Raw genomic sequence first — 185,526 nt, forward strand, 5'->3', positions numbered from 1 at the left:
TAACGGAACGTCGGCCTGAAGGCGCGCGTGCGACCCTCGGGAACGCGAGCGGGACTTCGGGAACGCGAGCGGGCTTCGGGAAGTGATGAACCCGCCCGCCGTCACGTGGCGGCGGGCGGGTTCCTGAGACGAGAACCTACGACTTCGGGCGGCGGAAGATCTTGTTGCCGAGCCAGACCAGCGGGTCGTACTTGCGGTCGACGACGCGTTCCTTCATGGGGATCAGGGCGTTGTCGGTGATCTTGATGTGTTCCGGGCAGACCTCGGTGCAGCACTTGGTGATGTTGCAGTAGCCCAGGCCGTGCTGCTCCTGCGCCGAGTCCTGGCGCTCCGCCACGTCATACGGGTGCATGTCCAGCTCCGCGATCCGCATCAGGAAGCGCGGCCCGGCGAAGGCCGGCTTGTTCTCCTCGTGGTCGCGGATCACGTGGCAGACGTTGTTGCACATGAAGCACTCGATGCACTTGCGGAACTCCTGCGAGCGCTCGACGTCCACCTGCTTCATGCGGTACTCGCCCGGCCGGACGTCGGCGGGCGGGGTGAAGCTGGGGATCTCGCGGGCCTTCTGGTAGTTGAACGAGACGTCCGTCACGAGGTCCTTGATGACGGGGAAGGTCCGCATCGGGGTGACGGTGATGGTCTCGTCCTCCTCGAAGGTGGACATCCGCGTCATGCAGCCCAGGCGCGGCTTGCCGTTGATCTCCATGGAACACGAGCCGCACTTGCCGGCCTTGCAGTTCCAGCGGACGGCGAGATCGGGGGCCTGCGTGGCCTGGAGGCGGTGGATGATGTCGAGGACGACCTCGCCCTCGTTCACCTCGACGGTGAAGTCCTCGAGCTTGCCTTCACCGCCCTCACCGCGCCAGACCTTGAACTTCGCCTTGTAACTCATTCTGCGTTCCCCAGCTCTTCTTCGGTGAGGTACTTCTTCAGCTCGCCCAGGTCGAACAGGTCGAACAGGTCCTTGCGCATCGGCGGCTGGACCTTCTCCTCGACGGTGACGGCCGCGCCGTCGGGGGTGGCGCAGACGAGAAGCTTGCGGCGCCACTCGGGGTTCATGCCAGGGAAGTCGTCGCGGGTGTGGCCGCCGCGGCTCTCCTGACGCAGCAGTGCCGCGCGGGCCACACACTCCGAGACCAGCAGCATGTTGCGCAGGTCGAGCGCGAGGTGCCAGCCGGGGTTGTAGATGCGCGAGCCGGCGGCGCCGACGAGTTCGACGCGCTCCTTGAGCTTCTCCACGACCTCCAGCGCCTCGGAGACCTCTTCGGCCTTGCGGATGATGCCGACCAGCTCGTTCATCGTCCGCTGGAGCTCGTGGTGGACCTCGTAGGGGTTCTCGCCGCCGCGCTCCAGCGGCGCGAGGGCCTCGGCCTTGGCGGCGTCGACGGACTCCTGCGCGACCGTGGGGCGGGCCGGGAGCGAGTTGACGTACTCGGCCGCGCCGAGCCCGGCCCTGCGGCCGAAGACCAGCAGGTCGGACAGGGAGTTGCCGCCGAGGCGGTTGGAGCCGTGCATGCCTCCGGAGACCTCGCCGGCCGCGAACAGCCCGGGTACGGCCGCCGCCCCCGTGTCGGCGTCGACCTCGACACCGCCCATGATGTAGTGGCAGGTGGGGCCGACCTGCATGGGTTCGGCGGTGATGTCGACGTCGGCCAGCTCCTTGAACTGGTGGTGCATCGACGGCAGCCGCCGCTTGATCTCCTCGGCGGGCAGGCGGGTGGACACGTCCAGGAAGACGCCGCCCTGGGGGGATCCGCGGCCCGCCTTCACCTCGGCGTTGATGGCGCGGGCCACCTCGTCACGGGGCAGCAGCTCCGGCGGGCGCCGGTTGTTGGCCTGGTCGGTGTACCAGCGGTCGCCCTCTTCTTCGGTGGTGGCGTACTTGTCCTTGAAGACGTCCGGGATGTAGTCGAACATGAAGCGCTTGCCCTCGGAGTTGCGCAGTACGCCGCCGTCTCCGCGGACCGACTCGGTGACCAGGATGCCGCGCACCGAGGGCGGCCAGACCATGCCGGTCGGGTGGAACTGGATGAACTCCATGTTGATGAGGTTGGCGCCGGCCAGCAGGGCCAGGGCGTGGCCGTCGCCGGTGTACTCCCAGGAGTTGGAGGTGACGACGTAGGACTTGCCGATGCCGCCGGTGGCCAGGACGACCGCGGGCGCGTCGAAGAGGATGAAGTTGCCGGTCTCGCGCCAGTAGCCGAACGCGCCCGAGATGGCGTCGCCGTCCTTGAGCAGGCGGGTGACCGTGCACTCCTGGAAGACCTTGATGTAGGCCTCGTAGTCGCCGTGGGTCTCGTGGTCCTCCTGCTGCAGGGCGACGACGCGCTGCTGCAGCGTGCGGATCAGTTCCAGGCCGGTGCGGTCGCCGACGTGGGCCAGGCGCGGGTACTCGTGGCCGCCGAAGTTGCGCTGGCTGATCTTGCCGTCCTTGGTGCGGTCGAACAGTGCGCCCCAGGCCTCCAGTTCCCAGACGCGGTCGGCGGCCTCCTTGGCGTGGAGCTCCGCCATGCGCCAGTTGTTGAGGAACTTGCCGCCGCGCATGGTGTCGCGGAAGTGCACCATCCAGTTGTCGTCGGAGTTGACGTTGCCCATCGCGGCGGCGGCGCCGCCTTCGGCCATGACCGTGTGGGCCTTGCCGAACAGGGACTTGCAGACGATCGCCGTGCGCTTGCCCTGCTGCCGGGCCTCGATCGCGGCCCTCAGCCCGGCGCCGCCCGCTCCGATGACGACGACGTCGTATTCGTGACGCTCGATTTCCACAGGTTTTCCTTATGCGAACGGGAAGTTGACGATGCCCTTGGCCACGAGCCTGACGTAGAGGTCGGCACCCATCACCGAGAACATCGAGGCCCACGCGAGGGGCTGGTGCTTGGCGTTGAGCTTCGAGACGAATGTCCAGGCCTTGTAGCGCACCGGGTGCCGGGAGAAGTGGTTCAGGCGGCCGGCGGTGATGTGCCGGCACGAGTGGCAGGACAGCGTGTACAGGTTGATCAGCACCGCGTTGAGGATCAGGATCCAGGTGCCGAGCCCGGTCGGCGTGTGGATGAGCGCGAGGACCGCGTCGTAGGCCAGGATCAGGCCGATGGCGATCGCCGCGTAGAAGAAGTAGCGGTGGATGTTCTGGATGATCAGCGGGAACCGCGTCTCACCCGTGTACTTGCCGTGTGGCTCCTGCACCGCGCACGCCGGAGGCGAAAGCCAGAACGAGCGGTAGTAGGACTTGCGGTAGTAGTAGCAGGTGAGCCGGAAACCGCCGGGCAGGCCCAGGATCAGCAGGCCGGGCGGCAGGGTGTACCAGTCGCCGAAGGGCGCCAGCCCGAGGAAGCGGGCCCCCTCGGGACAGGACGTCGCCAGACATGGCGACGAAAACGGGGCTATGTACTCGCTCGGCGCGTAGTAGTAGCTGCCGTCGAAGATCGCCCACACGCCGTAGACAAGGAATGAGCTGAGCCCAAGAAAGGTCAGCAGCGGGGCCAGCCACCAGTTATCGGTGCGAAGCGTGCGCACTTTGATCTGCGCGCGCTGTCTCCTTACCGGGCTTTCAGGCGTCGTCTGGGTCATCGCGGACCTCTCCACCTCCCGCGGACCCTGCTCGCCTGGGGTCCGGGTTCGAGTCGCTGAGCGCGCGGCGTCTCCGCTCGGGCGCGCATTTGGTGGGGGATACGTTACGACGACGGCATCACGTTTTGTGAGAAGGGTCACTCACTTTTTCGATGGCCCTGTGTGATTCCTGTCACGTCCGCACGTCAGAGGCGGTGTCCTTGGTTCGGTAGCTTCACTACGGTCACGAAAAAATTGTCTATTTGCCGGACAACCCGGATAAATTGGTCAAAATCTACCGGTTTGGTGACATATGCGTTTGCGTGGAGCTGGTAGCTGCGGATGATGTCCTCCTCCGCCTCCGACGTCGTCAGGATCACCACCGGGATCGACCGCAACGTGGCATCCGCCTTCACCTCCTGCAACACCTCCATGCCGTCCATGCGCGGCAGGTTGAGGTCGAGCAGGACCAGGTCCGGGCGGGGCGCGTCCGCGTAGCCCTCCTCGCGGCGCAGGAAGGCGAGCGCCTGCTCGCCGTCGTTGACCACGTGCAGGCGGTTCTTGACCTTGTTCAGCTCGAAGGCCTCCCGGGTGAGGAGGATGTCGCCCTGGTCGTCCTCGACCAGCAGCACTTCGATCGGGATCATGCGTCCTCTTCCGCTTCCGGCAGGGTCCAGCGGAACGTGGCTCCCGGGCCTTCGCCGTCGGGGTCGAGCCAGAGCAGTCCGCCGTGGTACTCCACGATCTTCCTGCACAGGGCCAGCCCGATGCCGGTACCCGGGTAGACGTCACGCGCGTGCAGGCGCTGGAAGATCAGGAAGATGCGGTCGGCGTACTTGGCCTCGACGCCGATGCCGTTGTCGGAGCAGCTGAACTCCCACATGCCGTTGCCGGTGCGCCGCGCCCCGACGTGGATGCGCGGGGGGACGTCGGAGCGGAACCGGACGGAGTTCTCCACGAGGTTCTGGAACAGGCGGACCAGCTGTGACCTGTTGCCCACCACCTTCGGCAGGCGGTCGGTGGTGACGACCGTCTCGGTGTCCTCGATGGCGGCCGACAGGTTCTCCAGCGCCGTGTTCAGGGCCTCGCCGGTGTCGGTGACCACGCGTTCGCCGTGGACCCGGCCCACCCGGGAGAAGTCGAGCAGGTCGTTGATGAGGACCTGCATACGCTTGGCGCCGTCCACGGCGTAGCCGATGTACTGCTTGGCGCGGTCGTCGAGCTGCGGGCCGTACCTCTGCTCCAGCATTTGCGTGAAGCTGGCCACCTTGCGCAGCGGCTCCTGCAGGTCGTGGCTGGCCACGTAGGCGAACTGCTCCAGCTCGCCGTTGGAGCGACGCAGTTCGTCGGCCTGCTCCTCGGCGCTGCGCCAGCCCTCCAGGATGCGCCCGCGCATCGAGTCGACGTGGGAGGCGAGCTCGGCGAGCTCGGCGGGGCGGTCGACCCGCAGCCGGCGGTTGAAGTCGCCCGCCGCGATCTCGCGCACCTGTCCGGCGAGCTGGGCCATGGGCTTGAGCACGGCATAGCGGATCATGAACGTCAGCGCCACGGCGGCCACGAGGATGACGGTGAAGACCACGATGAGCATGGTGTTCAGCTGGTCCAGCCTGGCCACGACCTCGGGGCGCGGCTGGATCGTGCGGACCTGCTCCACCATCGTCAGCGTCACGCCGACGCCGGCGGCGTAGGCCAGCGCCATGACGACGCCGGCGGCGACGAACCAGCGGGCCACGGGCAGCCGGCCGAAGCCGGTGGGCTCCTTGGCCGGCGGCAGCGGATGAAGGTTCACGACGCTCTCCTCTGGACGAGGACCACGGCCAGGTCGTCGGTGAGGGTTCCGACGTGCCGGATCAGCCGGTCGAGGTCGACGTGGCCGTGCTCGCGCACCAGCTCCACGAGCCCGTCGACGCCCAGCTGGTCCTGCTCCACGGCCGCCTCGATGAGACCGTCGGTGTAGAGCATGAGGGACCACTCCTCGCCCAGGGGCACGTCGATGGCGTGCCATTCGGCGTCGTGGAAGATGCCCAGCGGCGGCCCCGACGGGCCCTCGCCGACGGCGGTGACCACGCCGTCGCGGATCAGCACCGGCGGCGGGTGGCCGACCACGCGCAGCTCGGCCTGGGTGAGATCGGGGGTGAGGGTGGCGGTGCAGAGCGTGGTGTAGATCTCCGGCGCCTTGCGCTCGACCCTGAGCAGCGCGTCCATCGTGCGCAGCAGGACGTCCCCGGTCTGGCCGGCCAGCACGAGCGTGCGCCAGGCGATGCGCAGCGCGACGCCGAGCGCGGCCTCGTCGGGGCCGTGCCCGCACACGTCGCCCACCACGATGTGCACCGAGCCGTCCCGGGTCTGCACGGTGTCGTAGAAGTCGCCGGCCAGCAGGGCGCTCTGGCTGCCGGGCAGATAGCGGGTGGTGTGCTGGATGACGTCCTCGCTCAGCAGCGGGACGGGCAGCAGGCCGCGTTCGAGCCGGGCGTTCTCCTGCGCGGTCGCCTCGGCCTTCACCAGCATCCGCTGGGTGTGCTCGGCACGCTTGCGCTCCATGGAGTAGCGGATCGATCGGGCCAGCAGCCGGGCGGTGATGTCCTGCTTGACCAGGTAGTCCTGGGCGCCGGCCTGTACCGCGGCGACGCCGACGTGCGCCTCGCTCATCCCGGTCAGCACCAGCACGGCGGCGTGCGGCGCGGCCGCCAGCACCTGCTCCAGGGCCTCCAGCCCGCTGGCGTCCGGCAGCGACAGGTCGACGAGCACGCACTGCACGTCGGCGGTGAGCTTGGGCAGGCCCTCGGCCAGGCTCCGCGCCCAGGTGATGCGCGGGGGCGCCTCCGCCTCCTTGAGCAGCTCCTCGACCAAGAAGGCATCACCGTCGTCGTCCTCGATGAGAACGAGGGTGAGCGTCTCAGATAGTGACGCCGTCACGCACTGCCCTCTCCACTGCCTCGTAGCGATCGCTGGTTCATTCTGCGATGAGCTCGACCCCTTGTGGAAGCGTTCCTTCGTGCGCGGCCTCGACGAGAAACGTCCGCAGGGTAGCGCGGAAAGCCTGGGCCGCGCGGGTCGGTTCGACGTCCTTGCGGTTGGCCAGCGCGATCGTGCGGCTCAGGCCCGGCGGCGCCAGCGGTGTGCCGGTCAGTCCCGGCCGCCCGTCGAGCACCATCGACGGCACCACGGCCACGCCCAGCCCCGCCTCCACGAACCGCAGCACCGCGTCCATCTCTCCGCCCTCGACCGCGAAGCGCGGCTCGAAGCCCGCCTGACGGCAGGCCGCGAGAGTGGCCTCGCGCAGGTCGTAGCCGCGCCGGAACATCACCATCGGCCGGCCGCGCAGGTCCTCGATCCGCACGTACGGCCGGCGGATCGCCATGTCGTCACCCACCGGCCCGGCCCGCCGGTGGCTGGGGGAGACGACGACCAGGTTCTCCCGCAGGATCTCCTCGGTGACCAGTGAAGGGTCGTCGTGCTGGAGCGGCGTGATGATCAGCGAGAGGTCGATCTGCCCGCGGGCCAGCGCCCTGACCAGGTCGCGCGAGCCGCCCTCCTCGACGTGGAGCCGGATGCCCGGATAGTCGCGGTGGAAGCGGGCCAGCGCGTCGGCCAGCAGCCCGGCGCACAGGGAGGGGGTGGCGCCCAGCCGTACGCGGCCGCGGCGCAGCCCTGCCAGCTCGGCCACCTCCTGCCGGGCGGTGTCGGCGTCGGCGAGCATGCGGCGGGCCAGCGGCAGGAGCGCCTCGCCCGCGGGGGTGAGCGTGACGTTGCCACGGGCACGGGAGAACAGCGGCGCGCCGAGTTCGGTCTCCAGGGCCTTGATCTGCTTGCTCAGCGACGGCTGGGCCACGCGCACGCTCTCGGCGGCCTGGGTGAAGTGCCTGGTCTCGGCTACCGCGACGAAATAGGCGAGCTGCTGCAATTGCATGATCTCCATAGCTTACGGCTATCGCCGGGCTGTGATTTTGCTCGCACGCGTGGTTTGTGGATTTTGCGGCAGCCGTACGAAACCAAGGGTCATAGCTTTTGGCTATGGAAACCAGATCCATGATGACTTGGACGGATCATCCCTGGATACCTAGCGTTCCAAGATGTGACTGCCACGATTGAGCGCGGGGCCGCGACGGCGCCCGTGAGTCCCCCCAAGACGGAAGCCGGGAAGACCCCTGCTCCGCCAACGCCCAAGAAGTCCCGCGGGTTCCTGAGCTCGTCGAACGGCAGGAAAGTCATCATGGCCGTCACGGGCGCCGTGATGGTGGGCTTCCTCGCCCTGCACATGCTGGGCAACCTGAAGATCTTCTACGGCCGGGATTCGTTCAACGAGTACGCGCACTGGCTGCGGACGCTGCTGCAGCCGTTCCTGCCGTACCGGGGAGTCGTGACCCTGCTGGAGATCGCCCTCTTCGTGGCCGTGGTCCTGCACCTGTGGGCGGCCATCACGCTGACCCGCCGCGCGCGCAAGGCCAGGCCGGTGAAGTACGTGGCCAAGAAGTCGCAGGCCACCGGGTACGCCACGCACATCATGCGCTGGGGCGGCGTCACCATCGCGCTCTACATCGTCTGGCACCTGCTCGACCTGACCTTCGGCGTGGTCAACCCCGCCGGGGTCAACTCCGCGCCCGCCGACCGCATGATCGAGGGCTTCCAGCCCGGCCGCTGGTGGGTCACGGCCATCTACGTGATCGCCATCCTCCTGGTCGGCCTGCATCTGCGCCACGGCATCTGGTCGGCCTTCCAGACGCTGGGCTGGGTCAAGGGGGAGCGCCGCCGGGTGGTGAAGCTGGGCGCGCTCGCGGTCTCGGCCGTGCTCGTGCTCGGGTTCCTCGCGCCGCCGCTGGCCATCATGTTCGGAGTAGTCAAGTGATCGAATACACCGAGGGCGAAGCCCTCCGGGACGCCAAGGCCCCGGAAGGCCCCATCGAGGAGCGGTGGGCCAAGCGGAAGTTCGCCGCCAAGCTCGTCAACCCCGCCAACAAGCGCAAGCTCAACGTCATCGTGGTCGGCACCGGCCTGGCCGGCGGCTCGGCCGCCGCGACCCTCGGCGAGCTTGGTTACAACGTCAAGTCGTTCTGCTACCAGGACTCGCCCCGGCGGGCGCACTCGATCGCCGCCCAGGGCGGCATCAACGCCGCGAAGAACTACCGCGGCGACGGCGACTCGATCTACCGGCTCTTCTACGACACCGTCAAGGGCGGCGACTTCCGCGCCCGGGAGTCGAACGTCTACCGCCTGGCCGAGGTCTCGGTGAACATCATCGACCAGGCCGTGGCCCAGGGCGTGCCGTTCGCCCGCGAGTACGGCGGCCTGCTCGACACCCGCTCCTTCGGCGGCGCGCAGGTCTCGCGGACCTTCTACGCCCGCGGCCAGACGGGCCAGCAGCTCCTGCTGGGCGCCTACCAGGCGCTGGAGCGGCAGGTGAAGGCCGGCACCGTCGAGATGTTCACCCGGCACGAGATGCTGGAGCTGATCGTCTCCGACGGCCGGGCGCGCGGCATCATCGTGCGTGACATGGTCACCGGCGAGATCGAGCGGCACACCGCCGACGCGGTCGTGCTGGCCACCGGCGGCTACGGCAACGTCTTCTTCCTGTCCACGAACGCCAAGGGCTGCAACACCACGGCCATCTGGCGGGCACACGAGCGCGGCGCGTACTTCGCCAACCCGTGTTACACGCAGATCCACCCGACCTGCATCCCGGTCTCCGGCGAGTACCAGTCGAAGCTGACGCTGATGTCGGAGTCCCTGCGCAACGACGGCCGCGTGTGGGTGCCGGTGTCCGCCGGCGACCAGCGTGCCCCCGGCGACATCCCGGACGAGGAGCGCGACTACTACCTGGAGCGCATCTACCCGGCCTTCGGCAACCTGGTCCCGCGTGACATCGCCTCGCGCGCGGCCAAGAACGTCTGCGACGAGGGCCGCGGCGTCGGCCCCGGCGGCCTGGGCGTCTACCTCGACTTCCGCGACGCGATCGCCCGCCTCGGCCGCGACGCCGTCGAGAAGAAGTACGGCAACCTCTTCGAGATGTACGAGCGCATCACCGGAGAGGACCCCTACACCCAGCCGATGCGCATCTACCCCGCCGTGCACTACACGATGGGCGGCCTGTGGGTGGACTACGACCTGCAGTCCACGGTCCCCGGCCTGTTCGTGATCGGCGAGGCCAACTTCTCCGACCACGGCGCCAACCGCCTGGGCGCGTCGGCGCTGATGCAGGGCCTGGCCGACGGCTACTTCGTGCTACCCACCACGCTGGGCGACTACCTGGCCAACGGCCCGTACGGTGAGGTCGACGAGGAGGCCGTGGCCGAGGCCGAGATCAAGGTACGTACCAAGATCGACCGCCTGATGGCCGTCAACGGCACCCGCACGCCGGACTCCTTCCACCGCGAGCTCGGCAAGATCATGTGGGACTACTGCGGCATGGAGCGCACCGAGGAGTCGCTGCGCAAGGCCCTGGACCTGATCCCGGCCCTGCGCGAGGAGTTCTGGCGCAACGTCAAGGTCAGCGGCACGCCCGAGGAGCTCAACCAGGTGCTGGAGAAGGCCGGCCGGGTGGCCGACTTCTTCGATCTGGCCGAGCTGATGTGCCTGGACGCGCTGGTGCGCACCGAGTCCTGCGGCGGCCACTTCCGCGCCGAGTCGCAGGACGCCGACGGCGAGGCGCTGCGCGACGACGAGCACTTCGCGCACGTCTCGGCCTGGGAGCGCACCCCCGACGGCCCGGTGCTGCACAAGGAAGCGCTCGAGTACGACTACGTCAAGATGAGCCAGCGGAGCTACAAGTAATGGATCTCACTCTCAAGGTGTGGCGGCAGAGCGGCCCCGGCGACGCCGGGCGCATGGTCACCTACCTGGCCAAGGACGTCTCCCCGGACATGTCCTTCCTGGAGATGCTCGACGTCGTCAACGAAAAGCTGATCCTGGAGGGCGACGACCCGATCGCCTTCGACCACGACTGCCGGGAGGGCATCTGCGGCATGTGCGGCATGGTCATCAACGGCGTGGCCCACGGCGAGCAGCGCGCCACGACGACGTGCCAGCTCCACATGCGTCACTTCGAGGACGGCGCCGAGATCACCATCGAGCCGTGGCGGGCCGCTCCCTTCCCGGTCATCAAGGACCTGGTCGTGGACCGCAGCGCCTTCGACCGCATCATCCAGGCGGGCGGCTTCGTCTCCGTCCCGGCCGGCTCCGCTCCGGACGCGCACGCGGTCCCGGTCCGCAAGGAGGACGCCGACGACGCCTTCGACGCCGCCACCTGCATCGGCTGCGGCGCCTGTGTGGCGGCCTGCCCGAACGGCTCGGCGTCGCTGTTCACCGCGGCGAAGATCACCCACCTGTCGCTGCTCCCGCAGGGCCAGCCCGAGCGCCTCAGCCGCGCCAAGGCGATGGTGGACCAGATGGACGCCGAGGGCTTCGGCGGCTGCACCAACACCGGCGAGTGCACGGCGGTCTGCCCGAAGGGGATCCCGCTGGACACCATCGCCCAGATGAATACCGAGTACCTGAAGGCCAGCAGGTAGCAGTCCGCGAGAAGGCCGCACGCCGGAGGGGGGTGCGGCCTTTTCCACACCCATGTGTGCACGGTGTACACTCAATGATTACAGTGTTCACTGGACTGGGGGCGGCATTGAACGTGGTCATCGTGGGGGCGTCGATCGGCGGGCTGACCGTGGCGGAGGTGCTGCGCCGCAGGGGGTTCGGCGGCACGATCACGCTCGTGGGGGAGGAGCGCCACCCGCCCTACGACCGTCCGCCGCTGTCCAAACAGGTCCTCACCGAGTCCTGGCCGGCCGAGCGCACCCGGCTGCTCAGCCGGGACGCGCTCGACGGGCTGGGCGTGGAGTGGGTGCTCGGGCGGCGGGCCGTACACCTGGATCGGGGCAGGCAGGTCGTGGGGCTGGACGACGGGCGGCGGCTGCCGTACGACCGGCTGGTGATCGCGACCGGCCTGACGCCGCGGCGGCTGCCCGGCCAGCCCGTCCTGGACGGGCTGCACACCTTGCGCACACTCGACGACGCGCTCGCGCTGCGTGGGGAGATGAAGGACGCCGGGCGGATCGCGGTGGTCGGCGCGGGCGTGCTCGGGTGCGAGCTCGCCGCCGCCGCGCGCACGCTCGGCCTGGAGGTGACGCTGGTCGAGCCCGCGCCGGCTCCCATGGCCCGCCACCTGGGCGCCAGGCTCGGCGCGCTCGTCGCGCGCACGCACCGGGGGCACGGCGTGGACGTGCGGGTCGGCACCGAGGTCCACGCCATCACCGGTACGGCCGGCCGCGTCGACGGCCTGGAACTGACCGGAGGCGAGAAGGTGCGCGCCGACCTGGTGATCGTCACCGCCGGCGCGGACCCGGCCACCGGCTGGCTCACCGGCAGCGGCCTGGACCTGAGCGACGGAGTCACCTGCGACGCCTACGGCCAGGCGGCCCCCGGCATCTACGCGGTCGGCGACGTGGCCCGCTTCCCGGCGGGCCGCGTGGAGAGCCGGACGAACGCCACGGAACAGGCCGTGGCCGTCGCGGGCAACATCCTCGGCGACGAGCGGCCGTTCTCCTCGATCCCCTACTTCTGGACCGACCAGTACGACGTGAAGCTCCAGATCCACGGCCGGATCGGCCACGACGACCGGATTCGATGGATCGAGGGCGAACCCGGCGCCGGCCGCTGGGTCGCGCTGGCGGAGAACGGCGACGAGGTGACCGCGGCCATCGGCTGGAAGCACGCCAGGGGCGTCCGCCTGGCCCGCGAGAGGATCTCCGCGCTCAGCCGGTGAAGGCGGCCGTCGCCGCGACCCGCTCCCGCCACAGCTCCTCGCCCTCCGGCCCCCAGCCGGCGGCGAAGGCCAGCAGCGCCCGGCAGCGCTCCAGCATCGCCGCGTGCCGCTCCGGCCACTCGGGCACCGGCCCGCCGTAGGACTCGAAGAAGTACGGCAGCGCCTGCTCGTGCTCGGGATGGTGGGTCTTGATGATCCACTCACACCACGCCAGGTCCTCGACCGGTTCGCCGCGGTGGGCCCACTCCCAGTCGAGTACCGCCGCGGTCTCGTGCGTCATCGGATCGATGATCAGGTTGTTGGGGCCGTAGTCGCCGTGGACCAGGACGCGGCCCCGGGCCGCGGGCATGGCGTGGATGGCGGCCAGCGTCCGCCCGCAGGCGGTCATGACCTCCTTGGCCAGGCCTTCGTCGAGGAGATCCTGACCATGGATGCCCGCGACGAACCGGGTGGTCAGGCTGGTGTCGCTGACCGACTGCACGGCGGGCACGGGCACCCGGCCGCGCATGCGGCGCAACATCTTCCGCTCGGTTTCCAGCCGTTCCGCGGCGCCCGGACCCAGGTAACACTTCACGACGAGAGCGCCGTCGCCGAAGGTGCTGTTGGTGTAGCCATGCCTCACAGGGATTGATTCTGGCGCAGTCGGCTCCGGTAGACGATGTATGGGCGGAACAAGTACCCGACGGGTGCCGACAGCGCGTGCACGAGCCTGGTGAACGGGAACAGCCCGATCATCACCATCCCGGCGATGACGTGCAGCTTGAAGAACACCGTCGCCTCGGCCATCGCCTCGGCGTCCGGCCGGAACACGAAGACGCTGCGGAACCACGGCGAGACCGAGTCGCGGTACTCCGCGCCGGTCATCGTGGCCACCAGCCCGGCCAGCACGGCCACCGCGAGCGCGACGTACATGACCTTGTCGTTGACGGTCGTGGCGCGGAAGACCGGGCCATTGCGCCGCCTGCGGTAGATGAGCAGGGCCAGGCCGGCGAGCACGGCCAGCCCGGCGAGGCCGCCGAAGACGCGGGCCAGCAGGTGGTAGGCGTGGTCGGACAGGCCGATCGCCTCCGTCCACGAGGCCGGGATGAACAGGCCGATCACATGCCCGGCGATCACGAACACCAGCCCGTAGTGGAACAGCGGCGAGGCGATCCGCAGCAGCCGCGACTCATACAGCTGCGACGAGCGGGTCGTCCAGCCGAACTTGTCGTAGCGGTAGCGCCAGAGCAGCCCGCCGGCCAGCACCACCAGCGTCACGTAGGGCGTGATCACCCAGAAGAACGTCTCGCCGTAGTTCACCGGTACACCCCCACGGACTCGGCGGGCGGGCCGTCCTGCGCCAGCTTGGCCGCCGCCGCCCGCTGCTCCGCGGTCGGCTCGGGCAGGGCGCCGCGCACGCCGTCCAGCACGATCGTGTACGGCGAGCCGTACCCGTCCAGCGCCGAACGCAGCAGCTCGATCCCCACCCGGTGCTCGGCCAGCAGAACGGCGCCCGCGGCGTCCAGCGCGGCGAACTCCAGCATCACCGGCAGGAAGTCCGGCAGCTCGTCGTCCATCAGCTCCCACCCGGCGGCCCGGTAGCGGCCCTTGAGCGCGGCCAGCGACTCGCCGCGCCGCCGCGTGTCGCCGTCGGCGTAATAGGTGAGATAGAGGCAGCAGCGCCGTTTGAGGTCGAACATCTCGACGTAGTGCGCGGCCAGCTCGCCCGGCCCCATGGCGTGGATGGCGGTGGCGAACCCCGGAAAGTACGGCGCGGCGGCCCGCTCGATCAGCGGCAGCCGTCCCCAGAACCGCTCGTCGGGGTAGGCCAGCAGGTGCGCGGCGGCCTGCCAGGTCACAGCCTTGTTCATGAGGCCTCGCCCTTCTTCGGCGGGAACAGACCCGCGGGTTTGCCCCTGCCGTCCCAGTTGAGGAGGTTGACCCGCTCGCGGGTGGTCTCCTCGCCGGTCTGGCGCTGCTTCAGCCCGTGGAAGCTCTCGATCGACACCGGCACCGGGCGGCCCGAGCCCTCCCCGAACGGCCCCGCCATCCCCGGCCCGCCGTCGTAGTCGAGGCTGCAGCCGATCTCCTCCACGGCCCCGGGCGTCTTGGAGTAGGCGGACGGGATGACGTAGCGCTCGTCGTAGCGTGCCAGGGCCAGCAGCCGGTACATGTCGTGGATGTCCTCGGCCGACAGCCCCGAGTGCGGCAGCTCGGGCTCCTCGCCCAGGTTGACGGCGCGCATGTACGAGCGCATGGCCGCCAGCCGCCGCAGCGCCGCCGTCACCGGCACCGGGTCGCCGGCGGTGAACAGCTCGGCCAGGTACTCCACCGGGATGCGCAGCGCCTCGACGGCGGCGAACAGGTTGTCGGCGTCCTCGCCGTCGTACCCGGAGCCGGCCAGCGCGTCCACGACGGGCGACAGCGGCGGCACGTACCAGACCATCGGCAGCGTGCGGTACTCCGGATGCAGCGGCAGCGCGATCCGGTAACGCATGATCAGGTCGTACACGGGCGAGCGGCGGGCCGCCTCGATCCAGTCGTCGGGCAGCCCGGAGGCGGCCACGGCCGGGTCGTCCGGGTCGACGAAGAGCGACAGCTGCGCCTCGTACAGCTCCTTGTCGTCGGCGATGCTCGCCACCTCGCCCACCCGGTCGGCGTCGTAGAGCATGACACCCAGGTAGCGCAGGCGCCCGACGCACGTCTCCGAGCACACGGTCGGCAGCCCGACCTCCACCCTCGGGTAGCAGAACGTGCACTTCTCGGCCTTGCCGGTGCGGTGGTTGAAGTAGATCTTCTTGTACGGGCAGCCGGTCACGCACATCCGCCAGCCCCTGCAGCGGTCCTGGTCCACCAGGACGATGCCGTCCTCCTCGCGCTTGTAGAGGGCGCCGGAGGGGCAGGAGGCGACGCAGGACGGGTTCAGGCAGTGCTCGCAGATGCGTGGCAGGTAGAACATGAACGCCTGCTCGAACTCCAGCTTCACCTGGTCGCCGACCTTGCGCAGGATCGGGTCGGCCGACGGGTCGCCGCCGAGGTTGTCGTCCCAGTTGGCGCTCCAGCGGATCGCCATGGGTTCGCCGCTGATCAGCGAGCGCGGCGGCGCGACCGGGATGTCGTCGCCGAGCGGGGCCCGGGTGAGGTTCTCGTAGTCGTAGGTCCAGGGTTCGTAGTAGTCCTCGATGTTCGGCATGAGCGGGTTGGCGAAGATGCCGAGGAGCTTGCGTACCCGGCCGCCGGCCCGCAGCCGCAGCCGCCCCTTGGCGTCGACCTGCCACCCGCCGCGCCACCGGTCCTGGTCCTCGTGGCCGCGCGGGTATCCCTGGCCGGGGCGGGTCTCGACGTTGTTGAACCAGGCGTACTCGACCCCCGCCCGGTTGGTCCACGTCTGCTTGCAGGTGACCGAGCAGGTGTGACAGCCGATGCACTTGTCGAGGTTCATCACCATCGCGAGCTGAGCCATGATCCGCATCAGTACGTCACCTCCTGCGAGCGCTTCCTGATCACCGTGATCTCGTCGCGCTGGTTGCCGGTCGGGCCGAGGTAGTTGAAGGCGTACGACAGCTGGGCGTAGCCGCCGATCATGTGGGTGGGCTTGATCAGCACGCGGGTGAGCGCGTTGTGGATGCCGCCGCGCCGCCCGGTCGCCTCCGACTTCGGCACGTCGATCACCCGGTCCTGGGCGTGGTGCATGTAGACCGTGCCCTCCGGCATCCGATGGGAGACGATCGCCCTGGCCACGACCACGCCGTTGCGGTTGGTGGCCTCGATCCAGTCGTTGTCGGCGGCGCCGATCTTCTCGGCGTCCCGGACCGACATCCAGATCACCGGGCCGCCGCGCGAGAGCGACAGCATGAGCAGGTTGTCCTGGTACTCGGAGTGGATGGACCACTTCGAGTGCGGCGTCAGATACCGCACCACCAGCATGTCCGCGCTTCCCTCGCCGAACAGGGCGGTCATGTCCAGCGGCGGCCGGTAGACCGGCAGGGCCTCGCCGTACTCGTGCATCCAGTCGTGGTCGAGGAAGAAGTGCATCCGGCCGGTCAGCGTGTGCCACGGCTTGTGGTGCTCGACGTTGATGGTGAAGGGGGAGTAGCGGCGGTCGTGCGACTCCTTGCCCGACCACTCCGGGCTGGAGGCCACGTGCGTGGGCCTGGTCTGGGTGTCGGCGAAGACGATGCGGTGGTCGCGGTGGACGAGCTCGCCGAAGTCGGTGCCGGTCCGCTCGGCGAGTTGCCCGAAGCCCTGGGCGGCCAGCCGCCCGTTGCTGACCCCCGACAGCGCCAGGATCGCCTCGCACGCCTTGGCCTCGGTGTCGAGCATCGGCCGTCCCTTGGCGATCCCGCGCGGCACCAGCCCGCACCGCTCGCCGAGCCAGACCACCTCCTCGTCGGGCATGAACACCACGCCCTTCACCGGCAGCCCCTTGCGTTCGGCCAGCGGGCCGAGCGCCGCCATCTTCTCGGCGACCGCGCCGTAGTCGCGCTCGACCACCACCAGGTTGGGCGTGACGCGGGCGGGCGCGCGCCCGCCCGGCTGGGCGATCTCGCCGGGCGTGTCGTGCTGGTACGGCAGCGCCACGACGTCCTTCCTGACCCCGAGCCGGTCCTTGGCCATGGCGCTGAAGGCCCTGGCGATCGCGTGGAAGGCGTGGAAGTCGCTCTTGGTCTCCCACGGCGGCGTGATGGCCGGGTTGAACGCGTGCACGAACGGGTGCATGTCCGTCGAGGACAGGTCGTGCTTCTCGTACCAGGTCGCCGCGGGCAGCACGATGTCGGAGAACAACGTCGAGGACGTCATCCTGAAGTCCAGCGTCAGCAGCAGGTCCAGCTTGCCCCGCGGCGCCTGCTCGTCGGGGCGCGGCAGGTTCGAGCGCGCGCCGAGCAGATGGTGCAGGAAGTACTCGTTGCCCTTGGCGCTCGACCCCAGCAGGTTGGAGCGCCAGAGCGTCAGCACCCGCGGCCAGTTGCGCGGGTCGTCCGGGTCCTCGGCCGCGTAGCGCAGGGTGCCGTTGGCGAGCTCCTCCTGGGCGTTCGCGACCGGGTCCGCCGCGTCGCCCAGCTCCAGCGGGTTGCGGTCGAAGGCGGGCGCCATCGGCATCCAGCCGTTCCTGACCGCGTCGGCCACCAGGTCGGCGGTGTGCCGGCCACGGAAGGCCCCGGGGCCGAGCGGGGAGCTCAGGTCGCCGGCGTCGAAGCGGTCGTAGCGCCACTGGTCGGTGTGCAGGTACCAGAACGGCGTGCCGGGCGTCTGCCGGGGCGGGCGCGACCAGTCCAGGCCGCCGGCCAGTTGCGCCCATCCGGTCTGCGGGCGGCACTTCTCCTGGCCCACGTAGTGCGCCCAGCCGCCGCCGTTGCGTCCCTGGCAGCCGGTCAGCATCAGCAGCGCCAGGAAGGCCCGGTAGATCGTGTCGCCGTGGAACCACTGGGTGGTCCCCGCGCCCAGGATGATCATGCAGCGGCCGCGGGTCTGCTCGGCCGTCGCGGCGAACTCCCTCACGATCTTGATCGCGCGCGCCGCCGGGACCTTGGTGATCGGCTCCTGCCAGGCCGGTGTGTACGGCTCCGACGCGTCGCCGTACCCGTGGGGCCAGCGGCCCGGCAGCCCGCGCCGGTGCACGCCGTACTGGGCCAGCATGAGGTCGAAGACGGTCGTGACCAGATGCCCGCCGATCCGCCTGGCCGGGACGCCGCGGGTCAGCGGGCCGCCGCCGTCGAAGCGGGGCAGCGCGATCTCCACGTTCTCCCCCGAACCCGCGCCGTACAACGTGAGCAGGGGTTCGGTGTCGAGCTTGAGGTTCCAGCGGCCCTTTCCCCGCTCGCCCCACCGGAAGCCGACCGAGCCGTTGGGCACGACCGGCTCGCCGTCCGCGCCCAGGAAGACGGTCTTCCACTCCGCCGACTCCTCCTGCGACCCCAGGTCGGCGGCGGTCAGAAACTTGTCCGGCACGTGGCGGCCGTCGCGTTCGGTCAGCGTGACGAGGAAGGGCAGGTCGGTGAACCGGCTGACGTACTCGGTGAAGTACGGCACCTGCCGTTCGACGAAGCACTCCCTCAGCAGCACGTGACCCATCGCCATGGCCAGCGCGCCGTCGGTGCCCGGGTTCACCGCCAGGAACTCGTCGGCGAACTTGGCCGCGTCGTTGTAGTCGGGGGCGACCACCACCACCTTCTGGCCCCGGTAGCGGGCCTCGGCCATCCAGTGGGCATCGGGCGTGCGGGTGACCGGGACGTTGGCGCCCCACAGCATCAGGTACGCGGCGTCCCACCAGTCGGCCGACTCGGGCACGTCGGTCTGGTCGCCGAAGACCTGGGGAGAGGCGACCGGCAGGTCGGCGTACCAGTCGTAGAAGCTGAGCATGGTCCCGCCGATCAGCGAGACGAAGCGGGCGCCGATCGCGTGACTGACCATGGACATGGCGGGGATGGGGGAGAAGCCGGCCACGCGGTCGGGGCCGTAGGTCTCGATGGTGTGGACGTGGGCGGCGGCGATCATCTCCGTGGCGAGGTCCCAGGTGATCCTGACGAGACCGCCTTGGCCGCGGGCGCGTTGGTAGGTCTCCCGCTTTTCCGGATTTGTCGTGATTTCGGCCCAGGCGGCTACCGGGTCGAGGCCGCTGCCGCGGGCTTCGCCGTACATCCTGACCAGGACGCCCCGCGCGTACGGGTAGCGGATCCGCGTCGGCGAGTAGGTGTACCAGGAGAAGGCGGCGCCGCGCGGGCAGCCGCGCGGCTCGTACTCGGGGCGGTCGGGGCCGACGCTCGGGTAGTCGGTCTGCTGGGTCTCCCAGGTGATGATGCCGTCCTTGACGTAGACCTTCCACGAGCACGAGCCCGTGCAGTTCACGCCGTGCGTCGAGCGGACCACCTTGTCGTGGCTCCACCGGTCGCGGTAGAAGGCGTCGCCCTCCCGGCCGCCGGACAGGTAGACGGTCCGCAGGTCCTGGCCCGTGACCGATCTGCGGAAGAACCGGCCGGTCTTCAGGAGGATGTCCTCCGCCTCACTCATACCCCCACTTCATCACACTCTGTAGCTACCTGTTACACAGGGTGTATGCGTGTGCGAAATCTTGTGCTGGCGACGGCGGCCTTCGCCATCACCTTTTGGGCGTGGAACCTCATCGGCCCGCTGTCCGGCAGCTACAGCAAGGCACTGCACCTGTCGCCGACCGAGACCTCCATGCTGGTCGCGATCCCCGTGCTGGTCGGGTCGCTGGGGCGGATCCCGGTCGGGATGCTGGCCGACAAGTTCGGCGGGCGGCTGATGTTCGCGATCATCTGCTTCATCTCGATCGTGCCGGTCGTGTTCGTGGGATGGTCGAACTCCTACGGCTCGCTGCTGTTGTGGGGGTTTCTGCTGGGCATCCCGGGCACCTCGTTCGCGATCGGGATCCCGTTCGTCAACTCCTGGTACGAGCCGGCGCGGCGCGGATTCGCCACCGGTGTGTTCGGGGCCGGGATGGGCGGCACCGCCTTGTCCGCATTTTTCACGCCACGGCTGGTCGAATCGCTGGGCCGTTCCACGACACACCTGATCATGGGCGCCGCGCTCGCCGTCATGGGCGTGATCATGCTGCTGGCCAGCCGCAACTCGCCCGCGTGGCAGCCCAGCACCGAGCCCGCGCTGCCCCGCATGAAGGACGCGATGAAGATCAAGGCCACCTGGCAGTGCGCCTTCCTGTACGCGGTCGCGTTCGGCGGTTTCGTCGCGTTCTCCACCTACCTGCCCACGCTGCTGCAGAACGTCTACGAGTTCGCCCAGACCGAGGCGGGCCTGCGTACCGCCGGGTTCTCCATCGCCGCCGTGATCGCCCGCCCGCTCGGGGGCATCTCCTCCGACCGGATCGGCCCGATCCGGGTGCTGACGATCTCCTTCGCCGGCGCCCTCGCCATGGCCGTCGTCCTCGCCTTCAAGCCGCCGCTGGAGATCCCCGCCGGGGTCAGCTTCGTGCTCATGGCCTTCTTCCTCGGCCTCGGCGCCGGCGGCGTCTTCGCGCTCGTCGCCAAGCTCGTCGAGGCCTCGCGGGTCGGCACCGTCACCGGCCTCGTGGGCGCCGCCGGAGGGCTCGGCGGATACTTCCCGCCACTGGTCATGGGCGCTGTCTACACCGCGACCGGCGCGTACACGATCGGCTATCTGCTCCTCGCGCTGACCGCCCTGGCGGCCCTGCTCTACACCCTCCGGGGGTTCAGAAAATGATTTGCCTGGTCAGGGTGGCTTTGACAGCCTAGTCAGGCTATGCGCTCCCTGCCTGAAGCCGATCCCGGCACCCCTGACATACGCACGCCCTTCCGCTACCTGCTGTGGAACGCGCTGCGGCAGAAAACCGCGCTCGCGATCGGCATCGGCTTCGCCACCCTCTGGTGGCTGGGACAAGCGCTCGTCCCCGCGGTCCTCGGCAAGGGCGTCGACGCCGTCACCGCCAAGGACACCCGCGCGCTGCTGATCTGGTCGGCCGTGATGCTCGGGCTGGGCCTGCTGCAGGCGTTCGCCGGCATCATGCGCCACCGCTTCGCCGTCTACAACTGGCTTGCCGCCGCGTACCGTACCGTCCAGCTCACCACCCGCCACGCCACCCGTCTCGGCGCCACGCTCCCCAAGCGGCTGTCGACCGGCGAGGTCATCAGCGTCGGCAACTCCGACATCGCGCACATCGGCAGCTCGATGGACATCCTGCTGCGCGGCACCGGCTCGGTCGTGGCGATCGTCACCGTCACGATCTACCTCATCTCCACCTCCCTGCCGCTCGGCCTGCTCGTGCTCTTCGGTGTCCCGCTCATGGCCGTCGCCGTCGGCCCGCTGCTCAAGCCGCTGCACAAGCGCCAGAAGGCCCACCGCGACCTGCAGGGCGAGCTGTCCACGCGCTCGGCCGACATCGTCTCCGGCCTGCGCGTCCTGCGCGGCATCGGCGGCGAGCAGGTCTTCTCCGGGCGCTACCAGGAGGAGTCGCAGCGCGTACGCCACGCCGGCGTCCGCGTGGCCGGCATCGAGTCGCTGCTCGAAGGCGCCCAGATCCTCCTGCCCGGCGTGCTCATCGCCGTCGTCACCGGCATCGGCGCCTCCTTCGCGCTCGGCGGCCAGATCACCGCGGGACAGCTCGTCGCCTTCTACGGCTACGCCGTCTTCCTCATCGGCCCCATGCGCACCCTCACCGAGGCCGCCGACAAGCTGACCAAGGGCCACGTGGCCGCGCGCCGCGTGGTCCGGATCCTGTCGATGGAGCCCGAGGTCGGCGGCGGCACCGGCGCCTCGGAAGGCGGCGTCCTGCGCGACTCCTACAGCGGTGTCACGCTCCAGCCCGGCACCATGACCGCGCTGGCCGCCCCCACGCCCGAGCAGGCCATCGAGGTCGCCGACCGCCTCGGCCGCTACACCCACGGCGACGTCACCTTCGGCGGCGTCGACCTGGCCGAGCTGCCGATCCCCGAGGTCCGCGAGCGCATCCTGGTCGCCGACAACGCCGCCCGCCTGTTCTCCGGCCGCCTGCGCGACGAGCTCGACGTACGCGGACACGCCTCCATCGACGAGGTACGCCACGCGCTGCGGACCGCCTGCGCCGAGGACATCGTGGACGCGCTGCCCGAAGGCCTCGACACCGTGGTCGCCGAGAGCGGCCGCGAGTTCTCCGGCGGCCAGCAGCAGCGGCTGCGCCTGGCCCGCGCCCTGGTGGCCGACCCCGAGGTGCTCATCCTCGTCGAGCCCACCAGCGCCGTCGACGCCCACAGCGAGGCCCGCATCGCCGAGCGGCTCGCCAAGGCGCGCGCCGGCAAGACCACGCTGATCTGCACCACCAGCCCGCTCGTGCTCGACCGCACCGAGCACGTCGTCTACCTGGAGGACGGGCGCGTCCACGCCGAAGGCCCGCACCGCGAGCTGCTCGCCACGTCCAGCGCCTACTCGGCGACCGTCACGAGAGGAGAGGACTGACATGGCTGCGGAGCGAACCCGACGCAGCGAACGGAGTGGAGGGCCGAGGTACGAGGCACTCCGCGGAGTGAGTGAGGAGCGGTGAGCGACAAATGAGCAGAGAGATCCTGCCGGTCGCCGACCAGAAGCAGGTCCGTGCCTACGCCCGCCGGCTGACGCTCAAATATCCGCGCCAGCTCTCCGTCGCGCTCGCGCTGCACGGGCTGGCCGCCGTGTCGGGCCTGGCCGTGCCGTGGCAGCTCGGCACCCTGGTCCAGGACGTACAGGACGGCGCCCCGGTCAACGTGTGGCTCGTCGGCCTGGCGATCGGCGGCTTCCTGCTCATGCAGGCGTTGCTGGTACGTTTCGCCGTGCTCGCCTCCTCCCGGCTGGGCGAGCGGGTGCTGGCCGAACTGCGCGAAGAGTTCGTCGACCGGGTGCTCGGGCTGCCGCTCTCCACCGTCGAGCGGGCGGGCTCCGGTGACCTGATCACCCGTACGTCACGGGACGTCGACTCGCTGTCCAGGACGGTGCGGCACGCCGTACCGGAGACACTGATCGCGGTCGTCACCTTCACCATCACCGTCGGCGCGCTGCTGCTGGTCAGCCCGCTGCTCACGCTGCCCATGCTGATCGCCGCGCCCATCCTGTGGATCGCCACCCGCTGGTACCTGCGCCGGGCGCGCGACGGCTACCTGCGCGAGAACGCGGCCTACGCCGACATGACCGAGGGCCTGGCCGAGACCGTGGAAGGCGCCCGTGCCGTGGAGGCCCTGGGCCTGCAGCGCCGGCGCGCCGACCGTACCGACCGGGACATCACCGCCTCCTACGCCGCCGAGCGCTACACCCTCGGGCTGCGCACGGTCTGGTTCCCCGCCGTGGAGCTCGGCTACGTGCTGCCCGTCGTCATCAGCCTGCTGATCGGCGGCCTGTTCTACATCAACGACTGGGTCACGCTCGCCCAGGTCACCGCCGCCACCCTCTACGCGCAGCAGCTCATCGACCCGCTCGACCGCTTCCTCATGTGGATCGACGAGCTCCAGGTCGGCGGCGCCGCCATGTCCCGCCTGCTGGGCGTGGCGAACGTGCCCGACGACCGCACCGCCACCGGCGCCCGGCCATCCGGCGAACACCTGGAGGCCGACGACGTCCGCTACGCCTACCGGCCCGGCCGGGACGTCCTGCACGGCGTCTCGCTGACCGTCGCGCCCGGCGAACGCCTGGCCATGGTCGGCCCGTCCGGCGCGGGCAAGTCCACGCTCGGCAGGTTGCTGGCCGGCATCCACGGCCCGCGTACCGGCGCCGTGACCGTCGGCGACGTCCCCCTGGTCGACCTCCCCCTGGACGACCTGCGCGGCCACGTCGCCCTCGTCACCCAGGAACACCACGTCTTCAAGGGCACGCTGCGCGACAACCTGCTCATCGCCCGTCCCGACGCCACCGACGACCGGGTACGGCAGGCGCTGGCGGCCGTCGACGCCCTCGACTGGGCGCTGGCCCTGGACGACGGCCTCGACACGGAAGTCGGCTCGGGCGGCCTGGCCATCTCCCCGGCGCAGGCCCAGCAACTCGCGCTGGCCCGCCTCGTGCTGGCCGACCCGCACACGCTCGTACTCGACGAGGCGACCTCCCTCATCGACCCGCGAGCGGCCAGGAACCTGGAACGCTCGCTGGCCGCCGTCCTGGAGGGCCGGACGGTCATCGCCATCGCCCACCGCCTGTACACGGCCCACGACGCCGACCGGGTCGCCGTGGTGGAGGATGGGACGATCAGTGAGCTGGGCAGCCACGACGAGCTGGTGGCTCAGGGCGGCTCTTACGCCGCCTTGTGGTCCAGCTGGCACGGCACCCCCGCCCCCCACTAACTCCCCCCACCCCCAACCCCCACCTCGGCCGTCCCGTCACACCGCGAGGGGGTGGTGTCCGACAGGGGTGAGCCCCGCTCCGGGTTCCGGAGCGGGGCTTGGGTGGTGGCCGCAGACGCCGGGCCGTACACGCTGATGGGTCAGGTGCGGTCGCGCAGGCGGTAGGCGACCGTGGAGACCCAGGCCAGTGCGAGCGACACCCCGATCGCCAGGGTGAGCGAGCCCATCCGGCCGCCGCTCATCGCCCAGCCGTTGCCCAGGATGACGGCCACGCCGGCCGCCCGGGAGACGATCGCGGAGGTGCGGTCGCCGGTGCGGGTGAAGCGGCGGCCCAGGACGAAGCCGGCGGCGGCCAGCGCGAAGAAGGTGATCGATCCGGCCGCCATGTGGGCGATCGCGTGCCAGCTCATCCCGGCCGGGGGGCCCGCCGGGGTGCCGACCGGGAAGCCGTCGCCGGCGTCCATGGGGAAGGCTCCGGCGGCGATCATCCCGATGCCGACGATGCGGATCAGGCGGGGTGTCCAGACGCCACCCGGCCGGCCGTGCAGCGCGCGCCGCAGGCCGGTCGCGCCGGCGATGAACAGCACGCCGACGGTGACGAAGGTGGCGATCTGGATCCAGCCGAGTTCGCCGGTGGCCAGCTGGCTGAGGGGGTGGCGGGTGAGGTCGAAGCCCGCGCGGGTGAACGCCTGGGCCAGGGAGACCACCACCCAGACCGGCGCGGCGAGCGCGGCGGCGGCCAGCAGCGTACGGGTGGTGACGGGGCCGGTGACGGTGGTGGTGGTCATGTCTCTGGTCCTTTCGGTGTCTTCTGCCTACGCGTCGCCCGGGGCATGTGACAGGGAACGCTAAGGTGTGCGGCATGAGGTTTTTGCTGACGACCGTGGGCCAGCCGAGGGCTGATGAGACGCTTCAGATGGAGATGGGCAAGTTCATCCAGGAGCTGACGGAGGCGGGCGCTCTGATCGCCACCGGCGGCATGGAGCTGGGCGGCACCCTGATCAAGTCGATCGGCGGCGAGATCACCGTCATGGACGGTCCGTTCACCGAGGCCAAGGAGATGGCGGGCGGATTCGCGCTGATCGAGGTCGGCTCCCGGGAGGAGGCGCTGGAGCTCTCCCGGCGCTTCTTCGCGATCATCGGGGATGGTGAGGGCAGGATGCAGCTGATCTACGGGTGACGGCCGCAGCCGCGGTCAGCGACGTCTGGAAGGCCGAGTCCGCGCGGATCATCGCCGGCCTGACGCGGATGGTCCGGGACGTCGGCCTGGCCGAGGAACTCGCCCAAGACGCACTGGTCGCCGCCTTGGAGCAGTGGCCGGACCAGGGCGTACCCGACAATCCCGGGGCTTGGCTCATGACGGCCGCCAAGCGGCGCGCCGTCGACCACCTGCGGCGCGTCGAACGGCAGGAGCGCAAACACGCCGAGATCGCCCGCACACTGGAGCAGGAGGCCGGCCGGGACGCCGAACCCGGCGGGGAAGCCGGGGCCGGTTGGGACGCCGAGCGCGGCGAGGGAGCCAGAGCTGGTTGGGACGCCGAGCTCGACGGGAACGCCGGGGCCGGTCGCGACGCTGAGCCCGTCGGGGCCGGTCGCGGCGCGGGGCTGTCCGGGGCGTTGGGGCTGGACGATGATGTTCTGCGCCTGATGTTCATTTCGAGCCATCCGGTCCTGCCCACCGAGGAACGGGCCGCGCTGACCCTGCGCCTGCTCGGCGGCCTGACCTCCCAGGAGATCGCGCGCGCCTTCCTCGTCCCCGAGCAGACCGTCGCCCAGCGCATCGCCAAGGCCAAGCGCACGCTGGCCGACGAGCAGATCCCCTTCGAACTCCCGCCCGGCCCCGAACTCGCCACCCGCCTGGCCTCCGTCCTGGAGGTCCTCTACCTGATCTTCAACGAGGGCTACTCCGCCACGGCCGGCGACGACCTGACCCGCCCCGCCCTCGCCCTGGAAGCCCTCCGCCTGGGACGCCTGCTGGCCGGTCTGGCCCCCGGCGAGGCCGAGGTGCACGGTCTCGTCGCGCTGATGGAGATCCAGCAGTCGCGCTCCGCCGCCCGCACCGGCCCGTCCGGCGAACCCGTCCAGCTCCACGAGCAGGACCGCGGCCTCTGGGACCGGGACCTGATCAATCGCGGCTTCGCCTCGATGCTGCGCGCCCGCCAGTCCGGCGGCCCCCTGGGTCCCTACGTCCTCCAGGCCGCCATCGCCGTCTCCCACGCCCAGGCCGAGAGCGCCGCCGAGACCAACTGGCCCCAGATCGCCGCGCTGTACGGGGCATTGGTCCGCTTGATGCCGTCTCCGGTCGTCCAGCTCAACCGCGCCGTGGCGGTGGGCATGGCCGAGGGGCCGGAGGCGGGGCTGGCCCTGATCGACGAGTTGACCAGGGACCCGGCCCTGAAGGACTACCACCCGCTGTCGGTGGTGCATGGCGATCTGCTGGCCCGGTTGGGGCGGCACGAGGAGGCCGGCACCCAGTTCGAACGCGCCGCCGCCCTGACCCGCAACGCCGCCGAACGCACCTTCCTCCTCAACCGCGCCACCACCGAACACCCGCCCACCACCAGCCAGCCCACCGCCCGCCACCCCGAGACCCTCGGGCCACACCCCGCGCCCGCGCCGCACGGTGCCACAGCGCCCGACGCTCCTGCGCCACACCCTTCCCCTGCGACCGCGACCGAGACCGCCCCCGCCCCCGCCCCCGCGACCGAGACCGTCACCGCCCCCGCCCCCGCCCCCGCCCCCGCGACCGAGACCGTCACCGCCCCCGCGACCGAGACCGCCCCCGCCTCCGCCCCCGCGACCGAGACCGAGGCAGTGCCTGGCGACACGACTAGGCCGCACGGTGTCACTGCGCCCGACACCGCCGCCGCCCCCCAAGCTCTGCCCCGACCGGACAGCACCACCCCACCCCAACGGGACCGCACCACCCCACCCCGACCGGACAGCACCAGCGCGCCCGTCGCCCTGCCGCGACCTGGCAGCCCTGCCACCCCCCACGTCCCGTCCGGGGTTGGCTCGGACCCGGTTGGAGGTGTGGCCAGGACGTTGGGGGAGTCGGTGGAGGGGTTTCTGGCGCGGGGGGATCTGGGGGCCGAGACGTTGCGGTCCTATGGGCAGACGTTACGCAGGCTCCGGCTGGACCTGGGGCCTCGCACGCCGCTGGGTGCGGTGGACGCCGCGAAGGTGGCCAGGGTGTTCGCGCTCGCCTGGGGTACGGCCGCGCCCAAAACCTGGAACCGGCACCGCGCCGCCGTACGCTCATTCTCGGCATGGGCCGCCATCCACGACCTCTCCACCGACCTGGAACGCAGGACGGAGAGCCGCGAACGGCGCCCAGCCCTGGACGGCCCCGGCCTGGAGGCCCTCTGGCGCCACCCGTCCCTGCGCGAGCGGACCCTGTGGCGCCTCATCCACGAGTCCGGCGCCGGCGCGAAGACCGTGCTGTCACTCAACGTCGAGGACCTGGACCTGGAAGCGCGCCGCGCTCGCGTGGGTCCGACGTGGATCACCTGGGGGTACGGCACCGCCGAACTCCTGCCCGTCCTGCTGGCAGGCCGTTCGAGGGGCCCGGTCTTCCTGGCCGACCGCAGACCCGCGCCGGCCCGCAGGCCGAAGCCCGCCGACCTGTGCCCGGAGACGGGCCGGGGCCGCCTGTCGTACGAGCGTTCGGAGTATCTGTTCAAGCAGGCCTCCGGCGGCTTCACACTTCATCAACTGAAAGTATGGAATAGAGCGTTCCGTTCTGATAGAGTAGAGTCATCGAACGAAAGCGAAAGGAACCCCCCATGACCGAGTGGAACATCCTCACCCAGGCCCACGCCGCCCTCCGCCAGGCAGTCGCCGGCGTCCCCGACAACGGCTGGCAGCTCCCCACCCCCTGCGCGGACTGGAACGTCACCCAGGTCCTCCAGCACGCCTCCGGCGACCAGCTGGGTTACGCCAGCTCCCTCACCGGCGGCCCCCACCCCGAGGATGACCCGTTCGCCCCCTCCGGCAGGCTGTCGGCCTCGGTGGCGGACACCCTGGAGCCCGCCCTGGAAGCCGCCGAGCAGGCCTGGTCCGAAGTGGCCGAGAACGCGGTGGACGTCCCCGTCCCGCTCCCGCCCTTCAAACTCCCCGCCCCGGTGGCCGTGGGCGCCTGCGCGCTGGACGCCGCAGTACACGCCTGGGACATCGCCATGGCCACCGGCCGCCCCTCCCCGCTGACCGCCGACCTGGCCCGCGACCTCCTCCCCGTAGCCCACCAGATCGTCGAAGGCCCCCGCGCGTACGGCATGTACGCCGCCGCCCTGGACGCCGAGGCCAACGACGACGCCGTGGCCACCCTCCTCCGCTACCTCGGCCGCAACCCCGCCTGGACCCCCACCCCCTGACCCCCCACCCCCAAGGCCGGAGAACCCCAAGTCCGGGGAACCCTAAGTCCGGGGAACCCTAGGTCCGGGGAACCCTAGGTCCGGGGAACCGAGGCCGCCCCGAAGCCAACGCCCGAGCAGCCGCGCGGCGAGGAACGGCGGGGGCGGGAGCCCGCGGGGCCCGGGACCGCAGGCGGCGGGACCGCAGGCGGCGGGAGGGGGAACCCGGGCCGGGAGAGGGAACCGCGGGCCGGGAGGGGCAACCGCGGGCCGGGAGGGGCAACCGCGGGCCGGGAGGCCAGCGGGGACGGTGAACCGGGGGGGAGGATAGATCTGCGGGGGCCGAGGAACTGCCGAGACGGGTCAGAGCCCTGCGTCCGCCGTCGGCCATCGTCGGAACCTCGCGGGGTCAGCGCCCAGCGGGTCGGCCTCCTGCGCGTGAGTGTCTCGCGGGCCAGCACTCCAGCCCTCCGCGGACCGGCCATCCAGCGGGGAGAGCCGAGGCCGGGGCACTAGTGCGCCAGCCCTCTTCGGGTCGGCCATCCCGCGGGGCGGCGCCCCGGCCAGGGCTTCAGAGCGTCGGCCCTCTGCGGGTCAACCCTCTGCGCGTCGGCCCCCTGCGGGGAAGGCCCTTGCGGGGCCGCCATCCTTCGGGCTGGCACCCCACGGGGCCGCCCCCTCGGGCTGGGTTCCCTTCGGGCCGCCCCCTCGGGCTGGGCTCCCCTCGGGCTGGGTTCCCTTCGGGCCGCCCCCTCGGGCTGGGCTCACCTCGGGCTGGGCTCCCTTCGGGCCACCCCTCGGGCTGGCACCCTCGGGCTGGTACCCCTCGCGCCGCTTCCTTTGGGCTGGCCTGCCTCGGGTCAGGCTCTGGTGGGTCTGGGTTTCGGTGGGTGAAGCCCCGGCGGGCCGGCGTCGCGTGGTCAGGGGCTCAGCACTTGGTGTCCGGCTGGGTGGGGAGTTTGGCTTCGGTGAGGTAGCGGTCGATGTGGTCTCGGGCGCAGGCGCTGGACAGGTACAGCGTGTGCCCAGGCCCCTCGTGCCGGACCACCGCGCTCCCCGGCACCTGGTCCACCACTCGCTTCACCGCGTCCGACTCGCCCCAAGCCCCGCTCCCCAGCAGCGGAGGCAGGCCCTTGGGCAGCGGCTTGGGGGGATTGGTCACGCCGGCCGGCCAGCCCACGCAGCCCAGTGTGCCGCTGGCCAGGGTGCCCGCGGTGCCCGTGTTGGGTGCCACCTTGCGCAGCCGGCGCAGGCTCGCCTCCATCTCGGCCCGGTCGGCGAAGCGGGGCCAGTCCGTGCACTCGGTGACGCCGGTGGATTGGTCCGGGTAGCGCAGGCCGCGCCCGGGGACGAAGCCGGAAGCGTCGCCTGCCACCGCGGACCTGATGGCGGCCGACACGGCGGGGAAGGTGCTGGGGCCGCCCGCACGGACCATGCCCAGCATCAGGTCCTGAAGGTCGGTGCCGTTGTAGGCGACTCCGGGCGCCTTCCTGGCCGGGATCGGCCTGCGGTTGGCCGCCGCGACCAGAGCGCGCCATTCGCGGGCGGAGCCCGCGCCTTTCCAGGTGAAGTAGCGGCCCGCGAAGGTCTCGTTGGTTCTGGCCATCGCGTCCATCTCGGCGGGCCAGTCGGCGGCGCTGTGGTTCCAGGTGCCGTCCAGGGCGATGGTCCTGACCTTGTCGGGGAACAGCCTGGCGTAGTCCTGGCCGTAGAAGCCCGCGTATGAGGCGCCGTAGTAGTTGAGGCGGCTCTCGCCCAGGGCCTTTCTGATGGCCTCCATGTCGCGGGCCTGGTCGGCGGAGCTCATGTTGGCGAACAACTCGGGGTCCTTGCCGCGGCACGGCTCGGCGTAGCCCCTGTTGGTGTCGTGCAGGCGGCCGAACTCCGCGTCGTCCCCGGGGAAGGCGGCGATCGGGATCCTGGTCCACGTGCAGGGCAGGCCGGTGCTGAGGCCCCTGAACTGCTCGCCGTAGCCGCGGGTGTCCCAGGTGACGAGGTGCATGCGCTTGCGCAGGTTCGCCCAGGTGGCGGCGGTCTGCTGGGTCAGGGCGATGCCGGGCCCGCCCGGCCCGCCGTACGCGATCAGGGCGGAGCCCTCGGCCCGCCCCGTCGACTTGAGGCGGCCCAGCTTCAGGGTGATGGTGCGCCCGGCGGGTTTGCTCCAGTCGACGGGCACCTTGAGGTCGGCGCACTCCATGCCGACCTTGTCGCCGGGGCAGGGGCTCCAGGTGAGGTCGTCGGCGGGCGTGGGGGTGACCGTCAGCGCCAGTGTCAGGGCGAGGGATGTCCACATGGCGTCAAGGATCGTGGGGGAGGGGCGGAGGGCGCGTCGGACCACGGTCTGGTGTTGGCAGGCCGTGGTCCGACCCAGGTATGTCAGCCCACGGTACGGCGCAGCGCCTCTCCGGTCAGCGAACCGGCGAATCCGAGCAGCTCGGCGGGGGTGCCCTCGAAGACGATCTCGCCGCCGTCCTTGCCTCCGTCGGGCCCCAGATCGATGATCCAGTCGGCGTGCATGATCACGTCGAGGTTGTGCTCGATGACCACGACCGTGTTGCCCTGGTCGACCAGCCGGTTCATCAGCGCCAGCAGCGTGCCGACGTCGGACATGTGCAGGCCGGTGGTCGGCTCGTCGAGCACGTACACGCCGCCGGTGCGCTGAAGCTGCGTCGCCAGCTTGATGCGCTGCCGTTCGCCGCCGGACAGGCTGCTCAGCGACTGGCCGAGCGACAGGTACTCCAGGCCGACGTCGATCAGCCCCTGCAGCTTGGGCCGCACCGCCTTCTCGGTGAAGAACTCCACCGCCTCCTCCGCCGCCATCTCCAGCACGTCCGCGATGGACCTGCCCCGCAGCTCGTGCGCCAGCACCGACTCCTTGAACCGGCGGCCGTCGCACGTGTCGCAGTGGGTGGTGACCGGGTCCATGTAGGCGACCTCGGTGATGATGACGCCCTTGCCCTGGCAGCCCTCGCAGGCGCCGTCGGAGTTGAAGCTGAACAGGCCCGGCGCCACGCCGTTGGCCTTGGCGAACAGCGAGCGGATCGTGTCCATGACGCCGATGTAGGTGGACGGGGTGGAGCGGGTGGAGGCGCCGATCGCCGACTGGTCGACGAAGACCGACTCGGGATAGGTGGTCATGAACACGTCGGCGATCAGGCTGGACTTGCCCGAGCCCGCCACGCCGGTGACCGCGGTGAGCACCCCGGTCGGCACGCTGACCGAGACGTTCTTGAGGTTGTGCAGGTCGGCGCCCTCGATCGGCAGCTTGCCGTCGGGCGTCCTGACCTCCGTCTTGAGCGTGCCCGTGGCGCGCAGCCCCGCGCCGGTGCGGGTGTCGGCTCGGCGCAGCTCCTCGACGGTGCCCTCGAAGACGATCGTGCCGCCGTGGGCGCCGGCGCCGGGACCGACGTCGACCACGTGGTCGGCCACCGCGATCACGTCGGGGTCGTGCTCGACCACCAGCACGGTGTTGCCCTGGTCGCGCAGCGCGGCCAGCAGCGTGTTAAGCCGGCCCACGTCGCGCGGGTGCAGTCCGGTGCTCGGCTCGTCGAAGATGTAGGTGACGCCGATCAGCGTGCTGCCGAGGTGCTTGACCAGCTTGAGCCGCTGGCCCTCGCCGCCCGACAGCGTGGCCGTGGCCCGGTCGAGGCTGAGGTAGCCGAGTCCGATGCCGGCCACCCGCTCCAGCGCGACCCGCGCCCCGTCGGCCAGCGGGGTGCCCAGCCCGGCCAGCTCCTCGATGAGGTCGGTGATCTGCATGGCCGCGTAGTCGGCGATGTTTCTGCCGTTGACGCGCGGGGCGAGCGCCTCGGGGCTGAGCCTGGCGCCGTGGCAGAGCGTGCAGACGCCCTCGGTGATGAACGGCTTGATCTGCTCGCGCGTCTTCTCGCTGGTCTCACGCTTGAGCTTCGTACGCACGAAGTTGTCGAGCAGCCCCTCGTAGGTCATGTTGAACATGCCCCCGACCGAGACCTTGCCCGAGCCGTGCAGGAACGCGTGCTCCTCCTCCGGCGAGTAGTCCTTGACCGGTTTGTCCGGGTCGAGCGGCTCATGCTTGGCGTACACCTGCCAGGCGGCGCTGCCGACCTTGTAACCCGGCAGCAGGATCGCGCCCTCGTTGAGTGACTTCTCGCGGTCGACCATCATCTCCAGGATCGGCTGCACCGACCGGCCGATGCCATCGCATTCCGGGCACATGCCCTTGGGGTCGTTGAAGGAGAAGAGGTTGACCGGCAGCCCGCTCTCGCGTGAGAACAGGCCGCGGATCATCGGCATGATGTCGGTCATGGTGCCGACGGTGGAGCGGGCGTTGCCGCTGACCGGCTTCTGGTCGACGATGACGGGCGTGGTCAGCCCGCTGATGGCGTCGGCGTGCGGCCGCTCGTACTTGGGCAGCTGGTTGCGGATGAACCAGCTGAAGGTCCCGTAGAGCTGGCGCTGCGCCTCGACCGCGACGGTGTCGAAGACGATCGACGACTTTCCGGAGCCTGAGACACCGGTGAACACGGTGATTTTGTTCTTGGGGATCTCCAGGGAGACATCCTTGAGGTTGTGCTCCCTGGCCCCGACAATCGTGATGTTTTCGCGCACCGGCGCAGCTTAGCCACCGGCACCGACAGGTTCAGACCTCCAGCGCCCGCTTCAGGAAGTCCACCTGGAGCAGCAGGAGGTTCTCGGCCACGACCTCCTGCGGGGTCATGTGCGTGACGCCCGACAGCGGCAGCACGCTGTGCTGGCGGCCCGCGGCGAGCAGGGCGGACGACAGCCGGAGCGTGTGCGCCGCCACCACGTTGTCGTCGGCCAGGCCGTGGATCAGCAGCAGCGGGCGCTCCAGCTTGGCGGCGTCGCCGAACAGCGAGGACTGGTCGTAGACCTGCGGCCGCTCGTCCGGGTGGCCGAGGTAGCGCTCGGTGTAGCAAGTGTCGTAGAGCCGCCAGTCGGTCACCGGTGCCCCGGCGATCGCCGCGTGGAAGACGTCGGGACGGCGCAGGACGGCCAGCGCCGCCAGGTAGCCGCCGAACGACCAGCCCCTGATCGCCACCTTGGTCAGGTCGAGGTCGCCCGAGTACTGCTCGGCCACGCCTTGCAGGGCGTCGATCTGGTCCTCAAGCACCGGTCCCGCCAGGTCGTCGAGCACGGCCCGCTCGAAGGCGGGGCCGCGGCCGGGAGTGCCGCGGCCGTCGGCCACGACGACCGCGAAGCCCTGCTCGGCGAACCACTGGCTGCCCAGATAGGCGTTGTGGCTCGACAGCACCCGCTGAGCGTGCGGCCCGCCGTACGGATCCATGAGGACGGGCAGCTTGCCGGAACCCGGCTCGTACCACGAGGGCAGCACCACCGCGGTGGACAGCTCGCGCCGGCCGGAACGGCCGAGTGAGACGCGCAGGTCGAGGCCGGGGCGCTCGGCCAGCGACGCGATCGGGATCGCCATGCCGTCGCGCCTGACGACGGTGGTCGAGACGCCCTCGCTGTCGAGGGTCTGCTCGCTCAGCACGCCCACGCCGCCGGACATGCGGCCGGAGAAGACGCCGGAGCGGGTGGAGACGGGCAGCAGGGAGGTGCCGTCCCAGGTCCAGAGCTGGATCTCGCTGGGGTCGCCGCCGCTGGCGCGGAACAGGACGCTGTCGTGGTCGACGTCGAGGACCTCGCGCACCTGCAGGGTGGGCGGGGTGACGGCCCGGTCGCCGACGAACAGGCGGTTGCCGCCGTCCCGCGCGGCGACCCAGACCAGCGAGCCGTCGTCGAGGTGGGCGGGGACGCCGCCGAAGACGTCCACCCACGCCGGGTCGGTGTCCTCGCGCACGAGCGCCGAGGCGCCGGTCAGCGGGTCGACGGAGAACAGCCGCAGCGCCTTCTGGTCGCGCGGCATGGTCACGATCGACAGCGCGTGGGAGTCCCAGGAGGCGGCGGCCAGGTACTCGTCCTCGAACGGCACCGCCACGCGCGAGCCGTCCAGGCCCAGGACGAACAGCTCGACCCGGGCGTTCGGCGTGCCGGCCGCGGGATAACGCTGAGGTACGGCCGGCCGGTCGGGATTGGCGGGATCGGCGATGAACCACTCCTGCACCGGCGCCTCGTCGGCCCGCTCCACCAGCAGCTTGACACCGGTGGGAGCCCACCAGTAGCCGCGCATCCTGTCCATCTCCTCGGCGGCGATGAACTCGGCCAGCCCGTAGGTAACGGTCTCCGACTCCGGCGCGGCCAGCACGCGGTCACGGCCGGAGGCCAGGTCGTGCACGTGGAGCGCGCCGCCGGTGACGTAGGCGACACTGCGCCCGTCGGGGGCGAGGCGGGGGTCGATGACGCCACCCGCGGTCTCGATCACGCGGGTGCGGCCGGTGGCCACGTCGGTCAGATACAGGCCGCCGGACAGCGCGAACGCGACCAGCGCGGCCTCAGCGTCGGCGGAGTAGGCGACCACGCCGCCCGCCTGCTCGCGGCTGCGCTCGCGGCGCGCCTTCTCCTCCGGCGGGAGGTTCTCCTCGCCGGCGAGGAGAGCGTCGGCGAGCTTGCGCGGGTCGACGACCAGGCGCTCGACGTGGGTCTCGGTGTCGAGCTCCCACAGGCACGTGACCGGGTCGACACCCGACTGGGTACGCAGGAAGAGCACCCGCCCACCGTCGGGAGAGATCGTGAAGCCCCTCGGCACTCCAAGGGTGAATCGTCGGGTCCGTGCGGACATGCGCGGGTAACTCTCACTCATGGCCTCAATCCTGCCAGCAAGGTGCCTTTGGTTAGGCTCGGGGACATGACTGATCGGCGGCTGCTGCTCGTGCACGCGCACCCGGACGACGAGACGATCAACACCGGGGCCACGATGGCGCGTTACGTGGCGGAGGGCGCGCACGTCACGCTGGTGACCTGCACGCTGGGCGAGGAGGGCGAGGTGATCCCGCCGGAGCTGGCCCACCTGGAGGGCGACCCCGAACTGGGCGAGTACCGCGCGAAGGAGCTGGTCCGGGCGCTCAGGGCGCTGGGCGTGGACGACCACCGCTACCTCGGCTACCGCGACTCGGGCATGATGGGCGCCGCCTCCAACGACGACGTGTCCGCCTTCTGGGGCGCCGACGTGGACGAGGCCGCGGCCAGGCTGGTCACGGTGATCCGCGAGGTACGCCCGCAGGTCCTGGTCACCTACGACGCCAACGGCTACTACGGCCACCCCGACCACATCCAGGCCCACCGCGTCTCGGCACGGGCGTTCGACCTGGCCGCCGACCCCGCCTTCCGCCCCGGGGACGGCGAGCCGTGGCAGGTGGCCAAGTTCTACTTCACCGCCACCGCCAGGTCGGTGATGCGCAGGGACGCCGAGGCGCTGGCGGACTCCGGCACCGGCTTCCTCGTCGAGGACCCCGGCGACCTGCCGTTCGGCAGCGCGGACGACGAGATCACGACCGAGGTCGACGCCCGGCCCTGGCTGGTCGGCAAACTGGACGCCATGCGCGCCCACGCCACCCAGATCACCGTGAAGGCGCCGTTCTTCGCGCTGTCCAACAACATCGGCCAGCGGGCGTCCGGGGTGGAGCACTTCATCCTGTACCGCGGCGCCATGGGCAAGGCGATCCCGGGGGCTCCGGTCGAGGCGGGCGGGATCGGCGAGCCGCACACCCGCGAGAACGACCTGTTCTCCGGCATCCACTAACCTCGTTCGCCATGGAGCAGTCGGCGCTTGGCGGCGCGGCCTACGGCATGTTGCTGGTGCTGGGCCTCGCGATGGGCCTGGTCGGCGGGTTCACCCATGCCTGGCATCTCGGGCAGATCCCGATCGCGGCGGTCGTGTGGGTGCTGCTGTTGTTCGGCACCTGCTGGGGCGCGGGCCGTCTGATGCGCTCCAAGCTCGGCGCCGGGCTGGTCGCCGTCGGCTGGCTGCTGGTGTCGATGGCGTTCTCGCTCAAGTGGGCGGCGGGCGACCTCGTGATCGCCGGCGACCTCGCGGGCTATCTCTACCTGTACGGCGGAGCCGTCGCGGTGGTCGTGGCCTTCCTGCTGGCGCCCTCCTCGCCCGCCTCGGGATCGTGGCTCCTCCACGGTCAGCAGCCCAAGGACCCGACGACCTGAGGACGTGAAACGAGGGGGCAGCCGGTCTGCGGGCGGCTGCCCCCTCGAGATCCTCGCTGCTTCTACTGGGCGGGGGCGGTCGGGTCGGGGGTGTCCTCCGGCGGCTCGGTCTCCTCGGGAGGAGCGGTGTCCGTCGGGGTGGGCTCGGCCGGCGCGGGGCAGGTCGGCACGCCGGTGTCGGTCGGTGTCGGGGTTCCGGGGTCGGTGGCCGTGGGCGTGCCCGTGCCGGTGGGCGTGGGTGTGCCGGGGTCGGTCACGGTCGGCGTCACGGTGGGGGTGGGCGTCGGGGTCGGAGTGCCGGCGGCCAGGGGCGAAGGCGTGTCAGTGGCCGTGGGCGTGCCCGTCGGCGTCGGGGTGCCCGGGTCGGTCGCCGTGGGCGTGACCGTGGGCTCGGGCGGCGCGGGCTGACAGGTGAACGTCACCGTCACCGTCTCGGCGGGCGGCGCGGGGGCCTGCTCGGTGACCGTCACGGTCTCCGTCGCCGTCTGGGTCACGGTGACCGTTTCGGCGGGTGCCGTCGCGGTGACCGTCGTGGTGGCGCCGCCGGTCGGCGTCGCGGTGACGGTCTTCGTCGGCCACGGCAGCGTCTTCAGGCTGACCGTGGGCTTGCCCTTCTTCTTGAAGGAGCCCTTGCCGAGCTTCTTGGTGGTCTTGCCCGCCCCGGTCGTCACGGGGAGCTGGGCGGTCGCCGTCCTGCATTTCTTGGCCTTGCACACGCGCTGCTTGACGGTGAACCTGGCGGCTCCGTCGTAGCGGACGGCGACGTCCAGATAGGAGACGCCCTTCTTCTTGACGACCTTCGTCTTGGCGGTGTACTCCCCAGCTGTGGAGGTGGGAGTGGGACTCGTGGTCGGTGTCGCTAAGGCGACCTGGGCGCCGACGGGGTGGCTCGCGTCTCGTAGGGGGTCCGATGCTGACGTCTGGGTGACCGCGACGCCGCCTACCGTGGCGAGTGCCATCGTTCCGACAACCGCGGTCAAGATGGTGAATCGCATGATCCTGCTCTTGTGGGAGATTTCAGGACGTGGATCATTATTCCGACTTGTCAAGATTGGTCAAGGGTGAGTCGACCGAAAACCCCCTACCGAATCCGCCGGGTGGTAAACCTCGTGAACCTGGCGACGCCCCTCGGCCTGCTCATCTCCGTCGTGGGCGGCGCCGTGCGGCAACCCGGGCCCGACGGGCTGATCCTGGCTTTCGGCTACCGCTACCGCTTCCCCGTCGCGGGCGCCTTCACCGTGGGAAACGTCGTCCTGACCAGGCACCACAGCCTCGACGAACGCCTCATCCGGCACGAGGGCCGCCACGCGACCCAGTGGGCCTGCTGCGCCGGGCTCCCCATGCTCCCGCTCTACCTGCTCGCCATGTTCACCTCCCTGCTCATTTGCGGACACCAGGCCTCCTACAACGTGTTCGAACGGCTGGCCAACCTGGATGACGGCGGCTACCCCAGGAAAGCCCCCTGGTGGAGAAGACGCCCACATGGGGATCATTCAGAGTGATCGCTCAGTAACTCAGGGCAGGGGACCGTTCATGACGCAGACCGTTCACGCGCCGCAATGGCCGGAGGACTTCCGTGACCGTCTCACCGCCCCCCTCCCCGATTTCCGCGAGTTGCTGAGCGCCGCCTGGCACGGCGGCTTCCGTCCCGACATCGGGGACGCCGACCAGATCCCCGTGCTGCGCGGCGGCGGCCTGCCGCGGGCCGAGACCGGCCAGACGGCCGTGACGTGGGTCGGCCACTCCACGTTCGTGGTGCAGGTCGGCGGCCTCACGGTGCTGACCGATCCCGTGTGGTCGCGCCGCATCCCGGGAACCCGGCAGCGGCTCACGCCCCCCGGCGTGGCCTGGAGCGACCTGCCCAGGATCGACGCCGTGGTGATCAGCCACAACCACTACGACCACCTTGACGCGCCCACCATCCGCCGGCTTCCCCGCCACACGCCCATGCTCGTGCCCGCCCGGCTGGGTCCGTGGTTCACCCGGCGGGGGTTCAGGCAGGTCCACGAGCTGGACTGGTGGGACTCCACGAAGATCGGCGACGTGCGCTTCGACTTCGTCCCGGCCCACCACTGGAGTCGCCGGACCATCTGGGACACCTGCAAGACGCTGTGGGGCGGCTGGGTGATCGGCGAGTCGGTGTACTTCGCCGGTGACACCGCCTATGGGGAACGGCTGACGCAGATCGGCGAACGCTACCCCGGGCTGGACCTGGCGCTGATGCCGGTCGGCGCCTACGAGCCCAACTGGTTCTTGAAGACCTCCCACGTCAACCCGGCCGAGGCCGTCCAGGGGTTTCTGGACGTCGGGGCGAGCCGGATGGCCACCATGCACTGGGGGACGTTTCTGCTGTCGGGGGAGGAACTGCTGGCCCCGATCGTCGGCACGCGGGCCGCGTGGAGCGCGCTGGGGCTGCCGCGCGAGAGCCTCTGGGACCTGGCCGTGGGAGAGTCGCGGACGTTCACGCCCTGATCCTGGCCAGCGCGAGCGCGCCGATGCCGAGGCCGGAGACCGCCCCGGCCGCCAGTACCGAGGCGGTCGACGGGCCCGCGACCGTGATGCCGGCCAGGGCCAGGCCGGCGACGATGAGCAGGCAGCCGATCGGGTACCGGAGGCGGTTCATGCCTCCAGGGTCGTGCGGGACGCGGCGCCGCGTCGTGTTCCCGGCTATTCCTGGGGATGTAGGCGCAGGGTGTGGACGCGGGCGCCGAACATCGGCAGCAGCCTGCCCTGGGCCCACAGCTCCGTCTGGTCCCAGTAGTTGGCGTGGTAGGCGTGGCCGGAGGCGCCGGTCAGGTTGATCCACTGCGACTTGGCCAGGTCGCTCAGGTCGATGATCATACGCATCGAGGGGACGGCGTTGATCTCGTAGCCGCTCTGCGCGTTCCAGCCGGTGGCGTTGACCGCGTCCTTGCTGCCGGCGACGCTGATCGGGCCGCGGTTGAACAGCATCTCGATCGGGGCGATGCCGGAGGTGCCGAACGTGGCGTTGGTGAGCCGCAGCGTGTGCATGTCGCCCCAGCGCCACTGCTTCACCTCGGTGCCGAACCGGTCGGACAGGTCCTGGTAGGCGTCGGCCATCGCCTGGCGCAGCACGTCGTCGCGGGTCTCGGTGCGGTCCTTGGTGGTGGTCACGTCCCAGAACGGGTCCTCGGGCGCCTGGAGAAGGTCGCCCACGACCTCGAACCAGCGGTCGCCGCCCGCCGGGCGGGCCTGCTGGGGGAGGTCGTCGTCGAACAGGCCCTTCAGCAGGTGGCGCCAGACGGCGTTGAAGTAGGCGGCCGGGGCCGAGTCGAGGGTCTGGGAGCCGTCCCAGTCCTTGAGGAGCTGGCGCGCCTCGGTGCCGGGACCGGCCAGGCTCACCCGCATGAGCGCGGGGACCAGCGTCGCGGCGAAGCCGTTGCGGGTGTCCTGCTGGATCCTGGACATGGCCGCGGCGTCCAGTTTGCCCTTCGCGATCTCGCCCTTCAGCAGGTCGACGATGCGCTGGGAGCGGTAGCCGTACGCCCAGTCCTTGGTGAGGAGCGGTTCGTAGCGGGCGGGGTCGATGACGGCGTTGTTGGCCGTGACGATGTAGCCCTCGGTGGGGTCGGCGACGCTGGGGAGCTGGTCGTAGGGGATGGGGGCGGTCTTCCAGTCGTACTCGCCGGTCCAGCCGGGTACGGGCCAGGTCCCGTCGCCCTTCTTCCTGACCGGGATGCGCCCGGGGGCCTGGTAGCCGATCCTGCCGTCGGTGTCGGCGTACACGAGGTTCTGGGCGGGCACCTCGAACAGCGCCGCGGCCGCGCGGAACTCGTGCCAGTCGGCGGCCTGGTTGAGATCGAAGATCGCGTCGGCGGTACGGCCCGGCATCAACGCCGTCCACTGCAGGGCCACGGCGGTGGCCTCGCCGGAGGGTTTCACGCTGCCCATGACCTCGTTGACCAGCGGCCCGTGCAGGGTCGATCGGACCGTGATCGTCACCGGGGCGCCCCCGGCCACCTTGATCTGCTCCTGGCGGGTCTCCAGCTTGGCCCAGTCGCCCTTGTAGAGGTAGGTGTCGTCCTTGACCTGTTCCAGGAAGAGGTCGGCGACGTCCGGCCCCAGGTTGGTGAAGCCCCAGGCGATCTTGTCCGTCTGCCCGATGATGACGCCGGGCACGCCGGAGAAGGTGAAGCCGGTGACGTCGAACATGCATTGTTCGGATTTCTGCCGGCAGTGCAGGCCGGCCTGGTACCAGACGGATGGCATCGCGGGGGAGAGGTGCGGGTCGTTGGCCAGCAGCGGCTTGCCGGACTTCGTGTGCTCGCCCGAGACCACCCAGGAGTTCGACCCGATGCCCTCGCGCTCGGCCGTGCCCATCGAGCTCGGGACGGCGTCGAAGGCCTGGGCGGCCCGGCTCAGCGCGTCGGCGCCGTCCGTGCGCGGCTGCGCGGTCTCGTCGAAGCGGTCCTCGGAGATCGCGCCCTGGGTGACGATCGGCTGGTGCTCGCCGTACGGGTAGCCGGGGTAGAGCTGTTCGACCCGCTCGCGGGGCAGCTTGGTGGCGGCCAGCGCCCGGTCGATCTCGTCCTCCATGTTGGAACGCAGGTCCCAGGCCATGGCCTTGAGCCAGGCGACCGAGTCGAGTGCCGACCAGGGCTCGGGCTTGTACCCGGAGTTCTGCAGCTTCAGTACCGAGTACTCAAGGCTGCGCCGCGAGGCGTCCGGGTTGGCGGCCAGCCAGGCGTTGACGCCCTTGGCGTAGGAGTCGAGGTAGCGCCGGGTGCGCTCGCTGAGCATCGGCAGCTCTTGCTCGGCGATCCTGCGCCAGCCCATCGTCCTGATGGCCTTGTCGTTGTCGAGCGTGGCGGCGCCGAACATCTCCGACAGGCGTCCGGCGGTGAGATGCCGGCGGAAGTCCATCTCCCAGAAGCGGTCCTGGGCGTGGACGAACCCCTGGGCCATGAACAGGTCCTCGGCCGTGTCGGCGTAGATCTGCGGGATCCCGTGGGCGTCGCGCCGCACCTCGACGTTCCCGGCCAGGCCGGCGACCTTGATCTCCCCTTCGACCTGGGGAAAGGACTGCCGCACGATCACGGTGACGACTCCGGCCAGGACCAGGCCCAGCGCCAGGAGGACGGTCACGATCCGTGCTAGCCACCGCAACGGCCACGGCAGCCCGGCATAGGGCCTAAACCTCACGAATACCTCCATCTCACCAGCCCGCACCCAGTGTGACACCAGCGAACCAGTGCGACGGTCCTCGCTCAGCTCATGCCCGCTCTCCCAGAAACGCCTCCCACGTACGCCCACCCGTCGTGCCCCCGGCAAGCGTGAGGTTGTCCCCGGCCCGGTAGGCCCGCCCCGCCTTGCCCGGCATCCGGACCGGCAGCATGAGCCGCCGCTTCCCTGCCGTGGCCAGGTACCCGCGGACCAGGTCGCCCATCCCGTAGACCGCGGGCCCCGCGAGGTCGGCGACCAGCCCGGCGGGTTCGGCCCGGACGAGCTCCACCAGCCGCTCGGCCACGTCCCGCGCGTCCACGGGCTGGAACCGCAGCCCGCCGGGGACCGGCACGACCGGCATCTTCGCCATCGCCGTGGCCACCTTGAGCGCGAGGTCGTGGAACTGGGCGGCGCGCAGGATGGTCCACGGGATCCCCGACTCGATCACCGCCCGCTCGGCCGCGAGCTTGTTCCTGAACCACCCGAGCGGCACCCGGTCGGCCCCGATGGCCGAGATGAACACGATGTGGCCGGCACCGGCGGCGCGCGCGGCCCCGGTGAGGTTGCGAGTGGCCAAGTCGTCCCCCTTGGCCCCGCCCGCCAGGTGCAGGACGAGGTCCGCCCCGGCCACGGCCGCGGCGACGCCCTCGCCGGTGAGGAGGTCGCCCTTGACGTAGGTGACGCCGTCCTCCCGCGGGCGCGGGTTGCGGGTCAGCACCCTCACCTCGGCCCCGGTACGGCGCAGCAGCGGCAGGACGAGGCGCCCGAGGGTTCCGGTGCCACCGGTCAGCAGAATGGTCATGATGTTCTCCTCCGTCATGCGGTTCTGCCTCGTTGACGGACCGCGGCGGAGAAGTGTGACTAGAGACCCGCGTCGTGCCGCTCCTGGGCGGCCATCACCTCGAGCGTGTGCTCGGCGATCCAGCCGAGCAGCGATCCCAGCGGCCCGGTCAGGCCGGTGCCGAGGCTCGTCAGCGAGTACGTGACCTTGGGCGGCACGGACGGCTCGACCTCGCGATGGACGAGCCCGTCGCGGACCAGGCCGCGCAGGCTCTGGGAGAGCATCTTCTCGCTGATGCCGCCGATGCGGTCGCGCAGCAGGTAGAAGCGCAGGGGGCCGTCGCGGAGCGCCACCATGATCAGCATTCCCCAGCGGCTGGTGACATGGGTGAAGACCTCGCGGCCCGGACAGTCGCTGTTGAACGCGTCACTCAGCGGATCGGGCAGCTCGCGCGTCTCCAGGTTTCCGACCTCCACGGCCTGAGCTTACCTTGAGGTACGTCCTTACGAATAGTTAGCCCAGTTCCTATCGTGGGCCGCATGACTGACATCACCGTCGACATCTGGTCCGACCTGGTCTGCCCCTGGTGCTACATCGGCCACCGGCGCTTCGAGCACGCGCTGGCCGCCTTCGAACACCGCGACGCCGTCCGGGTGCGCCATCGCAGTTTCGAGCTCGACCCGCACGGCTCCACCGAGCCGACGCTCACGCTGCCCGAGCGGATGCGGCGTGACCTCGGCCTGCCCGCGCCGCAGGCCAGGCAGGGCATGGCCCGCGTGGCCGCGCTGGCCGCCGAGGTGGGCCTGGAGTACCGGCTGGACCTGGCCCATCCGGTCAACAGCTTCGACGCGCACCGGATCCAGCACGCCGCGGCCGATCGGGGCGTCGGGGACGCGGTGCGGGAACGGCTGATGCGGGCGTACACCGGCGAAGGGGCCAACGTGGCCGACCACGCGAGCCTGGTCCGCCTGGCGGAGGAGGCGGGGCTCGATCCGGAGTTCGCCGCGGCGGTGCTGAAGGGCGACGACTACGGCGACGCCGTACGGGCGGACGAGGCCGAAGCCCTGCGCCACGGTGTGAGCGGGGTGCCCGGCTTCGTGTTCGACGGCCGCCGCGTGGTCTCCGGGGCGCAGCCCTCCGAGGTGTTCACCGAGGAGCTCCGCACCGCCTGGCATCGATAACCAAACAAAAGCCCGCCTCCCTAGCGTGATGCCGCAGTGTCCCGTCCTTACCATCGAAGAAAGAGGACGATCATGAAGAAGTCCATCACGCTGCTGCTGGCCGGGTTCGCCGCGGCGGTGGCCCTCGGCACGGCCCCGGCCTCCGCCGCCGCTCAAGGACGGCTCGTGCTCACCACGGATACGGGCGTCTCGCACATGATCACCTATGCCGGTTGCGCGCAGCCGTCCCAGTCCGTGGGCGCGAACGGCCTGGCCGCCTTCCAGAACACCCCCGCGCCCGGCTGCGCCGTCTCCTTGCGCAAGGGCGCCCGGTCACACGTCCTGTGCGTGGGCCGCGGCCCGATCCCCGCCCCCTTCCGCGACGGAGCCACGATCCGCATCCAGCAGGGCACCAGCTTCCCCTGCCGCTGACGCGGTGACGGGTGGCGGGCCCCGCGGCCTGCTACCCGTCCGCGTAGGCCCAGCCCGTCCAGCGCTCCACCTCCACCACGAGGTACGGCCCGCCCGGCGGCACCCGCCGATACTGCTCGTACCTGTCCCGCAACCCCCGGATCGGATACTCCGGCACGACCCGCGCCAGCCCGTCGGCCCGCACCCACCACAGCCGGGTCCAGTCGTCGTCGTAGTGGTCGGCCAGGAGCGCCACGCGGGGGTTCTCCCTGACGTTGCGCAGGCGGCGCAGCTCGCGTGTCCGCTTCGGCTTGTGGTCGACGGCGATCACCACCCGGTCGCCGTCCAGCGCGAACGTCACCGGAACCAGGTGCGGCGCCCCGTCCGCGCCGGTCGTGGCGAGGCGCGCCACCCGCTCCCCGCCGAACAGCTCCCGTGCTCGTTCTGTGTCGATACTCCCCAGTATCGGCAACGTACGTGCAACCCCGCCATCCCTACACTGCCCGAGGCGCCGCCCCCCGCATGCGGACAGGTGCGCCACCGGGCGGACGGTCCCTGCCATGCCGTCCGCCCACCCCCTCATCCGAGCTCGCGCCCGGCCACCTCGGCGAGGGGTGAGACGTGGCCGCGGGCGTAGGAGGCGGCGAAGCCGTCGTCCCGTGCCGCCGCGGCCGAGATCCGGTCCACGTCGGCGCGCTCGCCCGCCGGCAGGGGCGCCCCGGTGGACTCACGCGCGGCGGCAGCGGCGCCGAGCAGTTCCGCCGCGCGGCGGAGGTCGCCGCCGAGGACGTGAACGCCCGCCAGGCCCTCGAAGGCCAGGGCGATCGCGCGGGCCTCGCCGGTGCCCACGGCGACGGCCAGACCTTCGAGGTGCAGGTCGCGGGCGGCCGGCAGGTTCCCGCGCTGCTCGGCGGCGAACCCGCGCTCGGCCAGGACGAACGCGAGCCCGTCGGTGCCGCCGAGCCGCCGCCACCACCCGGCCCATGGCCGCAGCAGCTCCTCCGCCAGGTCGTAGTGGCCCTGCCGCCGTGCCACCAGGCCCAGCCCCACCTGGGCGAACTCCATCGCCGCCAGGTTGGCCTGCTCCTCGGCCAGCCGGCCGGCCCGCTCGTGCAGGCGTCCCGCCTCCGCGAGGTCGCCCTTCAGCATGGCGATCCTGCCCAGGGCCGAGAGCCTGAAGGACAGCTCCGTCCACAGCCCCAGCTCCTCGGCCGCGCCCAGCGCGTCGCGGTGGAGGCGGGCGGCCAGGTCGTAGTCGCCCACCACCTCCGCCAGCGTGCCCAGGATCTCGGTGGACTTGAGCTGCCCCCACCGGTCGCCGGCCGCGAGGAAGAGCGCGTGCGCGCGTTCGGCGTCGCGCCGCCGGGCCCTCATGTCACCCGAGAACCCCGAGCGCGCCAGGCACATCAGCGCCGCCGCCTCGCCCCACGCGTCGCCCGCCTCGCGGAAGGCCGCCAGCGCCCTGTTCAGCCGCCGCTCGACCACGTCCTGGTCGCCGAACCCCCACTGCGCGAACGCCAGCAGCCACTCGCCGTCCGCCGACGCCGCCTCCGGCCACTCCTCCACGGCAGCGCCGGCGAACAACTCCAGCGCCGCCCGCCACACCGCCACCATCCCCACCCGCGAGGGAGCGAGCGAAAGAACGGCCGACACCGCCCGGCGCGCCTCACCAAGGCGTCCGCGCAGGTACCAGTACCAGGCCACCGCACCGACCAGCCGATGAGCCAGATCGGCCTCGCCAAGGCCGGTCAACGTCTCCAAGGCGGCACGGATGTCGGCCGACTCGGCGTCCAGGATCGTCAGCCACCCGCGCTGGTCGTGCCCACGCAGGTGCGGGGCCGCGCGTTCTGCCAGGTCGACGAACCGGCGGGCGTGGCGCAGCCGTACCTCGCCGGACTCACCCGCCTCGGCCAGCCGCTCGGCGCAGTAGGCCGCGACGGACTCCAGCAGCCGGTACCGGCCGCCGGACAGCACCACGAGCGAGCGCCCGACCAGCCGGCCGAGCAGATCGGGGACGTCCTCCGCCCGCACCCGCCCGCCCGCGCACACCTGCTCGGCCGTCTCCCGCGCACACCCATCAGCGTGTACGGCCAGCCGCCGCAGCACCGCCTGCTCCGCCGGTCCCAGCAGGTGCCAGCTCCAGTCGATCGTCGCCCGGAGCGTCCGCTGCCTGGCGGGGCCGCCGCGCCGGCCCGCGCCGAGCAGCCGGAAGCGGTCGTCGAGACGGGCGGCCAGCTCGTCGACGGGCATGGTGCGGGCCCGGGTGGCGGCCAGTTCGAGGGCGAGGGGAATGCCGTCGAGGCGGGCGCAGATGGCCAGGACGGGTTCGGTCTCGGCCGGGGTCGGGCGCAGTCCCGCACGGGTGGTGAACAGCTCCACCGCGCCGGGCCCGTCCAGCGGGGGGACGGTCACGACCGTCTCGCCCGCCAGGCCGAGCGGTTCCCGGGTGGTGGTGAGGATCGTGAGCTGGGGCGCGCGGCTCAGCAGCAGTTCCGCCAGCTCGGCGGCGGCCTCGACGACGTGCTCGCAGTTGTCCAGGACGAGCAGCGCGCGGCGGCCGCGCAAGGAGTCCGCCACCCGGTCGGCGGCGGTTCCCGCCGAAGCGTCGTCGCGGATGCCCAGCGTGGCGGCCACCAGCTCGGCCACCTCGCCGGTCGACGCGCCGGGCGCGGCCCCGGTCAGCTCGACCATCCACACCTCGTCGGCTGTGACGGGCGCGGGTGCGCAGACCGCCAGGGCCAGGCGGGTCTTGCCGACTCCGCCCACCCCGTGCAGCGTGACGAGCCGGGACCGGCCCAGCAGTTCCCGGGTGCCGGCCACCAGTTGCCCGCGGCCCACCAGCCCGGCCACCGGGGCGGGCAGGTTGGTGCGCGTCCGCGCCGCCGCCGCGTGCAGCGACGGGTCCTGGCTGAGCATCGCCGCGTGCAGTTCCACCAGCGGCGGCCCGGGGTCCACGCCGAGTTCGGCCGCGAGCAGGGCGCGCATCCGCCGGTAGTGGTCCAGCGCGTCGCCCTGCCGTCCGCTCCGGTACAACGCCAGCAGGTAGGCCGCCCACAGCCGCTCCCTGAGCGGGTGGCGGTCGAGAAGCGCCGCGAGCTCGGTGGCCAGAGCGGCGTGCTCGCCCAGCTCCAGCCGTACCTCCGCCTGGTCTTCGAGGGCGGCCAGCCGGGCCGACTCCAGGCGGGCGATCGCGGCCTGGGCGAAGGGCGCGTCGGCGAAGTCGGCGAGGGCGGGGCCGCGCCACAGGGCGAGCGCGTCAGAGAGCAGATCGGCACGGGTGCGCGGGGCGGACGTGGCGCGGGCGCGGGCGGTGAGGTCGAGGAAGCGGCGGGAGTCCACGGACGTGGCGCGCAGGAGGTAGCCGGGCGGCTGGTAGGCGACGAGCGCGCGGGCGCCGGGCTCGGCCGCCGACAGGGCGCGGCGGAGCTGGGAGACCCTGACCTGGAGGGAGGCGGCGGGGTCGGCCGGCAGCCGGTCGGGCCACAGATCGTCGGCGAGCTTGCCGGCGGGGACCGGGCCGTCGTCGTGGATGAGGAGTTCGGCCAGCAGCGTGCGTACCTTGAGCTCGGGGACCCGGACCGGACGGCCGTCGTCCGTCCAGACGGAGAGAACCCCGAGCACCCCGAAACGCATGAGACTCACCCTAAGCGGACCCTAAGCGCCCTTCCGCACAGTGGGCGGCATGACAAACATGAAGGCAGTGGTGATCGGCGGAACCCACGGCATCGGCCTGGCGATCGCCGAGGCGATGACCAAGAGGGGCGCCGAGGTCCTGGTCACGGGGCGGAACGAACGCAACCTGGAGAGCGCGGCGCCGCTGGTCGCGCACGCGCTGCGCTCCGATCTGGCCGACATGGCCGACGTGCGCGCGCTCGGCCCGGCGGTGAGGGAGTCGCTCGGTGAGGTGGACCACGTGTTCGTCAACGCCGGGATCGCCGAGGGCGGGCCGATCGAGTCGGTCACCGAGGAGTCCTACGACCGGCAGTTCGCCGTCAACACCAAGGGTGTCCTGTTCAGCACGCAGCAACTGATCCCGCTGATCCGCAGGGGCGGCTCGATCGTCTTCACCACCTCCGTCGCCGACAGCGGCGGCGCGGCCGGGATGTCGGTGTACGCCGCGTCCAAGGCCGCGGTGTGGTCGCTGGCCCAGGTGCTCGCGGCCGAGCTGCTGCCCAGGGGCGTCAGGGTGAACGCGGTGCAGCCCGGCTTCATCGACACGCCCACGGCGGGCGTGGTGGGGTTCACACCGGAGGAGCGGGCGGCGTTCAAGGCGGCGGGCGACCTGGCGACCCCGATGCGCCGCCACGGCACCTCGCAGGAAGTGGCGGAGGCGGCGGTCTTCCTGGCCCTGGAGGCCACCTACACCACGGGCGTCAAGCTGCCTGTGGACGGCGGCATCGGCCAGGGGCTCAGCGTCGTACCCGACGGGTCATGACCACGTCTGGCCGTCCGGGGTGTCGGCGACCTTCACGCCCTTCTCCGCGAGTTCGTCCCTGAGCCGGTCGGCGGCGTCCCAGTCGCGCGCCTCACGGGCGCGGGCCCGCCGGCCGAGCAGTTCGGCGGCGCCGGGCGGAAGGACGGGCGCCCTGCCGATCTCGCTGGACAGGTCCAGGGCGAGCACGTTGTCCAGGTGAAGGAACGTCTCGAACCTGGCGCCGGGCGCGACCCCGTCGTCCCGCTCCAGCTCGCGCAGAACGCGCAGCGCGGTGGGGGTGTCGAGGTCGTCCTCGAAGGCCTCCTGGGCGCGTTCCGAGTAGGCGGCGGCGATGGGGGCGCTGGGGTACTCGGCCCACTCGGCCACCCGCGCCCGCCACCGTCTCAGGGTGCGGTCGGCGGCGCGCAGGGTGTCCCAGCTCAGGTTGAGCTGCTGACGGTAGCGGTGCTCCATGAACGCCAGCCGCAGCGCCAGCGGATCGAGACCCTGGTCGGCCACGTCCTGGAGCAGCACCACGTTGCCCGTGGACTTGGCCATCTTGCGGCCGTCGAACAGCAGGTGCTCGCCGTGGACCCAGCGCCGGACGACCTCGCGCCCGGCGGCGGAGTCCGACTGGGCGCGCTCGTCCTCGTGGTGGGGGAAGCGCAGGTCGATGCCGCCGGTGTGGATGTCGATGTGGTCGCCGAGATAGCGCAGTGACATGGCCGAGCACTCGATGTGCCAGCCGGGGAAGCCGACGCCGCCCCACGGGGTCTCCCAGGTCAGCTCGCGGTCCGCGTGCTTCCACAGCGCCCAGTCGGCGTGGAAGCGCTTGCGCGGGTCGACGCCCTCGACGCGGTGGCCGGGCTTGAGCGCGTCCAGCCGGTTGCCGGAGATCTCGCCGTACGTGGGGAAGGTCTCGGCGGCGAAGAACACCGACCCGTCCGGCACCGCGTAGGCGTGGCCCTTCTCCATCAGCTTCACGATCAGCTCGATCATGAGGTCGATGTTCTCGGTGGCGCGGGGGGAGATGTCGGCCGGCCGGATGTTGAGCGCGGCGCGGTCGCGGTGGTAGGCGTCCTCGTAGAAGCGCGCGACGTCCAGCGTGGACCTCCCCTCGGCGCGCGCCTGCGTGAGGACCTTGTCCTCGCCGATCTCCGCGTCGTCCACGAGGTGGCCCACGTCGGTGATGTTCTGGCAGGCGCGCACGCGTACGCGGCGGGCCGCCAGCACCCGGCGGATCAGATCCGACAGCAGGTACGTGCGCAGGTTGCCGACATGCGCGAACCGGTACACGGTGGGCCCGCAGGAATACATCCGGACGACGCCGGCCGTCGGGGTGACGGGTTCTACCTTCCTGGTCCTGGTGTCATAGATCCGCAACATGCCCCGAGCTTAGGCTCACACTCCCAGGAAACCCAGGATGTCGCGGTCCCCCCGCTCGCGCAGCCGGCCGATCACCTCGTCCCGTGTCGAGGTGTCCGGCAGCCCGATCCGCGCCCCGATCAGCTGCAGGCCCTCCAGCTCCGAGTTCACCGGCGCGGTGTAGCCGATCAGGTGCAGCGCGCGGCCGAGCGGCGTCAGCGCCACGTTGGCGGCGGGCAGGAACCGGGTGAGCAGCTCGCCGCCGTCGGAGACGGTCAGGAACACGTGGTCGCCCTCGCCGGCCTTGAAGTCGGCCAGCACGTTGCGGATCGAGCCCATCGTCGGCTGGTTGTGCCAGCTGATCACCACGTCGCCCGAGGGCGTCGCCGCGGTCAGCTGGCCGCCCGGCGCCATGCCCAGATAGGCCGCGAAGCCCGTCGGCAGCGGCGAACCGGAGCCGCGCAGGTGCTCGGCGTTCACGTCCACCCGGTGCCACCAGCGCCCGTCCCGGCTGCGGAAGCTGCGCCGCGTCTCCGAGACGTCCTTGCGCGGCTGGTACGGCTCCGCCACCTCGCCGGGCGGCGCCGTACCCGCGACCCTGATCCACCCGCGCTGGGTGCGCTCGAAACCCGGCCCGCCCGAGTAGGCGCGCACCGAGCTCTCGCTCACGTCGTACTTGGCGGTGAGGTTCGTGACGATCGTGCTCACCGAGGCCTCGCCGCCGGCCCGCTCGATCTCCCTGGCGATCATCTCCCTGATGCCCAGGTACTCGTCGCCGCCCCAGCGCGTCAGCCCGTACTTGTTCCTGTCCACGCGCAGGAAGCGCTCGTCGGCGGTGAGCTGGTTGCGGATGCCGACGAGGCTGTAGTCCTCGCCGATGCGCTCCTGGATCTCCTCCGGCGACAACGGCCGACCGGCGACCAACAGGACCGCCTCGGCCTTCTCGTTGATGCTGCGCGGCCACGGCACCACGTGCCCGTCGAGTACCCGCAGCTGGGGCACGGCCAGGATCCACCGCTCCGCCACGTCCTCGCGGACGCCGAGCTGGGTGACCATGGAGACCGCCTCGCCCATGGGCCTCGGGCCGTCGGCGAACAACTGCCTGGTCTTCTCCCGCAACTCGTCGCCGCCGCCCGCCACCAGCCAGTCGTCGGACTGCTCATAGCCGGTCAGCAGTGTCCGGACGAAGCGCCAGGCCGGGATGTTCAAGGTCGTGAGCTCGCCGCGGTGCCACGGCACCGCCGCCGTCAGATCGTCGGCCGGTACGGCGGAGCCGAGCCGCCCCCGCAGCCACGTCACGTGCGCGACCAGCGGCGCCGCCTCCTGGCTGCCCAGCCAGGCCTCCACGTGGTCGCGCAGGTCGCGTTCGATCTGCCGGATCCGCTCGCGGGTCACGGAGAAACGCTGGGCCAGCTCGTCGAGCGTGGCGCGCTGCGCCGCGTACAGCCGGTCGCGGGCGATGGCCCGCTGCCGGTCGTCGAGCGCGGCGAATAGGGCGTCGATGAGCTCGGGCACCGGCCGGTCGGCCCGCACCTCGGGCGCGCGCTCGGCGACCGGCTCAAGCAGCCGCTCGAAGACGCGCACGAACATCTTCAGCACCGCGTCACGGCCCAGGGACTCCGGCGTGCGCTCGGCCTCCACGGGGTCGGAAAAACGCAGGAGGGGCAGGATGTCGCCGAGGGGGAGGTGCCCCCAGAAGGCCACGGCGAGGTCGGCGAGGTTGCCCGCGACTGTCTGCGTGCCCGCCAGCGCGCAGGCACGGTCGATCGGGATCGCGTGCCACCATGCCTCGGGCAGCTGTGGCTCTTCCGCGATCGGCGCGATCTGGCTGGGAGAGGTCCAGCGCAGGGGTGGCGCGAGGTCGCTCAGGCTGAGATTCATTGGGGTCCAACCGGCAAAGGGAAGTATCCGCAGTTCAGACTATGTGATCAGAGGGAGAGAAATGGGCTTCCTCTCCCCGAATGGGATATATAGAGCATTGATCTGGCCCGGGTGCAGGCCACGTAGAGCACGCTTCGCTCGCGTTGCAGGGCCCGCGCGCGCTCTGCCGGGTCCTGCGGCGGAGTTTCCGGTACGACACCCTCCGTCACCCCGATCAGCGCCACACGTTCGAACTCCAAGCCTTTGAGATGGTGGAACATCGCGACCGGGACGTCCAGCCCGCCCAGGGCCTTCTTGGCCGCCCGCACGAGCTTCATCGTCCGCGCCGCCACCGCGATCGCACGGGCCGAGACGCCCTCGTCCAGCCACGAGCGCACCGTGGCGGCCAGCCCTGCCAGTTCCGCCTCGGGCGTGTCGTAGGCCCGGACCATCGGGCGCTCGCCGTGCCCGGTGCCGCGCAGCCCGTACATGCCGGCCAGGCCCTTGACCAGTCCGTCCGTCGGGCCGCCGCCGCGCAGCCGTACCCCGAAGGAGAGCAGTTCGTGCGGCAGCCGGTAGGAGACCCGTAGCGAGTGCTGCACGGCGGGAATCCCGACCGAGCTCAGCGTGACCCGCGTGTCGGTGATCCGCTGGTGCGGGTCGCCGACGATGAAGAGATCGTCGTGCGCGCGCGGCACCACCGCGCGCAGCAGCCGCCACTGCACCGGGCTGACGTCCTGCGCTTCGTCCACAATCATGTGACGGTACGGCTTGCGTCCCGGATCCACGTCGTCGAGCAGATCTCCCGTGGCCCGCCCGAGCAGCAACAGCGCCTGCTCCGTGAGCTCGGCCAGCGACCTGGCCCCCGCCCCCGCCAGCACGGGCCGGCGGCCCTCGGCGTCGGCCACGATCCGCACCGCCAGCCGCTCCGGATTGTCCACCTCGATCCGCTTGCGGATCACCTCGTCCTTGACCAGCACGTCCAGCCGCCCCGACAGGTCCTCGCACAACCCCTGCGAGAACGTCACCAGCAGCACCCGCCCGCCCCCGTGCCTGGCCAGATGGGCGGCGCGGTGCAGCGCCAGGAGCGTCTTGCCGGTTCCGGCGCCGCCGATGACCAGCACAGGGTGGTCGTGGCGGCCGGTCCTGGCCAGCCGGTGCTGCGGCGGATGCAGGAACGTGCACCAGTGGGGCGCCGCGAGCACGTGGTCGAGCTCCTCGGCGTCGGCCGCGAACACCGCGCGGTCCGGGCTGCGTTCCAGGGCCGCGTGCAGGTCGTCCTGGTCGACCCGGCCGGTCTCGCCGTCGACGGCGCGGCAGCCGTCCAGCTCGCGCCACGCTTCCGACATCGAGCCGCCCCGGCCCAGTACGGCCAGCGGCAGGTGCTGCGTGGGCGGCAGCAGCGGTTCGAGCGCCGCCACGTCCGCCTCGGTCGTGATGAGCCTCACCAGCGGCAGCACCCGCGGATCCAGCCCCAGCGCCAGCAGATCGCCGTCGCAGATCGGGTCGAACAGCCTCGACGCCCCCGCCGAGCGGCGCAGCGCCGGCTCGACCCTTTCCAGGGCCGCCGCGTCCCACTCCTCCAGGACGCCGATCACCGGGTTCACGCCGTAGCGGTGGCGCTGGGCGAACGACCAGGCGTCCGGGTCGGGCAGCAGGGCGCGCAGCCAGTACACCTCGCGCTGGCGCACCACGACGCCGCGCTGCCCCTCGGCCAGGCGCAGAGTGGCCACCCGCGCGTCCCTGGCGCCCCTGACCCTCTCGGGGTGGGGCGCGCCGTTCTCGGTCAGCAGGAAGCGGCGCAGCGCGCTCACGGCGCTCTCACGCACCGGCGGTGCCAGTGCGCTGAGCCCCCGAGGGAAGTCGGGGCCGATCGCGAGCCGCGGCACGGGGCTCAGTCCAAGAGATCGAGCAGGTCGCGGTCACCGCGTTCGCGGAGCCTGGCGAGCACGTCGGGAAGGGCCACCGGGCCGGTCATCCCGATCCTGGTCGCGATCACCCGCGCGGCCACCTCCAGCCCCGCGTCCGGCGCGGTGTAGCAGACCAGCCGGAGCGCCCTGGTGATCTTGTCGGCGCTGGGCGCGGCCACCGGCAGGTGCCTGGCGCGCAGCACGCCCTCGTCCGACAGCGTCAGGAACACGTGCCCGCCCTCCTTCGCCCCGACATCCACCAGCAGGCGGGAAACCGACTCCAGCACCGGACGCCCGTGCCAGCTCATGGTCAGCTCACCCGCGGCGCTCCTGACCATGCGGCTCTCGCCCGGCGACAGCCCCAGATAGGCGGCGAACCCGGTCGGCAACAGGCACTCCGACCCGCCGAGATGCTCGGCCGTGACGTCCACCCGCAGGTACCAGCGGCCGTCCGGCTGGCGGAAGCAGCGCCTGGTCTGGGAGACGTCCTTGAGCGGCTGGTACGGCTTGGCGGCGTGCTCGCCGTTCTGCTCACCGGATTCGTGCGGCGTGAACGCCCCGAACCTGACCTGCTCCTCAGCCGCACCAGGCACGGCCGGCTCGAACGGCGGCGGCGCGGGTGGGGCGGGTGGCGCAGGTGGCGCTTCTTCCGCGACGCCCGCCGAAGCCGGTCCGGAGCCCGGTGCGGGTGCGGCTTGGACGGCCTGAGCGGTCGCGGCGCCCGCCAGCGTCGCCTTCACGAACTGCCACGCGGGAACCTCCAGCGCGCGGATCTCCCTGGCGTGCCAGTCGGCGGCGCCGATCAGCTGGTCACGGGGTGCGGCCTCGCCGATCGTGCCGCGCAGCTCGTCCAGATGCGCCCGGTACGGCGCCGCCTCGTCGCTGGCCAGCCACCGCTCCAGCCGGGAGCGCAGGGCGATCTCCGTGGCGTTGATCTCGGCCGGTGAGACGGCGAACAACTTGGCCAGCTGCTCCACGGCCGACGGCTGGTCGGTGAAGATCCGGTTCTGCGCGACGGCCCAGCTCTTGTCGTCCAGGTCGGCGAAGGCGGACTCGATCAACGCCGGCAGCCTGGGCCCGGAGCCCTCCTTCACCGGCCCACCATCAGCGCCCTCCGCCTCAGGCGCACCCTCGGCTTCGTGCGCCGCGTCGGCTTCGCGCTCGGCATCGGCGTCGTGCTCGTCCGCGTCGGGCTCCTCGGCTTCCGCGGGCTCCGCGGCGTCGTCGGCCTGTGCGGGCTCGTCCGCCTCTGCGTCGGCCTGTGCGGGCTCCTCCGCCCCTGCGTCGGCCTGTGCGGGCTCGTCCGTCTCTGCGTCGGCTTCAGCGGGCTCCTCGGCCGCCTCCTGCTCAACCGCCGCCACCGGCTCCTCAGCGTCGGCCGCCTCGGATTCCCCAGCCTCGGCCTCTTCCTCGGGCTCCACGCCCTCGGAGTCAGGCTCCACGCCCTCGGACTCGGGCTCCACACCCTCGGTCTCTTCAGGCTCCTCAGCCTCGGGCTCTTCGGCCTGGGCGACGGCCACCGGCTCGTCTCCAGCGGCCTCTTCCCGGTGTTCCGCGGCCTCCTGCGGCTCCTCGGGCACTGGCTCTGCGACCGCCACCACGACGGCGACGGGCTCGGCGGCGGGTTCTGCCACTGGCTCGGTCGCCGGCCGGGCGGCGCGGCGGGGTTCCGGGGCCGGTCTGGGGGAGGGCGCGAGCCGTACCAGAACGGCGGAGAACAGCATGTTGAGCACCGGACGCGCCTGAATGAACGGCTGGTCCATCAGCTCACGGCTGGTCAGCGCGAGCAGTCCCGTCCACGACCCTGCCCGGTCGAGCGCGATCGCCACCTGCGGCTCGTCGGCGTCGTCCGGGTCGAGCACGTGGAGGGCGGGCAGCACGTCGCCGATGGCCGCGGCCGGCCAGTGCTCCAGTGCAATCTCCGTCAGCAGTTCGCCCAGGGATTCGGGGCCGATCGCGGCCAGCACGTGCGGCATCGGCAGACTGCGCCACCATGCCTCCGGCAGGTCCGGCTGCCCGTGAAGAAGTGTGATCGCCGACGCGTCGCTCCACCTCAACGGTGGTACGAGGTCGCTCAGGCAGAAATTCATCCTGTTACGTTCACCCGTCCCTCACGCCGCCGTAGCGATCCAGCCATACGTTCGCAGCCCACGGAACAGACCATAGTCCGGCAAAACGCCCCTACGCATCATGGACTACGCATCAGCGCTTCACGGCAGCGAAGCGTAGACGCACGTAGTCGGCCATCCAGCCCGTTTCCCTGCGAAGGGCGGGAGCGGCCAGTTCGTTGACCCGCCGGAGCAGCGGGTCGACGATCTCCGGCGGCACCCCGTCCAGCACCGATCCGGCGAACATCCGCACCCAGTCCGCGGCGCCCCCCGGGCACTCGTCGAGCGGGGTGGGACGGTCGAAGTGCTCCAGCAGGCGGACCACGAAGCCCTCCTGCTCCAGCCGGGAGGCGTAGGCGGCGGGCGTGGGGAAGTACCACGGCAGGTCCGGTTCCGGCAGGCCGTACTCGCGCCAGGCGGTGTGCATGGCGGCGGTGAGTTCCGCGCAGTTGCCCGCGCCGCCCATCTCGGCGACGAAGCGCCCGCCGGGCGCGAGCGCCTCGCGGACGCTGGAGATCACCGCGCCCGGGTCGCGGCTCATCCAGTGGAGCGCGGCGTTGGAGAAGACGGCGTCGTAGGCCTGGGCGACGTTGAAGTCGTGGCCGTCGCCGACGATGAAGTCGATCCCGGGGTACTGCGCGAGCGCCTTCTCGATCATCGCGGGGGAGCCGTCGATGCCCAGCACGTGGGCTCCCCGTAAGGCGATCTCGGCGGTCAGCACGCCGGTGCCGCAGCCCAGGTCGAGCACGCGCTCGCCGGGCCGCGGATCCAGCAGGTCGACCAGGGGCGCGCCCCTGGCGGATACGTATCCGAAGCTGCTGTCCAGAGTGCGACTGGTCCACCGCTCCAAGCTCGGTGCGTCGTAGCGCAAGACGATCAGCTCACAATCATCAGACATCGGGCCCCCGCGGCCGTGCTGTCGCTCACTGTAGATGCTGAACGTCTCTCACGACATATCCCGTCACAGGGGTCTCATCGCATACTGTGCGCCCATTCCCGCTTGAGGTACGACTTTGCGGCATCTGCCTGCGGAATCGTGAGAAGGAGCGGCGGACCGGGTGCGACGGGAAGTTTCGCCGCCTGCTCGGTGTCGAGCGTGCCGCGCATGAGCATCGCCTCGCCGCGGGCCGGACGGGCGTACCCCTTCTGGAGGAGGTTCTGGCCCTCGTCGGAGAAGAGGAACTCCTGCCACAGCCGGGCGGCGGCCGGATGCGGCGCGTCCTTGTTGATCGCCTGCACGTAGTAGCCGCCGAGCGGGGCGTCGCGCGGGATCGTGACCTTCCACGCCTCGGGGTCCTCGGCGGCGCGGGCGGCGTTGAGGTGGTCCCAGTCGACGACCACGTTCGCCTGAGCCGGGTCGGTGAGCCTGCCGCCCTGCTTGAGCTTGGCGAACAGGTCCACGCCGCGGGCAGGCTGCGGCGTGCCGGCCAGCATCGAGGCGGCGATCACGCCGTTGAACGCGGACGCGGCCTTCAGCGGGTCCCCGGCCAGCGCCACCTTGTAGCCGGGCTTGGCCAGATCGGCGAAGGAGGCGGGCGCGGCCACCTCACGCGGGTCGTATCCGATGGACATGTAGCCGCCGTAGGCCGCGTACCAGGCGCCCTTGGCGTCCTTGACGTGGTCGGGCAGGTCCTGCCAGCCCTGGACCTTGTACGGCGCGAACCTGGCCGCGTTGGCCACCGCCACGTCGAGGGTCAGGTCGAACACGTCGGGCTTCAGCTGGGCGGCGGACTGGAGCTCGCGGGCGCTGCTGGCGCGCGGTTCGAGCTCGTTGACCTTGATGCCGTACTTCTCGGAGAAAGTATCGATGATCTCGCCGTAGTTCACCCAGTCGCGGGAGAGGGCGACCACGGTGAGCGCGCCCTCCTGCTTGGCGGTCTCGGCCAGGCGGTCCATGGTCGTGAAGCCGTCTTTCAGCGAGACGGCTTTCGCGTTCACCGGAGGCAGCGGCTTTTGCTCGGTCGTCGGAGACGCGCCGCACCCGGCGCTGACGAGGATGGCGGCTACGGCGGCGCAGGTACGTACTGTCACACAACGAATACTTGCCGCTACATCCGCCCAGGTCGAGGAGGCGCGGCCGGGACCACCTTGGCCGCGACCAGGGATTCCTCGGCGATCTCCACGATCGTGCCGTCCCGTTTACGAACCATGAGGACGCCGTCGTCCCACGATTCGAGAATGCCGACCGCATCACGGAACCCGCCGGGCACCCGCCTACGCGTGGTGATCCGTACCCCTATATCCGCAGATGTGACCATGATTGTCAGGCGAGCGGCCACGAGTTTGGCACCCTCCGTTCCAGCCACTTGGCTAGCACGGCAATACTAGGGCTTAGCAAACCGCGGTTGGAGTCGCGCCATGGTGCGGAGAAGAAGGAGCTCGAGGTGACCTACGTCATCGCGCAGCCTTGCGTGGACGTCCTTGACAAGGCGTGCATCGAGGAGTGCCCCGTCGATTGCATCTACGAGGGCGAGCGCATGCTTTATATCCACCCTGACGAGTGCGTGGACTGCGGCGCGTGCGAGCCTGTGTGCCCCGTGGAAGCCATCTTCTACGAGGACGACCTTCCCGAGCAGTGGAAGGAGTACTACAAGGCGAACGTGGACTTCTTCGAGGACCTGGGCTCGCCCGGCGGCGCCTCGAAGGTCGGCAAGATCGACAAGGACCACCCGGTCATCGCCGTCCTCCCTCCGCAGGCCGAGGACCACTAACTCGTCTCAGTTACGGCCGGCCACCGCTGGTCGTCTCGGTTTCTAAGGCGCTGTATCCGTTACGGCAGGCCACCCCCACGCCACCCGCCGACCCTGGCGGGCGCCGATCGTGGGGGTCGCCTCTCACGTCGGACGTGGTCCCCGCCGTCACGGCCTTTCGCCGACCCCTTGGACCGGCAACCCCGCCGTGCCCCGATCTGAACCCGGCACCCCGCCGCACCCCCCACCCAAAGCCCGGCACCCGTTTGAAAGCCCGCACCTCGCCGGGCCCCCGGATCAAAGCCCGGCACCCGAACCCCGGCCGAACCCCGGCACCCGCTCCCCGGTCGAACCCCGGTGTGCTCGTGATCGGGAGGCTGGGCTCTCTGAAGGGGAAACCCCGGTGACCCGGGGCCACTAGTGTGGGTTTCTGTGAACAACCTGCCTGACTTCCCCTGGGACCGGCTTGTGCCGTACAAGGAGCGGGCCGCCGCTCATCCCGACGGGATCGTGGACCTGTCGGTGGGCACACCGGTGGACTCGGTGCCGCCGCTCGTGCGGGCCGCGCTGATCGAGGCGGCCGACAGCCCCGGCTATCCCCTCACCCACGGCACCACGGCGCTGCGCGAGGCCGCCTCCGGCTGGCTGGCCCGCCGCCACGGCGTGCGCGTGGACCAGCGGGACGTGCTGCCGCTGATCGGGTCCAAGGAGTTCGTGGCCTGGCTGCCCACGTACCTGGGCGCCCAGCGGGTCGTCTTCCCCGAGCTGGCCTACCCGACCTACGACGTGGGAGCCCGGCTGGCCGGAGCCCACGGCACGGCCGCCGACGGGCTGCTGGCGCTCGGGCCCGAGCCCGTCGACCTGGTCTGGGTCAACTCGCCCGGCAACCCCACGGGCAAGGTGCTGCCCGCCGAGCACCTGCGCAAGGTCGTCGCCTGGGCGCGCGAGCGCGGTGCCGTGGTCGCCTCCGACGAGTGCTACATCGAGCTCGGCTGGGAGGAGAAGCCGGTCTCCATCCTCCATCCGGACGTGTGCGAGGGCTCGCACGAGGGGCTGCTGGCCGTTCACTCGCTCTCCAAGCGCTCGAACCTGGCCGGCTACCGCGCGGGCTTCGTCACCGGTGATCCGGCCCTGATCGGCCGGCTGCTGGAGATGCGCAAGCATGCGGGCATGCTGATGCCGCAGCCCGTCCAGGCCGCGATGGCCGCCGCGTTCGCCGACGACGATCACGCCGACGCCCAGCGCGAGCGGTACGCGGCCCGCCGGGCGGTGCTCCGTCCGGCGCTGGAGAAGGCGGGCTGGCGGGTCGACCACTCGACCGCCGGGCTGTACCTGTGGGCCACGAACGGCGAGCCCGCGTGGGAGCAGGTTGGGCGGCTATCCGAAAACGGTATTTTGGTCGCGCCGGGTGAATTTTATGGATCCGCAGGTGAACGGCACGTTCGCATCGCCATAACGGCAACCGATGAACGCATCGATGCGGCGGTGCGCCGCCTCCAGTAGGATCGCGCGTCGTACGTAGACATAAGTAGATACAGGGCGTTTGCCGAGGCAGACCGCGAGTGGAGCGAGCTGGACGATGAGCATGACCTCCTGGGTCGTACTCGGGCTGAGCATCGCCACCGTCCTGTTGTTGCTTGGGGCTTTCGTCGCCACCATGCGCCAGGACAGGAGGGGCCGTTCGGCCACGCCCCCGTCCGAGGACGTGGTCGTCCAGAGCCCGATGCCCGCGCCGGTGAGCATGCAGGCGCACGCCGGCGTCTACGACGATCCGCGCGAGATCCGGGTGGGTGACCGGATCGAGGTGCACGGGGCGCGTTCCGAGGTGCTCGGCGCCCTGCACGTGGCGCTCCAGGGGCAGCAGTGGACCGAGTACCTGCTGGACGACGGCTCCCGGCGGGCCCGCTGGCTGACGGTCGAGATCCGGCAGGGCCTGGTCTCCGGTGATCCGCCCCACCTGGAGGTTCTCGTCTGGACCGAGGTGCCCACGCAGGGCATGATCCCGGCCAAGAGCATGATCATCATGGAGGGCGTGGAGTTCTTCCCCGTGGACCGGGGCACGGCCGCCTTCCGTTCCGAGGGGGACACCGGCCACCCGGACCGCGGCCTGCTGGACTTCGCCGACTACCGGGCCGCCGACGGGCGCCTGCTCTCCTTCGAGCGGGTGCAGGGCTCCCCGTGGACCGCCAGCTATGCCCAGCCCCTGCCCCCGGGCTCCATATCCATCATCAGCCACGCTTCCTGACGTTTTCTGGTCATCCGCACTGCCCGCGTGGCCTTTCGTGGAATCGACCGCCCCGGCCGCCCCGCCTCGCCCGGGTGCGCCGCGTGCGGCGCGAGCGGCCTGTGCTCAGGCTGGATCAGGGAAGGACCGGAAGAGCTCCGGGCCAGGCGTTTGCGGGCAACTCCACGAAGTTGCGGGATATTGCGGGCAATTTCCAGAACGTTCGATGCTTGCCGGCAATACCGGCTCCCCTTCCGGGGATGGGCGGGTTCAGGACAGGACGACCTCGGTCGTCGAGGACTTGCCGCCGGGCTTCCACCCGTCGCTGACCTCCTCGGCCCGCCATGACACCCCGCTGTAGTCGACGCGGCGCAGGCCGTACTCCTGAGCATGGGCGACCGACCACGCGGCGACCAGCCATCCGCGGCGCTCCGTGGTGATGGCGGTGCTGCCCAGCGCGCGGGCGAGCTTGCGGCGCGCCTCCTCGGTGCGGGGGCGCGCGGTGGTCGTGGGGGTGGCGGTCGGCCCGGGATAGGTGCAGTGCAGGGCCTTGGGGACGCGCCCCGTGAACGCCGCCGCGAGGATCTTGGCGTCGCCCTCGTGTGGCGCGTACGCGTAGCCGCCGGCCGAGCGCTGCACCTCCTGGGCCGCCTCCGCCAGCGGCATCTTGCGGTAGTTCTTCACCTTGACCAGCGCGGCGAAGAACTTGTTGGTGGAGTAGACCGGGTCCATGATCTGCTTCGGCTTGCCCCAGCCCTGCGAGGGACGCTGCTGGAAGACGCCGAGCGAGTCGCGGTCGCCGTGGTCGACGTTGAAGAGCTTCGACTCCTGCAGCGCCGTCGCGTAGGCGATCACGACCGCCCGCTCGGGCAGTCTGCGGCGCGCGGCCACCGCCGCGATGGTCGCCGAGATCTGCGCCTGCTCGACGTCCAGGCTCAGCTCCCCGGACGGCGTGCGGACCACGCACCCGGCCTCGACCTGCCGGAACGGCTTGGCCTGCTTGAGCAGGTTGTACAGGCCCACGGTGATGGCCACCGCGAGCACGACGACGATGGCCGCGATGGTCAGGACCCCACGGGAGAAGCGCACGCGCACCCTGAAAAACCTACCCGGCCAGATAGGCTCCGGGGCCATGAGCCACCAGAGCATGTCCTCGCCGCTGCCGGCCGCGGTCGATGAGTTGTGGGAGCGCAGGACGGAGCTGTCGCCGGCCGACACCGAGGCGCGCACGGTGATCGTCTCCGCCATCGACCTCCTGGACACCGGCAAGGCCCGGGTCGCCCGGCTGGAGGACGGCGACGTTCTGGTGGACGAACGAGCCAAGCGGGCGATCCTGCTCAGCTTCAAGGTGCTCGGCATGGCCAGGTCGCAGGTGGGTGACTTCCAGCACCACGACAGGCAGCCGCTGAAGACCACGTTCGACGGGGTACGCGTGGTTCCGGGGGCGATCGCCCGCTGGGGCGCCTACCTCGCGCCCGGAGTGGTGCTGATGCCGTCTTTCACGAACATCGGCGCGTACGTCGGCGAGGGCACGATGGTCGACACCTGGGCGACGGTCGGCTCGTGCGCCCAGATCGGCAAGAACGTGCACCTCTCCGGCGGCGTGGGCATCGGCGGCGTGCTGGAGCCGCCGAACGCGGTGCCGGTGGTGATCGAGGACGACGCGCTGGTCGGCAGCCGGGCGATGATCGTGGAGGGCGCCCGGGTGGGGCGCGGCGCGGTCGTCGGGGCGGGCACGATCCTGTCGGCCTCGATCCCGGTCATCGACGTGAACACCGGCGAGGAGCTGGGGCGCGGGCGCATCCCCGACTGGTGCGTGGCCGTGGGTGGAACGCGCCAGAAGGAGTTCCCCGGCGGCACGTTCGGGCTGCCGTGCGTGCTGGTGCTGAAGAAGCTGGAGCCGGGGGAGCGCCACGACAAGGCCGCGCTCAGCGACGTGCTGCGCGAGCACGGCGTCAACGCCTGAAGGGAATGTACTCATGCTGGATCTGAGCCAGGACGCCGGTGCGCTGACCGCCGCGATCGTGGACGTGGAGTCGGTGAGCGGGGACGAGAAGGCGCTCGCCGATCTGGTCGAGGAGGCTCTGCGGGCGCTGCCGTACCTGAGCGTGGACAGGTCGGGCGAGACGGTCGTGGCGCGCACGTCGCTCGGCCGCGCGGAGAGGGTGCTGATCGCGGGGCACCTCGACACGGTGCCGGTCGCCGCGAACCTGCCGAGCCGGGTGGACGGCGGGCGGCTCTACGGCTGCGGGACCACCGACATGAAGGCGGGCGTGGCCGTCGCGCTCAAGCTGGCCGCGGCGCTGCCGGCGCCCAACCGCGACGTCACCTATGTCTTCTACGACTGCGAGGAGGTCGAGGCCGAGCGCAACGGCCTCAACCGGGTCGCCCGCGATCATCCCGAGTGGCTGGCGGCCGACTTCGCGGTGCTGATGGAGCCGACCGACGGGGTGATCGAGGGCGGCTGCCAGGGGACGTTGCGGGCGGAGGTGCACGTGGCGGGCAAGCGTGCCCACAGTGCCAGGTCGTGGTTCGGGGTGAACGCCATCCACGGGATCGAGCCGGTGCTGGCCAGGCTCAACGCCTACCAGGCGCGGCTGCCGGTGGTCGACGGCCTGGAGTACCACGAGGGGCTCAACGCGGTCGGCGTGCGCGGTGGCGTGGCGGGCAACGTCATCCCGGACTCGTGCGTGGTGACCGTCAACTACCGCTTCGCGCCGGACCTCACGATCGAGCAGGCGCGCGAGCACGTGCGCGAGGTCTTCGACGGCTTCGAGGTGAGCTTCACCGACGCCGCCCCCGGCGCGCGGCCGGGGCTGACCGATCCGGTGGCCGCGGCGTTCACGGCGGCGGTCGGTGGTGAGCCGCGGGCCAAGCTGGGGTGGACGGACGTGGCGCGGTTCTCGGCGCTGGGCGTGCCCGCGGTGAACTACGGTCCGGGGGATCCGAATCTGGCCCATCAGCAAGGTGAGTACGTGTCGCTGGAGAAGATCGCCGACAGCGAGCGTGCGATGCTGAACTGGCTGACATAAAGGGGCACAACGTGAAAGTGACCCTCCTCGCCGGCCATTTGGCGGGGAGAGCCACTTTCAGTCCCGAGCAGCACCCTCGCCGATTAGACGCAGGGTTCGCGATTTTCGGTTCCTCCTTCTTCAAAGATTTTTCTGACAGGTTTCACCGTTACGCTGACCTGCGGTTTCCCTCTTCGAGGAGGTTGGGCGGATTGCCTTCGCCCTGCCGTAAGCCGGGATTCGCCCGTATGGCCCGGCCAGGGGGATAGCGTGACCCGCATGAAGCAGTCACGTCCCGAGCGCCGCCAAGGGCAGGCGGTAGTACGAGGCAACCTCGTCCCCGAGTCCACCCACGACCAGCGCCTGCTCGACCGGCAGGGGTCCACCGACTGGCTGCACATGGATCCGTGGCGGGTGCTGCGCATCCAGGCGGAGTTCGTGGAGGGCTTCGGGCAACTGGCGGAGCTGCCGCCGGCGGTCACGGTGTTCGGCTCGGCGCGGACGCCTGACGACTCGCCCGACTACGAGATGGGCGTGGAGCTCGGACGCGCGCTGGCCGAGTCGGGCTACGCGGTCATAACCGGCGGCGGTCCCGGCGTCATGGAGGCGGCCAACCGGGGCGCCACCGAGGTGGACGGCGCGGTCTCCGTGGGGCTCGGGATCGAGCTGCCGTTCGAGCAGAAGATGAACGACTACGTGGACCTCGGGATCGAGTTCCGGTACTTCTTCGTGCGCAAGACGATGTTCGTCAAGTACTCGTGCGGGTTCATCGCGCTGCCGGGCGGGTTCGGCACGCTGGACGAGCTGTTCGAGGCGCTGACGCTGGTGCAGACGCGCAAGGTGACGTCGTTCCCGGTGGTGCTGATGGGCACGTCGTTCTGGGGCGGGATGGTCGACTGGATCAAGAACGCGCTCCTGGGCACGGGCAAGATCGCCGCCCAGGACCTCGACCTGATCCACCTCACCGACGACGTCCACGAGGCCGTCCGCATCATCGCGGAGGGCGAAGCGGCGCGCTCCCAGCCCACCGTAGAGCCCCAGTAGCACTTCTCCCCGTTACGGCAAGCCCGGCCGGGACCGTGGCCCTGGCCCGGCCGCATAGGCTGGCGTGTCGTGAATGTCTGTGTCTTCTGCGCCTCAAGCCTGAAAATCGACCGCAAGTACCTCGACCTGGCCGCCGACGTGGGCACCCAGCTGGCCAAGCGTGGCCACACGCTCGTCAGCGGCGGCGCCACCGTGTCCTGCATGGGGGCCGTCGGCGCCGCCGCCCGTGCCGCCGGCGGGCACACCGTGGGCGTCATCCCGCAGGTGCTGGTCGACATCGAGGTCGCCGACCACGACTCCGACGAGCTCATCGTCACCGCCGGCATGCGCGAACGCAAAGGCGTCATGGACGCCCGCTCCGATGCCTTCCTGGTGCTGCCCGGCGGCATCGGGACGCTGGAGGAGCTCTTCGAGATCTGGACCGCCCGCGTCATCGGCATCCACGACCGCCCGCTGGTCGTCCTCGACCCCTGGGGCCTGTACGACCCGCTCCGCCGCCTGATCGAGGACATGTACGACGCCGGTTTCACCCGTGCCAACGTCTTCGACGCGATCGCCTGGACCACCACCGTGGACGACGCACTGGCCCACCTCGAAGCCACCACCACGCCGGTCCGCCCCTCCGTCGCCGAACTCGGCGAAGCCACTCCCTGAGCGGGCCCGGGTCAGGCCAGGCCGCGGCGGGTCAGGGCCGGGGGGCGGCGGCCGGCCAGGGAGTCGGTCATGTCGATGGCCTGCCGTACCTCGTCGTGGTGGTGGGTGATGAAGATCTGGGTTCCGTGCCAGCGGTAGACGGCGGCGGCGGCCAGGGCGGGGTCGAGGTCGGCGGGGAGTTCGACCACGACGACGGCACCCGTCGCCACCAGGCGGGCGGCCTCCGCGGGGGAGCCGGCGAGGGTCCAGGAAGGGTCGACTCGCGTGCCCGGGGCGACAAGTGTGGGCTGCATGTCTCGATCGTATGAGTACGATGCCAATGTGCTGGTCGTACTCGCCATCGCCGCGCTCGCCATTCTCGCCTGCGTGGTGCTGGTCTCCCTCGGTAGGGGCGGTGAGCTGACCGAGTTCCCGCCTGACGTCCCGCCGCTCGATCTGCCCGAGTCCGGGCAACTGACGGCGGTTGACTTCATGGCGCTGCATCTGCCGGTCAACCTGGTCGGATATCACACGCAGAGCGTGGATGAGACGCTGCGGCGCGCCGCCGGTGCCATCAGCGCGCGCGACACCAGGATCGCCGTGCTGGAGCAGCGGGTCTCGGAGCTGCTGTCCAGCAGGCTGCAGGCCCGGCAGGAGGTGTACGCCGCCCCGGGCGCCGGGCTCCGCACCGAGCACGAGCCGCCGGTCGTCGAGCGTGAGCTGGCCGAGGAAGGCGACGATCCCGAGGCGCCGGACGAGCCCGCCGTACCGGCGCCCGCGCCGGAGGACGAGGCGGAGAAGCAGCCCACGGCCACCGACGTGCTCGTCCACAAGGCGAAGGAGCCGGAGGACGGGGCCGCGTGAGCGAGGTGATCCGCTGCTGGTGGACCGGCATGACGGACCCGGTGTACATCGCCTACCACGACGAGGAGTGGGGACGCCCGGTCCACGGCGACGACAAGGTGTTCGAGCGGGTGTCGCTGGAGGCGTTCCAGTCCGGGCTGTCGTGGCTGACGATCCTGCGCAAGCGCGAGAACTTCCGCGCCGCCTTCGACGGGTTCGCGATCGAGAAGGTGGCCGCCTACACCGAGCGTGACATGGAGCGCCTGCTCGGCGACGCGGGCATCGTGCGCAACCGGGCGAAGGTCGAGGCGGTCATCGCCAATGCCCGAGCCGCGCTCGACCTGCCGGACGGGCTGTCGGAGCTGGTGTGGCGGCACGCCGACCCTGACTCCCCGGTGCCCAAGGCGATGGGCGACGTCCCGGCCATCACCCCCGGCTCCAAGGCGCTGGCCAAGGAGCTGAAGAAGCACGGCTTCCGCTTCGTCGGCCCGACCACCGCCTACGCGCTGATGCAGGCCATCGGCCTGGTCAACGACCACCTAGCCGACTGCGTCGTCAGGACCGGGCGACGCTGACCGTGTCGCCGTCGGGGAAGGTGATCTCGACGGCGTCCTCGCTCACCTCGACGCCGATGGCGTCTCGAAGGGCCGTCGGGTGTACGGCGTCGCCCGACAGCACCACCAGCGTCACGTGTGTCCCCGGGCTGTCCGCCTCCAGCCGGGGCGTGGCCGAGTGCGGGCCGAAGGCGTTGGCCTCGACGTCGCGGACGACGGTGGCGTGCTGCCAGCCGTACAGGCCGATGAGCGCGGAGGTGAGCCCGTCCGCCCGCCGCGCCAGCGCCCACCCGGCCCCGGTCACGACCGCGGGCGGCGAGGCGTCGGCGAGCGCGTAGCCGCCCTCCCGCACCGTGGAGCCGTCCGGCGCGGCGATGGCGTGGACGCGGATCTCCCACGGGCCGCGCACGACCGACGTGGTGGTGACGCGGTCACCGCCGGGGCTCTCGTAGTAGGAGGAGGCGGTCCGGCCCTCGCAGGTCAGCGGGTGGATGGAGCCTCTGGGGGAGGCGGGCGAGACGGTGATGTGGTTGTCGGCGGCCCGGCCGTGGTCGGGGCCGGTGCGGGTGGAGTAGGCGAGCCGTGCGTAATGGGGATCGTCGGGCGGGGCGCCGTGATCGCTGCCGTGGTTGACCAGCCGGACCAGGCCGTCGTGCCGGGTGCCGTGCAGGAGCAGGCCGGTCGCGGGGACGGCGGCCACGACGTCGTGCTCGTCCAGCGGCAGCGCCTGCTCGCGCTCGGTCCACACCGGGTGCTCCGGAGGCAGGAGCAGCCCCAGGAAGCCCTTCGACGCCCAGTAGGGAGAGGCGGGCCCCGAGTACGACTGCGTGGCCGGTAGGAACGTGTCGTACCAGCCGAGCGACAGCAGGCCGCGTGAGTCCGGCACCCCGCGCTCGACGAAGTGCCGGACCACGGACGAGGTCAGCTTCCGCGTCTGCCCGGCCGACAGAGGGCTGGCGTCGGCCAGCGCGCCCATCCAGACGGGCGCGAGGGCGGCGAAGCGGTAGGCCAGCGACCGGCCCTGGTGCACGGGCGCGCCATCCGACCCGAAAAAGTGCTGATAAGTCGTCAAGAAGGTGTGGAGGCGGTCCCGGTACACCTCGCCCGACGCCCCCGACATCCGCGTCCACATGAGCGGATACAGGTGCAGTGCCCACCCGCAGTAATAGTCGAAGTTGCGGGTGCCGCCGTCGGTGTACCAGCCGTCGCCGACGTACCACTCCTCGATCCGCGCCAGCCCCCGGTCGATCTCCTCCTGCCGGTACGGCCCGCCCACCGACTTGAGAAACTCCTCCGACACGGTCTGGAACAACATCCAGTTGTTGTCCCAGGTCCGCTTGCCCACGAACCCGCCCAGCCATTCGGCCACCCGCTCCCGTACCGAGGAGTCGAGCCGGTCCCAGAGCCAGGCCCGCGTCTCGTGCAGCCCGATCGCGATCGAGGCGGCCTCGACCATCTGCTGCGAGCAGTCGGTCAGCACCGGCCAGGAGTCGGGGGCCGAGGGGTCGGTCCCGGCGGCCAGGCCGTCGGCGTAGCGCTCGATCAGGCCGGGCGGCGCCTCTCCCTTGGCCCCCGCGATCCGGAAGGCGGCCAGCAGGAAGGTGCGGGCGAAGCCTTCCAGCCCGTCCGAGCGCACCCCGGACCAGCTGGCCCGCCCCGGGAGGTCGTAGCGGGCCATGCCCGGCGAGGCGTACGGCACGACGGCGTCGAGCAACTGGTCGGCCACCGCCTCCCAATGGGCGCGGGTCCAGCCGGTGCGCGGGGAGAGGATGCGGTCGGTGGGCGGGAGGTTCAGGGGGAAAGAAGGGGTCATGTCCTGCCGATCGCCAGTTCTGCGGTGTACGTCCGGCCACCGGAGCCGGACAGGTTTACGGTGAGGGCCGCATTCCTTCCCAGGGTGACCGCCACCGAATCGTCGGCCCTGATCACGCGGTGCGCGGGTCGTCCGAGGGCGAGCCGTACCGTGGGGACCGTGCGGCCGGGGTCGGCTACGGCCACCCGGATACGGCCCGCGGCCTGCCGTACCAGGACCGTGCAGGGCGCGTCGGCGCTCACTCCGCCCGCGGCGCCCGCGCTCCAGAACGTGGCGGCGAACAGCCGCCCGCCGCCCGCCGAGCGGCCAGAGGCGACGACCGCCTGCACGGACGCGGTGTTGGCCAGCACCTTCACCCGGTCGAACGCCCACGTCTGCGCGGCCCCGGCGTTGGGCAGGACGGCGTAGGCGTAGTCCGCGCCCGCGGGGTCGCTGCCGTGGTCCAGCCAGAGCGTCACGTAGTCGCGCGCGACCGGGTCCGCGGTGCCGCCGGTGCCGGGGCCGTCGTCGATGGCCCGCCAGGTGTCGGTCCTGCGCTCACGCAGCGCGCGCAGCTCGCCGGGAGCCAGCAGGACGTAACCCCCGACCCCCCGCAGGTGAGCCCGGCCGCCGTGCCGGGTGAGCCGGGCCGTGGTGCCGCGGTTGTCGACGATCGTCTCGACGGTCCGGTGGTCGGTGCTGGTGATGCCGGCGCCCAGGCAGACCACCGCGTCGTCCAGGCAGACCCAGCTCTTCCTGGCCGTCAGCGTCGTTCCCGCGGCCATCAGGTCGAGGCTCGCGACGCCGTAGCCGTCGATCGTGGTGCCGCCGGCCCAGGCGTTGGCCGGGCGGAAGGTTCCGGTGCCGCTGACCGAGACGGCCGGGTCGCGGTGGCGGGTGTCCACGGTCGTGCCGGCGAGGCGGTAGGAGTTCACGGTGGGCCAGTAGTCGGCGCTGTAGTGGTCCCGGCCTTCGGCACCGTCGGTGTAGAGGTAGGTGGCGCCGTCGCCCTGGTACCAGGCGCGGTAGTTCTCGCCGTTGCCGCATTCGTACATGGCGATCCGCCTGGAGGACAGGCTGATCGCGAACGACCATCCGGGCCTGCGGTGCACGATCCGGTCCATCGCGGCGAACACGTGGTGCCCGGACGGCCGAGGTGCCGCCACCACGGACCGGTCGGCCAGCAGCGCCCTGGCCCGTGCGGTCGCTGGCACGTCGGCCAGCTCCAGGAACCTGCCTCGGCTCACCCACCCCTTGGCCAGCTCACGGAAGCGCGCGGCGTAGGCGGCGGGCGCCCCGGCGGCCAGTTGCAGCACGGCGTCCACGGTGTCCCGCCCGGCGTGCTGGTCGCGCCCGAACTGCCTGGCCACCGCCCGCCCGCGCACGCTGTCCATCATCAGGCCGTCGTGGATCCACGGCGCGAAGGTACGCTCGACCGCGTCGAGGATCACCGTCTCGTTCGGATCGCGCACCTCCCACGCCGACCCGCCGAGCAGCCCGAGCGCCGCGCTGACCGACTGCAGCAGCACCACGCCGTAGGAACCGGTGTAGGCAACCACGTCGTGCTGGACGAACGAGCCGTCGGCGTGGAAGCCGTCGCCGTCGCTCACGTAGGCGAACAGCGAGCGCCGCCCGCCGTCGCGCACGTCGGACAGGCCGTCGCGGGCCAGCGCCAGCTTGGCGGCGTCCTCGCCGGCGATGCCGCGCAGCGCGACGATCAGCGCCTTGTCGGCGCGGTTGGCGCCGGTCTCGGCGAAGTCCGTGAGGTTGGTACGCCGGTCCGGGTTGGGACAGAACCGGTCCACCGCCCGGATCCACGCCGCCCGCCGGCCGGGGCTGACGAGGTCGTGCAGCAGCAGGCAGGTGTCCATGAGCGCGCGGGGGGCGCCGATCTCCCAGTGCCACCAGTTGCCGGTCTCACGCTTGGTCTCGTTGTAGGAGCGTTCGTACAGGAGGTCCAGGCCGGCGAGGACGTCTTCGGCCAGGGCGGCGTCGCCGTACCGGGCGGTGCCCTTGGTCGCCCAGGCGAGGGCGAGCGTGCGCAGCCGCTGGTAGCTGGCCGCGATGTCGGCGCTCGCCCCGGTCAGCGGAAGGTCCGCCCACAGGAAGGTACGGCCGGCCGCCCGCTCCATCGCCGCGCTCCACCCCGCCGCCGCGGCGTCCAGCCGCCCGAGCGGGGCCGCGAAGGCCGGATCCGCCGGATCGAACGGCCCTCCGGCCAGCATGGCGACCGCCTTGGCCCGCAACGCCGCGAACTCGCTCGAACCGGCGGCCGGTCCCGCGGCGGCGGCCGGGTCTGTGCGTGTCAGGATCGGCGTCGCGATCACGCCCGCCAGCAGCGTCCGGCGGGTGATCATTCGCTCAGCCCGGACGGGTCGGCGGCGGGCAGGCCGAGCTCCGCCACCCTGTCCAGCCACTCCCGCGTCAGCGGCGCGCCCCACCGGGTCCAGAAGCCGCCCAGGTCCCGCCCGGCGATCCGCGAGGTGTAGACGGCCAGGTATCCCCACCGCTTCGCGGTCTCGGTCCAGTCCGACGGCGGGTTCTCGGCCCGCACGAGCCGGTGCAGCCGGGGCCAGAACTCCTCGGTGAAGGCCAGCTCAAGCTGCCGGAACGGCACGAGCTTCTCGAACGCCCCGAGCTTGGTGAAGTCCGCCACCGGCAGCTTCGGCAGCGCGCTCTGGTACGGCGTCAGCCCCGTCTTGGCATCCGGCTTGGTGAGGTTGGACTGCTGCCCCAGCGCCCGCTGCGCGGCCAGCGAGTAGATGTTGACCGTCACCTCGGTCAGGTCGCCCGGCTTGTAGGCCATCTGCTGATGCTGGTGGCCGAGCTCGTGGTAGACGCCCCAGCCGCGCGTGCGCAGCCCGTCCACGGTGAGGAGCCGGTCCAGGTACGTGCGCGGGTAGGCGGTCCAGCCGTGGGTGGCGTACGCGCCGGCGCCCGTGGGCATCCGCGGCGCCTCCACCAGGTGGAACGGCAGCGGACTTCGCTCGCGCGCCCGCAGCCCCGAGATGGCGGCGTGCGCGTCGATGATCGACTCAAGCAGGCGCAGGTGCGCGGCGTGGTCCTGCTGGCGCCACTGCAGGATGCCCTCGCGGGTGACGGTGACGATGGCGCGCCCGGAGACCAGTTCGGCCTGCGGCACGCCGGTGAGCCGGTCGAGCTGGGCCTGGAAGCCCGCCTCCGTGGTCCGTCCGAGCCTGAATACCGGCGCGTCCAGCCCGCCGCTCACGAACCTGACCCTGGCCTGCTCGCCCGAGCCGATCATGGACAGGTAGATCATGCCGCCCCCGGCGTCCTCGACGGTGTTGACGCCGGAGGTGAGCGGGTAGGCGCGCGGGTTCTTGTAGGCGACGTCGGGGTGGGTGTCGGGCGCGCCGACGTGCAGCGTGGGCACGAGCCCGTCCTTGGCGGTCACCTCGACGGTCAGCTTGGCGGCCGCGGGCAGGTAGACACCGGTGTGGTGGAAGTCCGTGGTGCGCAACGCCTGTTGCAGCCGCAGCCGCTCGCTCTCGGCCGCGACCCGCCCGCGGACGACCACGGTACGGCGGGCGGTCCCCGCGACCCGATCGGCGGACAGAGCGTCGCCGGACAACGCTCCCCCCGAGGAGGCACCGCCTGAAGAGGCGCCTCCCGTCGACGGGTCCGGTGGGCGGGTGGCCGATGCGGCGGCGGCCAGTAAGGGGGAGGCCGCGAGGGCGCCGGTGAGGGTGAGGAAGCCACGTCGTGGGAGGTTTCGCATCGGGTTCTCCTTGGCAGGGCCGTATGCCGCCCGAGCTTGAAAGCGCTTACTAGGCTCCGTCAAGGCTTTCCGGAACTTTCTACCGGTTTCTATCGGCGACCTGCGGCTTTTCTGCCTCGTGGAGCCGCAAGCGGTTTCGGCGCGGCCACGGATTCCCTGACCACGATGCTGGTCCCGACCCGGGTGCTGGTCTGTACGGGGGACAGGTAGTCGCTGCCGTCGGAGACGCCGAGGGCCAGCCGTACGGCCTGGCGGCCCATCTCCTCCAGCGGGATGCGCACGGTCGTCAGCCGGGGACGGAGCTCCTGGGCGAGCGGGACGTCGTCATAGCCCACGACGGACATGTCGCCCGGCACCGTGAGCCCGGCCGCCTCCAGCGCCTGCATCGCCCCGGCCGCGACGTTGTCGTTGGCCGCGAAGATCGCGGTGAAGTCGGTGCCCTCGGCCAGCAGTTCCCTGACGCGCTCGTAGCCGAAGCGGCGGCTGAGCGGGCCCGGCTGGACGAGGTCGTCGGCGTAGTCCAGCCCGCGCAGTTCCAGCGCGCGCCGGTGCCCGGCCAGGCGGGCGACGGTGGTGGAGAAGAGCGCGGGGCCGCCCAGGAACAGGATGCGCCGGTGCCCCTGGGTGATCAGGTGGTCGGTGACGGCGAAGGCGCCGCCCTCGTTGTCGTACTCGACGACCTTGGTCGGCACGTCGCCCCCCACCGACGGCCGTCCGCACAGCACGAGCGTGGAGCCGCTGGCGTGCAGGGCGCGGGCCCGGCGGCCGACCTGGGTGGCGTAGGCGCGGTCCTCGTAGGCGCCGCCGACCAGGATGACCGCGTCGGCCCGCTGCTCGTGCAGCAGGTCGATGAGCGCCAGTTCCTGCTCGTGGCTGCCCTGGGTGCAGCAGATGATGCAGAGCCTGCCCTGCGCGGTGGCCTCGCGCTCCACTCCGCGGGCGATGAAGGCGTAGAACGGGTCGATCACGTCGTTGATGATGATCCCGACGGTCCTGTTCGTCGCTCCGGCCAGGGCGCGGGCGTGCGCGTTGGCCACGTAGCCCAGTTCGCTGATGGCCGCTTCCACCCTGGCGCGCGTCAACTCGGCCACCGGGTAGTTGCGGTTGATCACCCGAGAGACGGTCGCGCTGGACACGCCGGCGAGTCTGGCCACGTCGGCGATGGTCGCCTCGGTCACGGGCCCTCCCTTGTCACTCACGCTATTCTGCCCAGTTCGTCGATGTGGATCTCGTGCCTCAGCGGCCGGCCCGAGCAGTAGCGCGCCACCTCGTCAAGCGCCGAGTCGGCCAGCCTGGCCAGTTCGCCGCCCTGGGCTCCGGCCAGGTGCGGCGTGACGAAGACGTTGGGCAGCGCGAAGAACGGGTGGCCGGGCGGCAGCGGCTCGGGATCGCTGACGTCGAGTATCGCGTCGAGCCTGCCGCTCGTCACCTCCTCGGCCAGTGCGAGCGTGTCCACGAGCGCGCCGCGGGCGGTGTTGACGAGCACGGCGCCGTCGCGCATCAGCGCGAGCCGGTCGCGGCCGATCATCCGGTGCGTCTCCGGGGTGTCCGGCGCGTGCAGGGTGACCACGTGCGAGCGGCGTACCAGGGTGTCGAGGTCGGTCAGCCGTCCGCCCAGCGCCGCGGCCTCGCCCGGATCGGCGTACGGGTCGTAGACCAGCACCTCGGCGTCGAGGTTGCGCAGCAGCGCGAGCACCCGCCTGCCGATGCGCGACATGCCGACGACGCCGATCGTGATCCGGTGCGTGCCCAGCCACGGCATGCCGGAGAAATCCCGCCTGCTGCCCTGGGTGCGGTAGCGATGGGCCATCGTGAACGCCCGCTTCGCCCCGAACACGATCGCCGCGAAGGTGAACTCGGCCACCGGGATCGCGTTCGCGTCGGCCGCGCTGGAGACGCGTACGCTGCGCAGCACCACCGGGTCCAGAAACGTCTTCACGGTGCCCGCGGCGTGCGCGATCAGCCGCAGTCCCGGCGCCGCCCGGAGCAGCCGCTCGTCGAACGGCGGGCAGTCCCAGCCGGTCACGAGCACCTCCGTCTCCGCCAGGACCTTCTCGTCGACCTCGTGCATGACCTCGTCGTGGAGGTCGACCAGGCGGGCCAGCCGGTCGAGGGCGCCCCCGCTGAAGACCGACTCGCGCACGCCGGGCCCCATGGCCAGGGCGGCACGCGGTCTTCGGCTCTCTTCCCGCACGTGTTTCGCTCCCCGATAGTAAGCGCGTTCTATGAACTTGAGGCCGCACGCTAGGCCCTGCCTGCGATCCAGTCAAGCGATCTGGGCTTTCGCCCGGGAGGGTCTTGACGAATGGGGAAAACGCTTACTACGGTCACGGCCAATCGGAGGGACGACGCATGACGACTTCATCGCAACCGCGTGCCGCCGTGACGCCCCGCCGTGTCGCAACCGGTACGGCGGGCGCCGCGCCACGCAGGCTGCCTCTGCGCAAACGGATCTGGCGTGACCGGGTCATGCTGCTGCTGACCCTGCCGGGGCTGGTGTACTTCCTGGTCTTCCACTACGCCCCGCTCATCGGGTACGTGGTGGCGTTCAAGGACTACCAGCCGTACGTGGGCTTCATCGACAGCCCGTGGATCGGCCTGGCCAACTTCGAGCTGGTCTTCGGCGACAGCCGGTTCTGGACCTCCGTGATCAACACTCTGAAGATCACACTCACCCAGCTCGTGCTCTTCTTCCCGGCGCCCATCGCCCTGGCCCTGCTGCTCAACAGCGTGATCAGCGACAAGGTCCGCAGGTTCGTGCAGAGCGTGGTCTACCTGCCGCACTTCATCGGCTGGGTGATCATCGTCTCGATCTTCCAGCAGATCCTCGGCGGCGCCGGCGTGCTGCCCAACCTGCTGGAGAGCGTGGGCCTGCCCCGGGTCGACGTCATGACGAACCCGGACACCTTCCCGCTGCTCGTGACGCTGCAGGTGCTCTGGAAGGACGCCGGCTGGGGAACGATCATCTTCCTGGCCGCGCTGCTCTCCATCAACCAGGAGCTCTACGAGGCGGCGGCCATGGACGGCGCGGGCCGCTGGCGCCGGCTCTGGCACGTCACGCTGCCCGGCATCACGCCGATCATCGTGCTGCTGCTCATCCTCAACCTCGGCAGCATCCTGTCGGTCGGCTTCGAACAGATCCTGCTCCAGCGCGACGCGGTCGGGGCCGAGTCGGCCGAGGTGCTGGACACGTTCGTCTACTTCAACGGCATCCAGGACGGCCAGTGGGGCCCGGCCGCGGCGGTGGGCCTGATCAAGGCGATCGTCGGCGCGGCCCTCGTGCTCGGCGCGAACAAGGTGGCGCACCTGCTGGGCCACGAGGGGGTGTACCGCGGTGCGGCCAAGTGAGCGTCCGGCCTGGATGGAACGGCCCGGCAAGGTGGGCCTGGCGGTCAAGGGCGCGATCCTGCTCGGCGTGAGCCTGCTGGTGATCTACCCGTTCGTCGGGGTGATCGGCACCAGCCTCTCGACCGAGACCGACATCGCCAAGGCCGGTGGCTTCGTGCTGCTGCCGTCCGCGCCGCAGCTCGACGCCTACCGGGCGATCTTCGAGGGCGGCACGGTCACCCGCGCGCTGCTCGTGAGCGTGCTCGTGACCGGCATCGGCACGCTGGCCAGCCTCGCCGCCACGATCGGCATGGCCTACGGGCTCAGCCGCCGCGAGGTCACCGGTTCGCGGGCCATCCTGGTCGTGGCGCTGTTCACGATGTTGTTCAACCCGGGCATCATCGCCGGATTCCTGACCGTCCAGCAGCTCGGCCTGCTCAACACCTTCGCCGCACTCGTCCTGCCCAGCCTGGTCAGCGCCTTCAACCTGGTCGTCCTGCGCTCGTTCTTCATGAACCTGCCCGGCGAGCTGCTGGAGAGCGCCCGCATGGACGGCGCCGGCGACCTGCGCATCCTCGTCCGGATCGTGCTGCCGCTGTCCAAGGCGGTGATCGCGGTGATTGCCCTGTTCTACGCGGTGGCGTACTGGAACGCCTTCTTCAACGCCCTTCTCTACCTCGACGACACCGAGAAGTGGCCGCTGCCGATGATCCTGCGCATGTTCGTGCTCCAGGGCCGGACGCTGGAGAGCCTCGGCGGCGCCGCGGAAGCGCCCGCCCCCGTCCAGGCCATCCAGATGGCGGTGCTCGTGGTGGCGGTCGTGCCGATCCTCATCGTCTATCCCTTCCTCCAGCGCTACTTCACCAAGGGCGTGCTCACCGGCGCCATCAAGGGCTGAACCCCCCACCCGAAGGAAGATCCACATGAACCTCTCCAGGCGCGGCTTCCTCGGCCTCGCCGCGGGCGTGGCCGTCACGTCGCTGGCGAGCGCCTGCGGCGGCGGCGCGCAGGCGCCCGCGACGAAGGCCCAGGGCCTCACGGTCAAGCTGCCGACCCACACGCCGCTGTCCTCGATCCCCAAGCCCGACCTTCCCGGGACCGCGGCGGGCGTGCCCGACGCGTACTTCACCTACCCGAAGGAGCTGTTCAAGGCGGTCCAGAAGCCGCCCATGTCCGGCGGCCAGGTGAAGATCGCGATGAAGACGTTCCTGCCGCCGCCGCCCGGCCGCGAGCAGAACGCGGCCTGGCGGGAGATGGAGAAGCGGCTCGGCGGCACGGCCGACGTCATGATCGTGCCCACCGACGACTGGCCGACGAAGTTCTCCACGCTGGTCGCGGGCGGCAACCTGCCCGACATCTTCCCCTACATCTCCACCCAGGGCGTCAACAACCTGCCCGCCTTCGCCGCCAGCCAGTGCGCCGACCTGACGCCGTTCCTGTCGGGGGACAAGGTCAAGGAGTACCCGAACCTGGCCGCGCTGCCCGAGGTCTTCTGGAAGCAGGGCATCATCGGCGGCAAGCTCTACGGCGTGCCCGTGCCGCGCAACCTCGTCGGCGGCCTCGGCTTCTACCGGCACGAGATGTTCGCCCAGGCCGGCGTCACCGACCTGGCCCAGATCACCGACCTCGACCGCTTCGCGGAACTGCTCAAGGAGCTGACCAGGCCCCAGGAACGGCGCTGGGCGATCGTCACCGCCACCGGCGGCGTCTTCGGCCTGTCGATCTTCACCCAGATGTTCGGCGTGCCGCTGGAATGGCGCCTGGACAAGGCGAGCGGCAAGCTCACCCACGCCATCGAGACCGAGGAGTACCGGGCGGCGCTGGAGTACGTGATCAAGCTGCGCGAGGCCGGCGTCATCTACCCGGGCTCGGAGGGCTTCGACACGCTCAAGCGCAAGAACGAGTTCAACTCCGGCCGCGCCGCCATCACCTACGACGGCCTGCCCGCCTACCTGGGCCCCGGCAACTATTTGCAGACCCAGAAGAAGATCGACCCCAAGGCCGACCCGCGCCCGCTGCTGCCCATCGGCGCCAAGGCCGTGACGTTCGCCAACAACGTCGTCTTCTCCACCAACCTGCTGAAGAAGGCCGACGAGGCCCGGGTCAAGGAACTGCTGCGCGTGGCCGACTTCTTCGCCGCGCCGTTCGGCAGCGAGGAGTTCACGCTCATCCAGTACGGCCTGGCGGGCACCGACCACACCCGCGACGACCAGGGCAACCCGATCCTGACCGACCAGGGCGCCAAGGACATCACCGTCCCGTGGAAGTACATCGCCGCGCCCACCCAGGCCGTCTACGACCCCACCTCGCGAGACGGCGTCGAGCACCTGCACGCGGCACTGTCGAAGATGATCCCCCAGGCGGTCTACGACCCGACCACCGGCATGTTCTCCCCGACCGCCGAGAACAAGTTCGAGTCGCTCTACACCATGCGCAACGACAAGGTCACCTCCATCGTCGCCGGCCGGGCCAAGCTGAGCGAACTGGACCAGCTCGTCAAGGACTGGCGGGCGCAGGGCGGCGACAAGATCCGGGCCGAGTTCGAGCAGGCGCTCCAGCAGTCGAACGGTCCTCGATGAAGGTCTTCCACGTCGCCCAGGGCCACTCCCTGGAAACCGCCCGCGACCAGGTACGGCAGGCCGTGGCGGCAGGCATCGGCCACGACATCGAGATCCGGCTGTTCGGCGGCCTCCACCGGCTGACCCGCCCCCTGACCCTGGACGAGCGCGACAGCGCCCCCGAGGGCCGCACGATCACCTGGACCGCCGAGCCGGGCGAGAAGCCGGTGCTGTCCGGCGGAGTACGCCTGACCGGCTGGCGCCGGGAAGCGGACCGCTGGGTCACCGAGGCGCCGGACGGCGTGTCGCCCCGGCAGCTGTTCGTGGGAGGGGTACGGGCGGTGCGCGCCCGCAGCGAGCCCCGCCTCGCGGCGGACGGGGAGATCACCAAGGACGGCATGACCGGCGCGATGGCCGCCGGCGTGGCCGCCTGGTCCGATCCGGGCAACGCCTCGGCGGTCATCCGGGTGCGCTGGCGCAACTACCACTGCCGCGTCGACAGGGTCGAGGGCGACCGCATCGTCTTCGCCCGGCCGTGCTGGGCCAACGCGGCCTCCGGCACCGGCCGGACCGGGCCCGCCTGGGACTTCACGACCGTGGACGCCACCCGCCACACCAAGGTGGTCTATTTCGAGAACGCCATCGAGCTGCTCGACCGGCCGGGCGAGTTCGTCTACGACCGCGGCAGCCGTACCGTCACCTATCTGCCGCGCGCGGGGGAGAGCCCCGAGGACGTCGTCGCGCCCGCGGCCGGGACGCTGCTGCGGATCGAGGGCGCGGCGCGGGTGCGCGTGCGCGGGCTGGCCTTCGAACATGCCGCCTACCGGCAGCCGGACACCGAAGAGGGCTACGCGGGCACGCAGGCCGGGCTCACGCTGACCGGCGCCACCGGCCCGGCCGGCCACGCCGGCCGCCACTACACCAAGCCCGCGGCGGCGCTCGTGGTCCGCGGCGGGCGGGAGATCGCGGTCGAGGACTGCGTGTTCACGCGGCTCGGCGGCGCGGGTGTGATCTTCGAGGCGGGCACCAAGGACTCCTCGATCACCGGCTCCACCTTCGCCGACCTGTCCTCCGGCGCCGTCTACGTCGGCGACACCGAGCCGAACCCGCCCGCGGAGCTGCGCGGCGAACGCAACACCGTGGCCCGTAACGTCATCAGCCGGGCGGGCGTGGAGTTCACCGACGCGGTGGGGATCTGGGCCGGGTACGAGAGCTCGCTGGTCGTGGACCACAACACGCTGGAGCACCTGCCGTACTCGGGGATCTCGGTCGGCTGGGGCTGGAACCAGCCCGAGGCGCAGAAGCCCGACATGCGCGACAACAAGCTGACGAACAACCGGATCACCGACGTCATGCTCGTCGAGCACGGCCAGCACGACGGCGGCGCCATCTACACCCAGGGCCCGCAGCCCGGCACGGTGATCAGCGGCAACTACGTCAACCGCTCCGCCTACGGCAACACCGAGCGCGACGGCAACGGCGTCTATCTGGACGAGCAGAGCTCCCACATCCGCGTCGAGGGCAACGTGATCACCCGCGTCGGCTACAAGTGGATCTCCAACTGGGCCGAGTACGGCATCGGCAACCTCGTCACCGGCAACTGGACCGACACCGACGCCCCGCCGCTGTCCGGCCGCGACTCGCGCACGGAGCACAACCACACCGCTCTGGAACGGCTCCCGCCCGAAGCCCTGGACGTGGCCACACGAGCCGGAGCCACACCGGGAGAGGTCGAGCGACTGGCCCCCGACCTGGCCCGGGGAAGGCCCGCCACCCAGTCGTCCACCGAATCTCCGGCCGCCAACGCCGTGGACGGCTCCACCACCACCGACAGCAGGACGGCGGGCGAACCCGGCGCCTGGTGGCAGGTCGACCTCGGCGCCACCCTGCCGCTCACCGAGGTGGAGATCTGGAACGACGCCGCGATGACCACCTCCGGCTTCGACGTCGTCCTGGCCACGCGGGCCGACCTGTCCGACGCCCGGCGTGTCCACGTGCCGGGCAAGGCGCTGCGGCCCTCGTTCGTGCCGCTCACCGGCGAGGCCCGCTACGTCCGCCTCCAGCGCGCGGACACCGGCGGGATCGGCCTGGCCGAGGTCAGAGTTCGCTAGGCAGGCGGCGCCAGTACTGCTTCCTGCCCTCCTCGCGCACCACCAGATCCAGCCGGGCCAGCTCGGTCCGCAGCTCGTCGGCGTCGTCCTTCTGGTCCTTCTCCAGGGCCACCTGCCTGGCCCTGAAGAAGGCGTGGGCGGCGGCGTCCAGGTCGGGGTGCCCGTCGGCCCACAGCCGGAACTCCGCCCGCGCCGGATCGCCGGCGACCCACGGATAGCCGCGGGCCTGGAAGGCCCGCTCGATGTCGGCCCGCCGGGGCAGGTCGCCGCGGGTCCTGACCAGTTCCTCGGTCCGGTGGCCCTGGACGACGACGTGCCCGCCGTCGAGGAAGACGGCCGCCGCGTCGGCCCTGCGCGCCTCCCATCGCCGCTCGCCGTGCGTGAAGACGGCCCGCGTGTCGTCCACCGCGATCCCCAGGTGGTCGGCGATGATCAGGAACGCCAGTACCAGCCCGGCCACGGCCCCCAGCCCGAGCGCGCCCATCGTCGCGTACGGCTCCGCCAGCCCCGCCAGCAACCTGATCGGCTTCTCGAACGGCACCCACGGCCAGGTCGCCGCCCATTCGATGAGCGCCTTCACCAGCCACAGCACCCCCGCCCCCAGCAGCGGCCCGCCCGCCCAGACCAGGACGCGGTGCAGGGCGGGAATCGTCACGACGGTCTGGTCAGAAGCAGGCATCAGCGAAGTTCGGCTTTCTTTCCGGCAAGAATGATCAGCACGACCACGCCCAGGGCGAAGGCCGTGTTGTGGCCCAGTTTGGCGGCCGTGGAGACGTCCCCGAGCGGCTGGGTGACGAACGCGCCCGCGGCCTGGGCCAGCAGCGCGGCGCCCGCCGCGGCGAGCCGGTGGACCTGCCCCCAGCCCGTCCGCCTCGACCACAGCGCGAGAAGCACGGCCAGCACCGCGAGCCGCCCGGCGTAGACGGCGAACCCGGCCCAGCCGACCAGGGAGGTCGTCCACTCCAGAACCTGGGAGATCGACATGAGAACGAACGTCACCCCGCCGACCATCCACGGACCGGGCGCGGGCCGGGGATCCGTGGGCCCCGGCCGCGTCCTGACCGCGAACGCCACCGCGATCAGCGCCAGGACCACCGCGCCCGCCCCGGCCAGCTGCCCCGTGGACGGGACGAAGTCCTCGGTCTCCAGATGCCACCGGACCACGAACCACGCGGCGCCCGCGAACGCCACCGCCGTGACGACCGTCCCCGGCCACCCCAGCCACGGCGTGGTCCTGCGTTCCGGCCTCATGAACGACTCCACGATCGCGATCGGCGCGCAGATGCTGAAGACCACGTGCCCGGCCACCCAGTGCAGCGACAGGTACGCCCCGATGCCGAGCTGCGGGATGTAGGTGGGCTCCAGCATCGGCGCCAGGTACGGGATGTCGCGGTAGGACGGGTTGAACATCGCCTGGTCGATCAGGCCGGGCTGAAGCACGCCGAAGGCCGCCGCCAGCAGGAACATCGTGGGCCAGCCCCGGCCGGCCCTGCGGGCGCCCTCGCGGATGAGGAGGGCGGCGGCGCCGTACAGGGGGACGAAGACGAACAGGCCGCCGAGCAGCTCGCCGACGTCGCCCGTGGAGGTGTCGTAGCCGCTGAGGTACTCGGCGCAGGCCGGAGCCAGGAGCAACAACCCCAGCGCCGGTGGCAGGCCTTTGAGTGACATGCCCACGACGCTAGGGACGGCGGCGCCCGGTGCGGATCGGTCCTCGGGCTAGGGGAGACCGACCAAAGTCGATGGGGTCAGCGACCGTGGAAGGTGGGGCGCTCCTTGGCCAGGAAGGACCGGGTGGCGCCCAGGTGGTCGTCGGTGGCGGCGCACTCGTCCTGCAGGACCGCCTCCAGCTCCAGGGACTCGGTCAGGGAGTGGGTGGTGGCGTAGGCGAGCGACCGCTTGGTGGCCGCGTACGCCTTGGTGGGGCCGTGCGCCAGCCGTACCGCCAGCTCCTGGGCGGTCTTCAGCACGTCGTCCGGCGCGACCACCCGCGTCACCACGCCCAGCTCCAGCGCCCGCTGGGCGTCCAGCGGCTCGCCCAGAAGCAGGAGCTCGGCCGCGCGGCCGGGTCCCACGAGGCGCTGCAGCGTCCAGGAGGCGCCCGAGTCCGGGACCAGGCCGATGCCGGAGAACGCCATCGCGAACTTCGCCTTCTCCGAGGCCACCCGCAGGTCGCAGGCGAAGGCCAGCGACGCGCCCGCCCCCGCGGCCACGCCGTTGACCGCCGCCACCACCGGCTTGGGCATCGTGGTGATCAGCTCGACGATCGGGTTGTAGTGCTCGCGCACCGTTCCCGCCAGGCCGCGGCCCGCCTCCAGGTTGTCCGCGTGCTCGCGCAGGTCCTGGCCGGCGCAGAACGCCCGGCCGGAGCCGGTCAGCAACACGGCGCGCACCAGCGGGTCATCGGCCGCCCGGCGCAACGCGTCGAGCAGGGCCGTCTTCAGCTCGGCCGTCAGCGAGTTCATCGCGTCGGGGCGGTCGAGCGTGATGGTGGACACGCTCTCGGTCACGTCGTAGCGGATCACAGGGTCTCCAGGTTGTGGTCGACGAATGCGGCGGCTCTGGGCAGCAGGCGCGCGGCCTCCTGCTCGAAATATGCCCGCGCTTTCTCGCCCGGCCACCCCGGCGGCAGCAGTTCCGCGGGCAGGCCGGGATCGCGGAACAGGAAGTTACGCCAGCCGTGGACCAGCGCGCTCCTGGTGGCGAAGACGCGGTCGTCGGGCGCGTGCGCGGGCAGCGAGTCCACCAGCGACCCGGCCTCGGCCAGCCAGCGCTCGTAGGCCGCGGCGATGCCGTCCAGGTCCCAGGCGCGGGCCACGAGCTCGCGCGGGTCGCCGTCCAGCGCGGCGTCGAAGCGGTCGGCCACCACGCCCTCGCCGTCGAGCAGGTTGTCCAGCTCGATGGAGGAGCGTGGACCGATCCAGGTCGTCTCGGACAGCGCGGCGTAGCCGAGGAAGGTGAGATCGGCGCGCAGCCGTTCGCGCCTGGGACGTTCCCGCACCGGCCCGAAGACGATCACGTGCCAGCGTCCACGCCAGCCGAGCGTCCCCGGTCGGTAAATTCTCAGTGCTGCCTCGTCCAGGCGCCTGACGCACTTCGGAGTCAGGCCGTATCCGGGTCCGTGCGGCAGCCGGACCGGCGACAGCCAGCCCTGCCTGACCATGCGCGAAACGGCCGTGCGCACGGCGGGAGCGGCGATTTCCAGGGGTTTCATCAGCCGCACCAGGGCGGCAACGGAGGCCTGGCCACCGCGTGATCGCAGGTGGTCTCCGTAGAGGTCGAACAGGCCGGCGCGTGCGTGCACGAAGTCCAGTTTGGACGTCTTCGCACCCCTGGACAACGCATTCTGGGAGGAGATCGTTACCCATGAGGGCTCTCGATGCGGGAGAATAGGACATCACAGAAGACGTGAATGCGCCGGCCACCCTCCTGGAGGGCCGGCGGTCGCGGGCCGCGGGAGCCCAAGGCAGGAAGGGATACACGCATGGCGGCGATGAAGCCGCGGACCGGCGATGGTCCGCTGGAGGTCACCAAGGAAGGACGCGGCATTGTCATGCGCGTCCCCTTGGAGGGTGGCGGCCGGCTCGTCGTGGAGATTTCCGCCGACGAGGCGCAGGCGCTCGGCGAGGCGTTGAAGAACGTCGTCGGCTGAGCGCTTCCCGAGACAGCTTCGATCGACGGCCCTGGCGTGCCTCCGCGCCAGGGCCATTGACGTGTTTGGAGAGATGACCCGTGCCCATTGAGACCACGACGTCGGTGGTTTCCGAGATCCCCGCCGAGGCCGAACTGCTGGCGGTGCCGTACTCCTCCGACCTAGACCCGGCGCTCTCCCTCGACCTGCTCCTGCCCCCGGCGGCGCTGCTGGCCCACTACGAGGCCAAGGGCGAGGCGGGCGAGATTGTCGAAGTGCCCGTGGCACGGGGGGAGAATGTCGGGCGCGTCCTGCTCTACGGAGCCGGGGACGGCTCGCCGAAGGCGCTGCGCAAGGCCGCCGCCGCCCTGACCCGCCGCGCCAAGGGCCGCGACACGCTCACCGTCGTCGTTCCCGACGGCGACGGCGCGGCGTTCGCGGAAGCCGCGCTGCTGGCCGCCTACAGCTTCAAGGTCACCTCCTCGCCGGGCAAGAAGCCCGTCTCCGCGCTCGTGTTCGCCGGCGCCGACGAGCAGGCGGTACGGCGCGGCGAGATCGTCGCCCAGGCCGTCGCGCTCGCCCGCGACCTGGCCAACACGCCCTCGTCGGTGAAGAGCCCGGCGTGGCTGGCCGAGCGCGCCGGTGAGCAGGGCGTCCCCGTGCGCGTGTGGGACGAGAAGGAGCTGCGGGCCGGCGGCTTCGGCGGCATCCTCGCGGTCGGCCAGGGATCGGCGAACCCGCCGCGGCTCATCCAGCTCTCCTACGACCCGCCGGGCGCCACCAGGCACGTGGTGCTCGTGGGCAAGGGCATCACCTTCGACTCGGGCGGGTTGTCGCTCAAGCCGTCCGACAACATGAAGGTCCAGAAGACCGACATGGCCGGCGGCGCCGTCGTCATCGCGGCCGTGTCCGCGCTGGCCAAGCTGGGCGCCAAGGTACGGGTCACCGGGCTGGTGGCGGCGGCGGAGAACATGCCGTCCGGCAGCGCGCAGCGGCCCAGCGACGTCATCACCCACTACGGCGGCCGCACGGTCGAGGTGCTCAACACCGACGCGGAAGGCCGCCTGGTCCTGGCCGACGCCCTCGCCTACGCCGACGACACGCTCGCCCCCGACGCGCTCGTGGACATCGCCACCCTCACCGGCGCGATCAGCGTCGCCCTCGGCCGCAGCGTGGGCGCCGTCTACGCCACCTCGGAGGAACTCGCCGGAGAGCTGCTCGGCGCCGGCCAGGCCAGTGAAGACCGGCTGTGGCGGATGCCGCTGATCGATGACTACGCGCCCGCGCTGGAGTCGTCGATCGCGGACCTGGCCAACGTGGAGGTGGGTTCCCGCTTCGGCGCCGGATCGATCACGGCCGCGCTGTTCCTGCGGGAGTTCGCGGGCAAGCGGCCCTGGGCCCATCTGGACGTGGCCGGGGTGGGGCGCAGCACGGTGGACGAGGGCGTGCTGACCAAGGGCGCCACGGGCTTCGGCGTCCGCCTTCTCGTGGAGTGGCTCAGCCGTTCAGCCTGACCGCACAGCCTGGCCGCTTTCAGTCGCTCGGTCTGACCGTTTTTCAGTCGCTCAGCTTCACCGCGGCCAGGAGTCCGTCGCCCAGCGGCATCATCAGCGGCCGCAGCCGGTCGTCGCCCTGCACGAGCTTGCCCAGCTCGCGCAGGGCGACCGTGTCCGGGTCGCGCTGGGCCGGGTCGGCCACCCGGTTGTGCCACAGGACGTTGTCGAACGCGACGATCCCGCCCACCCGCAGCAGCCTGACGGCCTCGGCCAGATAGTCGGAGTACTCCTGCTTGGCGCCGTCGGCGAAGACCATGTCGTACCCGCCGTCCGACAGCCGGGGCAGCACGTCGAGGCCGCGGCCGACGATCAGCCGCACCCGCCCGCCGGAGAATCCGGCGTCGGCGAAGGCCTGACGGGCCAGCCGCTGGTGCTCAGGCTCGACGTCCACGCTGGTCAGCGTGCCGTCGGGACGCATGCCGCGCAGCAGCCACAGACCCGACACACCGCAGCCGGTGCCGATCTCGACCACGGACTTGGCGTTGAGCGCCGTGGCGAGGAAGCAGAGCGCCGCCCCGCCTCCGGGAAGGATGGGCACCGCACCCATCTCCTGGCCGCGCTGCCGCGCCGCGAGAAGCACCTCATCTTCCAGATGGAACTGCTCCGCATAGGCCAGAGTGGCCTCTACCGGGCTGGTCATCGGCCCCCTCCCCCCACTTTCGTGCGATTGGTCACCGATCGCAGCCTAGGGGAGACACGCCCGGACGGGAACTCAAGTCGGTCCTAACGCGTTGCAGGTTTAAACGGGCTTTGCCGGTCCGGAAGGCAGGCAGTGCGCATGAAGGGACGAAACCAGGCACTATGGCTGTAGCGGTGGTCCCAAAGAGAGGAGCCTTGGTGGACGGAAGCGACCACCAGGTGTCTGAGTGGACTCCTCCCACCTGGGAGGAGGTCGTGCGGACGCACTCCGCGCGCGTGTATCGGCTGGCGTACCGGCTGACCGGCAATGTCCATGACGCCGAGGACCTCACACAGGAGGTCTTCGTCCGGGTATTCAGGTCATTGTCCAGCTACACCCCCGGCACGTTCGAGGGCTGGCTGCACCGGATCACGACGAACCTGTTCCTTGACATGGCGCGGCGCAAGCAGCGCATCCGATTCGAGGGATTGGCGGACGACGCGGCGGAACGGCTGCGCGGCCGCGAGCCGTCTCCGGCGCAGGCATGGGACGACGCGCACTTCGAGGCCGACGTCCAGGCGGCGCTCGACGCGCTCGCCCCCGAGTTCCGTGCCGCGGTGGTGCTCTGTGACATCGAAGGCCTGTCGTACGAGGAGATCGCGGCCACGCTCGGCGTGAAGCTGGGTACGGTCCGGAGCCGTATTCATCGTGGCCGGGCACAGCTGAGGGAGTCGCTCGAACATCGGGCGCCCCGAGGCGCTGAACTCCCCCCGACCGTGATCCGTGGGGAGGAAGGCTAGGAATGTCTCATCTTGGAGAGAGTGTTTCCGCGCTCGTCGACGGCGAACTGAGCCACGTCGAGCGCGAACGGGCGCTGGCCCATCTCACCTTCTGCGCCGAATGCAGGAGGGAGGTCGAGTCGATGCGGGCGCTGAAGTCGCGCCTGCGCTCACTCGACGGCCCGGCCATGCCCGCCGACCTGACCATGTCACTACTGCGGATGTCCGAGCCGGGCGGGCCGCTGCCGCCGCGCGAACGCCCTTTCCCTCCCACGTTTGGAGGAGTGCCGCTTCCGGGACCGCACAGCATCTCCCCTTTGGACAACCGGCCGCGAAGGGACGCCTTCGGTGGTACTTCCGGCCCTGGACGGGGGAGTAGGCGCCGCGGCGCCTACGTGGCCGTGGGCGTCATGTCCGCCGCGGTCGCGCTCGGCACCTTCTTCGCCGTCAACAGCACCGCCGAGGTGGGCAGCCCGCCGCCGGTCGAGCTCTTCCAGGTTCAGCAGGCGCCGGGCAACACCCCGTGATGTCTCGGGCCATTGGCCTGGGATACTCGAAGGATGGCGTAGTCGTCGGTGAGAGGGGCATACGATCGGGGTTCGGGCCTTACAGGGGCTTATGACCCACGTATGCCGTTCACGCCAGGATTGCGGTGTCCGAGCGAGGAGTGGTGAGACTTAGATGACCGACGAGACGCGCCCCACCGAAGGACGCATGCCGTCGGACTCCCCCGAGTCGCAGGAGCGGCCGGAGTTTCTGCCCGCGGGCGAGGAGCAAGGCGCCTGGGGAGACCCGTCGGGCCGCTCCGTCAACCCACCACCGTCGTACGGCGGGGCCGGCGACCAGCCGCCTCCCACGTTCGGCAACGCGCCCGCCGACCCCAGCAATCCCTACGGCTCGTACGGTCCGTCCGGCTCGTCCGGCTCGTATGGTTCGTCGGGCTCGTACAGTTCGTCCGGCTCGTATGGTGAGGCCGCGCCCGCGTTCGGCAGCCCGGCGGGTGAGCAGGAGCCCCGGTTCGGGACGCCCGCGCAGCCGTCGTTCGGCCCGCCGCCCTACTCCGGCTCCTACGCGGGCTATGGCGGCGGCGCGCCCTCGCAGGGCGACACCGCCGTCTACAGTTCCCCGCAGTACGGCGGCGAGACCCCGCCGCCTCCGCCACCGCAGAACGCCTTGGGCATGGGCTCGGGCTGGGCCCCGCCGCCCGGCCCCGGCGCGGGGGTTCCGCAGCGCAGGGTCGCCCTGGGCACCGGCGGGCTGATCGCCGTGGCCGTCGCCATCGCGCTGATCGCCTCCGGTCTCGGCAGCGTCGGCACGTACCTGCTCACCAGGTCGGGCGGTGGCACCGACCCCTCCTACACGCTCGGTCCCGCGCCCAGCGGCGCGATCAACCGGCCTCCGGAGTCGGTGGCGGGCGTCGCCTCGCGCGTCCTGCCCAGCGTCGTGTCCCTGGAGGTCGGCAACGGCGGCGCCGAAGGCGCCAGCGGCTCCGGCTTCCTGATCAAGGACGGCTACGTGGTCACCAACAACCACGTCGTCGCCATGGCGGCCGGCGGTGGCGAGATCCAGATCATGTTCGCCAACCGCAAGACCACCACGGGCCGCATCGTCGGCCGCGATCCGGGCTCCGACCTGGCAGTGGTGAAGCCGGAACAGACGTTCGGCACCCCGGAGATCACGCTGGGCAACTCCGACCAGGTCGTCGTCGGCGACCCGGTCATCGCGATCGGCTCCCCGCTCGGCCTGAGCGGCACCGTCACCACCGGCATCGTCAGCTCCCTGAACCGCCCGGTCATCGCCGGAGACGAGAGCGGCCGGGCGACCGAGGAGCCCGCGTACATCTCCGCCATCCAGACCGACGCCGCCATCAACCCCGGCAACTCGGGCGGCCCGCTGGTCAACGCCAAGGGCGAGGTCATCGGCGTCAACTCGGCGATCGCCACGCTCAGCCGTTCATCCTCCAGCCAGGGCGGCAGCATCGGCCTGGGCTTCGCGATCCCGGTCAACCAGACCCGCCGGGTGGCCCAGGAACTGATCACCACCGGCAAGGCCAAGCGCCCCCGGATCGGCATCGTCCTGGACAAGAACTACCGAGGCCAGGGTGTCCGCATCGCCTCCGAGCCCGACCAGGGCCGCCAGCCTGTGGACGCCGGTGGCCCGGCCGAGAAGGCAGGCCTGAAGGCCGGCGACGTCATCCTGGAAATGGACGGCCTGCGCCTCCAGGACGGCAACGAACTGATCGCCCTGATCCGCGCCAAGGCCCCTGGCTCCAAAATCACCGTCAAATACGAACGAGCCGGCCAAGAACGCACCGCCACCCTGACTGTGGTCGCCGACGAAACCCCCTCTCCGTCGCCGTCCTGATCTCCGCGCCGTTCTTGTCCGCGCGTTCTTGTCCTGGCGTTCTCCGTTACGGCAAGCCGCCCCCACGCCACCCGCCGACGTGGGCGGGTGCCGATCGTGGGGGTCGCTTCTCACGTCGCACGAATGGCCCACCGCAACGGCCAGACATGACCGGCTGACACGGCCGGCTCTGACCGGGCCCGCACGGTCAGGCGCAACCGGCTGCCCCGACCACGCTTGGCCCGCCCCTGCTCCGACACGCTCCCTCCCAGTTCCTGCCTCCCGAAACGCGCCCCTGCCTCGGTCCCGGCCCTGGCCTCGGTCCCGGCCCTGGCCTCTGGCCCCGGCCTTGGTCTCGGTCCCGGCCTTGGCCTCCCGGTTACTGGCCTTTTGGCGTTTCGACCCTTAGGCGCGGTTCTGAGTCGCGCCGTCCCGGCTTCTTGGTTTCGTTGGTCCTGGCCCGCCCCGGCAGGGGCTGGGTGGACTTGCGGGCTTGTGGTGGGCTTTGGAGGGGTTGCCGGGTAGTTGGGGTGGTTGTGGGGTGGTTGTCCTGGGGTGGGGTTGGGGGTGCGGGGTGGCCGGGGGTTGATCTTGGGAATCGTCTTGGCAGGTGGGTGGGCGTTCTAAGTGGCCTTGCGAACCCTTAGTCTGGGAGTGGCCGGGGTTGTCCCCGGAGCCAGTTGGACTGCGGTAGGAGTTCAGGTGTTCGGACTCGGGTGGGCGGAGATCGGGGCGCTCGTCGTCATCGGGTTGCTGGTGTTCGGGCCCGACAAGCTGCCCCAGGTGGCTTCGCAGGCGGGTCAGACCCTGCGCAACCTCCGCCGCATGGCCACCAACGCCCGCGACGACCTGCGGTCCGGGCTGGGCCCGGAGTTCTCCAACTTCGATCCGGCTGACCTCAACCCCAAGAACTTCGTCCGTAAGCACCTGCTGGACGACATCGAGGATTCCTGGAACGACCGGCCTCAGCAGGAGCTCGAGCCGGTCGCCGCTGCTCCGTACGCACCGGAGCCTCTGGAAGAGCTCGGCTACGGCGAACTCCCGCCCTACGACTCCGAAGCCACCTGACCCCACCCACCTGCCGCCCGTCCCGTCACCGCCCCGCCCTATGGGCCCGGGGCGGCTCCTGGCTACGGGCCGGGCGGGGGCTGCCGGTGAAAGTGTCCGACCAGCCGGTCAAGCGTGGCCGTTGCGGTGGGTCATTCGTGCGACGTGAGAAGCGATCCCCACGATCGGCGCGCGCCCGCGTCGGCGGGTGGCGTGGGGGCGGCTTGCCGTAACGGATGGGGATGGTTCTAAGAGAACCCCCGGAAAAGCGGCCGCGTCGGCGAAGGGCCGACGCGGCGGGGTGCTGGGAACGGCGTCAGCGGCCGGTGGGCGAGATGCCGAGTTGCATGCCCTTGAGGCTGTTCGCGCGCTTGCTCAGGGCGTCGGCGATCGAGCGGAGCTCCGTGGCCGCCGGGGAGTCGGGGTCGGTGAGGACCAGGGGCTTGCCCTCGTCGCCGCCCTCGCGCAGGCGCATGTCCAGTGGCACCTGGCCGAGCAGCGGTACGCGGGCGCCCAGCGTGCGGGTCAGTGCGTCGGCCACGTTCTGGCCGCCGCCCTCGCCGAAGACCGGGATGCGCTCGTCGCAGTGGGGGCAGGGCAGCCAGGACATGTTCTCGATCACGCCGGCGATCTGCTGGTGGGTGGAGGCGGCGATCGAGCCCGCCCGCTCGGCCACCTCGGCGGCCGCCTGCTGCGGGGTGGTCACGACCAGGATCTCGGCGCCGGGCAGGCGCTGTGCCACCGAGATGGCGATGTCGCCGGTGCCGGGCGGGAGGTCCAGGAGCAGTACGTCGAGGTCGCCCCAGTACACGTCGGCGAGGAACTGGTGGAGGGCGCGGTCGAGCATCGGGCCGCGCCAGACGACCGGCGTGTTGCCTTCGGGCTTGAACATCCCGACCGAGATGACCTTGATGTCATGCGCCACCGGCGGCATGATCATGTCTTCGACCTTGGTGGGCCGTTCGGCGGCGCCGAGCATGCGGGGGATGCTGTGGCCGTAGATGTCGGCGTCGACGATGCCGACCTTGAGGCCGCCGGCGGCCATGGAGGCGGCGAGGTTGACGGTGACGGAGGACTTGCCCACACCGCCCTTGCCGGAGGCGACCGCGAACACGCGGGTCAGCGAACCGGGCTGGTTGAAGGGGATCTCCTTCTCGGGCCCCTTGTTGCCGCGCAGCTTGGTCTGGAGCTCCTTGCGTTGCTCGGTGCTCATCACGTCGAGTTCGAGCTCCACGCCCGCGACGCCTTCGACCTTGGACACGGCGTTGACGACGTCGCGGCGGATGGTGTCCTTCATCGGACAGCCGGCGACGGTGAGGTAGACGCCGACGCGGACGGCGCCGTCGGGGGCGATGTCTACGCTTTTGACCATGCCCAGATCAGTGATCGGGCGGCGGATCTCCGGGTCGATGACGGTGGCGAGGGCGGCCGTCACCAGTTCCTGCGTCGGTGCCATGGAAATCTCGGCACTCCTTTGTGGTTTATGGATGACGGGTTCCATCGTATGAACCCGAGGCAAGTCGCTGCTGTTTAGATGTGCGTGCAACGTTCTAAGGTTACTCCGTGACTGTTCTGCCCGACGAGGGCCTCGACGCCCGGGAGCTCGAGATCTGGCGGGCGCTGCAGCGTGCGCAGGTGCGGGTGGCCCGCCACCTGGAGGCCGAGCTGCTCGTCGCCCACGACCTCCCGCTGGCCTCCTACGACGTGCTGATGCAGCTGGCCGAGGCTCCGGAGCGGCGGCTGCGGATGAACGACCTGGCCGACCGCGTGCTCCTCTCGCGCAGCGGCCTCACGCGGCTGATCGACCGTCTGCAGCGCGACGGGCTCGTCGCGCGCGAGGCGTGCGCGAGCGACGCGCGCGGCCTGTTCGCCGTGCTCACCCCCGAAGGCGAGGTACGGCTGGCCGACGCCACCCCCACCTACCTGCGCGGCGTCAGGACCCAGTTCCTCGACCCGCTCAGCGAGGAGGACCTGAGCCGCTGCCGGGCGATGCTGGCCAAGCTGGGTCTCACTGAGGAGTCCTGACCTGCTGGGCCTGCTGGAGTTCTGAGCGGATGAAGTCGCGGGTGGCCACCTCGCCGAGCGTGATCCTGAGCCCGGCGATCTCCCGGGTGAGAAACTCCAGCTCGGCCTGACTGGCCTCCCGCGCCTGGCGGTCCTGCTCGCCCTGGACGCGGTCGCGGTCGGCCTGCCGGTTCTGGGCGAGCAGGATGAGCGGCGCCGAGTACGACGCCTGCAGCGACAACATCAGCGTGAGGAAGATGAACGGGTACTCGTCGAACCGGACGGCGGCCGGCGCGAGCACGTTCCACAACACCCAGCACAGCACGAACACCGTCATGTAGACGAGGAACCGCGCGGTGCCGAGGAAGCGGGCGATCCGCTCCGACAGCCGCCCGAAGTCCTCCGGGTCGTAGTGCGGCCGGATCGAGCGCCTCAGCTCGCGCGGCTGGTCGAGTCGCTCACGTGGCATGTCGCTCCCGCCAGTCTTCGGGCAGCAGGTGGTCGAGCACGTCGTCCACGGTCACCGCGCCGACCAGCCTGCCGCCCTCGTCCACGACGGGCGCGGCCACGAGGTTGTACGTGGCGAGGTAGGACGTGACCTCGGGCAACGTGAACCCGGGCCTGATCGGGTCGATGGTGTGGTCGAGCGTGGCCCCCAGCAGCATCGACGGCCGCTCGCGCAGCAGCCGCTGGAAGTGCGCGACTCCCAGGTACGCGCCGGTGGGCGTCTCGGTGGGCGGCCGGGTCACGTACACCTGGGCGGCCACGGCGGGCGAGAGGTCGCGCTGGCGGATGTGCGCGAGTGCCTCCGCGACGGTGGCGCTGGGTGGCAGCACGACCGGTTCGCTGGTCATCATGCCGCCGGCGGTGTCCTCGTCGTAGTCGAGCAGCCGCCGCACGGGCGCGGCCTCGCCGGGCTCCATCAGCGACAGCAGTTGCGCCGCCTGCTCGACGGGCAGGTCCTGGAGCAGGTCGGCGGCGTCGTCGGGGCCCATCTCGGACAGTACGTCGGCGGCACGGGTGGGGGCGAGGGCGGTGAGGATGCCGATCTGGTCGGTGAAGGGCAGTTCCTCCAGTACGTCGGCGAGGCGTTCGTCACCGAGTTCGGCGGCCACCTCGACGCGACGCTTGAACGGCAGCTCATGCAACGCGTTGGCCAGGTCGGCGGCGCGTTCGGTCTCGAAGGCGGCGATCAGGCCGGCGGCGCCCTGGTCGCGCTGCATGGCGTCGAACCCGCGGACGTCGCCCCAGTCGACGACGCGGGTCTCGCGCCGCTTGCCCTTCTGGTAGATGGCGACCTTGGTGAGCGTCCAGTCGGTCCTGCCCTGCTCCATGGCCAGGTCGTAGACGATCCAGGGGCGGTCGTCGAGGGTGACGGTCTGGTCGAGGAGCTGGCCGATCGTCAGCGTCTCGGTGACGCGTTGTTCGAACCTGCGCATGTTGAGCCGTCCGGAGAAGACCACCGCTCCGGTCTCGATGGCGCGTACCCGGGTGATGGGCAGGAACACACGGCGGCGCGGCTGCACCTCGACGACGAGCCCGTGCGCGCGGGGCGGCAGCGTGCCCTCGGCGGTGGGGCGCAGGGACACCACGACGTCGCGGACGCGGCCGATCTGGTCACCGGACGGGTCGAAGACCGGGGTCCCGGCCAGCCGGGCGACGAAGATCCTCACCTGAGCAGGCTAAACGAGTGAGGGCGGCCGGGCATTGCGCCTCGCCCACAGGACATGTCAGTATCCATCGGACATGACACTCATTACTCTCAGGATGTGTTGACGTTGCGGTATGCGGGACTGGCGATCGCCTTCGTCTCCTCGTGTTGTTTCGCCTTCTCCGGGCCGATGGCCAAGTACCTGAACGCCGCAGGGCTGGTGCCGATCGAGGCGGTCTGGGTGCGGATGGCCGGTGCCGGGGTGCTGCTCGTGGCGGTACTGGCCATGGTCAAGCCGCAGGCGCTGCGCATCCCGCGCGACAAGTGGGGCTTCTTCGCGGCCTATGCGGTGATGGCGGTGGCGGGCGTGCAGGCGCTGTTCTTCCTGGCCATCACACGGCTGCCGGTGGGGGTGGCGTTGCTGCTGGAGTACATGGCGCCGGTCATGGTGGTGGTGTGGGTCCGCTTCGTCCGGAAGGTACGGCTGCCGCGGGCCGCGTTCGTCGGGGCGATGGTGGCCGTCGTGGGCCTGGGTGTGGTCGTCGAGGCGTGGCAGGGGCTGCGCTTGGATGCTCTGGGGTTGTTGCTGGCGTTGGTGGCGGGGGCGTGCTGCGCCGGATATTTCCTGATGAACGATAGTTTTGGGGATGAGATCGACTCGCTGGGGTTGATCGCGTGGGGGATGGTCGGCGCCGCGGTCGTCCTGGCTCCGTTCGCCCAGCCGTGGAACATCCGCTGGAGCGCCTTCACCCAGACCGTGGCCCCGAATGGCGGGGTGGCCCTGCCTGTCCTCGGGGCGTACGTGTGGATGGTGCTGGTGGCCACCGTGATGGCGTACATCCTGGGGGTCAACGCGGTACGCCGCCTGTCGGCCGCGGTGGGCGCGACAGTGGCCTCCTTGGAGGTCATCGGGGGCGCCGTCGTCGCCTGGGCGCTGCTGCGCGAGTCACTGGGCCTGTTCCAGATCATCGGCGGCCTGACAGTCCTGACCGGAGCCCTGCTGGCCCAGACCGCCACCTCCCAACCAGCTCTCACCCGCGAACCAGCCCACGCAACCTAACCACCCCACCCTCCACAGCGCCCGCCACCTTCCACGGGGCCCCACCCTCCACGGGGCCCCACCCTCCACGGGGCCCCACCCTCCACGGGCCCCGCCCCGCGCTCCGCAGGCCCCACGCTCCTGCTCCGCCCGTCCCGGCGCCCTGCCCCGCGGTCCGTGCCCCTGCTCCTGCTCCTGCTCCGCCGGACCCTGCGCTTCGGCCCTGCGGATCCACGCCAGGCCATGCCCGCCCCGGCGCTGTGCTCCGCCTGGTCCGCTGTGCCCTGTGTCGCGGTTCCCGTGTTGCGCGCCGCGGGTCAGCACCGCGCTGCGCCGCCCGTCCCGGCGCCCTGCCCCGCGTTGCTGGTGGGGGTTTGCTGGTTTGGCAACGGGGTTTGCCTCGTGAGGGGTGGGGGGCGAATAGTGCGCCTGTGAGCGAACACGAGGAATTCTGGGATGCCCGCTACAGCGAAAGCCGGCGCATCTGGAGTGGTCAGCCGAACACGATGCTGGTGACCGAGGTCGAGGGGATGGCTCCCGGGCGCGCGCTCGATCTGGGGTGCGGCGAGGGCGGGGACGTCGTCTGGCTGGCCCGGCGCGGGTGGCGGGTGACGGGGGTGGACGTCTCTCGGGTGGCGCTGGAGCGGGCCGGGGAGCATGCCAAGGAGGCGGGGGTGGCCGATCTGGTCGACCTGCGGTGGCATCAGCTCGGGGAGAGCTTCCCGGAGGGGGAGTTCGATCTGGTCTCGGCGGCGTACCTGCACAGCAAGGTTGAGATGTCCAGGGAGAAGATCCTGCGGGCCGCCGCCGCGGCGGTGGCGCCGGGTGGGGTGCTCCTGGTGCTGGGGCACTCCGGTGGGGCGTCCTGGCAGCCTGTGCCGCCGCCCGACATGCACTTTCCGACGCCTCGGGAGGTGTACGACTCGCTCGGGCTCGCCCAGGGTGCGTGGGTGCTGGAGCGTAGCGGGGAGTTCGAGCGCAGTCAGAACGGTCCCGACGGGGAGCCCGGCACCCGCACGGACAACGTGCTCCGGGTACGCAGGCTCCCGGCCTGATCTCGCGGCGAGCCCAAGGGGTCAGGTCGCGGGCAGGGTGATGCGGATGATGGTGGAGTCGCGGGCCCAGCGGTCCGTGAGGTGTTCGGTGTCGGGGGCGTTCAGGCGGTCCTTCGCCAGGGCGGCCACCGCCTCGGGTTCCGTCGACGGGTCGATCACGGTCACCGGCGCGTCGAACTCCACCAGCCGTGCCCCGTTGTCCTTGCTGCGCAGCGTCACATGGACCTCTGAGCGCTCGGCCAGGCCCGGCAACTCCTGCTCGCCGCCTCCGGTCACCAGGTAGACGGCGCCTTCGTGCAGGGTGTGCCAGGCCAGGCGCGGGCGGTCGAGGGTGAGCCAGAGGACGCCGGACTTCTTCGCGCCTTCTTCGATGACGGTCACGCCTTCGACTTTAGCCGTGGATCAACGGCCGGCCAGCTTCCAGGCGGCAGGAAGAAGGCCGGCCGCGAGGGCGATCTTGACGGCGTCGCCGACGAGGAAGGGGACGATGCCCACCGCCACCGCACGGCCGAGGTCCATGCCGGTGATGGCCATGAGGACGGGCAGGCCGAAGGCGTAGATGGCGAGGTTGCCGAGGATCATGGTGCCGACGGTGCGGAGCGGGGTGCGGTCGCCGCCGCGGGCGGCGAGACGGCCGACCAGGACGCCGGCCGCGACGAAGCCGATCACGTAGCCGAACGACGGCACCAGGCCGCCGCCGGCCCACGCGGTGTTGCCGTCGGCGAACCAGGGCACGCCGGCCAGCCCGGCCGCGAGGTACAGCAGCATGCTGAGCGCGGCCCTGTTCATGCCGAGCGACGCGCCCACGAGCAGCGCGGCGAACGTCTGGCCCGAGACCGGCACCGGAGAGCCGGGGATGGGGAAGCTGATCTGGGCGGCCAGGCCGGTCAGTGCCGCGCCGCCGACGATCAGGGCGAGGTCGCGCACGCGCGCGCCCGGCAGCAGGTCGGACAGTACGGCGGGCCGCTCGGCGGCCGAGGGGACAGATGCCATCGGTGATTCACTCCCTTTGCTAGCGTTCGGCCCCTATTGTTGGCAGACGCCGTTGGAGGATCCGTACAGCGGAGACCGACAAAGAAACCATGGCCGCCATAGACAGGACCCCTCCTGTCCAGCCAGCACCGCACCCATTACCGTGTGCGCATGCGATCACGTCGTTCGGTACTCGCGGTGCCCGCCAGCAACCCCCGCTTCCTGGAGAAGGCCCAGACGCTCCCCGCGGACGCGGTCTTCCTCGACCTGGAGGACTCGGTCGCGCCGGCGGCCAAGCCGGAGGCGCGCAAGAACGTCGTGGCCGCGCTGCGTGAGGGCGACTGGAGCGGCAAGGTGCGTACGGTGCGGGTCAACGACCTGACCACGATGTGGACGTACCGGGACGTGATCGAAGTGGTCGAGGGCGCGGGCGGGTTCCTGGACGCGATCATCCTGCCCAAGGTGCAGGACCCGACCGAGGTCGTCTGGCTGGACACGTTGCTCACCCAGATCGAGAAGACGATGGGGTTCGAGGTCGGGCGCATCGGCATCGAGGCGCAGATCGAGAACGCGCGGGGCCTGGTGAACGTGGACGCCATCGCCGGATCGTCCGGGCGGCTGGAGACGCTGGTGTTCGGGCCGGCCGACTTCATGGCCTCGATCAACATGCGCACGCTGGTGGTGGGGGAGCAGCCGCCCGGCTACACCGAGGGTGACGCCTACCACTACATCCTCATGCGCATGCTGATGGCCGCGAGAACACACGATCTGCAGGTCATCGACGGGCCGTACCTGCAGATCAAGGATGTCGAGGGGTACCGGCGCATCGCGCGCAGGGCGGCGGCGCTGGGCTTCGACGGCAAGTGGGTGCTGCATCCGTCGCAGGTCGAGGCGGCCAACGAGGTGTTCTCGCCGGCGCAGGACGACTACGACCACGCCGAGCTGATCCTGGAGGCGTACGAGTACTACACCACCGTGGAGCGGCGCGGCGCGGTCATGCTGGGTGACGAGATGATCGACGAGGCGTCGCGGAAGATGGCGCTGGTCGTGGCGGCCAAGGGGCGGGCCGCCGGGCTGCGCCGTACCACGACGTTCACACCTTGACGCCGATCGTGGTGAAGAACCAGAACGACGAGGTGAGCCAGAGGCCGACCAGCGCGGTGAAGGCCAGGCCGCCGAGGACCGGGAGGGCCCAGCCGGGCAGGCCGCTCTTGGGGCGCGACCAGGAGATCGCGAGCAGCTTCGCGGTGAAGACGCCGTAGAAGAAGCAGCCGAGCAGTGAGTGGATCATGACTCGGGGCACGTCGTACTGCAGGCCGAGCGCGTACAGGCAGTGGAAGGCCACGGGGACGGTCAGGACGAACGCGAGCCGGCCGGACCAGCGGTGCACCGCCGGGTGGATCCGGATCCTGATCTTGCCCCACATGGACAGCGCCGAGATCACCTGGACGAAGGCCAGCACGAACGCGCCGGTCGTCAGCCAGGACTTCATCGCCAGCGCGCCGGAGAACCCGGCCGGGCCCACCGCGAAGCCGGTCGGGGTGTGGGCCCTGCCGTACACGCCGAGGGCGACCATGACCAGGCCACCGATCAGGAAGGGAACCAGCAGCGGGGTGAGGCCGCCTCGGCGGGGCTCGACGGCGGTCATGAGATCTCCTCGATGTCCTGCGGGTAGAGCGTGGTGTCGCCCAGGCGCACCGGTGCGTTGGGGCGTGTGGTGTCGAGGGTGGGCGCGGGGGTCTTCTTCTCCCCTTCCACGGCCAGGCCCACCTGGTAGAAGCCGTTGCCGTCCGGCCTCCGCAGCATGATCCAGCCGGCCTTGATCTGCGCGCCCCTGACCACCGCGCTCGCGCGGTAGAGGCCGGAGGGCTTCTTCACCAGCGGCGCGGAGAAGTCCCAGGTCTTGCCGCCGAGAGCCAGTTCGCCCGCGGCCTTGCCGCCGCCGAGCGCCGCGGTGACGTTCGCCTCGCCGAAGCCTTCGAGGTCGATCGTGCCGTCGGCGGCCCTGCCCTTGAACCAGGCCTCGGTCCTGCCGTCGCAGAAGTAGGCGATGGCCTTGCCGTTCCGCACGGAGATCGCGAGGAGGCCGCCCTTGACGCGGGTGGCGTAGTCGGCGCGCGCCGGAGTGGGCTTCGCGGTCGCGGTTTCTGCCGGAGGTGGCGGCTCGGTGGCCGCATCGGTGGTCGGCGCCGCGGAGGCGGCCGCGGCGGTCTCTCGGGCCGCCGGGGTCGCGGTGACGCTGGCGACACCGAGCCCGGCGAAGAGCACCGCGCCCGCCGCCAGGGTGATGACAGGTCCCAGCCTTGACATGACATGGCTCCCAGGGTCGAAACGTCTTACGCCCCAAGAATCCGCGCGTTTCGGCAGCCCGTCTGTGAACTAATGCTCACCCGCCGGACAGAATGATGGAATGCAGGAGAACCAGATACCGCACGGCCAGCCACACCCGCAGCCGGGTCCCTACCCGCCGCCCGCGCCGCGGCAGCCCTGGTTCCTGCCCACGCCACGCGGCGCCCGCTACGACCACCTGGCCCGCAACGGCGCCGGCGAGCTCTGGCGCCCGATCGTCGGCACGTTGGTGGTCGGCGTCGCGTTCTTCCTGGTGGGGCTGATCGTCCTGCTGGCGGGCACGGTCCTGTCGCTGGTCCTCGGGATGCCCCAGCCGGCGAAGCCGGAGCAGCTTTTCGGCGATCCGCTGTTCGGGCTGGTGTTCCTGCTGCTGTCGATCGCGGCCGTGCTCCCGGTCGTCTACGGTACGGCGGCGCTCATCCAACGCCGCAGGCCCGGCACGCTCTCCTCGGTCGCCGGCCGGTTGCGGTGGTCGTGGATGCTCATGTGCGGCGGCGTGGCGATCCTGGCCCTGATCCTGGGGCAGGTCGCCCAGCTCGCGGTGTTCGTGCTGACCGGCGAGGGGACGGACGAGGTCTTCAAGTGGGCCGGGTGGAGCGGGTTCGTCCCCGCGCTGGTGATCATTTTGCTGCTGGTGCCGTTCCAGGCGGCGACCGAGGAGTACATGTTCCGCGGGTGGCTGCTGCAGGCGTTCGGGTCTCGGCTGAACAACCCGTGGTGGGGGATCGTCATCGGGTCGGTGCTGTTCGCCTCGCTGCACGGTTACACGTGGGTGGGGCTGATCGACGTGTTCAGCTTCGGGGTGGTGACCGGGTTCCTGGCGGTGCGTACCGGGGGGCTGGAGGCGCCGATCGCGATGCACGTGGTCAACAACGTCCTGGCGTTCGGGGTCAGCGCGGCGGCGGGGGAACTGGATAAGGCGCTGGAGCAGGGGGCGGTGCCCTGGCAGGCGCTGGCGGGGACGGTGGTGCAGTTGAGCGTGTACACGCTGGGGGTGCTGTTTCTCTCACGAAAGCGGTCAGTCAACGCTTTTTCGGGATAAATCGCAAAGTGGTGCTATGAATCTCACTAGAGAGGTCTCGCCAATCCGGGCTGGGCGTGTTGCTCTGGAATGCGTGGGTGTTGCCGGGATTCCGGAGGTGATCATCTCTGTGGGATGGGGTAGAGGTACCTGCGTGCGCTAGATCGGTTTTTATGCCGACATAGGCAGCCGATGAGGACGGCATAACTGGAACGGTCCGGCCCCCCGACGAGGAGGTGCTACGCGTGGCCTCCGGCCCCAGCGAACCGCCCCGGCACCCGCCGGACGACGACGAGCCGCGCCCTCCGGAGGAGCCGAGGATCCGGCACACTCCACCGGGCCCCACCGACGACCGGGCCCGCGGCGTACCGCTCGCCTCGCCCTGGGGGCTGCCTCCCTTCGCCTCGCCCACCCCCGAGGACGAACCCCCCGAACCCCCGAAGGGCCGCCGGCCCTACAGCTCGCCCACCGCGGAACCGGAGACCGAACCCCGCCGCCGCCCCCGCCGCATCGTCAGCCACCCCGACAAGCTCGTCGCCTCCGGCCCACCCCGCCCCCTCCCCACCCCGCCGTCCCCACCAGAGGCGGGCACGCGAGGAGAGCGGAGGCCGCCTGAGGTCGCGGCGTCGTCCGAGTGGGAAACGGGCGAGGAGACCCAGCCCGGTGTGCGGGCGCGGGGGGCGCAGCCGTACCAGAACCTGCGGCCGGCCGAGCCCCAGCCGCAGCGGGAGGGCATGGTCCCGCCCGCCTGGAGGGGCGGCGCCGAGGACGAGGTCGCCCGGTGGAGCGGCGAGGACGTGCCCGGCTACCGTGCGGCGTCGGCAGACGAGCCACTGGCCGAGGACGAACGTGGCGTCTCCGGCCGGGATGAGCGTGCGAGGCCGGGCGCGGACGAGCCGGTACGACGGGTGGGGCGGCCGCCGGCCGGTCGGCCCACGCGGCCCGATCTGCTCGTGGCCTCCGGCCCCGACCGGCAGGGACGGCATCACCGCGGCCAGGCGCCCGCCGCGTTCCGCAGGGCCGGCCCGCTACGGCGGCGGCGGGGGGTGCTCCGGCCGGTGGCGTTCGTGCTCGCCCTGGCCGTCGCCCTGAGCGCGGGCATCCTGGGATGGCGTTGGTGGAGCACCAGCGGGCCGGGCACCCAGACGGGCCTGCGGCTGGAGGCGGCGGCGGGACGCTCGGGCGACGAGGTGTTCACGGTGGCCGGCGCGGGCGACGGCTCCAACCAGAAGCTCAACGCCATGGCCTCGGCGGGCAAGACGGTCGTGGCCGTCGGCAGTGACACGACGAGCCCGACGCCGCGCCCGTTGTTCCTGTACTCGCAGGACAGCGGCAAGAGCTGGCGCCTCGGCACCGCGGGCGCGTCCACCAGCGCCACCGCCACCCGGGTCACCGGCGGCGCGGGCCGCTGGCTGGCGGCGGGCGGCGACGAGACCGGCGTCGAGCACGGCCTGTGGACCAGCACCGACGGCGCCACCTGGGCCGCCGTCGAGCCCGCTGCCCTGGACGACGCCTTCAGGAAGGGCGACTACGTCCACGACATCGCGCGGACGGCCTCCGGGTTCGTGGCGGCCGGCCGTACCGCGAGAGAGGACGGCTCGACCGGGCCCGCGGCATGGCAGTCTCCTGACGGGCGGAGCTGGCAGCGCATCGACCTGCGCGGGCTTGAGGCGGGCGAGTTCCGCGCGGTCGTGGCGCGCGGCGACATCGTGCTGGCGCTCGCGCAGCCGGCGCAGGGTGAGGGCTCGCGTGTCGTGCGCTCGGTGGACGGCGGCCTCACCTGGCAGGCGACCGGCTTCCAGCTTCCCGAGGCGGAGCCGAGGGCGGGTTCGCTGGCGGTGCTGGGCAAGCAGTTCGTGCTGGTGCCGATCAGGCGCCCGCCGGTCGGCGGCCAGGTGCGGGTCTACTGCTCGCCCAGCGGCGCCGACTGGGGCCAGTGCGGCACGATCAACCTCGGCGGCCGGAGTCCGGGCGTCGAGACCACCATCTCGTACGGCGGCGGCGTCGCGGTGGTCAGCCCGGACGGGCCGGACAAGTACACGGTGCTGGCCACCACCAACGCCCGCACCTGGACCAAGCGCGCCGACCTCGGCAACCTGGCAGGAGCCTCGCTGCGCGGCTTCACCATGACCGACACCGGACTGCTGTTCGGCGGCGGGGACCAGGCGGCAGCGGACGTGGGCAACCAGCTCGTGCTGATGTCCGCCCCGGCCAAGGGCAGCGCTTCGCGCGTACCGCTGTCCGGGATCGAGGGGTTGTCGCGGATCGCCCGTGAGACGACCCGCCTGGCCGCCGCGAAGGGCCAGTACGTCGCGGTCGGCGCGGCCTCGGGCGACGCCGGGGTCTGGACCAGCAAGGACTGGCAGAACTGGACCTCCACCAGCCTGGGCGGCCCACGCCGTCAGATGCTCAACGACGTCGTGTACGGCCGGCGCGGCTGGCTGGCCGCCGGCGCCACCGAGTCGGGCACCTCGGCCACCGACCCGCTGATCGTGACCAGCGCCGACGGCCGTACCTGGAAGCAGGCGCCCGCGCCCGCCAGAGCCGACGGCCACACCTACCTGGACGTGCAGTCGGTCGCCGCCGACGACAAGGGCTACATCCTGGCCGGCGAGGACCGAGGTCCGAGCTCGGCGGGCGTGGCCATCTGGTTCACGCCTGACCTGCGCAAGTTCACCCGAAGCCAGAAGCTGCCCCAGGGCGGCGCCGGGGTGCGCATCTTCGACCTGGCGGCCACCCCGGACGGCTACGCGGCCGTGGGCAGCTCGGGCGCGGGCGAGCAGGAGAGCGCGGTCGTCTGGACGTCGAAGGACGGGCTCAACTGGACCCCGCGCAAGCGCCCGTCGCCGCCGGACGCCTCCTCGGCGGGGCTGCGGCAGGTGGTGGCCTTCGGAGACATGCTGGTGGCGACCGGTACGGCGCAGCTCGGCGGGACGTCCAGGGCGTTCGCCGCCTCCTCGGAGGACGGCGGGGCGAGCTGGCGGTACGCGTGGCTGCCGGCCGAGCGGGCGGCGGCGGTCCACGACCTGGCGGCCGGTGAGAACGGTCTGGTGGCCGTGGGCTGGCACGGTCAGCCCGGCGGGGCCGACAGCGCCGCCTGGATCTCGGCCGACGGGCAGACCTGGGCCAGGCAGGACCTCAAGGACCCGCGGCTGCTGGGCGACGGCATGCAGTGGCTGGCGGCGGTCACGACCAGCGGCGCCCAGGTGGTGGCCTTGGGCCGGTCGACCACGTACACGGCCGACCACCTGACCCTGTGGACGTTCCGCCTGGCCGGTTAGGTCATCGGGGGAGGACGTTCCACGAGGTCAGGGTGGCCAGCAGGCCGTCGGTCAGCGGGAGGCCGGTGAGGTCGGCGGCGGTGCACCAGCGGGCGTCCTTGGCGTCGTCGCCGGGGACGAGCTCGCCGCCGGTGGGGGTGGCGAGGTAGTCGCGGATCTCGTAGACGGTCTGCCCTGGGCCCGGTCGGTCGACGGCGCCGGTCAGCGGGCCCGGGGTGATGGTGAGGCCGGTTTCTTCGCGGATCTCGCGGATGAGGGCGTCGTGGTCGGTTTCGCCGGGGTTGACGCGGCCGCCGGGCAACGACCACAGGCCTTCGCCGGGCGGGTGGCCGCGCTGGATGAGCAGCAGGCGTCCAAACTCATCGAAAACTATCGCTCCGACACAATTTACGCGCACAACTCCAAGATTACGACGGGATAACGGCCTGTGCTCTTGACTGGACCGTGCCCGACGACGCACCGTGGGTAGCTGTGAGAGCGGCTCCAACGTGTCCACGGTGTTTTGGCCCGCTTCATGCGCCCAGTGTGTGGTCGAGCGCCTGGCGGTGCGCCGCGCACGGGGACGTCCTGCCCTACCAGCCACCGTGGCAGCCGTCCGCCGGCGCGGCGGACGAACTGCGCAAGTCATCCAGAGTGCCGGTGTGGCTGCCGTGGCCGCTGCCGCCCGGGTGGCTGGTCACGGGGTTCGCCGAGGCGGGTGATGACCGTAGCGGCGGGCGGGCCAGTGTCGTGGCGCTCGGCGGCCCGTCGGTGACGAGCGGCCCCGCCGATCTGCTGGTCATCGCCGAGGAACCCGGAGTGGGCCTCGGCGCCGCCTTCGCCGGTCTGGACGGCCCCGACCCCGGCGAGGGCTTCGACTCCGGTCCGCCGAACGCCAAGATCGACGTGCTCGGCCATCCGAGCGCCCTGTGGTGCGTGAACGGCGCCGCCGACCGGGCCGTCTACGCCGGTGAGGCCATGGGCAACTGGCTGTGGACCATCGCCTGGCCCGCCGAGGCCGGCTGCCTGATCGCGCTGCTGCAGCTCAGCCTGCGCGACCTGCGCGAGCATGACCTCGACCTGCCCTTCGGTGCTTTCTCCCCGCGCCTGGAGGACTAAGATCGGCAGCATCTCCCCCAACCGGCAGTTGGGGGAGCGGTGTCCGGCACCAGGTTCTTCGTCGAGGCGTTCGTGACGATGTTCGTCATCATGGACCCGCCCGGCGTGATCCCCCTCTTCCTCGCCTACACCAGCGGCCGCTCCCCGCGGGAACGCCGGCGCATCGCCTGGCAGGCGGCGGTGACCGCCTTCTGCCTGATCGTGGTCTTCGCGGTGTTCGGGCAGGCGATCCTGGCGTACCTGCACGTCGAGGTGGCCGCCATGCAGATCGCCGGCGGCCTGCTGCTCCTCCTGGTCGCGCTGGAACTGCTGCGCGGGGTCTCCCAGCCGTCGAGCGAGAGCATGCGCTCGAACGTCAACGTGGCGCTCGTGCCGCTGGGCACGCCCCTGCTGGCCGGGCCGGGCGCGATCGTGGCGACCATCGTCTTCGCCCAGCAGGCGGGGAGCCGGCCGGGCGGGATCCTCGCGCTCGGGCTGGCCATCGCGGCGGTGCATCTGGTGCTGTGGGTGTTCATGCGGTTCTCGGTGAGCATCATCCGCGTCATCAAGGAGAACGGCGTGGAGCTGGTGACCAGGATCGCCGGCCTGCTGCTGTCGGCGCTGGCGGTGCAGCTCATCATCAACGCGATCAGGGCATTGCTGGCTTGACAGGAGATCCGAACAGGCGGGACACGGCGTACTGGAAGAAAACTCAGTATTGTTCGTGGCGTGACAGCGCGTATCGAGCGAGTGGTGACCGAGGGCGTCGTCGACGTCGACGGCGTGGAGTACAAGGTCGAGAACAACACGTGGATCGTGGGTGACGACGACGAGGTGATCGTCGTCGATCCCGCACGGGACGCGGAGAAGATTCTCGAGCAGGTCGGCGAACGGGAGGTGCTGGCCGTCATCTGCACGCACGGCCTGCCCGACCACGTCGGCGCGGCGATCGAGGTGGCCAGCAGAGACGAGGCCGTCGTCGCGCTGCACCCCAAGGACAAGCCCCTGTGGCGGGAGACCTGGTCGGAGACCTGGCCGGACATCGACATGGAGGACGACGGCATCTTCGGTGTCGCCGACGTCCAGCTCGACGTCATGGAGACGCCCGGCGTCACCCCCGGCGGCGTCTCGCTGTACTGCGAGGCGCTCGAAGTGGTCTTCACCGGCAAGTCGTTGCAGGCCGACGGCCCCGGCAAGCTGGCCGGGGAGTACCCGCGGCTGGCCGACCAGCTGACCGCGATCGGCGGCCGGCTGTTCACGCTCCCGCATGCCACGCGCATCCTGGCCAACCACGGTGACGAGGTCACCGTCGGCGACCTGGAGCCCCACTTCGACGACTGGGTCTCCGGTTCGCTCACGAGGGTCGAGACCGGCGAGGTGGCCACCGAGGGCCCGCTGACCGACGCGTCCAAGATCGCCGGGATCAAGCTCAACCCGGACAAGTGAGCGTGCAGGACCAGCTTCCGCTCGAAGGGATGCCGCGGCGGCTCTACTCGGCCACGCCGTCGCGGCTCAACGCGTGGCTCGACTGCCGCCGCCGCTACCGGTTCACCTATCTTGACCGGCCGCAGCCCGCCAAGGGGCCCGCGTGGGCGCACAACTCCGTGGGCGCGAGCGTGCACAACGCGCTGGCGGGGTGGTGGCGGGAGCCGTACGAGCGGAGGACGCCGCTGACGGCGGCGATCCTGCTCACCAACGGGTGGATCACCGAGGGCTTCAGGGACGGCGAGCAGTCGGCGCAGTGGCTCGGCCGGGCCCGCGACCTCGTTTCCGGATATGTCGCCACTCTGGATCCATCGGATGATCCGGTGGGGGTTGAGCGCACCGTCGCCACGCGGACCAAGGTCATCGCCGTCTCCGGCCGGATCGACCGCCTCGACCGGCGCGGTGACGAACTCGTCGTGGTCGACTACAAGACCGGCCGCCGGCCTCTCACCCAGGACGACGCGCGGTCCTCGCTCGCGCTGGCCATCTACGCGATCGCGGCGTCCAGGATGATGCGCACCCCGTGTTACTCGGTCGAACTCCACCACCTGCCGACCGGCGAGATCGTCGAGTGGCGCCACACGGACGACACCCTGCGCCGCCACCTGTCGCGGGCCGAGGAGATGGCCGTGGAGGCCGCCGACGCCGACGAGCGCTACCGTGCGGCCCTTTCCGACGTCCCCGCGCCGCGTTCCGGCTCTGGTGCCGGTACGGCCGGCCGTACCGCTCCCAGGGCCCCGCGGCCCCAGGCCGACGGCGCGCTCCAGCCCGCCACCGGTGGGCAGAGGACGGCGGTGTCGGCGGAACTGGACGACCTGTTCGCGCCGAGCCCGGGGCCGATCTGCGGCTGGTGCGACTTCCGCCGCCACTGCCCCGAGGGCCAGGCGGCCGCCCAGGAGCGCCGCCCTTGGGACGGCCTCGCCGACTGACCTTCCCCCGGGTCTGCGCACGGGATCTTGGAGGCTGTGGCGCCCAAGCGGCTGGGGCCACTCTGGTCGCGTGGGGAGATGGCGCCCTCCAGCAAGACGGTCGCTCGGTGGGTGGGACCGGGTAGACATCCGATGATGACCGCGCGTGGGGGGCCTTTTGGCGGGATCGGGTGAAATTTCGGGCGATAGATCCGATCACAGGGATTGACGGAACGCCTCTGCCGAAGTCAGATCGTGGGTAACCCCCCGTTTCGCACGGAAGGCAGGTGCACATGGCTCAGCCCAAGGACCCCGGCAAGAAGCAGCCGCCGAGGACCCACTCCAAGAAGGTCCGCACCCGCGGCGAGGAGACCACCTGGCACAAGCCCGACTACCAGGTCGTCGAGGCGTCGATGGAGATGTCCGCTTACTTCCTCGCCACCAGGTAACCGGACGCCATGCGCCTGCAGGTGCTCGGCACCGCCGCGGGCGGCGGCGTACCCCAGTGGAACTGCGCGTGTCCCGGTTGCGCCGGGGCGCGCGCACACCCCGCCTGGCGCCGCCGTCACGCCAGCCTGGCCGTCCAGCTCCCCGGCCGTGTCGCCGTCGTCAACGCCACCCCGGACATCGCCGCGCAGATCGAGGACTGCCCCTGGTCGGCGCCCGACCGCGACCACGCGCCGCTCGTGGTGCTCACCGACGCCGAGCTCGACCACACCCTCGGGCTCCTGCGGTTGCGCGAGGCCGCCTCCCTGGACGTCGCCGCCACCATCCCGGTACGGCAGGCGCTGCGCCCATTCGAGGAGATCCTGCGCCCGTACGCCCCCATCCGCTGGCACTCCATGGACACGATCGCCGAACCGATCCCGGTCTCCGCCAAACGCCCCCGCTACGCCGCCGCCGAGGAGGCGGACGGCGCGTGGGTCTCGGCACTGAGGTTCACCGACGGCACGTCGACCGTCGTGTACGCGCCCGCCATGGGAGTGTGGACACCGGAGCTGGACACCGCGTTCAGGGACGCCGACTGCGTGATCATCGATGGTACGTTCTGGGACGACGAGGAGCCGCGCCGTACCGGCATATCCAGCAAAACGGCGACCGGCATGGGGCACCTCCCGATCGAGGACACCATGGAACGCCTCGCCGCGCTGCCCGGCCGACGCCTGTACACCCATCTCAACAACACCAACCCCCTCGTCGACCCGGACGCGCTCCACCACAAGGTGCTGGCCGAGCTGGGCGTCGAGGTGGCCGCCGACGGAATGGTGATCGAGCTGTGAACCCCTTCGAGGCCGAGCTCCGGGCGGTGCCCGAGCAGCGCTACCACCACCTGCACCCGTTCAACCTGCGGATGCACGCGGGCGAGTTGTCCCGGGAGGAGCTGCGCGGCTGGATCCTGAACCGCTTCCACTACCAGCGCCACATCCCCATCAAAGACGCACACGTCCTCGCCAAACTCCCCACCTCGGACCTGCGCCGCACGTGGCTGCGCCGTATCCAGGACCACGACGGCAGGGCTCCCGGCGAAGGCGGGATCGAACGATGGCTCCGTCTGGGCGAAGCGGCCGGACTCGACCGCAAGGAGCTGCTGTCGGGCGAAGGCGTCCTTCCCGGGGTACGGCTCGCCGTCGACGGCTACGTCAACCTGTGCCGCCACGGCACCCTGCTGGAGGCGGTCGCCGCATCGTTGACCGAACTGTTCGCCCCCGACCTGATGCGCACCAGGATCGCCGCCTTCGAGAAGCACTACCCGTGGATCGACGCCGAGGGCCTGCGCTACTTCCAGATCCGCGTCCGGCAGGGCCGCCAGGACAGCGGAGAAGCCCTGGCGCTGGTGCTCGACTGGGCGCGCAGCCGTACGGACGAGGAGAAGGCGGTGGCGGCGCTGCGCTTCAAGTGCGACGTCCTGTGGGCGCTGCTGGACGCGGTGGACGGAGCCTACCGATGACCGACTGGCGCCCCGCCCTGTCCCGCTCGGCCATGCTGCGCCACTGTCCGGTACGGCAGGCCGAACTGCTCATCGTGCCCGAACGGATCGTGGTCCTGAACGACGAGGCGGCCGAGATCGTCGGCCTGTGCGACGGCAGGCGGACCGTGGCGGAGATCGTCGCGGAGTTTCCCGCGGAGGCGGGTGAGGACGTGACCGAGTTCCTGGACCGGGTCCACGCCGAGGGATGGCTCCAATGACCCGGCCCACAACCGGCCCGGCGCCCTCAACCCAACTCACCCCCGGCCCGGTGGCCCCTGCCCAACCCGCCTCCGGCCCGCCCGGCACCGGCGGCTCGGCTGCCCCCGGCCCGGCGCCCTCTGCCCAACCCGCTCCCGGTCCGGTGGCCCCTGCCCAACCCGCCTCCGGCCCGCCCGGCACCGGCAGCTCGGCTGCCCCCGGCCCGGCGCCCTCTGCCCAACCCGCTCCCGGTCCGGTGGCGGCCTCCCGCCCGCCCGCCTCTGTCCCGCCCGGCTCCGGCCCTCCTGCCTGTGTCCCGCCCGGCTCCGGGTCGGCTGTCTCTGGCTCGGTGGGGGGCTTGGCGGTGGCTGGTGAGGTGGTGGCCGCTTCTAGCCCCACGAAGGTGGCACCGCCCTGGGCCATGCTGGCGGAGCTGACCCATGGGTGTCCGTTGCGGTGTCCCTACTGTTCCAACCCCACGGAACTGGTGGCCAGGGCGGCGGAGCTGGACACCGGGGAGTGGGCCCGGGTGTTCGAGGAGGCCGCGGCCCTGGGCGTCGTGCACGCGCACCTGTCCGGCGGCGAGCCGCTGCTGCGGCGGGATCTGGTGGAGATCGTCGGGGCGGCGCGCGGGGCCGGGGTGTTCACGCAGCTGGTCACCAGCGGTGTCGGGCTGGCGGGGCGGCGGGTGGCCGAGCTGGTCGAGGCGGGGCTGCACAGCGTGCAGTTGTCGGTGCAGGCGGCCCAGCCGGACGAGTCCGACCGGATCGCGGGGCGGCGTAGCTTCATGGCCAAGGAACTGGCGGCGGCGGCCGTGGTGGAGGCCGGGCTGCCGCTGGGTGTCAACGTGGTGCTGCACCGGCACAACCTCGACCGGATCGAGGACCTGATCGAGCTGGGCATCGCCTGGGGCGCGGAGAGGATCGAGCTGGCCAACACGCAGTTCTACGGGTGGGGGCTGCTCAACAGAGAGGCGCTCCTGCCGACAAGGGAGCAGCTTTCCCGCGCCGAGTCGATAGTCACGAAATATCGGGAAAAGACGGGCGTTGAGTTGATCTGGGTTATTCCGGATTACTTCGACGGCGTGCCCAAGCCGTGCATGGGCGGGTGGGGGGCGATCTCGATCACCGTGGCGCCCGACGGGCGGGTTCTGCCCTGTCCAGCCGCCTACGATCTGCCGCTCGACCTGCCCAATGTCCGTGAGCATGCCCTGAGCTGGATCTGGGAGCACTCCGCCGCGTTCAACGCCTACCGTGGCACCGCCTGGATGGCGGAGCCGTGTGAGAGCTGCCCGCGCAAGGAGCTCGACTTCGGGGGCTGCCGCTGCCAGACGTACGCGCTGACCGGCGACGCCGCCAGGACCGACCCGGCCTGCGGCCTCTCGCCCGACCACCACCTGATCACCCGCCTGAGCGCCGGCTCGCCCGACCACCATCTGATCACCCGGCTGAGCGCCAAGGAGAAGCCGTTCGTCTACCGGGAGCTCAAGCGGCCGCCCAGCGCCGCGGATCCGTCAGGCCCTTGAGCCCCTTGCGCACGTCGTAGCCGAGCACGCCGAGCCGGTCGCGCGAGGCATGCAGCATCCGCCGGGTCGACGGCATGAACGCGCGATCGTGCACCGGCTCCGGCAACGCGTTCATGGCCAGGCTGAACGCCCGCAGCCCCGCGGTCACCGCCGCCTGCGGCACCTCGGGCAGCGTGCGGTACATGCTCCGTGCCCACGACGGCAGCGTGTAGTAGCACAGGGCGCCGAAGGGGAAGTAGACCGGTTTGCCCGGCGAGAGCATCCGCATCTCCTTGGGCAGCCGGGGCCAGAGCAGGAAGCGTACGGTGGCGGCCGACTCCTCGATGACGCGCAGCTTGGGGCGGATCTCCTTGAAGTAGGCGGCCATCTCCGCCTGCGAGCCGGGCACGTCCTCCGGGTGCAGGCCGACGTAGGTGGCGCTCTTGCGCTGTTCGTGCAGGTACTGGTCGGCTTGGCGGCCGGTGAGGGCGAGGCCGCCCCGCCGTACCACCTCCAGGTAGGACGAGACCTCCGCGCAGTGCACCCAGAGCAGCAACTCGGGGTCGTCCACGCGGTGTGTGCGGCCCTCGTCGGTGATGCGCAGCGAGCGGTGGATGCCGCGCACGCGGCGGCCGATCGCGTCGGCCTCGGCCGGGGTGCCGAACGTGGTGCGGCCGACGAAGTCCGCGGTGCGGCGCAGGCGGCCGAAGGGGTCGTCCTGGAAGTTGGAGTTCTGCCAGACGCCGCGCATGGCCAGCGGGTGGAGCGCCTGGAGCATGAGCCCGCGTACGCCGCCCACCCACATGCACCGGTCGAGGTGGACCTGCCAGGTGGCGCTCTGCGGCCGCTGGACGACGATCTCTTCGATGCTCGCCATAGTAAGTAGATAATTACATGGCATTGGATCCTATGTCCAAGATGCCGATTCGGCCGCGTTCCAGAACCGTACGAGCGCCTGCGCGGTCGTCTCCGGGGCCTCCACGGCGGGGGAGTGGACCGCGCCCGGCACCACCATGCGCTCCGCGCCGAGCCGGGCGGCCATGTGACGCTGGACGTCGACGGGCCAGCCGTCGTCGTGCTCGCCGAACAGCACGAGGGTCGGCACCTCGATCTGGCGTAGTTCCTCGGTGCGGTCGTGCATGGACAGCACCTCCTCGGCCATCCGGGCCAGGCCCGTCGGCGAGTTGGCCAGCAGCCGCTTGCGCAGGAACGTCACGATCTCGTCGGGAACGCCGTTGGCCAGCGCCTCGGGTTCGATCCTGGTGTGCCAGATGTGTTCGAGACCGTGCTCGGGAAGATCCTTCATGATCTTGCGGCCGTTGTGCGCACGCTGACCGGTGATCGCCGAGGGGCCCGAGCTCATGAGCGTGAACGAGGCGAACTTGGTCCGCCCGTCGATCACCGCCTCGCGCGCCACCAGCCCGCCGAAGGAGTGGCCGACCAGGTGGACCGGTTCGCCATGGCCGATCGCCTGCGCGATCGCGTCCACGTCGGCGCCGAGCGCGCCGCAGGTGTAGGCCTCGGGGTCGTCGGGACCGGGTGTCTCGTACTGTCCGCGAAGGTCGATCGCCAGCACCCGGCGGCCCGACTGCGCCAGCGTCTGCATGACCGCGATGAAGTCTTCCTTGCTCCCGGTCAGCCCCGGCACCAGCAGCGCCGGCCAGCGCTCCACGACGCCGCTCACCGGCAGTGCCTCCAGGGCCGCGAACGCGCCCAGCGGCGTCTCGACGCGCTGCGGGACGACGCCAGGTGGCAGGTTCAGGAATCGCGGCGTACTCACGTGGGGCAACAATACCCAGAGGTCAAGGCGACAACACCGGCTAACCAGGTACGCCGGTGCGAGTTCTGGGGAGTTGTGCGGTATGAGCAAGGTTGAGATCCGGCCCGCAGACTCGTGGGCGGACGTGGAGGGCGTCTTCGGCCCCAACGGCGCGTACGGCGGCTGCTGGTGCATGTGGTTCCGCGCCACGAACACCGGCTTCCGCGCCTGGCCCCAGGAGGAACGGCGCGAGCGCCTGCGCGAGCTGGTCGAGTCGGACGCGCCCGCTCCGGGCCTGGTCGGCTACCTCGACGGCGCCCCGGCCGGCTGGGTGGCGCTGGCACCGCGCGAGGACTACACCCGGCTGGCCCGCTCGCCCGTCACGAAGCCGCAGGACCCCGGAGAGACCGGCGTGTGGGCCGTCACCTGCTTCTACGTCACCCGAGCCGGTCGCGGCCACGGCATCCCCGCCGCTCTGCTGCGCGAGGCCGTCTCCTACGCCCGTGCCGCAGGGGCCCGCGTCCTGGAGGGCTACCCCACGGACACGGGCCGCAAGCTGCAGGCCTCCGAGCGATACCACGGCTGGCTGTCCCTGTTCACCGGCGCCGGATTCACCGAGACCGCCCGCCCCACCCCGACCCGCCCGGTCGTGCGCATCACCCTCTGACCTCACCCGATACAGCCCATACCGCGAACGTCTCGCTCACCGCCCAGGCGAACCCCGGGATGCGTCGAGAGCGGCGGACTCCTTCTCGTCCAGCGGTTCCTACAGGGGGCGGAAGCCGTACCGGAACGAGAAAAGGCGCGCGTCCCAGAAGGACGCGCGCCTGGAATCGGCGGTGAGGCTAGCCTGCCCGGCGACGGTTGTTGCCGCCGCCACCACCGCCACCACGCGGGGAGCGGTTGCCACGGCGCTGGGCCTGGCGCTCCGAAGCAGCGGACGGGGCGATGTCGTCGTCGTCCGTGGCCAGGTCGGGTGACTGGAAGATCACCGTGAACGGGTTCGGCGGGATGATGCGCTCGTGCTCCACACGGACCTCCTGCACGCGCTCGGGCGCGCGCTCCGGTGCCCGCTCGGGCTCCGGCTCGGGCTCTTGCGCCTGCTCCACGACGGGGCGGGCCTGGGTGAGCGCGCCGCCGATGGCCTCGGCCGCACCCCCACGGGCGCGGGTACGGCGAGCGGGCCTGACGGGCGGCTCCTCCACCTCGGCGAGTACGTCACCGGCGACCGGCTCAGCGGCCACGGCGGCGATCTCGTCGTGAGAGATGATGGCCGGAGTCTCCTCGCTCCTGCGCGGCCGGCGGCGCCTGTCCATGCTCTCGCCCTCCACGATCTGCACAGTCTCCACGGTCTCCGCGACCTCGGTGCTCTCCTCGGCCGAACGCCCGGCACGCGTGCGACGGCGCTGGCGCGGCGCGCGGGGCGGGCGCTCTTCGCGCTCGTCCTTGCGGCCGTCACGCTCGTCCTTGCGACGGCTTCTGAGGCGGGACTTTCCGATCTCGCCCAGGTCTTCGAGCTGCTCGGCCGCGAGGCCGGCCCGGGAGCGGCTGGCGTGGGGCAGCACGCCCTTGGTGCCCTCGGGGATGCTCAGCTCGGTGAAGACGTGGGGCGAGGTGGAGTAGGTCTCCTCGGGCTCGGCGAAGTCGAGTCCGAGCATGTTGTTGATCATCTTCCAGCGGGTCAGCTCCTCCCACTCGACGAACGTGACCGAGATGCCCGTCTTGCCCGCGCGGCCGGTACGGCCGACGCGGTGGACGTAGGTCTTGTCGTCGGTGGGGGCGTCGTAGTTGACCACGTGGGTGACGTCGTCGATGTCGATGCCCCGCGCGGCCACGTCGGTGGCCACCAGGACGTCGATCTTGCCGTTGCGGAAGGCGCGCAGCGCCTGCTCGCGCTGGCCCTGGCCCAGGTCGCCGTGTACGGCCGCCACCGCGAAACCGCGGGTGTCGAGCTGCTCGGCGACCATGTCGCAGGCGCGCTTGGTCTCACAGAAGACCATGGTCAGACCGCGGCCGTCCGCCTGCAGCAGGCGGGCGACGATCTCGATCTTGTCCATGCGGTGCACGCGCCAGACGAGCTGGCGTACCTGCGGCGTGGTCTCGCCCTCGCCGGAGTCGTGCTCGGCGCGGACGTGGGTGGGCCGGTTGAGGTACTTGCGCGACAAGGCGACGATCTCACCGGGCATGGTCGCGGAGAACAGCATCGTCTGCCGCTCGTCCGGGATCAGCTTGAAGATGCGCTCGATGTCGGGCAGGAAGCCCAGGTCGAGCATGCGGTCGGCCTCGTCCAGGACCAGCGAGCCAATCTGGCTGAGGTCGAGGTGCTTCTGCTTGACGAGGTCGAGCAGACGGCCGGGGGTGCCGACGATGACGTCGACGCCGGCCTTCAGGGCCTCGATCTGCGGCTCGTACGCGCGCCCGCCGTACACGGTGAGCACGCGGGAGCCGAGCTTGCCCGCGGCGGTCACGAGGTCCTCGCTGACCTGGATGGCCAGCTCGCGGGTGGGCACGACGACGAGGCCGCGCGGCTTCTTGCGGTTCTTGCGCGGCTTGCCGATGCTCTGCAGCATCGCGATGCCGAACGCGTAGGTCTTGCCGGTGCCCGTACGGGCCTGGCCGATGACGTCCTGGCCGCTCAGTGCGAGCGGGAGCGCCATCTCCTGAATCGGGAACGGTTGGATGATGCCCTCGGTCTCGAGCGCATCAGCGATCTCTGGTGTGACTCCGAGGTCTCGGAAAGTCGTCAGCGTGGCCTGCCTCAGTCTCAAATGAAGGCGGGCCTGCCGGGACCAGCGGGTCAGTTCAGTAACCAGGGTCCTCGCGGTAGAGCCAGCCCTCTCGCGTCATCGCGACCGCAGGCCCGGGGAGCGGGGAGCATCGGGAGAGAACCCCCCGAATTCACACAGTGCGGTCGCACTTTCACAGAGCAGTGTACTCGATACCACAACGCTGGCCGAGTTTGCGGATGTTCCCGAAGTACGCTGCCTTTCATGAATGAGTCCCTTGGTGTCGCGGATCTCCTTGGTGTGCTGGCCTATGCGGAGTTGAGCGCCTTCCTGCAACTCACCGAAGATGCCGGGCAGTTCGCACCGACACTGAGCGACCGGGCCGCGCTGAGCGAGCTCGCCGTGTCCGAGTTCGGACACTTCCAGCTCGTCCGCGACAAGCTCATCGAACTCGGCGCCGACCCTGACCGGGCCATGGCGCCCTTCGTCGAGGCCCTGGACGGCTGGCACGTCCAGACCCGGCCGGGCGACTGGCTGGAAGCGCTGGTCAAGGCGTACGTGGGCACCGGCATCGCCCTGGACTTCTACCGCGAGGCCGCCCGCCACCTGGACCCCTCGATCGCCCGGCTGGTCGACGAGGTCGTCGCCGACCAGGAGCGCTCCGAGTTCGCCGTCGAGCGGGTACGCGCCGCCGTCGCGGCCGACCCGTCGGTCGCGGGAAAGCTCGCCCTGTGGGCCCGTCGCCTGGTCGGCGAGGCGCTCAGCCAGGGCCAGCGGGTGGCCGCCGCCCGTCCGGAGCTGGCACAGCTGCTCGTCGAGGCCGTGGCCGACGACCAGGCGGAGATCTCCCGCCTGTTCGCCCGCCTGACCGAGCAGCACGGCAAGCGGATGGCCGCGCTCGGAATCTGATCCTGCGCTTAGGGCGGCGCGAGGGTACGAAACGGTTGTACCGTGCGGTCATGAGGGCCACGCGCCGCTACGGCAGCTGCTTGACCAGATGCGCGCAGAACCGCTGGACCGCACGACCCGTGATGCGCCGTCAAAGTGCCCAGTGCCCCGCTGTGGACCTCCGACATGCGCCCGTGCCGCGACGGCGCGGCCGCTGGTGCCGATGGCGCTGCCCGTGAGGTGTGGGGGGCCGGTGAGCCCCCCACATGGACGCGGCTCGAAGCCGCCTCCCGCCCCATGGGGATCAGTGGAGGACCGACCGGTTAGAGCGTGCCGCCGAAGCCGACCGGGCGCTGCTCGTCCTCGCCGATCTCGACGAAGCCAAGGGACGCCACGGGGACTATGACGCGCCTGCCCTTCGCGTCGGTGATGGCGAAGACGCCGCGATCGGCGGCCAGGGCGTTTCTGATCTCCTCTTCCACCTGTTCGGCGGTGAGGTCGGTTTCGACAACGATCTCACGGTGTACGGAACGTACGCCGATCTTGACTTCCATCGTGGTGCTCCCTTTCGACGGGCCTGGGTCCATCGTCGTCGCTCCGCTTCACGGAAGCGCCGGTAATCGCGCCCAGCGAACGGGTTACGCCGTACGCGGAAAAACCCCACGCCGTACGGGGCACACCGCCACAGTCCTACGTCGTGCGGGGGAAGCCGCTGATACCGCGCCAGGCCAGCCGCGCCATCAGCTGCTCGGCGGCGTCCTTGGGGATCGAGCCGTGCGTGGTCACCCAGTAGCGGGCGCTGACCTCGGCCATGCCCACCAGGCCGACGCCCAGCAGGTGCGCCTCTTCGCTTGAGCAGCCCGTGTCCTCCTGGATCACGGCGCTGACCATCTCCGCGCACTCGCGCAGCGAGCGCTCCACCCGCTGGCGGACCGGGGCCACGTTGCGCAGGTCGGACTCGAAGACCAGCCGGAACGCCTCACCCTGGCTGGAGACGAAGTCGAAGAACGCGCTGAAGGTGGCCTGCACGCGCAGTTTGTTCTCGTGGGTGGAGGCCAGGGCCTCGCGGCAGCGGCCCACCATGTCGTCGACGTGGAGGTCGAGCAGCGCGAGGTACAGCTCCAGCTTGCCGGGGAAGTGCTGGTAGAGCACCGGCTTGCTGACGCCTGCCCGATCGGCGATCTCGTCCATGGCGGCCGCGTGGTAGCCGTTCTCGACGAACACTTCCTGCGCGGCGCTGAGCAGCTGCCGGCGGCGGGCGAGTCGGGGCAGCCGGGTGCCCCGGGGCTTGGCGTCCGGGGTAGCGGTCACGCGCGTCTCCAGTGGTCTTCGAACATCCGGGTTGGGACATCCTACGTGCGGGTAACCGCCCCGCGGGTGCGGGCGTCAGCGATAGTCGTCGTCATCGTCGTAGGTGACGACGCGGTCCTGCTCGGCGGCGTCGCCCGGGTCGACGTCGATCGGGTACTCCCTGCGCCCGTCGTTCCCCGCCTCGTCGCGCAGCCGGCGGCGCTGTTCGGCGGCGTCGGCCTCCGGTGCCTCGGGCGAAAGCTCGTCATCCTCGTCGAAGGGGAGGTCGTCCCCACGTACGTCCATCTCCGACATCTCAGGTCCCCTTTTCCTGTGTGGACGGATCCAGCCTACGCTCAGGTGAAAAGGTCGCCATGTTCCTCCACGCGGGCGAGTACGTCGGCGGAGGTGAACACCAGGTCGTCCGGCCTCTCGCAGGCTTCGACCTCCGACCACAGCAGCGGTGTCGAGACCGTCGGGCGCTGCCTGGCACGCAGGGAGTACGGCGCGACGGTGGTCTTGGCCGGGTTGTTCTGGCTCCAGTCGATGAAGACCTTGCCGGGCCTGGCCTTCCTGGTCATCACGCTGACCACGAGCTTGGGCGCCTCCTTCTCCAGGAGCCTGGCCAGGTCCTTGGCGTAGGCCGAGGGCTCCTGGCGGCCGTCCCACGCGGCGTACAACTGCATGCCCTTGTTTCCGCTGGTCTTGGGACGGGCGGTGAGGCCGTCGGCGGCGAGCACCTCGCGCAGCATGAGCGCCACCCGGCAGCATTCGACGATCGTGGCCGGCGGGCCCGGGTCGAGGTCGAAGACGAGCGTGTCGGGGTCGATCGCCTCGCCGTCCCCGGTCACGCGCCACTGGGGCACGTGGAGTTCGAGCGCGGCCAGGTTGGCGTAGTAGACGAGGCTGGGCAGGTCCTCGATGACGGCGAAGTCGATGGTGTCGCGGTTCATGCTGCTGCCGGGGACGGGCACGGTGACGCGCCTGAGCCAGCCGGGGACGTGGCTGGGCGCGTTCTTCTCGAAGAAGTACTTGCCGTCCACGCCGTTCGGGTAGCGCTTTACGGTGAGCGGGCGGCCCTCCAGGTGCGGGAGCAGGACGGGGGCGACCCGCGAGTAGTAGTCGATGACCTCGGCCTTGGTGAAGCCGACCTCGGGGTAGAGCACCTTGCCGAGGTTGCTCAGGACGAGCTCGCGCCCGTCCACCCGCACGGGCGTCTTGGAGCTCACAGCTGTACCTCCGCGGGTATCTTGTCCGGTCGCAGTCCCCGCCAGACCGGGTGTCGCAGCCGTATCTCATCGGTCACCATCGTGTAGGCCACCTCCCCGACCAGATCGGGTCTAACCCAGTGATTGCGCCAAGGGACCGGATTGACGAACGGGCTGCGCGCGATCTCCAGCGGCCGCAGCATCGCGAGGAGCTCGTCCAGCGTGGCCTCGGTGAACCCGGTCCCGACGTGCCCCACGTAGGTGAGCCCATCGCCGGTGAACACGCCCATGAGCAGCGAGCCGATCCCGCCCGCCCGGCGGCCCTTGCCGGGTTTCCAGCCGCCGACGACGACCTCGCGCGTGCTCAGGTTCTTGACCTTGACCCACCACGGCGTGCGCACGCCCGGCCTGTAGGGGGAGTCGAGGCGCTTGGCGACGACCCCCTCAAGGCCCTGCTCGTGCGTGGCGCCGAGCAGGTCGGAGTCTCCGGGGAAGTACGGCGGCGCCCCGATGTCCAGGTCGTCGAGCAGCGCCCGCCGGTCGCGGTAGGGCAGGTCGAACAGCGGCATGCCGTCCAGGAAGAGCAGGTCGAAGGGCATGTACGTCACGGGGTAGAGCTCCAGCATCCTGGGCTCGGGATCGGTGAGGTGCATGCGCCGCTGGAGGCGTTCGAAGCTGGGCAGCCCCCGGTGGTCGAGGGCGACGACCTCGCCGTCGATGATGACGCCGCGCAGGCCGTAGGAGGAGATCTCGGGGTAGCGGCGGGTGTACTCGGCGCCGTGCCGGCCGGAGACGCGCAGCCCGCCGTCGAGGTGGATGAGCGCCCGGATGCCGTCCCACTTGACCTCGAGCCCATACAGCTCGCGTTCAGCGGGAAGATCCCCGGCCATGGCGAGCATAGGTTCGACCGGGTATGGCATTGGTTGGCCCATGACGGGTATGTGCCCATACGGTGAGCCCTGCTATCGATGAGGAGTGCCCATGCGCGCCATATGGAAAGGTGCGATCTCGTTTGGGCTGGTCACGATCCCGGTGAAGCTCTACTCCGCGACCGAGCAGAAGGACGTCACCTTCCACCAGGTGCACCGCGAGGACGGCGGCCGGATCCGCTACAAGCGCGTGTGCACGATCGACGGTGAGGAAGTGGCCTACGCCGACATCGCCAAGGGGTACGAGCTGGCGACCGGCGAGATCGTGGTGCTCACCGACGAGGACTTCGAGGACCTGCCGCTGACCACCTCGCGGCGGATCGACGTGCTGCAGTTCGCGCCGGCCGAGCAGATCGACCCGATCTACTTCGCCAAGTCCTACTACCTGGAGCCCGACGGGCAGGGCGGCAAGCCGTACGTGCTGCTGCGGACCGCGTTGGAGAGTTCCGGGCAGGTGGCGGTGGTGAAGGTGGCGCTGCGCCAGCGTGAGTCGCTGGCCACGCTGCGGGTGCGCGACGGGGTGTTCGTGCTGGAGACGATGCTCTGGCCCGACGAGATCCGTACGCCCGACTTCGGTTTCCTCGAAGAGGACATCGACGTACGGCCGCAGGAGCTCAAGATGGCCGAGTCGCTCATCACCACGATGGAGGCGGACTTCGACCCGACCGAGTACCACGACACCTACCGCGAAGCGCTGCAGCAGGTGATCGAGGCGAAGGTCGCGGGCAAGGAGGTCATCGCGCCCGCGGGTGGCGAGGAGGAGGCCGGGCCCGCCGTGGACCTGATGGCCGCCCTGCGGGCCAGCGTCGAGGCCGCCAAGCGCGAACGGGGCGAGCCCGCCAAGCCGAAGAAGGCCGCATCCGCCGCTGCTTCGTCCGGGAAGGACGAGAAGGAGGAGGCGGAGAAAGCTTCGCGCAAACGGAAATCCAGGAAATCCGCCTGAGCGCTGCTTTCTCCGCCGCTCCGTCGCCAGGCTGGAGACATTTGTCTCCACACACATGTTGGGAGGGGGCCCCATTTCCTGGGGCCCCCTTTTTTCTATTGCGGGTGGCTTTCGTTACCAGACGAAGTGCCGCGTGCGAACGCAGCCGCGCTCGCGGTGGACCCTCCAGCCCCGCCAGTGCTTGAAGTTGAGGTGTGCCTTGTTGACGTAGTGGCCCCGACGAATGGCGCCCGCAGGGCCGGCGAAGAGGCAGCGACCGCGCCACTCCGAGAAGCCGACGCTGGAGGCGCTGGCGCTGATGCCGACGCTGGAAGCGCTGGCGTTCGCGGCGGTGGTCGATCCGAGGCCCAGGACGCCGCCCGCAAGGGCGGTGCTGAGCGCAGCGGCCGTGAGCATCCTCTTGACTGTGGACATGATGTGCTTCCCCTTGACGGTCTCTTGCAACTTCAGGCACTGTGCCGGATTTATCTGGCTAATGCCCGGGATGGTTCTTACTTCTAGAGCCATCCTGGTTGTCAGAATTTCCGACCATTCATGATCATAAACTGCGGCCGGGATGGTTTTGCCACTCATAAACCCTGAGATTGCATTTATTGACACGTCTTCTCACACTATGTCCCGATTTGTCCCGGGCACGCGGAAATTGCTCGGGTGGGTTCTGGGGATATGTCGGCATACTTCGGGGGGCCCAAAGGGCATGGCGAGGCCGCGGAACCGGAGGTCCCGCGGCCTCGCCGTGGCACGTCTACCTAAGACGCGGCACTACTGCAGCCACTTGTTCTTCGGGAAGTGCTTCGTGTGGCCCTTGGCGCAGAGGCCGGCGCCGCCCTTCTTGTACTTCTTGCCGGGGCAGAACTTCTTGTTCGCCCGCCAGTGGCCGGCGAAGTAGCGGGCGGTCGGCTTGTGGCTCTCCAGCTTGTACGAGCACTTCCTGCCGTTGAGCCAGCAGCGGTGGAACTTGCCCTTGGACTTGGCGGCCGTGAAGCTGGTGGCCGCGCTGGCGGCGCTGGTGGTGGTCGCGGCTCCGAGGGCGAGCGTGCCGCCGGCGAGGGCGGTCGCGAGCGCCGCCGCCGCGAGCGTGGATTTGAACTTGGACATCGTGCTTCCCCCTGTTGGTCTGCACTCGTGTGCCCCGGCCGCAGAGATGGCGCGACCTTGCTGGGCATCCTGCTGCCAGGATTTCCAGCCATTCATGCCCATAAACGGCAATCTATGCCTTTTATTCTCTATTTATGTGACTTCGACTCGTTTTTAACTATATATACAGGTTTATCCTTAAATGTCATGATTGATGACATGCACTCGGGGCAGGCGGCTAACGTGGAAGGGCCGAGGGAAGGGGCGTTTCCGTGAAGCAGCAGCCGATTCCGCACTGGCCGGGACGCATGGTCGGCCCGGTGCATGTCCGCTCGACCCCCGAAGGGGCGCCGGAGAAGGCCGTGTTCGTCCATGGGCTGGCGGGTTCGGCCACCAACTGGACCGACCTCATGGACGAGCTCAAGGACGTCGTCACCGGCTACGCGCTCGACCTGCCCGGCGCCGGCTACTCCCCGGCCCCGGCCGACGGCGACTACTCCGTCGACGCCCACGCCCGCGCCGTCATCGGCCTGCTGGAAGAGGTCGGCCCCGCGCACCTGTTCGGCAACTCACTCGGCGGCGCCGTCGCCGTGCGCGTCGCCGCCCTCCGCTCCGACCTGGTCCGCTCGCTCACCCTCGTCTCACCCGCGCTCCCCGACCTCCTGCCCAGGTACGGCCCCGCCCGCGTGGCAGCCGCCGCCACGCCCCGGATCGGAGAGTGGGTGGCCGGCAAGCTCACGCTCGTCCCCGCCGCCCAGCGGGTCAACGCCACGTTCGCGATGGTCTGGGCCGACGCCGGCAGGGTCCACCCCGACCGGCTCAGCGAGGCGATCGAGGAACTGCGCCGCAGAGACGGCCTCTCGCACACCGCCCCCTCGATGATCGGCTCCGCCCGCGGCATCGTCGCCGAGTACTTCCGCCGCGGCGCCGACAACCTCTGGAACCAGGCGGCCCGCGTCGTCGCGCCCACCCTGGTCATCTACGGCAAACTCGACCGGCTCGTCCGTCCCGCGATGGCCGCGAAGGCCTGCCGTACGTTCAGGCAGGTCAGGTTGGTCCTGCTGCCGCGCGTCGGGCACGTCGCGCAGATGGAGCGGCCCGACGTCGTGGCCGCGGAGGCCCGCCGTCTGATCGGTGAGACGCGATTGGGGAATGCCCCACTGGCCAGCTAGGTTTCTACGAGAGATAAGAACCCCGAAACGGGAGCGTAGAACGTGTCGTTGCCACCGCTGGTCGAGCCGGCCGCCGAGCTGACCGTTGACGAAGTGCGCCGCTACTCGCGCCATCTGATCATCCCCGATGTGGGCATGGCCGGGCAGAAGCGGCTGAAGAACGCCAAGGTGCTGTGTGTGGGCGCGGGCGGCCTCGGCTCGCCCGCGCTGATGTACCTCGCCGCCGCGGGCGTCGGCACGCTGGGCATCATCGACTTCGACGTCGTCGACGAGTCCAACCTGCAGCGCCAGATCATCCATGGCCAGTCCGACGTGGGCCGGCTGAAGGCCGAGAGCGCCGCCGCCACCGTCAAGGAGATCAACCCGCTGGTGGACGTCGTGATCCACAACGCGGCGCTGACCACCGAGAACGTGATGGACATCTTCTCCGGCTACGACCTCATCGTCGACGGCACGGACAACTTCGCCACGCGTTACATGGTGAACGACGCCGCGGTGCTGCTCGGCAAGCCGTACGTCTGGGGGTCGATCTACCGCTTCGACGGCCAGGCGAGCGTCTTCTGGGCCGAGCACGGCCCCTGCTACCGCTGCCTCTACCCGGAGCCCCCGCCTCCCGGCATGGTTCCTTCCTGCGCGGAGGGCGGCGTGCTGGGCGTGCTGTGCGCGTCCATCGGCTCCATCCAGGTGAACGAGGCCATCAAGCTCCTCACCGGCATCGGCGACCCGCTGGTCGGGCGGCTGATGATCTACGACGCCCTGGAGATGAAGTACCGCGACGTCAAGGTCCGCAAGGACCCCGAGTGCGTCCTGTGCGGCAAGAACCCGACGGTCACCGAGCTGCTCGAGGACTACGAGGCGTTCTGCGGCACGATCTCCGACGAGGCCGCGCAGGCCGCCTCCGGCTCCACGATCACCGCGGCGGAGCTCAAGGAGATGCAGGACAAGGGCGAGGACATCTTCCTCATCGACGTCCGTGAGCAGGGCGAGTACGAGATCGTCGCCATCCCCGGCGCCACGCTGATCCCCAAGGGCGAGTTCCTCAACGGCTCCGCCCTGGAGAAGCTGCCGCAGGACAAGCGGATCGTGCTCCACTGCAAGTCCGGCGCGCGCAGCGCCGAGGCGCTGGCGATCGTGAAGAACGCCGGGTTCTCTGATGCCGTGCATGTGGGTGGAGGGGTCCTGAGCTGGGTAAAGACGGTAGACCCCAGCCTGCCGACATACTGAGTCCGGCATCTGGGGATGGCATTAGGTTCCCAGCATTAAGGTCGGTGCCGTGAGCAACGCCCGCCCCTGGCCCGCCCTCGTGGTGGCCTCCGTGCTGACTCTGGTCTGCGCGGTGGCCGCCGGAGTGGCGGCCAGCGCGGCGGGCTCCGAACTGTCCAGGGGACCGACCGCCGCCGAACTGGCCGCGGCCGCCGAGCGCGAGGTGTCCGAGCGCTGGCGTACCTGGCAGGCCGGGAAGATCTTCCCCGCCACCCTCGCGTACTCCGCCGAGCAGGGCGGCCAGGAGCGTGCCACCAGGATCGGCATCTCCCCGCAGACCGGCTGCCGGCAGGCCGTCGACAAGAAGGCCGTCAAGGCGCTGCGCTCCCACGGCTGCCGGGCCGTCCTGCGGGCCACCTACATCGACGCGCTCCAGGGCGTGGTGGTCACCGTCGGCGTGGTCGCGCTGCCCGACGAACTGCGCGCCTCCCGGGCCAAGGCCGCCTTCCCGCAGGGCGGCAAGGCCGTTCCGGGACTGCGTCCCGTCGCCTTCCAGGGAACGGTGACCGACCGCTTCACCTCGGCGGTGCGGCAGGCGGGCTCGGTGCGGCAGGCGGGGCCGTACCTGGTGCTGACCACCTCGGGCCAGGTGGACGGGCGGCCGGCGCGCGCGGTGGGCGAGCAACGTCCGACGATCTTCGCCTTCGCCGCCGAGCTGTCCGAGCGGATCCTCGCCGACCTCAGCGAGCCGCGGATGCCCGAGTGCGGCGCCCGGGAGTGGCGGTGCTGAGCGTCCCCGCGGCCTTGGCGGGTACGGCCCCGCGCACCCGCCGGCCGAAACCCGACACCACGACGCGACGAGACCCGAGACCCAACACCGCGGCGCGACATGACCCGAACCTCTGTGTGACGGTGCGGTGTGAGACGGGTCGCGGGTGCGGCCCTGCGGGTGATGGGGCGCGACTGGTCCCGGGGGCGTGGCCGTGACGGGGCGGGTGGCCGGACGTGGGGGTGTGGCGCGGCGTGTGGTGGTGCCCCGGGGCTCGGGTGTGGCGCGTCGCGGGGGTCCGGTGGCTCGGCGGGGGATCTTGCTGGTGGTGGCCGGGCTGCTGGTGGCGCCTCCCGCGCCGGCGCTGGCCGATGACATCCGGGGCAGTCAGCAGCCGGTGATCAAGACTCTGGGGCTGCCCAAGGCGTGGCGGACCAGCAAGGGCGCCGGGGTGACCGTGGCGGTGCTGGACTCGGGGGTCGATCCCGGGCACCGCGACCTGGCCGGGTCTGTGGTGACGGGCAAGGATTTCACCGCGGGCGCCAACCCGCCGGGCGTGCCGCCGCGCAAGCTGCACGGCACCTACATGGCCTCTCTGATCGCCGGCCACGGCCATGGCCCCGGCGGCAGGAGGGGCGTGATCGGGGTGGCCCCGTCGGCCAGGCTGCTGTCGGTCAGGGTGATCCTGGAGGACGAGGAGCCGGGCTTCCGGGAGTTCAACTCCGCGGAGCGCTTCGAGGACGTCGTGGCCAAGGGCATCCGCTACGCCGTCGACCAGGGCGCCGATGTGATCAACATGTCGATCTCCAAGGAACTGGCGACCAAGGAGGAGCGGGCGGCGATCCGGTACGCGATCTCCAAGAAGGTCGTGCTGGTGGCGGCGGCGGGCAACGACGGGCAGCGTAAGCCGGACGCCAACGGGTTCGCGCCGTACTCGTATCCGGCGGCCTTTCCCGGCGTGGTCTCGGTGGGGGCGACGGATCGGGGGCTGCGGCGGGCGTCGTTCTCGAACTGGAACCCGTCGGTGCTGGTGGCCGCGCCGGGGGTGGACATTCTGGGCGCGGGGCCCGGCGACGAGTACTGGGTGGGCAAGGGGACGTCGCAGGCGACCGCGCTGGTCTCGGGCGTCGCCGCCCTCATTAAGGCCAAATATCCGGATATGTCGCCTGCGCTTGTGGCCCAGGCCCTCACCGCGGGCGCCACCCGGCGGCCTCCCGGCGGTTACGACACCGGGACCGGGTTCGGCGTCGTGAACGCCGCGGGCTCCCTGGACGAGGCGGCCAGGCTGGCCGGCCATACCCAGACCGCCAAGGGCGCGCAGGCCCAGGATCCGGCCCGCCCGATGGCCGGCGGCCACGCCGGGCCGATCCAGGTGATCAACCGCGACCGGCGCAGCGTCACCCTCTACGGCGGGATCGCCGCCGCGGGCGCGATCGCCTCCATCACCTCGCTCGGCATTCTGGTAGCACTGGTAAGAAGGGCACGGCGCGTCATACCCCAGCAGGACGCGTCATCCCGCCCCGGCGGGGACGCATGATCTCCCCTCCTCGGGGGACGAAATAGACACAAATGAGAATCGGTTCGGAAACGAGGCGGTGGTGAGGGCACGTAGGTCGAGCTCGGGACTGCCGCGAGCCGGGGGGAGCGACACACCGCGACGGGACAACCCGCTCGGAGCCGCCGCCGGCCGCCGCTCCCGCGTGCGCGCATGGCCCCCCGCGACGGGCGCCAAGGCCACTGCGGTGCGCGAGCGCGCCGAGGCCGCCGTGCTCCGGCAGGGCGTGCGCTACCGGACGATCTTCCGCGCCCTGCTGGCCGGGATCATCGCGCTGTCGGCGGTCATCGTGCTGACCGGCACCGTCGGCCTGTTCTCCGAGACGCGGGCGCGCCCCCTCACCGTGGCCGAGCAGAACCGCTACAAGCAGGAGGAGATCGCCCGCCGCTGGCAGGCCTGGCCCGCCACGGGCGTGTTTCCCGAAGAGGTGAAGTACCTGGGCCTGGAGAAGGCCACCCAGTACGCCAGGCGCGTGGGCATCGCCCCGCAGGCTGGCTGCGACAAGGCCGTCGACCAGGCGGTGGCCGGGGTCCTGGCGGAGTTCGGCTGCGTGGCCGTGCTGCGTGCCACCTACGTCGACCAGACCTCCTCGTTCGTCATCACGGTCGGGGTCGCGGTGCTGAAGGACGAGGAGTCGCGGGCCTCGGTGACCGAGCAGCTCACGCTGGACGACCGGGTGGGCGTGCTGCCCGTGGCCTTCCCCGGCACCGTGACCGAGCGCTTCGGGACCGAGCAGCGCCAGCGCAACGCCTGGGTGGGGGCCGGGCCGTACGTCGTCTTCTCCACCGCCGGTTACGTGGACGGCCGCACGCGCGCCGCCGTACCTCCCGAGGAGATTTTGCACAGCGAGCTCTGGCCCGCCGCCAAGTCGATCGGGAACCAGATCGCCTACTTCCTCGCCGACCCGCCCGCGGTCCCGCCCTGCACGCAGGGGAACGTGTGCTGAGCGCCGTCCGCCTGCTGACGGCCGCCGCGCTCGCATTCTCGGGTACGGCGCCGCCGCCCGTCCGCACCCAGCAGGAGTGGGTCCTGGACGCGCTCAACGTCGAGCAGGCGTGGACCCTCACCAAGGGCGCCGACGTCGTGGTCGCGGTCGTCGACAGCGGCGTGGACACGAAGATCAAGGAGCTGAAGGACAAGGTCACCGTCGGCCCCGACATGACCGAGCCGGCGCTGGACCGCCACCTGCCGCCGGGAAGGCACGGGACTGCCATGGCCGCGCTGATCGCCGGTTCCGGAGCCGACGGGGGGCTGGTGGGTGTGGCCCCGGAGGCGAAGATCCTGTCGCTGCCGCTGCCCGAGGAGGAGGACGGCCCGAACTTCCTGCCGCCCGCCCAGGAGCAGTCGGGCAGCAGGGAGAGCCCGCTGGCCAGGGCGATCCGCTACGCGGCCAACCACGGAGCCAAGGTGGTGAGCCTGTCGCTGGGCGCCTACGGGCCGCACAAGTCGGAGCGTGAGGCGGTGTCGTACGCGCTGGGCAAGGGCGTCGTGCTGGTCGCGGCCGTGGGCAACGACGGGCAGACCAAGTACGCCAAGGACAACAGCACCTCCTACTGGAGTTTCCCCGCCGGGTACCCGGGCGTGATCGGCGTGGGCGCGGTGGACCGGCAGGGCAGGCGCGCGTCGTTCAGCAGCGACAACCTGTCGGTGCTGGTGGCTGCGCCGGGCGTGGAGGTGCCGGTGGTGAAGGGCCAGGGCGACTACGAGCTGTCGTCGGGTACCAGCTCGGCGACGGCGCTGGTGGCGGGGGTCGCCGCCCTGATTAAGTCGAAATATCCGCAGATGTCGCCCGCGCAGGTGTCGCAGGCCATCGCCCTGAGCGCCCGGGGCAGGCCCGCCGCCGGCTACGACGAGAAGGTGGGATTCGGCACTGTGGACGCGGCCGCCGCGCTCAACGCCGCCCAGCAGCTCTCCGGGCAGCGGCGCGAGGTCGACATGCCCTCCGGCCGGCACTTCGGCGAGGGCGAGGAGTCGCCCCAGCCGTCCCCGCCCGGCCCCGACCCGTGGCGCCTCTGGCTGTACGGAGCCGGCGTCATCCTGGCCCTCGTCACCTTCTGCGGCGCGATCATCGTGCTCAATCAGCGCGAGCGGTAAAGATCCGCTATGGTCGCGCGTCATGGGATACGAGCTACGCGTGGTTCGTGAGTCGCCACTGGCGTTCGCGGAGCTCGCGAAGGCGATCGCGCCGGCCGGATTCGAGCTGAGCGCAGCAGAGGAGATCCTCGCCAGACACGGCGGCGACGCCCATGCCGTCGCCCGCTGGCGCGGCGAGATCGTCGGCGAGCCCGGCTCCGACTGGCACGTGGCGCAACTCACCCGGTTGTCGTCCGTGCTCGGCGGGCGCCTGGTCGGCGAGGACGGCGAGGTCTACGCGCTGACCGACGGCGTCGTCGAGGTGATCGCCAACGGGAACGCCGCCGAGATCGGCAAGTTCGACAAGATCGTCGCCGCGGGACCCGATTCATGGTGAACCCCTATGCCGAACGGGTCCTCGACGTCGTCGAGCGAATCCCGCCCGGCATGGTCATGTCCTACGGCGACATCGCCGAGTATCTCGGCGAGGGCGGACCCCGCCATGTCGGCCGGGTCATGTCGACGTGGGGCGGCGGCGTGCCCTGGTGGCGCGTGGTCCACTCCGACGGCACCGGCGCCCCTGACCACGAGGAACGCTGCCTGACGCACTGGCGCGAGGAGGGCACCCCGCTGCGCGGCGACCGCGTCGACATGCGCGAGGCCCGCTGGCACGGGGATTCAGCGGATTCTCAGGAAACCCGCTGAGCTGCGTATCCCCCCTCCGGGAGAATCCGCGGCATGTGATTCCCATTACCATGGCCTGAACAGCGACTGCGGGTCCGAAAGGCGGTGCCTTCCCAATGGCCACCGGCGTCACAGCCCAGGAGCGGCTGCGGGCTGTTCAGGACCTCTGCGACCGCGGGGAACCCTTCGAGGCGGTCATGGAGGCGGCACGGGCCGCCGGGCCCGACCATGCCGCCGAGATCCTCAGCGGCCCGCTGGGCGCCAGGATGGACCAGGCGATCAAACGCGGAGCCGCGCACAGGCGCGAGCTCGTCACCCTTCTGCGCCCCTATCTCGCCACCGTCGACCCCAAGGTCAAGCGCGAGCTCCCGGTGGCCCGCAGGCTTCTGTGCCACCTCATCGAGCACCGCGACCTCGGCGAACTCGTCGACGGCGACGTCCTCACCACCGTGGTCGCCGCGGCGGCGGAGCCGTCCAAGCGCATCCGCAAGGGCCTGCGCTGGTATGCAGACCTGCCGCTGCGCGACGAGCTGCCGCCCGCCCTCTACCGCCTGCGCCGCGCCGACCTGGTGCCGGTGACGCAGATCGACGACATCGTCTGGCGCGACGGCAAGCTGCTCGTGCGGGGCCACGCCTACCTCGCCGGGCTGTCGGTGCGCAGCCGCCGCTTCAACCGGGCCACCGTCGTCCTGCGCGGGCCGCGCTGGCTGCCGCCGGTGCGCATGCGCACCCGCCGCGTCCTCGCGCCCGAGGCCACGCACGCCGCGCGCGAGCCCGGGTGCAACTACGACTGGTCCGGCTTCACCGCCGAGCTGAGCTCCTGGCCGCTGCGCTGGCGTGGCGGGGTCCGCGGGCTCGTGTCCGCGGTACGCCGCCGGATGCGGCACCGGCCCGCCGTACGCGACGCCACCACCTGGCGCGCGGAGATCGTCTTCTGGAGCCGCGGCGCCCGCGCCACCGGTCTGCTGCGCGGCGCCGCCGTGGGCCGCACGGAGCGTCCCGCCGGGCTCCGGGTCAAGCAGGGTCTCTGGGTACGCCCCGTCTGGACCTCCGACCGGGCGCTCCAGGTCGTCCTGCAGCCCAACCGGGCCGAGCTGACCGGCGTCACCGTGGACGGCGACCGGCTGGAGCTGAAGATCTTCCTGCCCGGCCGCAGCGTGACCAAGGGCCACGCCAGGCTCGGCGGGCACCGCATGGCCGCCGACTTCACGCCGGAGGCCGACGGGACGCTGGTGACGGTCGGGCTGGCCGTACCGGCTCTGCTGCAGGAGAAGGACGGACGGCGGCTGTGGGTCGAGCCCAAGGGCGACCCCGCGGCCTCCGTGATGCTCGGTGACGCGGCCGAGGTGCGCGCGACCGCGGACGACCGCGAGATCACCGTGCTCGCCGACCGCCGCGACCGCGTCGTCGTCTCCGCCCACCGCGTCCGCCCGGTGATCACCTCCGCGGTGTGGGAGGGCGAGCGGCTGGTGCTCCGCGGCAGCTATCCCGACGCGGCGGGCGCACGCACGCTCACGCTGCGCCACCGTTCCGGCCTGACCTATACCGCCGCGATGGAGCGCTCCGAAGACCAGTTCACGGTACGGCTCACGCCGGCGACCATGGACCGCTTCGGCGAGTCCGTGCCCCTGGCCTCCGGCACCTGGAACCTGTCCATGCGCCACCCGTCCGGCGAGATCGTCCCGGTGCGCATGGACCACGCCGCCCTCGGCGCCCTCGACGAGGACCCGCGCACGATCGGCGGCCACGCCTTCCGCATGGTCTCCACCCGCTTCGACGTGCCCGTGGTGATCGCCGAAGAGGCGCGCCCGGCCGACGAGAAGGGCGTCGCGGGCACCCACGTGCTGCGCCGGGTCTTCTACCCCGCGCAGCGCACCGAGCCGCTCAACGACGCCACCGTCTACGTCGCCAACGACGGCCGCCTCTACTCCGACAGCGTCCGCGCCATCTACGAGGAGCGGCTGCGGCGCGGCGACGAGCGCGAGCACATCTGGGTCGTCAAGGACGGCGCCTTCGTCCCGCCCGGTCCCGCCACGGTCGTGCGCGCGGGCAGCAGGGAGCACCACGCGGCGCTCGCCCGCTCCCGCCACATCGTGACCAACGCGTTCCTGCCCGTCTGGTTCCGCTCCCGCGAGGACCAGGTCGTGCTGCAGACCTGGCACGGCACCCCGGTCAAGCACATCGGCAACGACCAGCCCCACATGACCCGCGACCCGCGCCCGCCGGTGTGGCACCGGCAGGCGGCCGAGGTACGCGGCTGGGACGTGCTGCTGTCACAGTCCCCCTGGGCGACGCCGGTGCTGCGCGAGGCGTTCGGCTACAAGGGCGAGGTGCTGGAGAGCGGCCTGCCGCGCAACGACGTGCTGTCCTCTCCCGAACGCGACCGGATGGCCGCGGAGATCCGCGCCCGGCTGGGGCTGACCGAGGGCAAGCGCGTGGTGCTGTACGCGCCGACGTGGCGTGACTACGACCGCAAGAACGCGATGGTCAAGCTGGACCTGGCGAAGGCCAGGCAGGCGTTGGGGGCCGACCACGAGCTGCTGGTCAGGGGCCACCCGATGCAGGCGATGCCCGCCGTTCCCGACATCGCCCACGACGTCTCCACCTACCCCGACATGACCGACCTGTTGCTGGTGGCGGACGTGCTGGTGACCGACTACTCCTCGTCGATGTTCGACTTCCTGGCGACGGGCAAGCCGATCGTGTTCTACGCGTACGACCTGGCGAAGTACGCGACGAAGAGGGGCCTGTACGTGGACCTGGAGGCACAGGCGCCGGGCCCGGTGCTGCCGACGTCGGGCGAGGTGGTGGAGGCCCTGCGCTCGATCGACACGGTGGCGGCCGAGTACGCGGACCGCTACGAGACCTTCCGCGCCACCTACGCCCCCAAGGACGACGGCAAGGCGACGGCCCGGGTAGTGGACCACCTCTTCTCCTGAAGGGCCCAAGGGCATGGTGGTCGCCGCGCTCCCGCGCATCTCCAGCCTCGGCCCCTGAAGGTCCTCGCTCCGCTCGGGCGCCTTCTCGCGCCGCTTTCGCCCGTGCTTGAGCAGGGTGCCTGGGTGGTCGAAGCCGTCCAGCGGTCTTGAGCGGTGCCGTACTTCGGGACAAGGGCATGGGATGGAGGGGTAGGACGGGGCCTGTGGGCACGGGACCACTACCGAACTTGGAGGCACGAGCTGTGACGTGGGCGCACACCCGGCGGGTGCCTTGGCTGTCCTTCGCTCAGCAGGCGAAGCGCAGGGGTCCGGCAGGCGGGATCTTCGTGATCGTGGCATGGCCTCGGCTCCCGTAGGGCCGGGCTCCGTGCGGTGTCCTGTGCGCCGTGCTCACTCGGACTGGGCCACGGGTGGACTTTGGGGCGCGCTCATGACCGGACCTGGAAAGAGCTGGCGGGCGGGCGTGGGCGGGGTGTGTGTTGAGGTGGGGTGGTTTGGGGGTTAGGGTGTGCTTTTGTGACTGCCGGGTCGGCCATGGGCCATGAGCGAGAGAGGTACCCGGCCAAGGCGTGAGCGATGGGCGGGCGCGTAGCCCGCCGGATCCCCGTCTTTGCCCCTACCTCTCATCAAAAGCTCACACCCATGGAGAAGAATGCCGTTCGATTTCAACAAGCAGATCATCGAGGAGTTCCGGGCCAATCGTGGCCGGGTTGGGGGGCCTTTCGAGGGCGCCCGGCTGCTCCTTCTCACCACCACCGGGGCGCGCTCCGGTGTTCAGCGCACCGTTCCGCTCGGGTACCTGCATGACGGGGGCGAGCAGGTTCTGGTGATCGCCTCCGCCAACGGGGCCGCCCGTCATCCGGCCTGGTTTCACAATCTCGTCGCCGAGCCCACCGTCAACGTCGAGGACGGGATCTTCACCTATGAGGCGCGGGCGACCGTGCTGGAAGGTGCGGAGCGGGAGGCTGCCTGGGCGCGGGCGGTCGAGGCCGATCCCGGGTGGGCCGAGTATCAGGCGCGTACCTCTCGGGTGATTCCCGTCATCGCGCTCAAGCAGACCGGGGGCGGGCCGCCGCCGGCCTCGTCGTTCGGCGAGGCGCTGCGGATGATCCACGACGCCTTCCGGCGGGAACTGGTGCTCATCCGCGAGGAGGTCGCCGCGTCGGGGCCGGGGCTGGGGGCGCAGTTGCGGGTCAACTGCCTCACGTTGTGCCAGGGGCTGCATGTCCACCACTCGCATGAGGACACGGGGCTGTTTCCGGCTCTGTCGGCGCGGTATCCGGAGCTCGCCGAGGTGATGGATCGGCTTGGTGCCGAGCATGAGAAGGTGGCCGCGTTGCTGGCCAGGTTGCAGGAGGTCGTCTCGACCGAGAGTGCGGATACGCCGGCCGTACTCAAGGAGGTCGAGGAGCTCGCCAGTGCGGTGGAGCAGCACCTCGACTACGAGGAGGAGCAGCTCATCCCGATCCTCGACGGGGCCTGAGGTTTCGCTGACGGGCCGGGTCCGGAATCCCGGCCCGTCGGGGTCCGGCTCCCGCGGTGTGGTCAGGCGGTGGTGCCGGCGTCGACGGTGATGGCGGTGCCGGTGATGTTGCGGCCCGCCGGGCCGGCCAGGTGGACGACGGTGGCGGCGATGTCGTCCGGGTCGACGTAGCGGCCCAGGGCCGTGTACGAACGTTCGGCGTCGGCGTCGGGGCCGTCGGCGGGGTTCATCTCGGTGTCCGTGGACCCGGGATGTACCAGGTTGGCGGTGATGTCCAACGGGCCCAGATCCCGGGCCAGCCCTCTGGTGAGGCCGATGAGGGCGGACTTGCTCATCGAGTACAGGGTCCAACCGGCATACGGCACGCGTTCCGCCAGGCTGCTGCCGATCGTGACGATCCGCCCGCCGTTCCGCATGTACGGCACGGCCGCCTGAGCCAGCAGGAACGCGGCACGGGCGTGGACCGCCATCGTGCGGTCGAGCTCCTCAAGCGTGACTTCCTCCAAGGGGCCGTAGGGGGCGATACCGGCGTTGTTCACCAGGATGTCGAGCCTGCCCAGGATGCCCGCGGCGTGGTCGACGGCGGTGCGGAGGGCACGTTCGTCCGCGGCTTCCGCCTGGATGGCGGTGGCGCGGCGCCCGGCCGCCTCGATGTCCTTGACCACGGCCTGGGCCTGGTCGGCGGCGCTGGCGTAGGTGATGGCGACGTCGGCCCCGGCCGCTGCCAGGCCGCGGGCGATGGCGGCGCCGATGCCTCTGCTGCCGCCGGTGACGAGGGCGGCCCTTCCGTGCAGCATGGTGATCCTCCATAAGCGGAATAGGTTCCGCTTTGACGATAAGCGGAATTGGTTCCGCTTGGCAAGGGGTCGATAAGGTGTCCGGGTGACGCAGGAGCGGGCCGATGCCGCCAGGAACCGGGCGAAGATCCTCGCGGCGGCGGCCGAGCTCGTCGCCGACAAGGGCATCGAGGGGCTGGGGATGGCCGAGGTGGCCGCGGCCTCGGGGGTGGGGGTCGGCACGCTGTACCGGCGGTTCGGGGATCGGTCCGGGCTCGCCTACGCGCTGATCGACGCCAAGGAGCGGGAGTTCCAGGAGTCGTTCCTGTCCGGGCCGCCGCCGCTGGGGCCGGGCGCGCCGTCGGGGGAGCGGGTCCGGGCGTTTCTGCATGGGCTCGTTGACCGGACGTTCGCGCAGCTGGATCTGTTGCTGATGGCGGAGACGGCGGCGCCGTTCGCGCGGTTCGGCGGCGCTTATGAGGCATATCACCGGCATCTGTCGCTGCTCATCGCCGACGTCAACCCGGCCGCCGACGCGCCGTTCGCCGCCGACGCCCTGCTGGCGCCGCTCGCCGCCAACCTCGTCATCCACCGCGCCCGCCGGCCCGCCGACCTCAAATCCGGCCTCGACGAGCTCCTGCGCGGCGTCCTCGCGTCCCCGCCCTGATCCGACCTCTTTCGGCGGTGTGCGGTCTTCAACGCGCTTTGTGATGGTGTGCGGCTTTCAACCCGCCCCATCCCGTACGGCAAGCCGCCCCCACGCCACCCGCCGACCCTGGCGGGCGCCGATCGTGGGGGTCGCTTCTCACGTCGGACGTGGTCCCCGCCGTAACGGTCCCGCTTGACCACCGGGCCGGACGCGGCGACCAGGGCGGCGGGCCGTACCGGAGGAAGAAAGTGGCGGTCGGGGTGGGGTGGAGGAAGGTGGGTTGGGGGCGGCGGGTTGGCGGGATATTGGGGGATTGGGCCGGTAGCGTGGGCGGACTCGTGGGGAGAACGGTCAAGGCGGCACGATCTACCCCTGTGGTCTGGTGGAATCTAGTGCTGTGAGTGGTCAGACCTGGCGATTGGTGCGACGTGGGGGCGGGGGACCTGTTGAGGCCCCTGTGCTCGACGAGTACCAGCGTGCCGTGGTCGAACATCCCGGTGGGCCGATGCTCGTCCTCGCCGGTCCCGGCACCGGGAAGACGACCACCGTCGTGGAGACCGTCGTCGACCGGATCGAACGCCGGGGGCTTGATCCCGAGCGGGTGCTCATCCTCACGTTCAGCCGGAAGGCCGCCGGTGAGCTGCGCGAACGTGTCACCGGCCGGTTGCGCCGCACCACGCGTACGCCGCTGGCCCTCACCTTCCACAGCTACGCCTACGCGTTGCTGCGGCGCGAGGCCCTGCAGGCGGGGATGGAGCCGCCGCGGCTGCTGAGCGGGCCCGAGCAGTTGCTGGAGATCCGCCGCCTGCTCCACGGCGAGCTGGAGGACGGCGCGCGCGAGTGGCCGCAGGCGTTGCGGGAGCCGCTGAAGACCCGCGGGTTCGCCGAGGAACTGCGCGACTTCCTGTCACGGGCGGGTGAGCGCGGTCTCGACGGCGACCGCCTGGTCGCACTCGGCTACCAGCACGGCAGGCCAGACTGGGTGGCGGCGGGCAAGTTCTCGCTGCGCTACCAGGAGCGTTTCGACCTCGACCCCGAGCCGGTGCTCGACTACGCCGAGCTGATCAAGGCGGCGGCCGGCCTCCTGTCCGACCCCGACGTACGCCGCCGCGAGCGGGCCGCCTACGACATGGTCTTCGTGGACGAGTACCAGGACACCGATCCGGCCCAGGAGTACCTCCTTCAGCAGCTCGCCGGCGACGGCCGCGACCTGATCGCGGTGGGCGACCCCGACCAGTCCATCTACGGTTTCCGCGGCGCCGACGTCCGCGGCATCCTGCGTTTCCCGGAGCGCTTCCGCACCCTGGACGGCCGCGACGCGCCCGTGGTCGCCCTGCGCGTGTGCCGCCGCAGCGGCGCCGACCTCCTGACGGCCTCCCGCCGCGTCGCCTCCCGCCTGCCCGCCGCCCCCACCCCCGACGCGACCCTCACCCCATCCGAGCCATCCGGTACGGCCCAGCCGTCCGCCCCGGTGGCGAAGGAGCAGGACACTGCGTTCGAAACCCTGCTGACAGCGGGCCCGACAGACGACCTACCCGACGAACCCGACGTGCCCGAGCCCGACGAGCCCGACGAGCCCGATCGGTCTGACGAGCCCGACGCTCGTCCTGAGCCCCCGGCCCAGGAGCCACCCACTCCGCCCGCCGTACCGAGGGAGCGGAAGGCGTGGGGGCATCGGGACCTGATGCCCCTGGACGGCGCCGAACCCGGCGAGGTCAGGGTCCTGCTGGCCGACTCCACGAGCCAGGAGGCGGCCGTGGTGGCCGACGCGCTGCGCCGCGCGCACCTGATCGACGGCGTGCCGTGGCACCGGATGGCCGTGCTGGTCCGCTCGGCCACCCGGCAGGTGCCGTTGCTACGCAGGGCGCTGGTGAGTGCCGGTGTGCCCACGATGGTGGCGGGCGACGAGGTGCCGATCGCCCAGGAGCCCGGGGTGCGGCCGTTGCTGACGATGCTCCGGATGGCCCTGTACCCGGGCGAGCTGGACGAGTCCGTGGTGGAGGAACTGCTGACCGGCCCGCTGGGCGGCACCGACATGATCGGTGTACGCCGCCTCCGCCGCGCCCTGAAGATCGCCGAAAACGAGGCCGCCGCCACCGAAGAGCCCGCCCCGGCCCAAGAGGAAGGCACCTCCGGTGAAGGCGCCTCGGGTGAAGGCGCCTCGGGTGAAGGCGCCTCGGGTGAAGGCGCCTCGGGTGAAGGCGCCTCGGGTGAAGGCGCCTCGGGTGAAGGGGCCTCGGGTGAAGGGGCCTCCGAGGTGGGGGGCTCCGGGGGAGAGGGGGCCGGTAACGAAGAGGTTCTTCTGGAAGGGGAGGACGGGCCGGTGGGGCGGTCCGTCAGGTCGTCTGGGGAACTGCTCGTGGCCGCCGTCCTGGATGTCCGCGAACTGACCCGCATAGAACCCCACATAGCCCACCCGGCAGAACGCGTGGCCCACCTCCTCCACGCCGCCAAAGAGGCCGCCAAGGCCCAGAGCACCGCGGAAGAGGTCCTCTGGGCGATCTGGCAGGGCAGCGGCCTGGCCGAACGCTGGACCGACCTGAGCCTGTCGGGCGGCGCCCGGGGCGCCCAGGCCGACCGGGACCTGGACGCCGTGGTGGCGTTGTTCGATCACGCCGCCAGGTTCGTGGACCGCATGCCCAGAGCCGGCGCGGAGGTGTTCCTGGACGACATCGCCTCCCAGGAGATCCCCGGTGACACCCTGGCCGAACGCGCCCCGGACGGCGATGCCGTGCGGGTGCTGACCGCGCATCGCTCCAAGGGACTGGAGTGGGACGTCGTGGTGGTGGCGGGCGTTCAGGAGGGCGTCTGGCCGGATCTGCGGCTGCGGGGTTCGATGCTGGGCGCGGAGGACCTGGTGGAGCTGGCCGAGGGGGCGCAGCCGAGTACCGCGTCGCTGGCCTCGAAGCTCCTGGCCGAAGAACGCCGCCTGTTCTACGTGGCCGCGACCAGGGCCAGGAAGAGGCTGGTCGTGACGGCGGTGGGCGGTGAGGACACCGATGAGCGGCCGTCGAGGTTCCTGGCCGAGCTGATGCCGGGCTCCGTGGACACGGCGACGGTGGACGACCAGGCCCGGTGGCTGAACATGGCAGCGCTGGTGGCCGACCTCCGCAGCGCCGTAACAGATCCCACAAAGCCAGCAAAAATCCGGCAGAAGGCCGCGCAGCAACTCGCCAGGCTCGCCGCCGCGGGCGTGCAGGGCGCGCATCCCAACGACTGGTACGCGCTGACGCCGATCTCCGACGACCGCCCACTCGGCTGGCCGGACGACATCGTGCGCATCTCGCCCTCGGCCGTGGAGAGCTTCACCAAGTGCGGCCTGCGCTGGCTCCTGGAGACGGCCGTCGGCGCCGCCGGGACGAGCAGCGCCCAGGGCCTCGGCACGGTCATCCACGCCCTGGCCGTGCTGGCCGCCACCGACCTGCCCAGCGAGGACCTTCTCGGCCGCCGCCTGGACGACATCTGGAGCGAACTGGACTTCGGCGGAGTCTGGTTCAACCGCAAGCAGCGCCAGGTGGCCGAGCAGATGATCGCCAAGTTCCTGCGCTGGCACAAGGAGAACCCGCGCGAACTGGTCGCCCTGGAGGAGGCGTTCACCGCAACGGTCGGCGACGGCGTGCTGATCAAGGGCCGCGTGGACCGGGTCGAACGCGACTCCGACGGCAGGGCCGTCATCATCGACCTCAAGACCGGGTCGAGCAAGCCCAAGGCGGGCGACCTCGACCGCCACCCCCAGCTGGGCGTCTACCAGCTGGCCGCGCTGCTGGGCGCCTTCGCCAGGCACGGCATGACCGAGCCGGGCGGCGCCTCGCTGGTGCAGCTCGGCAAGGCGGGCGGCAAGAACGACGCGCTGGAGCAGGCACAGCCCGCCCTGGCCGACGACCGGGACCCCACCTGGGCCAAGGACCTGGTCGACACCGTCGCGATCGGCATGTCGGGCCCGTTCTTCCAGGCGAAGGTCAACGACGGCTGCCGTACGTGCGCCGCGAAGGCCAGCTGCCCGGTCAACGACAACGGGGGCCAGGTGTGCTGAGTCCGGGAGAGCTCGCCGACAAGCTGGGCGTGCTGCCGCCGACTCCGGAGCAGGAGCTTGTCATCCAGGCGCCGCTGGAGCCGATGGTCGTGATGGCCGGAGCGGGTTCCGGCAAGAGCGAGACGATGGCCGGGCGCGTGGTCTGGCTGGTCGCCAACGGGCTGGTGCGCCCCGAGAACGTGCTTGGTCTCACCTTCACCCGCAAGGCCGCCGCAGAGCTGGCCAACCGGGTGCGTGAGCGCCTCAACGGCCTGGCCGAGGCGGGCCTGGTCGAGCCGTCGCTGCTGGACGACGAGCCGGCCGTCTCCACCTACCACGCCTACGCCGCCCGCCTGGTCACCGACCACGCGCTGCGTGAGGCGCTGGAGCCCACGATGCGCCTGGTCACCCCGGCCGTCTCGTGGCAGCTGGCCTCGCGGGTCGTGGCGATGTACGACGGGCCGATGGACAAGATCGAGCTGGGGCCGCCGTCGGTCACGGCCGCCGTACTGGAGCTCGCGGGAGAGCTGTCGGAGCACCTGCGCGCCGGCGGCGACGTTCGGGGCGTCGGCGAGTGGCTCGACGAGCGGTACGGCATGCTCCCCGCCAAGACCATCGCGGCCCAGCGCAAGCCCATCGCGGTGCAACGGGCCAGGGAACAGCTCCTTCCCCTGGTGGCGGCGTACGAGCGGCTGAAGCGTGGCCGCGAGGTCATCGACTACGGCGACCAGATGTCCCTGGCCGCCCGGATCGCCGCCAAACACCCCGAAGTCGGCCAGATCGAACGCGACAGGTTCTCCGTCGTCCTGCTGGACGAGTACCAGGACACCAGCCACGCCCAGCTCGTCCTGCTCAGGAGCCTGTTCGGCGGCGGCCACCCCGTCACCGCGGTCGGCGACCCCTGCCAGTCCATCTACGGCTGGCGCGGCGCCTCGGCCGGAAACCTGCGCCGCTTCTCCCAGGACTTCAGAACGGCCTCCGGCGACCGGGCCCCGGTGCGTCAGCTCTCGGTCAGCTTCCGCAACGGCGACCGCGTCCTCGACGTCGCCGCCCGGGTCCAGATCCCGCTGCGGATGGAGGCCAGGGAGGTCCCCGTCCTGGTGCCCGGCGCCAACCGCAAGGACCGAGGCCGCGTCACGTGCGCCTTCCACGAGACCGCCGAGGACGAGGCCGAGTGGATCGCCGAGGGCGTCAAGAAGATGCTCGGCCAGGAGGTCGCCCCCGACGGCCTGCCCTGGGGCGAGAAGGAACGCAAGAAGACCTTGGAGCTCCAGCCCCAGGACGTGGCGATCCTGGCCCGCAAGCGCTCGCAGTTCCCCGCCCTGCGCCGCGCGCTGGAGGCCCGCGACATCCCGGTGGAGGTCGTCGGCCTGGGCGGCCTGCTCACCGTCCCCGAGGTCAACGACATCGTCGCCACCCTCCGAGCCCTGTATGACCCGACGGCCGGAGATGCCCTGGCCAGGCTCATGGCCGGTCCGAGGTGGCGTATCGGTCCCGCGGACCTGCGCCAGCTCGGCGAGTACGCCCGCGAGCTCACCCGCGAGGCCAGGGAGGGCACACGGCCGGAGAAGGACCCGCTCGACCAGGTGGTCGTGGACCTGGCCGAGGAGCGCGGCAGCCTGATCGACGCCCTCGACGAGCTGCCCGACCGCGAGGAGTGGCTGGAGTCGTTCTCGCCGCTGGCCAGGAGCCGCCTGGTCGCGCTGGCCCACGAGCTGCGTCAGCTGCGCGCCCACACCGCCCAGCCGCTGCCCGACCTGATCACCGAGGTCGAACGGAAGCTCGGCCTCGACATCGAGGTGGCCGCGCGCGGCGGCACGGTCAGCGCCTTCGCCGCCCGTGCAGACCTGGACGCCTTCCTGGACGCCGCCTCCCGCTTCGCCGGGGACGCCGAGGATCCGACGCTCGGCGCCTTCCTGGCCTACCTGGAGGCGGCGGAGAGTGAGGAGTTCGGCCTGGAGGCGGGGCGCGTGGGCGAGAGCAACAGCGTGAAGCTGATGACCGTGCACGCCTCGAAGGGCCTGGAGTGGCCGGTCGTGGTGGTGCCCGGCCTGTCGCAGCTGATCAGCTCGAAGGGCACGATCGCCACCGGCAGCATGTTCCCGGCGACGCCGGTCACCAACAGCCGGTGGACGGACAATCCGCGCAAGCTCCCGTACCCCTTGAGAGGGGATGTCGCGGACCTGCCCCGGCTGGGCGGGCTGAGCAAGGAGGAGCTGATCGCGTTCGACGAGCGCTGCCGCGCGCGCGACCTCATGGAGGAGCGGCGCCTGGCCTACGTGGCGGTCACGCGGGCCCACTACCACCTGATCGCCTCCGGATATCGCTGGGGCAGCGCCACCAAGCCGCTGGAGCCGTCGGACTTCCTGCTGGAGATCCGCGACACCAGCGACCGCGTGGCCTTCTGGGCCCCGGACCTGGCCGACGGCGCGACCAACCCGCTGCTGGACGAGCCCGCCGAGGCCACCTGGCCGGTCGTTCCAGAAGGCGACAGGTACGAGGCCGTCCTGGACGGCGCCCGCCTGGTCGAGGACGCGCTGTCGGGCCGGCTCGACGCCGCGCCGGAGGAGCCGCTGAAGACGTTCGAGCAGGAGCGCGTCCGGGCCTGGGAGCGCGACACCGACCTGCTGCTGCGCGAACGCGAGCTTTATCGGCGCGGTGGCGGCAGGACGGTCGAGCTGCCGTCGAAGCTGACCGTCTCGTCACTGGTCACGCTGGCCGCCGACGCGAAGGAACTGGCCCGCAGGATCCGCCGCCCGGTCCCGGTCAAGCCCGCGCCGCTGGCCCGCCGGGGCACCTCGTTCCACCGCTGGCTGGAGACGCGCTGGGACCAGCAGCGCCTCATCGACGACTTCGAGCTGCCCGGCCTGGAGATCGTCGAGGAGGAGGCCGACGTACGGCTGGCCGAGCTGCAGGAACGCTTCGAGGAAAGCGAATGGGCCACCCGCAAACCCCTCGACCTCGAGGTCCCCTTCGAGACCATGATCGCCGATCGTCTGGTCAGGGGCCGCATGGACGCCGTCTTCCAGCTGCCCGACGGCACGTACGAGGTGGTCGACTGGAAGACGGGTGAACGCCCGTCGGGCAAGGCGGCGGCCGCCGCCTCCGTCCAGCTGGCCGCCTACCGCCTGGCCTGGTCACACCTGGCCAAAGTCCCCCTGGACCAGGTGGGCGCCGCGTTCCACTACGTCCGCCCCAATGAGACCGTCCGCCCGGTGAACCTCCTCGGCGCGGACGGCCTCATCGCCCTCATCGAAGCGGTTCCCACCTCAGCCTGACAGGTAGCGGAACGTGGGTTTGGGGTGCATCAGGAAGTCGTGGTGGGAGATGTTCCAGGCGTAGGCGCCGGCCATGGCGAAGACCACGGTGTCGCCCACGCGGATGGAGGTGGTGACGGCTCGGGCGAAGACGTCCTTGGGGGTGCAGAGCTGGCCCACGACGGTCACGGGCTCGTCGGTCACGCCTGGGCCGGTGCCGGTGGGCAGCACGGTGAAGGGCTGGTCGTGGCCCTTGGTGACGGGGGTTCTGAGGTGGTGGGTGCCGCCCAGCACGACCGCGTACGCCTCGCCGCGCACCCGCTTCACGTCCACGACCCTGGTCACGTAGTGGCCGCAGTAGGCGGTCAGCGACCTGCCCGGCTCCACCCGGACCGCCTGGCCGGGGGTGCGCAGGCGGGCCAGGCCGGTGCCGTAGGCGGGCCAGTCGAAGCGGGCGGCGGGGTCGCGGTAGTCCACGGCCATGCCGCCGCCCAGGTTCACCTCGCCGGGGTGGGTGGACAGCAGGGTTTCCGCCAGTTTCAGGAGCTGGTCGGCGTTCAGGCCGCTGGCCAGGTGGTAGTGGCGGCCGCGTAGCCGTACCCGGTCGTCGAACAGGGGCAGGCAGGCGCGCACGCCGTCGTCGTCCATGCCGAACGGGCCGCTCATCGTGAGGGCGGCGCCCTCGACGGGCAGGTCGGGGCTCACCCGCAGGAGGACGTCGGCGGCGCGGCCCGAGGCGAGCAGGCGGCGCAGTTCGTTGGGCGACTCCACGTGCAGGCGGTGGGCGGGCAGGAGGAGCTCCGCGTCGGTCTTGCCGGGGCCGCCGAGCGCCAGCGGCTTGTCCGGGAACAAGGCGCTGACGTGCGCGTGCTCGCCGCCCGATGAGACCTCGAAGCCGTCCACGTGGGGTTCGAGTACGCGGAGCAGTTCGGGGTCGGGGTTGGCCTTGACCGCGTAGTAGAGCTCGATGCCGGGCAGCGCCCGGCGGACGGCCGTGGCGTGCGCGTCCAGGGCGGGCAGGTCGTAGACGTAGGCGGGCGCGTCGCCGGCGGTGGCCTCGGCGATCCGGGCGGCGGGTACGGGGCTCATGCGAGCGGGTTCGCGATCGGGACGTAGCCGGCCGCGCGGTCGGCGGCCCTGGCCCAGCGCACCGACAGGTTGGCCTTGGCGGGCAGGGGCGCGCCGGCCAGCAGATCCGACAGGGGTACGGGGTTGCCCAGGTCCGCGGCCACTTCGGCGATCACTTCCGCGGCGGATCGCCACAGGCGGGCCAGCGTCGCGTCGTCGGGCGCCACGCTGGCGGCGATCTCGGTGAGGTGGTTGACCAGCAGGCAGTAGGCGACCCTGGCCCAGCCTCGGTCCGCGTCGTAGGACAACGCCTCCGCCACGCGGTCCGGCACCCCGGTCAGGTCGTGGCGGCCGGTGACCAGCTTGGTGCCCTCCAGGTCGCGGAAGACCACCTCGGCGGGCAGCCCGTCCGCGTCGAGGCCGACCAGCACGTTCTGCAGGTGGGGCTCCAGGACCACGCCATGCCGGAAGTAGAGCTCCAGCACGGGCGGGACGAGCGCCGCGACGTAGGCGCGCCACCACGCGGCGGGGTCCGGCGTGCGGACGCCCTCGGCGGCCAGCGCCCCGGCCAGCACGGGCGTGACGCCGGGGGAGGTGACCGACCACGGGCTGGAACGCACGATCACGCCGAGCCCCTCCAGCAGCCGCGTGCCCAGGCCCGCGGAGCGGTAGCCGGGTTCGGGCAGCCACCGCGTCGCAGGGTATTTGCCGGAAATTTCATCGAATATCGTGCCCAAGCGGCGGTTCAGCTCCACCGCCCCTGCCAGCTCATACCAGGCGTTCTTCCGGACACAGTTCGTGATCCGGACATCCAGCGAGAACTTCAGGCAGACTCCGAGGTCCGGCGCGTAGACCGTCCGCACCGACGACGTCGGCACCACCACCGGCCCCGGCCCCAGGTCCACCAGCCGGTCGTCGAAGACCGGGCCGAGCAGGTCGAGCTGCCACGGATGCGCGGGCAGCAGCGCGTACCCCGGCGGCGCCTCGCCCAGGCGGTCCAGCACGCCGGTCACGCCCTCCTGCGAAACCACGTCGGAACGCACCCCCAGCAGCCGCACCGGGAACCGCGCGTGCGCCTCGGGCGCGTAGGCCAGCCAGTCGCGCCCGCCCCGCGCCTTCGGACTCGGATGGAACGGATGCCCGTAGACCAGCGCCTGCTCCGAGGCCAGCCACGGGTCGGCGGGCGCGACCGCCTCGGCCCGCGCCCGCAGGATCGCCTCCAGGGCCTCGCGGCTGGCCGCCACCTGGCCGGCGAACTCGGCGTTCACCTCGCCGAGGCTCAGGTCGGATACGGCCCGCCGTACCAGCTCATCGGTGGTCAGAGGCACCCAGACGCCCTGCTCCAGCCGCTCGGGCGGGCCGGTGAAGCGCAGCGCGGCGCCGCCGCGCGTGCGTGCCCGCAGCAACGTCCCGCCCACCCGCAGCAGCAGGTACGGCGGCGCCGGCCACACCAGGCCGCGCGGCCCCGCCACTTCCCGCACACAGCAGCGCAGCAGCGCAGCCAGGGTCGCCTCCTCGGCCCGGGGAGGCGACGCGGCGGGGGAGTCGAGGACCAGGCTTTCCACGTCACGCTCTCCTCAGGTAGTTGGGCCCGCTGGCGCCGTAGTACTTGTTGACGTCGCGGGCGCCGGTACGCTCCTTGGCCACCAGGGTGCCCGCGGTGATCATCGATTTCCCGGTGAGCCGGGCCGCGTCGAGCGTCCTGGCGCGCAGCAGCCGGGCCATGGGGTCCTCGCCGTGCTCGTCGAGCGCCTCGGCGAGGGTCTCGCGCAGCAGCCGGGCGGCCCGCTCGTGGGGCAGCGCCCCGAACGCGACCGCGGCGGCCGCCAGGTGCAGCGTGATCGTCACGAACACGTCCGCCAGCGCGTGGGGGTCGTCGGTCAGCATGCGCTGGTCGGTGAAGGCGGGCGGCTCGACACCGGCCGCGCGCAGCCTCGCCGGAGAGGCCAGCAGCCCGTCGTTGTCCTTGACGAGAAGTTTCATGCCGTCGGCCGTGAACACGAGGGCGATGTTCTGCTGGTGCGCCTCCAGCGCCACGCCGTGGCGGACGAACAGCCGCACGTTCCAGCGCAGCAGGATGCGCAGGTACTCGGGGACCACGTCGCCGAGCCGTTCGAGCACGGTGGGGGCGTTGAGCGCGGCCACCGGCACGATCCTGCCCTCCGGCAGCCTGCGGATCATCCACGCCAGGTACTCGTGTCCGGCGTGCGCGTAGGTCTGCTCGTCGGCCACGAGGACGTCGGGGTCGGCCAGCTCACGGACGAGCAGTTCGGCCAGGGCCCCGTCACGCAGCGTCCCCGGCTTGATCGAGCGGCGGTTGCGCACGCCCAGCGTGCTGACCGGAATCGGTAGCTTCAGGTGGGTACGCGCGTCCAGTTCGACGGTCCGCATCGACAACGTGGGCCGCACGATCGTCGGCCGCCCCTCGACCTCGCGCACCCCCTCGACCTTCAGCGCCTCCTCGATCGTCAGCGGGTGCACGGGAAACGGCTCGTCGTGGCCGGGCACCGCGACCCAGCGCAGCGCGAACGCGGGCCCGAACTCCGGCGCGTACGCCAGCAGGTCCGCGGCGCTCATCCCCACCCGGGCCCGCGAGGTCGGATACACCGGATGCTCCACGAACGCCGCCAGCGTCTCGAAGGACGGCTCGCCCGCGAGCACCCGATCGGCGTGCAGGGCGTGCAGCTCACCGGCCGTCAGCGCCGCCGCGCACTCGTCGGCGAAGGCCGCCACGCCCTGCGCGTCGGCCGGATCGGCGACCTCGGTCAGCGTGGCGAGCACCTCCTCCAGCCGCAGGCGTTCCTCGGGGGCCACCACGAAGTCCTGGTAGAGCGACCCCGGCACCAGCCGTACGACCCTGCCGTCGGCCAGTGTCAGCCGCACGCCCTCCCGGGTCCTGCTCACCCGCCCCGACAGTCCGCCGTAGTCCTCGCGCAGCAGGGCGTCCAGCACCCGGGCGGCCAGTCTGGCCTGCGTGGAGTCGAGGGTCACGCCGAGATCACCCATGGCCGCTCCGCTCGGTAGGCGTCCACCGCCGCCTCCACCCGGTGGCGGTCGGGGCCGACCGCGCGGATGACGCCCAGGTAGTCGCGGTTGGTGTGGGTTCTGGTGATGCGTTCTCCGGCGGCGCGCAGGGGGCGGTGCCAGAGGCGGACGCCGCCCTGGGAGCGTTCCTCCGCTCCGGGGGCCTCGGTGATCGTTCCGGATCGGTCGGCCACCAGGCTGACGGCGGTGCCGTACCCGGGAGTGGAGGGTGTTTCCGGAAGCCGCTCGCCCAGGTGCGCCCGCAGGATCCACTCGAACAGCGGGACGCCCAGGATGTCGCCGAGCAGGAAGTCGCAGTGGTCGCCGATCACGCGGTAGTTGACCTCGACGACGCGCGGTCCGGCCGGCGTGATCACGTACTCGGTGTGGCAGGCCCCGAAACCCGCCCCCAGCGCCGCGAGCGCGGCCAGCACGTGCTCGTGCGGCCCGTCCGGCGCCCAGTCCAGCCGCTCCTCCACGAAGTGCGGCAGCGGTCCCAGTTGCGTCGCGTAACCGCCCAGCACCCGCGTGCCCGCCGCGTCGCCCAGCGTCTCCAGCGTGCGCAGCGGCCCCTCCAGATACTCCTCCACGACCACGTACGCGCCCGGCCGCGCGCGCCGCACCGCGGTGACCGCCGTCTCCAGGTCCTTCTCCACCAGCATCACGTCCTCGCTGGCCACGCCCTCGCGGGGCTTCACCACCAAGGGGTACGGCAGGCCGCCGGGAACGGCGTCGTCCGGACCCAACTGGATCGAGAAGACCTCCTCCACCCCGGCCTCGGCCAGTTTCGCGCGCATCAGGTACTTGTTCTTGGCCGACAGGCACGCCCGCCAGTCCTTGCCGGGCAGCCCGAAGTAGGCGGCGGCCAGCGCGGTCTCGGTCTGCAGGTGGTCGGAGTTGCTGAACAGGGCGTCCGGCCGCCCGAGACGCGAGACGGCGTCGATGAGGGCGCGCGGGTCGCGCACGTCGCACGCGACCGCGTGCGGGTGCTGCTCGGGCCGGTCGGTCAGAATGGTGACCTCGCAGCCGAGCGCGCGAGCGGCCGGCAGGAAGCCGTCGGTCACCGAGTCCGTCGGCTTGAGCGCCGTCATGAAGAGCCGCAAAACAGGGCACCCCCGGATCAGGTAAGGCTAACCTAACTCGGCGATGATAGTCCCGGGACGATCACCTCGTTGCCCCGACAGGCTAATCGGCGGCCAAATGAGAGTCTTCTCATTCTCGTCTCACCGACATCTCCTCCGCAGAGCCTACGGTCCTGTCATGACCCGTAGGACCACGCTCGTGGGCGCCACGGTCGGCGCGGTGCTCGCCGCGCTGGCCATGACCGTGGTGGTCAAGGCGGGGGCGGTCGAACCGGACCTCGGCGGCGAGATCATCGTCACCCCCGCGGCCACCCCGCCGCCCAGCCCGACGCCGACGATGACGCCGAGCCCGACCAGGGAACGCGCGACGCCCACGCCGACCAGGGAACGCGCGACGCCCACGCCGACCAGGAAGAAGACGAAAGCCGACCCGGTGCCACCCCCGTCGCCGACCAGGGTCCGCAGCGGGGATGATGATGAGGACGATGACGACGACTGAGCAGGCAAGGTGAGCGCGAGGGCCCGGATCGTAGGCTGGATGCTCTCGGTCGTGACCCTGGCGCTCGGCCTGTCGATCTTCGCCGCCTGGAACGTCCTGCTGACCCGGGTGGACGAGCGGATCGCGGCCGAGTTCAAGCACGAGTACGAGGAACTGCGCGGCTACGCGGCCAAACCCCCGACCAACGACCTGGAGGACCTGCTGGTCGGCTACCTCCAGGTCAACGTCGCCGACCGGTGGGAGATGTTCTTCACCGTCGTGGACGGCCAGCCCCACCACAAAGGCCGGGCCGAGTCGCCCGCGCCTCTCGACGAGGACGCTGCCCTGGTCGCCCGCGTGGCCGAGGCCCAGCGCCCGGAGACCGGAGAGTGGCCCTCCAAGGCGGGTGAGGTCCGCTATGTCTCGATCCCCATCCAGGTCAAGGGTGACCCGCGCCAGGGCCACGTCGTCATCGCGATCTTCTACGAGCATCACCGGCAGGAGGTCGTCGACGCCGTCCGCGTACTCGCCTTCACCTCACTGGCCGCGCTGGCGATGGCGGGCGCGGCCGGCTGGTTCGTCGCGGGCCGCGTGCTCGCACCGGTCCGGATGGTACGGCAGGCCGCCGAGCACATCAGCGACTCCAGCGACCTGACCCGCCGGCTCGACGTGGTCGGCAACGACGACGTGGCCGCGCTGGCCCGCACCTTCAACCACATGCTGGACCGGCTGCAACGCGCTTTCGAGGTGCAGCGCGAGTTCGTGGACGACGCCGGGCACGAGCTGCGTACCCCGATCACCGTCATCCGCGGACACCTGGAGCTGATGGGCGACGACCCGGCGGAGCGGGAGGAGACGCTCGCGCTGGTCACCGACGAGCTCAACCGCATGAACCGCATCGTCGACGACCTGCTCACACTGGCCAAGTCGGAGCAGCCCGGCTTCCTGTCGCCGGAGGAGGTGGAGCTCGCCGACCTCACCGTCAGCGTGATCGCCAAGGCCAGGGCGCTGGGCGAGCGCGACTGGCGGGTCGACGAGGTGGCCGAGGCGCGCATCGTGGCCGACCGCCAGCGGCTCACCCAGGCGCTCATGCAACTGGCCGCCAACGCCGTCCGGCACACGCAGGAGGGCGCGCTCGTGGCCGCGGGCTCGGCCGTGGACGGCGACCGCGTCCGGCTGTGGGTGCGCGACGGCGGCCCCGGAGTACGGCCGGAGGATCGCGAACGCATCTTCCAGCGGTTCGTCCGCGCGGGCAGCCGTTCCCACCAGGGCGCCGGGCTCGGGCTGTCCATCGTGCGCTCCATCGCCGAGGCCCACGGCGGCCGCGTCTGGGTGGAGGACGGCGCCCGCTTCGTCATTGAAATGGAGATACGGGATTGAACCGGATACTCATCGCCGAGGACGAGGCCAGGATCGCCGCGTTCGTGGAGAAAGGGCTGCGGGGCAACGGCTTCGTGACCACCGTGGTGGAGGACGGCGAGGCCGCCTTCGAGTACGCCCGCAGCGGTGAGTTCGACCTTTTGGTGCTCGACATCGGGCTGCCGCTGAGCGACGGGTTCACGGTGCTGCGCAGGCTGCGGCAGGCCAGGGTGACGCTGCCGGTGATCATCCTGACCGCCCGTGACAGCGTGGCCGACACCGTCGCCGGGCTCGAAGGCGGGGCCGACGACTACATCCCCAAGCCGTTCGCCTTCGAGGAACTACTGGCCAGGGTGCGGCTGCGGCTGCGTACCGAGCGCACGCCCGAGGTGACCGTGCTGCGCGTGGGCGATCTGTCGCTGGACCTGCGCAGCCGCCGGGCGCACGTGGGCGGGCACGTGGTGGAGCTGTCGGCGCGGGAGTTCGCGCTGGCCGAGGTCTTCTGCCGCCACCCCGACCAGGTGCTCACCCGCGAGCAGTTGCTCAGCCACGTGTGGGGGTTCGACTTCGACCCCGGCTCGAACGTCGTGGACGTCTACGTGCGGTACCTGCGCAAGAAAATCGGGGCAGAACGGATCGAGACCCTGCGAGGTACTGGATATCGGATGAAAGCCCTCTAACGGCGGCCTCATGGGGATCCCACCGCCGCTCGGGAGTCTGAGATCGGCAACGGAACGGACTCCCAGGAGGACGGCATGGAACTCAAGCGGATCCTGATCGCCATCGCGCTCATGTGCGGGACCGGCGCGGCGGGCGCGGGCCTCGTCGCGACCCCGGCCTCGGCCGCCCCGGCCACACTGGCCCAGGCCGACGACGACGACCGAGGCGACGACGATGACGACGACCGCCCGAGAGGCGGGGTGGACACCGGGGCGGGCGGCACGAGCGACGACGACGATGACGATGACCGTCCGAGGGGCGGGGTGGACACCGGAGCGGGCGGTACGAGCGACGACGACGATGACGACGACGACCGTCCCAGGGGCGGGGTGGACACCGGAGCGGGCGGTACCTGGACCGGTACGCAGGCCGCCAACCCGGTACGGCTGCGCGTCCCCGCCATCGGCCTGAAGACGAAGATCATCCCGCTGGCCCTCGACAAGAAGGGCCGCCTGACCGCCCCCAAGCGCTACGACGTGGCCGGATGGAACCAGGCCGGTCCCGAGCCCGGCGAGCGCGGCCCCGCCGTCATCGCGGGCCACGTGGACTCCAAGACGGGCCCCGCGGTCTTCTACAAGGTCCGCGGCCTCGACCCCGGCGACAAGATCTACGTGGACCGCGCCGACGGCAGCACCAAGGCCTTCACCGTCCACCGCCTGGCCCGCTACCCGAAGACCGCCGTCCCCGGCCGCACGGTCTACGGCCAGACCGGCGGCGCCGAGCTGCGCCTGATCACCTGCGGCGGCGTGTTCGACAGGAAGAAGGGCAGCTACCGCGACAACATCGTGGTCTTCGCCCGCTGACGGCGCGGAAAGACCGACGGCCCGGAGAGGCCGACGGCGCGGAAAGGCTGATCGTGCGGAAAGGCTGGGCCCGGCGGTTCGGGCTCAGCCGCCCGACCAGAACAACCGCCAGACCGTGTTGGCGTCCCCCGCCATCGTGGCGAACCGCCGGACCCTCTTCCCGGTCAGGTCCACCACGTCCACCCGCCAAGGACTGACCCCGTAGTCATAGACCAGCAGGTGGTCCCGGTTGAACCACCCCCACACCTTCTGCTTGGCACTCAGCGGGAAGCGCGAGACGCGTTTCCCGCTTTCGTGTTCCACCACGCACACGGCGGGCCGCCCGCCTGCGCACCCGGCGGCCAGCAGCGGCCCGCTGACCTCGGCCGTGAGGTTGTCCGCCGAACGGACACCCTTCACGGTCCGCGACAGCCGCCCGTCGAGCGTGTAGAAGCCGACCGGCCCGCCCCCGCTGACGAGGACGGTCCCGTCCGGGCCCCAGGCGAAGTCCGCCCCCTTGGTCAGGCCGCCGACCTCCCGCCGGGTGAACGTGCGGGCGGCCACGTCCACCACGGCGAAGCCGGTGGCCCTGCCGTCGGTGTCGGTGACGGTCAGCAGGACCCGCGAGCTGTCGCGCGCCCACGTCGGCCGCCTGACCAGCAGCGGCAGCTCCACGGTCGGCACCGCGAAGACCGGCGTCAGCGCCCGGTCGGTGAACTGCACGGTGTTGTTGCCGTCGGAGGCGTACTTGGGCGTCGTGTAGACCGACGCGACGAGCCTGCCGTCGGGGGAGACGACCGCGTCGCGGTACTCGGGCAGGCGGACGAACTCCCGCGTCCCCGGCTTCCTGACGAACCCCGGATGCCGCAGCGACTCCTCCTTGACCGTGAACGAGGTCAGCCGGAGCGGGTCGCGCGGGCTCTCGTAGAACGTGGCCGCGAGCTGCGGCACCGCGACCGGGGTTGTGTCGGCCGGCGGTGAACCGCTGACCACCGGCGACGGCACGACGGCGGCCGGGCCCGGCCGTGGCCCCGCCGACGGGGACGGCGGTCCGGCCGAGGGCCGCGTGACCAGGATCGTGGCGGTCACGGCCGCCGCCACGGCCAGCGCCGTACCGCCGACCAGGGCCGCGCGCAGGCGCCGGGGCCGGCGGGAGACCGCCAGCCCCTCCCGCAGCAGCCCCTCCGGCACCGAGTCGGGCTGCCGCCGCTCCACGGGCCGCTTGGCGGCCCGCCCGACGTTGCCTCCGCTGCCGGGTGCCGGGTGGCCGAGCAGGCGCAGCAGCACCTGGCTGGCCCGCGGCCGTTCGGCGGGCTCCTTGGCCAGGCAGGCCGCCACGATCTCGCGCAGGTCTCCGTCGAGCCCGTTGAGATCGGGCTCCTCCGTCGCCAGCCGATGCATGATCGCCGGCACCGAGTCGTGTCCGAACGGCGGCCGCCCGGTCGCCGCGAAGACGATCGTGGCCGCCCACGCGAACAGGTCCGCCGGCGGACCCGCCAGCGCCTGCCCGAACTGCTCCGGCGCCATGTACGCCGGCGTCCCCACCACCCCGCCGATCGTCGTCTCACCGGAGGCCGCCCGCGCGATCCCGAAGTCGATGACCCGCGGACCCTCCCTGCTCAGCAGCACGTTGGCGGGCTTGAAGTCACGGTGCACGACCCCGGCCCGGTGAATGGCCGCCAGCGCCGTGACGGTACCGACCGCGAGCCTGCGCAGCTCCCGCCCGCCGATCGGGCCGCGTTCGCGCACGCTCGCCTGCAGCGTGGGCCCCTCGATGAACTCGCTCACGATGTACGGCACGCCGTTCTCACTGCCCGTGCCCAGCACCAGGGCGGTGCAGAACGAGGCCACCTCGGGCAGCACCTCCGCCTCACGCAGGAACCGGGCGACGGCCTGCGGATCGGAGACCCGGTGCAGCACCTTGATGGCGACCTTCTCGCCCCCGGGCCCCTGTCCGAGATGGACCACGCCCTGGCCGCCCGAGCCCAGCGTGCCCAGGATCCGGTACTCGCCGACGTGCTCCAGGACGCTCATGTCAGTACCTGTCGAAGCGCAGGTCCGACAGCTCGTCCTTCACGACCCTCAGCTCGGCCAGCTTGCGCGTCACCTTGCCCTTGAGATCGACCGCCTCCACGATCATCTTCTTGCCGGACAGCCGGCCCACGATCAGGTTGTCCTCGTCGTACCAGCCGTACAGGTAGCCGGGGCTGGGTGGCACGCTGGTGAGCCTCTTGCCCGTCTCGGCGTCCCAGATACAGCTGGTCAGCTGTTTGGCGCAGCTCGTGGTGACCAGCCGCTTGCCGGAGGGGGAGAACGGCGTCTGCCCGATCGGCCGGCCCACCCAGTGCATGGAGCGCACGACCTTGCCGGTCAGGTCCCGGTAGCGGATGCCCTCGCCGTTCTCCGGCGTCATGTACCCGGAGGCGATGAGCTGGTCGCCGGGCGCCCAGCGGTAGTAGTAGCTGGTGCGCTGCTCCGGCTCCTGCTTCCTGAACATCGCGACGTCCTCGGCGTTGGCCGTCTCGACGACGGTGGCGCGGCGCCGTTCGACGTCGAGGAGGATGAAGCCCCGCACATAGGCGGCCTGGACCTGCTCGTCGCGCTCCAGCATCGTCAGCAGCACCGTACGGCTGTCGCGCGACCACTGCGGCGACACGCCCCAGCGCGGGTTCGTCACGGTCGGGACGGTGAACTTCTCGCCGGTGACCCGGTCGGTGAAGCTCACGTCCAGGCGCTCGGCGGTCAGGATGTGCAGCTCGTTGACGGTGGCCATCCACCGGTTGTCCGGGGAGACGGGCGAGGAGATGTTGTCGCCGCCCGTTCTGGCGAACCCCGTGCCGTCCAGCGTGCGCGCGTAGGCGACGGAGTCGCCGTCCTTCTGACCGACGTGGTACGAGGTCAGGCGGACCTGGTCGGCCGCGTTCTCCCAGAGCGTGCCCGCGCCGTCGGGCAGGGTGATCGTCCGGGTGACGGGCACCGGCTTGGGCGCCGCGGGCGTCGTGGGGGTGGCGGAGGCGGCACGGGACGGGGTGCCCGCCGCGACCGGTTCCGCGCCGAGGGTCCTGGGGGTCAGCACGTAGCCGAGGGCGCCGAAGACCAGCACGATGACGACGGCCGCCGCGGTGAGCACCAGCGCGCGGGGACGCGGCCGCGGCGGCTCCGGCGTGTCGGGCACCGCGGTCTCCAGCGCTCCTGACTGGCCGAGCAGGCGCAGCAGCGCCTCCTCCGCGGCCGGGCGGTGCTCCGGGTCCTCGGCCAGGCAGTCGGCCACCAGCTCGCGCAGTTCGCCGTGGAGGGCGCCCAGGTCGGCGGCGCCGTACCGGCGGCGTCTGTCGACCTCGCCGAAGGGGTCGCGGCCGGTCGCCGCGTAGGCGACCAGCGCCGCCCAGGCGAACATGTCAGCCGACTGCCCGCCCTCCCCGGCGGGCGTGCCGCGCAGCACGTGCGTGCCGTCCGCGCCGAGCACGACCGTGTGCGGGCCCAGGTCACCGTGGTGCCCGCCCGTACGGTGCACGGAGGCCAGCGCGGTCAGCACGGCCAGCGCGAGCCGGTGGGTCGCGTTGGGCGACAGCGCGCCGCCCTCGGACACCGCCTGGGCCAGCGTCCGGCCCTCCGCGCGGTCGGTGACCAGGATGCCGGAGTCCATGCCGGTCATCTCCCTGTGTAGACGTAGATCAGGTCGTCGCGGTCGTCCTTGCCGGCCAGCTCGGCCATCACCCTCTGCGTACGGCCGCGCAGGTCGATGGCGATGATCCGGTGCACCGCCTTGTCCTTGTCCCTGGGTTCGGTGATGATCAGATGGCTGTCGTCGTACCAGCTCAGCAGCGTGCCGCCCTTGGCCCCGTAGATGGCCACGCTCTCCTGGCGACCCCAGTTCCGGGTGTTCCACAGGCAGAAACTGCCGCCGCTCGGGCACAGCGTCAGGAACGATGCGCCGGAGGGCGAGAAGCTGCGCCGTCCCCAGAGCCGGCCGACCCAGTGCTTGGTCCACAGCTCGCGCCCGGCCAGGTCGCGGGCCTTGAGGCCCCAGCCGCTCTCGCTCCGGTAGTCGATGACCACGCCGGAGGAGTCGGGCAGCCAGGCGTAGATCCGCTCGGCCTTGTCGTCGGTGGGCACGGGGGTGACGCTTCTGGAGACCGGGTCGACCAGCACGAAACCCAGGGCCAGCTCCGGATCGCCGCCGTCGACGATGTTCAGCAGCAGCCGCTTGGAGTCCGGCGACCAGGTCGGTAGGGCGAGCTTGCCCTTGACCTCCGGCGTGAGGGCGTACTGCTCCTTCGTCTTCCTGTTGACGACCGTCAGCGTGGGCTCGGCGTAGATCGCCAGCCACTGGCCGTCGGGGGAGAAGCCGAGGTCGGCGCCGGGTGTCTTCAGCTTGGTGAAGGTGTCGCCCTCGCGCACGTACGCGTCCTTGCCCACCCGGTAGGCGCTCAGGACGACCGGGTCGTCCGGGCTCTCGTGCAGCGTCAGGCCGATGCCCGCGGCCTTGACCGTCTTGGTGGGCTTGGGCGGCGGGCTGGGGTCGGGCGCCGCCGTACGGACGTCCGGGGAGGGCGTGGCGGGACCGGGCGCCGGAGCCGCGGACACGACCTTGGCCGGCGCCGGGGCCGGTCGCGTCACCCGCGCGACGGCGTGCCCGCCCGCGGCCGACAGGACGGCCAGCGCGAGCGCCGCGGCCACCAGCACCGGAGCCCTGGACCGGCGCGGCTGCTCCCCATCCGGCACCGGCGGCAGGTCGGTCAGCATGGAGTGGCCCACGAGCCGCATCAGCGCCTCGCCGGCCGTGGGCCGCGCCGCCGGATCCTTGGCCAGGCACGCCGCGACGATCGCCCGCGGCGGATCGGGCACGCCGCCGAGGTCGGGCTCCTCGCGCAGGATGCGGTTCATCGCGGCCGACATCGAGTTGGAGTGGAAGGGCGACTGCCCGGTGGCGGCGAACACCACGGTCGAGCCCCACGCGAACAGATCGGCGGAGACGGGGAACAACTCGCCCGCGAACTGCTCGGGCGCCAGGAAAGAGGGCGAGGAGACCTGCTGGGTGGCGATCGCCGACCCCGACTCCACCGCGGCGCCGACCCCCGCGTTGATCACCCGTGGACCGTCCGGCCCGAGCAGGACGTTGTCGGGCCGCAGCGCCCCGTGCGCCAGCCCCGCCTGATGGACGGCGGCCAGCGCGGTCATCATCGCGATCGCCAGCCGATGCAACGCCGCGCCCCCCAAGGGGCCGTGCTCGATGACGGCCTGCTTGAGGCTGACCCCGTCCACGAATTCCGAGACGATGTACGGTCGCGCCCCCTCGATCCCGGCGTCGAGGACCATCGCGCTGTGGAAGGCGTCCACGCGCTTCAGCCCCTCGGCCCGTTCCAGGAAGCGCTCCGGATCCTCCAGACCGGTGTGGAGCAGCTTGACCGCCACCCGCTCGCCGTCCGGGCCGCGTCCCGAGTAGACCACGCCGGCCGGTCCTTCAGCGAGAACGTGCTCCAGCGTGTAGTCCCCGAGTTGCCGCGGGTCTCCTAAAGGCATCGGTCGAGAGCCTCCGATCTTGACGATGCTGCGAGCCAATTATGTGGTTACGGGGGATTCGGCCGGAAGTACGGCGGCGAGGCTTACCCGAACCTGGCGTCGTAGGATGTCTGCGACTTTGGGGAGGGTGTGTCCGGCGTGGATACAAGGGCTGAAGAACAACTGATCGGGCCACTACTGCTGGCGCGCGGCACCATCGACAGGTCCTCGACACTGCGCGGCGATCGCGCGTGGCTGGAACGTGCCTGGGCCGACCCCGCCACCAGGGTTCTGGTCATCGACGACGGTCACACGCTCGTCCGCCGCACCGGCGACGGCGTCGAGGCCGTGCTGTACACCACCGAGGAAGCCCCCGAGGGCGAGCGCTACCTGCTGGGCGTCGAGGACGGCACCGCCTACTTCGCCGTCGCCGCGCCCCTGCCCGGGATCGACGCCGAGCTGAACGGCCGGGCGACCGTACCCATGAGCCTCCGTGACACCCCGGAGGGCCAGCCGGTGGTGGCCGGGCTGCGGCAGGTCGGCGGGCTGCTCGGCGACCGGGACGCGGGGCTGCTCGTCTACGCCGTGGCTCTGGAGGCCTGGCACACGACGCACGAGCACTGCCCGCGGTGCGGGAGCCGTACCCGCGTCGAGGGGGGCGGCCACATCCGCGTCTGCCCCGAGGACGGCTCACAGCACTTCCCGCGCGTCGACCCCGCGGTGATCATGCTGATCCGCGACGAGGAGGACCGCTGCCTGCTGGCCCGCGGGCCGCAGTGGCCGGAGGGACGGCTGTCGATCCTGGCCGGGTTCGTGGAGCCGGGGGAGTCGCTGGAGCACGCGGTCGTGCGCGAGGTGGCCGAGGAGGTCGGCATCGCCGTCACGAACCCGCGCTACCTGGGCAGCCAGCCGTGGCCGTTCCCGCGCAGCCTCATGCTCGGCTTCTTCGCCGACGCGATCACCACGACGCTCACCCCGGACGCCGACGAGATCGCCGAGGCCAGGTGGTACTCACGCGTACAGCTCGCCGAGGCGCTGGCCTCGGGCGAGCTGCGGCTGCCGCCGCCGGTCTCGATCGCCAGGCGGCTGATCGAGACCTGGTACGGCGACGAGCTGGTCGGTGACTGGTAGGTACCTTCAGGCGGCCTGGAGGAGTGCCTTCACCTCGCGCGCCGACGGGTTCGTGCGCACGACCCGGCCCTTGGGGGTCTCGATGACGACCGTCGGGACGACCTGGTTGCCGTTGTTCACGCTCTCCACGAACGCGGCGGCGGTCGGGTTCGCCTCGATGTCGACTTCGCTGAAGCTGATGCCTTCGCGGGAGAGCTGAGACTTCAGCCTCTTGCAGGGGCCGCACCAGGTGGTGGTGTAGACCGTCAGCGCCATGAGGGTTCCTTTCGGTAAACAGGCGCTCGGTGCAACAACGCAGGGCGCCCGCGTAATCCCTCGTGATCCGGTGGGGTTAACCGATGCGGTCGGCGATCCACTGCTGGACGCGCTCGGCCACGCCGGGCTCACGGAAGAGCGGCGCGCTGTGCTGGGAGCCGGGCTGGGTGACGACCGTCACGTCCACGCCCACCTGGCCCAGCATCGTCTTGAGCAACTCGCTCTGCACCGGCGGCACGAACTCGTTCTCCGAGTGCAGCATCAGCATCGGCGCGTCCTTGGCGCTGGCGTGCCAGGGCACCTCCATGCTGGCCCACACCCGCGAGCACTTGCCCTTGGGCTCGCAGCCGCCGGCCAGTCGCATGGCCGCGACGCGCAGGCGGCGCTTGTTGATGTCCGTGGTCTTGGCGCCGTCGGAGAAGGCGCGCAGCGGCGAGATCACCGGTGACAGCCCCACGACGCCCTTCAGGCCGGGCACGCCGTTGCCGTACGTGCCGACGGCGGCGGCGATGTGGCCGCCCGCTGAGAAGCCCACCACGACGAACTTGGCCGGGTCGAACGACCAGCGTCCGGCGTGCTTGCGGGCCACGGCGATCGCGGAGAAGGCGTCACTGCGCTGCGCCGGCCAGGCCTCCTGGCCGGACAGGCGGTAGTTGAGGTTGAAGACCGTGTAGCCCATGTCCGCGTAGGTGCGGGCGATCTCCGTCATGTACCTCTTGTCGCCGCCGGACCACCAGCCGCCGTGGATGAGGAAGACGCCGGGCCGCTTGGTGCCATCGGCCGTCCACCACACGTCCATGTCCTGATTGCGCTGGTGGCCGTAGTTGACGCTCTCCGCGGACAGGCCGCCGAGGCCGTTGGAGTCGACCGGGAAAGGGTCCTTGGCCGTCTCGGCGGCGGCAGCCGCCGGTGTGAGCGCGATCGCAGCGGCGAGCGCGCTCGCGAAAACCGCAGTTCGCACGGCCTTCCCTTTCCCCCATGCAGTTGGTCGCGCCCCATTGTGGGGGAATTGACCTGTTCTTTGCATCTCGGTGATGTGAACGGGTGACGGGCGGCATGTTGCCAGAATGGAGCCCTTCACCGCCACCGGCTGGGAGGATGACGAGGTGAACAGCGTGGACGACGTGCTCGCCGGGCTCGACCCGGAGCAGCGAGCGGTGGCCGAGGCCGTGCGAGGTCCGGTGTGCGTGCTGGCCGGCGCGGGCACCGGGAAGACCAGGGCGATCACCCACCGCATCGCCCACGCCGTACGGAGTGGGTACGTCGACTCCTCCAGCGTGCTCGCCGTGACATTCACCACACGCGCCGCGGGAGAGCTCAGGCAGCGGCTGCGCGCGCTCGGCGCGCCCGGCGTCCAGGCCCGCACCTTCCACGCGGCCGCGCTGCGCCAGCTCACCTACTTCTGGCCGAGGGTCATCGGCGGCGACGCGCCGTCGGTGATCGAATCGAAGCTGCCCGTGCTGCGCGAGGCCTGCCGGATCACCCGCACGAGCCCCGACGTCCTGCGCGACCTGGCCAGCGAGGTCGAATGGTCCAAGGTCGTCCAGATCGCCCCCGAGGACTACACGGCCGCCGCCGCGAAGTTCAACCGCACGCCGCCGGTGCCCGTCGAGGAGATGGCGCGCGTCTACGACGCCTACGAGCAGATCCGGCGCGAGCGGCACCTGGTCGACTTCGAGACCATCCTGGAGCTCACCGCCGCGGTGATGACCGAGCACCAGGAGGTGGCGGCCCAGATCCGCCAGCAGTACCGCTACTTCGTCGTCGACGAGTACCAGGACGTCAACCCGCTGCAGAAGCTCCTGCTCGACACCTGGCTCGGCGGGCGCGACGACCTGTGCGTGGTAGGCGACCCCAACCAGACCATCTACTCCTTCACCGGCGCCAGCCCCCGCTACCTGACCGGCTTCGCCGTCGAGCACCCCGGCGCCGCCGTCATCAAGCTCGTGCGCGACTACCGCTCCACGCCGCAGGTGGTCGACCTGGCCAACCTGGTCATCGCCAAGGGCCGCTCGGCCCACCGCCTGGAGCTGATCGCCCAGCGCAAGGACGGCCCCAAGCCCGTCTTCACCGAGCACGACGACGAGCCCGCCGAGGCCGCCGGGGTCGCCCGCGCCATCCGCAGGCTCCTCGACAAGGGCGTGGCCGCCCGCGAGATCGCCGTCCTGTTCCGGGTCAACTCCCAGTCGGAGGCCTACGAGGAGGCCCTGTCCAAGGCCGAGATCTCCTACGTCCTGCGCGGCGCCGAGCGCTTCTTCGAGCGCCCGGAAGTGCGTCAGGCCGTCGTACTGCTGCGCGGCGCCGCCCGCTCGGAGTCCGGCGAACCCCTGGCCGGCGAGGTCCACCACATCCTGACCGGGATCGGGCTCACACCGGCCGCGCCCGGCGGCGGCAAGGCGCGCGAGAAGTGGGAGTCGCTGCGCGCCCTGGCCGACCTGGCCGAGGACATGGCCGCCAACGGGGCCGACCTGCCCGCGTTCGTGGCCGAACTGGAGCGGCGCGCCGGCGAGCAGCACGCCCCGCCGGTCGAAGGCGTCACGCTGGCCTCGCTCCATGCCGCCAAGGGCCTGGAATGGGACGCCGTCTTCCTGGTCGGCCTCACCGACGGCATGATGCCGATCATCTACGCCGAGTCGGCCGAGCAGATCGAGGAGGAGCGCCGCCTCCTGTACGTCGGCATCACCAGGGCCCGCGAGCACCTCTCGCTCTCCTGGGCGCTCGCCCGCGCCCCCGGCGGCCGCAAGGGACGCCGCCCCTCCCGCTTCCTCGACGGCCTGACCGGCCGCCCGGCCACCACCTCGCGCACCGCCGCCGCGCCCACGCAGTCGCGCGAACGCCGGCAGGTGGCCGCCCCCGTGTCCTGCCGCATCTGCGCCCGCAACCTCGCCACCGCGGCCGAGCAGAAGCTGGGCCGATGCTCCAGCTGCCCCGCCGACTACGACGAGGCACTGCTGGAAAGCCTCAAGTCCTGGCGCACCACCACGGCCAAGGAGGCGAAGATCCCGCCGTACGTGGTGTTCACCGACGTGACGCTCCAGGCCATCGCGGAGCGCGTGCCGCGCACCGACTCCGAACTGCTGTCCATCGCGGGGATCGGCAAGGTCAAGCTGGACAAGTACGGCGAGGCCGTACTCGGCCTCTGCCGTGGCGTGTGATGGTCCCGACACGGCGGGCGGGTTCCTGAGGCGGCGGGTGGCACGTCAGACTTAGGGTGATACGGCCAGCCGCTAGGGAGAGACACGTGAACGAGGCGCTGAAGGAGCTGCTCGACCTGCTCGACCTTGAGCAGATCGAGCTGGACATCTTCCGCGGCCGCAGCCCGGAGGAGCGCATCCAGCGCGTCTTCGGCGGCCAGGTGGCGGCGCAGGCGCTGGTCGCCGCCGGGCGTACCGTCCCGGACGACCGCCACGTGCACTCGCTGCACGCCTACTTCATCCGGCCGGGCGACCCCGCCATCCCGATCGTGTACAACGTCGAGCGGGTCCGCGACGGCCGTTCCTTCGCCACGCGCCGGGTGGTCGCCATCCAGCACGGCAAGGCGATCTTCACGATGTCCGCGTCGTTCCACGTGCCCGAGGAGGGCTGGGCGCACCAGGCGGCCGCCATGCCGACGGTCCCCGACCCGGAGACACTGCCGACCTTCCAGGACAAGCTGTACGACCTTGTGGGCGACGAGCCCGGCTGGAAGGACTGGCTGTCCAAGCCGCGCCCGGTGGACGCCCGCTACGCCTCGCCGCTGACCTTCGAGGCGTCCAGGAACCCGGAGCTGATCAGCGCCGAGACCAACGTCTGGTTCCGCTACGACGCGGAGCTGCCCGACGACCCGCTCCTGCACGTGGTGCTGGCCGCGTACGCCTCCGACTTCACGCTCGTCGACACGATACTGCTGGCGCACGGCCTGTCCTGGGGCACCTCCAACGTCATGGGCGCCTCCCTGGACCACGCCATGTGGTTCCACCGCCCGTTCAGGTCCGACGACTGGTTGCTCTATGCTCAGGAGTCCCCCTGGTCAGGGGGAGCCCGTGGCCTTGCCCGCGGACAGATGTTCACCTCATCAGGAGACCTCGTCGTCTCGGTGGTGCAGGAGGCCATGATCCGCGAGATAAAGTCACAAAATCCCAGGTAGAAAATAAGTTGCCCCTTCCCGGCTTCCCGGTTTAGGGTCATGGTCAAGCGAGTCGGACACTCCTGTCCGACGATCCCAGAACGGAGGTGAGTCCCGGTGATCAGCATCAAGATGTCGGCCACGCAGTGGCTCGCTTCCGCACGTCGTGACTCGGTCAGGCTCGCAGATGGGCCGGCCAGATTCCGACAGGAGCAGTCTGTCTTCGGCCAGGAGCCCGCCTTCTACGCCCACGCCGGGCTTGAGGCCGTCCTGGTTCACGGAGCAGGAGTGTCTCCGTCCGCGCCTGCCATCGCAGCAGGAGTGGCTCCGTCCGCGCCTGCCGTCGCAGGCGCCCCGAGCATCGTGCCGACTCAGCAGAACACCAAGGGTGGTCTGTGCGGTCCGCAACCCTGGAGGGATGCGCCGGTCATAACCTGACCGGCACACAAGCAGCCCCCAGGCCGCGGATCCGCACATCGGATCCGCGGCCTCTTTGTTTGTCCGTGATCCCCCACCACCTACGAGGTGCCCGAACAAGATCACCGAGATCGAAAACAAGAAGGAGACGCAGATGGGGGCGAAGACGATCATGGACCTGATCGACGAAGCCAAGATCCCCTGCCGTGCCAACCCCGACCTGTGGTTCGCCGAGTCGCCGGAGGACGTCGAGTTCGCCAAGGCGCTCTGCGGTGGCTGCCCGATCCAGAAGGCCTGCCTCGACCGCGCGCTCGAGCGTGAGGAGCCGTGGGGCGTCTGGGGCGGCGAGCTCATCCTCAGGGGGACCGTCGTACCCCGCAAGCGGCCCCGCGGGCGTCCCCGCAAGCACCCGGTCGCTGCCTGATCAACAGACCCCGTCCCTACTCAAGAAAGGCATCTCGCCGAAATGAACATCCTTCCCACCCGGAGCTTTGAAATGCCATATATGTTCCAGAACCTGGTTAACGACCGAATACAAACCCTCCACCGAGAGGCGGAGGAGCAACGCCTGATCAACCGGATCCGCCGAGTAGAGCGCGCCCGGAAGAACGTAAAGCGGGCTAATGACCGCCTGCGTGTGGCGTTGACCCGAGGAGTCTGATCCGGGAGGTCCTGCCGCCGGCGCAGGACCTCCACCGAGGTCTCCTCAACAAAGGGCCCCGGGAGCCAACCACCTTCTCTTCTAGCGATCGTCGCAACACCCCAGTTGAGGGGATGCGATGGACTTCGAGATCCGGGAGGACCGGGAACGTACTCGGGGCCGCAGGGGGCTTTCCCGTAAGCGGGCGGCATACTTGCGGCTCGTGCAGCAGGGCGTGAGTAACCAGGAGGCATGCCGGATCGTCGGCATCAACTCCCGGACCGGACGACGATGGCGTAACGGACGCAATCCGACCGGCAACCACGTGGGGGCGCTACCGATCACATCGGCGGCGTCCCCAGACGTGCGTGGCCGCTACCTGAACGAGACCGAGCGGATCCACATCGCCGACCGGGTCCGGGAGAAGGCCTCAATCCGGGAGCTCGCGCGCGAGCTCGGCCGCGCGCCCTCCACCATCAGCCGGGAGATCTGCCGCAACCGCCACCCCGGCAACGGCCAATACCGGCCGCATGCGGCCCAGGCCCGAGCCGACGCGCGCCGGCCTCGTCCCAAGCCCGGCAAGATCGGACAGAACTCCGAGTTACGGGCATACATTCAAGACCACCTGCACAAGCGGTGGAGCCCGGAGCAGATCTGCCAGAGCCTGCGCCGAACCTTCCCCGAGCGGGCGGAGATGCACGTGTGTCACGAGACCATCTACCAGGCGCTCTACGTCCAAGGCCGCGGCGAACCGCGCCGCGAGCTGATCCGGGCGCTGCGCACCGGCCGCGCCATGCGCAAGCCCCGCCGCCTGGCCCAGCAACGCCAGCCCCGCTACAGCACACCCATGGTCATGATCAGCGAGCGCCCTGCCGAGGCCGACGACCGAGCCGTGCCCGGCCACTGGGAAGGGGACTGCATCATCGGCAAAACGGCAACGCCGCCATCGGCACCCTCGTCGAGCGCTCCACCCGCTACGTGATGCTCATCCACCTTCCGCACGGCCGCAGCGCCGAACTGATGCGCGAGGCTCTCACCCAGACCGTCACGACCCTGCCACGCCACCTGCTGCGATCCCTCACCTGGGACCAGGGATCAGAAATGGGCTCCCACGGAGCCTTCACCCTCGCCACCGACATCCCGGTCTACTTCTGCGAACCGGCCAGCCCATGGCAACGCACCAACGGCCTGCTGCGCCAGTACTTCCCCAAGGGCACAGACCTGTCCGTTCACACCCGCGAAGACCTCGACGCCGTCGCCGCCGAGCGGAACGCCCGACCTCGCAAGACGCTCGAGTGGGACACCCCGGCTGAACGCCTCGCAAAGCTCCTGGCGACCTGCGCCTGAACCTTGTAACTAGATGCGAGTGCGACCGGCCTTCGTGCAGGGGTCTGTGCGGCATGCCAGAACCCGAAGGGCGACCAGCAGGGAACCCGCAGTTATCCGAGGCGCCGTAGCGCTGTCTCGATAGCGACCTCGACCCGGGAAGTCATGCCGGGCACATCGACGGGACGGCGCCCAGCGACCTGACTACGGATCCACTTCGCCCCGCTATCGTCATAGTGCAGCAGGGCATACAGGTCCCACCACGGATCGAGGGTCACCCCGGCGATCGACTCATAGAGCGACCGAAGCTGCTCCGACCACTCGGGCGAGTAGAGCGCCGCCAAGTATCGCCGACAGTGCCCGACGTCAATCGCGCGCGCCCCCCGATGGATGGAGTTCCAGTCGGTCAGCCCAGTAATCCTCCCGCGCGACCACAGCATGTTGACAGGCAGGAGATCGCAGTGCAGAAAGACGGCAGTGTCCGTTGGCGGCGGCGCCGCCATGACACCAAACGCCGCCTTCCACACAGCCGGCTTCTGCGCGTCGACCGGCATCTGAAACCCGTCTACAGGGGCGATCCAAGAATCCGTCCAAGGTCTGAACACCTTCGCGGGGAGATCGAGGGAATGCAGCAATACAGCAATCTCCGCGATCCTCGTCATCCACGACCGAGGTTCCGCCGGATTGAGGTCAACATGCCCCTGCAACCGTGTCATCAGCAACGATGGCGTGCCCCCCGTCGAAGCACCAGCAACATCAGTAGCCAGGATGCTTGGAACCGGGAGCCCGCTTCCCGCCACCACATCAAGGTTGGCGATCTCCTTCTCCAAGCTCCCCTGCAGGCCAAGCCCGCCCGGGTACTGCCGCAGTACGACGAACGTTCGCATTCCACGTCGCTCGACAGTCAGCCGATTCACGGCGGAGCAGACGCCACCGGTCAATCGGCGATAGCCAACGATGCGACTGCCCCGACCCATTGACGCCGCAACCCAGGCGAGAGTCTCCGCGGAGGGCCGACGCTGCCTGAACCCGCCATCCCTCCAGTCGCCGTCGGTCATGAGCGCGAGCCTATTCGTCAAGGGCCTGCGGCAATAGGGGTTTCTAGCCCGCCAGAGGCGTGACCCGGCTGCTGGATGGCCGTCACCATCTGGAACGGCTCGCGATGGAGCAGGCAGGTGCGGTGGATTACCTGATCACCGCGCCGTCGCTTCGTGAGGTCGCGGCCAACATCCGCCGGGAAGGGCTCCCGGCCATGGGTTTCGTATTCCCGTGACTCCGGAAACACGGAAACCCAGCCGGTTCGCTAGGCTGGCCGCCGCCAGTAAGTGATCACCGTGTTGCGACGACCCCTCGAATACGCGAACGGCCCCCGGCCCCTTCGCCCACTAGACCCAACCCCCAACCCCCAACCACCCACACCTCGCACCCCGCACCCACACCTCGCACCCCGCACCCACACCCCACACCTCGCACCCCACACCCGCATCCCAGCCCACCTCGCCCGGCCGGATCGACCCCCGCCTAACCACCCCGCTTAACCACCCCGCCTCGGTCCCCGCCGCTCTGGCCTGACCGACCTCACCGGCAGCCAACCTCCCCGGCCCAGGCGGATACGGCCGTCAAGGCGTATCAGGCCCAACGGCGGCGCTTCTGGAGCTGTTTGTGTTCCGAGATCAGGAAACAGGGATGGAATCGGTGGCTTCGTCCGGGTCGTCGGCGAAGCCGGGGACCCAGCGGATGACCTCGTCGCGGAATCGGGCAGTGGCTCCGAGCTGGCACAGGACGCCGATGCCCGCGGCGTGCACCCGATGGATGAGGACATACGAGACGGGAAGGTTGAGCTGGCGCACCACGTTGTTGGGCCGGAGGTCGGTCACGCTGGCGGCCTGCGCCTGGAGCCACTCGCGACTGAACGTGAACTCCTCCACCGCCGTGGGCTCGACATACGGCGCCAGGAACGCGCGCAGGGCATCGGCGTCGATCTCAATGTGGGGACGGATGAAGCCCTCGTCGCGAAGGCCGTTCATGACCGTTTCCATGTCACCGTGGTTGAAGATGCGGGTGAGCTTCCCGAACGCCTTGGGGTATCCATCAGGGAGCCGGTTGACCGCGCCGAAGTCGAGGACACCGAGTCGGCCGTCTTCAAGCATGCGGAAGTTGCCCGGATGAGGGTCCGCGTGGAGCATGCCCACCCGAGCCGGCGAGCAGAACAGGAACCGCACGAGCAGCAGTCCCGCCCGGTCACGCTCTTCCTTCGTGCCGTCGGTGATGATGCGGGACAGCGGCGTACCGTCCATCCACTCGGTCACCAGGACCATCTCGTTGGCGGCGATCACGTCGGGCACCTGGAAGTCGGGGTCGCCGTGGAACTCCTGCGCGAAGGCGTGCTGGGCTTCCGCCTCATGGAAGTAGTCGAGCTCTTCGGCGATGCGTTCGCGGAGTTCGGCCAGCACGGCCTTGATGTCGAGACCGGGCAACATGACACCGAACAACTTGCCCAGCCGAGCCAACTGGGTGAAATCACCGAGAAGCGCCTTGCCGGCGCCGGGGTACTGGACCTTGACCGCCACGTCACGGCCGTCGTGCCAGACCGCACGATGGACCTGCCCGATCGAGGCGGCAGCCGTGGGCTGATCCTCAAAGGAGAGGAAATTCTCCCGCCAGTCATCGCCCAACTGCTCGGTCAGCACCTTGTGAACGGTGGCCACGGGCAGCGGCGGAGCGGCATCCTGGAGTTTGGTCAGCGTGGCTCGATAAGGCCCGGCGATCTCCGGCGGCAGGGCGGCTTCGAAGATGGACAGCGCTTGGCCCAGCTTCATCGCACCGCCCTTGAGCTCACCGAGGACCTTGAAGATCTGCTCGGCGGTACGCTGCTGGATCTCCTGTGCGACGATCTCGGCGGATTTGCCGCCGATGCGCTTCCCGATACCCAGGGCCGTGCGGCCCGCGAAACTGATCGGAAGCGTGGCCAGCTTGGCGGAGCGCGTGACTGCGCGGCGCGGAAGATCGCTCACCTTAGTACGCGGCGTCCCGTTGAGGCGCCACTTCCCCCTTCCGTGGTCGACCCGTGTGCGCATGGTCGCGGACCCGGCCCGATGGCTTCCAGGCCCAATGGTCTCCCCTGATGCCCGTCGGACACGGGCGATGTGCTGGTGGTGCCGATCCCGCTGGCTGCGAGCCTTCGATCGTGCGAACCCCGCCGATTACGGGGCATCGCGAGTGGCCATGGGCCAGGCTGTGCGGATCCCGCTGGCAGCGGGCTTCCTGCGGTGCGTTCGTGCTGGTCGCGGGCACATGGCGCCCGCCGGTTCGAAGTTCTTACCCTGTTGGTACGGCAGGCCATATGGGCACGGCAGGCCATACCTGACGGGAACCGAAACGCCGGTGGCCGGGCCGGATCCGGAAGGTGCCGAGATCGCCCCGCCGGGTGCGGGGATTCGCGGCGTTGCCCGTTCGGTGTGGAGCGACGGGTCGCCCTGCTGGGTGCAAGGCGGAGGAGGTTGGAGGTTGCCTCGCTGGGTGCGGGGCCAGGGGCACCTCACTGGGTGCTGAGGTCAGAGGGGACGCCTCGCTGGTTGCGAGGTCAGAGGGGACGCCTCCCTGATTGTGAAGTCAGAAGGGACGCCTCCCTGATTGCGAGGTCGAGAAGGCGCGCCTCGCTGGATGCGAGATCGACAAGTGCTGCCTCGCTGGCTGCGAGGTCGAGGGGGTACCTCGCGGGATGCGAGGTCGGGAGGGATGCCCTCGCTGGGTGCGAGGGGTGGTGTGTGTTCCCGCTGGGTGCGGGGGCGCTTGCTTGTGACTGTATGGCGCGTGCCCAGAGGTCTGGTCGCGGACCCCCGCGTGACTGGGGATGTGGCGTGGGATAACAGGTGTGATCTGGCTGGGTTTAGTCGCGGGTGGCCGCTCTGACCATTCTTAGCGAATCAGGATTGTTGCGTATACACCTACATTGCGGGTGGATCGCCCAGGTCCGCCGCTTCCTCTGCCAATCAGGCAATATGTCGATTGTGCCGTTGGTCACAATCGAAGGGTGGCCGTCGAGATAGGCGAGGGCGTGCCTGGAGGCTTCCGCGGCCACCAGGGCGGCCAGGGTGGTGTCGCAGGCGATCTCGCCCGCGGGATAGCCGCCCAGATGAGCGGTGACCATCGGCCAGCCCGGATCGCGGTCGCGGCGGGTGAGGTCCAGGCAGTGCAGGCACGCGCTCTGGCTCGGGTGCACCAGCGGGCCCACCGTTCCGTAGCCCTCGAAGGCGGAGACCAGCATGTGCGGGATGTTCAGCGCGGTCAGTTCGGTCACCAGGATCCCGTCCAGCGGGCCCACCGGAGCGAGGATGACCAGGTGTGGAAGGTCGGAGCGGTCGTTGAGATACGGCCCGCCCGCGACGAACCGGGCATAGGGCGACGGTGCCGGCCTGGCCGGTGATGCGGGTTCTGCCGTCGCGGCCGACGTGCGTGCTGGCGCGGCCGACGTGCGTGCCGTCGCGGCTGACGTGCGTGCTGGCGAGGTGGGCTGGGCGGGCGAGGCCGGTCGTCGTTTGCCGGTGCCGGTGCCGGTGCGGGCGTCCTCGATCGCTTGACTGATGACCCCGGTCCGTTGACGAGCCGCTTGGGTCGGTCGGCTCGGCGTGCGGGCTCCCTGGATGGAGCCCCGGGCGTCGTGCGCGGAGCCCCGGGCGTCATGGGCGGAACCCTGGGCTTCCTGCGCGGAGCCCCGGGCGTCTTGCGCGGAACCCCGGGCGTCATGTGCGGAACCCTGGACTTCCTGCTTGGGACCCCGGGCGCCCTGGGTGGAGGTTCGGGTGCCCTGGGCGGAGTCACGGGTCTGACGGGTGGAGCTTCGAGTGGCTTGGGTGGAGTTCCGTAGGTCGGGCCTGGGGTTCTTGGGGTCGTGACTGGAGTCCTGAAGATCGTGGGTGGGGTCTTGGGGTGGGTGGGGGTCCTGGGGTGTCGGCTGGGTGGGTTGTTGCGATCGGCGGCGTTGCTTTGCGGGGGGACTTTTGGTGGGCTGGTGGGTGGACGTGTGGGGGCAGGTGATCAGGCGGGTGGCGGTGGTGACGGAGGCTTCTTCTCGGGGGAGGCCGAGTTCGGACCATGTGAGGCCACCGGGGACCAGGTCTTCCGGGCGGGTGGGGGAGGGGTCGATGACCCGGATGGATCCCACACCGGCCGCGGCCAGGAGGTTGACGATCGAGGCGCCCAGGCGGCCCGCGCCGTAGACCCGGACGCGGGCGTTGCGGCGGCGGGCGAGGGTGGGCAGGCCGCCTGCGGGGTTCTCTCTGGCCAGGTCCAGGGCGTCCAGGTCGGGGCGGAGGCGGTCTCGTTCTGGCAGGGGGATGTCATGGAGGATCGTGAGCGGGATTGACGCGTCGTCAAGGACGCCTTGGGCGGTCAGTTCTGCCAGGAGGGTTCTGGCTGCCTGCTCTTCCATGCCTGCTTTTACGGCGTGCTTCACGGCTTGGGCCATGTCCTGGGTGCCGTCCAGGGACTCGATCCAGGCTCGGAGCGGCGGGGTGAGGTCGGTGAGCACGACGGCCTGCATCGGGTGCACGCCGAACTGGAGGGTGCGCTCGTCTCTGAGGATGCGGCGCAGGGAGGGTTTCACGCGGGGCCTCATGACGGTCAGGGTTCCATCATCGGGGGCGGTTGTGGGGGCGGTTGTCGCGGGCTGTGGATAACTTCTTCCGCTGGTCAGAGGGCTGTGGATGAAGGCCCCGCCATACCTGGGCAAACCGGCGCGGTGGCAGGTGGGGGTATGCGTTGCGTCCGCGGAAGTGCTGTGGGAGTGCGGGGGCTGAACCACTTGCGGGCAGGACGCGGAGAACACCGTGGGTGGGCAGTGGGCAAGGCGCGACTCACGGGGGCAGGGATCACAAGGCCGTGGTGACGCAGGCCGACGGAGACTGGCGTGGGGCAGGGTGCGGCAGCGGGGGCGGAGGTGAATCGGGGCGGAGGTGAGCGGCGGGAGGTGTGGCAGCGGGGCAGGTGGCAGAGGTGGGCGGGCGCAGGGTGTGGCGGTGGGGTCGGGGGTGGAGGTGGGCGGGCGCAGGGTGTGGCGGTGGGGTCGGGGGTGGAGGTGGGCGGGCGCAGGGTGTGGCGGTGGGGCCGGGGGTGGAGGTGGGCGAAACAGCGTGTGGCGGTGGGGCCGGTGGCAGAGGCCGGAGGGGGATGGTGCGGTAACGGGGGCGGGAGCGGGAGCGGGAGGGGGCTGGTGGTGGTGAGGGGCGGAGGTGGGGTGGGTGGTAGGGGCGGAGGGTGGCTGGGGGGCGGGGTTACGATCTTGGGCATGAGCGAGCTCTTGGTCGACCGTTCGGACGACGGCGTCGTCTGGGTGACCTTCAACCTCCCCGACCGCCGCAACGCCATGACCGACGCCATGACCCGACGCTGGTCCCAGGAGATGGCCGCCCTGGCCCAGGACAGAACCGCGCGCTGCGTGGTGATCACCGGCGCGGGCAGCGCCTTCTCCGCTGGTGGAGACCTGTCCTGGCTGTCGGAGAGAGCCACTGAATCGGTCCCGGACCTCAGGGACCGCATGCTCACCTTCTACCGGACATGGCTGTCCATCACCCATCTGGAAATCCCCACGATCGCCGCCGTGAACGGCGCCGCCGTAGGGGCGGGCCTCTGCCTGGCCCTGGCCTGTGACCTGGTCTACGCGGCGGACGACGCCAAACTGCTGGCCCCTTTCACCTCCCTGGGCCTGCACCCGGGCATGGCGGCCACGTACCTGCTGCCGAAGACGGGAGGCCTGAGACTGGCCCGCGAGATGCTCCTGACCGGACGTGTCCTGACAGGAGCAGAAGCAGCATCAGAAGGTCTGATAAATCGGGCATTCGCGGGAAATGACCTTAGGCGCTCCGTTCAAGAGATCGCCCTCAAGGTCGCCTCAACCGCCCCCATCGCCGCGAAACTCACCAAATCCGCGCTAAATGGGGATCATCAGGATCTCGAAGCCGCCCTCCGCTGGGAAGCCCTCGCCCAGCCCGTGACCATGGCTTCCGCCGACATGGTGGAGGGTCTTCGTGCCCATCGGGAAAGGCGGGTGCCCAAATTCACCGGCTCTTAATCATCTGACCAGCTAAAACAGGGCTCACCCCCTGTGGAATTCGGCCGGTGTCGGCTAACGTGCATATGTGCCCCCCGAGACAGTCGAGGTCCGTCGAAGTTCTCGTCGCCGGCGTACGGTCTCCGCATACCGAGACGGCGACAAGACGATCGTGCTCTTGCCCGCATGGCTGAGCGGCGAAGACGCTGATGAATGGGTGAGCCGGATGCTCGATCGGCTGGCGGCCAAGGAGCGGCGGCGTAGACCCACCGACGAAGGACTCCAGGCCAGAGCCAACGAGCTGTCGGCGAAGTACCTCGACGGAAGAGCGCGGCCCGCCACCGTCCGCTGGGTGGACAACCAGCAGCACCGATGGGGCTCGTGCACCCCGGACAACGCCACGATCAGGATCTCGACCCGCCTCAAGGGCCTGCCGGAATGGGTCATCGACTACGTCATCATCCACGAGCTCGTGCACCTGCTGGTGCCGAGCCACGGCCCCCAGTTCTGGGCTCTGGTCGAACAGTATCCCAAGGCCGAGCGGGCGCGCGGGTTCCTCGAAGGATTCTCCGCCGCCGCGCACAACGCCCCGGAGGAATGTTGATCCGCACCGTCGCGGTTCTCGCGCGCCGGAACATGGCGAAGGCGGCCCCTGACGGAGTGGATCAGGAGGAGTTCCTGACGGCCGTGGCCGAGGACACCTACGAGATGGTGGCCGGCCTCGAACTCGTCACTCCGGTACTGGTGACGAGCGTGCCCGGCCTGGAGGAGATCGTCTGGCCCGGCACCGAAGTGATCACGATGGACGATGACGAACCCCTGAAGGACGTCATCAGACGCCTCCCGGGCGACCAGGCCGCCGTCGTCAACGCCGACGCCCCCGACCTGCCCCCGCTCCTCATCGGCAAGCTCTTTCGCGAACTCGGCCGCGCCCAGCTCGCCCTGTGCCCCTCCGAGTACGGCGGCGCCGTCGCGCTGGCCTGTCACCTTCCCCTCCCCGGCTGGGCCGACCCCGACCTGGACGCCCACGACCCGGTGGCCGACCTGCGCGCCCAGGCCCCGGGCCGCCGCATGGTCGCGGCGTCACCCGGCTGGCACCGCCTGCGTACCCCGGACGACGTCCTCCGCCTGGACCCCGGTCTCGAAGGCTGGGACAACACCCGCGCCCTCCTGGGGAAGTTCTAGCCGGGCCACCACCGCCCGGTGGTCGGTTCCCGGCAGGGTGTGCACGCCGACCTCCCGCACGCCCACGCGGGCGTCCACCAGCACGTGGTCGATCGTGATCATGGGCGGCAGCCGCGCGTTCGCCGGCCAGGTGGGCACCAGCCCGGCTCCGGCCCGGTCGGCCGCGTCCGTGTACCCGCGGGCCAGCACCTCGCGCAGCGCCGCATGGTCGAGCGTGGCGTTGAAGTCCCCGGCCAGGATCCGCGGGATCTCCACCGAGGCGGAGGGCAGCGCCGCGAGAGCCGTACGCCACCGCTCCAGATTCTCCGACGTGGGCTGCGGCGGATGCACCGCGAGGACCTCGACCCGTCCGCCGCCGGGCAGGCTGACCACCGATCCGGTCAGCGGGTGCCGCGAAAACACGCCCCGCTCCGCCTGAAGGTCCCGGTACGGCATCATCCCGCCCAGCCCGGCGCCGTCCAGCCGGTCCACGGCCTCGGGCGTCAGTTCCTGGGCGCTCAGGACGTCGGGCCGCACCCGCCGTACCAGATCCACCAGAGCCGCGGGATCGGCCCGGCCGGCCAGCAAGTTCACCGACAGCACCGTGAACGGCCTGCCACCGGCGACGGCGCCGTCACCGAACGCCCGGGGCAGCACGCACGACGCCAGCGCGACCGTGGTGACAACGGCGACGCACGCGGCGACGGGCCGCCGCCCGAAGACCGCGACCAGGACGGGAAGCAACGACCCCAGGGCGACGTACGGCGTGGCCGACATGACCTGCGTCAACGGCCCGCCACGTTCAAGCCCGGCCACCCGCGCCACAGCCCAGACGGCGAAGGGGATGACCAGGATCCAGGCGAGGGAGGCGCGCACCGGCGCACGGCGGGCAGGAGTGACGATCGTCCCTCCGACCACCGCGAAACCCCCTCAGGCCAGAAGTGCCGCCCTGCCGCGCCTGGCCAGCCGCCTGGTCGCCTCGTCGGACAACTCGGGGATCTCCTCCACCGGGAACCAGCGCAGGTCCAGGGACTCCTCGCTGATCACCGCCTCCGCGCCCTCGGGCGCCACGGCGGCGTACTCCACGTCAAGGTGCCACGAACGCGGCGGATGACACCAGACCTCGTGCCTGTCCAGCGCCAGCGGGCCCGGAAGCAGCCGGAGTCCAGAGATTCCGGACTCCTCCCCGGCCTCCCGCAGCGCCACCCCCGTCAGCGTCCGGTCGGCGCGCTCGCAGTGGCCGCCCATCGGCAGCCACATCCCCGCCTTCGGGTGCAGCGTCAGAAGGACCCGCGCACCGTCGTGGGACAACACCGCGGTGGTCGCGGTCAGGTGCCCGGGAACGCACTCCCGGTACATGGCGTCGGCGTGCGTCGCCAGGTGCTCCAGGAACTCCTTGCGCAGCACCTCCTCCTCGGGGGTCGGCGCCGACCAGCCGGTCAGCACGGCGACCGCGTCAGAGCGCAGCGTCACTCCGATTCTCCGGGCTCGTCCAGCTTGGAGATGTCCCAGTCGGAATCGCCCTTCACGAACGTGTCCGGGTGGTCGAGGTCCTCGGCCGTCGGCATCAGGTCGGGGTGACCCCAGACCGAGTCGCGGCCGTCGAGCCCGCGGTCGGCCTCCAGCGCCTGCCACAGCGCCGCCGCCTCCCGCAGCCTGCGCGGACGCAGCTCCAGGCCCACCAGCGTGCCGAACGTCAGCTCGGCGGGGCCGCCGGTGGCGCGGCGCCTGCGTACCGTCTCGGCGAGGGCGTTGGCCGAAGGCAGCTTGCCCTCCGCCGCGGCGTCCACGACGGTCGCCACCCAGCCCTCGACCAGCGCCAGCATCGTCTCCAGACGGGCCAGCGCGGCCTTCTGCCGTTCGGTCTCCTCTGGCTTGAGCAGCGCGCCGCCGCTCAACGCCTCCTGGAGCGCCTCGGGGTTGCTGATGTCGAGGCCGCGGATCTGCTCTTCGAGCGCCGAGGTGTCGACCGTGATCCCCTTGGCGTACTCCTCGACGGCGCCGAGCAGGTGCGAACGCAGCCACGGCACGTGCTGGAACAGCCGGTGATGGGCCGCCTCGCGCAGCGCCAGGTACAGCCGGATCTCGTCGGCGGGCAGTTCGAGGCCGTCGCTGAAGGAGGCGATGCCGCCGGGCAGCAGCGCGGCCGTGTCCGACAGCGGCAGGCCGATGTCGGTCGTGCCGATCACCTCGCGCGCCAGCGAACCGAGCGCCTGCCCGATCTGCTGGCCGACCATCATGCCGCCCATCTGCTTGAGCATGCCCATGAGCGGCCCGGCCATCTGCTGGGCCTCGGCGGGCAGGCCGGCACCGCCGAGCGCGCCGCCCATGGTCTCGACCATGCGTTCGGCGATCGGCTCACACAGCTTGCGCCACACCGGGACGGTGTTCTCGATCCACTCGGACCGGCTCCACGCCTGCGGGTTCGACACCCCGCTCGGCAGCGCCGTGGCCTCGTTGAGCCACAGGTCGGCCAGACTGAGCGCGTCGATGATCTGGCGGCGTTCTCCGTCCATGACGGAGGGATCGCCCTCGGCGACCACCGCGTGTCGGGCGATGTTCTTGGCCATGTCCCAGTTGACAGGGCCGGAACCCTGAGGCGCCGACAGCATGTCGGCGAACTGGCGCATCGCCTGAGCCATCTGCTCAGGGTTGCCGAACATGGCGAACGGGTTTTCGTTGGGGTCGTTTTCACGACCTGGCAGGTCAGTCACCGCTCTACCTCGTGCAGGATGGAGGAGTCCACATCCGCCACGTTAGTCGTCCTACGGCGGATCAGTGCAAAGTGAGGACCGTGTGCCTACCTCGAAACGCCCGCGCCAACCGGTCGTCGCCGTCACCGGCGCGGCCTCCGGCCTCGGTCGCGAGCTGCTCGCAAGGCTCGCGAACTCAGCGGATTTCCGCAGGGTGGTGGCCATCGACGAGCAGCGCGGCGACGTCCAGGACGTCACCTGGCGAGTGATCGACGTCCGGGATCCGCTCTTGGCGAACCGCATCTCCGACATCGACGTGCTGGTCCACCTGGCCGGAGACTACGCCGTCGACTCCAACCCCGGTGAGCGCCGCGCGTACAACCTGCGCGCCGCACAGACCGTGCTCACCGCCAGCGCCGCCGCGCGCGTGCGCCGCGTCGTGCTCGTCACGAGCGCGATGGTGTACGGCGCCGCCCCCGACAACCCGGTCCCGCTGCCGGAGGACTCCGCGGTGGCCGCGGAGCCGGACACCGGCGTCGTCGGCGACTACCTGGAGATCGAGGCCCTGGTCCGCCGGGCCATCAGGAGCAACACCGGCCTGGACGTGACCGTCCTGCGCCCGGCCGCCGTCGTGGGCCCGGGCGCCGACACCGTCATCACCCGCCACTTCGAGTCGCCCCGGCTGCTGGCGGTGAAGGGCTGCACCCCGCGCTGGCAGTTCTGCCACATCGAGGATCTGGTCTCGGCGCTGGAACTGGCCGCCCGCGGCGTGGTCACCGGCGTGGTGGCCGTGGGCTCCGACGGCTGGCTGGAGCAGGAGCAGGTGGAGGAGCTGTCCGGCATCCGGCGCTTCGAGCTGCCCGCGGGCCTGACCTTCGGCACGGCCCAGCGCCTGCACCGGCTGGGCATCACCCCGGCGCCCGCCACGGACCTGCACTACGTCGTCTACCCGTGGGTCGTCGACTGCGCCCAGCTGCGCGAGGCCGGCTGGAAACCCGCCTGGACCAATGAGGCCGCCCTGGAGCAGCTGCTCGAACTGCGCGAGAACCGCACCACCGTGGCCGGACGCCGCCTGCCCGTCAAGGAGGCGACGCTCACCGCGGCCGGCGCCACCGTGGCCGTCATCGGCACCGCCGCCATCGTCCGTCAGGTCCGCAAGAGGCGCCGCCTGTAGGCTTGTTTGCGTGGACGTCATCCGGTTGCTAGACATTCGCGACACCCCGTTGTCCGTCGACGAGGTGTACGCCGCCGTGGGCGACCACGCGGCGGGCGGGACGACCCTGTTCGTCGGCACCGTACGCGAGCAGGACCAGGGCAAGCCGGTCAAGCGGCTCTCCTATTCCGCGCACCCGTCCGCGCGGGCGGAGCTGCGCCGCGTGGCCGAGAAGGTGGCAGCGGACTTCCCCGTGACCGCGCTCGCCGCCGTCCACCGGGTCGGTGACCTGGAGCTGGGTGACATCGCGGTCATCGTCGCGGCGGCCTGCCCGCACCGCGGCGAAACCTTCGCCGCCTCACGACGCCTGATCGACGACCTCAAGGCCGAGGTCCCCATCTGGAAACATCAGCTCTTCGGGGACGGGTCGGCCGAGTGGGTCGGCGCCTGCGAATAAGCTCTCTCCATGTCACGACGTGCCCTGACCCTGCTCGTGGCGGGCTTTATGGTGCTCGCCCTCGGTGTCGTCGGCGCCCTCATGAAGGTGCCCTACGTCGTGCTGAGCCCCGGCCCGACCGAGAACACCATCGGTGAGGTCGACAAGAAGCCGGTCATCGCGATCACGGGCCGCCAGGTCTACCCGACCGACGGCGCTCTCAGCCTGGTCACCGTCGCCTACCAGGGCGGCCCCAGCAGCCGCATCGACCTGATGACCGCGCTGCGCGGCTGGCTCGACCCGAACGTCGCGGTGGTGCCGGAAGAGACGATCTTCCCCAAGAGCCGCACCGCCAAGCAGGTCGAGGAAGAGAACACCGTCGAGATGGCCAACTCGCAGGACAACGCGACGGCCGCCGCGCTCACCGAGCTCAAGATCCCCTACAGCACCGTCGTCACGGTCCTTTCCACGGAGAAGGGCAAGCCCGCCGACGGCAAGGTGCAGAAGGGCGACGAGATCAACGCCATCGACGGCAAGAAGGTCACCGACGTCGACATGGTCCGTGAGACCGTCCGCGCGCTCAAGCCGGGCGCCGACGTGGTGTTCGGCGTCGCCAGAGGCGAGAAGAAGGTCGACGTCACGGTCAAGACCACCTCGGGCGACAAGGGCGCGACCATGGTCGGGATGACCATGCAGGCCAAGTACAAGTTCCCGTTCAAGGTCAGCATCAGCGTGGGCGACGTCGGCGGGCCGAGCGCCGGCCTGATGTTCTCACTCGGCATCGTCGACAAGCTCACCCCCGGCTCCCTGACCGGCGGCAAGTCGATCGCGGGCACCGGAACCATCACGCCGGAGGGCGAGGTCGGGGCGATCGGCGGCATCGCGCAGAAGATGGTCGGCGCCAAGAAGGCGGGCGCCACGCTCTTCCTCACCCCGGCCGACAACTGCGCCGAGGCGCTGAAGGCGGCGCCCGACGGGCTGCGGCTGGTGAAGGCGGAGACCCTGCACGACATGGTCACGACACTCGACGCGCTGCGCCAGGGAAAGACAGATCTTCCCGCATGTACGGCGAGCTGAAACTTCTCGCGCCCGTCGTGCGTTAGCCGTACGGCTGGCACACCGGTGTAGGTTGCCAGAGCGAGACGATTGTTCACCACGACGAGGGGTTGGCCTTGAGCTTCCGGACCCCAGGAGCCGGCAGGGCGATGCGCTTGCCCCGCCGCCCGCGACTGCTGCTTCCTGTCGCGATCGCCCTCGTGGCGATTGTGGCGTTCTTCTTCCTGTTTGCTGGCATTTACACCGACTATCTCTGGTTCGACTCCGTCAGGTACACCTCGGTCTTCTCCGGCGTGATGCTGACGCAGATCGTGTTGTTCCTGGTCGGCGCGTTGTTGATGGTCGGCATAGCCGGCGGCAACATGCTGCTGGCGTTCAGGATGCGGCCGATGTTCGGCCCCGCCATGTTCGGCGGAGGCAGCGGCGCCGACCGCTACCGGATGGCGCTCGACCCCCACCGCAAGCTGATCTTCATCGTGGGCATGGCCGTGCTCGCCTTGTTCGCGGGGTCGTCGGTGGCGGGCCAGTGGAAGACCTGGCTCCAGTTCTCCAACGGCGTGAAGGCCGGCAAGACAGACCCGATGTTCGGGCTGGACGTGTCGTTCTTCATGTTCGACTATCCGTTCATCCGGATGGCGCTGAACTTCCTGTTCACCGCGATCATCATCTCGATCGTGCTCGCCGCGATCACGCATTACCTGTACGGCGGGTTCCGCCTGCAGTCGCCCGGCGTGCACGCCTCACGCGCGGCCCGCACCCACCTGTCGGTGCTGCTGGGCGTGTTCGTGCTGCTGAAGGCGGTGGCCTACTGGGTCGACCGCTACGGCCTGGTCTTCTCCGATCGCGGTAAGGTCTTCGGCGCGTCCTACACCGACCTCAACGCGGTGCTTCCGGCCAAGACCATTCTCGCGATCATTGCGCTGATCTGCGCCGCGATGCTGTTCGCCGGCGTCTTCCGCCCCGGCGGCATGCTGCCGGGCGTCTCCTTCGGCCTCCTCGTGCTGTCGGCCGTGCTGATCGGCAGCGTCTACCCGGCGCTGGTCGAGCAGTTCCAGGTCAAGCCGAACCAGCAGGCCAAGGAGAAGGAGTCGATCTCCAGAAACATCCAGGCCACGCGGGACGCGTTCAAGGTCGACGACAACAACATCTCGGTGAAGCAGTACGGCGCGACGACCAGCGCGACCGAGCAGGTCCTTCAGCAGGAGGCCAGCGCGATCCCCGGTCTGCGCCTGCTCGACCCGACGATCCTGTCGCCGACGTTCCAGCAGCTCCAGCAGATCAAGGGCTACTACCAGTTCCCCGAGCAGCTGGACATCGACCGCTACAAGGCGCCCGACGGCAAGATCCGCGACACCGTGGTCTCGGTCCGCGACATCGGGCTGCCGCCGGAGGCCGAGCGCAACTGGATCAACAGCCGCCTCGTCTACACCCACGGCTTCGGCTTCGTGGCCGCGCCGGGCAACCAGGTGGGCTCCGGCGGCCTGCCGGTCTTCAACGCCAAGGACATCCCGCCGGTCGGCGACCTGATCGGGCCGAAGTTCGAGCCCCGCGTCTACTTCGGCGAGAACTCGCCCGAATACTCCATCGTCGGCGGCCCCAAGCCGGGCCCCGGCCAGGGCGTCGAGCTCGACTACCCCGACGACCAGCAGGGCGGCAGCGGGCAGAAGAACAACACCTACGCCGGCAACGGCGGCGTGCCCATCGGCAACTTCTTCACGAAGCTGCTCTACGCCGCCAAGTACGGCGAGACCAACCTGCTGCTCTCCTCCGACGTCAACGACTTCTCGCGGATCCTGTACGAGCGCAAGCCGCTGGAGCGCGTGGGCAAGGTGGCGCCGTTCCTGACGCTGGACAAGGACCCGTACCCGGCGATCGTGAACAACCGGATCGTCTGGATCGTCGACGGCTACACGACGTCAGACTCCTACCCGTACTCCCAGCGCAAGAGCCTCGGCGACCTGACCACCGACGTGCAGACCAGCAAGCTGGTGGCCGGTCAGCCGCAGCCCGCGCCGACCGACGTCATCAACTACATGCGCAACTCGGTCAAGGCCACCGTGGACGCCTACGACGGCACCGTGACCCTGTACGCCTGGGACGACGTCGACCCGGTGCTGAAGACGTGGCAGAACACGTTCGGCACGATCATCAAGCCGAAGGCCGAGATCCCGGCCGAGCTGCGCGACCACCTGCGCTACCCGGCCGACATGTTCAAGGCGCAGCGGGAGATCCTGACGCAGTACCACGTCACCGACCCGGGCGCGTTCTTCGGCGGCCAGGACTTCTGGAAGGTCCCCGAGGACCCGGCCACCAAGAAGAGCAAGCAGCCGCCGTACTACGTGACGATGAAGATGCCGGAGGGGAGCGAGCGGTTCTCGCTGACGACGACCTTCGTCCCGAACGGCCGGCAGAACATGGCCGCCTTCATGGCCGTGGACGCCACCGCCGACCCGTCGCAGGCGAAGCTGGAGATCCTCCAGCTACCCAGCAACACGGCGGTACAGGGTCCGCCACAGGCACAGAACACGTTCCTGTCGAACCCGACGGTCTCCGAGCGGCTGAACCTGCTGCGCGGCACCGGCGGCGCCACCGAGGTCATCTACGGCAACCTGCTCACGCTTCCGTTCGGCGGCGGCCTGCTCTACGTCGAGCCGGTCTACGTCCAGCCGAAGGAGGAGAGCGCGGGCCGCTTCCCGAGCCTGCGCAAGGTGCTGGTGTTGTTCGGGGACAAGGTTGGCTTCGGCGACACGCTGGACGCCGCCCTGAAGGAGGTCTTCGGCGTCGCGCCACCGACGCAGACGGGTGAGAAACCCACGGAGACCAAGCCGAACACCAACACCACCGCGCTGACCAAGGCCATCACCGCCGTCGAGACGGCCTATCAGGAGGGCCAGGCGGCCCTGAAGGCCTCACCGCCCGACTGGGTGAAGTACGGCGAGGCGCAGAAGAAGCTGGAGACGGCACTGAAGGAGCTGCAGGCGCTGGGAGCCACCCAGCCGCAGGCCACGCCGTCCGCCTCGCCCTCCCCGTCCACGCCGCCGTCCACGCCACCGCCATCGACGCCGCCGCCTTCACCGACGGCCACCGCGACCAGCGGATGACCGACGAGGACCCCGCCTTTTCGGTGGGGTCCTCGCCGCTTCCGGCGTATCGGTTTGCGCAGGCACCCGGTGGCGGATACTCTCGTGAAGCACGACGACGCGGGGTGGAGCAGTTCGGTAGCTCGCTGGGCTCATAACCCAGAGGTCGCAGGTTCAAATCCTGTCCCCGCTACCAAAGAAGGCCCTGATCAATGCGATCAGGGCCTTCGTGCTTTCCGTGATCTTCGTTTTGCGTCCGCGGTGAATCACCGCTATGGTTAAGACACACACCGACGCGGGGTGGAGCAGTTCGGTAGCTCGCTGGGCTCATAACCCAGAGGTCGCAGGTTCAAATCCTGTCCCCGCTACCAAAGAAGGCCCTGATCATTGCGATCAGGGCCTTCGTGTTTTCACCGGCAACGCAAATCCAGGCCGGCGTCGTGCATTTCCAGGAATTCCACGATCACCGGCCGCGGTCCTTTTCCTCCGGCGAAGTACACCTCGCCGGGTAATGTCCCGCCTTGGACGCCGCGGATCGTCGTGCTCTCGTAGTACTTCACGACCGCGGCCTCCGGCAGCGTCGTGACCAAGGACAACCGCACGAGGTAATCGCAGTGGTTGCTGTTGCCGATCTGCAGCCCGACCTTGCCCTGTGCGACCACGTTGGGCTGGGTGCCCGGCGGCAGCGGGTAGGCGCGTACCCGCTCGACCAGTGCGCTCAGTCGCATGTCGTTGATCCACATGGGGGTCTGTACCAGCAGGGCCGCCGCTACGAGCGACCCCGCCACCCACCACCAGCGCCGGTTCAGGCGCCTCGATGGCCCGGCCGGTCGGGCGAGCACCGGTGTTTCCGTGAGCGTGCTGTCCACCTCACTCGTCCCTTCTGTAGCACGCTAAGCATCTTGGGGGGCTTCGTGATCGTGAACAAGGCCCTAATCTCGCGCGGCTGACAGGATGGCGTCATGGGTGATGTGCTGCTGGCCGCCGGTCTGGCGCTGGCCGGCCTCCTGCCGCTGGACCAGCCCTTCGGCCGCGACCCCGACACGCTGTTCTACGCGCTCTTCCTGGCGGGCGCCGCCGCGGTCGCGCTGCGCCGCCGCTTTCCCGCCGCGGTGATGGCCTTGACCTGCGGCTCGCTCGGGCTGCTTCTCGGCCTCGGCTACCTGCCAGGACTGATCATGGGCCCGGCGATGGCCGGCCTGTACACGGCGGCGGTGCGCGGGATGCGGCTCTGGGCCGCCGCCGGGCTGGCGGCGGTGCCGGCCGGCGCCGCGTTCCTGCCGGAGGATGTCGCCGTGCGGGCCATTTACATGCTGACGTGGGCGGGCATGCTGGGCTGCGCCGTACTGGCCGGGGAGTTCGTGCGTGCTCGGGCGCGCGCGGCCGGGCACGATGAGCGGTTGCGCATCGCACGGGAACTGCACGACGTGCTCGGGCACGGCATGGCCGCCATCACGGTGCAGTCCGCGACCGCGCTGCACCTGCTCGGCGACGCCCATCCCGAGGTACGGCAGGCGCTCCAGGCCATCCGCGACACCAGCAAACAGGCCATGGGCCGGGTCCGCGACAGCGTCTTCCTGGAGGGCGAGTCACTGACCGGGATCGACGACCTGCTCGGCGCGGTACGCCGGGCCGGCCTGCCCGTCGAGGTCACGGGAAGCCCGGGGGAACTGCGTCCCGAGGTGGACCACGCCGCGTACCGCATCATCCAGGAGGCGCTCACCAACACGCTGCGCCACGCGGGACCGGACGCCTCGGCCGGAGTACGGATGGAGCGGACGTCCCGCGCGCTGCTCATCGACGTCACCGACGACGGCACGGGCGGCATCGGCCGGGCGGGCAGCGGCATCGCGGGCATGAAGGCCAGGGCCAGAGCGCTGGGCGGGCACGTCAGGGTCAGATCCGACGCCCCGGAGACCGGCGTGACGGTGTCGGCCAGGCTGCCGCTGCGGCCGGGACCGCTCGCCCGGCTGGGCCGCCGATGATCAGGGTGGTGCTCGCCGACGACCAGGCGCTGGTCCGCGGCGGGTTCCGGCTGATCCTGCAGTCGGCTCCAGGCATCGAGGTCGTGGGCGAGGCGGCCGACGGCGGCGCCGCCGTGGCCCTGGCCCGCGACGAGCGGCCGGACGTTCTGCTGATGGACATCCGCATGCCGTCGGTCGACGGGCTCACCGCCACCGCCAGGATCGCCGCCGACCCCGAGCTCAAGGGCGTGCGCGTGCTCATGCTCACCACCTACGCCCAGGACGCCAACGTCTTCGCCGCGCTGCGGGCGGGCGCGAGCGGCTTCCTGGTCAAGGACGTGGAGCCGGAGGAACTGCTGCACGCGGTCCGCGTGGTCGCCCGAGGTGACGCGCTGCTCGCGCCCGCGGTGACCAGGGGGCTGATCGAGGCGTTCACGGCCGTCGCGCCCGCCGAGGTGCCCGCGCTGGACGGGCTGACCGGGCGGGAGCGGGAGGTGCTGGCGCTGGTGGCCAAGGGGCACAGCAACGACGAGATCGCCGTGAAGCTGGACATGCGGCCGCTGACCGCCAAGACGCATGTGAACCGGGCCATGTCCAAGCTCGGCGCGCGGGATCGGGCGCAACTGGTGGTCGTGGCCTACGAGTCGGGGCTGGTCGTACCGCGGTCGCGGTAGCCGGCTGCCGCGGGTGCGGTAGCCGTACAACCGGACTTGGGCAGGAGGAACGCGCCCGCCGCACGGTCGATCATGAAGTCATGCGAAGGATCTGGCGGTCGTGGCCGCGGTGGGTGGGGTATGCGGCGGGCGGGTTCGCGGCGCTCGCGGTGGTCCTGGGTCTGGCGGGCGCGGCGGTGCCCGGGTGGGTGGGGGCCGTGGGCGGCGCGCTCGGGCTGGCGGGACTCGTGCTCAGACGGGGCTGGGTGGTGTGGGCGGGCGTGGTGGTGCTGGCCTTCAGCACGTTCGGGCTGCTGCAGGATCTCGTGACGCTGCTGGGACTGGGACGGCCGGACAACTGGCCCGGGTTCCTGGCCAAGGTGGCGCGCGTCTTGGTGATGCTGTCGCTCGTGGGGGCGGCGCTGGTCGTCGGCAGGCGGGCGCGCGGCGCCTGCGGGAGGTGCGGGTACGCGCACGCGGACGGCGGACCGGTGCCCTTGCGCTTTCCCGAGGCCACGACGGCGCCCAAGGGGGTGCGGTGGGCGGCCTATGTGGGAGCCGCCTTCTTCCTGCCCTACGCGGGGGCGAAGGTGGCCTTCGGGCTGGAGTACCGGACCGGCTACATCGAGGGCGGCGGGTTCATGGCGGTGCTGGCGCACTTCGGCGTCGACCTCACGGCGCTGCTGGCCCTGCTTGGGGTCTTCCTGCTGGTGGCCATGACCCGGCCGTGGAGCCAGGTGTGGCCGCGATGGGTGCCGGGACTGGCCGGACGGCGCGTGCCGCGCTGGCTGCCGCTCGTGCCGGCGTGGCTGGGGGCGACGCTGGGGCCGTACGGGCTGTTCGGGGTGGGGTACCTGCTGGTCTTCGGGCTGGGCGCGCTGCCGCTGCCGGGGTTCGTGGGGCCGGCCGGGATCGTCGGGTTCGCCGGGGCGGGGCTCGCCTTCGCCGTGGTGGCCTGGGACTACCAGCGCAGGACCCGGCCGCGGTGTCTCACAGCAGGCGGCGCAGCCGTACCCGCTCGGTAGGGGTGGTGTGCGGGTCGCGCAGGCGGGCCGCGGCGGCGTCGGCCAGGCGCGGGAACGGATCGGTGGCGCTGCCGCGCAGGAGGGCGCGGGCGAGCGGGCGGCGGATCAGCTTGATCATCGTGATCGGGATCTCGCTCGTGCGCAGCGTCAGGTAGGTCGTGGCCAGTTCGAACGCGGGCTCGCCCGCCGCGGCGTTGCACCAGTCGATGACCGAGGGGCCGTCGGGCGTCATGATCACGTTGAGCGGGTGGAGGTCGAGGTGGAGCACGCGGTCGCCGGGGGAGGGGTCGAGCCAGTCCGGCGCCTCGATCGCGTGGAGGCGGTCGTGCAGCCGGCCCAGCAGCCGCCCGTGGCCGGCGACCTTCCACGGCTTCCTGACCAGGACCTCGAACATCGTGGGCCCGTGCAGCCTGGTCATGACCAGGTCGGTCTCGGTCGCGTCGAACACCTCGGGCACCGGGTAGCCCTGGGCGCGTACGTGCTCCATCACGCGGGCCTCGTCGAGGGCGGTGTCGCCATCACGGTAGCGGCGAAGCACTTTGGTGGGAGATAGTGCGAAAACGTCGGCTGTGCGCCCTTTGCCGATGAGGTCCATGACAGGTGCCGCCCATTCATGATTACATGATTACGTGGCTGACAATGAGCAAGTACCGACACTGTACGACTGGGCGGGCGGCAGCGACGCGTTCGAGCGGCTCACCGCGACCTTCTACGCGAAGGTGAAGAAGGACGACGTGGTCGGGCCGCTCTTCGCGCATATGGATCCGGGCCATCCCCGATATGTGGCCATGTGGCTGAGTGAGGTGTTCGGCGGGCCGGCCCGCTACACCGAGGAACGCGGCGGATACCCGCACATGCTCTCCCAGCACCTCGGCAAGGGCATCACCGAGCCACAACGCCGCCGGTGGGTCAACCTGCTGATGGACGCGGCCGACGAGGTCGGGCTGCCGGACGACCCCGAGTTCAGGGCCGCCTTCGCCGGATACATCGAGTGGGGGACGCGGCTCGCGCTGCACAACTCGCAGCCCGGGGCGAATCCTCCGGCCAAGGCGCCGACGCCGCGGTGGGGCTGGGGGGTGGCGCCGCCGTACCAGCCGTAACCTGGATCTATGAGGGGGACGCTGCGGATATACCTGGGCGCGGCCCCCGGCGTGGGCAAGACCTACGCCATGCTCGACGAAGGGCGGCGCGCGCTCGCCCGAGGCAGAGACGTGGGGGGGGGGGGGGGCGGGGGCCCCCCCCCCCCCCCCCCCCCCCCCGCCGCCGCCGGCGGGGGGACAGGCGCGGGGACGACGTCCACAAACCCCCCCCCCC

Annotated in this window: 164 protein-coding genes, 2 tRNA genes and 2 pseudogenes; 91 read left to right on the plus strand and 77 right to left on the minus strand. The window is 70.9% G+C overall.

What is annotated here, in order from left to right:
* Positions 1-136: 136 nt before the first annotated feature.
* The 7 genes from ACIBKY_RS23025 to ACIBKY_RS23055 all read right to left on the minus strand — a co-directional run bounded on the left by ACIBKY_RS23025 (position 137) and on the right by ACIBKY_RS23055 (position 7,453).
* Complete coding sequence (locus tag ACIBKY_RS23025) at positions 137-892, minus strand: succinate dehydrogenase/fumarate reductase iron-sulfur subunit (protein WP_397099166.1); 756 nt, start codon at positions 890-892, stop codon at positions 137-139.
* Positions 889-2,763, minus strand: coding sequence for a fumarate reductase/succinate dehydrogenase flavoprotein subunit (locus ACIBKY_RS23030; RefSeq protein WP_397099168.1), 1,875 nt, complete (start codon positions 2,761-2,763; stop codon positions 889-891). The genes ACIBKY_RS23025 and ACIBKY_RS23030 overlap by 4 nt, the downstream gene beginning before the upstream one ends.
* Positions 2,764-2,772: 9 nt before the next feature.
* Positions 2,773-3,564: a hypothetical protein gene (locus tag ACIBKY_RS23035; RefSeq protein WP_397099170.1), complete on the minus strand. Its 792-nt coding sequence runs from the start codon at positions 3,562-3,564 to the stop codon at positions 2,773-2,775.
* A 185-nt stretch (positions 3,565-3,749) separates the two neighbouring features.
* Positions 3,750-4,190, minus strand: coding sequence for a response regulator (locus ACIBKY_RS23040; protein ID WP_397099172.1), 441 nt, complete (start codon positions 4,188-4,190; stop codon positions 3,750-3,752).
* Positions 4,187-5,332, minus strand: coding sequence for an ATP-binding protein (locus ACIBKY_RS23045; protein WP_397099174.1), 1,146 nt, complete (start codon positions 5,330-5,332; stop codon positions 4,187-4,189). The genes ACIBKY_RS23040 and ACIBKY_RS23045 overlap by 4 nt, the downstream gene beginning before the upstream one ends.
* On the minus strand, positions 5,329-6,459 hold the full coding sequence (locus tag ACIBKY_RS23050) for a PP2C family protein-serine/threonine phosphatase (protein ID WP_397099176.1): 1,131 nt from the start codon (positions 6,457-6,459) through the stop codon (positions 5,329-5,331). The genes ACIBKY_RS23045 and ACIBKY_RS23050 overlap by 4 nt, the downstream gene beginning before the upstream one ends.
* Before the next feature lie 37 nt (positions 6,460-6,496).
* A complete protein-coding gene (locus ACIBKY_RS23055; protein ID WP_379610646.1) occupies positions 6,497-7,453 on the minus strand; it encodes a LysR family transcriptional regulator in 957 nt (318 codons plus the stop codon).
* 204 nt (positions 7,454-7,657) lie between these two features.
* Here ACIBKY_RS23055 and ACIBKY_RS23060 point away from each other — a divergent pair, with 204 nt between their 5' ends.
* The 4 genes from ACIBKY_RS23060 to ACIBKY_RS23075 all read left to right on the plus strand — a co-directional run bounded on the left by ACIBKY_RS23060 (position 7,658) and on the right by ACIBKY_RS23075 (position 12,295).
* The gene (locus tag ACIBKY_RS23060) at positions 7,658-8,389 is read left to right on the plus strand and encodes a succinate dehydrogenase cytochrome b subunit (RefSeq protein ID WP_397099467.1); all 732 of its coding nucleotides are present in this window, start codon (positions 7,658-7,660) and stop codon (positions 8,387-8,389) included.
* Entirely contained in the window at positions 8,386-10,311 is a 1,926-nt protein-coding gene (locus ACIBKY_RS23065; RefSeq protein ID WP_397099178.1) for a fumarate reductase/succinate dehydrogenase flavoprotein subunit, read from the plus strand. Before ACIBKY_RS23060 ends, ACIBKY_RS23065 begins: the two co-directional genes overlap by 4 nt.
* Positions 10,311-11,048, plus strand: coding sequence for a succinate dehydrogenase/fumarate reductase iron-sulfur subunit (locus tag ACIBKY_RS23070; protein WP_397099180.1), 738 nt, complete (start codon positions 10,311-10,313; stop codon positions 11,046-11,048). The genes ACIBKY_RS23065 and ACIBKY_RS23070 overlap by 1 nt, the downstream gene beginning before the upstream one ends.
* A gap of 83 nt (positions 11,049-11,131) precedes the next feature.
* Positions 11,132-12,295, plus strand: a complete 1,164-nt coding sequence (locus tag ACIBKY_RS23075) for an NAD(P)/FAD-dependent oxidoreductase (protein ID WP_397099181.1) — start codon at positions 11,132-11,134, stop codon at positions 12,293-12,295.
* On the opposite strand, the gene ACIBKY_RS23080 is transcribed toward ACIBKY_RS23075, so the two are convergent.
* Genes ACIBKY_RS23080 through ACIBKY_RS23100 form a run of 5 tightly spaced genes read right to left on the minus strand, consistent with a single transcriptional unit; the run spans position 12,285 to position 19,282 of the window.
* The gene (locus ACIBKY_RS23080; protein WP_397099183.1) at positions 12,285-12,917 is read right to left on the minus strand and encodes a phosphotransferase; all 633 of its coding nucleotides are present in this window, start codon (positions 12,915-12,917) and stop codon (positions 12,285-12,287) included. The genes ACIBKY_RS23075 and ACIBKY_RS23080 overlap by 11 nt on opposite strands.
* The gene (gene narI, locus ACIBKY_RS23085; protein WP_397099185.1) at positions 12,914-13,594 is read right to left on the minus strand and encodes a respiratory nitrate reductase subunit gamma; all 681 of its coding nucleotides are present in this window, start codon (positions 13,592-13,594) and stop codon (positions 12,914-12,916) included. Before narI ends, ACIBKY_RS23080 begins: the two co-directional genes overlap by 4 nt.
* On the minus strand, positions 13,591-14,145 hold the full coding sequence (gene narJ / locus ACIBKY_RS23090) for a nitrate reductase molybdenum cofactor assembly chaperone (protein ID WP_397099187.1): 555 nt from the start codon (positions 14,143-14,145) through the stop codon (positions 13,591-13,593). The genes narI and narJ overlap by 4 nt, the downstream gene beginning before the upstream one ends.
* Positions 14,142-15,746 carry a nitrate reductase subunit beta gene (gene narH, locus ACIBKY_RS23095; protein ID WP_397099189.1) on the minus strand — a complete coding sequence of 535 codons (1,605 nt, stop codon included), beginning with the start codon at positions 15,744-15,746 and terminating at the stop codon, positions 14,142-14,144. Before narH ends, narJ begins: the two co-directional genes overlap by 4 nt.
* The gene (locus ACIBKY_RS23100) at positions 15,746-19,282 is read right to left on the minus strand and encodes a nitrate reductase subunit alpha (protein WP_397099191.1); all 3,537 of its coding nucleotides are present in this window, start codon (positions 19,280-19,282) and stop codon (positions 15,746-15,748) included. The genes narH and ACIBKY_RS23100 overlap by 1 nt, the downstream gene beginning before the upstream one ends.
* 45 nt (positions 19,283-19,327) lie before the next feature.
* Between ACIBKY_RS23100 and ACIBKY_RS23105 the strand changes: the two genes are divergently transcribed.
* The 3 genes from ACIBKY_RS23105 to ACIBKY_RS23115 all read left to right on the plus strand — a co-directional run bounded on the left by ACIBKY_RS23105 (position 19,328) and on the right by ACIBKY_RS23115 (position 24,045).
* Entirely contained in the window at positions 19,328-20,473 is a 1,146-nt protein-coding gene (locus ACIBKY_RS23105; RefSeq protein ID WP_397099193.1) for a nitrate/nitrite transporter, read from the plus strand.
* Between the two features lie 39 nt (positions 20,474-20,512).
* Entirely contained in the window at positions 20,513-22,201 is a 1,689-nt protein-coding gene (locus tag ACIBKY_RS23110; RefSeq protein ID WP_397099195.1) for an ABC transporter ATP-binding protein, read from the plus strand.
* 92 nt (positions 22,202-22,293) lie between these two features.
* Complete coding sequence (locus ACIBKY_RS23115; protein ID WP_397099197.1) at positions 22,294-24,045, plus strand: ABC transporter ATP-binding protein; 1,752 nt, start codon at positions 22,294-22,296, stop codon at positions 24,043-24,045.
* Positions 24,046-24,185: 140 nt separating this feature from the next.
* Here ACIBKY_RS23115 and ACIBKY_RS23120 read toward each other — a convergent pair whose 3' ends face one another.
* Positions 24,186-24,833: a DUF998 domain-containing protein gene (locus tag ACIBKY_RS23120; protein WP_397099199.1), complete on the minus strand. Its 648-nt coding sequence runs from the start codon at positions 24,831-24,833 to the stop codon at positions 24,186-24,188.
* 74 nt (positions 24,834-24,907) lie between these two features.
* Here ACIBKY_RS23120 and ACIBKY_RS23125 point away from each other — a divergent pair, with 74 nt between their 5' ends.
* The 3 genes from ACIBKY_RS23125 to ACIBKY_RS23135 are packed head-to-tail and all read left to right on the plus strand — an operon-like array spanning position 24,908 to position 28,418.
* Entirely contained in the window at positions 24,908-25,225 is a 318-nt protein-coding gene (locus ACIBKY_RS23125; RefSeq protein ID WP_397099201.1) for a YciI family protein, read from the plus strand.
* The gene (locus ACIBKY_RS23130; protein WP_397099203.1) at positions 25,222-27,834 is read left to right on the plus strand and encodes a DUF6596 domain-containing protein; all 2,613 of its coding nucleotides are present in this window, start codon (positions 25,222-25,224) and stop codon (positions 27,832-27,834) included. Before ACIBKY_RS23125 ends, ACIBKY_RS23130 begins: the two co-directional genes overlap by 4 nt.
* Entirely contained in the window at positions 27,831-28,418 is a 588-nt protein-coding gene (locus ACIBKY_RS23135; RefSeq protein WP_397099205.1) for a TIGR03086 family metal-binding protein, read from the plus strand. The genes ACIBKY_RS23130 and ACIBKY_RS23135 overlap by 4 nt, the downstream gene beginning before the upstream one ends.
* A 907-nt stretch (positions 28,419-29,325) precedes the next feature.
* Here the strand turns inward: ACIBKY_RS23135 and ACIBKY_RS23140 are convergent.
* The 3 genes from ACIBKY_RS23140 to ACIBKY_RS23150 form a co-directional block, all read right to left on the minus strand.
* Complete coding sequence (locus ACIBKY_RS23140) at positions 29,326-30,690, minus strand: alpha/beta fold hydrolase (protein ID WP_397099206.1); 1,365 nt, start codon at positions 30,688-30,690, stop codon at positions 29,326-29,328.
* A gap of 83 nt (positions 30,691-30,773) precedes the next feature.
* Positions 30,774-32,987, minus strand: coding sequence for an ATP-binding cassette domain-containing protein (locus ACIBKY_RS23145; protein WP_397099208.1), 2,214 nt, complete (start codon positions 32,985-32,987; stop codon positions 30,774-30,776).
* A 31-nt stretch (positions 32,988-33,018) separates the two neighbouring features.
* Positions 33,019-35,100: a prolyl oligopeptidase family serine peptidase gene (locus tag ACIBKY_RS23150; RefSeq protein ID WP_397099210.1), complete on the minus strand. Its 2,082-nt coding sequence runs from the start codon at positions 35,098-35,100 to the stop codon at positions 33,019-33,021.
* A gap of 45 nt (positions 35,101-35,145) precedes the next feature.
* On the opposite strand from ACIBKY_RS23150, the gene mshB reads away from it, so the two are divergent.
* Positions 35,146-36,039, plus strand: coding sequence for an N-acetyl-1-D-myo-inositol-2-amino-2-deoxy-alpha-D-glucopyranoside deacetylase (gene mshB / locus ACIBKY_RS23155; RefSeq protein WP_397099212.1), 894 nt, complete (start codon positions 35,146-35,148; stop codon positions 36,037-36,039).
* Between the two features lie 11 nt (positions 36,040-36,050).
* Positions 36,051-36,455, plus strand: coding sequence for a DUF6113 family protein (locus ACIBKY_RS23160; RefSeq protein WP_397099213.1), 405 nt, complete (start codon positions 36,051-36,053; stop codon positions 36,453-36,455).
* 62 nt (positions 36,456-36,517) lie between these two features.
* Here ACIBKY_RS23160 and ACIBKY_RS23165 read toward each other — a convergent pair whose 3' ends face one another.
* Complete coding sequence (locus tag ACIBKY_RS23165) at positions 36,518-37,450, minus strand: hypothetical protein (protein ID WP_397099215.1); 933 nt, start codon at positions 37,448-37,450, stop codon at positions 36,518-36,520.
* A gap of 114 nt (positions 37,451-37,564) precedes the next feature.
* Here ACIBKY_RS23165 and ACIBKY_RS23170 point away from each other — a divergent pair, with 114 nt between their 5' ends.
* On the plus strand, positions 37,565-37,957 hold the full coding sequence (locus tag ACIBKY_RS23170; protein WP_379610623.1) for a hypothetical protein: 393 nt from the start codon (positions 37,565-37,567) through the stop codon (positions 37,955-37,957).
* 31 nt (positions 37,958-37,988) lie between these two features.
* A complete protein-coding gene (locus ACIBKY_RS23175; RefSeq protein WP_397099217.1) occupies positions 37,989-38,927 on the plus strand; it encodes an MBL fold metallo-hydrolase in 939 nt (312 codons plus the stop codon).
* On the opposite strand, the gene ACIBKY_RS23180 is transcribed toward ACIBKY_RS23175, so the two are convergent.
* The 4 genes from ACIBKY_RS23180 to ACIBKY_RS23195 all read right to left on the minus strand — a co-directional run bounded on the left by ACIBKY_RS23180 (position 38,917) and on the right by ACIBKY_RS23195 (position 42,896).
* The gene (locus tag ACIBKY_RS23180) at positions 38,917-39,078 is read right to left on the minus strand and encodes a hypothetical protein (RefSeq protein ID WP_397099219.1); all 162 of its coding nucleotides are present in this window, start codon (positions 39,076-39,078) and stop codon (positions 38,917-38,919) included. The two genes, ACIBKY_RS23175 and ACIBKY_RS23180, sit on opposite strands and share 11 nt — an antisense overlap.
* A 44-nt stretch (positions 39,079-39,122) precedes the next feature.
* On the minus strand, positions 39,123-41,618 hold the full coding sequence (locus ACIBKY_RS23185; RefSeq protein ID WP_397099221.1) for a penicillin acylase family protein: 2,496 nt from the start codon (positions 41,616-41,618) through the stop codon (positions 39,123-39,125).
* 70 nt (positions 41,619-41,688) lie between these two features.
* Positions 41,689-42,441, minus strand: a complete 753-nt coding sequence (locus tag ACIBKY_RS23190; protein ID WP_397099223.1) for an SDR family oxidoreductase — start codon at positions 42,439-42,441, stop codon at positions 41,689-41,691.
* A gap of 59 nt (positions 42,442-42,500) precedes the next feature.
* Positions 42,501-42,896: a winged helix-turn-helix transcriptional regulator gene (locus tag ACIBKY_RS23195; RefSeq protein ID WP_397099225.1), complete on the minus strand. Its 396-nt coding sequence runs from the start codon at positions 42,894-42,896 to the stop codon at positions 42,501-42,503.
* A gap of 63 nt (positions 42,897-42,959) precedes the next feature.
* On the opposite strand from ACIBKY_RS23195, the gene ACIBKY_RS23200 reads away from it, so the two are divergent.
* Together ACIBKY_RS23200 and ACIBKY_RS23205 are read left to right on the plus strand one after the other, a co-directional pair.
* Complete coding sequence (locus tag ACIBKY_RS23200) at positions 42,960-43,601, plus strand: DsbA family oxidoreductase (RefSeq protein WP_397099227.1); 642 nt, start codon at positions 42,960-42,962, stop codon at positions 43,599-43,601.
* Between the two features lie 72 nt (positions 43,602-43,673).
* Complete coding sequence (locus ACIBKY_RS23205; protein ID WP_397099228.1) at positions 43,674-44,012, plus strand: hypothetical protein; 339 nt, start codon at positions 43,674-43,676, stop codon at positions 44,010-44,012.
* 31 nt (positions 44,013-44,043) lie between these two features.
* Here the strand turns inward: ACIBKY_RS23205 and ACIBKY_RS23210 are convergent, their stop codons facing one another.
* Together ACIBKY_RS23210 and ACIBKY_RS23215 are read right to left on the minus strand one after the other, a co-directional pair.
* Positions 44,044-44,454 carry a TIGR03668 family PPOX class F420-dependent oxidoreductase gene (locus ACIBKY_RS23210; RefSeq protein WP_397099469.1) on the minus strand — a complete coding sequence of 137 codons (411 nt, stop codon included), beginning with the start codon at positions 44,452-44,454 and terminating at the stop codon, positions 44,044-44,046.
* Positions 44,455-44,570: 116 nt separating this feature from the next.
* Positions 44,571-47,624: a BTAD domain-containing putative transcriptional regulator gene (locus ACIBKY_RS23215; RefSeq protein WP_397099230.1), complete on the minus strand. Its 3,054-nt coding sequence runs from the start codon at positions 47,622-47,624 to the stop codon at positions 44,571-44,573.
* 49 nt (positions 47,625-47,673) lie between these two features.
* Between ACIBKY_RS23215 and ACIBKY_RS23220 the strand changes: the two genes are divergently transcribed.
* A complete protein-coding gene (locus tag ACIBKY_RS23220) occupies positions 47,674-48,426 on the plus strand; it encodes an SDR family NAD(P)-dependent oxidoreductase (protein ID WP_397099232.1) in 753 nt (250 codons plus the stop codon).
* Here the strand turns inward: ACIBKY_RS23220 and cysS are convergent.
* The 6 genes from cysS to ACIBKY_RS23250 form a co-directional block, all read right to left on the minus strand.
* Positions 48,421-49,791: a cysteine--tRNA ligase gene (gene cysS / locus ACIBKY_RS23225; RefSeq protein ID WP_397099234.1), complete on the minus strand. Its 1,371-nt coding sequence runs from the start codon at positions 49,789-49,791 to the stop codon at positions 48,421-48,423. The two genes, ACIBKY_RS23220 and cysS, sit on opposite strands and share 6 nt — an antisense overlap.
* Before the next feature lie 15 nt (positions 49,792-49,806).
* The gene (locus tag ACIBKY_RS23230) at positions 49,807-51,651 is read right to left on the minus strand and encodes a sigma factor-like helix-turn-helix DNA-binding protein (RefSeq protein WP_397099236.1); all 1,845 of its coding nucleotides are present in this window, start codon (positions 51,649-51,651) and stop codon (positions 49,807-49,809) included.
* Between the two features lie 47 nt (positions 51,652-51,698).
* Positions 51,699-53,519, minus strand: coding sequence for a UvrD-helicase domain-containing protein (locus ACIBKY_RS23235; RefSeq protein ID WP_397099237.1), 1,821 nt, complete (start codon positions 53,517-53,519; stop codon positions 51,699-51,701).
* Positions 53,520-53,524: 5 nt separating this feature from the next.
* Positions 53,525-55,630 (minus strand): hypothetical protein, encoded by a 2,106-nt coding sequence (locus ACIBKY_RS23240; protein ID WP_397099239.1) that lies wholly within the window; start codon positions 55,628-55,630, stop codon positions 53,525-53,527.
* Positions 55,631-55,742: 112 nt separating this feature from the next.
* Positions 55,743-56,546: a methyltransferase domain-containing protein gene (locus ACIBKY_RS23245; RefSeq protein WP_184967870.1), complete on the minus strand. Its 804-nt coding sequence runs from the start codon at positions 56,544-56,546 to the stop codon at positions 55,743-55,745.
* Positions 56,547-56,620: 74 nt separating this feature from the next.
* Positions 56,621-57,679, minus strand: coding sequence for an ABC transporter substrate-binding protein (locus tag ACIBKY_RS23250; RefSeq protein ID WP_397099241.1), 1,059 nt, complete (start codon positions 57,677-57,679; stop codon positions 56,621-56,623).
* A 353-nt stretch (positions 57,680-58,032) separates the two neighbouring features.
* On the opposite strand from ACIBKY_RS23250, the gene fdxA reads away from it, so the two are divergent.
* The 3 genes from fdxA (at position 58,033) to ACIBKY_RS23265 (ending at position 60,583) form a co-directional block, all read left to right on the plus strand.
* Entirely contained in the window at positions 58,033-58,359 is a 327-nt protein-coding gene (gene fdxA / locus ACIBKY_RS23255; RefSeq protein WP_379610599.1) for a ferredoxin, read from the plus strand.
* A 411-nt stretch (positions 58,360-58,770) separates the two neighbouring features.
* Complete coding sequence (dapC, locus tag ACIBKY_RS23260) at positions 58,771-59,841, plus strand: succinyldiaminopimelate transaminase (protein WP_397099243.1); 1,071 nt, start codon at positions 58,771-58,773, stop codon at positions 59,839-59,841.
* 76 nt (positions 59,842-59,917) lie between these two features.
* A complete protein-coding gene (locus tag ACIBKY_RS23265) occupies positions 59,918-60,583 on the plus strand; it encodes a DUF4178 domain-containing protein (protein ID WP_397099245.1) in 666 nt (221 codons plus the stop codon).
* A 249-nt stretch (positions 60,584-60,832) separates the two neighbouring features.
* Here ACIBKY_RS23265 and ACIBKY_RS23270 read toward each other — a convergent pair whose 3' ends face one another.
* The gene (locus ACIBKY_RS23270; protein ID WP_397099247.1) at positions 60,833-61,657 is read right to left on the minus strand and encodes a hypothetical protein; all 825 of its coding nucleotides are present in this window, start codon (positions 61,655-61,657) and stop codon (positions 60,833-60,835) included.
* 37 nt (positions 61,658-61,694) lie between these two features.
* Here ACIBKY_RS23270 and ACIBKY_RS23275 point away from each other — a divergent pair, with 37 nt between their 5' ends.
* From ACIBKY_RS23275 to ACIBKY_RS23290, 4 genes are all read left to right on the plus strand, one after another.
* Positions 61,695-62,528 (plus strand): 2,3,4,5-tetrahydropyridine-2,6-dicarboxylate N-succinyltransferase, encoded by an 834-nt coding sequence (locus ACIBKY_RS23275; protein WP_397099249.1) that lies wholly within the window; start codon positions 61,695-61,697, stop codon positions 62,526-62,528.
* A gap of 13 nt (positions 62,529-62,541) precedes the next feature.
* Positions 62,542-63,594: a succinyl-diaminopimelate desuccinylase gene (gene dapE / locus ACIBKY_RS23280; RefSeq protein ID WP_397099251.1), complete on the plus strand. Its 1,053-nt coding sequence runs from the start codon at positions 62,542-62,544 to the stop codon at positions 63,592-63,594.
* A gap of 258 nt (positions 63,595-63,852) precedes the next feature.
* Positions 63,853-64,617 (plus strand): TIGR00730 family Rossman fold protein, encoded by a 765-nt coding sequence (locus tag ACIBKY_RS23285; protein WP_397099253.1) that lies wholly within the window; start codon positions 63,853-63,855, stop codon positions 64,615-64,617.
* Between the two features lie 69 nt (positions 64,618-64,686).
* Positions 64,687-65,271, plus strand: coding sequence for a TIGR00730 family Rossman fold protein (locus tag ACIBKY_RS23290; protein ID WP_397099255.1), 585 nt, complete (start codon positions 64,687-64,689; stop codon positions 65,269-65,271).
* 11 nt (positions 65,272-65,282) lie between these two features.
* On the opposite strand, the gene ACIBKY_RS23295 is transcribed toward ACIBKY_RS23290, so the two are convergent.
* On the minus strand, positions 65,283-65,564 hold the full coding sequence (locus ACIBKY_RS23295) for a hypothetical protein (protein WP_397099257.1): 282 nt from the start codon (positions 65,562-65,564) through the stop codon (positions 65,283-65,285).
* 28 nt (positions 65,565-65,592) lie between these two features.
* Between ACIBKY_RS23295 and ACIBKY_RS23300 the strand changes: the two genes are divergently transcribed.
* Together ACIBKY_RS23300 and ACIBKY_RS23305 are read left to right on the plus strand one after the other, a co-directional pair.
* A complete protein-coding gene (locus ACIBKY_RS23300; RefSeq protein WP_397099258.1) occupies positions 65,593-66,114 on the plus strand; it encodes a hypothetical protein in 522 nt (173 codons plus the stop codon).
* A complete protein-coding gene (locus ACIBKY_RS23305; RefSeq protein WP_397099260.1) occupies positions 66,111-66,668 on the plus strand; it encodes a DNA-3-methyladenine glycosylase I in 558 nt (185 codons plus the stop codon). The genes ACIBKY_RS23300 and ACIBKY_RS23305 overlap by 4 nt, the downstream gene beginning before the upstream one ends.
* Here ACIBKY_RS23305 and ACIBKY_RS23310 read toward each other — a convergent pair.
* The 5 genes from ACIBKY_RS23310 to ACIBKY_RS23330 form a co-directional block, all read right to left on the minus strand.
* Positions 66,649-68,460, minus strand: coding sequence for a DUF2264 domain-containing protein (locus ACIBKY_RS23310; protein WP_397099262.1), 1,812 nt, complete (start codon positions 68,458-68,460; stop codon positions 66,649-66,651). The genes ACIBKY_RS23305 and ACIBKY_RS23310 overlap by 20 nt on opposite strands.
* Complete coding sequence (locus ACIBKY_RS23315) at positions 68,457-70,796, minus strand: polysaccharide lyase 8 family protein (RefSeq protein WP_397099264.1); 2,340 nt, start codon at positions 70,794-70,796, stop codon at positions 68,457-68,459. The genes ACIBKY_RS23310 and ACIBKY_RS23315 overlap by 4 nt, the downstream gene beginning before the upstream one ends.
* Entirely contained in the window at positions 70,793-72,178 is a 1,386-nt protein-coding gene (locus ACIBKY_RS23320; RefSeq protein ID WP_397099266.1) for a M60 family metallopeptidase, read from the minus strand. Before ACIBKY_RS23320 ends, ACIBKY_RS23315 begins: the two co-directional genes overlap by 4 nt.
* A gap of 89 nt (positions 72,179-72,267) precedes the next feature.
* A complete protein-coding gene (locus ACIBKY_RS23325) occupies positions 72,268-73,356 on the minus strand; it encodes a LacI family DNA-binding transcriptional regulator (protein WP_397099268.1) in 1,089 nt (362 codons plus the stop codon).
* 17 nt (positions 73,357-73,373) lie between these two features.
* Positions 73,374-74,372: a hydroxyacid dehydrogenase gene (locus tag ACIBKY_RS23330; protein WP_397099270.1), complete on the minus strand. Its 999-nt coding sequence runs from the start codon at positions 74,370-74,372 to the stop codon at positions 73,374-73,376.
* Positions 74,373-74,530: 158 nt separating this feature from the next.
* Here ACIBKY_RS23330 and ACIBKY_RS23335 point away from each other — a divergent pair, with 158 nt between their 5' ends.
* Genes ACIBKY_RS23335 through ACIBKY_RS23350 form a run of 4 tightly spaced genes read left to right on the plus strand, consistent with a single transcriptional unit; the run spans position 74,531 to position 80,174 of the window.
* A complete protein-coding gene (locus tag ACIBKY_RS23335) occupies positions 74,531-75,526 on the plus strand; it encodes an ABC transporter permease (protein ID WP_397099272.1) in 996 nt (331 codons plus the stop codon).
* Positions 75,513-76,403, plus strand: coding sequence for a carbohydrate ABC transporter permease (locus ACIBKY_RS23340; RefSeq protein ID WP_397099274.1), 891 nt, complete (start codon positions 75,513-75,515; stop codon positions 76,401-76,403). Before ACIBKY_RS23335 ends, ACIBKY_RS23340 begins: the two co-directional genes overlap by 14 nt.
* A 25-nt stretch (positions 76,404-76,428) precedes the next feature.
* Complete coding sequence (locus tag ACIBKY_RS23345) at positions 76,429-78,084, plus strand: extracellular solute-binding protein (protein WP_397099276.1); 1,656 nt, start codon at positions 76,429-76,431, stop codon at positions 78,082-78,084.
* A complete protein-coding gene (locus ACIBKY_RS23350) occupies positions 78,081-80,174 on the plus strand; it encodes a right-handed parallel beta-helix repeat-containing protein (protein ID WP_397099277.1) in 2,094 nt (697 codons plus the stop codon). The genes ACIBKY_RS23345 and ACIBKY_RS23350 overlap by 4 nt, the downstream gene beginning before the upstream one ends.
* On the opposite strand, the gene ACIBKY_RS23355 is transcribed toward ACIBKY_RS23350, so the two are convergent.
* From ACIBKY_RS23355 to ACIBKY_RS23370, 4 genes are all read right to left on the minus strand, one after another.
* On the minus strand, positions 80,161-80,853 hold the full coding sequence (locus ACIBKY_RS23355; RefSeq protein ID WP_397099279.1) for a hypothetical protein: 693 nt from the start codon (positions 80,851-80,853) through the stop codon (positions 80,161-80,163). The genes ACIBKY_RS23350 and ACIBKY_RS23355 overlap by 14 nt on opposite strands.
* Complete coding sequence (locus tag ACIBKY_RS23360; RefSeq protein ID WP_397099281.1) at positions 80,853-81,842, minus strand: hypothetical protein; 990 nt, start codon at positions 81,840-81,842, stop codon at positions 80,853-80,855. Before ACIBKY_RS23360 ends, ACIBKY_RS23355 begins: the two co-directional genes overlap by 1 nt.
* Before the next feature lie 77 nt (positions 81,843-81,919).
* Entirely contained in the window at positions 81,920-82,696 is a 777-nt protein-coding gene (locus ACIBKY_RS23365; protein WP_397099283.1) for an enoyl-CoA hydratase-related protein, read from the minus strand.
* Positions 82,693-83,475, minus strand: coding sequence for a PaaX family transcriptional regulator C-terminal domain-containing protein (locus tag ACIBKY_RS23370; protein WP_397099285.1), 783 nt, complete (start codon positions 83,473-83,475; stop codon positions 82,693-82,695). The genes ACIBKY_RS23365 and ACIBKY_RS23370 overlap by 4 nt, the downstream gene beginning before the upstream one ends.
* A gap of 180 nt (positions 83,476-83,655) precedes the next feature.
* Here ACIBKY_RS23370 and ACIBKY_RS23375 point away from each other — a divergent pair, with 180 nt between their 5' ends.
* Positions 83,656-83,823: a DUF3117 domain-containing protein gene (locus ACIBKY_RS23375; RefSeq protein WP_181019706.1), complete on the plus strand. Its 168-nt coding sequence runs from the start codon at positions 83,656-83,658 to the stop codon at positions 83,821-83,823.
* An 80-nt stretch (positions 83,824-83,903) separates the two neighbouring features.
* Entirely contained in the window at positions 83,904-85,316 is a 1,413-nt protein-coding gene (locus tag ACIBKY_RS23380) for a leucyl aminopeptidase (protein WP_397099287.1), read from the plus strand.
* A 43-nt stretch (positions 85,317-85,359) separates the two neighbouring features.
* Here the strand turns inward: ACIBKY_RS23380 and ACIBKY_RS23385 are convergent, their stop codons facing one another.
* A complete protein-coding gene (locus ACIBKY_RS23385; protein WP_379610571.1) occupies positions 85,360-85,998 on the minus strand; it encodes an O-methyltransferase in 639 nt (212 codons plus the stop codon).
* A 161-nt stretch (positions 85,999-86,159) separates the two neighbouring features.
* Here ACIBKY_RS23385 and sigE point away from each other — a divergent pair, with 161 nt between their 5' ends.
* The 4 genes from sigE to ACIBKY_RS23405 all read left to right on the plus strand — a co-directional run bounded on the left by sigE (position 86,160) and on the right by ACIBKY_RS23405 (position 90,167).
* Complete coding sequence (gene sigE, locus ACIBKY_RS23390; RefSeq protein ID WP_184967914.1) at positions 86,160-86,777, plus strand: RNA polymerase sigma factor SigE; 618 nt, start codon at positions 86,160-86,162, stop codon at positions 86,775-86,777.
* Between the two features lie 2 nt (positions 86,778-86,779).
* Positions 86,780-87,283: an anti-sigma factor family protein gene (locus ACIBKY_RS23395; protein WP_379610570.1), complete on the plus strand. Its 504-nt coding sequence runs from the start codon at positions 86,780-86,782 to the stop codon at positions 87,281-87,283.
* Positions 87,284-87,437: 154 nt separating this feature from the next.
* On the plus strand, positions 87,438-89,120 hold the full coding sequence (locus tag ACIBKY_RS23400) for a S1C family serine protease (RefSeq protein WP_397099290.1): 1,683 nt from the start codon (positions 87,438-87,440) through the stop codon (positions 89,118-89,120).
* A gap of 681 nt (positions 89,121-89,801) precedes the next feature.
* Positions 89,802-90,167, plus strand: coding sequence for a sec-independent translocase (locus ACIBKY_RS23405; RefSeq protein WP_397099292.1), 366 nt, complete (start codon positions 89,802-89,804; stop codon positions 90,165-90,167).
* A 295-nt stretch (positions 90,168-90,462) separates the two neighbouring features.
* On the opposite strand, the gene ACIBKY_RS23410 is transcribed toward ACIBKY_RS23405, so the two are convergent.
* Positions 90,463-91,602, minus strand: coding sequence for an Mrp/NBP35 family ATP-binding protein (locus tag ACIBKY_RS23410; RefSeq protein WP_397099294.1), 1,140 nt, complete (start codon positions 91,600-91,602; stop codon positions 90,463-90,465).
* A 107-nt stretch (positions 91,603-91,709) separates the two neighbouring features.
* Between ACIBKY_RS23410 and ACIBKY_RS23415 the strand changes: the two genes are divergently transcribed.
* Positions 91,710-92,171: a MarR family winged helix-turn-helix transcriptional regulator gene (locus ACIBKY_RS23415; protein WP_397099296.1), complete on the plus strand. Its 462-nt coding sequence runs from the start codon at positions 91,710-91,712 to the stop codon at positions 92,169-92,171.
* Here ACIBKY_RS23415 and ACIBKY_RS23420 read toward each other — a convergent pair.
* Positions 92,155-92,619: a DUF1003 domain-containing protein gene (locus tag ACIBKY_RS23420; RefSeq protein WP_397099298.1), complete on the minus strand. Its 465-nt coding sequence runs from the start codon at positions 92,617-92,619 to the stop codon at positions 92,155-92,157. The genes ACIBKY_RS23415 and ACIBKY_RS23420 overlap by 17 nt on opposite strands.
* Positions 92,609-93,823 (minus strand): magnesium transporter MgtE N-terminal domain-containing protein, encoded by a 1,215-nt coding sequence (locus ACIBKY_RS23425; protein WP_397099300.1) that lies wholly within the window; start codon positions 93,821-93,823, stop codon positions 92,609-92,611. Before ACIBKY_RS23425 ends, ACIBKY_RS23420 begins: the two co-directional genes overlap by 11 nt.
* Before the next feature lie 96 nt (positions 93,824-93,919).
* On the opposite strand from ACIBKY_RS23425, the gene ACIBKY_RS23430 reads away from it, so the two are divergent.
* Both ACIBKY_RS23430 and ACIBKY_RS23435 read left to right on the plus strand, forming a co-directional pair.
* Positions 93,920-94,861 (plus strand): EamA family transporter, encoded by a 942-nt coding sequence (locus ACIBKY_RS23430; protein ID WP_397099302.1) that lies wholly within the window; start codon positions 93,920-93,922, stop codon positions 94,859-94,861.
* 410 nt (positions 94,862-95,271) lie between these two features.
* Positions 95,272-95,895, plus strand: coding sequence for a class I SAM-dependent methyltransferase (locus tag ACIBKY_RS23435; protein WP_397099304.1), 624 nt, complete (start codon positions 95,272-95,274; stop codon positions 95,893-95,895).
* A 21-nt stretch (positions 95,896-95,916) separates the two neighbouring features.
* On the opposite strand, the gene ACIBKY_RS23440 is transcribed toward ACIBKY_RS23435, so the two are convergent.
* Positions 95,917-96,276: a hypothetical protein gene (locus tag ACIBKY_RS23440; protein ID WP_397099305.1), complete on the minus strand. Its 360-nt coding sequence runs from the start codon at positions 96,274-96,276 to the stop codon at positions 95,917-95,919.
* Positions 96,277-96,297: 21 nt separating this feature from the next.
* On the minus strand, positions 96,298-96,888 hold the full coding sequence (locus ACIBKY_RS23445; protein WP_397099307.1) for a biotin transporter BioY: 591 nt from the start codon (positions 96,886-96,888) through the stop codon (positions 96,298-96,300).
* Between the two features lie 150 nt (positions 96,889-97,038).
* Between ACIBKY_RS23445 and ACIBKY_RS23450 the strand changes: the two genes are divergently transcribed.
* Positions 97,039-97,971 (plus strand): HpcH/HpaI aldolase/citrate lyase family protein, encoded by a 933-nt coding sequence (locus tag ACIBKY_RS23450; protein ID WP_397099309.1) that lies wholly within the window; start codon positions 97,039-97,041, stop codon positions 97,969-97,971.
* Here the strand turns inward: ACIBKY_RS23450 and ACIBKY_RS23455 are convergent.
* Positions 97,961-98,515, minus strand: a complete 555-nt coding sequence (locus tag ACIBKY_RS23455; RefSeq protein ID WP_397099310.1) for a DUF6529 family protein — start codon at positions 98,513-98,515, stop codon at positions 97,961-97,963. The genes ACIBKY_RS23450 and ACIBKY_RS23455 overlap by 11 nt on opposite strands.
* Positions 98,512-99,177: a hypothetical protein gene (locus tag ACIBKY_RS23460; RefSeq protein WP_397099312.1), complete on the minus strand. Its 666-nt coding sequence runs from the start codon at positions 99,175-99,177 to the stop codon at positions 98,512-98,514. The genes ACIBKY_RS23455 and ACIBKY_RS23460 overlap by 4 nt, the downstream gene beginning before the upstream one ends.
* A 100-nt stretch (positions 99,178-99,277) precedes the next feature.
* Between ACIBKY_RS23460 and ACIBKY_RS23465 the strand changes: the two genes are divergently transcribed.
* Complete coding sequence (locus ACIBKY_RS23465; RefSeq protein ID WP_397099314.1) at positions 99,278-100,258, plus strand: lysostaphin resistance A-like protein; 981 nt, start codon at positions 99,278-99,280, stop codon at positions 100,256-100,258.
* 224 nt (positions 100,259-100,482) lie between these two features.
* Positions 100,483-103,518, plus strand: coding sequence for a hypothetical protein (locus ACIBKY_RS23470; protein WP_397099315.1), 3,036 nt, complete (start codon positions 100,483-100,485; stop codon positions 103,516-103,518).
* 1 nt (position 103,519) lies between these two features.
* Here the strand turns inward: ACIBKY_RS23470 and ACIBKY_RS23475 are convergent, their stop codons facing one another.
* A complete protein-coding gene (locus ACIBKY_RS23475) occupies positions 103,520-103,915 on the minus strand; it encodes an NUDIX hydrolase (protein ID WP_397099317.1) in 396 nt (131 codons plus the stop codon).
* 74 nt (positions 103,916-103,989) lie between these two features.
* On the opposite strand from ACIBKY_RS23475, the gene ACIBKY_RS23480 reads away from it, so the two are divergent.
* The 9 genes from ACIBKY_RS23480 to pqqE all read left to right on the plus strand — a co-directional run bounded on the left by ACIBKY_RS23480 (position 103,990) and on the right by pqqE (position 110,680).
* A complete protein-coding gene (locus ACIBKY_RS23480; protein ID WP_379636527.1) occupies positions 103,990-104,616 on the plus strand; it encodes a DUF6758 family protein in 627 nt (208 codons plus the stop codon).
* A 39-nt stretch (positions 104,617-104,655) separates the two neighbouring features.
* The gene (locus ACIBKY_RS23485; protein ID WP_397099319.1) at positions 104,656-105,264 is read left to right on the plus strand and encodes a MarC family protein; all 609 of its coding nucleotides are present in this window, start codon (positions 104,656-104,658) and stop codon (positions 105,262-105,264) included.
* Between the two features lie 60 nt (positions 105,265-105,324).
* Positions 105,325-106,041 carry an MBL fold metallo-hydrolase gene (locus ACIBKY_RS23490; protein ID WP_397099320.1) on the plus strand — a complete coding sequence of 239 codons (717 nt, stop codon included), beginning with the start codon at positions 105,325-105,327 and terminating at the stop codon, positions 106,039-106,041.
* Positions 106,038-107,009: a RecB family exonuclease gene (locus ACIBKY_RS23495; RefSeq protein WP_397099322.1), complete on the plus strand. Its 972-nt coding sequence runs from the start codon at positions 106,038-106,040 to the stop codon at positions 107,007-107,009. The genes ACIBKY_RS23490 and ACIBKY_RS23495 overlap by 4 nt, the downstream gene beginning before the upstream one ends.
* 272 nt (positions 107,010-107,281) lie before the next feature.
* Positions 107,282-107,437: a pyrroloquinoline quinone precursor peptide PqqA gene (locus tag ACIBKY_RS23500; protein ID WP_184967953.1), complete on the plus strand. Its 156-nt coding sequence runs from the start codon at positions 107,282-107,284 to the stop codon at positions 107,435-107,437.
* A 9-nt stretch (positions 107,438-107,446) separates the two neighbouring features.
* Positions 107,447-108,268 carry a pyrroloquinoline quinone biosynthesis protein PqqB gene (gene pqqB / locus ACIBKY_RS23505; RefSeq protein ID WP_397099324.1) on the plus strand — a complete coding sequence of 274 codons (822 nt, stop codon included), beginning with the start codon at positions 107,447-107,449 and terminating at the stop codon, positions 108,266-108,268.
* Positions 108,265-108,936 (plus strand): pyrroloquinoline-quinone synthase PqqC, encoded by a 672-nt coding sequence (gene pqqC / locus ACIBKY_RS23510; RefSeq protein ID WP_397099326.1) that lies wholly within the window; start codon positions 108,265-108,267, stop codon positions 108,934-108,936. Before pqqB ends, pqqC begins: the two co-directional genes overlap by 4 nt.
* Positions 108,933-109,175, plus strand: a complete 243-nt coding sequence (gene pqqD / locus ACIBKY_RS23515) for a pyrroloquinoline quinone biosynthesis peptide chaperone PqqD (RefSeq protein ID WP_397099328.1) — start codon at positions 108,933-108,935, stop codon at positions 109,173-109,175. The genes pqqC and pqqD overlap by 4 nt, the downstream gene beginning before the upstream one ends.
* 383 nt (positions 109,176-109,558) lie before the next feature.
* Positions 109,559-110,680 carry a pyrroloquinoline quinone biosynthesis protein PqqE gene (gene pqqE, locus ACIBKY_RS23520; RefSeq protein WP_397099330.1) on the plus strand — a complete coding sequence of 374 codons (1,122 nt, stop codon included), beginning with the start codon at positions 109,559-109,561 and terminating at the stop codon, positions 110,678-110,680.
* On the opposite strand, the gene ACIBKY_RS23525 is transcribed toward pqqE, so the two are convergent.
* Both ACIBKY_RS23525 and ACIBKY_RS23530 read right to left on the minus strand, forming a co-directional pair.
* On the minus strand, positions 110,640-111,536 hold the full coding sequence (locus tag ACIBKY_RS23525; protein ID WP_397099332.1) for an oxygenase MpaB family protein: 897 nt from the start codon (positions 111,534-111,536) through the stop codon (positions 110,640-110,642). The two genes, pqqE and ACIBKY_RS23525, sit on opposite strands and share 41 nt — an antisense overlap.
* A gap of 30 nt (positions 111,537-111,566) precedes the next feature.
* Complete coding sequence (locus tag ACIBKY_RS23530; RefSeq protein WP_397099333.1) at positions 111,567-112,439, minus strand: alpha/beta fold hydrolase; 873 nt, start codon at positions 112,437-112,439, stop codon at positions 111,567-111,569.
* An 82-nt stretch (positions 112,440-112,521) separates the two neighbouring features.
* On the opposite strand from ACIBKY_RS23530, the gene ACIBKY_RS23535 reads away from it, so the two are divergent.
* Positions 112,522-113,085, plus strand: coding sequence for a GNAT family N-acetyltransferase (locus tag ACIBKY_RS23535; protein WP_397099335.1), 564 nt, complete (start codon positions 112,522-112,524; stop codon positions 113,083-113,085).
* Between the two features lie 178 nt (positions 113,086-113,263).
* Here ACIBKY_RS23535 and ACIBKY_RS23540 read toward each other — a convergent pair whose 3' ends face one another.
* Positions 113,264-115,075: a DEAD/DEAH box helicase gene (locus ACIBKY_RS23540; protein WP_397099337.1), complete on the minus strand. Its 1,812-nt coding sequence runs from the start codon at positions 115,073-115,075 to the stop codon at positions 113,264-113,266.
* A 333-nt stretch (positions 115,076-115,408) separates the two neighbouring features.
* On the opposite strand from ACIBKY_RS23540, the gene ACIBKY_RS23545 reads away from it, so the two are divergent.
* Positions 115,409-116,053: a ferritin-like fold-containing protein gene (locus ACIBKY_RS23545; RefSeq protein ID WP_397099338.1), complete on the plus strand. Its 645-nt coding sequence runs from the start codon at positions 115,409-115,411 to the stop codon at positions 116,051-116,053.
* A gap of 302 nt (positions 116,054-116,355) precedes the next feature.
* On the opposite strand, the gene ACIBKY_RS23550 is transcribed toward ACIBKY_RS23545, so the two are convergent.
* From ACIBKY_RS23550 to ligD (ACIBKY_RS23570), 5 genes are all read right to left on the minus strand, one after another.
* The gene (locus tag ACIBKY_RS23550) at positions 116,356-116,586 is read right to left on the minus strand and encodes a DUF3107 domain-containing protein (RefSeq protein WP_397099340.1); all 231 of its coding nucleotides are present in this window, start codon (positions 116,584-116,586) and stop codon (positions 116,356-116,358) included.
* A 136-nt stretch (positions 116,587-116,722) separates the two neighbouring features.
* Positions 116,723-117,343 carry a TetR/AcrR family transcriptional regulator gene (locus ACIBKY_RS23555; RefSeq protein ID WP_184967972.1) on the minus strand — a complete coding sequence of 207 codons (621 nt, stop codon included), beginning with the start codon at positions 117,341-117,343 and terminating at the stop codon, positions 116,723-116,725.
* A gap of 75 nt (positions 117,344-117,418) precedes the next feature.
* Positions 117,419-117,628, minus strand: coding sequence for a hypothetical protein (locus tag ACIBKY_RS23560; RefSeq protein ID WP_397099342.1), 210 nt, complete (start codon positions 117,626-117,628; stop codon positions 117,419-117,421).
* A 50-nt stretch (positions 117,629-117,678) separates the two neighbouring features.
* Positions 117,679-118,551 carry a non-homologous end-joining DNA ligase gene (gene ligD / locus ACIBKY_RS23565; protein ID WP_397099344.1) on the minus strand — a complete coding sequence of 291 codons (873 nt, stop codon included), beginning with the start codon at positions 118,549-118,551 and terminating at the stop codon, positions 117,679-117,681.
* A complete protein-coding gene (ligD, locus tag ACIBKY_RS23570) occupies positions 118,548-119,420 on the minus strand; it encodes a non-homologous end-joining DNA ligase (RefSeq protein WP_397099346.1) in 873 nt (290 codons plus the stop codon). Before ligD (ACIBKY_RS23570) ends, ligD (ACIBKY_RS23565) begins: the two co-directional genes overlap by 4 nt.
* 91 nt (positions 119,421-119,511) lie before the next feature.
* Between ligD (ACIBKY_RS23570) and ACIBKY_RS23575 the strand changes: the two genes are divergently transcribed.
* Positions 119,512-120,402 carry a Ku protein gene (locus ACIBKY_RS23575; protein ID WP_397099348.1) on the plus strand — a complete coding sequence of 297 codons (891 nt, stop codon included), beginning with the start codon at positions 119,512-119,514 and terminating at the stop codon, positions 120,400-120,402.
* Positions 120,403-120,516: 114 nt separating this feature from the next.
* On the opposite strand, the gene ACIBKY_RS23580 is transcribed toward ACIBKY_RS23575, so the two are convergent.
* Both ACIBKY_RS23580 and ACIBKY_RS23585 read right to left on the minus strand, forming a co-directional pair.
* Complete coding sequence (locus tag ACIBKY_RS23580; protein ID WP_397099350.1) at positions 120,517-120,975, minus strand: hypothetical protein; 459 nt, start codon at positions 120,973-120,975, stop codon at positions 120,517-120,519.
* A 189-nt stretch (positions 120,976-121,164) separates the two neighbouring features.
* Positions 121,165-121,500, minus strand: a complete 336-nt coding sequence (locus tag ACIBKY_RS23585) for a hypothetical protein (RefSeq protein WP_397099352.1) — start codon at positions 121,498-121,500, stop codon at positions 121,165-121,167.
* Positions 121,501-121,751: 251 nt separating this feature from the next.
* Here ACIBKY_RS23585 and ACIBKY_RS23590 point away from each other — a divergent pair, with 251 nt between their 5' ends.
* The 10 genes from ACIBKY_RS23590 to ACIBKY_RS23635 all read left to right on the plus strand — a co-directional run bounded on the left by ACIBKY_RS23590 (position 121,752) and on the right by ACIBKY_RS23635 (position 133,357).
* The gene (locus ACIBKY_RS23590) at positions 121,752-122,651 is read left to right on the plus strand and encodes an alpha/beta fold hydrolase (RefSeq protein WP_397099353.1); all 900 of its coding nucleotides are present in this window, start codon (positions 121,752-121,754) and stop codon (positions 122,649-122,651) included.
* 42 nt (positions 122,652-122,693) lie between these two features.
* Positions 122,694-123,875, plus strand: coding sequence for an adenylyltransferase/sulfurtransferase MoeZ (gene moeZ, locus ACIBKY_RS23595; RefSeq protein WP_379610527.1), 1,182 nt, complete (start codon positions 122,694-122,696; stop codon positions 123,873-123,875).
* A gap of 49 nt (positions 123,876-123,924) precedes the next feature.
* Positions 123,925-124,644, plus strand: a complete 720-nt coding sequence (locus tag ACIBKY_RS23600; protein ID WP_397099355.1) for a hypothetical protein — start codon at positions 123,925-123,927, stop codon at positions 124,642-124,644.
* A gap of 307 nt (positions 124,645-124,951) precedes the next feature.
* On the plus strand, positions 124,952-126,160 hold the full coding sequence (locus tag ACIBKY_RS23605) for a S8 family serine peptidase (protein WP_397099357.1): 1,209 nt from the start codon (positions 124,952-124,954) through the stop codon (positions 126,158-126,160).
* Between the two features lie 163 nt (positions 126,161-126,323).
* The gene (locus tag ACIBKY_RS23610; protein ID WP_397099359.1) at positions 126,324-127,124 is read left to right on the plus strand and encodes a hypothetical protein; all 801 of its coding nucleotides are present in this window, start codon (positions 126,324-126,326) and stop codon (positions 127,122-127,124) included.
* Positions 127,118-128,272 (plus strand): S8 family peptidase, encoded by a 1,155-nt coding sequence (locus ACIBKY_RS23615; protein ID WP_397099361.1) that lies wholly within the window; start codon positions 127,118-127,120, stop codon positions 128,270-128,272. The genes ACIBKY_RS23610 and ACIBKY_RS23615 overlap by 7 nt, the downstream gene beginning before the upstream one ends.
* A gap of 22 nt (positions 128,273-128,294) precedes the next feature.
* The gene (locus ACIBKY_RS23620) at positions 128,295-128,648 is read left to right on the plus strand and encodes a hypothetical protein (protein ID WP_397099363.1); all 354 of its coding nucleotides are present in this window, start codon (positions 128,295-128,297) and stop codon (positions 128,646-128,648) included.
* Positions 128,642-128,956 carry an MGMT family protein gene (locus ACIBKY_RS23625; protein WP_397099365.1) on the plus strand — a complete coding sequence of 105 codons (315 nt, stop codon included), beginning with the start codon at positions 128,642-128,644 and terminating at the stop codon, positions 128,954-128,956. Before ACIBKY_RS23620 ends, ACIBKY_RS23625 begins: the two co-directional genes overlap by 7 nt.
* 95 nt (positions 128,957-129,051) lie before the next feature.
* Positions 129,052-131,874: a CDP-glycerol glycerophosphotransferase family protein gene (locus tag ACIBKY_RS23630; protein ID WP_397099367.1), complete on the plus strand. Its 2,823-nt coding sequence runs from the start codon at positions 129,052-129,054 to the stop codon at positions 131,872-131,874.
* A 652-nt stretch (positions 131,875-132,526) separates the two neighbouring features.
* Positions 132,527-133,357, plus strand: coding sequence for a nitroreductase/quinone reductase family protein (locus ACIBKY_RS23635; protein ID WP_397099369.1), 831 nt, complete (start codon positions 132,527-132,529; stop codon positions 133,355-133,357).
* A 62-nt stretch (positions 133,358-133,419) separates the two neighbouring features.
* Here ACIBKY_RS23635 and ACIBKY_RS23640 read toward each other — a convergent pair whose 3' ends face one another.
* Positions 133,420-134,154 carry an SDR family NAD(P)-dependent oxidoreductase gene (locus ACIBKY_RS23640; RefSeq protein WP_397099371.1) on the minus strand — a complete coding sequence of 245 codons (735 nt, stop codon included), beginning with the start codon at positions 134,152-134,154 and terminating at the stop codon, positions 133,420-133,422.
* 85 nt (positions 134,155-134,239) lie between these two features.
* Between ACIBKY_RS23640 and ACIBKY_RS23645 the strand changes: the two genes are divergently transcribed.
* The 3 genes from ACIBKY_RS23645 to ACIBKY_RS23655 all read left to right on the plus strand — a co-directional run bounded on the left by ACIBKY_RS23645 (position 134,240) and on the right by ACIBKY_RS23655 (position 142,072).
* Positions 134,240-134,800: a TetR/AcrR family transcriptional regulator gene (locus ACIBKY_RS23645; protein WP_397099373.1), complete on the plus strand. Its 561-nt coding sequence runs from the start codon at positions 134,240-134,242 to the stop codon at positions 134,798-134,800.
* 439 nt (positions 134,801-135,239) lie between these two features.
* Entirely contained in the window at positions 135,240-138,815 is a 3,576-nt protein-coding gene (locus tag ACIBKY_RS23650) for a UvrD-helicase domain-containing protein (protein WP_397099375.1), read from the plus strand.
* Positions 138,809-142,072, plus strand: coding sequence for a UvrD-helicase domain-containing protein (locus tag ACIBKY_RS23655; protein ID WP_397099377.1), 3,264 nt, complete (start codon positions 138,809-138,811; stop codon positions 142,070-142,072). The genes ACIBKY_RS23650 and ACIBKY_RS23655 overlap by 7 nt, the downstream gene beginning before the upstream one ends.
* On the opposite strand, the gene ACIBKY_RS23660 is transcribed toward ACIBKY_RS23655, so the two are convergent.
* The 4 genes from ACIBKY_RS23660 to ACIBKY_RS23675 are packed head-to-tail and all read right to left on the minus strand — an operon-like array spanning position 142,064 to position 147,246.
* On the minus strand, positions 142,064-143,140 hold the full coding sequence (locus ACIBKY_RS23660; RefSeq protein WP_397099379.1) for a type III PLP-dependent enzyme: 1,077 nt from the start codon (positions 143,138-143,140) through the stop codon (positions 142,064-142,066). The two genes, ACIBKY_RS23655 and ACIBKY_RS23660, sit on opposite strands and share 9 nt — an antisense overlap.
* On the minus strand, positions 143,137-144,684 hold the full coding sequence (locus tag ACIBKY_RS23665; protein ID WP_397099381.1) for an IucA/IucC family protein: 1,548 nt from the start codon (positions 144,682-144,684) through the stop codon (positions 143,137-143,139). Before ACIBKY_RS23665 ends, ACIBKY_RS23660 begins: the two co-directional genes overlap by 4 nt.
* Before the next feature lies 1 nt (position 144,685).
* Positions 144,686-146,125 (minus strand): IucA/IucC family protein, encoded by a 1,440-nt coding sequence (locus ACIBKY_RS23670; protein WP_397099383.1) that lies wholly within the window; start codon positions 146,123-146,125, stop codon positions 144,686-144,688.
* Positions 146,107-147,246 (minus strand): siderophore biosynthesis protein, encoded by a 1,140-nt coding sequence (locus ACIBKY_RS23675; RefSeq protein ID WP_397099385.1) that lies wholly within the window; start codon positions 147,244-147,246, stop codon positions 146,107-146,109. The genes ACIBKY_RS23670 and ACIBKY_RS23675 overlap by 19 nt, the downstream gene beginning before the upstream one ends.
* A gap of 157 nt (positions 147,247-147,403) precedes the next feature.
* On the opposite strand from ACIBKY_RS23675, the gene ACIBKY_RS23680 reads away from it, so the two are divergent.
* The 4 genes from ACIBKY_RS23680 (at position 147,404) to ACIBKY_RS23695 (ending at position 150,585) form a co-directional block, all read left to right on the plus strand.
* Entirely contained in the window at positions 147,404-147,724 is a 321-nt protein-coding gene (locus tag ACIBKY_RS23680) for a hypothetical protein (RefSeq protein ID WP_397099387.1), read from the plus strand.
* A 39-nt stretch (positions 147,725-147,763) separates the two neighbouring features.
* Positions 147,764-149,083 carry an ATP-binding protein gene (locus tag ACIBKY_RS23685; protein ID WP_397099389.1) on the plus strand — a complete coding sequence of 440 codons (1,320 nt, stop codon included), beginning with the start codon at positions 147,764-147,766 and terminating at the stop codon, positions 149,081-149,083.
* Positions 149,080-149,742, plus strand: coding sequence for a response regulator transcription factor (locus tag ACIBKY_RS23690; protein WP_397099391.1), 663 nt, complete (start codon positions 149,080-149,082; stop codon positions 149,740-149,742). Before ACIBKY_RS23685 ends, ACIBKY_RS23690 begins: the two co-directional genes overlap by 4 nt.
* Positions 149,743-149,817: 75 nt before the next feature.
* Positions 149,818-150,585, plus strand: a complete 768-nt coding sequence (locus tag ACIBKY_RS23695; RefSeq protein WP_397099393.1) for a class F sortase — start codon at positions 149,818-149,820, stop codon at positions 150,583-150,585.
* An 84-nt stretch (positions 150,586-150,669) separates the two neighbouring features.
* On the opposite strand, the gene ACIBKY_RS23700 is transcribed toward ACIBKY_RS23695, so the two are convergent.
* Genes ACIBKY_RS23700 through ACIBKY_RS23710 form a run of 3 tightly spaced genes read right to left on the minus strand, consistent with a single transcriptional unit; the run spans position 150,670 to position 156,087 of the window.
* Complete coding sequence (locus ACIBKY_RS23700) at positions 150,670-152,598, minus strand: serine/threonine protein kinase (RefSeq protein WP_397099395.1); 1,929 nt, start codon at positions 152,596-152,598, stop codon at positions 150,670-150,672.
* 1 nt (position 152,599) lies between these two features.
* The gene (locus tag ACIBKY_RS23705) at positions 152,600-154,210 is read right to left on the minus strand and encodes a hypothetical protein (protein WP_397099397.1); all 1,611 of its coding nucleotides are present in this window, start codon (positions 154,208-154,210) and stop codon (positions 152,600-152,602) included.
* Positions 154,211-154,215: 5 nt separating this feature from the next.
* Positions 154,216-156,087, minus strand: a complete 1,872-nt coding sequence (locus ACIBKY_RS23710; protein WP_397099399.1) for a protein kinase — start codon at positions 156,085-156,087, stop codon at positions 154,216-154,218.
* A gap of 138 nt (positions 156,088-156,225) precedes the next feature.
* Here ACIBKY_RS23710 and nudC point away from each other — a divergent pair, with 138 nt between their 5' ends.
* Positions 156,226-157,197, plus strand: coding sequence for an NAD(+) diphosphatase (gene nudC, locus ACIBKY_RS23715; RefSeq protein ID WP_397099401.1), 972 nt, complete (start codon positions 156,226-156,228; stop codon positions 157,195-157,197).
* 6 nt (positions 157,198-157,203) lie between these two features.
* Here nudC and ACIBKY_RS23720 read toward each other — a convergent pair whose 3' ends face one another.
* Positions 157,204-157,452, minus strand: a complete 249-nt coding sequence (locus tag ACIBKY_RS23720; RefSeq protein WP_184968030.1) for a glutaredoxin domain-containing protein — start codon at positions 157,450-157,452, stop codon at positions 157,204-157,206.
* Positions 157,453-157,528: 76 nt separating this feature from the next.
* Positions 157,529-158,413, minus strand: a complete 885-nt coding sequence (locus tag ACIBKY_RS23725; RefSeq protein ID WP_397099403.1) for an alpha/beta hydrolase — start codon at positions 158,411-158,413, stop codon at positions 157,529-157,531.
* A 106-nt stretch (positions 158,414-158,519) separates the two neighbouring features.
* On the opposite strand from ACIBKY_RS23725, the gene ACIBKY_RS23730 reads away from it, so the two are divergent.
* From ACIBKY_RS23730 to ACIBKY_RS23745, 4 genes and pseudogenes are all read left to right on the plus strand, one after another.
* Positions 158,520-160,607: an ATP-dependent DNA helicase UvrD2 gene (locus tag ACIBKY_RS23730; RefSeq protein ID WP_397099405.1), complete on the plus strand. Its 2,088-nt coding sequence runs from the start codon at positions 158,520-158,522 to the stop codon at positions 160,605-160,607.
* An 86-nt stretch (positions 160,608-160,693) separates the two neighbouring features.
* On the plus strand, positions 160,694-161,578 hold the full coding sequence (locus ACIBKY_RS23735) for an acyl-CoA thioesterase (RefSeq protein ID WP_397099407.1): 885 nt from the start codon (positions 160,694-160,696) through the stop codon (positions 161,576-161,578).
* 550 nt (positions 161,579-162,128) lie between these two features.
* A complete protein-coding gene (locus ACIBKY_RS23740; RefSeq protein ID WP_184968169.1) occupies positions 162,129-162,398 on the plus strand; it encodes a WhiB family transcriptional regulator in 270 nt (89 codons plus the stop codon).
* Positions 162,399-162,849: 451 nt separating this feature from the next.
* Positions 162,850-163,961, plus strand: a pseudogene (locus ACIBKY_RS23745) (IS30 family transposase).
* Positions 163,962-164,053: 92 nt separating this feature from the next.
* On the opposite strand, the gene ACIBKY_RS23750 reads toward ACIBKY_RS23745, so the two are convergent.
* Positions 164,054-164,998 carry a phosphotransferase family protein gene (locus tag ACIBKY_RS23750; RefSeq protein WP_397099409.1) on the minus strand — a complete coding sequence of 315 codons (945 nt, stop codon included), beginning with the start codon at positions 164,996-164,998 and terminating at the stop codon, positions 164,054-164,056.
* A gap of 59 nt (positions 164,999-165,057) precedes the next feature.
* Between ACIBKY_RS23750 and ACIBKY_RS23755 the strand changes: the two genes are divergently transcribed.
* Positions 165,058-165,213: a hypothetical protein gene (locus ACIBKY_RS23755; RefSeq protein WP_397099411.1), complete on the plus strand. Its 156-nt coding sequence runs from the start codon at positions 165,058-165,060 to the stop codon at positions 165,211-165,213.
* 400 nt (positions 165,214-165,613) lie between these two features.
* On the opposite strand, the gene ACIBKY_RS23760 is transcribed toward ACIBKY_RS23755, so the two are convergent.
* Both ACIBKY_RS23760 and ACIBKY_RS23765 read right to left on the minus strand, forming a co-directional pair.
* Positions 165,614-166,954, minus strand: coding sequence for an ABC1 kinase family protein (locus ACIBKY_RS23760; RefSeq protein ID WP_397099413.1), 1,341 nt, complete (start codon positions 166,952-166,954; stop codon positions 165,614-165,616).
* Between the two features lie 875 nt (positions 166,955-167,829).
* Positions 167,830-169,557 (minus strand): ThiF family adenylyltransferase, encoded by a 1,728-nt coding sequence (locus tag ACIBKY_RS23765; RefSeq protein WP_397099415.1) that lies wholly within the window; start codon positions 169,555-169,557, stop codon positions 167,830-167,832.
* 669 nt (positions 169,558-170,226) lie between these two features.
* On the opposite strand from ACIBKY_RS23765, the gene ACIBKY_RS23770 reads away from it, so the two are divergent.
* From ACIBKY_RS23770 to ACIBKY_RS23780, 3 genes are all read left to right on the plus strand, one after another.
* A complete protein-coding gene (locus ACIBKY_RS23770) occupies positions 170,227-171,009 on the plus strand; it encodes an enoyl-CoA hydratase/isomerase family protein (RefSeq protein WP_397099417.1) in 783 nt (260 codons plus the stop codon).
* Positions 171,010-171,214: 205 nt separating this feature from the next.
* Positions 171,215-171,592: a M48 family metallopeptidase gene (locus ACIBKY_RS23775; protein WP_379610488.1), complete on the plus strand. Its 378-nt coding sequence runs from the start codon at positions 171,215-171,217 to the stop codon at positions 171,590-171,592.
* On the plus strand, positions 171,586-172,173 hold the full coding sequence (locus ACIBKY_RS23780) for a hypothetical protein (RefSeq protein ID WP_397099419.1): 588 nt from the start codon (positions 171,586-171,588) through the stop codon (positions 172,171-172,173). Before ACIBKY_RS23775 ends, ACIBKY_RS23780 begins: the two co-directional genes overlap by 7 nt.
* Here the strand turns inward: ACIBKY_RS23780 and ACIBKY_RS23785 are convergent.
* Genes ACIBKY_RS23785 through ACIBKY_RS23795 form a run of 3 tightly spaced genes read right to left on the minus strand, consistent with a single transcriptional unit; the run spans position 172,072 to position 174,815 of the window.
* Positions 172,072-173,070 (minus strand): endonuclease/exonuclease/phosphatase family protein, encoded by a 999-nt coding sequence (locus ACIBKY_RS23785; protein ID WP_397099421.1) that lies wholly within the window; start codon positions 173,068-173,070, stop codon positions 172,072-172,074. The genes ACIBKY_RS23780 and ACIBKY_RS23785 overlap by 102 nt on opposite strands.
* 12 nt (positions 173,071-173,082) lie before the next feature.
* Positions 173,083-173,625 (minus strand): NUDIX hydrolase, encoded by a 543-nt coding sequence (locus ACIBKY_RS23790; RefSeq protein ID WP_397099423.1) that lies wholly within the window; start codon positions 173,623-173,625, stop codon positions 173,083-173,085.
* The gene (locus tag ACIBKY_RS23795; protein WP_397099471.1) at positions 173,622-174,815 is read right to left on the minus strand and encodes a zinc-dependent metalloprotease; all 1,194 of its coding nucleotides are present in this window, start codon (positions 174,813-174,815) and stop codon (positions 173,622-173,624) included. The genes ACIBKY_RS23790 and ACIBKY_RS23795 overlap by 4 nt, the downstream gene beginning before the upstream one ends.
* Positions 174,816-174,948: 133 nt before the next feature.
* Here ACIBKY_RS23795 and ACIBKY_RS23800 point away from each other — a divergent pair, with 133 nt between their 5' ends.
* From ACIBKY_RS23800 to ACIBKY_RS23825, 6 genes are all read left to right on the plus strand, one after another.
* Positions 174,949-176,019, plus strand: a complete 1,071-nt coding sequence (locus ACIBKY_RS23800; RefSeq protein ID WP_397099425.1) for an NAD-dependent epimerase/dehydratase family protein — start codon at positions 174,949-174,951, stop codon at positions 176,017-176,019.
* Between the two features lie 10 nt (positions 176,020-176,029).
* Positions 176,030-176,455, plus strand: a complete 426-nt coding sequence (locus tag ACIBKY_RS23805) for a molybdenum cofactor biosynthesis protein MoaE (protein WP_397099427.1) — start codon at positions 176,030-176,032, stop codon at positions 176,453-176,455.
* 9 nt (positions 176,456-176,464) lie between these two features.
* Positions 176,465-177,511 (plus strand): PDZ domain-containing protein, encoded by a 1,047-nt coding sequence (locus tag ACIBKY_RS23810; protein WP_397099429.1) that lies wholly within the window; start codon positions 176,465-176,467, stop codon positions 177,509-177,511.
* A 128-nt stretch (positions 177,512-177,639) separates the two neighbouring features.
* Positions 177,640-180,591, plus strand: a complete 2,952-nt coding sequence (locus ACIBKY_RS23815; protein WP_397099431.1) for a UPF0182 family protein — start codon at positions 177,640-177,642, stop codon at positions 180,589-180,591.
* 98 nt (positions 180,592-180,689) lie between these two features.
* Positions 180,690-180,766 (plus strand) — tRNA-Met (locus ACIBKY_RS23820).
* 98 nt (positions 180,767-180,864) lie between these two features.
* Positions 180,865-180,941, plus strand: a tRNA-Met gene (locus ACIBKY_RS23825).
* 39 nt (positions 180,942-180,980) lie between these two features.
* On the opposite strand, the gene ACIBKY_RS23830 is transcribed toward ACIBKY_RS23825, so the two are convergent.
* Positions 180,981-181,439, minus strand: coding sequence for a hypothetical protein (locus ACIBKY_RS23830; RefSeq protein WP_397099433.1), 459 nt, complete (start codon positions 181,437-181,439; stop codon positions 180,981-180,983).
* A gap of 93 nt (positions 181,440-181,532) precedes the next feature.
* Between ACIBKY_RS23830 and ACIBKY_RS23835 the strand changes: the two genes are divergently transcribed.
* From ACIBKY_RS23835 to ACIBKY_RS23845, 3 genes are all read left to right on the plus strand, one after another.
* Complete coding sequence (locus ACIBKY_RS23835) at positions 181,533-182,555, plus strand: sensor histidine kinase (protein ID WP_397099435.1); 1,023 nt, start codon at positions 181,533-181,535, stop codon at positions 182,553-182,555.
* Positions 182,552-183,208 (plus strand): response regulator, encoded by a 657-nt coding sequence (locus ACIBKY_RS23840; RefSeq protein ID WP_397099437.1) that lies wholly within the window; start codon positions 182,552-182,554, stop codon positions 183,206-183,208. Before ACIBKY_RS23835 ends, ACIBKY_RS23840 begins: the two co-directional genes overlap by 4 nt.
* Before the next feature lie 80 nt (positions 183,209-183,288).
* The gene (locus tag ACIBKY_RS23845; RefSeq protein WP_397099439.1) at positions 183,289-184,212 is read left to right on the plus strand and encodes a hypothetical protein; all 924 of its coding nucleotides are present in this window, start codon (positions 183,289-183,291) and stop codon (positions 184,210-184,212) included.
* On the opposite strand, the gene ACIBKY_RS23850 is transcribed toward ACIBKY_RS23845, so the two are convergent.
* Positions 184,178-184,807 carry a phosphotransferase gene (locus ACIBKY_RS23850; protein WP_397099441.1) on the minus strand — a complete coding sequence of 210 codons (630 nt, stop codon included), beginning with the start codon at positions 184,805-184,807 and terminating at the stop codon, positions 184,178-184,180. The two genes, ACIBKY_RS23845 and ACIBKY_RS23850, sit on opposite strands and share 35 nt — an antisense overlap.
* A gap of 34 nt (positions 184,808-184,841) precedes the next feature.
* Between ACIBKY_RS23850 and ACIBKY_RS23855 the strand changes: the two genes are divergently transcribed.
* Together ACIBKY_RS23855 and ACIBKY_RS23860 are read left to right on the plus strand one after the other, a co-directional pair.
* On the plus strand, positions 184,842-185,312 hold the full coding sequence (locus ACIBKY_RS23855) for a group II truncated hemoglobin (RefSeq protein ID WP_397099443.1): 471 nt from the start codon (positions 184,842-184,844) through the stop codon (positions 185,310-185,312).
* Between the two features lie 33 nt (positions 185,313-185,345).
* Positions 185,346-185,426 (plus strand): annotated as a pseudogene (locus ACIBKY_RS23860) (hypothetical protein); the annotation flags it as partial.
* Positions 185,427-185,526: the final 100 nt, after the last annotated feature.

Source organism: Nonomuraea sp. NPDC050394 (assembly GCF_044459065.1).
Taxonomy (GTDB): Bacteria; Actinomycetota; Actinomycetes; order Streptosporangiales; family Streptosporangiaceae; genus Nonomuraea.

Excerpts from the sequence above, each read along its gene's own strand:
- ACIBKY_RS23070 (WP_397099180.1), top strand. The coding sequence starts at position 10,311 with ATGGATCTCACTCTCAAGGTGTGGCGGCAGAGCGGCCCCGGCGACGCC.
- ACIBKY_RS23455 (WP_397099310.1), bottom strand. The coding sequence starts at position 98,515 with ATGACCGCCGTCGAGCCCCGCCGAGGCGGCCTCACCCCGCTGCTGGTT.
- ACIBKY_RS23200 (WP_397099227.1), top strand. The coding sequence starts at position 42,960 with ATGACTGACATCACCGTCGACATCTGGTCCGACCTGGTCTGCCCCTGG.
- ACIBKY_RS23350 (WP_397099277.1), top strand. The coding sequence starts at position 78,081 with ATGAAGGTCTTCCACGTCGCCCAGGGCCACTCCCTGGAAACCGCCCGC.
- ACIBKY_RS23580 (WP_397099350.1), bottom strand. The coding sequence starts at position 120,975 with ATGAGTGGCAAAACCATCCCGGCCGCAGTTTATGATCATGAATGGTCG.
- ACIBKY_RS23245 (WP_184967870.1), bottom strand. The coding sequence starts at position 56,546 with ATGTCTGATGATTGTGAGCTGATCGTCTTGCGCTACGACGCACCGAGC.
- ACIBKY_RS23640 (WP_397099371.1), bottom strand. The coding sequence starts at position 134,154 with ATGCTGCACGGAAGGGCCGCCCTCGTCACCGGCGGCAGCAGAGGCATC.
- mshB (WP_397099212.1), top strand. The coding sequence starts at position 35,146 with ATGACTGATCGGCGGCTGCTGCTCGTGCACGCGCACCCGGACGACGAG.
- ACIBKY_RS23410 (WP_397099294.1), bottom strand. The coding sequence starts at position 91,602 with ATGGCACCGACGCAGGAACTGGTGACGGCCGCCCTCGCCACCGTCATC.
- ACIBKY_RS23695 (WP_397099393.1), top strand. The coding sequence starts at position 149,818 with ATGGAACTCAAGCGGATCCTGATCGCCATCGCGCTCATGTGCGGGACC.
- ACIBKY_RS23320 (WP_397099266.1), bottom strand. The coding sequence starts at position 72,178 with ATGCGAAACCTCCCACGACGTGGCTTCCTCACCCTCACCGGCGCCCTC.
- cysS (WP_397099234.1), bottom strand. The coding sequence starts at position 49,791 with ATGTTGCGGATCTATGACACCAGGACCAGGAAGGTAGAACCCGTCACC.
- ACIBKY_RS23625 (WP_397099365.1), top strand. The coding sequence starts at position 128,642 with ATGGTGAACCCCTATGCCGAACGGGTCCTCGACGTCGTCGAGCGAATC.
- ACIBKY_RS23460 (WP_397099312.1), bottom strand. The coding sequence starts at position 99,177 with ATGTCAAGGCTGGGACCTGTCATCACCCTGGCGGCGGGCGCGGTGCTC.
- ACIBKY_RS23140 (WP_397099206.1), bottom strand. The coding sequence starts at position 30,690 with ATGTGGACATCCCTCGCCCTGACACTGGCGCTGACGGTCACCCCCACG.
- ACIBKY_RS23265 (WP_397099245.1), top strand. The coding sequence starts at position 59,918 with ATGAGCATGACCTCCTGGGTCGTACTCGGGCTGAGCATCGCCACCGTC.
- ACIBKY_RS23375 (WP_181019706.1), top strand. The coding sequence starts at position 83,656 with ATGGCGGCGATGAAGCCGCGGACCGGCGATGGTCCGCTGGAGGTCACC.
- ACIBKY_RS23535 (WP_397099335.1), top strand. The coding sequence starts at position 112,522 with ATGAGCAAGGTTGAGATCCGGCCCGCAGACTCGTGGGCGGACGTGGAG.
- ACIBKY_RS23540 (WP_397099337.1), bottom strand. The coding sequence starts at position 115,075 with ATGGCGCTCCCGCTCGCACTGAGCGGCCAGGACGTCATCGGCCAGGCC.
- ACIBKY_RS23620 (WP_397099363.1), top strand. The coding sequence starts at position 128,295 with ATGGGATACGAGCTACGCGTGGTTCGTGAGTCGCCACTGGCGTTCGCG.
- ACIBKY_RS23700 (WP_397099395.1), bottom strand. The coding sequence starts at position 152,598 with ATGAGCGTCCTGGAGCACGTCGGCGAGTACCGGATCCTGGGCACGCTG.
- ACIBKY_RS23105 (WP_397099193.1), top strand. The coding sequence starts at position 19,328 with ATGCGTGTGCGAAATCTTGTGCTGGCGACGGCGGCCTTCGCCATCACC.
- ACIBKY_RS23100 (WP_397099191.1), bottom strand. The coding sequence starts at position 19,282 with ATGAGTGAGGCGGAGGACATCCTCCTGAAGACCGGCCGGTTCTTCCGC.
- ACIBKY_RS23150 (WP_397099210.1), bottom strand. The coding sequence starts at position 35,100 with ATGAGTGAGAGTTACCCGCGCATGTCCGCACGGACCCGACGATTCACC.
- ACIBKY_RS23355 (WP_397099279.1), bottom strand. The coding sequence starts at position 80,853 with ATGCCTGCTTCTGACCAGACCGTCGTGACGATTCCCGCCCTGCACCGC.
- ACIBKY_RS23025 (WP_397099166.1), bottom strand. The coding sequence starts at position 892 with ATGAGTTACAAGGCGAAGTTCAAGGTCTGGCGCGGTGAGGGCGGTGAA.
- ACIBKY_RS23175 (WP_397099217.1), top strand. The coding sequence starts at position 37,989 with ATGACGCAGACCGTTCACGCGCCGCAATGGCCGGAGGACTTCCGTGAC.
- ACIBKY_RS23345 (WP_397099276.1), top strand. The coding sequence starts at position 76,429 with ATGAACCTCTCCAGGCGCGGCTTCCTCGGCCTCGCCGCGGGCGTGGCC.
- ACIBKY_RS23810 (WP_397099429.1), top strand. The coding sequence starts at position 176,465 with ATGTCACGACGTGCCCTGACCCTGCTCGTGGCGGGCTTTATGGTGCTC.
- ACIBKY_RS23795 (WP_397099471.1), bottom strand. The coding sequence starts at position 174,815 with ATGTTCGGCAACCCTGAGCAGATGGCTCAGGCGATGCGCCAGTTCGCC.
- ACIBKY_RS23335 (WP_397099272.1), top strand. The coding sequence starts at position 74,531 with ATGACGACTTCATCGCAACCGCGTGCCGCCGTGACGCCCCGCCGTGTC.
- ACIBKY_RS23275 (WP_397099249.1), top strand. The coding sequence starts at position 61,695 with ATGAGCCACCAGAGCATGTCCTCGCCGCTGCCGGCCGCGGTCGATGAG.
- ACIBKY_RS23125 (WP_397099201.1), top strand. The coding sequence starts at position 24,908 with ATGAGGTTTTTGCTGACGACCGTGGGCCAGCCGAGGGCTGATGAGACG.
- ACIBKY_RS23445 (WP_397099307.1), bottom strand. The coding sequence starts at position 96,888 with ATGGCATCTGTCCCCTCGGCCGCCGAGCGGCCCGCCGTACTGTCCGAC.
- ACIBKY_RS23840 (WP_397099437.1), top strand. The coding sequence starts at position 182,552 with ATGATCAGGGTGGTGCTCGCCGACGACCAGGCGCTGGTCCGCGGCGGG.
- ACIBKY_RS23705 (WP_397099397.1), bottom strand. The coding sequence starts at position 154,210 with ATGGACTCCGGCATCCTGGTCACCGACCGCGCGGAGGGCCGGACGCTG.
- ACIBKY_RS23360 (WP_397099281.1), bottom strand. The coding sequence starts at position 81,842 with ATGTCACTCAAAGGCCTGCCACCGGCGCTGGGGTTGTTGCTCCTGGCT.
- ACIBKY_RS23545 (WP_397099338.1), top strand. The coding sequence starts at position 115,409 with ATGAATGAGTCCCTTGGTGTCGCGGATCTCCTTGGTGTGCTGGCCTAT.
- ACIBKY_RS23835 (WP_397099435.1), top strand. The coding sequence starts at position 181,533 with ATGGGTGATGTGCTGCTGGCCGCCGGTCTGGCGCTGGCCGGCCTCCTG.
- ACIBKY_RS23220 (WP_397099232.1), top strand. The coding sequence starts at position 47,674 with ATGACAAACATGAAGGCAGTGGTGATCGGCGGAACCCACGGCATCGGC.
- ligD (WP_397099346.1), bottom strand. The coding sequence starts at position 119,420 with ATGGCCGGGGATCTTCCCGCTGAACGCGAGCTGTATGGGCTCGAGGTC.
- ACIBKY_RS23780 (WP_397099419.1), top strand. The coding sequence starts at position 171,586 with ATGTTGATCCGCACCGTCGCGGTTCTCGCGCGCCGGAACATGGCGAAG.
- ACIBKY_RS23450 (WP_397099309.1), top strand. The coding sequence starts at position 97,039 with ATGCGATCACGTCGTTCGGTACTCGCGGTGCCCGCCAGCAACCCCCGC.
- ACIBKY_RS23770 (WP_397099417.1), top strand. The coding sequence starts at position 170,227 with ATGAGCGAGCTCTTGGTCGACCGTTCGGACGACGGCGTCGTCTGGGTG.
- narH (WP_397099189.1), bottom strand. The coding sequence starts at position 15,746 with ATGCGGATCATGGCTCAGCTCGCGATGGTGATGAACCTCGACAAGTGC.
- ACIBKY_RS23055 (WP_379610646.1), bottom strand. The coding sequence starts at position 7,453 with ATGCAATTGCAGCAGCTCGCCTATTTCGTCGCGGTAGCCGAGACCAGG.
- sigE (WP_184967914.1), top strand. The coding sequence starts at position 86,160 with ATGGCTGTAGCGGTGGTCCCAAAGAGAGGAGCCTTGGTGGACGGAAGC.
- ACIBKY_RS23560 (WP_397099342.1), bottom strand. The coding sequence starts at position 117,628 with ATGGACGTACGTGGGGACGACCTCCCCTTCGACGAGGATGACGAGCTT.
- ACIBKY_RS23035 (WP_397099170.1), bottom strand. The coding sequence starts at position 3,564 with ATGACCCAGACGACGCCTGAAAGCCCGGTAAGGAGACAGCGCGCGCAG.
- ACIBKY_RS23750 (WP_397099409.1), bottom strand. The coding sequence starts at position 164,998 with ATGACCGACGGCGACTGGAGGGATGGCGGGTTCAGGCAGCGTCGGCCC.
- ACIBKY_RS23180 (WP_397099219.1), bottom strand. The coding sequence starts at position 39,078 with ATGAACCGCCTCCGGTACCCGATCGGCTGCCTGCTCATCGTCGCCGGC.
- ACIBKY_RS23680 (WP_397099387.1), top strand. The coding sequence starts at position 147,404 with ATGACCCGTAGGACCACGCTCGTGGGCGCCACGGTCGGCGCGGTGCTC.
- ACIBKY_RS23740 (WP_184968169.1), top strand. The coding sequence starts at position 162,129 with ATGGGGGCGAAGACGATCATGGACCTGATCGACGAAGCCAAGATCCCC.
- ACIBKY_RS23420 (WP_397099298.1), bottom strand. The coding sequence starts at position 92,619 with ATGCCACGTGAGCGACTCGACCAGCCGCGCGAGCTGAGGCGCTCGATC.
- pqqD (WP_397099328.1), top strand. The coding sequence starts at position 108,933 with ATGACCGACTGGCGCCCCGCCCTGTCCCGCTCGGCCATGCTGCGCCAC.
- ACIBKY_RS23730 (WP_397099405.1), top strand. The coding sequence starts at position 158,520 with ATGGAGCCCTTCACCGCCACCGGCTGGGAGGATGACGAGGTGAACAGC.
- ACIBKY_RS23775 (WP_379610488.1), top strand. The coding sequence starts at position 171,215 with ATGCTCGATCGGCTGGCGGCCAAGGAGCGGCGGCGTAGACCCACCGAC.
- ACIBKY_RS23685 (WP_397099389.1), top strand. The coding sequence starts at position 147,764 with ATGCTCTCGGTCGTGACCCTGGCGCTCGGCCTGTCGATCTTCGCCGCC.
- ACIBKY_RS23190 (WP_397099223.1), bottom strand. The coding sequence starts at position 42,441 with ATGACCATTCTGCTGACCGGTGGCACCGGAACCCTCGGGCGCCTCGTC.
- ACIBKY_RS23120 (WP_397099199.1), bottom strand. The coding sequence starts at position 24,833 with ATGACCACCACCACCGTCACCGGCCCCGTCACCACCCGTACGCTGCTG.
- ACIBKY_RS23400 (WP_397099290.1), top strand. The coding sequence starts at position 87,438 with ATGACCGACGAGACGCGCCCCACCGAAGGACGCATGCCGTCGGACTCC.
- ACIBKY_RS23525 (WP_397099332.1), bottom strand. The coding sequence starts at position 111,536 with ATGGCGAGCATCGAAGAGATCGTCGTCCAGCGGCCGCAGAGCGCCACC.
- ACIBKY_RS23395 (WP_379610570.1), top strand. The coding sequence starts at position 86,780 with ATGTCTCATCTTGGAGAGAGTGTTTCCGCGCTCGTCGACGGCGAACTG.
- ACIBKY_RS23135 (WP_397099205.1), top strand. The coding sequence starts at position 27,831 with ATGACCGAGTGGAACATCCTCACCCAGGCCCACGCCGCCCTCCGCCAG.
- ACIBKY_RS23285 (WP_397099253.1), top strand. The coding sequence starts at position 63,853 with ATGAAGCAGTCACGTCCCGAGCGCCGCCAAGGGCAGGCGGTAGTACGA.
- ACIBKY_RS23575 (WP_397099348.1), top strand. The coding sequence starts at position 119,512 with ATGCGCGCCATATGGAAAGGTGCGATCTCGTTTGGGCTGGTCACGATC.
- pqqB (WP_397099324.1), top strand. The coding sequence starts at position 107,447 with ATGCGCCTGCAGGTGCTCGGCACCGCCGCGGGCGGCGGCGTACCCCAG.
- ACIBKY_RS23310 (WP_397099262.1), bottom strand. The coding sequence starts at position 68,460 with ATGACCCCTTCTTTCCCCCTGAACCTCCCGCCCACCGACCGCATCCTC.
- ACIBKY_RS23040 (WP_397099172.1), bottom strand. The coding sequence starts at position 4,190 with ATGATCCCGATCGAAGTGCTGCTGGTCGAGGACGACCAGGGCGACATC.
- ACIBKY_RS23550 (WP_397099340.1), bottom strand. The coding sequence starts at position 116,586 with ATGGAAGTCAAGATCGGCGTACGTTCCGTACACCGTGAGATCGTTGTC.
- ACIBKY_RS23110 (WP_397099195.1), top strand. The coding sequence starts at position 20,513 with ATGCGCTCCCTGCCTGAAGCCGATCCCGGCACCCCTGACATACGCACG.
- ACIBKY_RS23295 (WP_397099257.1), bottom strand. The coding sequence starts at position 65,564 with ATGCAGCCCACACTTGTCGCCCCGGGCACGCGAGTCGACCCTTCCTGG.
- ACIBKY_RS23315 (WP_397099264.1), bottom strand. The coding sequence starts at position 70,796 with ATGATCACCCGCCGGACGCTGCTGGCGGGCGTGATCGCGACGCCGATC.
- ACIBKY_RS23815 (WP_397099431.1), top strand. The coding sequence starts at position 177,640 with ATGCGCTTGCCCCGCCGCCCGCGACTGCTGCTTCCTGTCGCGATCGCC.
- ACIBKY_RS23115 (WP_397099197.1), top strand. The coding sequence starts at position 22,294 with ATGAGCAGAGAGATCCTGCCGGTCGCCGACCAGAAGCAGGTCCGTGCC.
- ACIBKY_RS23230 (WP_397099236.1), bottom strand. The coding sequence starts at position 51,651 with ATGAATCTCAGCCTGAGCGACCTCGCGCCACCCCTGCGCTGGACCTCT.
- ACIBKY_RS23845 (WP_397099439.1), top strand. The coding sequence starts at position 183,289 with ATGCGAAGGATCTGGCGGTCGTGGCCGCGGTGGGTGGGGTATGCGGCG.
- ACIBKY_RS23165 (WP_397099215.1), bottom strand. The coding sequence starts at position 37,450 with ATGCGATTCACCATCTTGACCGCGGTTGTCGGAACGATGGCACTCGCC.
- narJ (WP_397099187.1), bottom strand. The coding sequence starts at position 14,145 with ATGAACAAGGCTGTGACCTGGCAGGCCGCCGCGCACCTGCTGGCCTAC.
- ACIBKY_RS23465 (WP_397099314.1), top strand. The coding sequence starts at position 99,278 with ATGCAGGAGAACCAGATACCGCACGGCCAGCCACACCCGCAGCCGGGT.
- ACIBKY_RS23205 (WP_397099228.1), top strand. The coding sequence starts at position 43,674 with ATGAAGAAGTCCATCACGCTGCTGCTGGCCGGGTTCGCCGCGGCGGTG.
- ACIBKY_RS23500 (WP_184967953.1), top strand. The coding sequence starts at position 107,282 with ATGGCTCAGCCCAAGGACCCCGGCAAGAAGCAGCCGCCGAGGACCCAC.
- ACIBKY_RS23710 (WP_397099399.1), bottom strand. The coding sequence starts at position 156,087 with ATGCCTTTAGGAGACCCGCGGCAACTCGGGGACTACACGCTGGAGCAC.
- ACIBKY_RS23215 (WP_397099230.1), bottom strand. The coding sequence starts at position 47,624 with ATGCGTTTCGGGGTGCTCGGGGTTCTCTCCGTCTGGACGGACGACGGC.
- ACIBKY_RS23160 (WP_397099213.1), top strand. The coding sequence starts at position 36,051 with ATGGAGCAGTCGGCGCTTGGCGGCGCGGCCTACGGCATGTTGCTGGTG.
- dapE (WP_397099251.1), top strand. The coding sequence starts at position 62,542 with ATGCTGGATCTGAGCCAGGACGCCGGTGCGCTGACCGCCGCGATCGTG.
- ACIBKY_RS23670 (WP_397099383.1), bottom strand. The coding sequence starts at position 146,125 with ATGGGTGATCTCGGCGTGACCCTCGACTCCACGCAGGCCAGACTGGCC.
- ACIBKY_RS23630 (WP_397099367.1), top strand. The coding sequence starts at position 129,052 with ATGGCCACCGGCGTCACAGCCCAGGAGCGGCTGCGGGCTGTTCAGGAC.
- ACIBKY_RS23385 (WP_379610571.1), bottom strand. The coding sequence starts at position 85,998 with ATGACCAGCCCGGTAGAGGCCACTCTGGCCTATGCGGAGCAGTTCCAT.
- ACIBKY_RS23585 (WP_397099352.1), bottom strand. The coding sequence starts at position 121,500 with ATGTCCAAGTTCAAATCCACGCTCGCGGCGGCGGCGCTCGCGACCGCC.
- ACIBKY_RS23720 (WP_184968030.1), bottom strand. The coding sequence starts at position 157,452 with ATGGCGCTGACGGTCTACACCACCACCTGGTGCGGCCCCTGCAAGAGG.
- ACIBKY_RS23660 (WP_397099379.1), bottom strand. The coding sequence starts at position 143,140 with ATGAGCCCCGTACCCGCCGCCCGGATCGCCGAGGCCACCGCCGGCGAC.
- ACIBKY_RS23240 (WP_397099239.1), bottom strand. The coding sequence starts at position 55,630 with ATGAATTTCTGCCTGAGCGACCTCGTACCACCGTTGAGGTGGAGCGAC.
- ACIBKY_RS23765 (WP_397099415.1), bottom strand. The coding sequence starts at position 169,557 with ATGAGGCCCCGCGTGAAACCCTCCCTGCGCCGCATCCTCAGAGACGAG.
- ACIBKY_RS23635 (WP_397099369.1), top strand. The coding sequence starts at position 132,527 with ATGCCGTTCGATTTCAACAAGCAGATCATCGAGGAGTTCCGGGCCAAT.
- ACIBKY_RS23850 (WP_397099441.1), bottom strand. The coding sequence starts at position 184,807 with ATGGACCTCATCGGCAAAGGGCGCACAGCCGACGTTTTCGCACTATCT.